A 230,686-nucleotide genomic window follows, 5' to 3' on the forward strand; every position below is an offset into this window, starting at 1 on the left:
GACTATCAGCTTCAATCGACAATTCCGCATCATGCGATTTATCCTACTTATATCCGCCCTGTTCGTGCTCCTCGGTTTTTCCGCTTGTGAGGACAACTTCGTGGAGCGCGCGCCGCTCTACAGCATCGACTCGGAGAACTACTTCAACGCCGAGGCCGACTACGAGAACGCCCTCATTGCGGCGTACGATCTGTTGCAACCCAGTTACCTCAACGTAATGCTGGGAGAAATTGCTTCCGATAATACCCTGGCCGGTGGCGAGAGCGCGACCGACGTGATCGGTATTCAGCAGGTGGACGACATGATCCACACCCCCGTGAATGCCCAGCTCAAAAGCATTTGGGACTGGATGTTCGCCGGTGTACAACGGTCGAGTTATATCCTGGAATTTCAGGATAAGACGGAGTTTGAAGGCCGCGAGGTAGTGATCGCCGAAGCCCGCTTCCTGCGCGCCTACTACCAGTTTGAACTGGTAAAATGGTTTGGCCCCATCCCGCTGAAGGGGGATAGTCGCTTCGTGCTGGGCGACGAAACCAGATTGCCCCGCTCCCCCGTGGAAGAGGTGTACGCCGCCATCGAAAATGACCTGGAAATCGCCATCGCCAACCTGCCAGTAGACGCTCGCGACGTCGGCCGTGCCGACCGGGGTGCCGCCCAGGCCCTACTTGGAAAGGTTTACCTCTACCAGGAGAAATACGATGAGGCCGCTACCACGCTTGAGCGGGTGATCGCTTCCGGCAAGTATGAATTGGTGGACAACTACGCCGGCCTCTTCGAGCTTACCGGCGAAAACGGACCGGAGAGCGTGTTCGAAGTGCAGTACACGGACGCGGAGGGCGCCGGCTTCGGCTGCTTACAGTGTAGTGAGGGCAACGTAGCCGTTGGTTTCAACGGAATCCGTAACCATACTGGCCCGATCTACGACAGCGGTTTTAGCTTCAACGTCCCTACCGCGGAAGCCTTCAACGCCTACGAACCGGGCGACAGCCGCCAACTCGCCAGCGTGCTTGACATCGACGCGTGGGCGGAGGAAACCGGCGCCAGTTTTGGCCTCGGTTTTGAGCACACGGGCTACTACAACCGTAAGTACATCGCCCGCAAGGGAGATAGCAACATCGGTGATCAAAACCTTACCAACCCCAACAATTACCGTTCTATCCGCTACGCCGACGTGCTGCTGATGGCCGCAGAAGCCCTGAACGCTACCGGCAACGACGAACAGGCCCGGACCTACCTTAACGACGTCCGCCGCCGCGCCTTTGGCGATCTCGACCACGACATTAGTGCCAGTGGCGATGCGTTGCGGGACTTCATCCTCCGCGAGCGCCGTTTGGAGTTGATGGGGGAGGGCCACCGCTTCTTCGACCTCGTCCGGACGGGCGCTGCCGCGGGTGCGATCGACGGATTTACGGCGGGCAAAAACGAACTGTTCCCGGTCCCCTTCGAGGAGATCCAGTTTGCTAACGGCAACTGGTCTCAGAACCCCGGTTACTAGGTAGCCGCCGAATAGTTTTCTGGTTTAATCAAACGGGGAGGCCGCCATCACCACTGGGCCCTCCCGCAACAATAGCTACAATGAAAAATTTCCCTTACCTGCTCTGCCTTCTGGTTGCCCTCGGCTTCACCGCTTGCGTGGACGATGAGGATATGGTCCCGTCCCTTGACGGCGTCGCGGAACCAACGGACCTCGACCTGGCTTTTGATATTGCGGCGGATAACACCGGCGCGGTCACCATCCAACCCCTCGGTACGGGCGTAACCCTCTTCCGGGTGGACTTTGGCGACGGGGAGCGGGACAGCGTCGGGATTGCCCCCGGCGAAACCATTACCCACGTGTACGAACTCGGTGTTTACACCGTCGAGTTGGAAGCCATGGGCATCAACGGTGCCATGACCACCTACACGGAGGAGCTGACCGTTAACTTCGCCGCCCCCACCAATTTGGTAGCCACCATCGAGCGGACGCCCGGTAACCCCTTCGCCATCACGGTAAGCGCCTCGGCGGATTTGGCGACAGCGTTCGACGTCACCTTCGGTGAAGATGATAGCGCCGACGCGGTGCGTATCAACCCGGGTGAAACCGCAAGCCACACCTACTCCACGGTGGGCGAGTACGAAGTCTGCGTAACCGCCGTAAACGGTGGCAGTGAAACCATCAAGGTGACCGAGACCGTCACCGTGAGTGACCCGACGGTGCTGCCCATCACCTTTGAGAACCAAAATACGGAATTCTTCGCTTTTGGTGGTGCGGGCGTCGGCATCATCGATAACCCGGATGCTTCTGGCGAGAACACCAGTGGCCGCGTGGCGGAATTCGTGAAGACGGATGGCTCCGAAGTTTGGGCCGGTACCGTAGTGGAACTGGGTGGCCCGCTGGATCTCTCCTCCCTTACCACAATGCGCATCAAAGCCTGGTCTCCCGCCGCGGGAATTCCGGTACTGTTTAAGCTGGAAAACGCGACGGACCCGAACGTATTCCTCGAAGTGACCACGAACACCACGGTCGCCAATGAATGGGAGATCATAGACTTCAGTTTTGCCGGTCTTGATCTGAGCCCTGAATACTCCAAAGTCGCCATCTTCTTCAATTTCGGGACGGCCGGTACCGGCGAGTCCTACTACTTCGATGACTTAATGCAGACGGACGGTTCCGCCACCATAAACCTGCCGCTTGGTTTTGAGCAAAACGTGGACTACGTATTTACCGGCTTCGGTGGCGGCAGCGCAGGCGTGATCACCAATCCTGATGCGAGTGGTAGCAATGTCAGTAGCAAGGTGGTGGAGTTCGTCAAGGAGACTGGTTCCCAAGTATGGGCGGGCGTCTTTACCGACGTCGACGCGCCGATCAACTTCTCCGGTAGCAAGACGGTGAAGTTGAAGGTCTGGTCGCCGAAGGTAGATGCACCCATCCTGCTCAAACTAGAAAACCCCGACAACTCGGATCAGGCCATCGAGGTATCCGTCCCAACTACGGTAGCTAACCAGTGGGAAGAGCTGACCTACGATTTTACTGGTGCCGAAGCGGTGCCCAATCTCCGGCGTGTCGTCCTATTTGCTGACTTCGGTACGGCGGGAGACGCACAGTCCTACTACTTCGACGATCTACGTATCGACTAATTTCCTATTGCCCTGACAAACTATCGAGTAGCCTTTGGCTACGGCCTAAATATTAAGATCATGAAATATACCCTTAACTTTCTGCTCCTGCTCGGCGTACTCTTCGTGGCTGGTTGTGGCGAAGAGGATTACGAGTTTGGCGAGATCCTGGCGCCCACCAATCTGGAGCTCACTACCGACATTCTCGGCCAGGATGATAACAACCCGAACGGAGACGGGAGCGGGCAAGTCACTTTTGTGGCTAAGGCGGATGACGCCATCACCTATCAGTTTTCGTTTAGTGACGGGACTACGGAGATTGCCCCTTCCGGTCGTTTGACGAAGCGCTTCACCCAGGTTGGGCTCAATACTTACGGGGTTACCGTCGTCGCCTCCGGCACGGCCGGCGTGGCGAGTACGCTAACTACGGAGGTGACTGTCAACAGCACCTTCAGCGATGAAGAAGCATTCGCATTTCTGACCGGCGACGGTACGAAAACCTGGTACTGGGCGGCGGATGAACCCGGCCACCTCGGGGTAGGGCAGAACGACGGTAACGTGGAGGCGAATTACTTCGCTAATTATTACCAGGCGGTGCCTTTCGAAAAGGATGGAGCTGGTGAAAGCCTCTGTTTGTACCAGGATGAACTGGTCTTTTCTAATCAGGACGGTCGCCTTTTCTTCGAGCTGAATAACGGTGGACAAACTTATTTCAATACGGCTTACCAGGGAGTAGCTGGCGGGAGCGCTGGGTTTGATTTCTGCTACGATTTTGAAGTGAGTGACGATCCGCAGCTGGTCAACTTTTCGCCGTCCGAATCCGTGGTCGTCGATAACGGCGTTGCCGGCCAGACGCGGGGTACCCAGATGACCTTCACCGATGGTGGCTTCATGAGCTACTACATTGGCCAGTCCACTTACGAGATCCTTTCCATTACGGAGAATCGCCTGGTCGTCCGCGCGGTACAGGAGAACAATGCTGAACTGGCTTGGTACCACATTTTCAGTTCCACGAAACCCGAGCCCGGTGGCGGTGGTAACGTTGATGATACAGATTACACCACGCTGGTTTGGTCCGACGAATTCAACACCGACGGCGCGCCCGATCCCAGCAAGTGGGGCTACAACACGGGCACCGGAAACAACGGTTGGGGGAACGGCGAGAGCCAGTACTACACCGATCGCCCTGACAACGTAGCCGTCGAAAATGGCAACCTGCGGATAACCCTCAAAAAGGAGAATTTTTCCGGGCAAGAGTACACTTCTTCGCGGATCGTGACGGAGAATAAGTACGAATTCACCTACGGGCGGATCGACATTCGCGCTCAGCTTCCGGAAGGCGGCGGCACCTGGCCGGCGCTGTGGATGCTCGGCGAAGATTACGCCACGAATACCTGGCCCGGATGCGGGGAGATCGACATCATGGAGCACGTCGGTAATCAGCAGAATACGCTGTTTTCCTCTTTGCACCTACCCGGAAATTCTGGTGGTAACGCCGTTACTCAACGGACAACGGTACCGACCATCTCTTCGGAGTTCCACGTATTCTCGGCCATCTGGTCGCCCGAAACGATTCGCTTTTTTGTCGACGATGAATTGTACCACACCTTCGCCAACGACGCTAGTCTGCCCTTTAACGACGACTTCTTTTTGATCTTCAACGTGGCCATCGGCGGCAACTTTGGGGGGCAGATTGATCCGGCGTTTGTGGAGTCTTCCATGCTCGTGGATTACGTCCGTGTTTACCAGTAATTCCCCCGCCATGCGTTACCCATTTTTACTTGCCTTTTTGCTTGGCTTCTACGTCAGCGCCTGCTCCGATGCCGTTCAGAACGATCTGGGCGCTGCCGCGGGTGCCACAGAGGTGGGCACGGAACCTAGTCTTTTGGACGTACAGGACCGCAAACTGCTGTGGTCCGATGAATTTGACGGGACTGAGTTGGATATGAGTAATTGGTCCTACGCCCTTGGCGACGGTTGCCCAAATCTATGCGGCTGGGGGAATAACGAACGGCAATTGTACACCGAGGACAACCACCATTTCGCGGACGGAAAACTCGTCATCACCGTGGAAAAGGACGGTGACGAATACACCTCCACCCGCCTCCTCAGCCAGGGGAAGCAGGAGTTCAAATACGGTTACATCGAGACCCGCGCCAAGGTGCCGACGGGCCACGGTATCTGGCCGGCCTTCTGGATGCTGGGCACGAACATTGATGAAGTCGGTTGGCCCCTTTGCGGTGAAATCGACGTTATGGAGTACGTAGGCAGAAAGCCCGATGAGGTTTTCACCACACTCCACACCAAGGCTAACCACGGCGATGATGGCAGCTCCAGAATTACGCCTTACCCAAGTATCGAGGAGGGCTTCCACACCTTCGGAGTGGACTGGACGGCCGAGCAGATGGAGTTCTTCGTGGACGGTAAATCCGTTTTCGTTTTTGACCCCAAAGAACGTACGGAGGAAGTGTGGCCTTTCGACCAGCCTTTCTACCTGCTCCTAAACGTGGCCGTAGGCGGCAACTTCGGTGGCCCCGAGGTGGATGACACGATCTTCCCGCAACAATTCATCGTGGATTACGTCCGCGTTTACGAACCCAAAGAATAAACTCAATTAACCGCGGCCCCCCGGGCCGTTGGTCTTCCTTTTATTAATCGCAAAATTCATTGAAATGAGATCATGCTTTACAATTTTCGTGATGTTGCTGCTGTCCACGTTCGTGGCGGCGCAAACCACAATTCTCGACTTCGAGGGCGCCGCCCCGGAGACGATTGACTTTAACGGCTCGGCCACTACGGTTATCGCGAACCCCGATCAATCCGGCGAAAATACTTCGGCGATGGTGGCGCAGAACGTCGTCCCCGCGGGTGCAGCGTTTGCGGGTTCCATCCGTCCCATTTCCGTCGACTTTGCGAACGGAACGCTCTTTACGCTCCAGGTATGGTCACCCATCGCTAATGCCCCCGTGCTGCTCAAGCTGGAAGAAGGTGGCGGTGGTGCCTTCACCGAGCGCCAGGCAGTGGCCAGTGGCGCGGCGATGAGCTGGCAGACCGTAGAGTTCGACTTTGGTGGAGAGGCCATTCGGAGTTACCCCAACATTACCCTGTTCATGAACTTCAACGTGATCGGCGGCGAGGAACTGACCTTCTTTTATGACAACCTCATCCAGACCGTCGGTGGCGGCGGAGGCGGCGGCGGTGTTGCCGGCCCATCGAGTGCCGCGCCGACGCCTACTCGGGATGCTAGCGATGTCGTTTCCCTGTACAGTGATGCCTATGATAACGTGACGGTGGCCACCTTTGCCGCCGGGTTTAGTAACGCCACGCTGATTGATACCAGCTTCGACAACAACCCGACCCTCTACTACCAAAATTTAGGTTTTGCCGGCATTGAGACCGGCCCCGAGGATGGTCTGGATCTGGTCGAGGCAGAAATGACTCACTTACACATGAGTTTCTACAGCCCGAACAGCACCATCTTCAAGGTGAAGTTGGTCGACTTTGGTGGTGACGGATTTGGTGGCGACAATGCTGACTTGGAGTTTGAAGTTCCCGCCTTCCCCGCCCAAAACGAGTGGGTTTCGGTGGAAATTCCCCTGGTAGCTTTCTTTGGTGTACCCCTTACCGACGTTGCTCAAATCATCATCGTAAGCGAGCCCTTCCCAAGTTCCGATGTTTTCATCGACAACATCTACTTCTACCGGGATGATTCACCCGTCCTTTCGCAAGTAGACCTGCCCGTAACGTTTGACGAGGCTGGTGTAGATTACTCTCTCTTCGATTTTGAAGGCGCTTCTTCCATGCTCGTGGATGACCCCACCATGACGGGTAATACCGTAGTCTCTACCACGAAGAATGCCGGTGCCGCTACGTTTGCCGGTACAACGATTACGGCTGCTGGACCACCACAGACTGGTTTTGCCAGCCCCATCCCCGTATCCGAAGGGAATACGACGATGACTGTCCGGGTATGGTCCCCCACGGCGGGCACAAACGTCCGCCTCAAGATTGAGGATGCCGGCGACGCCACGGTAAGCGTGGAGACGGAGGCTACCACTACTATCGCCATGAACTGGGAGGTATTGACCTTTGATTTCGCCAACCAGGCGGCGGGTACGGCGCCAATCAACTTTGCGTCGAATTACAATAAGGCCACCATCTTCTTCGATTTCGGTAACTCTCCTACGGAGGCGGCTACCTACTTCTGGGACGACGTACAGTTTGATGAAGGTAACGGCGGTGGCGGCGACGCGCTGCTCGATCTGCCCATCACCTTTGACAACTCAGATGTCTCTTACGGTTTTATCGACTTCGGAGGTGCGATGTCTAACCGGATCGAAGATCCCACGATGGCGGGTAACCAGGTGGGAGAATTCACCAAGACTGCTGGAGCTTTGCTTTTCGCTGGTACCGTACTCATCACTCAGGATGGCCCCAACGAAGCACTGGCCAGCCGGATCAACTTCACGGAGGATGCTAACGTGATCTCCATGCGCGTATGGTCGCCTACCGCCGGCACCCCGGTACGGATCAAGGTAGAGAATGCCGCCGACGGCGGCCAATCCGTTGAAGCCCAGGTGAACACTACCGTGGCAATGGAATGGGAGACCCTGTTCTTTGATTTCCGCGAAGAGATTGAGGGTGCACCGATCGACTACAACCGCGTGTACGACAAGATCGTCGTCTTCTTTGATTTTGGCAGCACGCCAATGACGATCGAGGAGGAAGCTACTTACTACTACGATGACATCATCTTCACTGGCGACAACGAAGGTGGCGACGGCGGCGGTGGCGGTACGGATGAGAATCTCGTAGCCCTCCCCGTAGACTTCAACAACCCGATGACCAATCACGATCTTGGTGACTTCGCCGGCGCCAGTTCCACGCTGGTGGCGGACCCGACTGACGCCTCAAACACCGTAGTGGAAACCGTGAAGAACATTGGCGCTCAGACGTTTGCCGGTACCACCATGGGTGCTACTAACGGTATGCGTGAAGCCATCGGTTTCAATGAGAACCAGAATACCGTCAGCGTCCGCGTTTGGTCTCCTACGGCGGGCACACCCGTTCGCGTGAAGGTGGAGAACGCCGACGATGGATCCATCAGCGTGGAAACGGAAGTACTCACTACCGTTGCCATGGAATGGGAAACGCTCGAGTTCGACTTCCGCGAGAACGCTACGGAGAACACGCTGAACTACGATGCCGTCTACGATAAGCTGACGATCTTCTTTGACTTCGGTAACGCAGCGGCCGTCGCCTCCACTTACTACTGGGATGACGTAATTCTGCTTGACGCTACATCCGTCACGGCCCCAATCACCGGCGTGCTTGGCGCCTACCCGAACCCCGTTGCGGACCGCCTCACCCTGACTGCTCCCCGTCAGATGGACCAGATCACGGTTTACTCCATGACCGGAGCCAAAGTCGGTACCTGGGCAGCTGGTTCCGACCGGATGGACCTCGACGTTGCGCACTTCGTGCCCGGCACCTACGTAGCCATCGTGGTTGCCGGCGATGAGGTGTACTCCGTGAAGTTTATGCGCCGCTAAACGTTAAGCGAAAGCATGGCGACTCTGCTTTGCTTTCGCTTTTACAGAAAAGCTTTTTGTACTATTGAGTTTTAATGATCACCTGTGGATGGCAATTGCCGTCCGCAGGTTTTTTTTTGCGCGTGGCGCTTGATCCGTAATAAGTATTATTCCATCCGCTACGGGCATTTTGGGACATGAAACGCATCAATAGTACTTTCCGCCCCACCATTGCTTGAGCCGTTCCAGGATGGTCTTTTCGCTGGGGTTATTGGGCTTGGGGACGAAGAAGGCGGTGCCCGACAATTCCTCCGGCAGGTATTCCTGGGCCTTGAAATTGCCGGGGTTATCGTGGCTGTAATTGTAGTTTTTGCCGTAATCCAGTTGCTTCATCAGCTTCGTGGGCGCATTACGCAGGTGCAGAGGAACGGGGAGGGTGCCCGTCTTCCGAACGGCGGACTGGGCAGCACCGATGGCGGCGTAGCTCGAGTTTGATTTCGGGCTGGAGGCCAAATAAACGGTAGCCTGTGAAAGGATGATCCGTGCTTCGGGGAAGCCCACCATCTGGGCTGCCTGGGCGGCCGTGGTAGCTAGCAACAGGGCGTTAGGATTGGCCAACCCAATGTCTTCCGACGCGGAAATAATGAGCCGCCGGGTGATGAACTTTACGTCTTCCCCGCCCTCGATCATACGTGCGAGCCAGTACACGGCGCCGTTCGGGTCGGAGCCGCGGATGGATTTGATCATGGCCGAGGCGATGTCGTAATGCTGTTCCCCGGTCTTATCGTAACGGGTGGGATTGGAGTGGATCCGTGCTTTGATGCGGGCTTCGTCCACCACGATTGCTTCCCCTTCGCTTGGCGCGTCGTTGGTGACCAATTCGATGAGGTTGTACAGTCGGCGTCCGTCGCCACCGGAGTAGCGGAAGAGGCTTTCGTAGTCGTCGATCCTAATTTGCTTGCCCTTTAGCATTGTATCCTGCGTCAGCGCCCGATCGACCATGCTTTTGAGTTCGTCAGCACTCAGTGGCTCGAGGATGTAAACCTGGCAGCGGCTAAGGAGGGCGGGGATGACCTCGAAACTGGGGTTCTCCGTCGTGGCCCCGATAAGGGTGACGGTACCGGCTTCGACGGCGCCGAGGAGACTGTCCTGCTGCGACTTGGAGAAACGGTGGATCTCATCGATGAAGAGGATGGGGGAGGCGCGGTCAAAAAACCGCCCCCGCTTGGCCTTGTCGATGGTTTCGCGCACGTCCTTTACTCCGGAATTGATGGCGGAGAGCATATAAAAGGGTACCTCCAGCTGGCTGGAAATGATCTTCGCCAGGGTGGTTTTGCCCACGCCGGGTGGGCCCCACAGAATGAAGCTCGGTAAACGCTTGGTTTCGACTGCTTGCCGAAGGACGGCCCCCGGGCCAACGAGATGCGTTTGGCCGACGTAGTCGTCCAGGGTGGAGGGGCGCATTCTTTCGGCTAGGGGTTGCATGGTTTTTGGTTTGGGAGTGAAGGTATGCGATTCACTCGATTCGGCTTATGCTGATGGTTCTTTCTGCTCCTGGCCTCCAAGCCAGGCCTTCCCTGTAGTCTGGCCTTTAGGCCAGGCAGTGTAGACATGCCTGCAATCTCGTCGAGCACTTCTTCTGTGACACTTCATTTCAGAAGAAAAGAAGCAAAATTCTTGTCCTTTAACCGTGGCTTAACGCGATTGTGCTTTCGGCTCCTTGCCTCCAGGCCGGGTTTCTTCAAGCTTTAGGGATTTGATTTTCTCCTCTACCACTTCTTTTGTGACCAAAAGAAGCAAAAGTCTTGTCCTGTGCAGGTGGCTTAACGCAAAATTTCTTCGGATTGGCTAAACGCTGCAAACTCGCTCAGCGATCTGTTTTTCAAGCTCAATCTTCAGCCTGCATTAGACTTCGGTTCCAATCATCAACAGCATCAGCTCGAACAGCGCAGCGTTCTTCACGCCAATCCGAAGAAATTTTACTACCACCTGCAAGGGACGGATATCTCTCAAGGCTTCAGGTATCCTATCTAAAATTTAAAATCCAACGTCTAACGTCTCAATAAAAAACCATTGCCCGATGAGGGATACCATCCTCATCGTAAATATCCCCAACACCCTCGAAGCCTACGCTGCCGTAGAAATCTTGCAGGTGGGCCTGGGCGCTGATCTTGATGGCTTGCTTTCCCCATAGGTCGAATAGGGCAGCGATGGAGGTGGTCATTAGCGGGCGGCCGACGCCTTTGCCGCGGGCGAAGGGGGCGGTGATCACGCGGCCGATGCTGGCGTACTCGGGATAGGAGACACCTTTGGGTACCAGGCGGGTGTAGGCGGCGAGGCGGCCCTCTTCGGTGAGGCCGAGGACGTGGTGGGAGGCTTGGTCCTTATCGTCCAGATCCTGGTAAGGGCAATTTTGTTCTACTACGAATACTGCGGCGCGGAGGCGGAGGATGGCGTAAAGCTGGTCGCGGCTGAGGGCATCGTAGGCCAGGGTTTGGTAGTGGAGCTGCATGGCGCCAAGATAGAAACCAAGGCGAGTTTGGGGCTGCTCGATTGTCCGGGATGATGGTGCTGCTGGTTAACAGCCGCCGCTGGAAACGATGATCAGCGTCGTGCCCACCACGCGGATCTCGATGGCGCTCATCTCTGCATGGAAGATCAGGGCCTGGTTGGAGGGTACTTCCAAAATGTAGAAAGTTTCGCCGCTTTCGTCTTCGCGGGCTTCCCGGAGGTATTTGGTGGTGCCGAAGAACTGGTCCGCGATCAGGAAGCCTTCGTTGAGGGAAGCGAAGGGGAAAACGTAGGAGGTGGCGCCGTAGCCTTCGCCCTGTTCCATGGTGCAAGTCAGGCCGTCGCGGTAGGAGTAGAGGTAGCGTTCTTGGTAGTAGGCTTGGTCGCGGGACTCGAAATTACTGGTATCGGGGCGGCCGCCGATCGACTCCAACCAGGCGAACAGGTCGGGTTCCCCGTTGACAATCGAGGGTGGGTCGAAGCGGGAGAGGAACCCGGCATACACCCAACCGGTGCCGCCTTCGTATTTGACTTCCACGTAGTGATCCAGCATACTCCAGGCGTCGGAGGTGACAGCCTCGTCATAAAAGTCAATATCGAATGCAGCGTAGGTGGGCAGCAGCAATTGTTCCCCGTATTCACCCGTCAATTCTACCTGGGTGCCGTGGTTCAATTTGCCAATTTTTTCGGCCTCCGCGTCACCGGCGGCTCGCACGGTTAGCCCGGATTTGGCCCACACGTGCATGGTTTGCTGGGCGTGCAGCGTCGTAGTAAACAGGAGGGCAAGCAGGAGAAAGCGCATGATGGTCGTCGTTTGTTGGGCCAAAGATGCGGTCTTTTCTACTGCACCAAAAAGGGAACTAATATCCGCTGGCGATCAATTAGTATTTGCACGAGCCAAGCAATTCTTCTTTTAGGAGCGCCGAATGCGTACGTGACTTATCAGATTGCGCCCCGACAAAGTAAGGGACTTACTGCGTGGCGCTGCCGCAGGTGCTACGTAAGGAACAAGGGGATCATTCCCCACCGCGATTGGGCAGGCGGTAGCGAATTTGGAGAGCAGGGGAGAAGAAGTCGGACCCAGCCAAGGGATCCACTTCCAAACCTATTGCGGCATTATCCAGGACCTGGTAGGAAAACCCAGCGATGAAGCGCGTGTCCAGGTCAAATATTGTATTGCGTCGGAATTGCTCGGTAATTTCTCTTTCGATCACAATATCATTAAAGGGCGATACAAGCCGCTGGCCCAAAGCCAACTGGTAGTTCACGTTGAACCTCATCTGCATACCAACGTAGGGTTGGAAGCGGCTCTCCTTTAAAAAGTGGTAGGAAGCGGATAGGCTAACTCCCCCCTCACGAATCTTTTTATCAGCTACGAAGTAGAAGGCATCTTCGGGAAGGCCATCGCCGTTTTCTAGCGTGGCCGTCTGTTGGTAAGCTTGGTAGTTCAACCCGTAGCTGAGTTCGATACCGCTTGCGTAACGTCGGTGAGCCTTCACCGTAAACCGAACCTGCCAAACTCTATCGGCGAGGGTACGCCGCCGCCCTAACTCTGGCTCACTGAAATATTCACCGAGTAGTTCCGTACCGTTGAACAGCGTATCCGGCCTACGGTCACGCAGGCGGAGGGGCATGCCCTCAAAGTCAGTCGGGCGGGCAATCGTATCGGCGGCGGGGACGTAGATAGTAAAGCTCTCTTCCCGTTGCAGACTTGGATCCACCGTCAGGCTAAAATGCCAGCCCTCGCCGAAGGGTGAGCGGGTGGAGGGTGACGTCGATTGTGCGAAGCCGTAACCACCAAGCAAAAGGGTGGCGAGTAGAGTAAGGGTAAATCGCAAGGTTTTGGGGTTTTATTACGGATAGGTAAAACGGTAACGCAGCGCAAGGTCCCACATTTTTTCTTAACGTTTCCAAGTAGACCAACCTTTGCCGGCCTTCGCCACTCCTTCGTATTTTTCGGACCATTAAGCCTCAACCCCGTGCTCACCAGAACCCTTTTCGTTGCCTTTGCGACCGTACTGCTTGCCTTCCTCCCCTGCACCCGCGGCAGCGCCCAGGTGATGGGGAATTACCAACAGCAGAATAACGCGGCTTCGTTCGACAATTACCAGCCTCAGTACCGCGCGATACCCCGCCCCGCGAAGATCACGGATAACGGAAAATTGGAATTCACCATCAACTCCCTGTTCAATAAGACGGCGGATAGCTACCTGGCCATCTTCAGTATTTTTCAGGCGGGAACGACCGCCGAAACCACCAACTCGGCCATGAACGGCCGCGTAAACGCGCTGGTGGATAAGCTGCGCGGCCTCGGGGTCGCGGACGAAGATATCTACGTGGATATGGTGAATTTCCTGCCTACCTACGCCTTCGAAACCGAGAAGAAGATCTTCAGTAAAAAGACGCTGACCGAAGTACCCACCGGTTTCCAACTGCAGAAGAATATCCACATCCGCTACAAAAACCCGGAACTATTGGACCAGATCGTCACCGCCGCGGCTACCCAGGAAATCTACGACATCATTAAAGTGGATTACCAGATCGACCGGCCGCAAGACGTCTACGTTGAGCTCCGGAAAATGGCCTTCGAATACCTCGAAACCATCAAAACGCGGTACGCGGAAAACGGAATGCGGCTCGATACGATGTACTTCACCACCGCCGAAAACGCCTGGGTAACTTACCCCGGCGACCGCTACCAAAGCTATACGGCCTTCGCCAGCCAGAACCTGAGCCCCCAGCAACGGGGAGACAGCAACGTGGAGCAGGCAAAAAAACCTACGCTGCGGTTCTACAACGCCATCCCCGCCAACGATTACGACCTGGTGGTGAACCCGAACCTGCTGGAGCCCGCCGCCCAATTTACCTACAGCCTGAAAGTGCAGTTTACCCAACCGGAGCGCGTCCCCGGCGTAATCACCGAAGTCAGAACCCAGTACTACCTGATGACGCCGGAAGGTGAATTGAGACCGATCAATATCTCAAAGGAATAAACTGCGCGCCGCCAATTCAGCCAGTTTTTGTTTATATTTGCCAGTAGTAAAAACAGCAGATAAAACAAAAAATGGCTAAGACGAAAGTTGCCTTCTTCTGCCGCAATTGCGGAGCGGAATCCCCCAAATGGATGGGCCAGTGCCCCAGTTGCCGCGAGTGGAATACGCTGGTGGAGGAAAAGGTCGTGAAGTCAAAAAACGAGCGCCTCAACGACAAGCCGGACTGGCGCGACGTCAACGACAATGCCGCCCTGAAGAACAATGGCAACGCGCTCGGCCCCATGGGCAAAGGGCCCAAGCCCATCCCGCTAACCGACGTCGTTGCCGGCGAAGTCGATCGCCTCCTATCGCCTGACCGGGAACTCAACCGCGTCCTCGGAGGTGGTATCGTACCCGGTTCCATCGTCCTATTTGGTGGGCAACCAGGGATTGGCAAGTCGACCCTGCTGTTGCAAGTAGCCCTGCGCCTCGGGCACACCGTGCTGTACTGCTCCGGCGAAGAGAGTGAAGAACAGATCAAGATGCGGGCCGACCGACTCGGTGGCGATATGTCAAATTGCTACCTCATCACCGAAACCAACACGAGCAAACTGCTGAAGCACGCCGCGGCGATCAAGCCGGACCTCTTCATCGTGGATTCCATCCAAACATTGGCCAGCCCCCACATGGACAGCATGGCCGGGACGGTGAGCCAAGTCCGGGAGTGTTCCCACGAGCTTCAGCGCTTCGCCAAGGAATCCGGTATCCCTACTTTTCTGATTGGCCACATCACGAAGGAAGGGTCGATTGCCGGCCCCAAGCTGCTCGAACACATCGTGGACGCCGTCCTCCAGTTTGAAGGTGACCGGAACTACACCTACCGCATTCTCCGGACGCTCAAAAATCGCTTCGGCAGCACCGACGAACTCGGTATTTACCAGATGGAACAGAGTGGCCTCCGTGAGGTGAGTAACCCCAGTGAACTACTTCTTTCCGAGCGGGACGAGGACCTATCCGGTTCCGCCGTCTGCGCTACGCTGGAAGGGATGCGCCCGATGCTGGTGGAAGTCCAAGCCCTGGTGTCCACGGCCGTGTACGGCTCCCCGCAGCGGACGTCGACGGGCTACGACCCGAAGCGACTCAACATGCTGCTGGCCGTCCTGGAAAAAAGGGCCGGCCTGCCGCTGGGTAACCAGGATGTCTTCCTGAACATTGCCGGTGGCCTCAAGGTGGACGACCCCGCGGTGGACTTATCCATCGTCGCTGCCCTTCTCAGTTCGGCGATGGACGTTACCATTCCCCCGGAGGTGGCCTTCGCCGGTGAGGTAGGCTTGAGTGGGGAGATCCGGGCCGTAACGCGCATCGAGCAACGCATTCAGGAAGCCGACCGCCTGGGCTTCCGGCGGGTCTACGTGAGTAAGTACAACGTGAAGGGTTTGGACCCGGATCGTTACGGCATCCGCATCATCACGCTGGCGACGGTGCGGGAATTGTACGAAGACTTGTTTGCCTAAGCCGCCTACGGATGGCTACCGGAAAAGTCCCCGGCATCCACTACTTCCTGGACGTACACTTGCCAGTTGCCACCCTCCGGTAACAGGGCGCGGAATTGCGTGGACGTACCTACGGTAAAGTAGAGGTACTGCTTCACCTGGGTTGCCTGGCTGCCGGCGAAGAGCGTCCCCACCTGTTCGCTGCGGGGGTAGTAGCGGTCGTCACCGTTTTCCAACTTCATGGGGTAGGCGGAGATGGAGGTTTCCGTGAAGCCGAGGGCGGCCACTTCCTCATCGTCGAGACGGCGCTCTTCGGCGTAGTTCCAACGGTTATGGTCTTCCTGGGCGTAGACGTAAGTGCGTTCGTTTGGTTGCTGGCGCTGGACCAGTTCGATCATGCGGCCGGTGGGGATGTCGGTGTCCACGAAGTCGATCTGGGCGGTTCGTTCGACCGTCCAGGCGGCTCCCTTCCAGTGGACGGCGGTGCCTTCCCGGCTGGCGTAGAGGGGGAAGTTGATGGGGTTTTCGGCGACGTACAGATCTTTTCCACCTTGTCTTTCCGGTTGGCTTGCGGGAATATTCTTCCGTAGCCCTCCCTTCTTACGGGGCGGATTAAATGGCGGGCGGGGGGAGTCGCTGAAGTTGCGTTCGGACTTATTTTGCTGCATGGCCTTCTGCCTGGCTTCCTCGATGTTACGGACCATGCTTTTGGGGAGCCACTTCATGATGGGTTCCAGCTTTTCCATGTGCTCGTTGAGTTGTTCCAGGTCGAGCTGATCCAACTTGGCTTCCTGGTACCCGACGTTGACGTCGTTCTCAATGTTGAGGTGGCTTTCGATGGCGGTTTCCAGCTGGGTCAGCATCTCCCGGTCCTGTTGGTTGGTCAGTAGTTTGACCTGGGCGCCGGTGTCCAGTTTCGCGATCAGGTGGTAGGTGGTCTGGTTATTGATGCGGACGCTGCTCTTGTCCACGTACAGTTGCTTTACCGACTGGGTAGTCAGGTGGCGGTTGGGCTGGAATGGCCAGGGGAGGGGGCCGTGCTCAATACTGAGTTCCCGCGGGCTGGCCTCAATCGCTGTGGTGTTAAGTACCGTTGCCAGGGTATACCAGCCGATGAAGATGCCGACCAGTAAGTGGATGCCAATCATCCACCCCGCGCCACTCAGGAGGAAGACCAGGACGATGCCATTCCAGAACAGAGAAAAGAACACGAAGAAAATGGCGCTTTTGGACCACCACTTACGGGTGATCTTGAGGGAGCCCAGTTCATTGGTGATTTCGTATTTGTTGGCCATGGGCGGAGGTTGAATACTGATTCGAAATAACAAGGTAAGACACGGCTAGAGGAAATTATTGTATACCTGAAACGAGGTGGTTTAGCTACGCTGCTCCTTCGTGGTGGGGAGATTAGCGCGACGTTATTTCCGTGTCTACCTAGGCAGAAAATTTAAGCATCCCGATTTAATCGGGACGGTTCAATTTTCTAACGACGGTAGACGCGGAAAGAACAAGCGATAAATTTCCAAACCACTTTGATTCAGGTATAACTACCGATTTTGCCATTCTCGTTACCTGAATGCCGGTAAATAGGTAGACGTTTCACTATTGGCCAAAACCTATTCTCGTTCTAATCATCCCAAACAATTAGCAGTGCGGAAAACCCATAAATGAACACGCCACGGCACCGACACAGTTATACCAAATAAAAAGCCATGGCTGATAAATCGAACCAGGACATCTACGAAAACTTTTACGACGCCGTCAATATGCAACCCAAGGAATTGGAGGAGTGGTTGGATACGGAGGAGTCCAAATCCGTCGGCCAAAAAACGGACGGGAAGGGAGAGTCCGTCGGCCATAAATCCGGCCGAAAGATCGTAAGGATCAAACGCAAGAAGAAGGCCGACCTTACGCAGGACGACTACGACCACATGAATAAAGTGGTGGGCTACATCAACCGCCACACCGCCCAGCGCCCCGACGGCGACGTCACCGATACGGACTGGGCCTACAGCCTCAAAAATTGGGGTTACGACCCGACTAAGTAGGGATGTTGATGCGGGGAGAGTTTCGGTATTTGCTGGCCGGACGCGAATCCCCCATCATTAAAGCAGGCCGTCAACTCGCGCCTAATGCAGTAAAGTCTAAACCGCTGGGTCCGGATACTGTGCTTGCACACTTTCAATCTCACGCAAGACATCCTTCGAAAGGGTAAGCTCCGCACTCTCGATGTTTTGTTTCAATTGCGCTAACGAGGTTGCCCCAATGATGGTGGACTGGTTGAAATCCCGGTCATTTACAAAGGCCAGCGACATCTGGGTAAAGTTCAGCCCGTGGCGCCTAGCGATGTCTGCATAAGCTTTAGTCGCCAGTAGGGACGCTTCGCTGTTGTAGCGGGTGTACTGGCTGAAGCGGTTAAGTCGTGAGGATGCGTTCGCCGTTCCGTCGAGGTACTTCCCGGTCAGGCGGCCCATCCCGAGGGGGGAGTAGGGGAAGCCGGCGATGTTTTCCCGCAGACACACTTCCGCGAGTCCTACTTCAAAGCCGCGGGAGAGTAAACTGTAGGGGTTCTGAATACTGACGGGGCGGGGTAGCCCGTGCACGTCCGCCAGGTGCAGGATCCGCATTACGCCCCAGGGCGTCTCGTTGCTCAGCCCCCAGTGCTTGATGGTGCCCTGCTGGATCAGGTCCTGCATGGATTCCAGGACGGCGAGGAAGTTATCCTCCCACTCGTCGTTGCTTATCGTGTGGACGCCCCGTTTCCCAAAGTAGTTCGCCTTCCGGGCGGGCCAGTGCAGTTGGTAGAGGTCGAGGTAGTCCGTCTGGAGTCGGTCGAGGCTTAAGCCCAGTGCCTCGTCGATCTGGTCGCGCTTGAAGCCTAGGTTATTATTGCGAATGTGGCTCGCCCACGTGGCCGGGCCGGCGACTTTGCTGGCCAGGAAAACCTGATCGCGCATTCCGGTTGCGTTGAACCAGGTACCGATGATCCGTTCCGTCTCCCCCTGCACTTCGGCGGTGCTGGGGATGGCGTAGAGCTCGGCCGTGTCGAAAGCGTTGATGCCCGCCTCAATGGCGTAGTCCATCTGCTCGTGGCCTTCGCCTTCGGTGTTTTGTTTGCCCCAGGTCATCGTGCCGAGGGTGATCTTTGAGATGTCGAATCCGGTGGTTCCAAATTTGTTGTAGCGCATGGAGGTAGTAAGGTTTGGCTTTGCTTTTTGTTTGCCTGCTTCCGCGTCCTCGGTGCGCCATCTCTGTTTATCTTGTCATCTCGATTGTTGAACCGTTACCCACCAGTTATGAAAAACACCTTTTTTACCCTGCTCATTTTATTCACGTCAGCCGCCGCAACCGCTCAGATTTCGGCCGACTCCTTGATTCAACAGGGTATTGATCTTCACGACGCGGGTAATTACGCCGCGGCCATTAAGAAGTACGAGGCAGCCGCTAAGTTGCAACCGGACAACCAACTCATCAACTACGAGATTGCCCTTAGTTATAGTACGGATCACCAACACAAGCAGGCCATCAAATACGCCGACAAGATCCTGAAGGCTGATCAGGAATACCGGCTGAATGCTTACCTCGTAAAGGCCAATTCGCTGGATGACCTGGGCAAGACAAAGAAGGCGACCAAGACCTACGAAGAAGCGCTCGAGCGCTTGGGAGAAGATTATCTATTGCGGTTCAATCTCGGCCTTGCGCAGTTCCGGGCGGGCGATAGGGAAGCGGCTGAAGCCAACTTCATCCTCGCCATCGACGATAATTTCTCCCACGCCTCCTCCCACTTTCTGCTGGCCACCATCCACGCTGATAAGGGGAGCCGGGCGCAGACGGCCATGGCCGCCTACTTCTTCTTATTGCTTGAGCCAGAATCGCCGCGCTCGGAGCAGGGGCGCTCCCTGCTGGTCAACGCCCTAGCGGGAGGCATCAATAAGCAGGAAGATGGCATTCAGCTCAATATCTCCACGGGTAGCCTGGCGGGAGGCTTTGCGGCCCTGGACCTGATCCTGGCCATGAAACAGGCGAAGCTTAAGGGCATGGAAGAACTCGACGGCGGGGAGGACCAAACCGACCTGGAACGCTTCGTCAATACCAGCACCTTCCTATTCGAAAGCCTTGAGGATGAGGACGGCAACGGCAATATTTGGTACGATTTCTACGCACCCTTTTTCGGCGGCGTATTTGCCAACGGCCACTCCGAAGCCCTCATCTACTTCACGCTTCAGGGTGGCAACGAAGACGCCGCCAAGTGGCTGGAAGAACATCCAGAAGAGCTGGAAGCCTTTACGAAGTGGTTGGGTGAGGAATAATGTTCACCAATTACAGTAGGGCGCTTATACGTCAGTTTTGGGCGCTCGCGCAGGTGCCAAGCAAAGTGGCAAGAAACTATAGGCAACGAAAAGTGATGGACCAATCCCAGAACGCAAGCCCTACACCCGCCGCTTCTTCACCATCCCCCCATGGACATCCGAGATACTGGAGAACACCATGAACGCCTTCGGATCGATCTTCTGCACCACCAGCGTAAGCTTACGAATCTCCAGCCGGGTGATGACCACGTACAGCACGTCGTGGGTATGCTCCCGGCCACCCGTCGCCCCAAAGCCTCCCTGGCCCTTGTAGACGGTGACGCCGCACTTCACTTCATCGATCAGCGCCTGGCGGATGGCCTCATTCTGCTGGCTGATGATCGTCACCCCAGTGTATTCTTCCACCCCGTCAATGATGAAGTCCAGTGCCTTGGAAGCGACGACGTAGGTGATGAGGGAATACATCGCTTGCTCCACGCTCAGCGTAAAGGCCGCCGCCAGAAAGATGAGCAGGTTGATGAGGATCACCCAGTCACTCACCTTCGCCCCGATCTTCCGGCTGAGGAAGATGGCGAGTACTTCCGTCCCATCCAGCACACTACCGCCGCGCATGGATAATCCGATCCCCGTACCCAGGAAGAAACCGCCGAAGATGGAAATGAGGAGCTTATCGTTCGTCAGAATGGGGAACTCCACGAAAAAAACGACGATGGCCAAAAGGACGATGGCTACGGCGGTCTTAGCGGCAAAGCGTTTTCCAATCACCTGTCGGGCGAGGAACAGAAAGGGGAGATTTAGCAGTACCAGCAGTAGAGAAAGGGGCAAGCCCAGCGTCTGTACCAGCAGGAGCGCCACCCCGGTCACGCCACCGTCGATGAAATCGTTAGGCAAGAGGAAACCTTCCAGCCCAAAGGCCGCGCACGCCACTCCCACTACAATGAAGAAGGCATCAGCGAGCAGCGGTTGGATTCTTTTGATGGTGGGCATCGGTCGGGTTAGGGTAGGGGAGTGAGCGCAAGGTACACCCTCTTAAAGTGTATGGTGGGGTCATTTGTTAGCGCTTCCCGTCCAATTACCTGGCACCTGCGCGAGCGCCCTGATCAGGATTAATTCCTCCGATACTTCTTCACTAAAGCCCAGAATCGAAAAAAAGAATAAAATTTTTTACCCGGCCGCAACTTCTCGGATTTGCCCCGACATTTACCCACCAACAACCAATCACGTAAACCTTACCTAACTACGTTCGCCGTAGCGCTGGGTAAAGCCGGAAGGAAAATAAAAGCACGACGGGAACGCCCGCTGGTTTTTAATTAAATCTCTTCATTTTTCAAGCCGGTACATTCCCCATCGGGGCTTAACTATGGCACGCAATATCCGCGAGCGAATCTTCGAAACTGAAATGCTTGGCCACTACAAGGCCGTCTACTCTTTCCTTGCCCGCATGTGTGGCAACGGGAATGATGCGGCCGACCTCAGCCAGGAAACCTTCGCCCGTGCTTACCTCAAAATCGAGCATTACGAACCCGGTACCAACGCCCGAGCCTGGCTCTTCCGCGTTGCCCACAACCTGTTCGTAAACGACTACCGTAAAAAGTCCCGCCGGGGCGAAACGGAGCTCGACGAGCGGGTAGCGTACAACCGCCGCGACGAAAGCCACTCCATGAGCGGCTTCTCCGACCTGCGAATTGCCGGCGCCATGGAGCGTGATTTCTCTGACCCCATCGTAAAAGCAATGGCCCTTCTGCGGGACGACCAGCGCGCCATCATCATCATGGCCGACCTGTACGACTTCTCGGAAAAGGACATCGCCGAAGCCATGGACCTCAACCTGAATACCGTAAAGTCCACTACCCGCCGGGCCCGGATTGCGCTCATCAAGCAACTATCCGTGTACGCTGAGGACACCTACGGGATCGTGAATACACGGAACCTTGGTTGACGGAAGCCCAAACATTCAATGCCACCCCACGCAACAGGCGCGCGGGGTGGCATTTTTCGCATAAATAAGGAAGCGCTCTGCTTCCCATTCATCCCATCACTAACCGCCTTCAATTATCCACGTCATGGCCTATTCAAATAGATTCTCGCCCAAAAAACATCCCCGCCCCCAACCCGAAGTCGCCGACCGCGAGCCGGAACCCACGGAAGACTGCCCTGACACCCTGAACCTATCCATAAACCCCGCTACCCAGGAACTTGAAGACCTTCGCTCCTTCAAGGTTTTCATCAAGAAAAATTTGCCCCTACCAGCACCCCCCGCCGGGTTATTAGCAGGCATTTTCGATCGCATCGATCAGATCAAAGCAGAAGAAGGCTAACCCGGCCTCCGCTCATCCTCTCGACCCTTACGCCGGGCATTTCCGGCCCGAGCAACGGCCATCACGCCCACGGAGCGCATCACAAAATGCACCCGTAAACAATTTTACCCCGCCCAGCTTGCACTAAGCAGAACCAACAGTGTGCAATCATGGGGATCGACATTACGAATGCGGATAAGTACGAAGACTTACCCAACCTGATCCACTACCCGGACGATCGCCCGGGTTGGACGCGCACCACCAAGAAGAAGGGTGGTTTTGACTATTTCAAAGAAGACGGTACCCGCATCACCGATAAGCTGATTCACGACCGCCTAGACAGCCTCGCCATCCCCCCGGCCTGGACCGAAGTCTGGATCTGCCCCAAAGAAAACGGTCACCTCCTCAGTACCGGCCGCGACGATGCCGGCCGGAAGCAGTACCGCTACCATCCGGACTGGATGGCCTACCAGCAACTCAATAAGTTCAATAAATTGGTGGAATTTGCCACCGCTCTGCCCGCCGCCCGCCGCCTCCTCCGAAGTAAGCTCGCGGATAAGACCCACGGCTGGCACCGCGAACGGGTCATCGCCCTGGCGCTCGCCCTGATGGACGAAACCGGCATGCGCGTCGGCAACGCCTCCTACCAACGCCGCAACGGAACCACCGGGCTAACGACGCTGCGCCGCAAACACCTCCACACCGATAACGACGGCCTACACTTCGAATACGTAGGCAAGAGTGGCATCGACCGGGAAGTGGACCTGGAAGACCCCAAGCTCATCAAGCTCATCAACGAAGTCAGTGAATTACCCGGCTACGAGATCTTCCGCTACTGGGATGCTGACGGCACGATGAGCAACATCGATAGTGGCGACGTGAACGAGCTTGTCCACGAACTCCTCGGCCCCCGCTTCAGTAGCAAGTATTTCCGGACCTGGGCGGGCACGGCCGCGGCGGTTTTCTACTTCTGGGAGGTCCAGGCCGAACGGGGAGCAGATGATTTACCGGAGCGTATGGACCTTCGGGTCGTCGAGCGCGTCGCCGAATATCTCGGAAATACCGTCAGTGTTTGCCGTAAATATTACATCCACCCCTCCGTGTTAGCAGCGGTGGCTAACCACGAAGTACCCGCCGCCAGCTCCATCACGAGGAAAGAGGAACGTTCGTTCGATGGGGAGTTTGACGCGGAAGAAATTATTGCACACCGCCTCTGTTCCGCGTCGATGGAGCCCGGCTAGGGGAGCGTGGGGCCCGGCGAGGGCCTTTGTAGCGAATTGCCCGGTAGGCGCTCGATTTGGCGGGGTCGATTCGGGACATCGCGGTAATCACCGTATTCTGTTCCACGCCCGTAGCGCCCTTGTAGATCTCGATGATCTCCTGCCGTTTCGCGTCGGTAAAGGCCTGGGCGTAGACGCTGTTCGGGTTAGAAGCATTTGCCTTCTGAGCGTCTTCAATCGCCAGCGTCACGTTGTTCCGGCCACTTACAATGTCGGTGCTCATCAGGTCGAGCCCCAGGCGGTGGTAGGTATAGTACGCGCGCCGCATCGGTAGCATCTGAGGGTTCAGGATGTCATTCATCAGCGTGTAGCGGTTCCGCGCCCGCTCCGTTGGTCGCCAGCCCTTGTCGCCCTTGGAGATCTGAGTTAGGTTAGCTGGTAGGAGGTTGTACACTTCCTGGGCTTTCAGGAAGTATTTCTCGCCGCCCATTGGAGAAAAAGTATCGTAATCCAAACCAAGTACGATGTAGCAGTAAAAGGCCATGATACTGCCCAGGTTACTCAGGTAGGTCTGCTCCGAGAAAAGTATCCCTTCGCCCTGGCGGTAGGTAAAAGTGATGTTCTTATCCTGGGTGTTGAAAATCGGGGTCACGTCCGGCACGCCGTAGATCGGCCGTACGGTCTGGATGGCCAGGGTGCCGGTGAAAGCGTTCGGGATGGGTACGGCGGCGCCACTACCTTTATTTGATTCCTGCACCTGTTCCCGCAGCGTTAGAAACATAATGGCCTGAATACGCTCATCTTCCTGGAAGCGGTCGTTCGTCCAGGTCTGCCCGTTGAGGAAGGTCACCAGGTCTCGCTCCAGGGCTTGCAGTTGGGATTTGTCCGTTTGGGTGATCTGGTCAGTATTCAACGTCACGTCCCACTCAATTTCGCTCTGGGCGCTGCCGCGGGTGCCGAGGAGGAGGGCAAGAAAAACCACCGGAAGCATCCGTAACAAAAAGGTAGACTTGGTCATATCAGGGGTGATTTTACACGTTGATGGGGGCAAAACTAAAGTAGTTCAACGAGAGCGTTCAGGATATCCGTAGCCACTTCAGTTTTGGGCTTAAGCTCAAAATCTTGGACGTCCTCTTTCGTAACGAATTGGACGCGGTTGGTGGTATGACCGAAGCCGGTTCCTTCTTCCGATGGAGAGTTCAGGACAATGAAGTCGAGGTGCTTACTGCTGAGTTTGCGGCGGGCGTTTTCAATGCCGTTGTCGGTTTCGAGGGCAAACCCGACTAGCCGTTGGTGGGCCTTTTTGTCTTCCCCTAATTCCGCGGCGATGTCAGGGTTGCGGACGAGTTCCAGCCGCAGTGGGCCATCCTTCTTCTTGATCTTTTGGGTGGCCGTTGAACGGGGCCGGTAGTCCGCCACGGCGGCGGCGAGGACGGCGGCATCTGCTTTATGCCAAAGGGCCACGCTGGCGGCGTGCATCTCCCTTGCCGTACGGACTGGGATCACGTTGACGCCCTCCTCCGTAGCGGATAGGGTAGTGGGCCCGAGCACGAGATCTACCCGCGCGCCTCGTTGGGTGGCGGCGTCGGCCAGGGCGATGCCCATCCGTCCGGTACTGCGGTTGCCGAGGTAGCGGACGGGGTCCAGGTCTTCGTAAGTTGGCCCGGCGGTGATGAGGATACGTTTGCCGGCCAGGTCTTGGGGTAGTTGGTCGGTTTGGGGTGCTGGTTCTGCGTTTACGCTCAGTCCTTTACCAATTTCCTGTGCTCCTACCCTTCCATCGGCACCTGCGGCAGCGCCCGGATCAGCGAAATGATCGCTCAGGATTTGGAGGATGTCTTCCGGCTCCGCCAAACGTCCGGCACCGGATAGGCCCGAGGCGAGTTCTCCGTCACCGACGTCAATTAGGTGGTTTCCGTAGGCTTTAAGGAGCTCGACGTTACGCTGGGTAGCGGGGTGAGCCCACATGTCCAGATCCATCGCCGGGGCAAAGAAAACGGGGCAGCGGGCGGAGAGGTAGACGGCGACGATGGCGTTGTCGCAGATAGCCGAAGCCATTTTACCCAGCGTAGTTGCCGTGGCGGGTGAGATCAGCATCGCATCGGCCCACAGACCCAACTCAACGTGGTTGTTCCAACTCTCCCCGTCGTGGACGGAGGTAGTCACGTCATTTTTAGATAGCGTAGCCAGCGTGAGGGGGGAGATAAAATCAGTGGCCGCCCGGGTCATGAGGACTTTGACCTCCGCCCCGGCCTTCACCAAACCGCGCACGATCAGCGCCGCCTTGTAGGCAGCAATGGACCCGGATACCCCGAGAATGATCTTCTTGCCGGCTAAGGACATAAGTTGGTGAGTATAAATAACAAAGCTACGGAAAGCGAAGTGCCTCCCGTAGCCAGGTATCTTGTAGATGGCGTGAAGTCGTTTGGCTTAATAGTATCTCCGACTTGTGCTAATAACACAAACCGTACAGACGGAGCCGTGCGGCAGCTAAATCAAGAATCGCCAATCGAGATTCAAGAATCGCCAATCGAGCGCAGCGACTTAAACTTCTTCATCCTCGTCCTCCCGGTTGTTGTACCGGTTGTAGAGTTCACCGTCGAGATATTCGCGCATGGCGATCAGGACGGGGTTGGGTAGTTTTTCGTAGAACTTGGAGATCTCAATCTGCTCCTTGTTCTCGACTACTTCTTCGATGGTGTCGGTAACTTCGGCGAACTCTTCCAATTTCTGGTCGAGCTCGTGCTTGAGGTCCACGGAAAGTTGGCGGCCCCGTCGGCTGACGATGGCAAGGGTTTCGTAGATGTTACCCGTATTTTCTACCAGTTGGTGGATGTCCCGGGCGGCAACGTCGGCGCTGAGTCCCTGGGCACGTGCTTTAATATCTGACATTTTCGAGTTCTTTTAGTCTTGCTTTATCTTTCTGGAGGAGGGTTCGTAGTTCCGGAGCGTATTCGCTATCGGGGTACCTACCCAGGAAGTTTTCAATAAGTACAACGTCCTTGGCGAAGCGTTCGCGCTGGCGTTCCAGGAAGCTGCGGTTAGCGTATTCGTACTGGCTGATGGCCATTAGGTAACGAATTTCTTCGCCGCGCTTGGTTTCGGGATAGTCCTTAAGAACGTTCTCGAAACTTCGTTGCGCCGCTTCATAACGCCCAATGTCCATGTACAGTTTGGCGGATTCAAAATCCTTTTCTTCCATCTTGGCTCGCATCTCATCGATGAGGCGGTTGGCTTCCGTGAGGCGTTCGCTCTGAGGATAGCGATTGGCGAACTCTTCGAAGCCTTCGATGGCCTTTACGGAGTAGCTCTGGTCTAACCGGTAAATGGGGCTCAGCTTATAGTTGGAGTAGGCAGCCATAAAATCTGCTTCTTCCTTGAGTGGGCTTCCGCCGTAGGTGGTAACAAAGTTCTTGAAGTAGTAGCTCGCCAGGACGTACTGCTCGGTGTAGTAATACGTGTAAGCGTAGCGGTAAGCAATCTGTTCCGCTTCGGCCGTGCCCCGGTAGGGCGCAATGGTGAGCTCGTACAAGGTCTGGGCCTTGCCGTACTCTTCGGCGTCGAAGTACTCGTTTGCCTTGGCCAGCGTGGTTTCGGGATTGCCGCTGGTGCGGATCGTCTCGAATTCTGACTTACAGCCGAGGGTGACCACGGCCAGGAAACAAAGAAGGAGGAGGTGCTTGAATTTCATTTAGCGCGCAAAGGTAAGGATTAACGAATTAGCAAATGAAATTCGCGTGGAGAAGTATCGCTACGGAGCAAGGACGACTCCCAGTGGCGGCGGGTTGGTCGCGCCCCCCGATAAAGCGGTGGAGTGGCTACCTTCGTCGCAGACCTGACCATTGATCTTGCAAGCAGTCCCCCGTATCGACGAGCTGAGGCTCTATTACAACACGACCATCCGGCCGGAGCTGCTGCGGCTGGAGCATTTACGGAAGCGGTTGGTCAGGGGGATCATTATTTCCATCCTGGCAGCGATTGGCGTGGTGACCTTGTTTTTGGTGCTGGACCTTGGTTTTCTGGTGCTGACGCTGGGTCTACCAATCCTGTTCTACCTGGGGACGCTCTACTTCCGCGCCGAAAAATTTCGGCAGGCCTTCAAGCCCGCTATCGTCAATCTATTGCTGGCCTTCCTAAACGATACGCCCAACTACCAAAAGCTGAGCTACGACCCGAATAAGGCGATCAGCCAGGATCGCTTCGAAAAGTCCGGGCTCTTCCGGCCCACACCGGATCTGTACCACGCCGAGGACTACGTTCAAGGCATGGTTGGCGAGATGGCTTTTGAAATGGGGGAGGCCTACGTCCGGGAGATCAGCGCGGCCTCCAACCGGATGGAGATCGTCTTCAGTGGGCTTTTTGTCCATGCCATCTTCGGCGAACGGACGCTGGGCCGCATCGCGGTGTGGCCACGGGACAAACTCCGCTCCCTCAAACGCGTCGTGGACGAATACGTAATGGAGAAGGGCCGGCCCGCGGATATTGAGGTGATGAATCCGGTTTTCCGGGACCTATTTGCCGTCTACGCCAAGCCCGGCACGCACGTAGCGGGCATTCTTACGCCGCCGATGCAGGACGCCATGGTGCGTTTCGCCCGGTCTCAGCCTAACGACTTGTTCTTTGCGGTGGATAACCAGGACCTATTTATTGGAGTCGCGCACGACTACGATTTGCTGGAACCCAGCTTTTGGAAATCCAACCTGGACTTTCAGTTGATTCGTCAGTTTTATACGGATTTGGTCCTGATCCTGAGCACGATTGAGATCTTTGACCAGACGCATTAGCTCTACGTTTTTGCTGCCCGAAATCCATTCATACACGGCTGCCCGGCGCCTACCGAAGTACCAACCTAAGGAAGTATCTTCGCGCCCATGACCGAAAAGATCCTGATCCTCGATTTTGGCAGCCAGTATACTCAGCTGATCGCGCGCCGTATTCGCGAACTCAACGTCTACAGTGAGATCGTCCCTTACAATAAGGTGCCGGAGCTGGACGATACGATCAAGGCGGTCATTCTTTCCGGTAGCCCCTTCTCCGTACGGGAGGACCGGGCGCTGCACCCCAACCTGGAACCTTTAATTGGTAAGCGACCGGTACTGGGTATCTGTTACGGTGCTCAGTACATCGCCCAACACTTTGGTGGCCGGGTGGAGCGGTCCGTCACCCGGGAGTACGGTAAGGCCAACCTGGGGAAGATTCACCAATCGGAAGGGCTGTTCGCCGGCCTCGAAACCGGAAGCCAGGTGTGGATGAGCCACGGCGATACGATAAAGGCCATTCCGGACACTTTTGAACTTCTGGCCAGCACGGCTGACGTGGAGGTGGCTGCTTTTGGCAGCAAGCCCGGTGCATTTGCGGAGCCCGTCTTCTGTATCCAGTTTCACCCGGAGGTGTACCACAGCCTGGATGGAAAGCAATTGCTCGAGAACTTCGTCATCAACGTAGCGGGTTGTTCGGGTAACTGGACGCCGGCCCACTTCGTGGACGAAACCGTTGCGGCGCTGCGGGAAAAGATCGGCGAAGACCGCGTCCTCCTTGGCCTGAGCGGTGGAGTAGACAGCTCCGTCGCCGCCATGCTACTGAATAAAGCCATCGGCGACCGTCTTTTCTGTTTTTTCATCGACAACGGACTCTTGCGGAAAGATGAGTTTGAGGAAGTCCTCCGCAGTTACGACGGGATGGGCCTTAACGTGAAGGGGATTGACGCCAAGGATGAATTTTACGGTGCGCTCGCGGGTATTAGTGATCCGGAAAAGAAACGTAAAGCGATCGGTAAGACCTTCATCGACGTCTTCGACCGGGAAGCCAAGAAACTTACCAACATTAAGTACCTCGCCCAGGGGACGATCTACCCAGATGTAATCGAATCCGTGAGCGTCCATGGGCCGTCGGTAACCATCAAGAGCCACCACAACGTGGGAGGTTTGCCCGAGAAAATGGGGCTTAAGATCGTGGAGCCACTGCGCTTCCTCTTCAAAGATGAGGTACGTCGCGTGGGAACCCAGATGGGAATGGCGGACCACCTCATCAAGCGCCACCCCTTCCCCGGCCCCGGTCTGGCCATCCGCATTCTGGGGGACATCACCCCCGAGAAGGTGGACATCCTACAGAAGGCGGACAAGATCTACATCGACAAGATGCGTGAGTACGGTTTGTACGATCAGGTTTGGCAGGCTGGTACCATCCTGTTGCCGGTCCAATCCGTCGGCGTAATGGGTGACGAGCGCACCTACGAGCAGGCCGTTGCGTTACGGGCAGTGACTTCGACCGATGGGATGACGGCTGAATGGAGCCATCTTCCCTACGATTTCCTGGCGGCCGTCAGTAGTGGGATCATTAACAATGTGAAGGGAATCAACCGCGTTGTGTATGATATTTCTACTAAGCCACCAGCGACGATTGAGTGGGAGTAATTCAGCGCTTTGGTACGTGGGTCACAATACGGCTCCGTAGTAGCTCTTCGACCAGACACACTTTACGTTTGGGTTCTGAGCACTAAAGCACCAATTGGCGTAAGCCACAACTTGTAACCTTGCAACTAACGGACGTGATTACCAAAAACTCACTGTTTAGCCTACTGGCACTCTTTCTGATCTCCTTCGCTTCCTGTGATGCCCTCAAGCCTGCGGTGAACCCGAATCAAGATGACCGCCGGGTAGAGGATCGCCGTAACGGCAACGACGATGATCTGGACCCTATCCAGAGCCGCCGGGTATATGATCCAGAAACCGGGACTTATATCTACGTGCAAAACGCACCGACGGACCGGATGGACACCATTGAGTGGACGACGACCCCGGAATCTCAGATGCCACCGATCGTTGAAGATGAACAGTCCACTTACGTGCCGCCGAATAACGTGGATAACATTATTACCCGGCCAGCGACGCAAATTGGAAGTGGTAATAATGGCTCCCGCAAACTGAGCTCCTACAACGTGGAGGTTTCCCTGCCTTTCCTGACGGACCGTTACTATGGAAGCGAGGATAAGGTATCCGAGAATAGCCTTTGGTCGCTGCACTTCTATTCCGGCGCCCGGATGGCCCTGGATGAGATGCGCTCCTCAGGTGGCCTAAATGGTAATTTCAACGTCCACGTAAGTGACACTTACGGTACGAGCGCCCGCACGCAAACGTTGACCAACGATGCTTACGTTTCGTCGGCCCAAATGATCATTGGCCCCTACGTTAAGGATAACGTCTCATTGATGGCGGAGGCGGTCCGTAATCGGGAGACGGTCCTGGTTAGCCCCTACTCAGCCGGCACCGGCGTCAGCGCCCAAAACCCAAATTACGTGCAGGTTAATCCGACCCTGAATACTCACCTGCGTAACATCTTAGAGCACGCAATGACCAAGCAGAATGCGGATCGTATCATCCTGGTTTCGTCAGGAAGCAGCGCGGACCAGCAGAGCCTGAAGACGTTGCAGGAAGACTACAAAATGCTCGCCAACAATGCGGCGGCCGAGCCGCTGGAGGAAATTGTGGTGGACATCAACGCTAATCCGGACCTGACCTTTGACGAATACCTAACGGGGCGCAAGACGGTGTTTATCGTTCCGGTTTACCGCGATGAGTCCTTCGTAGCGAACTTTTTGCGCCGCCTGTACACGGATACCCGGGAAGACTTCGGCCGCAACGTTGCGGTGTACGGATTGCCCCAGTGGATGAATTTTACCCGCATCAATTTTGACTACTACGAGGGTACGAACGTACACGTGAGTAGCAGCGTATTCGTGGATAAGCTCGACCCGGCGGTGCGAGATTTCCGGCGTGCCTTCTACGATCGATTTGCCACTATCCCTCGGGATGAAGCCTACGTTGGTTACGATGTGACGCGGTACTTCCTCGGAATGCTCGCGAAGAGTGGTACGCGGTTTCAGTACGACCTACCGATGAACCCAGAGACGCTGCTGCACACCAAGTTCAAGTTTGAACCGGTGGTAGAAGCCGGTGCGGACGGGATGGCCGTGGAGGGTGGACCGATTGACCGTTTTGAGAACAAGCACGTCAATATCCTGCGGTTCCGGGATTACACCTTCCGGCGCGTCAACTAAAGCCGCCGGTATCCCCTTCTTATCTTTGCCCCCTAAATTTTATAATTGCCATGTTTGACAACCTAAGCGACCGCCTCGAAGGTGCCTTTAAGACTTTTACCGGAGATAATAAGATCACGGAGATCAACGTAGCGACGAGCCTCAAGGAGATTCGCCGCGCGCTGGTGGCAGCTGACGTTAACTATAAGATCGCGAAGGAATTCACGGACAAGGTGAAGACGAAGGCGCTCGGTACGGAAAACGTACTCAAGGCCGTCAAGCCCGGCCAGCTGATGGTTAAAATCGTCCAGGATGAACTGACCGATCTGATGGGTGGGCAGTCCGTTGGTATCAACGTAAAGGGCAGCCCGGGCGTAGTCTTGATCGCTGGCCTTCAGGGTTCGGGTAAGACGACCTTCACCGGTAAGTTGGCCCTGCACTTGAAGGAAAAGCGTAAGCTGAAAGTACTCGTCACGGCGTGTGATGTTTACCGCCCCGCGGCTATTGACCAGTTGACGGTTCTCTCCGAGCAAGTCGGCGCCGGCATCTACAAGGAGCCCGAGAATAAAAACCCCGTAGAGATTGCGCTAAATGCCATTGCGCACGCTCAGGATAACAAGTACGACGTTGTGATCGTCGATACGGCCGGTCGCCTCTCCGTGGACGAAGCCATGATGCAGGAGATCAGTGAAGTGCGGGAGGCGATCAGCCCGAACGAGACCCTGTTCGTCGTGGATTCGATGACGGGGCAGGATGCCGTGAACACGGCGAAAGCCTTCAACGACCGGATCAATTTTGACGGGGTAGTACTCACTAAACTGGACGGTGATACCCGCGGTGGTGCGGCCCTCTCGGTCAAGTACACCGTAAATAAGCCCATCAAATTCGTCTCCACTGGAGAGAAGATGGAGCAGCTCGATGTCTTTCACCCCGATCGGATGGCCCAGCGCATCCTCGGTATGGGTGACATCATCTCCTTCGTGGAGCGCGCGCAGGACCAATTCGACGAAGAAGAAGCCAAGCGGATTGAGAAGCGCATCAAGAAAAACAAGTTTGACTTCAATGACTTCCTCGGCCAGCTGAATCAGCTTAAGAAAATGGGTGACATCAAGTCACTCCTCAACATGATCCCCGGCATGAAGAAAGCCATGGGAGACATTGAGATCGATAACTCGGCCTTTTCCAAAGTGGAAGCCATCATTCAGTCGATGACGCCCACCGAGCGTGCCCGCCCGGAACTGATGAGCATGAGCCGTAAGAAGCGGATTGCCCGCGGTTGTGGCCAGTCCATCGACGACGTCAATCGCTTCATCAAGCAATTTGATCAGATGCGGAAGATGATGCACAAGATGTCCAATAACCCGGCGATGATGGGTATGGGTGGTGCTGGCGGGAAGATGCGGAGGAGGTAAGGGAGTTGCGAGTAGAGAGTTGCAAGTATCGAGTTGCAAGTGTAAAGTATCAAGTAGCAAGTAGCAAGTATCGAGTTGCAAGTGTCGAGGCAGCAGCTACTTGGCTATCTTGACTCCGAACTGTCTGGGATTCTTTACCATGTAATAAAGTAATCTACTGACCTCCTGGCTTAAGCTGATCAGCTGATCACATTGGTCTTTATCGATGTATTTATAGCGGTAAGCGAATTCAATCCAAACCTGTGTTTCGGCTGCTTCTGCTTTACAATCAGTGATTTTAGAGTACCAATGCTTAGGGTAGGGTGTTTTTTCTGATGCTTCGGCAAGGTTTGCGCAAACACTGCGTGAAGATCTGCGCATTTGGTCCGTAAGACTGTATTGTTCGTGCTTAGGGAATTTGATTGAAGCGAAATATATTTGGTCTGCCAGTACGATTGCCTTTTGGTACGCGAGCCAGCTTTTGAAAATTGCGGATGCCATTTATTACTGTTTGACCACAATGTCCGGCGTCAACAGATTAATTTCCCGCCTTTAAACGTATTTATTCCACTATATTCGATTATAAACGCTTAAATCTCGCAACTCGCAACTCGCAACTCGCAACTCGCAACCCGCAACTCGCAACCCGCAACTCGCAACTACTTAAGTTTTCTCAGTTGGTTGATGACCGCGCGCATATCCTTTGGGTATTCCGCTTCGAACGTTACCCGTTCTCCAGTATCAGGATGATCGAAGGCAATACGTTTGGCGTGAAGGGGGGCTCTGTTGAGTAGGGGGCGTTCCTCTTTATCGCGGCCGAGATTGTAACGGCGGCCTTTGATTTCGGAGAGTTTGAATTCTTCTCGTTTGCCGTAGAAGGGATCGACCATGAGGGGGAAGCCGGCGTAGGCGAGGTGTACGCGGACCTGGTGGGTGCGCCCGGTAAAGATCTGTACGCCGAGCAGGCTGAATTGGTGGCCGAAGGCTTCCAATTGCTTGAAGATGGAGAGGGCGTATTTCCCCTTATTGCTGACCATCATTTTGCCGGTCTGGCCAGGATTGTTGGCGATCGGCTCGTCTACCTCAATTTCCTCTTCGCCGGGTTGGCCCTCGACGAGCGCGTGGTAGATCTTGTCCACTTCTCTTTCCTGAAACTGGCGATTAAGTTCCTTATGAGCTTCTTTAGTACGTGCGTAGACAATCACCCCACTCGTAGGTTTATCCAGCCGGTGGACGGGAATGATGGGGTCACCGTATTTCTTGCCCAGGAGGTGTGTCAAGTTGGGGATGTCCGGGTCGTAGCGGTCGGGTACGGAAAGCAGGTCGGCGGGTTTGTTGACGACAATCACGTGATCATCCAGGTGCAGGATCTCCAATTTCATGGGGCAAAGATAGTTGAGTGGGGGAGTGATACGATAGCAAAAGCCGGCTACCAATGCTGGCGGCCGGCTTGCTATCTTTTCAAGTAAAATCTAGAGAATTACTCCTCTTCCTGAGGACGGTCATCTACGGCATCCGTTGCGTCAGCGATCTTTTCGGAGGCTACCTGGTATACGGCTTTCGCCGTGTCGGTCAGGTCCTCAACGGTATCGTTGATGCTTTCGACTGCGCTTTCGAATACTTCCGAAGCCTGGTCGAAGAAGCCACCTTCTTCGCGGAGGGGAGCTACCGCTTCACCTACGGAAGTGATCACGCCCGCAATGGCATCGCCGGCTTTTTCCGCGAGGGTTTCTTCCTCCGCAGCTGGGGGGACGGCCGCAGTTGCGGCTACCGTATCGGTGGAGGGTGTATCAACATCAGCAACTGGTGCCGGGGATTCGGCACTGGCTTCGGTTGGGGCGGCGGTTGGCGCACCAACGGCAGCGGTAGTGACGGGCACGTCCGGCGTAATGATCTCGCTAAAGGCGATGAAGTTTTTCACCTGCTTTGAGGGGCGGTCGCCAGCTTTAACGCGGCTGCCTTTCTTGGCTTTCTTTCCTTCGGCGATGGCGGCAGCGGCGGCGGCTAGTTTGCTCGCCTCTTCAGGGCTTACTTCGCGCTCGCTGATCTCCGCAGCGATCTTAGCCTTTGCTGCTGCGGCGGCGGCGCGTTCGGCGTCCTTCTTAGCGCGCTTTTCGGCTTTCTTCTTCTCCTGTTCGATCTTCTTTTCGAGCTGCGCCTTGGTCTTCTCCATATCATCCAGCTTCGCTTGTTTGCTGTTGATGCGGGATTCGATCATGACGACCTTGGCCTGGCGGATCTGCTTCTCGAGTTGACCGTCCGTACGCTCAATGCGGCGGTGTTCGAATTTAAGGTCTTCCTTGTCACGGCCGATACCGGACTTCATCCGGTCCATGGCTTTTTTGAGGCCTTCGAGACGGCTTTCGATCCGGCCCACGGCGCCGCCGCTGTTGCTGGATGCTCCACCCTGTCCGCGTTTCTCCTTGACGGCCTTAAAGGCGGCGTCAATCCGTTTATAGACGGCGTCGCGGTCTTCGCGGGTGAATTTTACGTTGTGGAATTTCTTTTGGATATCCCGCAGGTCATTAAAGACGCGGTTGAGGTGAGTGCCCTCCTGAATGGAGCCTTCCGCTTTTTCGAGGAGGCCGGAGAAGGCAGCCACTTGTTTGGTGGATTCCTCCTTGTACTGCTCATTGAGCTTGTCGCGCATTTTCTTCAGGGTGTCGAAAGTAGTGTCGACGCGCTTACGGATATCGTTGCCCTGCTCGCGGAGGAGGGTTTTATCCTGAAGTTGGCCCTGGACTTTTTGCCAGAATTGCTTGGCCTGGTTCCATAAATCGGAACTGTATTCGGTGGCACGCTCGACGCGGTCTTCGATCTCGGCGAGCTCTGCTTTGTAGTTCTCAGCGAGTTTGGCGCTGAGGACGTGGAAGTGCCACTCGGTCTGCGCCCGGAGGATCATGTCGGTTTGCTCTGCCTTCAGATCGTCCGGTAGAAGGCCTTCGGTTACGCTGAGCTCGCGGGCGACTACGCGGTCGGGTTCGGGAAGTTCTGCTTCCTGGCCCTTGCGCCATTTTTCCATGAAGAGTTTGTAGACCTCGTCGGTTACAACCTTCTCGGGGTAAGTTTGAATGCGGACGATGTTCTCTTTGACCTGTAGTTCGATGGTCAGTAAGACGCGTTTTTCCTGGGCGTCACGCCCCCAGACGGCAATACGGTTTCTCATAATCAGTTTGCGTTATGCAACCGGCGGGAATGAGTGCCCACACGGTTGCGCTTTCGGGTAAATCAGTGCCCCGATGAATAGGGCGGGTTAGTCTTTCATTCCGGGGCTTCCGGAACGGTAGTCGGTCCGAATCAGGAAGCCGAAACGGCGGACCCAATCAGGTTATTTTCTGCCAGGTAAGTGGCGATTTGTACGGCATTGGTTGCGGCACCTTTACGGAGGTTATCCGCCACGATCCAGAGGTTGAGCCCATTTTCGATGGATTCATCCCGACGGATGCGGCCCACGAATACCTCGTCGCGGTGTTTAGCTAACAGCGGCATGGGGTAAAGGTTATTGGCAACGTCGTCCTGAACAACTACGCCCGGCGTAGCGGCCAGCAATTCCCTTACCTTTTCGACGGTAAAGGGGCGCTCAAATTCTACGTTCACGCTTTCGCTGTGGCCACCGTGAACGGGCACCCGCACGGCGGTGGCGGTGATGGCAATACTGTCGTCGCCCAAGATCTTTCGGGTTTCATGGACGAGTTTCATCTCCTCCTTCGTGTAGTCGTTATCCAGGAATACATCGCAATGGGGGATGCAATTCTCAAAGATGGGGTAGTGGTAGGGGCGATCCGTACCAGCGGTGTCCTCTCCCCGCTTTTCTGCCTCGTACTGATTGACGGCCGGTACGCCGGTTCCCGTAAAGGATTGGTAAGTGGAGATCACCAGGCGCTTGATGCCGAAAGCTTTGTGGAGGGGCGCCAGGGAAAGCACCATTTGAATTGTCGAACAGTTAGGGTTCGCAATGATGAGATCGTCCTTGGTAAGTTGGTCTGCATTCACTTCGGGGACGACCAGTTTTTTGGTGGGGTCCATCCGCCAGGCGCTCGAGTTGTCCACGACAACGCAGCCTACTTCGGCGAATTTTGGGGCCCATTCCTTACTGGTGCCGCCACCAGCGGAGAAAATAGCTACGTCCGGACGCATGTCAATAGCATCCTGCATACCAACTACGGTGTACTCCTTTCCTTCGTAGTCGATCTTTTTACCAACCGAACGCGCGGAGGCTACGGGAATCAATTCGGAAATGGGGAAGTTATGCTCCTTGAGCACCTGAAACATTACGCCGCCGACCAAACCGGTGGCACCTACTACAGCAACTTTCATTTTTCTGTTTTTAGGGGGTGGGAATGACAAAGGTAGGCCTTTCCGGTAAGGGCTATTGTTTGTGTTCGGGGTGGTGGCCCGGCAATTAAATGGTCATCTACGAACGCCAAGCTTGGTCCCGTATTCACTCCTTTCTTGGCACCTGCGGCAGCGCCAGAATGGGATTGTTGGGATTAGCTGAAAAGACAGTGTTTAGCTGTTGAGCTTTTGGAACATCATGATACCCCAGCGAAGGTCCCCGTCTTCGGCTAATTCTCGGAAAATTTTGCACACGCGCTTCCGCTCGTTGACAAATTTCTCGCTGGTTTGCTTGACGAGCTCCTTGCGGTTGCTTTCAAGGGCTTCCTCTAACTTGCCAAAATGAATGGCTAGGTTTTTGGATAGGTCCAAAGAGTAGACCTTCTGGAAGAAGCCGCGGCGGGCGTCATCTTCGTAGTCGCCCATGGTAATGAGTTCCTCCACCGGGAGGCTGGCGATACGCTCTTTACCGGCGGGGCTGACGCGGTCCGCACGCATAATAGCGCAGAAAATGAGCCGAGCCTCGGGCTTCATCACGCGGTGGATAGCGCGGAACATTTGCCGTTTTTTGGCGGTGATGCTGAAGCTATCCTGAGCGATGACGAAATCGAAATTGTCCGGATTGTAGGGCATGTAATCCACGTCGCCGAGGGTGACGTGCATCATTTTATGTAGTTCCGCCTCCTCGATCTTCTTCTGGTTAAAGGCATTTTGGACCTCATTATCGTTGAGGCACTCCACCTTACACATGTGCGTTTCGGCGATGTAGCGAGCGGCGGTACCGAAGCCGGATTGCAGCACCAACATTTTGGTTGACTTCTTGATGCGGGGGAGCAAGCGGAGCATCCGGTCCGTGGTAGCGCGGGCGGCCTCGGTGGGGTTGTCTACCTCTTCGGAGTAGATGCCTACGTGGAGATCATCTCCCCCCCATAGGTTGCGGTAAATTTCCTGGGACTTTTGCTCTTCGTTGAACGTTGCGATGGTAGTCTAATTTCTTTAGTAAAGGGGTGGGTGCGAAAGGTGGCCGGGCCAAATGCGTGGGCTGAGCCTTTCCGAACGGGCGCCAAGTTAACCCAAATCTAGTTAAGGAACAGCACGGGCGGCGGGGTGCACTCATCGGTTAATGTACGTAGGGAGCGACCGTATATATAAGGTTATAGAATCTCCCTTAATTTAAATTCGGTGCGGTAATATTTCCCCTCCCGCACGTACTTGATCTTCATGGTTTTTCCGGTCTTGCCACGCAGCCGGTCGAGAATACCGCTGAGTGTCAGGAAGGTCGTTGAGGTTTTGTTGACGCCGGTAATCCGGTCCCCCACCAGAAGGCCGGCCTCCGCAGCGGGGCTTCCAGGCAGTACTCGAGCGACCATTACCTTTTGCAAGCGACGCCCCCCGGCAACAAGGGAAAGCCCGGACCGATCAAACTTAAAGCGTTGCCGGATGGCCTTTTTGTCCGGCCGGAAGTAAACGGTTTGCCGAACGTAATCGACTACGATGTTGAACCGCGATAGGATGCGGTTGCCGATTATGCCCTGCCGGCCATTCAGGTTTAACATTCCCGTCGTGTCCAACACCTGAAAGTAGGTGACCACGTCCTCCAGCGTCCGGTCGGCTAGTTTGAGGTTGCGGATGCGGCCTACGTTGCCGTCCACCGAGCCGCCAATCCCATTGGCCAGGTAGCCGGGTAGGGTAGGGACGGGGAGGTCCTGAGCGATGATGGTATCCCGAAAAGTGTGTAGGAGCAGAGAGATACTGGCACCCGTGTCCAGTAAAAGCTTGCGTGGGGAAGGGGCACCACTGAAAGAAATAGGTAGGGTGAGGTAGGGCCGGTGGCGATAGAATTCTGCGGGAACGGCCAGATGTTTACGGCTGGGTGCGTAGCCGCCGGGTTCGTGCAGAATGAGTTGGCGGCGTTTGAAGTCGAACTCCACGACGAAGCGCATCAGGAAGTCTGCGCCCAGAATTCCGTGAATGGGGCTGCCGACGATCTCATCCAGCTTAGCGTAGTTTTCTTCCAGTACCAAAATGCTCCGGTGGCGGGCCTCGATCGCATCGCCTAAGGTCAGATCGACACCAGTAGCGAGGTAAGCAACGAGTTCCCGCTCCCGGTCCGCACCCGTGACGGTGAACTTGCGCCGGTAGGTCAGGTCCAGCTTATCGGAGATCTCTTTATTGAGCAGAATGGTGTTTTCCGCGCCGGTATCCACGATGAAGCGCAGGCCGTAGCTGTTGTTGATGATCGCCTTCACGACAATGAAGTCGTTTTCCAGGCTGAAGGGAATTTTAATGCTGCCGACCGGTTTCAGGCGGTTGAGGTCGTGCAATACTTGCCCATTCGCCGGCACCTGCGGCAGCGCCCAGAAGAGCACGGACAGTAACAGTATCAGGGCTTTAGTACCCGTAAAACCAATAATGGCAGGTTTACAAAATTGCACCCTGCCAAGTTAAACAATTTCGCGAAGCAGCGTTTAGGCTCTGAAATCGTTACAAAAAAAATCCACCGCTTGGGGCTGCATTCGATTGCAGTTTTTCAGATCGATCTAAAAGTTCGAAAAGAAAAACTTGCTGATTGACGCAGAATTTGCCAAGTTTGTGGCGCTTTCGACTACTATCCGGCAGAGTTGGCCGACTTAAAGGATCATGCAACAACAAACTTTGAGCGCACTATCGAACGGATATTTCTCCGTAACCCCCTTCCCTTACCACCTATAAAGAATAAGACCACCTGCTTCGCTTCCAGCGTAACAAGGTGGTGTGTCATGCAATCTGTTTTCTTAATCACAATCTGTACTATGAAGCTTAAACAATACAAAATTATGCGGGCCGGCTTGCTGCCGTTCCTGCTCATGCTCTTTACCGGTGCCCTGGTGGCACAATCAACGGTAACGGGGGTGATCACGGATGCAGAATCGCAAGATCCGCTGATCGGTGCCAGTGTTTTCGTTACCGGAACCACTACCGGTACGGTTACTGACTTTGACGGTAACTACTCGCTGAGTGTACCGGCTAATGCGGAGTCTATCACGGTTTCCTACACGGGTTACTCTACGCAGGAAGTCGCCATCAATGGGCGCACGAGCATCAATATTCAGATGTCCGCCGGTGAATTGCTGGAGGAAGTCGTCGTAGTAGGTTACGGTTCCGTCAAGAAGTCTGACCTGACTGGTGCCGTTGTGGCGCTGACTGAAGATGACTTCAACACGGGTGTTATTACTTCCCCGGAAGAACTGATCCAGGGCCGCGCGGCCGGGGTACAGATCACCCAAACCTCCGGTGAGCCCGGTGCTGGTGTGAATTTCCGGATTCGTGGTACTTCTTCGGTACGGGCTAACAACAACCCACTTTTCGTAGTGGATGGTGTGCCCCTGGCGAGTGAAGATGTATCAGCCTCGGGTAGCCTGGGTGACTTTGGCCAGTCCGCCGCCCGTAACCCACTTAACTTCCTGAACCCCAACGATATCGCCAGCATTGACGTCCTCAAGGATGCCTCCGCTACGGCTATCTACGGCTCACGTGGTGCGAATGGTGTTGTTATCATCACGACCAAGCAGGGTACGGGTAACAACGTGCTGGACTACAACGTATCCCTTGGTGTATCTAACATCTCCAAGCGTTTTGATCTGTTGAACCGGGATGAATTCCTGGACGGCTACGCTGCGCTCCAGGGAGCTGATGCTGCTGCTAGCCTTGATGGTGGTGCAGATACGGACTTCCAGGACTTGCTCTTCCGTACGGCACTGACCCAACAGCACAGCCTCGGCTTCGGTGGTGGTAACGACCGTGGTAACTACCGCTTCTCCGCTTCTTACCTCGATCAGCAAGGTATCATTGAAGAGTCTGGCCTCGAGCGTATTACGGCCCGCTTCAACGGTAGCCAGAAGTTCATCAACGACCGCCTGACGATTGGAACTCAGATCACGGTATCTGACATCCACGATGACAACGTGCCAATTTCTCAGAACGCCGGTGCCGGTGGTGACCTCCTTGGTGGCATTCTGAAGTCCAACCCAACGAACCCCGCGTTCAACGAGGATGGCACACCCTTCCAGCCCAGTGATAACACGGAGCCCAGCCCCGTTGCGATCAACGAGTACTACGAAGGCATTACGAACACCCTTCGTGGCCTGGCAAACGTCTCCGGTGAGCTTCAGTTGATCGACGGTCTTACTTTCAAGACGGTATATGGTCTTGACCGCTCGTTCTCCAGCCGTTCAGACGCATTCTCACCCCTGCTGAACCTGCAGGGTAACACTGGTCAGGGCCGCTTGACGAACAATGACCTCACGGTCAACAACTCACTGTGGGAGAATTACTTCAACTACAATACGGCCGTGAACGAGAACATCGACTTCGGTGGTCTCCTCGGTTACTCTTACCAGCGCTTCGAGCGTTCCGGTAAGTTCAACGCCTTCACTGGTTTCCGTACGGACGACCTCGACCAGATCATCAATAACCAGGCCTCTGCTGAAGCTGCTTCCATCGGTAACAGCTACCGTAACATCAACGAGTTGCAGTCTTACTTCACGCGTTTGAACCTGGACATCAACGACAAGTACATCATCACGGCAACGGTTCGTGCGGATGGTTCCACGCGTTTCGGTTCCGAAAACCGCTACGGTATCTTCCCTTCCTTCGCCTTCAAGTGGCGTCTGCTCGAGGAGAACTTCGCACCTGACTTCTTCTCTACCCTCGGCCTTCGCGTCGGTTACGGGGTAACGGGTAACCAGGAATTCCCCAACAACCTCTTCCTTCAGGCGGAGCGTTTTGGCGACGTCAACTTCCAGGCTAACGGTCTGAACTTTGATAACCCAGGTCTCCAGACGGTGGCAAACGCTAACCCTAACCTTAAGTGGGAATCAACTGCTCAGCTAAATGCTGGTCTCGATTTCGGTTTCAACAATAACCGGGTGAGTGGTAGCATCGATTACTACCGTAAGAACACGAATGACTTGCTCTTGCTTCAGTTCCAGGCACAGCCTGCTGCCGTACCATTCGTTTACCGTAACCTCGACGCTGACGTGATCAACGAAGGTGTAGAACTTGCGCTGAACTACGTGGCCGTAGACAACGACAACTTTAGCTGGGACATCAACTTCAACGTTGGTTACAACAACAACGTCGTTCAGAACTTCGCCGGTAACATCAACACTGGTCAGATTAACGGCCAGGGTCTTACGGGTGCCTTCGCACAGCGTATTTCTAATGGCCAGCCGCTCTACGCTTACTTCCTCCGCCCATTCGGTGGTTTTGATTCGGAAGGTCAGACGATCTACCCAGAGGGTGACCAGCAGCAGTTCACGGGCGATAGCCCACTGCCTACCACTACCGGTGGTTTGACTAACCGTTTCACGTTTGGTAATATCGACCTGAATATCTTCTTCTCGGGTCAGTTCGGCCACAGTGTTTACTCCAACACAGCTAACGCCTTCTTCACGGCTGGTGCCTTGAACAACGGACGTAACGTAACGCGTGACGTAGTCGGTAACGGCGAAAGCCCACTGAATGCACCGGATGTATCTACCCGCTTCCTCGAACGCGCTGATTTCGTCCGCCTGCAGAACGCTACGCTTGGTTACAGCCTGCCAGTTACTGGCAACGTACTCAGCAGCTTGCGCTTCACACTAACGGGGCAGAACCTGTTTGTCATCACTGGCTACAGTGGTCAGGATCCTGAGGTTAGCGTTAGCAAGTCCATCAACGGATTCCCATCCGCGGGTATTGACTCGAATGGTTACCCACGCGCACGTACCATCATCCTCGGTATGAACGCTACCTTTTAATTAGTGTCCGTTAGACTACCTAACGAAAGTGTATTTCCGGAAGGTTGAACCGAAGTATGAAAACTCGCTTTAATCTTTCGGAACCACTTTGTTAAAGTCGACATCAAATAACATAATAATATGATCATTACAAGACGTAATTTGGGCATCATGGCTTTTGCAGCCTTTGCCGCAGTTGGTTTGACCAACTGTACGGATCTGGAGCCAGAAGACAGCGACTCCGTATTCCGTGAGCAAGTAGATGGTGTAGCCATTCCCGGTAACCCCGGTGAGTTGGTCAACGCAGCCTACAACAACTTGGCGGTATTCACCGACCAGGCCAACGTGTACTCGTTGATGCAACACTCTTCCGACGAACTTATTCCGCCAACCCGTGGGGTTGACTGGGGTGATAACGGAGTTTGGCGTACCCTTCACGCGCACACCTGGGATCCAACTCACGCCTTTGTTCTTTCGGGCTGGAATGATATGAACGGTCGCCTTTTCGCTACGCAGGAGATTCTTGCGGGTGATGCGACGCCGCAGCAGCAAGCTGATGCGCGCTTCCTACAGGGCTTTTACACCTGGCATATTCTTGACCTATTCGGTCAGGTACCTTTCCGGGAGTTTACGGATGGCGTTGACGATCTTCCACGGGTGATCTCCCGTGCTGATGCAATTGACCAGGCCATTGAAAACGTAGAATCTGCCATCGGTAGCTTGCCTTCACAGGGCCCCGGCCTCAATGTTCAGGGAAGTAAGGCTGCTGCCTACAATATGCTTACCCGCATGTACCTGAATAAAGCGGTCTACCAAGCCAGCAACCCCGCTGGCCCGTACGAATTCGATAACGCTGACCTCCAGAAGGTTGTAGAATACGCTGATCTGGTAACGGCTGAAGGTTACAGTTTTGAGGACGATTACTTTTCCATCTTCGAAGCAGGAGATAACAGCGAAGTGATTCTCTACTCTAACAACGGCTCTCCCCAGAACCGTTACTACATGACGCTTCACTACGACAGCCCACTTTCTGGCTGGAACGGCTTCACGACGATTGCTGAGCTTTACGACAGCTTCGACGAGAATGACCCCCGCTTCGGAGAAGACGCTGATCCTGACGGCACGCAGTTCTCCGGTATCGGTACCGGTTTCCTCGAAGGCCAGCAGTTCAGCGACAACGGTGACCCCATCATCGAGCAGCGTGGCCAGACGCCACTCATCTTCACTAAAGAAGTGCCACTGGCTGGTGCTACCGTTACGCAGGGTATCCGCGTAATCAAGTACCACCCCGGCCGTTCCGATAAGTACGTAATCATGCGTTATGCTGAGTCACAGTTGAACAAAGCGGAAGCTATGTTCCGTATGGGCGACGCCGAAGGTGCTCGCCAGGTCATCAACGAAATGCGTACGGCTCGCGGTGGTGACGAAGTAGACAGCGTCGACGAAGATTTCCTCCTCGACGAACGCGCTCGTGAACTTTACTGGGAAGGCCTCCGCCGTGTAGACCAGGTTCGCTTCGGCACTTTCACGGGTGACGAAAGCACCTGGACGGGTAAGGATACACCTTCTGATGCCAGCCGCGTGTTGTTCCCCATCCCGCAGCAGGCGATTGATTCTAACCCGAATCTCTCCCAGAACCCCGGCTACTAAGCCGAACTGACGACGTAATCACAGCCTCCCAGAGTGCTCATTACGAACAACGTACGAAAGAGCGAGCAGCCCGTCTGCTCGCTCTTTCTAATTGTACTAGAGTATATGCCAAACACTTTTTTATTCTTTCAGCACTTCCGCCTCGCCATGTTGGCGCTGCCGCTGGTGCTATGCTTAGGGTGTGAAAACGGGACTGAACCAGAAACCTTAGATCCACCACTTTTCCTGGATATTGATCCGGCGACATCCGGACTGAACTTCACCAATGAGATCGCGAACACCGAAGACCTCAATATTTTTAATTACCGAAATTTCTACAATGGCGGCGGAGTAGGCCTCATCGACATCAATAACGACGGCCTGCAGGACGTCTTCTTTACGGCCAACATGGGCCCCAACAAACTCTTCCTGAATGAGGGAGACCTGAAATTTAAAGACATCTCTGCCACCGCTGGGATCGAGCTGGCTAACAAGTGGAGCACTGGCGTCGCCGTGGTGGACATCAACGCCGACGGCTACCTCGACCTCTACGTCTGCAACGCCGGCTTCCGAAAGAACTCGGACCAAAAAAATAGCCTGTTCATCAACCAACAGGATAACACCTTCCGCGAAGCCGCCGCCGAGTATGGCCTGGCTGACGCTGGCTACACTACCCACGCCGCTTTCGTGGACTACGATAAGGACGGTGACCTGGACGTGTACCTGCTGAACAACTCTTTCATCCCCGTTAACAACCTCAACTTCAGCAATGACCGGGAGCGCTACGCTGAAGACTGGAAAGTCAAGAACTTCCTGAAGGGTGGGGGAGACAAGCTGATGCGTAACGACGGAGGCACCTTCACCGACGTCAGCAAGGAAGCAGGTATTTACGGCAGTCTCATCGGCTTCGGCCTCGGTATAACCGTTGGTGACGTGAACGGGGACCACTACCCGGACTTCTATATCTCCAACGACTTCTACGAGCGGGATTACCTCTACGTCAACAACCAGGATGGAACTTTCACCGAGGACATTGAAGGGCGGATGAGCCACATCAGCCTCGCCTCAATGGGTGCGGATATGGCGGATCTTAACAATGACGGAACCCCAGAGATCTTCGTCACCGAGATGCTTCCCGAAAGCGACTACCGCCGCAAGACGACCGTTCAATTCGAAGATGTCAACGTCTACCAACTAAAGCAACGGCGAGGTTTCTTCCACCAGTATATGCACAATACGTTGCAACTCAACACTGGGGACGGCACCTTCAAAGAAGTGGCCCAGTACGGCGGGGTAGAAGCGACGGATTGGAGTTGGGGTGCCCTGCTCTTTGACGCCGATAACGATGGACTACGCGACATCTTCGTCTGTAACGGCATCTACCATAGCCTGACCGACCAGGATTTTATTGATTTCTTCAGTGACGACGTTGCCCGGCGCATGGTCCTTACGGGTAAAAAGAAAGAAGTCGACGAGGTCATCAATCGGATGCCCTCCGAAGCGCTGCCCAACAAGATGTTCCGCAACGCCGGCGATATGCGCTTCGACGATAAGACTGCCAATTGGGGCTTTAGCAAAGCGACTTTTTCTAATGGAGCAGCCTACGGTGACCTCGATAATGATGGTGACCTGGATTTGATCGTCAACAACGTAAACCAACCGGCCCTGCTCTACCAGAACCAATCCAGTGAGCGGGGAGCGGACGCTATCCAAGTTGAGTTGCGGGGAGACGAGCAAAATACCTTCGCCATTGGTGCAAGGGTTCAACTGAATGCCGGCTCCGCTACCCAGTACGCGGAGGTCATTCCTACGCGTGGCTTCCAGTCCAGTATGGACTACCGCATCACCTTTGGTGTATCAGACCGGTCCGCCCTCGAATCGGTGACCATAACTTGGCCGGATGGGGCGCTAACTACCGTAGCGCCACCGGACAGTGGCCAACTACTCAGTATTGATCGGTCCACCGCGGAAGTAATTCCAGCTAATGCTTCATCGGAAATAGACGGGCAGGCCGCTATTGCCGGTCAACCATTATTGCAGGAAGTTCCTGAAGTTCCTTTTGTAGCCCACCAAGAAGAGAACTTTTACGATCTCCTGAATGAAGGGCTCGTCATTCGCTCTCTCGCTCAGGAAGGCCCTGCAGTGGCCATTGGCGATGTTAACGGCGACGGCCGCGACGATATCTTCATCGGTGGTGCTCGGGACCAGGTGGCTCAACTCTACCTGCAAAAATCGGACGGAACGCTCGCCCAGAGTGAGCAACGCATCTTTAAGCAAGTCGCAGCTACGGAAGATACCGGAGCTGCCTTCTTTGATGCGGACGGCGACGGTGATCTGGATCTATACGTCGGCTCCGGTGGTAATTTCGACCAGGCTAACGCTACCTTCCTCAACGACAAGCTGGCCTTCAACGATGGAGCGGGCAACTTCAGCTTCCGCCCCGGTTCCTTACCACGATTTGGTCTCAACACCTCAAAAGTGCTCCCTTTTGATTTTGACGGAGATGGAGATCTCGACCTCTTCGTGGGCACGCGGAGTATGCCCCAAAACTACGGTGTCCCCGTACCCAGCGCGCTGCTAGAAAATAATGGCTCCGGCAAATTCGCCAACGTAACGGCCGAAAAAGCCCGCGAATTCGCCCTGCTCGGCATGGTGACTGACGCGCAGGTGCTATCGCTAGATGACGGTCAGGATTTATTGCTGACGGTATCGGAGTGGGGTAGCCCCAAGCTCCTACGGTTTGATGGAGAGGCGTTCGTTACGATCCCTACCAACCTGAATGACTTAAAAGGATGGTGGTACGCCGTAGAATCGGCTGATCTCGACGGAGATGGCGATCTGGACCTCGTCCTGGGTAACGTCGGCCACAATTTTTACCTGGATGCTACCGCGGAAGAACCCCTGAAACTTTGGATCAACGATTTCGATGGAAATGGTACTCAGGAAAAAGTGATTACTCATCGGATCGACGGCAAGGATACGCCTATCGCTATGAAACGGCAGCTTACTGGGGAGGTCAATAGCTTGAAAAAGGAAAGCCTCAAACACTCCGTGTACGCAAAAAAGTCATTGGAGGAGTTATTCCCAAAGGGCGCACTCAGCAAAGCGATTGTGCAGGAAGCCAATTACTTTAGCTCCATCGTCGCTTACAACGAGGGAGGGTATCAGTTTAAGGTGGAGGAATTGCCGCTCGACGTGCAGCTCTCCTGCGTTTGTGGCATCGCCTGTACGGACCTGAATGCGGACGGCCGCCCAGACGTTATCCTTGGAGGTAACGACGGTGGTTTCCGGCCCCAATTTGGTAAGATGGATGCTTCCTGCGGGCACGTCCTCCTCAACGAAGAAAAGGGCTTAACCTACGTTCCCAATCAGCAGAGTGGATTGAATATTCGGGGAGACATTAAGTCCATCGATCCAATCACGCTAAATGAGCGGCCCTACCTGCTGGTTACGATCAATAATCAACAGCCACGACTGTTAGCTATTTCCGAAGCACTTCAATAAATATTTATTTTGACCCTGGTGCAACGCGTAAATTTTAATGTCTGGACTCCAGCTATCCTCAGTCTGGGCTTTCTTTTTCTTGCGGGTAGTTGTAACTCAACTTCCCAAGATCTGCCGGAGGGTCCAGTAGAAGCAGCCCCCTTCGCATTACTGAAAGGGGAAGAGACGGGCCTCACCTTTAACAACTACCCCGAGTTGACTACGGAGTTCAATGTATTTAATTACATGTACTTCTACAACGGCGGCGGCCTCGGGGCGGGAGACTTCAACGGGGACGGTCTTATTGATCTCTATTTCACATCCAATCAGGGGCCGAACCAACTGTTTTTAAACCAGGGTGACTTGAAGTTCAAAGACGTCACTGAGCAATCCGGTGTTGCCGGGCTGCCGGGCTGGGCAACGGGCGTATCCGTAGTGGATATCAATCAAGATGGACTGTTGGATATCTACGTTAATCAGGTCAGCGGCTACCTGATGTTGGAGGGACAGAATCAGTTATACGTATGCCAGGGCGTTGAAAATGGTATCCCAGTATATAAAGATGAGGCAGCAGCATATGGCCTCGACCTACGCGGCTTCGGCACCCAGGCCGCCTTCTTCGATTACGACAGGGACGGTGACTTGGATATGTACCAACTCAACCATTCTCTGCACCAGAACGGTACCTTTGGCAAGCGGGCCGGGAAACTGAAGGAATTCAACGAATTAGCCGGGGATAAACTGCTCCGCAACGATGGCGGTAAATTTATTGACGTTACCGAAGCGGCCGGCATTTTCGGCAGCGTTATCGGTTACGGGCTGGGCCTTTCCACTGCGGACATTAATAATGACGGATGGCCAGATATCTACGTGGGCAATGATTTCCACGAGAACGATTACCTCTACCTCAATAACCAGGATGGCACCTTCCGCGAAGTGCTGACGGAAATGATCCAGCATACCAGCCGCTTTTCCATGGGGGTAGATATTGCGGATTTAAATAATGACGGGCAGCGGGAGATATTTTCCCTGGATATGTTGCCCGAAGACCCGACCATCCTTAAGGCATCACTGGGAGAGGACGGCTTCGATATCTTTAAATTTAAACTGGGCTTTGGCTATAATCCTCAATTCAGCCGAAATACACTGCAATTAAATAATGGAGATGGTTCCTTCAGTGAGATCGGAGCTTTTGCGGGGATCGAAGCCTCGGACTGGTCGTGGGGACCCATCTTCTTTGATTTTGATCACGATGGCAAGCGGGATCTGTTCATCAGCAATGGCATTCCGCGCCGAATGAATGATATCGATTATATTAATTTTAAGACCAACTCTGAATTAAAGATCCGAGAGGCGACCAATGAGATCCGGAACGATGAATTATCCTTTATCGATAAGATGCCGGAAATCAAACTTAATAATAAGTTCTACCGAAATGCCGGTGGTTTAAAGTTTGAGGACCTGAGCGATTACATTCCCGGTGCGGCGGTATCCTACTCCAGCAGTAGCGTTGCGGTGGACCTGGACGGCGACGGCGACCTTGACGTCGTCACCAATAATATCGACGATGCTCCATTCATCTACCGTAACGAAACCAACGATCAAAAAGAAGCGGGCGCTGCCGCAGGTGCCTGGCTCGGGATCAAGATAAAAGGACCAACCGGCAACCGGAACGGTGTCGGTTCCACTGCGGTAGTGTACTCCGGTAACCAACGGATGATTTACGATCACTTCCCAACGCGCGGATACCAATCCAGTGCACAGGGACCGCTGCACGTCAGTTTGGGGGACTCCGATCTGGTCGATTCCATCAAGATGGTTTGGCCGGACGGTACCTACGTACCCATTCTTTTGGATGCGGTCGACACTTACGTTTCGGTATCCTACGTCGCCGGTGGGCCGGTCTTCGACTTTGGGGAATTATCCCCGCCAACTTCCCCCGCACCCGCGGCAGCGCCAGAGACTGCGTTCGCCCTGCAAGATGATACGGAGCGGGCGGGGATTGATTTTACTCACGTTGAAAATGCCTTCGTTGATTTTACGCGGGAGCCACTGATGCCGCACATGGCTTCCACGGAGGGGCCAGCTTTGGCGGTAGGGGACTTGAACGGTGATGGGCGGGAAGACTTCTTCGTCGGCTCCTCCAAACGTAACCGTTCCGCAGTTTACCTGCAACGGGCGGACGGGACATTCACGGAAGAGACTCCGGATGTCGTCCTAGCAGATTCGATCTACGAAGATGTTGCCGCGCAGATCGTGGACCTCGATAATGACGGCCACCCGGATCTCGTGGTGGCTGCCGGCGGAAACGAATACTACGCCAAACAAGAACCGCGCACGCAACGGATCTACTGGAATGATGGGCAGGGCAATTTCATTAAATACGTACTCCCCGATATTTTTCTGACGGCCGCTACGGTGGTGGCCGGAGACGTAAATGGGGATGGCCTCCAAGATCTGTTGATTCCTGGTCGCGTCGTTCCCCGATTCTACGGCGCTACCCCAGACACCTATCTGCTGCTAAACAATGGTGACCGAACCTTTACGGACGCTACGGATGCATGGTCCGCCGAACTCAGTCAGGCCGGCCTGGTGACGGACGCCGAACTCGCTGACCTGGACGGCGATGGTGACCTGGACGTTGCCGTGGCTGCAGAATGGCAGCCCATCGCTATTTATTACAACGAAGGAGACAAGTTCCGCCGCCAATATATTGGTGAAGAAAAAGGCTGGTGGAGCGCTCTAGCCATTGGTGATCTGAACAGGGATGGAAAGCCGGACATCCTTGCGGGCAACACCGGGCTGAACAACAAACTCAAACCTTCCCGGGAGTATCCGCTGGAGATGTACCTCAACGATTTTGACGGCAACGAAAAGCCCGAACAGGTGATTACTTACTATGTGAAGGGGCGCAAAATTCCCTTCGCGAGCCACGCTGAACTCATCAAGCAAATGCCGAAGCTGAAGAAGGAGTACTTGTTCGCGCAAGACATGGCTGGTGCCTCGGTAGAAACGATTTTCGGTAAGGCAGAACTTGCCGCAGCTGAAAAATTCAGCATCAATACGCTGGCGAGCTACGCCTACCTGAGCAACGAGAACGGGAATTTTGCTGCGCAACCACTGACGGACCAGGCTCAGTTCTCATCTATTCACGCCTTTCTTCCCGTGAGCGACGGTAAGCAAATGCAGTGGCTAGCCGGCGGGAACTTCCTGGGCTCCACCATTGAAATGGGATGGTACGACGCAAGCTTCCTCTTTGGGCTTGATTTCTCCACAGAGTCGAATGGCACCTACGCGCGCTTACCCGGTAAAGGTATCGGTGGGGAGATTCGCAACCTGGCTACCATCCAGGTTGCAGGCCGCCAACACTACCTGGTAGCCCGTAGTGGGGACGCGCTGAAGCTACTGGGACCCGCGAATTCGCAATTGGAGCAATGATGACTTAGGCTGGCCGCCCGACAAACCAGCCGTGGCTTAGGTAAGAGTGCCGACGAAAAACTTTTTTGAAATAAAGTAAGGGTAGAGTAGGGGGGAGGTCCTGTTATGGTGTCTGGAAGGTATAAGCGGCAGCGAAACAATTGGAAAATTGACGTTGCTGCCAAACTATCAATCTTTCATCTGTATCTCAAACGTGTGCCTTATGACTACCGAAGCTAAAATCACCCTCCTCAATCAATTCACGATTTTTGATTGCCTCAGCGATCAGGAAAAGAGCCAACTCGGCGACGCGATGGAGTTTCGGAAGAAGCCACGCTACACGGTGATTTACCAACCCGGAGAGACAAGTGAACACCTTTACCTTCTTCAGAAGGGTGCCATTAAGATCAGCACCCACAATAATGAAGGGAAGGAGGTAATCAAGCAACTGATCCACCCCGAAGCCATCTTTGGCGAATTGGCCCTCGTTGGTGAAAATACCCGCAATGAGACGGCACAGTCACTGAAGGAAGAGGTACACTACTACACCATCCGCGTAGCGGACTTTCAGCGCATTCTCGCTCGTAACACGACGCTGAACCAGCAACTACTAACGCTTTTCGGACAGCGGATGATCGCCGCCGAGACGAAGTTGGAAAACCTGATCTTCAAAGATGCCCGTAGCCGTATCGTCAGCTTCCTCCACGAGGTAGTTACCAAGCGCGGTCGCCGTGTTGGCTACGAAATGCTACTGAAGCACAGCCTGACGCACCAGGACATCGCCAACATCACCTGCACCAGCCGTCAGACCGTCACGCTGGTCCTGAATGAGCTCCGCAAGGAAAACTTGATCTACTTCAACCGGGGCCGCATCCTGGTAAGAGATATGGATGTTCTGCAGCAAAACGCAGCCTAACACGATCTATGATTGAGGTACTTAAGATCCCCGCTACCGCTTCGGTAGTGGGGATTTTTTGTGGGGAGTGATGGTTAGAAGAGCGAATAGATTGCGTAGTGGTAAAGGGAAATCTATGACAAACTAGCCAAATCATTTTCGCGCTTATCCTCGCGCTGCATTTGCTACCTTAGGCGGATGCAAAACAAGAAGATTCTCTACTGGTCCATAACCGTTGCGCTGGCCGGATTTCTCTTTGGATTCGATACCGTGGTCATCTCCGGGGCGGACCTTCCACTGCAGGAACTCTGGCAGCGGGGTGAGTTGTTCCACGGATTCGTCGTGATGGCCTCTGCATTGTGGGGGACGGTCGCAGGAGCTCTCCTTGGGGGTATTCCGACGGATCGGCTGGGGCGCAAGACCACCCTCATTTGGATTGGTATCTTTTACACCATCTCCGCCCTCGGCTCCGCGATGGTGAGCGATCCCTGGCTTTTTGCCGCCTTCCGTTTCATTGGCGGGGTAGGGGTAGGCGTGAGCACCATTGCCGCACCGGCGTACATCTCCGAGATCGCTCCGGCAGCTGACCGGGGAAAATTGGTAGCGACCTACCAGTTTAATATCGTCTTTGGTATCCTGGTCGCCTTTCTATCCAACTACCTACTCAGTGGAATCGAAGAAGGTGCCTGGCGGTGGATGATCGGTGTAGAAGCCATTCCCGCCATTATCTATACAGTGATGGTGATGGGCGTCCCCCGATCGCCACGCTGGTTGCTAACGAAAGGTGGGCAGCCCGAGGAGGCTCGCCGCGTCCTGGAACTCATCAATCCTGGCGTAGACGCGGACGCGCTATTGCGAGAAATATCGCTCGACAACAGCGAAGCGGACCACCGGGAAACCATCTTTCACCCCCGGTACCGCTTCCCGTTGATGCTCGCCTTTTTACTAGCGTTCTTCAACCAGTTCTCCGGGATCAATGCCTTTCTGTATTACGCCCCCCGCATTTTTGAGACGGCGGGCCTGGAAAAGAGTTCGGCACTGTTGAGTAGCGTGGGGATCGGCGTGGTGAATCTGGCGTTCACCCTGCTGGGCCTTTCCTTGATTGATCGCTTCGGCCGCCGCCAATTGATGTACATCGGTTCGGTGGGGTACATCGTGTCGCTGAGTATGGTCGCGCTGGCCTTCGGGCTGGGGTGGCAAGGTTGGTACGTCCCCCTTTTCCTCTTTGTATTCATTGCGGCCCACGCCATCGGGCAGGGGACGGTCATCTGGGTATTCCTGAGTGAGATCTTTCCTAACCACTTGCGGGCTAGTGGTACTTCCTTCGGAACGTCAGTACACTGGATCCTGGCGGCAGCGATCCCTTCAGCGGTGCCAATCCTGTTCACTACGATCGGAACGTCGACGGTATTTGCTTGCTTTGCTTTTATGATGGTCCTGCAACTTGTCTTCGTGTGGCGCATGATGCCCGAAACGAAAGGCGTCCCACTGGAGGATTTAGGTGACCTGCTTTACCCGCCAACCAAATTGTAAAAAGCCCAACCACAATTCTGACTGGAGGCCACTAATCGGTCCCGAATGGCGTTATCTCTCCAATGACTAGAAGAACCTTCTTACTGCTAGCCCTGCCCGTACTGCTAACGACCTGTTACTCGTTCAAGGGTATTACCATCCCAAACGAGGTAGAGAATGCTTACGTCCCTAACTTCATTGACAATGCCATCGGTGCGCCGCCCACGTTGCACCTGGACATGACCGAGGAACTGCGTAATAAAGTGCGCGACGAGGCACGGCTGACCATTACAGAAACGAACCCGGATATCGAAATGAAGGGCACCCTGGTTGACTTCCGCGTCTCCGCGGAAGGTGCCCGGCCGGGCAACGAAACCAGCGCCATTGCAGCATTGAACCGGCTGACTGTAGTGGTGGCCATCAGCTACACCAACCTCCTCGACGAGACGGGGGAGGACAAGTGGACGCAGAACTTCTCCCACTTTTTCGACTTCCCCGCCACGCAGACGCTCGCCAGCGTGCAGGATGAAGCGTTGGAGGAGATCATCGATAACATCAACGAGAAGATCTTTAATAAAGCCTTCGCCGAGGAATGGTAGCGAACGGTCTACCTACCGGTAATGCAACTGAATTCACCAATTAGCTCAAAACGAAAAAGCCCCGACTAACCTTAGTTAGCCGGGGCTTTTTGTTGTTGGATTGAGGACTACTTTTCGGTGGTCTCTGCATCTGCCGTGCTGCTGGCGGGGGCTTCCGTTTCGGCGGCGGCTTTTGCCTTCGCTTCTTTCTTGGCCTTTGCTTCAGCATCCTTCTTTTTCTGAGCGTCCGTCTTCTTCCGCTTCTTGGGCTGAATCATGACGTTCATACGCCGCTTCTCCATTTGGGGCATGGACTCCGCAGTACCGACATCCTCAAGCTCCTTCATGAAACGAAGGAGGAGAAGTTCACCGCGGTCTTTAAAGACGATGGTACGGCCACGGAAGTGAACGTAGGCCTTCACCTTAGAACCCTCTTCCAGGAATTCCCGGGCGTGGCGGAGTTTAAACTCGAAATCGTGCTCACCGGTATTCGGGCCGAAACGGACTTCCTTGACGACCGTCTGTACGGTATTCGCCTTGAGTTCCTTTTCGCGCTGCTTTTGCTGGTAGAGGAATTTTTTATAGTCGATCAGTTTCACGACCGGAGGCGCAGCTTTTGGGCTGATCTCTACGAGGTCTAACTCCGCGGCGCGGGCCCACTGCTTTACGGTGCGGGTGTCGTACACCTCACCGGCTTTAAAATCTTCACCGATCTCCTCGGCAACCTTCTGAACGTTGTCCCCAACGAGACGTACTTCCGGGACCCGAATCATATCGTTGATGCGGTGTTTCGGAGTGGTATCCTCACGTTGGTAAGTGCGTCTGCGGCCGCCGCCTTTTCTTCTACCCAATACTTTGGTGTTTGATAAATAGTAAATGAGTGGCGGGCCTACTCGGCCTATGCTACTCAAAGTGTTATAATATAAAGGCTCCGCGTGTCGGTAATGTTTCAACATTTGGGAGCCTTGGTATCAAAAATAGGGTGAGCCGCGCAATAAATTGCGTCGGCTCACCACATTTCTAAACTCGGTACGGTTATTCCTCCGCAGCTACGGCTTCGTCGGCGGTAATGCTGAGGCCATTTTCCTCCTCGTTCAGCGTAGCGGTCAACTTCGCACCGGGCGCGGGATTGTTGTTCAGGATGTACTCCGCCAGTGGATCCTCAATGTATTTTTGGATCGCACGGTGCAGCGGGCGTGCACCAAACTGAGGGTCAAACCCTTTCTCGGCAACGAAGGTCTTCGCCTTCTCGTCCAAGTCAAGCGTAAACTCGAGTCCGTCGAGGCGCTTGTACAGATCCGCCAGCGCGATGTCGATGATCTTGAAGATATCGTTCTGGTCGAGGCTGTTGAAGATGACTACGTCGTCGATCCGGTTGAGGAATTCCGGAGAGAAGGTGCGCTTCAGTGCATTGTTGATGACTGACTTGCTGTTCTCTTCAGCGTTCTCCGTCCGCGCCTTGGTTGCAAAACCAACGCCCTGGCCGAAGTCCTTTAGCTTACGGACACCGATGTTGGACGTCATGATGATCATGGTGTTCTTGAAGTCCACCTTACGGCCCATGCCGTCCGTCAACTGTCCGTCGTCGAGCACTTGGAGGAGGATGTTGTAGACGTCGGGGTGCGCCTTTTCAATCTCATCGAGCAGGATTACGCTGTAGGGCTTGCGACGAACCTTTTCGGTCAGCTGGCCACCTTCTTCGTAACCTACGTATCCGGGAGGAGCACCGATGAGGCGGCTTACGGAGAACTTCTCCATGTACTCCGTCATGTCGATCCGAATCAGGCTGTCTTCACTGTCGAAGATGTACTTAGCCAGCACTTTAGCCAATTCCGTCTTGCCGACACCGGTGGGGCCGAGGAAGATGAAGGTACCAATGGGCTTCTTCGGGTCCTTCAGCCCAACGCGGTTCCGTTGAATGGCTTTGGTGACCTTTTCGATGGCGTTATCCTGTCCGATCACGGCTCCTTTGAGGTCGTTAGCCATCCCGACAAGCTTCTTGCTCTCGTTCTGGGCAACGCGGTTGACGGGGATACCGGTCATCATGGATACTACTTCGGCGATGTCCTCCTCACCGACAGGGTAACGGCGGGTCTTGGATTCCTCCTCCCACTGTTCCTTGGCTTCCTCGAGGGCGCGCTGGAGTTTGCTTTCCTGGTCGCGGAGATCAGCAGCTTTTTCGTACTGCTGGTTCTTCACGGCGGCATTCTTTTGCTCGCGTACTTCCTCGATCTTGCCTTCCGCTTCCTCGATGTTTTCGGGTACGGTGATGTTCTTGAGGTGGGTACGGGCACCTACCTCATCGAGCACGTCAATGGCCTTGTCCGGCAGGAAGCGGTCGGTGATGTATCGGTCGGAGAATTTCACGCAGGCTTCAATCGCATCATCGGAGTAGACAACGCTGTGGAAATCTTCGTACTTCGTTTTGATGTTATTGAGGATGTGTACGGCTTCCTCGGGGCTTGGCGGGTTCACCAATACTTTTTGGAAGCGGCGGTCGAGCGCACCATCTTTTTCGATGTGCTGGCGGTACTCATCCAGGGTGGAAGCACCGATACACTGGAGCTCACCGCGGGCGAGGGCTGGCTTGAAGATGTTACTGGCGTCCAATGAACCGGTAGCGCCACCCGCACCGACGATGGTGTGGATCTCATCAATAAAAAGGATCACGTCGCGGCTCTTTTCCAGCTCCGTCATGATGGCCTTCATCCGCTCTTCGAACTGGCCCCGGTACTTCGTGCCGGCTACGAGCGCGGCGAGGTCGAGCATCACGAGGCGCTTGTCGAACAGTGTCCGGCTAACGCGCTTCTCCTTGATGCGGAGGGCGAGGCCTTCTACGATGGCAGTCTTACCTACTCCGGGTTCACCGATGAGGATGGGGTTGTTCTTCTTGCGGCGGCTCAGGATCTGGCTCACGCGCTCAATTTCCGTTTCCCGGCCAATGATGGGGTCGAGGCGGTTCTCTTCGGCCAGGGCGGTAATGTCGCGGCCGAAGTTGTCGAGTACGGGCGTCCGGCTCTTGCTGGTATTGCCTTTGCGTCCGCTGCCGGAGCCTCCGCGGCCCTGGTCGTCGTCCTCGTACTGGTCACCCTCTTCGGGTGCCTGGTTGGTTGGAAGTTCGAGATCTTCCGAGAAGTCTTTTTCGTCTTTCACGTAATCGAGTTCAGCTTTGTAGAGGTCATATTCCACTTCGAACTGGCGCAAGATCTTTGCGGCGGGTAGCTCTTTGTTGCGTAGAATAGACAGGATAAGGTGTTCGGGGCTCACGGTGCGCGTCTTCAGCGCCTTCGCTTCGAGGAAGGTGACTTTGAGTACGCGGTCCGCTTTATCATTCAGGGGCAGTTGGGAGATCGTGTGCCCGCTGGCCTGGCCGCCATTGCGTTGCACGTTTTCACGGATGGTATCCTTCAACGCCTTGGTATCCACGCCCATGTTCCGCAACACGCGGTTGGCGAGGGTAGATGGCATACTCAGGACGCCTAACAGAAGGTGCTCCGGGCCAACGTAGGCGTGGCCCATCTTCTCCGCTTCCATTTTGCCCCTGGCCATGGCCTTTTTTATTTCCGGGTTGAATTCCCGCTGGCTTGGATTAGGCATATTGTATAAATTTTGTTGTTCAGTTTTAATGCGCTCAGATTAACTGCGATGGGTTCCAGGTACGCCTTCGTTGGCGCTGCCGCGGGTGCCAGGCAATGGGCAAGTAAGCGATGCGTAACTACTGCCCTAAAGTATATCCTTTTTAGGAATAACCGTGCCAAAGGAAACGACTGCCAAATAAACCTGACAGAACGCGGCGCATTTGTGGATCGATTATCGAAGGCTGACGCACGTTTAAATAACACGCGCTTCCCACAATTAGTTGGCCTAACGGCCGCTCCGCTTGCTCTTGTGTCGTCTCTCGCCGTCTCGGACAAAATTTAGTAAGACGTTAACGGGGCGGCCTTTCTCGTGGCGAGGGCTAACTACAATAATGCAGCGTGCAGCTTGGCGAACTCCGCTTCCGAAGAGAAAATGAGCGCAAACCGTAGTGGAATTATGGCGTTAGGGTAGTGGTGGCGAACTTTGTCACCCTTACAGTGGTACGGTTATTGCAAACTGGACCACCGCGATCGCTTATTGTCAGCATCGTATTAACCAAAGTAACCCCCCCATGAAATTCAGTATCGACAAGCAGGAACGCTACACGCTCATCAAGCCGGAAGAAGAAAACCTGAACTCCGCCGTAGCCCCCCAGCTTAAGTCCGAATTTGTGATCCTGGCCAACGAGGGCATCAACAACTTGATCCTCGATCTCAGCGCCTGTAAGTACGTCGATAGTTCCGGGCTCAGTGCCATCCTCACCGCCCGCCGCCTGTGGGCCAACCTCGGCACCTTCATCGTAACGGGCGTCGACCACCCCGCCGTCAAACGACTCGTGGAGATCTCTAAAGTGGATTCCGTACTGACCATCCTGCCCACCGTCTCCGAGTCTTCGGACTACATCATGATGGAAGAGCTACAGCGCGATCTGGCCGGTGACGGCACCGACGAGGAGTAGTGGTGACATTAGATGGGTGACCACACTGATTTAAGGGAAATAGTGATACGGCTTCTTTCCAGCAAAAGTCTAATCTCGCTGACATTCCCTCCGGCGGTGTTCACCTGTTTAATTCTTTGTCACCACAAGTCTGCTATCCATGAAATTTGAAGCTACCATTCTCGGTACATCCGGAGCGGTACCGGCGCACGGCAGGTTCTGTTCCGGCGTCTTCTTCAGCGTTGATGGGACGGACGTACTCATCGATTGCGGCGAAGGCACCCAGATGCAACTGCAGAAAGCGGGGTTCGGGATGGGGAAGTGTACCACGATCCTCATTTCTCATCTCCACGGCGACCACTACTTTGGTCTTCCCGGTCTCCTCAGCAGCCTGGCGCTTAACGGCAGAACGCAGCGGTTGGTGATCGTCTCACCATTGCACCTGCGGCCGCGCATCAATGCTCTCTTTGAACTGGATCGGTACCCGATGCCCTACGAGGTAATCTTCCAAACCCTGGAAGCGACAGAGCTAACGCCACTGTTTACGGTAGGTGATCTGGAAATATCAGCCTTCCCCCTGCAGCACCGGACGCCCACGAACGGTTACCTGATCCGCGAAAAAAACCGGCCCGCCAACATCCGGAAGGAGAAGATTACTGAGTTTAACATTCCCTGGCCCGCCATCGGCGGGATCAAGGCGGGCGATGATTTCGTAAGCGCTGTTGGACAAACGATTCCAAACGCGGAGCTGACGGTGGCGGCACCACCTCCACGCAGTTTTGCCTACTGCTCCGATACCGTTTACTTCCCCGAATTGGCTGAGTACGTATCCGGAGTCGACCTGCTCTACCACGAAGCGACTTTCCTGGCGGATATGGAAGCGGATGCCCTGAAGAAAGGCCATTCCACGGCCAGCCAAGCGGCGATGACCGCGCGTGATGCCGACGCCGGTCAGTTGATCATGGGCCACTTTAGCAGCCGCTACCCGGGGGTGCGAGAACACGAAGAGGAAGCGCGGTTGATCTTCCCCAACAGCTACGCCGCCCGGGATCTGGCGAGCTACGCCGTTCCCTTTCAGGGCCGAGCCCAATGAAAAAGCCCGCTGCATCAGATGGATGCAGCGGGCTTCTTTCTAGTGGCTCTCGAAATCAGCGATTGACCTGTAGCATTTGGCGAAAAAGACCGTCAGCGGTCGTCGCCGTAGCCACGTAATTGCCGGAAGGCAAGTGGCTGAGATTAATGGAACTCCCACTGTAGAATCCAGACTTATTTAAAACGGGCCGCCCCTGCATGTCGGCTACTTGGACGGACATCTGCCCTTCTACCGGAACGTCCAACCGAAAATTACCGGAACTGGGGTTGGGGTAAGCCAGGAATGGTTGGGCTACCGACGGATTGAAAATGGCCGTCAGGCGGTCATCCAAAAAGGTGGTGCCAAAGAGGTTTGGCTTTTCGGCAGCGTCTACGTCGGTGGAGAACCAGGTGACGCGGTGGTCCGCATTACCACTACCGTCATCGTCGTTGATGACCACGTCCAGACCGAGAAACATACCTGCGTTAGGCGTCGTCCCGAGGGCGAACCAGGGGAGGCTAATCTCTGCGTCGTAGCCCTTGTCCGTATCCATGAAGCGGACGCTCGTGCCCTGGCTGATGTTACCGTTAAAGTCAGAGACGATCGTGCCGCCGTTGTACTGCGCCGTTAGCCGGTGATCGTTACCGTCGACGGATTCGGAGCGGTTGTAGCCCAGGTCGAGCAAAATTTCTACGCCATCGTCCTGAAAAAAGTCGCGGGAATCATTCACGAGATCGTCATCGGTGACGGAGACAAAGAAGTACAGACCACGGTCGTCCCACAGCATGCTGAATTCTCCGGCGAGGTCGTCTTCGCCGTTGCGTTCACGGCCACTGCAATTGGTTAGCGAGAGGGTGGGGCTGTTGTCCCAAAGATCCTCCCGCACGCCATCGATGGTGATGCGGCTATCGGCGGCGATGGTTTTTACGGCGGGGATGGGGGCCATGCGGCTGAGTAGGATGGAACCAAAAAGACTCGGGTCGGTATCCGCCGCGTTACCACGCGCCTGCCAGCTGAGGCGGCCTTCCAGGTTGTCGCGGCCGTTGTCATCGTCGTTGACGTGAACGTCGAAACCAAAGAGCGTACCCTCCGTAGGGTCAATGCCGAGCGTAGCCCAGGGGATCTTCACTTCCTTCACGTAGCCAGTAAAGAGGCTGCGTTGGCGGGTTTCCACGCCGTCGGTGGCGCCGAAGGAAAGTTCGACGGCTTCGTTGTCTCCCCAGCCAATAACGTAGTGGAAGTCATTCAGACCATCGTAGCTCATACCGCGGCTATTGTCGGCGTCGATAAAGATCTCCACGCCATCGTCGAGGCGGGGGTCATTGGAATCATTCTTCAGGTCGTTGTCCGTTACGTCGATGATGAGGTAGAGGGCTTCGTCGTCCCAGACGCTGGTCCAGGATGCGGTCAGGTCGTTACCGCGTGGGCTGCCAATCAGGTTGCGGTCGATGGACCACTCGCGGCCGAGGTAGGCCTGCTCTTTGATGCCGTCCACGTTAATAGGTAGCACGCTGGGTTGGACGGTATTCTTTAGTACCTGGTTGACGGGGAGTGGGCCGACGCCTTCCATGGGGCCTTCGAAGGCGCCGAGATCAATGCCGCTGCCCTGGGGGCGGGGTGCGCCGGTGAGGTCCGTAGCCGGAGCCTGAGCAGGGTCGCCTACATCCAGCCCGGGGCTGCCGGGGCGGAGGGCGAAGAATTGGCGGAAATCGTCCACACTGGAGAACTCAAAATCATCGGGCACCACCTGGCGGAATTGCACGTAACTCTGCTCGTCGTAGGTAACGACATCGTTGCCACTCTCGGAAGTGGGGCCGTTGAAGCGGGCGTTGCCCACCACGAGGTTGTTCTCGAAGATCAGGTTAGAGCCGCGCTTGTTGTCGTAGTTAAAGGCGTGGCCCCGCTGGCCGAAGGTCTGGACGGCAATGTTATTGTAGAACTCCACCTGGCCGGTGACGAACTCGGCGGCGAGGTCGCCCAGGCCGGTCGTTACCTCTTCAATCACGTAGTTATTAAAGGCGGTAGTGTTGTTCCGGAAGATGGCGTTGGCGACCTCGAAGGCCTTGGCGCCGGAGCCACCGTTATTGAAGCAAAGGTTGTTCTCCACCAGAGTCTGGGCGACGAAGGCGGGGATGTTATCGTCGTTATTCTGCGTCCAGTTGAAATCGTCGAGGATGATGCCATTACCGTCCGTCGGGTGGTCGAAGCCACCGGGTTCGAAGGGTAGGCGGCACTCATTTTCGAAGCAGACATTCTCGGCGATGTAGATGTGGATGCCGGGCTTGTCATCCTTCTGGATGGGTTGGTAGATGGAGATGCCGGAGCAGTTGTAGGGGTTCGTCTTGGCGTTGTCGCGCGCGACGTTGCGCAGGAAGGTCATGTAGTCCGACTCCCGGCCGCCGAATCCGCCACAGCCGCAATCGTGGGAGTAGCAATTTTGCACCACGACGTGGTTGGATTGAAAAATGCTGATCCCGCTGTTCCAATCTTCGTAGGGGCGGTCTTCTAGGTTGAATACCTCGATTCCGTCCACCACCGCGTGCTCGGTTTCGATGATGTGGAAGATGGTATTGTACTGGGCCGTGCTCTCAATTTTAGCGCCCCATTGGTTAATGGATTTTACCACGGTTGGCTTTTCCGCCGTCGCGATTTTGCCGCGCAATTCCACGCCATTCTCCTGGTAGAGACCGTCGTCGATGTAGAGTGTATCGCCGGCGGGCAGTTCGGCCAACGCGTATTTCAAAGTTTGCCAGGCGGAGCTCAGGCTTGAGCCATCGTTGTCATTATTCCCGTTCGGGCTGACGTAATGGGCAGTTTGCGCTGCCGCGGGTGCCGTGAAAAGGGCTAGAAAAAATAGGGGCAGTAAGCGGGGGAGGGTAGTAGACAGGTTGAAGGACATTCTTTGCATGATGAAGCGGTAGGTAAGGGGGCTTTAAACGGTAGTAAGTTACGGCGGCCGTAAGCCCCAGACTTTGATTTTGGGGCTATTTGTCAGGCAAAGGCCAGTGTCGGGATTTCTAAATACCTTGCCGGAGATGCGCAGTATCGTGGTCAAGGTGGAAAGAGCAGGCGTACGTTTTAGCCGCGAGATCGTGCTACCGTGGGCGGCTACGAACCTCCCCGCGGATGCCTTCCTCGTAGCTGGCCACGAAGAATTTTACTGGGAGTTGGAAATGCAATCGTTTGAAGCAAATACGCTATTTGTAAGCGTTCGGAGCCTCTCCGCAAACCCATTTGCTTACGATCCAGACCGGAAACCGCGGGGAGTGGTGACCGGACTCCACTTTAGCCCACTCCCTCGGGCTGACTTTTTGGCGCAATTATCCTTCTACCGATTAGCTGATTTGGAAGCTTATCTACAAGCAGCTGGCGAGCGAAGTACCGAACTACAAATGATAGTCCCCGATTTCAGTGAGTTTACCGAAGCTGATGCTTCCATTCCACTCAGCGGTTTCTTCGAAGACCGGCCCGTAAAGTTCCGGGTGAAGTTTATGGACCTCACCATCAAAACAGGGTACGCCCAAGGGGAAGCAAAATTTCCGGAAAGCGTCGATCCAATTCCCTTCACCATTGCCAACGATCACCTGGTGGCAGAATTTGACACCATCAAAGCCTTCTTCGTATCCCGCCTGCAACGCCAGACCATCCAAGTAAATGCCGTGCTTACCAATCGGCCGGCGGGGGTATGGCAGCTAGAAGGAGCCAGTTCTCCGCAGATCGACCGGATCGACGGCAGCATGATTGAAGTCTTCCGCACTCGCACTCTCCGCCAGATCATGGGTGGGGGGCTACCCAAAATTGTTGACAAGCAACTCTTTACGCCGGACGATATCTTCGGCTCGTTGGAAGACGAGGAGCTGGGGCGGGCCACCTTGCCCGATGATGCCCTGGACTTGCTCAACGCCATCCTGGCCAGCCAGGCCGTCCGCAACGCGAAGCAGCTTCACTTCCTGGCGGGAGAGCTCGGTGGGGTGGCCGAGAAACTGCGGTACGTCCTCACCCCTAAATTCGGATTCGTTTTCCGTGTGGAGGGGCGGGAGGCTAACCACTTCATCCTGGAGCTCCTAAACGACCACGCAACCTATATATGGTCGATCCCCAATACTTGGGGGACGCTGGCGGAAGAATACGCTGCCATTGAGCGGGAGTTAGCCAAAGTTGGTGCTATGGGCCGCAATCAGTACCGCCGCCTGTTGAGCTTTGAGCATTTGTTCTGGATCGTCGTCCACGAAAGCAGCGAGGGTGGGGTAGTGGATGGTTTCCCGCGTTGGCGAAACCGGTTGCTGGAGGGCTTGGGGTAGTTCGGGTCATTCTGAATGCTAGGCTTGGTCTCCCGTCCGATGGGTGTTGGTAGCGTTCCGCTTGGTCCTGTTTATTTCCTTTTTTTTGGCACCTGCGGCAGCGCCAGCTGATGATTTACGTTATGGCTATATGCTGTGTACTTCCTTCGAAAAGCGGGGCCAGAAAATATTCTGTTGTGTTTGCCAAATTCTGAAGAAGGACTATTGGGAAATCGCCAATGTGTCGTTCAGGGGGCAAGCACAGTGTTAAGGGAAGTATAAATCTTGTTGTAGATTTACAACAGCTTACTCCCGCAGTGCCTAGTCATCAAATTACTGCGCTCAGCGGTCAGATTTTATACACTAAACACAATTTCACTAGCCATACTATTCCTTCGCCATCCAGAGTCAATCGAGACCAAGTGGGTACTTAGAAGGTCTTTCCAAGCACATAACTAGTCATTTAGCTAAGCCCACGCCACACGGTGGCAGATCGCGCATTGAGCGCCTCGATCAGGGGCCATACAGAACACTTACTCACTATACTTAATCAAATTAAACCATTTAACATGAGACGATTTCTACTAGCCTTAGGGCTATTGTTCTCCGTCGTGGGCATTGCCACGGCACAAAAAACGGTTACCGGTACGGTGATCGACGAGGAGGGCGAGAGCCTGATCGGCGTCAGTATCCTGGTGAAGGGAACGACCACCGGCACGGTGACGGACCTAGACGGTGCTTACGCTGTTAGCGTACCTACTGGTGCGGAACAACTTATTTTTAGCTACACGGGCTACGGCACGCAGGAAGTGGCGATTGACAACCGCTCCGTAGTCAACGTAACCATGGCTTCCTCCGCTGAATTGCTCGACGAAGTCATCGTAACTGCTTACGGCGTAACCTCCAAAGAAGCCTTCGGTGGCTCCGCCGACGTGATTGGTGCTGAGGACCTCGAAGTTCGTAACGTTACTTCCGTCGTTTCCGCCCTGGAGGGTAAAGCAACGGGTGTACAGTTTACGTCTGGTACCGGCGGCCCCGGTTCCTCCCCCAACGTCTTTATTCGCGGTATCGGTACCCTGAACGGTAGCGCCCGCCCACTATACGTGGTGGATGGCGTCCAGTACGAAGGTGACCTGAGTACGATTAACCAGGAGGACATTGCTTCCCTGACAGTGCTTAAGGACGCTTCTTCTACTTCGCTTTATGGCTCCCGTGGTGCAAATGGTGTGATCCTGATCACGACCAAGCGTGGCTCCCGGAAGGGCACCCGCGTTTCCGCTTCCGTATCCCACGGTTTGATCTCCAACGCGATTCCTTTCTACGACGAAGTAACGCCCGGTGAGTACTACGAAACGATGTGGGAAGCCCTGCGTAACTCCAGCGCCGGTGGTGGTGACCCCCAGTTTGCCAGCGACAACATCTTCAACTCTCTGGGTTACAACCCCTTCAACGTACCTAACGACCAGATCGTAGGTACAGACGGTCAGTTGAACCCCAACGCGGAGGTGATTTACCAAAGCCTGGACTGGTACGATCAGCTCCAGCAGGACAACCCTACGCGGACGAACTACGCCCTGAACGTATCCAGCGGTGGTGAAGACCACAGCATCTTTTTCTCTACCTCCTACCTGGAGGAAGACAGTTACGTACGTACTTCCGAGTACGACCGCTTCACCAGCCGCGTGAATGCGGACTTTGACGCTACTGATTGGCTGACGATTGGTGGTAGTGCCAACGTCGTTCTTACCAATGCTGCTGGCCCCAGTTCTGCCGGTACCGGAAGCATCGTGAACCCCTTCGGTTTTGCGAAGAACATTGGTTCTATCTACCCAGTATTCGTGAATGACCGCGATGGTAATCTTGTCCGCGATGCTGGCGGAGACCCCATTTTTGACTCCGGCGAAGGCTTCTCTGAGTTCGGTGTCGGTTCCCGCCCGATCAACCAGGGCCGCCACGCGCTCCAGGAATTGCTGCTGAACGACGAGCGTGACCGGGACAACACTTACGGCTTCCGTTTCTACTCTGACTTGCACCTGCTTAAAGGTCTCAAACTGAGCCTGATCTACGGACGGGACATCAACGAGGGCCTCGAGAAAGAATACGAGAACGCCATCATTGGTGACGCTCAGCCTACCGGTCGCTACAGCGAGACGCGTTTCCGCCGCCAGACGATCAACTTCAACCAGATCCTGAACTACACGACTAGTTTCAGCGACGTGCACAACTTTGAAGTACTTCTGGGCCACGAATCATTCGACCGTACCTTCTCTTTTAACGACGTGCTGGCCATTGACCAGGTTGTGGAAGGTATCTTCGAATTTGACAACTTCGCTACGCCAGTATCTACTGGTGGTGCCACATCTCAGCGTACGCTGGAAGGTTACTTTGCCAAGTTGAACTACAACTACGCTAACAAGTACTACGCCAGCTTCTCGGCGCGCCGTGATGGTTCTTCCGTCCTGCTCGACAACCGTTGGGGCAACTTCTTTGCCGGTAGCCTTTCGTGGCGTTTGGATCAGGAGCAGTTCATTCAGGATATCTCCTGGATCAACCGCCTGAAGCTCCGTGGCTCTTACGGCCAGGTGGGTAACGATAACCTGAATGACTTCTTCCTTTCACGCGCTCTTTACGCGCTGTCGTCCAATGCCGGTAACCCCGGCCTGTTGTTCTCAGAGATCGGTAACGCCGGTCTGGTATGGGAATCAACGAATAGCTTCGACGTAGCCCTCGAGTTTACCATCCTGGATAACCTCCTGGACGGCTCGGTAGAATACTACAACCGGGAGACGTCCAACCTGCTCTACGATCTGCCGATTGCCCTTAGTAACGGTGCCAATGCTTTCCCCGGAAACGTAGGTGGTATTTTGAACTCCGGAGTTGAGGTCGGCCTACAAGCCAACCTGCTGCGCAAGGGCGACCTGCGCTGGTCCGTCAATACGACCCTGACTACGCTGCATAATGAGATCACGGACCTCCCCGAACCATTCGTAAATGGCTCCAAGCGTTGGGAAGAAGGCCGTTCACGTTACGATTACTACATCCTCCACACGGCGGGTGTTGACCCCGAGAACGGTGACCAGTTATTCCTCGTATTTGAATTGGACGAAGACGGCAACAGCGTTCCCGTACTCGAAGAAGACGGTACGCAGGCAGTAACTAACGACTGGCAGGCCACCGAGCGCGCGTACACCAACACGAGCTCACTTCCCGACCTGCTCGGTAGCGTTTCTACGAACCTGAACTACAAAGGCTTCGGTCTGAACATCCTGATGAACTACGGTATCGGTGGTGAGATCCTCGACTTTGGTTACTCGGCTATGATGCACTCCGGTAACTACGGAAGTAGCCTCCACCCCGATATCCTCAATGCCTGGCGTGCACCCGGTGACGTGACTGACGTCCCCCGCCTCGAGAATGGTAACAGCCCGAACCTCGTCCGAGCTTCTTCTACCCGCTTCCTGACGAGCGCCAGTTTCTGGGCCATCCGTAACGTTAACCTCAGCTATACCTTCGACCGCAGCGTAACAGACCGAATCGGTTTGGATGACCTTCGCGTTTCCCTGACCGGTGAAAACCTCTTCATCAGTTCCGAACGTAACGGTCTTAACCCACAGTTCAACCTTGCTGGTACACCTTCCGGTAACACTTTCAGCCCATCCCGCGTGATCTCCGTTGGGCTCAACGCTAACTTCTAAAACCAACATCAATGTTGTCTAATATAAAATATCCCTTTCTGCTCTTCACGGCGCTGATCTGCTTCTCGTGTGAGGAAGAGTTTCTTGATACTACCCCAACGGACGCCATTGCGTCTGAATCTGCTCTCGCTACCGAAGCGAATATCGAGCTGGTCCTCAACGGTATGCACCGTACGATGTACGCCCAGTCTCAGACGGTACTGCCCGGTGGTGACGATGCGGCCAGCACGGCGCGCGCTAACGATCACTACTGGGTACCGCTAGGTGATAACCTCGGTGGTGGTCTCATCCACAGTGCTGACGCTAACAACCTTGGATGGCGTACCATGGCTCAGTGGCTCGGCCACACGGATCAGACGTCGCTGACCAATCAGATCCACTGGTACCACCGGTACAATATCATCACCAACGCTAACTCCATCATCAACCGCATTGCGGAGGGTGACTTGCCAGTAACGCCGAACCTGAACCAGATCCTGGGCCAGGCACTGACCTATCGCGCCTTTGCATACCTGGACCTCGTGCAGCACTACGGTAAAGGTTACCTGATCGGTAACCCTTCTTCCGACCCCGGGGTACCCATTTTGTTCTCTTCCGAGTCTCCCTTTGAGAGTGCTCCCCGTTCTACGGTGCAGGAAGTTTACGACCAGGTAAATACGGACCTGGACGCGGCCATCGAAGTTTTCGGTGACGCGGCGGCTCGCCCTACCGGATCTGCCTTCCACAAGGCTAACCTGAACATTGACGTAGCCTGGGGACTGAAGGCACGAACTGCTCTCGCCTCCGGTGACTGGGCAACGGCTGCCGAAGCTGCTCGCAACGCACGTGCGGATTACCCCATCATGGGTGAAGGTGATTGGAAAGCTGGTTTCAACACGACGCTGCTTCCCGAAGTGATGTGGGGTAGCAACGTAATCACGACGGAGACGACCTTCTTCCGTTCTTACTTCTACCTGGCGTCTAACACCTTCAACGGTAGCCAGGTACGGAATAACCCGAAGATCGCCGACCGCCGCTTGGTGGACGCCATCCCCGAAACGGATTACCGTAAGGATGTCTTCCTGCCGGATGCGCCAAACAGCAACCTCTCCGCCGCTAATGGCATGGGTGGTTTCGCGAACAACACCAACCCACTCTACACCACACAAGAGGAATTTGATGCGGAGATTGCCCGCTTGGCTTCCGTGTGGGGTTGGACGAGCCGCCACAACACGCACCCCTACATGCACGTGAAACTGCGCCAGGTGATCCCCGGTGGCATCGCACCCGATGATATCATCTACATGCGTGCTTCCGAGATGTACCTGATCGAAGCGGAAGCCGAGGCCATGATGAATGACCTTTCCGGTGCCGTTGCTGCTCTCGCTCCCCTTGCCACCGAGCGTGACTCGGAGTGGGACGGTGATGACTTCGACGACAGCCAGGATGACTTCATCGAGCACATCAAGTTCCAGCGCGGCGTCGAGCTGTGGGGAGAAGGTTTCCTCTTCCAGGACAAGATCCGTTGGGATGATGGTATCGACCACAGCGCGGACGGTGGTTCCGGTGCTTCACAGACGCTTTACCAGAATGGTTACATCGTAGCCAAGCCTTCCGAAAACCCAGCCTGGGTATGGAAGATCCCCCAGCGGGAGATTGATGCCAACGACTTCATCACCCCCGCCGATCAGAACCCCTAGGGTTTTGGTAAATGCCTTGCCTCCTTTTCTTTAGAAGGCGAGTAGTAAAGCACCCCGGGCTTTCGACTTTGTCGGAGCCTGGGGTGTTTTCGTTTTGGGGCTATCTACCGCTAAAGCATGGTTTATATGTCAGATACTGATCTCTTCATTCTATATGGCTACGCGGCTGCTTTGATCGCCTTGGTGCTGGTGAGTTTTTACAAAGGGTGGCTTCACCACAAATACCTATACCTAAACGATGTGGATAGAGTGGAGCCTTTCGCCGCATCGTTTACTCCGTGGGGGTGGAGTTTGGGTAATCAGTTGTATATGTTGCCGGTTTTGCCGCGGAGGTCGCCCGTCGAAGGCAATAGTATGGAAGTTAGCCTTTATGGGCGGATCAAAACCGTAACCATCATATTGTTAGTCCTGTGGGTTATTGCCATTTCGCCGGCCTTGTTGATTTTATTTTAGAGAGAATCCGAATGAGGCCATTCACCTATCCATATTTAAGAAGCCTGTTGGCTCAGGGTCTTCCATTTTCCGCATTTCCCATCACCCCGCACCTGCGGCAGCGCCCGATGTAGCAAGCGAAAACGAAAGAAAAATCCAACTACCCGCAGCCGCAACTTCGGCACTGCTACTCCCCATTCTATCTTACCTTCGCCCTCCCAACGCAAAGCAATGAGCAACATGCCCGCACCGACTACCTACACCGCCGCCGACGTCGAATCAAAGTGGTACCAGCACTGGCTGGAGAAGAACTATTTCCACTCTACGCCCGATGAGCGCGAGCCCTTCACCATCGTCATCCCTCCGCCCAACGTGACCGGGGTACTGCACATGGGGCACATGCTGAACAACACGATTCAGGACATCCTGATCCGCAAGGCGCGGCTCGACGGGCGCAACGCCTGCTGGGTACCCGGTACCGACCACGCCTCCATTGCTACGGAAGCCAAGGTCGTCAAGAAACTACGGGAGCAGGGTATCAAGAAATCGAACCTGACGCGGGAGGAGTTCATGAAGCACGCCTTCGCCTGGAAGGAGGAATACGGCGGGATAATCCTCAAGCAACTGCAGGAACTCGGCGCCAGTTGCGACTGGGAACGAACTCGCTTTACGATGGAGCCGGAACTGTATAAGGCCGTCATCAAAGTCTTCGTCAACCTCCACAAAAAGGGGAAGCTCTACCGTGGGCTGCGCATGACGAACTGGGACCCCTCCGCCCAGACCGTTCTCTCCAACGAAGAGGTTATTCATACCGAGGAAAACAAGAACCTCTACCACGTTCGCTACAAGGTGGCGGGGACGGACGATGAATACATCACCATCGCCACCAGCCGGCCCGAGACGATCATGGCCGATACGGCCCTCGCCGTTAACCCGAAGGACGAGCGCTACACCAAGTACCACGGCCGCAAGGTCATCGTCCCCATCGTCAATCGGGAGATTCCCATCATTGTGGACGATTACGTCGCCCTCGATTTCGGTACCGGCGCCCTCAAGGTTACGCCGGCCCACGACATGAATGACAATGCCCTCGGCGAGAAGTACGGGCTGGAGGTCATCGATCTCCTTAACCCGGACGGGACCCTGAACGAGAACGCCCAGGTTTGCGTCGGGATGGACCGCGACGAGGCCCGCGTCGAGATCGTCAAAATGCTCAAGAAGAGTGGGGACCTGCTGGAAACCAAGCAGTACCGCACCTCCGTTGGCCGGAGTGAACGGACGAATGCCGTCGTCGAGCCCCGCCTGACGCTGCAGTGGTTCCTCAAGATGGAAGGCATGGCGGCTACGGCCCTTCACGCAGTTGAATCCGGTGAGGTCAAGTTCCACCCGGAGAATATGGTCAATATGTACCGGTCCTGGCTCAAGCCGGAGAACGTTCGCGACTGGTGCGTCAGCCGCCAACTCTGGTGGGGGCAGCGCATCCCCGCCTGGTACTGGAACGACGAGGTTTTCGTCGCCGAAACCGCCGAGGAAGCCCTGGCCGAAGCCCAGCGCAAACACGCTACGGCCGACATCAAAATGGAAGACCTGCAGCAGGATGAGGACGTCCTTGACACCTGGTTCTCCAGCTGGCTCTGGCCGATGTCCGTTTTCGACGGCTTCAAGGATACCAAGGAATTGGAGTACTACTACCCGACGAGCGACCTCGTTACGGGTTGGGATATCATGTTCTTCTGGGTCGCCCGTATGGTGATGGCCGGCTACGAATTCAGTGAAGAATTGTTGCCAAAGGATCTCATTGAGCAGAAGGGAAAGATGCCCTTTAAGAACGTCTACTTCACGGGGATGGTCCGGGATGAGAAGCGCAAGAAGATGTCAAAGTCTTTGGGTAACAGCCCGGATGCGCTCGAGTTGCTCAAAGCATACGGCGCGGATGGCGTCCGTTTTGGGATGATGCGCTCAGCCGCTGCGGGTAACGACATTGTCTTCGATGCCCCTGTTTATTCTAACGATCCAGCCAAGAAGAACACCTCCGAACTTTGCAACCAGGGTAAGAAGTTCTGTAATAAGATCTTCAACGCCAATCGCCTCATCCAGAGTTTTGAGCAGGTGGATCGTGCGCCCGACCCCGTCACCGTCCTCGCTGGCGAATGGCTCAACGCCAAGTTGAACCAGACGATTACTGAAGTCGATCGCCTCCTCGGTGAATACCGCATCAGTGAAGCCCTGGCTACGCTCTATAACTTCATCTGGGGCGATTTCTGCTCCTGGTACCTCGAGGCCATCAAGCCCGCCGACGGTAAACTGAGCAACGAGACCTATGAGCTAACCATCAGCGCTTTCGAGCGGATGATGACCTTGCTGCACCCCTTCATGCCCTTCATCACCGAAGAGGTTTGGCACCAACTGCGCGAGCGCGGCGAAGGGGATGATTGCGTCGTCAGTACCTGGCCCACAGCGGGGGCGTACGACGAGCAGGTCATCAAAGACTTCACGCAATTGCAGGACATCATCTCCAGCATGCGCGACATCCGTAACCAACGGGGCGTCAACCAGCGTGAGCAACTCGCCCTTTTCGTTCAGCGCAGCGAAGCCACGGAAACGTTACTGGGCGCTGTCGCGGGTGCCAAGGAGTTTTTGCAAAAGAGCGGTGTACTAGAAAGCGTTGCCCTGACGGACGAATCACCCGATAACGCCTTACCCTTCCTCGTTGGAAACGATAAAGGGTACCTCGTGCTCAACGAAACGATCGACCTCGAAGGCGAACGGGCCAAGATCAACGAAGAGATTGCCCGGTTGGAGAAGCAGGTTGCCGGCGTTACGAAAAAGCTTAGCAACGAACGCTTCGTGAATAATGCCCCGGAAGCCGTCGTCGCTTTGGAGAAGAAGAAATTGGCGGATTGGTCGGCCAAGATTGAGTCGTTGCGGGCGATGGTGTAATAGTTTCAGGTATGACACGAGCAGAACAAAAAGAATACGCCCAGGAATTTGCCCAACTGCTTCAGGGAGGAGCAAGCTGGCAGGATTGGCAAGACGTTGCCGAATCCAAAGGACTGTATTCCCGCGATATTGGTACGATCGCCGGAGATGTACTTTTCTACGTAAAGCAACCCTACGAAGAGGAGCTAGCTAATGCCGTCAAAGAGAACATCGAATTGGAAAATACGGACCTTCATCCCGCGGTCTACCAACGGATTATTGACGACGAAAGAGAACGCTTTCGGCGTAGGACTGTCACGAAAATGAGTGCTGATCTTTCCGCTGGCGTTGTGCACGCAGATGCCCTGCGGTATACCTACGATCATCCGTTACTGACGGAGGAGGATTACAAACGAGCTCTGCGGAGAGCGAACGGGCAACGCGAGGGTGGGCCGCCGGAGAGTAAATCTGCATACCTGACCAGAGCACTGATTTTTGCCGGGATTGGCATCATCCTCATGCTTTCCTTCGGCGGCTTTTCTGGCTTTATTTCTCTTGGCTACGGTATCTATAACTTTTACAAGTACTCCCAGGTGATTGACTGATTACCCCTCGGCCGAACCTGCTTTCCGCAGCAAACTACTTCGGTGAGGACTCCTCACTAACCAAATGACTCGACCTAGAAGTGCCGTGGAGTCCTTACTGGCGTCCCCCGCCATCCCCCTACCTTTGCACCCGCGGCAGCGCCAGATCATAGTTACTGGATTCCATCAGGGCACCTGAAACTTTTTTAAAAAAAGTTTGCGCAGCCACGCAGCCTTCTACCCCGCACCGTGGTAAGGGGGGTATTAGGAATCATCAAAACGATAGTCGACGGCCGCATGCCCGCTAACTACGACCAACATTTACCGGCCATACTGAATGGTTGCCTCAAAGGGCAGCGCAGTAGCCAGCACGATCTGTACAAACTCTACTACGGGTACGGTATGAGCGTTGCGATCCGGTACGTGGAGGAAGAAGCGGAGGCGCTGTCGATTGTCAATGATTCCTTCATGAAAGTGTACAAGAACCTCAAGAAATATGATCGCACGCAGCCATACAAACCCTGGTTTCGCAAGATCATCGTCAACACCGCCATCAACCAGTTGAAGCGGCAGAAAAAATACGGTATGGAGACGGGAATGGACGAAGCCGGTGACCTCGCGGACCGCGAAAATATCCTCAGCCAGATTGGCTACCAGGAACTCATTACCCTCGTGCAATCCCTCAGCGCTTCCTACCGCGCAGTATTTAATATGTACGTCATTGACGGTTTCCGCCACGAGGAGATCGCCAAAACTTTAGGTATTTCGGTCTCTACCTCCAAATCAAACCTCGTTCGCGCCCGACGCAAGTTGCGCGAGCTACTTCAACAACAACTCTCCACAACAAATGCCTGAACTAAACGACCGACAGACGGACGAGCTGTTCCAGGTAGGCGCCGAGCGCCACGGCTTCGAATACAACGACGCCGCCTGGAACCAGATGGAAGCCCTCCTCGAAGCCGACGCCAGCCTCACCCGCTGGAAGTGGGCCGCGGGCATTGCCGGTAGCGTCCTCGCTTTGGCCGTAGCCGCCTGGCTATTGCTCCCGGCATCCAACACTGCTAACATTGTTGCCTCTGACACTTTTACGGAGGTTTCCATTCCAACCCCAGGTTCATCCGCCGCCCCTACAACTACTGCCAAGCTGAACGAAGCTACTTCCACTCAGCTCAATGCAAGCTCATTACCCAATCAAGACCAGCGGTCGACGCAAGCGTCTGTGGCCACTACCTCAGATCGCCAAGCCGCCGAAAACACCGCCTCACTTTCATCTCCTGCATCCACGAACGAGCTAACCGGTTCATTCCAAGATAATTTGGGCGCTGCCGCAGGTGCCGGGCAATTGGATGGGGATACCCCACTACAAAATGGTGACATAACGAATAAAGCGGACCTGGATTCCGAAGGGATAGCCAATTCGGGAATTGGTGGGGTCACCACCGGAACTAGTAATACCGTTGCTAATACCCCAACTTCAGCTAATGACGGTAGCAGCTCCGCTTTGGCCCTGATCCCACCAGCAGAACTGTTGGGTGTGCAGATTAGTGATGGCAGCCCCGCTTTAGATCGGGAAGTGACTCCCGTGCAGTCAGCGCAGGCCGACTTTACCGCGGCACCAGGCGCCGGCTACCTCTCCGCAACCGTCGGCGGTGGCATCATTTTGGGGCAGGCGGGTTCCGATCCATTTAAGGAAGCCCGGCCGCGCTTTGGTGCGAGTCTGGAGTACCACGTATCCAACAAATTTTCTCTCGGCGTAGGTGCCTTCTACAATAAGGTGAGCTACCTGACGGAAGAGAAAAACTTCTCTACTAAAGATGAATTTTGGGATCTAAACGATGGCCTTCGCCCGAACGAAATCCGCGGTGAATGTCAGATACTCGAAATTCCGGTATCGGTTAATTACTACCTGAACGGAGCGGCTAACAACTCTCTCTACTTCAGCGCCGGTGCTTCCACCTATTTACTGCTGAAGGAGGAATACAATGTATTCTACGACCCGGGTTTTGATCCGATTAAATCCAATTGGGACGTCAACGGTGAAAACCAGCACTACCTCGGGATGGGCCACTTTAGTATGGGCTACCAATTACGCCTTAAGGGCCGGTCAGCGCTTAGAGTGGAAACATACGTACAGACACCCTTCACCGGTATTGGCGAGGGATCCGTTAAGCTACTGACGGCGGGTGTATCCGCTGCTTACCAATTTGATTTTAAAAAGCGCTAATGCGTTTAGCTGTAAAACGACACTTTGACCGTGCGATAAGACTTGATTACTAGTTAGTAAAGACTTTCAAATTTTATATAGGAGTTTTATCAGCCGCCTCTGGATCATCCGGAGGCGGTTATTTTTTTGGTATGCCAAAATTTGAATTCTGGTGACGAGCTTCCCTAAATGTGGTGTGGATTGTTCAAGGGTGCGGCCGTGTCGCATGGCGACAGTTAAAGAATAAGATAATTAATTTTATATCTGAACGCAGCCATTGCAGGTGCCTGCTGGTAAAGGGGAGGGAAGGCAATCAGCGACTAAATATCAATAGCTGATGGGCCAATCATTAAATTTTATACGCTCGAACCTACCATTGCTGCCCTCCGGGTGGCCTGAACGTGGTATGTCAAAAATCATTCATCATGTTAGATCTTTTACCCATCAAAAATCGCCAACGTTACTGGCTGGAAAAGTCGCTCTACACATCAGCGCTATTTCTGATATTCTTCCTCCTGCAATCCGTCCTAAATGCTCAGTGTACTGCTGAAGGTGGCGCCATCGAATTGGCTGTCGGCGGAACGGAGACATCCATTTGCGTCGATGGTGTTGCTGACCCACTCGAAATTACGCTGGACGGAAATGCTTTCGGCGACGTTACCCGCTTCGTCATCACGGATGCTAATGGATTGATCCTCGGCCTCCCCGGCGGCAACGGTCCCTTCGACCTCGACGGTGCGGGCGACGGCATATGCCAGATCTGGTACCTCGCCTACGAGGATGGCCTCGAAGGTCTTGCGGGCGGTAACAACGTCAGCGACCTGGTGGGTTGCTTCGACTTCTCCAACCCGGTAGTGGTCGACCGCCAGTCTCCGGACGGTGGCACGGTCAGCCTGGCCGACGGCTCTACGGAAACCTACGCCTGTGCCGGTAACGTCTTTGTTGACGTCACCCACGAAACGGACGCTACCGCGCTTAGCTACTGGTACATCATTACGGATGACAACGACAACATCTTAGGTTTTGCCAACAGCGCGGAAACGAGCCGACTCGATCTGAGTGGCGCCCCCGTTGGCATCTGCCGCATCTGGGGCTGGAGCTACCGTGGCCTCGGTGACCCCGTCGCCGGTGAGAACATCAGCAGTCTGACGGATGACTCCTGCGAAGCGATCTCCGACAACTTTATCGCCGTTAACCGTCAGCAGGCGGCTGAAGGTGGCGCCATTGAACTGGCTACTGGTGGTACGGAGACCTCCATTTGCGTGGACGGTGTCGGCGACCCGCTGGAAATCACTTTGGACGGAAACGCATCCGGTGCCAACACCCGCTTTGTCATCACGGATGCTAACGGCATGATCCTCGGTCTCCCCGGCGGCAACGGTCCTTTCGACCTCGACGGTGCGGGCGACGGCGTTTGTCAGATCTGGTACCTCGCCTACGAAGATGGCCTGGAAGGTCTTGCCGGCGGCAACAACGTGAGCGACCTCGTGGGTTGCTTCGACTTCTCTAACCCCGTAGTGGTCGACCGCCAGTCTCCGGACGGTGGTACGGTCAGCTTGGCCGACGGTTCCACGGAAACCTACGCCTGTGCAGGGAACGTCTTTGTTGACGTCACCCACGAAACGGATGCTACGGCGCTCAGCTACTGGTACATTATCACGGATGACAACGACAATATCCTCGGCTTCGCCAACAGCGCGGAGACCAGTACGCTTGATCTGAGTGGTGCCCCCGTCGGTATCTGCCGCATCTGGGGCTGGAGCTACCGTGGCCTCGGTGACCCCGTTGCCGGTGAGAATATCTCTACGCTGACGGACGACTCCTGCGAAGCGATCTCCGACAACTTCATCGCCGTTAACCGTCAGCAGGCGGCTGAAGGTGGCGCCATTGAACTGGCCATCGGTGGTACGGAGACCTCCATTTGCGTGGACGGTGTCGGCGACCCGCTGGAAATCACTTTGGACGGCAACGCATCTGGTGCCAACACCCGCTTCGTCATCACAGATGCTAATGGATTGATCCTTGGCCTCCCCGGCGGCAACGGTCCCTTCGACCTCGACGGTGCGGGAGACGGCGTTTGTCAGATCTGGTACCTCGCCTACGAAGACGGCCTCGAAGGTCTTGCGGGCGGTAACAACGTCAGCGACCTGGTGGGTTGCTTCGACTTCTCCAACCCGGTAGTAGTGGACCGCCAGTCTCCGGACGGCGGTACGGTCAGCCTGGCCGACGGCTCTACGGAAACCTACGCTTGTGCCGGTAACGTCTTCGTTGACGTCGCCCACGAAACGGACGCTACGGCCCTCAGTTACTGGTACATCATTACAGATGATAACGACAACATCCTCGGCTTCGCCAACAGCGCGGAAACTAGCCGTCTTGATCTGAGTGGCGCTCCCGTCGGTGTTTGCCGCATCTGGGGCTGGAGCTACCGCGGCCTTGGCGACCCCGTCGCTGGTGAAAACATCAGTAGCCTGACTGACGATTCCTGCGAAGCGATCTCCGACAACTTCATCACCGTTAACCGCCAGCAGGCCGCTGAAGGCGGCGCCATTGAACTGGCAACTGGTGGAACGGAGACCTCCATTTGCGTGGACGGCCTCGGCGACCCACTCGAAATCACTTTGGATGGTAACGCATCGGGTGCCAACACCCGCTTCGTCATCACCGATGCTAACGGCTTGATTCTCGGCCTCCCCGGCGGCAACGGTCCCTTCGACCTCGACGGTGCGGGCGACGGCGTATGCCAGATTTGGTACCTCGCCTACGAAGACGGCCTCGAAGGTCTTGCGGGCGGTAACAACGTCAGCGACCTGGTGGGTTGCTTCGACTTCTCTAACCCAGTCGTGGTCGACCGCCAGTCTCCGGACGGCGGTACGGTCAGCCTGGCCGATGGTTCTACGGAAACCTACGCCTGTGCCGGTAACGTCTTCGTTGACGTCACCCACGAAACGGATGCTACGGCGCTCAGCTACTGGTACATCATTACGGATGATAACGACAACATCCTCGGCTTCGCCAACAGCGCGGAAACTAGCCGTCTCGATCTGAGTGGCGCCCCCGTCGGCATCTGCCGCATCTGGGGCTGGAGCTACCGCGGCCTCGGTGACCCCGTCGCCGGTGAGAACATCAGTTCACTGACGGACGATTCTTGCGAAGCGATCTCCGATAACTTCATCACCGTTAACCGCCAGCAAGCTGCTGAGGGTGGTGCCATTGAACTGGCTACCGGTGGTACGGAGACCTCCATTTGCGTGGACGGCGTCGGCGACCCGCTGGAAATCACTTTGGATGGCAACGCATCGGGTGCCAACACCCGCTTCGTGATTACGGATGCCAACGGATTAATTCTGGGCCTCCCCGGCGGTAACGGTCCCTTCGACCTCGATGGTGCGGGCGACGGCGTATGCCAGATCTGGTACCTCGCCTACGAGGACGGCCTCGAAGGTCTTGCGGGCGGTAACAATGTCAGCGACCTGGTAGGTTGCTTCGACTTCTCCAACCCGGTAGTAGTGGATCGTCAGTCTCCGGACGGTGGCACGGTCAGCCTGGCTTCCGGATCCACGGATACGAGTGCCGTTGCCGGTGACATCGTGGTGGAAGTGGCGCACGTAACGAGTGCTACCGCCCTCAGCTACTGGTACATCATTACGGATGACAACGACAATATCCTTGGCTTCGCCAACAGCGCCGAAACCAGTACGCTCGATCTGAGCGGCGCTCCCGCTGGTATCTGCCGTATCTGGGGTTGGAGCTACCGTGGCCTCGGTGACCCCGTCGCCGGTGAAAATATCAGTAGCCTTACTGACGACGCTTGCGAGGCAATCTCCGACAACTTCATTACCGTTAACCGCCTGGCGGATGGTGCCGTCACCCTGACCGACGTGATCATCAACGAGTTCAGCGCTGCCGGTGAGATTGAACTCTTCAACGGAACGGACCGGGCGATCGACGTCAGCAACTACTGGCTGTGCAACTTCCCCGGCTACGAGCGGGTCAGCACGCTTAACCTGGTTTGTGGAGACCTGGTCCTTCAGCCCGGTGAGGTGATGGTAGTAAGTGGTATCGACTACAATACGACCAGCGGTGAACTCGGACTTTACACGACCAACAGTTTCGGTAGCTCCGACGCCATTGTATCCTACGTGCGCTGGGGTACGGCTACTGGAGGACGGACGAACGTTGCGGTAGCTGCGGGTATCTGGGAAGCCGGCGCGGTGGTCCCCACACCGAACGCGGATCAGAACACCCAGACTTTCGTTGGCGACGCCCTTACCTGGGCGCTGAATACGCCTAATTTGTGTGAAGCTAACGGGACTACCTCCACCAATCTGCTGGAGCGCGGCGTACGCTTATCCGTATTCCCGAATCCTATCTCCGACGTTGCCGTCATCGAGATCGAAGGATTACGTAACGATGAGACGACGTTCGAGGTGTTCGACGCTACCGGTCGCCGGGTAATTAGCCGTCAGGTCGCGGTGGGTAACGGGCGTAACCGCCTGGACCTCCGGGATCTCGCACCGGGTGCTTACGTGCTCCGCATTCTGAATGGAGACGGATTCGCTGGCCGCCGCATTATCGTGCAGTAAGCTTAATCCATCCAACTGGTTGCTACTTCTGCGATCAGTAATTAGTCCGTGCCGGGCAGGAAGTTCTTTCCTGTTCGGCACGGTCTTTTTTACTTGCCCTTTTCCTGGCATCCTGCGGCAGCGCCCCGTTCGAAAACTATCTTGGGGGCTGATGGAAGGACAATACCTGATCCCCGGCGCGCCGCTGATTCACTTTGGTTTGGAAACACTGGGGATCCTGCTGGCCATGCGCTACTATTACCGGCAACGCAAAGAGCGGTCAGATCAGGTGTCGGATAGCAGCCGGGTTACTCTGTTAATTGCCGCCGCACTGGGTGCCCTCATTGGCTCACGCCTGCTAGGAAGCCTGGAGGATCCAGCGAGATTCTGGTCGGGTGGGGGAGCGGACGGCTGGCTGTACTACCTGCAATCGAAAACCATCGTTGGTGGCCTCCTGGGCGGGCTATGGACGGTCGAGGTCGCCAAACGCTGGCTAGGTATCCGCAGCCGGACGGGCGACGTGTACGTGTACCCGTTGCTACTGGCCATGATGATCGGTCGGCTCGGCTGCCTGAGTATGGGGGTAGGGGAGCCTACCTACGGGTTGCCGACGGATAGTTGGGTAGGGATCGATCTGGGAGATGGAGTCGCCCGCCACGCGACGGCGCTCTACGAGTTTCTCTTTCTGGGCGTTTTGTGGTTGGGGCTGAAGGCCGTGGATAATAAGAGTAGACTGAAGGATGGTCAGCTCTTCGCCCTGTTTCTGACAGCCTATCTGGTCTGGCGGATTGGAATTGGATTCCTGCAACCGCAGATTCCACTTTATGGCCTAGGCGCCATCCAGTGGGCGTGCGTGCTGGGCCTGTTGTGGTATATTTATGACCACGGCCCCGGCTTAGTGGGTAAAGACCGATAATAATATGGTTGGGAACTACACCTACTACGACTATACCCAGAGCCTTTGCCCTCACTGTTTGCGAAGAGTGGAGGCTAAGATCGTTTTTCAGGACGATAAGGTGTGGATGCGTAAGCGCTGCCCGGAGCACGGCCTGAGCCGCGTCCTGATCGCTACCGACGTGGACTACTACAAACGGATCCGCAACTACAACAAGGCCAGTGAATACCCGAATCGGTTTCACACCCCCGTCACCTGGGGTTGCCCCTTTGATTGTGGGCTCTGCGCGGACCACGAGCAGCACAGTTGCCTCACCGTTTTGGAAGTAACGGACCGTTGCAACCTGTCCTGCCCCACCTGCTACGCGAATTCCGCGCCCAACTACGGCAGCCACCGGACGCTGGCGGAAATTGAAACGATGTTGGACGCCGTCGTCCGTAGCGAAGGCGAACCCGACGTGGTCCAAATCAGTGGGGGAGAACCGACCATCCACCCCCATTTTTGGGAGATCATGGATCTGGCCAAAGCCCGGCCCATCAAACACCTGATGCTCAATACCAACGGTCTCCGGATCGCTAATGACCCCGGCTTCGCCGAGCGGTTGGCCACCTACCAACCGGACTTCGAGGTGTACCTGCAGTTCGATAGCTTTAAACCCTCGGTGCTGTCATGCATGCGGGGGAAGGATCTCACCCGCGTCCGCGAACGGGCACTGGAAAATCTGAACCGCGTAGGTCTTTCTACGACGCTCGTCTGTACCCTCCAGCGGGGACAAAACGACGACGAATTGGGCAAGATCATTGAGTTTGCCCTTCAGCAGGATTGCTGCCGGGGCGTCACCTTTCAACCCACCCAGGTGGCCGGGCGGACGGAGAACTTCAATCCCGCCACGGACCGGCTCACGCCCACCGAAGTGCGGCAAAAGATATTGGATCAAACCCCCTTGCTGACCGGCGATGACCTCATTCCCGTGCCCTGTAACCCGGACGCCCTCACAATGGGCTACCTACTAAAACTGGAGGGGGAAGTTTTCCCGCTCACCCGCCACGTCAACCCCGCCGCGCTGTTGGATTCGACGACGGCTAATACGATCGTCTACGAACAACAGGATGCCGTCCACGCACAGTTGCTGGGGCTCTTCAGCACCGGTTGCTCGGTGGACGTTGCCCAGGACGGTTTCCACGAACTGATGTGTTGCCTGCCGCCGGTGAAGTCGGAATCGTTGGGCTACGGCAACCTTTTCCGGATCATCATCATGAACTTCATGGATGCGTATGATTTTGACGTGCGGTCCGTGAAGAAGAGCTGTGTCCACATCGTTCAGCCCAACGGGCACATCATTCCCTTTGAGACGATGAATCTGTTTTACCGGACGGAGGAGCAGCGGGCACGGTTACAGACCCTGCGCGCGGAAGTACCGACCTTTTCAACTACCCTTACCACGCATTAAATCTACCCCGTGAACTACACTGCCTCGGTTATCAAGAAGCACTTGCTCAATTTCGGTCTCATCGTCCTGGTCCTTAGCCTGTTGTTTGGGATTGGGGTGGGGGGCGATGATTTCATCTACTCCGTTGGTCTGGCCGCGCTGGCCGTAGGTGCCGTTTATGGTTGTGGCCTAATCATTTCGGGCCTTGTTTTCGCCATGGCGGATACGCCAACTAAGATGGCAAAACCGGAAGCCGAAACGGCTTCCGTCGTCGACGCTCCTGAAACCGATCGGCTAGTGTCTTCCGGGGAGCGAGCAAAAGCTCACCTCCTCACGGGGTTGCTGATCTTGTTGATTGGTGGCTCACTTTGTTTCGGATCTCTCACCGTGGGGCCGGGTATTAATATTCACTGATCGCCATCTATTTAGCGTTTTATCTAGCCAACAAAAAAGCCGCGACCGAAGTAATTCGATCGCGGCTTTTGTTTGCGGCAGCGGAAGGATTAGCCCTCCTTATCGCAGGTTTTGGCGCAGCTCTTAGCGCAACCTTTCTTGGCGGTGTCCTTCGGCTTGCAGCAGTTGGCTAGGCCTTCGACAGCCTTGGGTCGGGCGGGAACGTCATCCGCAGCGTAGCCGGTATTGGCGATGGCCTGGCGGAGGGTAGCTACGTCGACCAATTTGTCGTCGTACTTGATCTTTACTTTTTTGGTGACGAGATCCAACTCAGCCTTGGCGACGCCCTCAATGGCGAGCAGGTTCTTTTCGATGCTCGTTTTGCACATTTCGCAAACGGCGGAAGTCTGGATGACCACCTTCTTCGGTGGGGCCGCCATGGCGATAAAAGCAAAGACGGCAACTAGGATGGGGAGTAAACGCATGGTATTCTGTTTGAGATTCTAAAGATACGGCTGTCAGCGATTTGTGGCTGAATCCAGTACTGATTTTGAAGATTCGTTAACGTTGGCAAATCTACTCTACCGTATACCGAATGCCAACGTAGCCCCGCGCCCCAAAAATTGGTTGGTAGACCTGGGTAGCGTCGAAGTAATCCCCCGTAAACGGCGCATCCGCACCGATGATGGCGTTGGATTGCTGCACGTTCGTCAGGTTCTCGCCACCGAAGTAGATCTCGGTTTTCGAATTGGCGACGTAGGTAACCTGGGCCGTCACCAAGCCGAAGCCCGGAGAGCGTTGCGGTTGGGTGATGACGACGGATTCCGGAATCGGCCCAAAGTCGATCAAGCGCTGTTCGCCTACGTACTGGTAGTTGAGGTGGGCTTTGATGCGGGCGCCGTCGTAGCCAACGGTCGCCAAGTAACGGTGCTTCGGCGTTAGGGGGACTTCCCGCAGGCCGCCCTCCCGGTAGGTTTGCTGGACGTCGTTATACTTGTACGCCAGTTTAACGTCAATCAGGGGCAATACCTCGTAGTTGAGGCTGAGCAGTAAGCTATTGGCGCGGCTCTGGCCGTCAAGTTGGTAGAGGCGGAGGGTTCGGTAGTCCTGGTCCGCATCCACAATGATCTGGTCGGTGAAATCGGTGCGGTAGACGTCCAGGACCAGTTCCATATCCCTGCCATTGACGTCGATGTGGCCGGTGACGTTACCTCCGTAGTTCCATGCGGATTCCAAGCCGACAAAGCCGGGGTTTGCTCCCGCTCCAGTATCGCTACTACCGGCGGCTACCTGCCGGCTGGAGGGCAACCAATTCAGGTTGTCCACGAGTAGGTTGGGGGAGCGCCAGCCGCGCCCGGCGGAGGCCCGCACGGCAAATTGCTCGCTGGGGTTGTACTTCACGTTGAGGCGGGGACTGATCTGGGTGCCACCGAGGTTATGTTCTTCCACCCGTAGGCCGGCAATCAGGGTGAAGGCGCGGTAGGGAGCACCCTTTCGGTCTTCCTCCCAGGAGTAGGTGTACTCGCCGAAGGCACCCACCGTCGTCTCGTCGCGGCTGAAATCTTGCTCGCCAAACTGCTCATTGAAAGCATCCGAACGGATGGTGCCCCCGGTACTTAACTGGTGGCGGTCGTTTACGATGCGGGTTTGGTAAAGGCCATTGAAGTACAGGGAGGTCTGTTCCCCGGTGTGCAGCCGAGTACCGTAGCGATTATTCAGCTCGTGGAAGCTGGCGCTGTAGATGGTACCGAGGGATTGGTGGGCTTTCTTGAAGCCGAAGAATCCCGTTTTACCCCAGGCTTCGAGACGGCGGTTGTCCTGAATGATGCGGTAGGGGTTTGGCCCGGCGGCGTCCACCTGCCCACCCTCGTGGTAATCCTTTACGCCGAGCAGGTTCCACTGCCCCTCCCAGTTGCTACCTCCGTTCTTAAAGAGCCGGAGGAGCCCGACGCCAGTTTCCCGGATCGGCATATCCCGGAAGTCATCTCCGTCAAAATCATGCTCGGGGGCGGTGACGGAGCCGTGGGCCGCGCCACCCAAGTACCAGTTTTCGCCGATCTGGTGGTTGCTAAGTACGTTGATTTCTCCGCGTCCCTGCGTGCCGGCGAAAGCATTTAAAAACAGCTTGGGTCCGTTGACGGGTTTGATCAGTTCCGTATTGATCTCGCCGGTCATTCCCTGCGCGCCGCTTTCCAGGCTGCCGCTTCCTTTGCCCACCTGGATGCCCTGCACCCACGGCCCGGGGATTAACGCGAGGGCGTAAGGGCTGGCCAACCCGTCGAGCATCGGCCGTTTTTCCAGGGTCAGTTGGGTGTAGTTGCCGCGCAGGCCCAGCATCTGGATCTCCCGGCGGCCCGTCAGCGGATCCCCATAGGTGAGGTCCACTACCGCGCTATTTTCGAAGCTCTCGGCGAGGCTACAACACGGCGCTTTTCGGAGTTCTTTCGATGTGATGCTTTCCACGTTGCGGGTCTTCAGCACCGAGGCGGAGTTGCCGTTATCGCGGGCGGTGACCGTCACGTCGCCGAGGGTGGTATTCGCCTCCACGAGCGTAACGTCGTAGTAGGTTTGGGACCCATCGTAGGTCAGCGTCATCGGTTCGAAGCCGAGGTAGGAGATGGTGAAGTGGTCCTGTCCCTCCACCAGATCCAGACTAAACGTCCCCTCAGTATCCACCGTCGTGCCGGTGCCGTTCTCCCACTTCACGGTGGCGCCGGTGAGTGGATACTGGTCTTCGTCGACCACCTTCCCCTGCACCTGCGCCAGCGCCCAGATCGGAGAGAAAAGAAGGAATAGAAGTAAAGAAAACTGCACCATTAGTCGCTCATTAGGGCGCTCACGCAGGTGCAATAATTGGATTGAAAACATATGATATCTTGATTTATCCGGAATTAGTACGATGTAAAACCACCCCGTCAGCGTAGGAGCTCGGGGCGGGAAAAGAGATCGTATCGGGCTAAATCAAAAAGGTCTGCTGCAGGGCCAGCAACGAACGGCCGTAAGGAAGCGGTGGCGGATCGGGCCCGCGAATCGGCGCCGCCAATTCCAGCTCGCTACCTGAAAAGAGCGTGGGAGATGTAACGGGGCTGATTGCCGGACCAAGAATTACCGTAGAGAAATCAAGGTTCCACTCGGCAAAAAAATCGACGTCCAGCTGCGCAAAAACGGCTTCGGAATCGCCACAATCGTGACTCTTGCAAGTCTCTACGGCAGGACCCGCATCGTGGCTACAACAGCTAGCTTTCGCTTCGGCGTGGTGGTGGGGAGGGGTTTCCACCGCATCGTGGTGGCAGTCGTGTTGCACGGAAGTCACCGTCAGGTAAGCCTCGCCAACACAGGCGCAGTAGACCCGGTTCAGGGGAAGCCCTACGCTGACCAACAATAAGTAAGCGGTGAGAAAGGGAGCCAGCCTTTTAGCGAGATCGCGCAACTGCATACGGCAAAGGTAACGGTAGCCCGCGGTTAGCGGTTGACCGTTAACGCTTCATTCTCAAAGCCTTGATGCGCACCAGCCTACTTCAATAGGTAGGCGCTGACCTCCGTCTCAAGCGAGACCACAAGCACGCCGTCCGTAACCTTAGCCAGTGCGTGGGGTTTGGTGGGAGAACTGAAGATCAGATCGGCGGAAGTATACGCGCCCAGACCCTTCACCTTGATGCTGGTTTCGGATGGGACCGCAAAATTTGCCACCAATAAATACGCCCCCTCCCCGTCACTAGCCGTGCGCAGCCAGACCAGTGCGTCCGGACCCTGCCGGAGAATCTTCACCGGGCCGAGGTGCGCCAGGATACCGGCGGCAAACTGGTGCAGCTTAGTGAGGGCCACGAATAAATCGAGGTTGCCGCCCCAACGGAAAGGCCCACTCACGGCCTTATCCCCCCGCTCTTCCTGAAAGACGTAGAGTTTGGAATACACCTCATTGGGTGCTCGCTCGAAGTGGCGGTCCCGTTGCGCAAACCCCAGACTGTAGTAAAGCGATAGGCGGCCGAGGAACAAACCCGCAAACATCCGCGCCACTTCCCCGTGGTGATGGAAAGCATCGAAGCGCGGGTCGTCCTTATCGCCAGTGATGACCGTCCAGGCGGGCGTCACCTCCGTAGTGGCCGCTACGTCGAGATAGTGGTCCAGCCGCTCCCAAAACTCGCTGCCGCCGGGGATGGTGGACTGCAGATCACCCAGGGTGACTTCCGCCTCGGACCGTTCCAGGTGTTCCGCTTCGCTACCGTAGGCCATGAAGCCATCCGGCGTCAGGAAGCTCTCGGCGAAGTAGGCAAAGTGGGGCGCGGAACGTTGGATGTGCTTCTTTACGGCGCGCAGCGGATCGTAAAAATCGTCGATCTCTGCTGCCGGGGGAACGCCCTCCGGTCGCATCTGAACGTGGCTCATGTCGCCCCGCATAAAATCAAAATTATAAGCAGCCTGCTGGCGGGCGTAGTGGCCGGTCAGGTAGTTCCACACCCAGAAGCGGGGGCTCTCGAAGTCAATGGCCCAATCTCGGTTGTCGTTCTGCCGCCCGTAGAGTTTATAGCGCGTCAGTGGGCCGAAGACGCGGCTCATGGTTTGGGGTTCGGTGATGCGGTAGTCGCGCCAGGCGTGGCCGGCGGCATCAACGGTGATGGCGGCGGGGCTGGAGTCCACTTCGATGCCCCGGTAGGGTGGGGCCATGGTGGCCGGGACCGGTTCGTAGCCTCGGCGGAAGAGCCAGTCCACGAGATCGGTACGGCGGCGTTGGCGGCCCAGGTAATCTTCCGGGTGGCCGAAGAGCAATAGTAAACGTTTGGCCTCCGCCAGTTGCCAGAGGTGGCCGACGGTGGCGTAGGCTTCCGCGGCCGGCCCGCGGGCGATCAACCAGTCGTAAATGGCGCCCTGCACGTCTTCGTGCAGGTAGGCCCGGTGGTCGACGATCTTCGTATCCCACCGCTGGAGCCACTCGAAGTGGTCCGGGTTGGCCAGTACCATTTCGCTGTAGCGATCGGTGTGGGGGATGACGTCCATGCCCACCACCTTCCCCAGCGCGTGGAGGAGATTAACGCAGACGCGGAGTTGGTCTTCCAACTTACCGATGCCGGCGGCGTAGAGTTCCTGACTATAAAATTCCGTATTCAGTTGCCAGCTGGCCATCCCGTAGAGGCTACCGACAACGCCCGGCTCCCAGATGGGGAGCAGGTGGACGCCGCGGATGTGATCGGGGAGGGTCAAGGCATACTTCACCACTTCCAGAAAACTACCGATCGTGCGAACGTTGACGCCCACGGTATTGGTTTGGCGTAGCCAGTCGCCGTTTTTTTCCTCGGCAACGGGGGAGGGGAAGGTCTGGTCCGGGTCCAGGCAATTGCTCAGCGTTTCTTCGCCGAGGCGCTGCCGCAGGATGCCGAGTAATTGGGGGAGGGGCATGCGCACCGCCGCTTCGGGGGGCAGGCCGACGATCCAGGAACTCTCCCCGCTAGCGTATCGGTCAATGAACTGTTGGCCCTGCGTCTTCCAGTACAGATCAAAGGTGGAGGGGAGCATAGAACGATAGTTGAGCAGTGTAAAGCTGGACCTATAAAGTTGGAAGAAGGTTAGTCGGCAGGATGTCCGTTACCGACAGACCTCCAACCGCCCTATCAACCCGATCCTTTGCCGAGGGTTTACCCTCCATGCGAATGCTCTTACTCCTTTTTTGCACCCTTACCATTACTACCATGAAAGCCCAACAACTCACCGCCCCCGAAGGCGCTTACTGCGACCCCGAAACTGGCCTTTGCCACCCCTCCCCGATGCCGGCACCCGCGGCAGCACCCGACTTTGCCGAAGACGTGGAGATCATCTACGTCGGCGACCCGATGTGTTCCTGGTGCTGGGGCATCAGCCCGGCCCTGAACCGGCTGGAACGCGCCGCCGAAATGAACGGCATCCCCTACCGGATCGTCCTCGGTGGCCTCCGCCCCGGCGGTGGTGACCCGTGGGACGACGAGATGAAAAAATTCATCGGCCACCACTGGGACCAAGTGACGGAACGCAGCGGGCAACCCTTTGGCCGTGCCCTCTTCGAGCGGGATACCTTTAACTACGATACGGAACCCAGCTGCCGCGCCGTCGTCGCCGCTAGAACGATGAACCCGGAGGTGGAGAGCCGCTTCTTTGAACTGACGCAGCACCACTTTTACGTCCTCAACGAAGACCCGAAGGACGCCGCTTTCTACGCACCCATCTGCGAAGAATTAGGGTTGGACTATCAGGAATTCGTCCGCCAGTTCAACAGCCCGGAAGTAAAGGCCGCCACCGAGCAGGACTTCCGCCTCAACCGTAGCTGGGGCGTGACGGGTTACCCGACGGTCATCCTGCGTAAGGGCAACGAACTGACGGCCCTGGCGCGGGGGTTCAATACTTTTGAGAATATGTGGAGCGGGGTCTCCGAGACGTTAGAAGCTAGACGTTAGATTTTAGACCGTGGATACTCCAACGTCCAAAATCTAAGGTCTAAAATCTAGCATCTAAGCCAGCTTAGCTTCCAGCAACGCCTTCGTTTCCTTCGGCTCCGCGGCTCCTTTGCTGCGCTTCATCACCTCGCCCATGAAGAAGCCGATCAAACCCTTTTTACCTTTTTGGTAGGCGGTCACCTTCCCCGGGTTGGCGGCGATGACTGCGTCGACGATGCCGGTCAGGAAATCGACGTCGGAGTTTTGGATCAGGCCCAGCTCTTCGGCACGCTGAAAGGCGTCTCCGGGGGCTTCCAACAGGGAGGGGAGGAGTTTGCCCGTGGCGGCCGCGGCGGCGACGTCACCAGCCAGGATGAGTTCCTGGAAGTTTGCCATCGCTTCGGGGCCGAGCGGTAGTTCAGCGGTACTGATCCGGTGTTCGGCGGCCCAGGGGTTAAGGCGGTTGAGCCAAATTTTTGCCAGGCCGGGTACGTCACCGCTCTCGGCGGCGTAGGTAAGAAAGGTCTCGTACTCCACCCGGTCCTCGCTCAACAATGATGCATCCGAGGCGGGCAGGCGGAAAACCTCTTGGAGATGCCCGTAGGCTTCCCAGGGGAGGGTGCCGATCTCGGCGCGGACGTCCCGCAGGTAGTTATCGTCCAACACGACCGGGGGGAGGTCTGGGTCGGGGAAGTAACGGTAATCGTGGGCGTTTTCTTTGCTGCGGAGGGCGGAGGTGGTGCCCGTTGCCGGGTCATACTGCCGGGTTTGCTGGATGACCTTTTCACCCTTCTCCAGGAGGCCGATCTGTCGTTCCACTTCGTATTCCACCGCGCCGCGGGCGAACTTCATCGAGTTCATGTTTTTGATCTCGCAACGGGTACCAAAGGCTTCCTGCCCCTCCGGCCGGACGCTGATGTTGACGTCACAACGAAGGGAGCCCTCTTGCATATTACCGTCGCTGATATCCAGCCAACGGACGAGGCGGCGCATCCCCGTCATGAAAGCATCCACTTCTTCGGCGGACTGTAGGTCGGGCTCGGTGACGATCTCTACGAGCGGGGTGCCGGCCCGGTTCAGGTCCACCTTCGTGAAGGGTTCCCCGGTGGCGTGGATAGACTTCCCGGCGTCCTCTTCCATGTGGATGTGGTGGAGCTGTACGGATCTGGGCGCTGCCGCGGGTGCCAAGCGAAGGGGTAGGGCACCACCCCAACAAATAGGGTTTTCGTCCTGGGTGATCTGGTATCCCTTCGGGAGGTCGGCGTAGAAGTAGTTCTTCCGGTCGAAGGTGCTGTGCTGGTTGATCTGGCAGCCGAGGGCCATCCCCAATTTGACGGCGTAGCGAACCTGTTGCTCGTTGAGGACGGGCAGCGTCCCCGGATACCCCAAACTTACTTCGCTGATGTTGCGGTTGGGCTCCTGGCCGAAGAGGTTGCGGTCGGCGCAAAACGCTTTGGATTCCGTAGCGAGTTGGACGTGGGCCTCCAAGCCAATTGTAGTTTCGTAGGTGGTCTTTGCCATAAGCGGCAAGATATACCTGAATCAAAGTGGTTTTGGAATTTATCGCTTGTTCTTTTCGCGTCTACCGTCGTTAGAAAATTGAACCGTAGCTATGGCTATGCTTAAATTTTCTGCCTAGGTAGACACAAAAATAACGTCACACTAATTTTCCAAAACCACTTCGTTTCAGGTATAGGTAGGTTGGGTAATTTCTCCGATGATCATTTGTATGGGACTTCCATTCCACTGGCGGGAATGTCCTACAGAAGTCCGCCCAATTTTTGAGCGTAAGTAACCCTTCCCTCGGCTCCTTTATCCACTCGATTGCACCTGCGGCAGCGCCCCTTAATTAATGATTTATTGGGTGCTACCCGACACCCGTTCTTATACCGTATGCAACGATCCTAACAGGAAGATGCTAACTTGAGGACGCTATCCCCGACCTACAAAACAACCGACATGCGCCTGTTTACCACCTTTCTGCTGCTTTTGGCTTTCTCTATTTCTCTAAGCGCTCAGCGAACGACGCTGCTGGATAAAAACGGGGAACGCATGCGCGGCACCCCGCTCGCACTGGGCCGTAATAACGCACTGGGGGAGACCCGCGCCGCCGTCCGCAACCCCGACTGGTGGAATGGGCTGGATAGCCTGGAGATCAATACCGTCCGACTCTGCTGGGTGGACCCGTGGTACGACAACCGTGACTTTGGACCTACCTGGACGGTCGATCAGGTCATCCCCTGGATTGACGACGCGGTGGCCAACGCGGAAGCCGCCGGGCTTAACCTCATCATCAATTACCACGGCCTGGCGGAGTACCAGGAAACCCGCGGCTTTGGGCGCATGACCGAATTTTGGAGCAAGATTGCCCCCCGCTACGCGGATAATGACCTGGTGTACTACGAGCTCAACAACGAGCAATCCTTTGAGGGCAGCGACTACCTGGAACCCGTCTATCAGGACAGTATGAAGCGGATCTACGAGATGGTGCACCAGGCCGCGCCCGAGCGCCACATCCTCCTGTTCAGTTTCAACTCCATTAACCTGCCGCTGGTCAATATTCTGGAGCAGTACGACTGGGTAGATTATAGCTACACGACGGTGGCCTTCCACATGTACGGCTGGTTCCAGGTGCCAACGCGGGGAGGTGAACGTACCCTCCAGGCCCTGGTCGACGCCGAATATCCGCTCATGTGTACGGAGTGGGACGTCCGGCAGGACCTCGACTACGTGGTGCCCTTCTTCGGGCAGGACATTATGGCCCAACCCCTCGAAAGTTTTGGCATTAGTTGGATCGACTGGCGTGACTGGGGCGACGCCACGAATGACCAGTGGACGAACTCCATCATCCCCGACGCCATGGCACAAGATTACTGGTGGGGCAACGCGGTAAGTACGGCCAATCTTGTTCCGGAGGGAGCCGTAAAGGCCTTCCCCAACCCCGCCACGGAATTGGTGCAGTTGGAACTACCCGTAGCCCTCCGTGGCCCCGTTTCCCTGCGCATCGTTGACGCCGCGGGCCGGGCGGTGCGCGCTTACGATCGCAACGCGAATGGCGGCCAACTCTCGCTTCCGGTGGCCGATCTGCTGGCGGGTGTATATACGATTCACGTACTGGGAGACGAGCACCGCGCCACGGTACGGTTCGTACGGTTGTAAACCATAAATTTGGGCATGACGAATCTTGCTCAAATCACCGCCAATACCGCGCAAGAACTACGGGACTGGCTGGAGGCAAATCACCAGCAATCGGAAAGCGTTTGGCTCGTCCGCCACAAAAAGGGTAGGGGCGCTACCTACCTGGAATACCCGGACATCGTGGACGAACTCCTCTGCTACGGCTGGGTCGATAGCCTACCGCGTGCCCTGGATGAGGACCGGACGATGCTACGGATCAGCCCCCGTAACCCCAAGAGTAATTGGTCGGGCATCAATAAGGAAAAGGTGGCCCGCCTGGAAATTGAAGGCCGAATGCAACCAGCCGGCCGCCGTCTGGTGGAACTCGCTAAAGCCGGTGGGCAGTGGACCTTCCTCGACGACGTGGAAGCCCTCGTCATTCCACCGGATCTCCGAACAGCATTGGATAGCACAGGTAAAGCCGCCTATTTCTGGGAGCGCTTCCCCCCGAGCTCCAAGCGCGGTATCCTGGAGTGGATCAAAACGGCCAGGACGGCGACGACCCGGGCGAAACGGATTCGGGAAACGGCGGCAAAGGCGGCGGAGAACCGGAAGGCTAATTTCCCGGCGGGGCGGGATGCGGGGCCGAAGGGGTGATGGCACCAGCCAGTATCTGCGATTGATGATCGAGCGAATCAGGCCACTTCCATCTTTACCGGTAGAAGTGAGCCTTTGGGAGCACCACAGGTCCAGCAAACGTAGTCTGCCGGTAGAAGATCTATATCTGTTCCGGGGAGGATGCCCTGGTCGCTATCCCCCAGCGCGGGGTCGTACACACTTTGACACTCATCACACTCGTATACCGCCGCGACTGCGGGAGTTGGTTCCGTACGGTTCTTGGTACTCACTACTTCATCCCCCCGTTCGTTTAGTTGCTCAAAGTATAGACGGCTCAACTCCGTGATTAATTCAACCAATTCGGATCGGTCCACCTGGCGCGCATATTCCTTGTATTCAAGGGTGTTGGGGTCGAAATTACGCGCGTAACGCAAGTTGTAAGTGGGGCGCATGGCGTAGCCATCAATTAAGCCACCGGCTTGTTCGGGGTCGATGACAATACTGGTCAGTGGGCGGGAGTAAGAGCTGCTGATGCCAAAGGTGAGCCCGTAAGTACTGATGTCCCGCTGGTCAAAGGCCCGAACGAGGTAGCGCTTCAGGTTGAGTGCTTCGGGGTTAGCGACGGGGAGGTGCCAATTCAATTCCACGCTGCTGTGGCGGGCGTTTATGCCAAAGCGGCCAAGTAATTTTTCCCACTCAATGCGGCGGCTGGCGGGCAGGCCACTAATGATGAAACTCTTCCAGGTAGTGATGCAGATCTTACCGATCCGTTGGTCGAGGCAGAGGTGGCAGGTCGCTTCGAGGAAGTCAAGGTCGTACCAATTATTGCGCCAGTACAGCCCGAGCCAGTAACTATTGGCGTCCAGACGGTTCATCCCTTCGTAAAATGGGAATGGGTAGAAAGGGATACTGAGTTCCTTCTCCACGTTACGTAATTTGAGGTCGTTACCCCGGTTAGCGGCAACGATAACTTCTTCGATCGTCTCCATCTCCGGGTACTCCTCAATGGCTCGGGCCACGGTTGCGAGGTCCCAGCTGTGAATCAGGGCGGGGAACTGTTCCTGTTCGCTCCACGCCGGTAGCCGAACGTAAAGGAACCAGTAGTCCTCCCGGTCCGAGGCAATGAAGTTGAGGTGGCCACCGAACAAGGGCGTAAGCCGCTGGCGAGGGTCCGTGATGTTGATCTCCAACTTTGGAGCGTAGTTGAATTGCTCCAGGATGTAGAGGTAGGACGAGCTGGTCAACCACGCCGTTTTGCCAAAGATGTCCGCGCTGACGTAACTGCACACAATGTTTGCGTGCTCGCTCGTTTCGAGGGATTCAGGGTTTAAGTCGGCGAACTGCTTCATTACGCTGGCCGGTGGTGCCGGACAATTCAGTAAAATATCCTGTCGGGAACCAAAGTGGAAACCATCCTGACCCAGCGTCCGGGCCAGTTCGATGATACGGAGTAGTTCGGCGGGGGCAAGGATGCCTCCCTTGACGGCAATACGGTAAAGCGACTGGTGGCGGGTACTGGTCATGATTTGGCAAGTTGAGCGTTAAGGATACTCTGCACCTGAGGTTTACAGCTTCCACAACCAAGGCCCGCCCCCGTATGGGTACACAGTGCGGCAAACTCCGTCACTCCGCCCCGAACGGCGTTGATGAGGTTCCCCTCCCCGGTATTGTTACAACTACAGACGATTGGGCCAATGGGCGGTTCGGGTACCTTCCCCGACCGAAGCAGTTCCGTGCGTTTGTCGGAGAGTTCAGTACCATCCTCAATCAGGCTGCGGAATTCGGCGAACTCGTTTTTGTCCCCCAGCAAAATGGCGCCAATCAGTCGGTCGCGATGGAGGATACATTTTTTATAGTAACGTTGCCCCAGATCGCTGAAGACGATCTCTTCGTATTCCGGGTTGTCCTCCGGGTACCGTACCTCACCGATACTACAAAGATCATACCCGTCAAACTTGAGAATATTTAACGGGGTGGAGCCGGTGTAGACCGCACTCAGGTCACCGGAGAGGTGGCGGGCAAGTACGTCCGCCTGTTGCTCCGCCGCGGCGGTTATTCCGAAGCGCTTTCCACGCCACTCAGCTACTTCCCCCAGCGCATGGATGTATGGATCCGATGTATTCAGGCGGTCGTCCACGGTGATGCCCTGCCCAACGTCCAGCCCGGCTGCGCGGCCTAATTCCAAGTTGGGGCGAGTGCCGATTGCGTAGACGATGGCATCACAGTTAATGTTCTTTCCGCTCTTGAAGGTAACGCTGAGGCCCCCCTCCCTGGCTTCAAAAACGGTATCAACCTCGTTGCGGAAGTAGATCTGGATATCCCGATCTTCCACCTCCCGGGCGAGCAGGTTGGAGGCCGTAGCGTCCAACTGCCGCTCCATGAGCCGGTTACCTCTTTGGACGATGGTGACCTTCACGTCAATGGTCTTTAGGGCAGCGGCGAGTTCCAGACCGAGGAGGCCACCCCCAACAATAAGGACCTGGCGGCCAACGAGGCTGCCGCCGCCCCGTTCGTTGAGGTAACTCCGCAGCCGGTCTGCATCCACTCTTTTTCGGAGGGTGAAAACACCTTCTACCTGCGTTGGAACTTCCCGGGGGACGAAGGGCCGGCTGCCCGTGGCGATCAGTAGTTGGTCATAGGGGTACTCCGTTCCCTGGTCGTCCACTACTACTTGATTTTTACGGTCGATGTCTACCACGGTAGTTCCCGTCCGTAGTTGGAAGTTGAGTTGCTCCACGTCGGATTTACGGATCTTGCGGAGGTCATCCCACACGAGGTGTTCGCTGACGTATTCGGGGAGGAGCACCCGGTTGTAAAATGCTTCCGGCTCGCGGGAAAGGACGGTGATCTCATCCCTTCGGTTGAGGGAACGATAGGTATTGACGAAGCGATAGGCCGCCGCTCCGGCGCCGATGATGACGATCCGCTCCCTTCGTTTGGCGTAGGGCGTGACCGAAACAAAGGTCAGCTTAAAGTTGGGTTGCTTGCTGTAGGGGTCGATCTGGTCGTCCGTCACGTTATTCGCTCGCGTGAGGTCGGACCCCAAAGTTTTGCCCCAGTGCATGGGGAGAAATACCACACCCGTGCGGATGCTGCCCGTCACTTTCGTACGGACCCGAACTTCCCCAAAGTCTGACTGGACGACGGCCAGTTGCCCATCCTCCAGGTCGTAATCGTACGCGGTACTGGGGTGAATCTCCAGGAAGGGAGTACTGAGGTGTTTGCGCAGACGGGCCACCTTTCCGGTTCGCGTCATCGTGTGCCACTGGTCCCGAATCCGGCCCGTAGTCAGCATTAGCGGGCGATTGCGGGGTGGCTGCGGCAAACTATCATTGGTTCGGATGCCGGAGGACCAAAAGCGGGCTCGTCCCGACTCGGTGTAGAACTGGTGGTCGGTAAATAACCGCTTGGTCCCCGGGTGCGTCCGGTGCGGGACGGGCCACTGAAAAGTGCCTTCCTCGATGAGCCGGCGGTGGCTTAGGCCGCTGACGTCGATGTGCGTCCCCGCCGTCATGCGGACGTATTCATCGTAGACCTGAGCGACGGTGCGGAAGCCGAACCCGGGGAAACCCATGCGCCGGGCGAAGTCAAGGATGATGTCCGCATCCGGCCGCGCCTCTCCGGGTGGCGCAACGAGGGGCCGGACGATACTGACGCGCCGGTCGGAGTTGGTCATGGTCCCCGTCTTTTCCAACCAGCCCGCGGCCGGTAGTACGAGGTCGGCGTACTCCAGCGTATCACTCCGGTCGCTAATGTCCTGCACTACCACGAATTTCGCTTTCTTCAGCGCCCGGTCGATCTGCGACCCGTTAGGCATACTCACGGCCGGGTTGGTACAGATGATCCAGATGGCCTTTAGCTGGCCGGTCTCCAGGCGTTGAAACATCTCGGTGGCTGAGAGCCCCGGTTGGGCGGGGAGGTCGTCCACCCCCCAGAAGCGGGCGATCTCCGCGCGGTGGTCCGTGTTACTCAGTACGCGGTGAGCGGCCAGGAGGCTGGCCATGCCCCCTACTTCGCGGCCTCCCATCGCGTTGGGTTGGCCGGTGAGGCTGAAGGGGCCGGCGCCGGGCTTGCCGATCTGCCCGGTGAGTAGGTGGAGGTTGAGCAGAGCGCCATTTTTTTCCACGCCCCGGTTACTCTGGTTCAGGCCCATGGCCCACATTGAGAGGAAGCCCCGCGCGTCGGCGATGAAGCTGGCGGCGCGCTTGATGTCCTCCAGGGGCACCCCACAGGCTTTGGCCGCCCGGCGAAGGTTAACGCTCTTGAGAATGCGGAGATAATTCCCACCGGCTTCGGTGTGGTCCCGGACGAATTCTTGATCCGTTGCCCCAACGTCGTACAGCCGGCGCGCAATGGCGTTGTGTAGGATCACGTCCGTACCCGGGATGAGTTGCAGGTGGAGGTCGGCGATGGCGCAAGTGTCCGTACGGCGTGGGTCGATCACGATGATCTTTGTTCCCGGGTAGGCCTTCTTGCGGGCTTCCACCCGGCGCCAGATAATGGGGTGGCACCAGGCGGGGTTGGCGCCGGAGACGAGCAGGCAATCCGTTTCGTCGATGTCTTCATAGGAGACGGGGACGGCGTCCTCGCCGAGCATCTTGGTGTAGGCAACCACTGCGGAGGACATACACAGGCGAGAATTCGTATCAATATTATTGGTGCCGATGAAACCCTTCGCCAACTTATTCACGAGGTAATACTCTTCGGTAAGGCACTGGCCGCTGATGTAGAAACCGACGCTGTCCGGCCCGTACCGATCGATAATGGAACGGAAGGTGGCGGCAGCCCTGTCCAGGGCAGCATCCCAACTCACTCTTTGCAGTGGGTGGCTGCGGTGGCGGCGCATATGGGGATAGAGAAGTCGGTCGGACTGGTCCTGCACTACGTAGTTCAGGTTCCTCCCTTTTGAGCAAAGTTGGCCCCGGTTGGCCGGGTGGTCAGGGTCGCCCTCCACTGATAAGTTACCTCGGGCATCCTTCGTGGCGAGTATACCACACCCGACACCGCAATAGGAGCAAGTAGTCTTCAGAGTAGTCGTACGCATGCGGCGGAATTGAAGCTTGAGGTTTACAAGAAGGGCGCTGCCGCGGGTGCGGTGCGGGAGTGAGAGAAAATGGACTGTTCAGTGACTTCGGTATTGAGCTGGCGGGTCGAATAGTTCCCATTAAAGCAAGAAATCGACGGCACCAAGGAAGTAGATTCTGCTAACTCCTTCCGGCACGTTTAGCGCCGGTGGGCACTACCAAACATCCTTTTTACAAAGCTACGTATTTATGCCCGATGCGTACCTACGCATTAAATAAATTAAGTAATCAGAAAAATAATTACGTATTTTGATGTTAAAACTACGTACTTTATGATGACAATACGTAGTTTTGCTTCCGTCAACGCATTTACACTTTCACTTAAAAGAACTGCTATGAGTTTACGTCTACGCCTTTCTTGCCTTTGTTTGTTCCTGGCGCTTACCGTATGGAATGAACTGAGTGCGCAGCAATTCCAGCTTACCGCCGAGGTGCGCCCCCGGACGGAATTCCGCAACGGTTTCAAAACTCCTACTTCTTCGGGCTTTGACCCGGCCTTTTTTACCGAGCAACGGAGCCGGTTGTACTTTGATTACAAAGAGGAAAAGTTCACCTTCCGCCTGGCGATGCAAGACGTTCGCCTGTGGGGAGAGGTACCCCAGATCTTTAAGGAAGACATTGGCAGCTCCTTCCTTTCCGAAGCCTGGGGCCGGTATAATCTGACGGACAAGTTCAGCATCAAAGCTGGCCGGCAAATCATCAGTTACGACAATCAACGCTTCTTTGGCGGGCTGGAGTGGGCGCAACAGGGGCGCCGCCACGACGCGCTCTTGCTGATCCACGAAGACGCCAAGAAGCGAACGAAGCTCCACGTAGGCTTGGCCTTCAATGCGGATGACGACCGCCCCGAACCCGTCTATTTACAGGCACCTAACGCTAATTTCTACACGACACCGGGTAACTACAAAAGCCTGCAGTACGCTTGGTTCCACAAGGATTTTGCCGAAAATAAGGGCGGGATTTCCCTCCTGGTGAACAACGCTACGCTGCAGAACGCGGATTCTACCTCCTCCAACAAACAGACCTTTGGCATTATCCCCAACTATCAATTTGGGAAGGTGAAGGTCGCAGCTGACCTATACTACCAAAGCGGAAAGGTAGGGGACCGTAACGTCAACGCTTTTCTCGCGGGCGTCAACGCCACGCTGCCTACCAAGCTTACGCCGGTTACCCTCGGCGTCGAATACATCTCCGGGAAGGATGACGACGATACGAGTAGCGACATCACCAACTTCAGCCCGGATTACGGGACGAACCACGCCTTTAATGGCTTCATGGATTACTTCTTCGTCGGGCCAGCCAATGGCAGCGTCGGGGTGCTCGACATCTACTTCAAGACGAAGTGGAAAGTCGGGAAGGGGGCCTTACTCTTCCACGGCCACGAGTTTATGACCGGCTCCCGCCAACTTAACGGGGAAGGCCAGCAACTCAGTAGCTCGATGGGCATGGAGGCGGACTTTGTCTACGTCCGAAAAGTTAGCCCGGCCGTGACCTTTCACGTTGGTGCCAGCGCGCTTTACGGGACGGATACGCTCCTGGAGCTCCGGCCCGGTAACCAGAAGTTCAATTCCTGGGCCTGGACGATGGTGACATTCAAGCCCGTCCTCTACAAATCCGAAGAGGACAAGAAGAAAAAGAAGAAGTAATCCCCACCCTCGTAACCGCCACGAACACCCCCCCTCAACTTATTCAACTATGAAAAACGTATTCAGACTTTCCGCGTGCCTTTCGCTCTTTGTAGCTCTTTTCTCTGCCTGTGGCCCGGACACGGCACCTGCGGCAGCGCCCGGTTCCGCCGTCACTGTTTCGGCTGATGCGGCCAAGGTGGAAAAGCCCCAATTGACGTTCGGCTTTATTAAACTGACGGATATGGCCCCGTTGGCCATTGCCAAGGAGAAGGGCTACTTTGAAGAAGAAGGCCTTTACGTAAGCGTCGAAGCGCAGTCCAACTGGAAGAACATCCTTGACCGGGTAATTGACGGGCAACTCGACGGCAGCCATATGCTAGCGGGGCAGCCCATCGCTGCCGGGGCCGGGTTTGGCCGCCAGGCGGAACTCGTAACGCCATTCAGTATGGACCTGAACGGGAATGGTATTACCGTTTCCAACGACGTATGGAGCAAGATGCAACCCCACGTAAAAATGGGCGCAGATGGCAAACCCGTACACCCGATCCCCGCCGATGCCCTTAAACCGGTGATCAAAGACTACCAGAATGACGGAAAGCCCTTCAAAATGGGAATGGTATTCCCCGTCTCCACCCACAACTACGAGATCCGGTACTGGCTCGCCGCCGCCGGCATCCACCCGGGTATGTACACGGCCGGGAACATCCAGGGGCAGGTGGACGCCGAGGTTTTACTGAGCGTCACCCCACCACCCCAGATGCCCGCCACGATGGAGGCCGGAACGATCTACGGATACTGCGTGGGTGAGCCCTGGAACCAGCAGGCCGTCTTCAAGGGCATTGGCGTGCCGGTGACCACCAACTACGGCATCTGGAAGAATAACCCCGAAAAAGTATTCGCACTGCGTAAGGACTTCGTCGAGAAATACCCCAATACGACTAAAAGCATCACCAAGGCACTCATCCGCGCTGGCAAGTGGCTGGATGAGCCCGGTAACCGCGCCGAGGCCGTCAGCATCCTGAGCCGCCCGGAATACGTAGGGGCGGACTCGATCGTCCTGGCCAACTCCATGTCCGGCACCTTCGAATTTGAGCGTGGGGACAAGCGGGAGATGCCGGACTTCAATGTCTTCTACCGCTACGATGCGACCTATCCCTTCTACTCCGACGGTGTATGGTTCCTCACCCAAATGCGCCGCTGGGGGCAAATCCCCGAAACAAAGGATGCGACGTGGTACGATGAGACCATTCGTGAGATCTACCGCCCGGACCTCTGGCGCTCCGCCGCGGAATCCCTCGTCGCGGAGGGTAAGATCCCAGCCGGGGACATCCCCGAAACGGATGGCTACAAGCCCGCCACGGATGAGTTCATCGACGGAAAGACCTACGATGGCCGGGACCCGATCAGCTACATCAATTCCTTTACGATCGGGAATAAGGACGCCCAGACGAAATAATTTCTCCTCCCCCAAGAAATACAAGACCATGATTCAGACTACCATTGAACGTCCCGTCAGCGAGGCTGGAGCTACACAGTCCCACCCGTTGATCACTCGTGCCAGCGTCCTGGCCGAAAGGTTTCGAAAATCTTTGCCGGGCACTTTGAAATCCCTGGGTATTACCCTGGTGTCGATGGCTCTTTTTCTGGCGGTTTGGCAAGTCAGTGCTACCTATCTCTACGGGGTAGAGGCCAACGCCCGGGTGGAGCGGGCCCTCTCCGAGCAGGGGGAAGTTGCCGCCCAGGAAATGCGGGATTGTATTGCTTCCGGCGCCGTCAGCTGTAAGCCAAATACGTTGCCGGCACCGGCCGAGGTATGGTCCGCCGCCGGAAAACTCCTGGCCGACCACCGGACGATCTCCGCCGACAAGGCCGCCTTTGCCGCCAAAACGGCCCCGCTTAACGCCACCCGCCTGGCGCAGGGGTTGGACGCCATCACCTACACCGGGCGGCCGAGTTTTGTGGACCAGATCAAAACGAGCCTCTTTACGGTAGCCGTGGGGATGTTGATCGCCTTTTTGATTGCCGTGCCAATTGGCATCATTATCGGGTTGAACGAAAACTTACGCCAAGCCTTCAACTGGTTTATTCAGGTTTTCAAGCCGGTATCTCCGGTGGTTTGGTTGCTATTGGTTTTCATGATCGTAAAGACGATGACGCTGGGTTCGGATAATGATACCTCATTTTTGATCTCCGCCATCAGTGTTGGGCTGTGCTCTATGTGGGCCACGCTGGTCAATACGAGCGTGGGGGTATCTTCCGTAAACCAGGAATACATCAACGTGGCCAAAGTGCTCAAATTGGGAATCTCCAAAAAGATATTCAAGGTGGTGCTGCCCTCCGCGATACCGCTCATTTTTACCGGATTGCGCATCACCGTTTCGGTGGCCTGGATGGTGCTCATCGCCATTGAACTGCTTGCCCAAAGCCCGGGCTTGGGGTCCTTCGTATGGGAAGAGTTCCAGAATGGAGCTAATGATTCCAACGCCAAAATTCTCGTCGCCATGTTCGTAATTGGCCTCATTGGCTTCCTGCTGGATCGGGTGATGTACTACGTACAGCAGTCGGTTTCCTTTGAGAAAGCGCTGGCTTAAGACAAATAAACTCCGGGCTGCGCTGAGACCCGGGGAAGGTCCCTTTCCCTAATTGTAAATAGTTTTTCTATGTCTGCTACTCCCGTGATTGAATTCCGTAACGTATCGAAGTGGTACGGCGAGGGGGCCAACCGTACGGACGTCCTCTCGAACATTAATTTGACGATTGCGGAGGGTGAATTCCTTGCCATCGTCGGATTTACCGGGTCTGGCAAGACCACCCTTATCAACCTGATGACAGGCCTCATCCAACCCTCGGAAGGGGAGGTGTTGTACCGGGGGGCGCCCATTACCGGCCCCGCTCCGGAGCGGGGGATCATTTTCCAGAATTACAGCTTGCTGCCCTGGATGACGGTATACCAGAACGTTGCCCTGGCCGTGAATCAGGTATACCCCGACTGGCCCAAAGCCAAACGTGATGAACACATTCGCCAATTCGTGGAAATGGTGAACCTGAGCCCCGCCGTAAATAAGTACACCAAGGAACTTTCCGGAGGGATGCGCCAACGAACGAGTATCGCCCGGGTTTTGGCGACTGACCCCGATCTGCTGCTGATGGATGAGCCACTGGGTGCCCTCGATGCCCTTACCCGCGGTAACCTGCAGGAAGAGATTCTCAAGATCTGGAGCGCCAACCGGCGTACGGCCGTCCTCATCACGAACGACGTGGACGAAGGCATATTTATGGCCGACCGCGTAATTCCCTTGACCCCCGGCCCAAAGGCTGAGCTTGGTCCTGATTACCGGGTCGACCTGGCCCGGCCCCGGGATAAAAAGGCCTTGAATACGGACGTCAACTTTAAGCGCGTACGCACCGAGATCCTGAATTATTTAGTGGAGTTGGGTGAAGCGGCGAAGTCCGACCAAAGCCTGGAGGTAGAGCTTCCTGACCTGGAACCCATTCAGCCGGGTACCCGTAGCTATTCATCTTTCCGGCGCGCCGGATAAACTTTTATTATGTCCCTCAATCCTCCTACTTTTTCGCAGCGCGATATTGCGTTGAATATCAATAAGGTCACCAAGACTTACCCGACGCCTACGGGAGATTACGTAGTGTTGGACCAGCTCGACCTCCAGGTTCGCCGGGGGGAATTTGTTTCCATCATCGGCCACTCTGGCTGCGGGAAGACAACGCTGCTGACGATGATCGCGGGGCTTAACGAAATAACCGGAGGGGAGATCTCCGTCAATGAATTTCCCATCACGGGGCCGGGGCCGGACCGGGGGGTGATCTTTCAGGCCCCCAGTCTGCTACCCTGGATGACGACGTTGGAGAACGTGTTGCTTGGCGTTCGCCAGGTCTTTCCTCAGGCGACCAAGAAGCAGTTGCTGGATATCTGCAAGTATTACCTGAATAAAGTGGGCCTTGGTAATGCCCTCAACAAAAAAGCTACCGAACTATCGCAGGGGATGCAGCAGCGGGTGGGCATAGCGCGCGCCTTCGCCCTTAAACCAAAGATCTTGTTACTGGACGAACCCTTCGGAATGCTGGATTCTTTGACGCGCGCGGAACTGCAGGACGTCCTACTCGACGTATGGGACAAGGAAAAAATTACCGCCGTGCAAATCACGCACGACGTGGACGAAGCCATCTTCCTGGCCGACCGCATCATCATGATGACCTCCGGACCCCGCGCGCAAATTGGCGATATACTGCCCATCAACTTTGAGCGGCCCCGTGTCCGCAAGGAAATTCTTAATCACCCAGATTATTATGGCTACCGTAAACACCTGATCGATTTTTTGGAACACTAAGCGTCGTCATCTTCTAGAGCGCTTTTCATAGTAAAGAGTAGAACTTTAGTGAGAATCGGAAGCCAGGTGGCCATCATTGCTGGATAATGGCCCACGACCTTACACCAGGCCAAGCGTGCGCGCCCGATCAATGAGTTCGCGCTTATTCCCGACGGCTAATTTATCCATCAACTTGTAGCGGTGGGTTTCGACCGTCCTGCGGCTCAGGCCAAGCTGGTCCGCAATCTCCTGGTTCGAAGCGCCCTTTACTACTTCCTGTAGAATTTGTTGCTGACGTTTGGATATTTTGACGCGCTCTTCGGCAGCATTTGATGGGGTAGGGGTTACCGTAGCTACCGGCCGCCGCATGATTTGGCGGACGAGGATATCCGTCAGGTCCCCCGAGAAATAGCGATCCCCGGCCATGATGGTGTGAATAGCTTTGAGAAATTCGTCGCGGTTAGCATCCTTCATCAGGTAACCGTGGGCCCCAGCGTCGATTGACTGTAGCACGTATTCTTCACTATCGTGCATGGATAGCATTAGGCACCTGACGGGGGAGCCTAAGCGCTTAAGTTCCCTTACGGCTTCGATGCCGTTCATTTTAGGCATGCGGATATCTAAAATAACCAAGTCCGGTTGTTTGCGCGTCACTTCGAGCACGCCGGCTGCTCCGTCGCCCGCCTCTCCGATTACCTCCAGGTTTTCTGCGTCTTCTAACAAACTTTTGATGCCGTCACGAACAAGCGCGTGGTCATCGACTAATACAATCTTAATTGGCATGGATAAACTTTAAGTTGCTTCATCCAGGTTGCTCCAGCTGGTAGATTTCCTGGCTAATATTCAGCTTCGGCAATTTACGCAACATCCGGCATGGGCAGGTTGATCGTCACCTTAGTACCCGTTTCAGAACTGCTGCGGACGAAAAGCCGGCCATTTAGATCTTCGACTCTTCCGGTCATGTTTCTCATGCCGAGCCCGCTACTGTCCGCCGGGCGGTCTTCGATGGTATCCTGATCAAAGCCGCGACCGTCGTCGACGATGGTTACACTGAATAACTGTTCGCCGGGTGAAATGGTAACAAAGATCAATTCCGCCTCTGCATACTTGATGGCATTGTTGATGGCCTCCTGTACCACCCGGTAAAGGTTCACCTCTTGTGCCGCGTCAAAACGAACGTCAAACCCTTGATTTTCAAAGACGATTCGTTGGCCGGTGAGTCGGCTCAGCTCGCGGCAGAGTTTTTCGAGCCCCGCGGCCAAGCCGTAGTCCGCAAGCTCAGGAGGGGATAGGTTGAAGGTGGCTACCCGAACGGAAAGAATGATCTCTTTAGCCAGGTCCCGCAGTCGCTCCACCTTCCGGGCGTTGTTGTCCTCGGGGCCGAGGCGTAATGATTCCAGGCTATATTTCAGGCCAGTCAGCTTTTGGCCGATTCCGTCGTGGAGGTCGCGGGCGATTCGCAGCCTTTCTTTTTCCTGGGCGGCAGCGATCTGACGTGACCGGTTGTGCCCCCGTTGCACCTCTTCCTCCAGGCGTTCCTGATTGATGCGGGTCAGTTCAGCTTCATCGAGCTTTTGGCGAGTAACGTCGGTTGCCAGAAAGAATAATTCGGTATCGCTTCCCACCTTACGGGCTGGGATGATCGTCACTGCTAACCACCGAATATTTCCAGTTGCATCCAGGATGGCCCATTCACCGTTTTGGCTCCCCGCTCGCGCTTTATCAAAGGCCTCAGCGTACTGACGGGTTAAATCGGTATCGCTATGTAGGGCCGCGGAAAGTGGGCGTCTGCCTCCATCCTCCCACCAACCGATCATTTTGGATAAAAGGGTACTGATGAAGAGTGGGGAACCGTCCCGCCTCAGGGTAGCAAAAAGCACCGCTTCGTCCAAAGCCTCGTTCAGCGCGTGAAGTTCCCGTAGGCTTTCTTCTCTGGCGGAGACAGCTTTCTCAGCGGCAACCTTTGCCGTTTCCTGAGCCAATCGCTCACCTTTCAGTTCCGTGATCCGGTTACGGACGAATCGGGAGATGGGGCGAAAGATGAAAAGTAGCTCCAGGAAGAGGATACCGAGGGTGATGGCCCCCAGCCACCTTTTGGCCCGTTGGAGGCGAACCACTTTTGCAGCGGCGTTGGTGGAAATATCACCTACGATGCCATCCATGCGGGTTAAGAATATCTCCGCAAGACTGTCAGCCACTAAAGGCCCCGCCGCCAGAAAGGAAGTGACGACCGTATCCAGCGATGTTAGTTTGGCCAGGACTTCCGGCCCCACGGGTTGCTGCTTCAGCCAGCTATGGCGATCCATGAACTCGACTCGTAGCAAATCGCCCCCACTCTGATCGAGGAGCAGTGTTTTCGTGATGCGCTGGCTGAGCATTCGCTGCCGGCCGGCTACGTTAATGATCTCAGCATCATCCCGCTGGTCGTTCAAAAAAGTGCCCACTGACCACTGTTCGGCAATTACGGCCAGGGCGATTAGACCGAGAGCAATGAGGTAAGCCCGGCGCAGACGTTGAAACGCATCGTCGTAATTTTTTCCCGGAGTCGTACCGTTCATCCATTTAATTTCTTGACCTCCAGGATTCGGTCAATCCAGCTGCGCACCTTGAGGGAAGTAGGTAAGTCCATTGCAGCCCGTTTGCCTGCCTCGGACATTTTGTCCCAGGTCTTATACAAGATATCTAATACTTGTGCTTCGGCGTGATCGATGGCAAACTCCTCTAGGTAAAACTCCAGAAATACGTGGCAGATGACGTCTTCAAGCAACTGCGTTTCCGGGTCACTTAACAACTGTTTCTTCCGGATCAGATGAGCGACTCGATCAATGATCTCTGGTGCAACGTTAAGCACGGCCAGAATCTCGCTGGCTCGTTGGGCGTGGTATGCCTTCATGTCATTTCGCCACTGAAAATATCCGGTGCGTCCGACGGGGTAGGTGGCTCGGGGGAATTTCCATCGTTCCAAATGCTGCGCCCGGGCGGCCAGACGCAGCGCTACGGGAGCATCGGGAGCATAAATAGCTAAGCGCTCACTCATCCGGATTCCGTAGGCGAGTTCGTAGGGGAGGGGCCCATCAACCGTTTCGGTTACCCGGGAATCCTGAGCGTTCAGGGCGTCAAAAGCAGCCAGGGCGGCGATTTCTTGGTATTGATCCATTGCGAGACGAAGTTAGGGCATCAGGTATAGTACGCCTACGCCGGTAGTATGAAATTAGGCGAAGGCCCTAAAATATTAGCTACTGGCCGGAGTACACCAAGTTTCAGTAAGCAAGCGCATACAACAACAAAGTCGTGCCTGAGCTGAAGACCAGAACCAACTAGTCCGCAAAACCAACGTACACAAGATCATTTTCCACTCGGACCGGATAAATCGCGAGGGGTGGGCAGTCGCCGTTCAGGTTCTTCCCGTCCTCCAAGCTGAACGCTTTTTTGTGGAGGGGGCAGGCAATTTTGGGGATGCCGTCCTGAACGCCCGTCAAGCCGCGGCCAAGCACGTTTTCCAATTTATGCGGGCATAGATTTTGGCAGGCATACCAGGCATCCCGGCGTGCAAAGTAAAAAACTGCTACCTGGCGGTTACCGTACTTAATGGTCCCGCCGACTCCGCTCGGAAATTGGCTAACGTTACCCGCGAGTACCCAGTTTGCTACCTGCGCAACCTTTACGGTGGTGTAGGTGGCCTCGTTATTCGTCATTACCGGCGGGGCATGGAGTTGTTGGCTATTCATTGGAGAGATGTTTAGGTCCACGCGACGGGCATTTTTTGCTGGCGGAGCGGGGAAAAGGAAAGGCTCTCGTCGGCCTCAGGCGTGTTTGTAAAAGTCTGGAAGCGGCTTCGGATGGCGGGATTCGTTACGGCCTCTTTCCACTCACATTTATAATTGTGAACGAGTTCGGCCATTTCTGCCTCCAGTTCAGCGGCGATACCCAGCTGGTCCTCAACGACGATGCTTTTGAGGTAGTCAATACCTCCCTCCAGGCTATCGAGCCACGCAGCCGTTCGCTGCAGGGGAGCCGCCGTACGGAGGTAGAACATTAAGAACCGGTCCAGGTACTGAATACAGGTGGCCTTGTCCAGGGGGCCGGCCAGTAATTCCGCGTGGCGAGGCCGGGCGCCACCGTTACCGCAGACGTAGACGTTATAGCCTCCCTCAACGGCGATGAGGCCGAAGTCCTTTCCCCTTGCCTCGGCACACTCGCGGATGCATCCACTTACTCCGCCCTTTAGTTTGTGCGGAGAGCGCAGGCCCCGGTACCGATTCTCAAGATCAATAGCGAAACTGACGGCCTCATCCATCCCGTAACGGCACCAGGTACTACCCACGCAGGATTTTACGGCGCGCAAAGATTTACCGTAGGCGTGCCCACTTTCAAATCCGGCGGCAATTAATTCTTCCCAAATGATGGGAAGCTGCTCGAGACGGGCACCGAACATATCAATTCGTTGGGCGCCGGTGATCTTGGTGTAGAGGTCGTACTTGGCGGCAATGCGCCCAATATCCATGAGCTGGGCTGGCGTGATCTCCCCCGCGGCAATGCGGGGCACCACGGAGTAAGTGCCATTACGCTGGATATTGGCCAAATAGCGATCATTCGTATCCTGGATGGCCGGTTGGCGATTGGCCGTTTCCATGTTCACGGTCGCAAAAATGCTGGCTAGCGCGGGTTTACACGTTTCGCAGCCTTCACCGGCCCCAAAGGCATCAACCGCCTCATCGTAGTTCGTTACTTTTTTTAGGATGACCAGGTCGCGCAGCTCCTGCCGGGTGTAAGGGAAGTGGTCACAAATTACGTTGCGGACCACCTTGCCTTGCGCCTTCAGATGGCTATCGACCAGGTCGCTGATCATGGGTTTGCAACCACCGCAACCGGTGCCGGCCCCGCAGCACCCCGCCAGATCCTTGACGGATTGTGCCTTGCCATCGTCCAGCAGTTCGGTAAGCTGGCCCTTGGTGATGTTCTCGCAGCTACAGATAACCGCGGTGGCGGGCAAATCCAGCACACCGGCTCCAGCTTCGGCGCCACCCCGGGCACCCAGGATGAGGTCTTCGGGGTTGGGCGGTAGCGCCATATCATTTTGCACCATTTGGTGGAGCATATTGTAAGCGCTGGCGTCGCCGACGAGAATGCCACCCAGCAACTTGGTGCCGTCAAGTGAAACGTTAATCCGTTTGTATACCTGCGCGACTTCGTCGTGGAAGATAATGGAGCGTGCTTCGTCCGGACTGGTAAAGGGTTCCCCAAAGCTGGCCACGTCCGTACCGATCAATTTTAATTTGGTGGACATGTCGATACTGGGCGGCATAGCGGCAAGTCCGTCGTCAGCCATCAGATGGCCGAGGGCGACGCGGGCCATTTCGTAGCCGGGGGCAACCAGACCGTAGATCATGCCGCGGTACAGGGCAGCCTCACCAATTACGTATACATCCGGAGCATTGGTACGCAGGTATTCATCACAGACGATCCCGCCACGGGGGCCTACCTCAATGCCCGCCTCCCGGGCCAGTTCATCCCGTGGTCGGATGCCGGCGGATACCACCAGCATATCGGTCGGGAGTTCCGAGCCATCCGCAAACTCAAGGTGGGTGATGCACCCGTTGCCGGCGATCTGCCGGGTATTCTTATCGCAATGCACGCCGAGGCCAAGGTTGACGAGCGTGTCTTTCAGCACGTCGGAGCCTTTATCGTCCAGCTGCCGCGGCATGAGCCGGGGCGCGAATTCTACGACGTGGCTTTCCAGCCCCATATCGAGCGTCGCCTTGGCTGCTTCCAATCCGAGCAGCCCGCCACCTAGGACGGATGCGCTAGCGTTCGGTTTCCCCTTGAGTTTGGCCGCGTAATCCAGGATACCATCCAGGTCTTCGATGGTGCGGTAAACGAAGACGCCTTTCTTATCCCGTCCGGGAATTGGGGGCATGAACGCACTTGAACCCGTGGCCAGAATGAGGCTGTCGTAGGCGTAAGTTTCACCACTGGCAGTCGTCACTCGTTTGGCGGCTGTATCAATGGCAATGATCTTCTGGCCACACTGCAGTTCGATCCCATTCTCTGCGTACCAATCGCTGGAAGCCAGGCAAAGACGGTCTGCATCCCGGTTGGCGAAGTATTCGCTTAGGTGGACCCGGTCGTAGGCTGGGCGGCGCTCTTCGCCGAAAACGATCAATCGGTAATTACTACGCCGGGCGTGGCGGCTGAATAGCTCACAGAATTTGTGGCCAACCATGCCATTGCCAATGAGTAAGATGGTTTTCATGCATACGTGGTTTACGTAGACAAAACTACGTAATACGTATACGTATTGCCAAGCAAACTACGTAATTTATGCGCTCGCCTAAATAATAACCGCGGTGGCTAACTTAGATCCAAGGCATTTCTAAGCTGACTGACGCGTTGCCTTGCATAAAATAGTAGGTAGTGCACGGCGTCCAATCACTCCACCCCAACCCGGTCCACCAGCAACTCAAAATCCTGCGGCTTCTTATTCCCGATCAAAAACCGCAGTTGGTTGATTGGCTCCCCGGCGTAAGCGGGTAAGTTGGGGGTATAGCCACGAAAGGTAGGCGTCAATTCACCAAAGGGGATCTCCACAGTTTCCCATTCCCCGGTGGTTGGAAAGGTGTGGGCGTAGCTGTGGCGTTCGCTGCGGGCGCGTTTAACGCGGAAGGTGTAGTCCTTACCGTCGCCCTTGACGCGGAGGACGAACTTCTTGGTTCCCTCCAGGTCGTAGGTCTGGTCGTAATTGGATTGCACTGAAGAAAAGCCGCCGTTGTTTTCCAGGCTGACGGTACCCCAGAAGCGGAGGTGGCCCGTCTCCGTCAGTTCGGCGTTGCCGCGGGAGACGCCACCCATTACCCGGTCGTCCTGAATGGACCATCCTAGGTTGTTGTCCGTAAAGTCAGTGATCGTCCGGAGGCCGGAGGTTTTATTCGTCACGTTCGTATTAGCCCCGGTGTTGCCGACGGCGTTTTTCTGTTGGGAGACGGTACAAGCACTCAGGAGGCAAACGAGAACGAGGAGGGTGGGGAAGAAGTAGTTGCGCATGGATGCCTAATGGAAATCCGGCCGTGTTGTTCACCTATCATACTGGGGTTCAGTCTGTTTTCGGTCCTGAACTTGGTACCTGCGTTAGCGCCCAAACGATGGGTAAAGCGGCAACCGAGGGTTTGTGCCAAAAAGTTTTCCCAGGCGTGCAACGTTTCGAAACCTTGCTCCGTACTGGAGGGTGGCTGGGATATTCCAGCAGCACCTATAACCCATATTTAGATGCGTAATTCTTTTTATTTACTCTTGCTTTTGTTTGCCTTCGCCAGTTGTGAGGACGACAATGGCCTGCTGGTCGTCGAAGAACCAGTACCCAATGAACCCGTCGTGGTGGAAGTGGAACCCGTTTTCAACCTCAAATCCGTCAGCACTGACGCCATCCGGATCTCGAAGGGCACCGCCTGGGAACGTACGCCGGGTGATTACGTTATTTCCTCTGACCGGATCAACTGTGTTCCTGATGGCGTAACATCCATCACCGTTACGAGTGATACGTTCCTGTATATCAACTTCACGTTGGATGAAGCGGGCTTGCCAGTTCTTAAGGAGCAGTACGGTATCGTTGCCGGCTTCGCGCAGGAGAATGATACTGACATCACGGCTTTCGCTTACGAGGGCACCGCGGCGGCTTGCCAAACTTCGGAGACCACCTTTACGGCTAATTTTGATACGCCCGGCTTCATCAGCGGCGAGCTTTCCGTGCAACTTTACGACGCCCGCGCCGTGGCCATCATCGGCGGTAGCAACCCGGAATGCAGCGATTACGCGCAGGCTGACCTGAGCGTGTTTACGGCCACCTTCAACGTCCCGATCGAAGACCCTTGTGAATAAACAATTCTACGAAAGTTGGCTCCCCTACGTGCTCACCATCGTGCGTCGCTACGGCGTCCACGAGGCGGACCAGAAGGATTTGGTGCAGGACATTTTCCTACAGCTCTTCCGGAAGTACGACCGCTACGATGCGGCAAAGGGGGAACTGCGGCCGTGGTTACGGAGCGTGGTGGTCTCGCAGGTGATTGATCACCTGCGGGGCCGCCACCGTTTTCAGACGGAGGACCTGGACATCCTGGCGGGCCGGGAGCCATCCGTCGTTTCAGACTTACAACACTTAGAAGCTGAGTATCTAGTTGATTTGATCAGCGGGCTGCCGGTGGGGTTTAGGACGGTCTTCAATTTGCACGTTGTCGAAGGCTACTCCCACCAGGAGATCGCCGACCGTCTTGGGATAACGCCCGCCGGCTCCCGCAGCCAACTCAGCCGCGCCAAGGTCATTTTACGGCGCCACCTTTCCAAACTTGTAACACTCTCTTATGCCTTATTCTGATCACCAGCCCGATAGCGACCGCGGCGCCCTCAACGATAAGTTAGGGAGCTACGCCAGCGGCGGCATCCCCGAAGGTTTCGCCTTCGAGGATATGCCGGCCCTGCAGCCCAAGCCGGGCTTCTTTGGCCGCTACTGGCCACTTGGCCTCGGCGCGCTCCTGCTGGTGGGCCTGACCTACTGCCTGGGCTTAAACGAAACTGAAGGGGCCTCACCGATCGTGGCGGAGGCTACCCCTACAGTAGTGCAGCAATCAGCTAATTCAACTAATAATGACACCGCTTCCGGTGAGCCAACTACTATTGATAATAACAGGAATCTTACTACACCTTCGGGAGCTGCTTCCAGCTCCCCGTCTTCAGTTTTAAATACAAACAACAACGGACATTCATTTACCTCGGAGGCTGCTTCCAGCTCCGGCCCTATTGACTTGCGTTCTAATTCTGAGATTGAAATTTTTACAACTCGTGACTTTGTTGAGGATGTTAGTAGCCCGGGTAATTCGCCCGGGCTACCCCTCAGCTCTTCACCCGCGAAGGATTTGGCGCTGCCGCGGGTGCCGGGTGAGGTGGAACAAACATCCCTTATTTCGCAGGAGGAAACTCCCACTCAAATACAATCAGCTAGCCGGAGAATTGACGCATTGGAACTGCCAGTGGCCGTCACCTCCCAACGGAGCGACCTTCCCCTAGCGGAAGTAGCTCCCCAACCCAAGGAACCTATCTCCTTCACAAAATTTACTTCCCAGCACCGTTGGGTGACGGAATTCAACGGTGGACTCCTACAACATAACTTGTCCGATAACCGCCTGGGTGGCGTTGCGGAGTTCAACCTCGGCCGTCGAATCGGGACTCATTTTATCCTATCCTCCGGGGTGGGCCGGATGGACCTCCGTAGCCAGCACGGCTTCTCCAGTGAGGTGGAGACCAAGGTATTCCAACCCGGGACCGTGGATACCATTTTCCGTTCGGGCGACCGGATCGTGGCGCAAACCACTACCGATTCCGTACCGGGCATCCGCCGGGTTAATTTCCACCATACAGACCACTACACGACCTATTACCTCCCCGTACGTCTCGATTACGAACGGCAAGCGGGTAATTTCAACTACGGTTTGGGCGTCGGGCTAGCCCATCACTTTACGACGTCCTCCACCGTGCGCCGCGTCAATCCGGAAGGGCAGGACCGCACGGCAACTGGGCTTAACCCTTCGGCGTGGTCCTACAGCCTACGCTTGGGTGGCGGTTACCAAATCTCGTCCCAATTAGGCTTCCGAATCAATGTGCAGTACGGTGGCTTCCTCAGTGAATGGGATGGGGAAGAAGGGGGGCTGAACCCACGCGTAGTTACTTACGGCGCGACGGCGGGTTTGCGATACTACTGGTAAGCGTATTTATATTTCGAGCCCGACATTGAGGCCAGCGTGGGTCCAATCGATTGTACTTGCCCACGTGCAAAGGATGTGACAAGGTGGGTTAATTTGGTGGGAGGCAGGCCCTTATATTAGCGATAGCAACGCTGCCCAATTAAACGGGGTAGTTCCAACGTAAATGGAATTTGTTTTCAAATACCCTCCGCGTTGAATTGTCTTGCTATCGTCGATCGCCTCAATACTCACGTTTTGTCTACGCCCACCCGAGTCGCATTGGTTTTGCTTTGTTTCCTGCCCCTGCTGGCTTGCGGGCCGGGCATGTCCGACGGCGTTGCGGAAGCCTACGAGCGCCTGCCGGAGACGATCGACTTCAACTTCCACGTGAAGCCGATCCTGTCCGACCGCTGCTACGCCTGCCACGGTCCGGATATGCAGAACCAGCAAGCGGGCCTGCGCCTCGACACGCCTGAGGGCGCCTACGCTGCGCTGGAATCCGGTAAAACGGCCATCAAGGGTGGTAGCCTGCGCGGCAGTGAAATGATCCACCGCATCACTTCCGACGATCCTGAACTGGTGATGCCAACGCCAGAATCCAACCTCAGCCTCACCGATGAGGAAATCGCCGTCCTGACGAAATGGGTCGAACAGGGGGCGGAGTACAAAGAGCACTGGGCCTTCGTCGCTCCCGTCAAGCCTGACGTCCCCTCCGCCGGGGAAGAGTGGGCCACCAACGAGATCGACCGTTTCGTAGCGGCCAAGCTCGAGTTGGAAGATGTCGCCCCCAGCCCCGAAGCCGAGCGGCCCTACCTCATCCGCCGGGCCTACTTCGACCTGACCGGTCTCCCCCCATCCATCCCCGAACTCGACCGTTGGGAAGCCGCCGGCGAACCGGATTGGTACGAGACAATGGTGGACGAACTCATCGCCCGCCCCGCCTACGGGGAACGGATGGCCAATTACTGGATGGACGTCGCCCGCTTCGCGGATTCCGAAGGCTACCTGGATGACTTCCACCACGAGATGTTTCCCTACCGCGACTGGGTCATCAAAGCCTACAACGAAAATCTGCCCTACGATGAATTCGTGAAGTGGCAGATTGCGGGGGACCTTTTCGAAAACCCAACTACGGACCAGATCCTGGCCACCGCCTTCAACCGGAACCACAAGCAGAATTCTGAAGGTGGCATCATCCCCGAAGAGTTCCGGGTGGAGTACGTGGCCGACCGGGCCAACACCGTGGGGACGGCCTTCATGGGCCTCACCGTCGGCTGCGCCCGTTGCCACGACCACAAGTACGACCCCTTCAGCCAGAAGAATTACTTCGAGCTCTTCGGCTTCTTCAACAGCACCGTTGAGCGGGGCGACGGCATCTTTGGGCTCAACGGCGTCCAGAATTCCATGGACGTAAACCACGCGCTGAGTATGAACGCCGGGCCGACCCTCCCGCTCCCTTCGGCGGAAACCCAACGCATTTACGATCACCTCCTGGAGATGATCGCGGCGGAGGAAGCGGAGTTGTCTACTGCCCTTTCCACGGCACCTGCGGCAGCGCCCAAGCTTACATCGCAGGAAGTCGCGCGCTTCGTGGATAGCAAAACCGTTAACCACCTGACTTTTGACGAGAGCCCGGTACGGGAACACGCGCCCGGTCGGAAATTGAATTGGAATCCTCACCCAATCGTGGAAGGAAAAATCGGGCAGGCCATTGAAATTGGCACGAGCTACCTCTCATCTGACGGAGCGGGTAGTGCCTTCGAACGGGGAGACCCCTACACGGTCTGCTTCTGGATTTATACCCCGGAGTTGTTTGAAGAGGCACACGTACTGTACAACTCCAATACCCGTATTCAGGGCTACCGGGGTTGGGACGTCGTGCTGGACAGCAACCGCGTCCACCTCCGGCTGAACCATTCCCACCCCTACCAGAGTATTGACTTGCGGGTGGACGAACCCCTAGCCAACGAGACCTGGACCCACTTCGTCTGGTCCTACGACGGAAGCAGCGACGCCGCCGGAATGCGGATCTACCGCGACGGTAATCCCGTGACACCCTCGGTCATGCGCAACCACTTGGTGAGGAGCACCAAACCCTTCCTCCGGGAAAGCGGCGCAACGATTTACGCTGACTACCCCGGCCTGGCCATCGGGGAGCGCTTCTACGACGAAGACTTCGCGGGTGGCCGCATTGATGAAGTTCGCGTTCTGAACGTAGAAGCCGGTGACCTGATCGCCCGCTACCTCTACGAGCGCCCCCTCGGGCAGTGGAGCCTGGGTAGCGACGAGGCCGAACAAAGCGAGTACCAATTGCTGCACCAGAATGCAGACGTACTCGCCCTGAAGCAAAAATTAAATCAATTGCGGACTTCGGCCGTCACTACCATTGATACCGTCCGCGAGATCATGGTGATGGGGGATAACACCAGCCCCCGGCCGGCTTACATCCTGAACCGGGGCGTCTACGATGAACACGGCGCGGAAGTAGAGCCGGGAGTGCCCGAAAATCTGCTGGCGTGGCCGGAAGACGCCCCCCGCAACCGCCTCGGACTGGCTCGCTGGTTGACGGATCAACAGAATCCCCTTACCGCTCGCGTTGCCGTCAATCAACTTTGGTACGTCATGTTCGGCCGCGGACTCGTGGAAAGCGTCGAAGATTTTGGCAACCAGGGTTCTCTCCCCAGCCATCCGGAATTACTAGACTGGCTGGCCGTCGACTTCCGCGAGAACGGCTGGGACGTGAAGCGGCTCGTCCGGATGATGGTGACGAGTAGCACCTACAAGCAGAGCAGCAAGATCCGCCAGGACCTTTTGGACCGCGACGCCGGCAACTACTGGCTGGCCCGGGCTCCACGGTACCGCCGCTCCGCTGAGATGGTGCGGGATAACGCCCTGGCAAGCTCCGGCCTGCTGGAGGAGAAAGTGGGTGGGCAGTCCGTCTTCCCCTACCAACCGCAGGGCTTGTGGAAGGAGGTAAACAACCACGGTTTCTCTCCGGCCTACATCGAAGACCAGGAGAACGGGCTTTACCGGCGCAGTCTCTACACTTTCTGGAAGCGGAACTCCCCCTCACCCGCGATGCTGACCTTCGACGCGAGTTTGCGCGGCGAGTGCCAGGTCCGCCGGCAACGGTCCAGCACGCCCCTGCAAGCACTGGTGATGCTGAACGATCCACAGATCCTGGAAGCCTGCCGGGTGCTGGCGGCGAACTCCCTGGCCGATTCCCGCAACGAGGTGGAGGCGGCGGATCTCATTTTCAGGAACCTCATCGGCCGGCACCCTACGCCAAACGAACGGGAGATCATCCAGCAGTACTATGAGAACGAGCTGAACTACTTCGACGACCACCCGCTGGCCGCTCAAGATTTTCTCAATACGGGATATCACCAAACGGACCAACGCGCCGGATCGGCCAAACTCGCCGCCATGGCACGGGTCGCCAACACAGTGATGAATTCTCAGGAAGGGTACTACAAAAATTGATATCCTTTAGCTCGTTGTAAAGCCATCCACTCCCTTTAAACTTCGCCTCATGCTGACCGACATCCAACGTGCCTACTTACGGGCTTCCCGGCGGGACTTTTTGAAGACTACTTCCAAGGGCTTGGGTGCACTTGCGCTCGGTAGCCTCATTGCCCCCGGTCAATTATTCGCCGGCGCGGAAAAAGGATTAGTGACCGGCCCCGGCAACGGTGGCGCGATGCCCAACTACCACCACGCTCCCAAAGCGAAACGGGTGATCTATCTATTCCAGGCTGGCGCCCCCAGCCACCTGGAAACCTTTGATTACAAGCCCCTGCTCAACGAACGTTGGGGCGAAGAAATACCTGATTCCGTCCGCGGGACTCAGCGCTTGTCGGGGATGCTGGCGGCCCAGTCTAGTTTCCCGTTGGTAGGCTCCAAGTTTGAATTTACCCGCAGCGCGAAGACGGGAGGCTACTTTAGTTCGCTCATGCCCCACACGGCGAGTGTAGCAGAGGATCTTTGCGTGGTCAACTCCATGTACACCGAGGCGATCAACCACGAACCGGCTACCATCTTCATGCAAACGGGTAGCCAGCAGGTTGGCCGGCCCAGCGTTGGCGCGTGGATGAGCTACGGCCTGGGTAGTGCGAATAAGAATCTGCCCTCCTTCGTCGTGTTGCTGAGCAAGGGTCGGGATGACGTGCAGAACCTCAATATGCAGTCCTGGTCCAGCGGCTTCCTGCCCAGTCACCACCAGGGCGTACAGTTTCGGAGTGGTAAGGACCCGGTCCTGTTCCTCAATAATCCCAACGGCATCAATCGCGACCGCCGGCGGATGGAGCTCAACGTGCTGGAAAGCCTGGACCGAGAACAGCAACAGCATTGGGGGGATACTGAGATCGACTCCAAAATCAACCAGTACGAGATGGCCTATCGCATGCAGGCCAGCGTGCCGGAGATCACCGACTTCAGCGACGAGCCGGATTACATCTTCGACATGTACGGAGAGGATGCCCGCAAACCCGGCACCTTCGCCGCCAACTGTCTGATGGCCCGCCGCCTGGCCGAGCGGGACGTACCCTTCGTCCAGCTCTACCACATGGGTTGGGACCAACACGGAAATCTCCCGACCGGCATCAGCGAAATGGCCAGGAGCTCGGACCAGGCTAGCGCCGCGCTCATCAAGGACCTGAAACAACGCGGCTTACTTGAGGATACCCTCGTCGTTTGGGGAGGAGAATTTGGCCGCACGGCCTTCAGCCAGGGGAAGCTGACCATCGATAATTACGGTCGGGACCACCACCCCCGATGCTTCTCCATCTGGATGGCCGGCGGCGGCGTCAAACCCGGTATGGTCTACGGAAAGACGGACGATTTTGGCTACAATATTGCCGAGAACGGCGTTCACGTCCACGATTTTCAGGCGACGATGCTTCATCTTCTGGGTGTGGACCACGAAAAGCTGATCTTCAAACACCAGGGCCGCCGCTACCGACTGACGGACGTACACGGGCACGTGGTGAAGGGGATTTTGGCTTAGGCGCTTTGCTGCACCCGGAAATGATTGGCGAGTATTTCGTTTCTGGTCTTTAGGAACCTGGTCATGTAGGCTTCCAGGAAAAGCCACTCCGCAAAGCGGCCGAGTAAACCCAACGGAGCGGTGAATTCAAACCGGTCCGTCATCCGTGTTTGGTTTGGCTTGACTACCGTGAAAGTGTGGGTGTGTTTCATGGATTTGAAAGCACCGTCCACCATCTCGTCGACGAAATAATACGGGCGGTCCATCGCCGTGATTTCAATCTCCAGTTCCTGGTATATACCGAAGTGTCTGGCTCGCCACCGGGTGCGGTCGCCGAGTTCGATCAGGCCACTCGTCCGGCCCGCAATAGCCCGTTCGTTGGTCTGGGAGGCACTTTCAAGGTGGAGGTCAATCGAGCGGGCTGCGTCAAAAGCCGTTTCGATGTCCGTCTCCAACACGGTTTCCAGGAAAATGGTGGCCACAATCAGCGACAGTTATACATGGCCTCAATGGCCCTAACCACCGCGATCCCTTCGCTCACCGGGGTAGCCACTTTTGCACGGCCGTTTAGGACGTCGACTACGTTATCGATTACAAAGTGGTGGTTCGCCGCGGAGCCGGTGTAACCGCCGTAATCGTTGCCGGGGGCGCTGGCGGGGAGGTCCGGAAAATCCAGATCTTCTACGTGGCAGTGGCGGACGTCGTTCATGTACTGCCCACCCAGTTTGACGGTGCCTTTAGTGCCGATTACAGTGAGGGTGGATTCAAAATTTCGGTCCCAGATCGCCGTGCTGAAATTGAGGGAACCGCGCACGTCTCCCGGTAGGCTGAATACCACGCTACCCGTATCCGCAAAGTCGTGAAAGTCCTCGTGGTTCTGGTTGGCGAAGCGGGCGAAGTCGATCGTCGGCTCTCCGAAACCCCAGCAGAGGAGATCAATAAAGTGAGCGAACTGGGTGTAAAGGACGCCCCCGTCCAACTCCTGGTGCCCGTGCCAGGGGTGAGGCATTCGATCCGTGGGCGCTGCCGCGGGTGCCGGGTCCGGGACCGAGTAATACCGGTGGTCCCGATTCCAAAAACAGTCCAGGTGGACCTGGAGGACCTTACCCAAGCGCCGTTGATCGAGCAGGGACTTAAGCCAGGCGGAGGCGGGGCTGTATCGATTTTGCATTACGCCGAAAACTTCCCTCTCACTCTTCCGGGCAGCAGTTGCGATCCGTTCCGCATCCTCCGTAGTGAGGGCGATGGGCTTTTCAATTACGACGTGGAGGCCGGCTTCCAATGCCGCTACGGCTTGGTCAGCGTGTAAGCCATTGGGCGTGCAGATGCAGGCGACGTCGAACTGGCCAGGTCGGGATAAAGCTTGTTCAAGGGAAGGGTAGTGGGTGGTCCCTGCTAACCCGTCGGGCCAGTTCAGGTCAGTAGCTGGCCGGATATCACATACCCCCAGAAGTTGGGCTTCGGGATGGGCGGCAATCAGGGCGGCGTGGCGGCGGCCGATGTGGCCCATGCCTACGACGAGGAACTGTATTTCTTTTGCCTGTACGATGGTATGAAGTTTGGTGCGAAGGTAAACCGGTTCAGTCGATTACTACGTGGCAGGTCCCTTTTGTCAATCCGTACTTTTCACCTGCGGCAGCGCAAAATGCGGTGCCGGAAGCGTCAAAGTCTAACCGCTCTCCGGCCTTGCTGACGTAGTAGAGGTGGCGAGCGGGGTTGCCCACCACGAGCGAATAGGGCGCAATGTCTTTAGTGACGACCGAGCCGGCCCCGACCATGGCGTAGTCAGCGATGGTAGTACCGCAAACGATGACGGCGTTGGCTCCAATCGTGACCCCATCACCCAAAGTGGTAGGTAAGTATTGCCCCCGGCGGTTAACGGCTGAACGCGGGTTTTTGACGTTAGTAAAAACGGCCGATGGGCCAATAAAAACGTCGTTTCCCGCCGTGACGCCGGTGTAGAGGCTGACGTTGTTTTGCACTTTGCAGTTACGGCCAAGCGTTACCCCTTCCGCTACGAAAACATTCTGGCCAAGGTTGCAGCGAGCGCCGAGTTGGCAACCGGGCATGAGGTGGCAGAAATGCCAGATCTTGGTGCCGTCGCCAAGGCGGGCGCCTTCGTCCACAACCGCCGTGGGGTGAATAAAGATGGCCATCAGGGTGCTACTTTAATCAGAAAGATCAGCGCCAGTCCACCTAGTAGGAATGCTTTTATTGCCCGGCTGATCAATTTGTAGTCCTTTGAATCCTCCGCCTTGAAGGTTTGGTACATGATGCCCAACAGAATGATCACCAGGAAGGCGATGTAGGACATCACGGCAGGGTTGTAGAAGCCCGGCCAGGCCGTAAGGAGCGGGTAAACCAGGTTGATGATCATGAGCCCGCCCATGCCCATGGCGATGTACTTCGCTGCGGGAATGCCCCAAATGATCGGCGCCGTCTGCCGCATCCCTACCCGGTCTCCTTCGATGTCCTGCAAATCCTTGATGATCTCCCGGTACATCGTGGCTACAATCGCGATGATGAGGAAGAACAAGTACACCGCCTGGACGTGGAGGAAGGACCGGTAATCAATGGAGGCTAACATCCTGAGGGAGGTCCGCTCCAGCGCAACGACGAGGCCCACAACGGCGCCACAGTAAATGGCCACGATCAGGTTGCCCATAAGCGGTTTCCGCTTCAGGTAAACGGAATACATGGCGAGGCTACCCACGAAGAGCGGGTACATCCACAGGGCATCTCTCTCCCCAAGGCGGAAGGCCATCAAATGGCTAATGAGGTACCCACCGAGTAGCAAGGAGCCGTAGATCCAGTAAGCCCGGTCCGTATTCAAAAAGGGTACGGGATTGGCGCCCGGTCGGTTGATCTCGTCGATCTCAATATCCTGGATGTCGTTGATCACGTACCCGGAAGCCGTGATGGCTACCGTAATGGCCGCAAACTCGAGAAATTTCAGTGGCGTAATGACCGGCTTAACGCCAGCTTCCAGCAACGCGGGGTGGATGACCTGGAACAGGATCAGGTACTGCGTGATCGCCACCATGATCAGGTTGGGGAAACGAAGCAGACGCCAGATTGCGGGGACCATTGAAAACATCGGCGCCAAGATAGGCGGCGCCACAGGATTGTTAGGTCGAATAGCTAAATACTTTTACTCCGGCGGGGCGGCAGGGCGGCACCCCGACCTACTTGCGCAAAAGGTTCCGGCTGATGACCAGCTTCTGAATTTCCGAGGTGCCCTCACCGATGGTGAGTAGTTTGCAATCCCGGTAGAACTTCTCCGCCGGGTATTCCCGCGTGAAGCCGTAACCACCGAAGATCTGTACGCCTTCATTTGCCACCATGCAGGCCGTCTCGCTAGCGTGCAGCTTAGCCATGGCGGACATTTGGGTGACGGGAAGCCCGGCGTCCTTCAAACGGCCGGCTTCGCGGGTCAGTAATTCGGCGGCCTGGATCTCGGTGGCCATGTGGGCCAACTTGAAGGAGATGGCCTGGAATTTGCTGATGGCCTTGCCAAACTGCTCGCGTTCTTTGGAGTACGCCAACGCGGCGTCGAAAGCACCGTGAGCGATGCCGACGGAGAGGGCAGCGATACTGATGCGGCCGCCGTCGAGGATCTTCATGGATTGGATAAAGCCTTCCCCGACTTCGCCGAGGATGCGGTCCGCCGGGAGGTGGCAATCTTCGAAGATGAGCTCCGCCGTTTCGCTGGCGCGCATCCCGAGTTTCATTTCCTTCTTTCCGCCACGGAAACCCTTATCGCCCCGCTCGACGATGAAGGCCGTCATGCCATGGCTATCGAGTAGCTCACCCGTCCGGACGATTACTACGGCCACCTCGCCACTGATGCCGTGGGTGATGAAATTCTTTGCGCCATTCAGGATGTAGCTACCATCGTCTTGTTTGACGGCTACGGTACGCATCCGGCCGGCATCGGAACCAGTGTTGGGCTCCGTCAATCCCCAGGCACCAATGTGTTCGCCACTGGCGAGGGCGGGCAAGTACTTCTGCTTCTGTTCTTGGTTGCCGAACATCAGGATGTGGTTGGTACACAGAGAGTTGTGTGCCGCCACCGAAAGCCCAATCGATCCGCAAACTTTTGCGATCTCATCGATGATCGTGATGTACTCCGCGTAGCCGAGGCCGGTGCCACCGTACTCTTCGGGGACGAGGACGCCGAGGAATCCGTATTCCCCCATCATTTTAAAAAGATCCCGTGGGAAGATCTCCTGCTCATCCCACTCCATGAAGTTGGGGCGGATGTGGGCTTCGGCAAAGTCCCGCGCGCTCTGGCGGATCATTTCCAATTGCTCTTCGGCGGGGGTAAGGGTGGGGGTGGTGACCATGGCGACTATTGGTTGTGGCTATCTATAAACTGTAAAATACCGGAACCATACAATGGTTGTGTTCCAGCGGTGGAAAGATACACTACGTCGGCCAAATGGCGGGTGATAAATGGCTTTAGGGATCGTAAATAAAGTGGTTTGGTGTTGCTGTTCCGAAGTTCAGTGCTGGCGGCAAGCGAAGAAATCATAGGTCCTTAAAACCCCTGTTGCCTCTATTCTTCCAGCAGCCTTGCCAGGTGGGTGTTCCAAAAGTTGAGGCTCCACTTCTGGTTAGCCTCATCCAGTGGGTGCTCCTTCCGAAACTGTAGGGCGGCCCTTGCGGCAGCGATGGCCTTTTCGCGGTAACCCAGGTATTCGTAGACGTCCATCTTAACGCGGTAGGCGCCGGTAGTGGGCTTGGCGAGTAGTTGTCGGTCAGCGAGCTGCAGCGCAAGTTGAAGGTTATTCCGGCTCAGGAGGAGGTGTTCACCAGCCCACGCGTAATTAGCATTTGTGTCAATAGGCATCGTCAGCAACCGCTCAAGGTGTGCGGCAACTTCCGCTGCGGTGGTCGTTTCGACGGGGAAGCTGATCTGGGTATTGCCCCAGGAAAGGTAGAAGCGGGCATTGTCGGGGATCAGGTCAATGTCTATCGTCAGCGACTCGTAGTGGCGGGTACTTTTCCTGGCCGGTGTCCTGAATCGGATCACGTCTTTTTGCGGGTCATAGTCGTAAGCGCCGTACATGGCCGTATCCTGATTCAGGATAACTGTCCAATCGTTCGGGGTGGGGATCGTCAGCAAGCTATAGGTGCCGGCAGCCAGTGGTTGGCCACCCATTTTTACCTCACTGTCAACTTTGATGGTGGTAGAGTAGCCGGCCCCGGTCCGCCAAACCTCGCCGTAGGGAACCAGGCCACCGAAGATCTCGCGGCCTCGGGCGCTCGGCCTTTCGTACCGCACTTTGATGGTCGTATTTCCCACCTCTTGCTCGATGGTTCCAAGCGGGCTGGGGGAAGGAAGTTGGGCGCTGACGCGGGTGCCAGGCAATAGGAAGAGGAGGCCTAAAAGGAAGGGGATCAATTTCATGCCCGCAAGTTATCCGCCAGTAAAAAGGATGCCTCATTTGAATTGTAAAAGGATGTAAACGCCCGGTTAAAGCTCGTAATTCTCGGTCCCTCACCCCGCACCTGCGGCAGCGCCCGCGTCGAAAAGAGCCAGTCCTCTCAACTCGCCATCATAAAAAGTGAAGCCGGGGCAAAAAAACCACACCGTACAACCAAGCACCCCCCTCGCCGTTTACCATTCCCAACCCCCAAACTATCAAATGGCTAATCATCCTACTACCCTCGGCGCCCTCAAGGCTTCCGACTACACCTCCCGCAGCGTCAAACAGGAACTACGGGAAAACCTGATCAGAAAACTCAAGAATAAGGAGGAAGTATTTCCCGGCATCATTGGTTTCGACGATACGGTGCTACCCGATATTCAACGCGCCATCCTTAGCCGCCACAGTATCCTGCTACTCGGCTTGCGCGGCCAGGCAAAGACCCGGATCGCCCGCCTCCTGGTGAACTTGCTCGACGAGTACATGCCCGTAGTGGCCGGCAGCGAATTGAATGACGACCCCCTAAACCCCATCAGCCGCTACGCCGTGGACCTCATTGCCGAAAAGGGCGACGACACCCCCGTCGAATGGGTACACCGCGACGACCGCTACGTAGAAAAACTGGCCACCCCCGACGTGAGCGTGGCCGACCTCATCGGTGACGTAGACCCCATCAAAGCCGCCACCCAAAAACTGACCTACGCTGACGAACGGGTGATCCACTTCGGCCTCGTACCGCGTGCCCACCGGGGATTATTCGTCATTAATGAGTTACCCGATCTCCAGGCCCGAATCCAGGTAGCGCTCTTTAATATTTTGCAGGAAGGCGACATCCAAATCCGCGGCTTCAAACTTCGACTGGCTTTGGACGTACAGTTCGTCTTCACTGCCAACCCGGAGGATTACACGAACCGCGGGAGTATCATCACGCCGTTGAAGGACCGCATCCAAAGCCAGATCCTCACCCACTACCCCAAGACGGTCGAGATCGCCAAAGCCATCACCAAACAGGAGGCTGATCTTCGCAAGGAGCAGTCCGACCTAGTAGCTGTAGACGACTTGCTACAAACCATGCTCGAGCAACTCGCCTTCACCGCCCGCGAAAGTGAGTACGTTGACGAAAAGTCTGGCGTCTCCGCCCGGATGAGTATTACGGCGCTGGAGAACATGATCTCTACCGCCGAACGCCGCGCACTACTGGCGGGGGACACTTCCACGAATGCCCGGATCACCGATTTCTGGGGCGTTGTACCCGCCATCACCGGCAAGGTCGAACTCGTCTACGAAGGCGAGCAGGAAGGTGCCTACGGCGTGGCAATGAATCTGCTGAGTAAGGTGATCAAATCCACCTTCCTGGAGCACTTCCCCGACCCAAATGACGTCAGTGCCGACGGCCGCTCCGATTCGGACCCTTACGGTATTATCCGGGCTTATTTCTCCGGCGGCAACGTAGCGGAATTGCTCATCGATGGCTCCAATGATGACTACCGCAAGGCGCTGGACGGAGTAGCCGGTTTGAAGAAATTCGTGACCGGAACGATGGAGCGCCAGCTCTCCGAAGCCGATACGTACCTCTACATGGAGTTGGTGCTTCACGGCTTAGCCGAAACGGAGATTCTGAATAAGGAATCTATGGAACGGGGCCTCAGCTTTAAAGACATCCTATCGGACATGTTTGGCTCGGATGACCTGTACTAGTGCTTACCGCTTTCGGGTGGGGGCAAGGCTGTGAACAATGGTAGGAGATGTGCGCTCTATGAGCTATGAAACACATCACCACCACTAAGCTATTCACGGCGCTGGCCGTGGTACTAACTACATCATCACTACGCGCCCAGGACGTCGACATCAGCCTCGATGGAGACGGTCTGAGCATCAACACTGAGCAGTGGTACGAGAACCCCATCGTTTGGGTCGGTTTCGTGCTATTACTGGTCGTGTTATTCTTTGCACTGCGGCGCGGCTCCAAAACCTAAAGAATGCTAGTAGTAGGCGGCTATACCCAAAGAATGGACGAGAATACCCCCGGCAAAGCCAGGGGTATTTCCGTTTATGATTTCTTCCCGGCGGACGGGGAACTACGTTTCCTCGGCTTCGTCAAAGCGAGTAACCCAAGTTATCTGGTGACGGATCGCTCCCGCCAGATCATCTACGTAGTGCACGAGCACGCCGCGGGGGAGGGTGCCGGTGTGACCGCTCACAAGGTTAAGCGGGCCAAGGACGGTAAACTCTCCTTTGGCGAACTGGGCTCCGTAATGATCGACGGGGCCGACCCCTGCCACCTGGCCTTTGCCGGCCGGCGATTGGTCGTGAGTTGCTACACCAGTGGGCAGGTAATGATCCTTCCACTGGCTAAGGACGGCAGCCTTTCCGCGGTTAGCCAGACCTTTAGCTTCACCTCCGAAACGAAACGGACCGCCCACGCCCACTGCGCGGTTTACCAACCAGACCCCGCCCGTTTACTAGTTGCTGATCTCGGAGCGGATAGACTACGCGTCCTCAATGAGTTGCCGGATGGCAGTTTTGACCATGATTCAGCTTCCGATCTACCGTTTTCGGAATTTGAAGGCCCCCGCCACGTCGCCCTGCACCCTTCCGGTAAGTACGCCGTAGTGAATGGTGAGTGTAAGGGCACCGTCCGCTTAGTCGATGTGTCGGGTCCGACAATCAAGTTGCTGCACCAGGCCAACGCCCTTCCGGAAAGGGTCATTGATGAGGCCCACGGCGCGGCCATTCGTTTTGGGGGCAACGGTAAGATGATCTACGTTTCCGACCGCAATTTCAGCGTGGTCAACGCCCTGCGCCTGGACGAGCGGGCGGGTCAGATTCGATTCCGCCACGCTAACCCAAGTGGTGGCGACCACCCACGAGATCTTATTCTTTCTCCCGACGGCGAATGGCTCATTACTGCCAACACGAAGAGTAGCAACCTCGGCGTTTTCCGGGTGGACCCGAAGGGCGAACTTACCCACTACCGAACGGTTCAAAAGGTGCCCACTCCAACTACCCTCGGGTGGCTTTAAGGCTGCCGATTAATAGTTTAAGCAGCTTCATTTTTAGCAGCAGCCGAGTATAATCTTCACTAAATATGAAACCGCACTGGCTCGTTGGCCTGGTCCTGTTACCCATCGGATACGTCGCTCGTAAAGTGCGCAACGACCCTCAGTTTGGCGCTGGCGCGGGTGCGATGCGAAGGGAGCGGAACAAACGCAAAGAGCGGCCACTCCGTTGGCGAATGGGCGCCTACCGTAACCTGGAAAAAACCAAACTGCAGGAGGACTTTCGGAGCCTGATGGGAGACTTGGTCGGCTACCTGCAGGCCAAGAATACCCAGCCCCCCAAGGCTTTGCCGATCGCGGTTGCCAACGCAAACTCCGTTGTGCAGGATGACCGGGATTACCTCACCTGGTACGGCCACTCCGCCCTCCGATTGGAGAGCCACGGCCGGACGATCCTGCTGGACCCGATGCTGGGTAACTGGGTAGCGCCGGTCCCCTTCCTCGGCCACCGCTTTCCCTACGAAGGCTACAACCCCGTCGAACAGTTGGGGGACATTGACCTCATCGTCTATTCTCACGATCATTACGACCACCTCGATTACGATACTTTTCTGATCCTTAAGGATCGGACCAAGCACTTCCTTACGCCACTTGGGGTAGGGGCCCATCTCCGTGAGTGGGGTGTTCCCGCAGATCGAATCACCGAACTGGATTGGTGGGAATCCGCCGATCTGGCTGGATGCACCTTCACGGCGACGCCTGCCCGCCACTTCAGTGGCCGCTCGCCGGGGACGCGGAATAAATCACTATGGTGCGGATTCGCCATTCAGACCCCCAAGCACCGGCTTTTCTTCGGGGGCGATAGCGGTTACGGTCAGCACTTCGCTGCCATTGGTGAGCGACTGGGGCCGTTTACCCTGACGATGCTCGATAGCGGGCAGTACCACGACCGCTGGCAGAACGTACACATGACGCCGGAAGAGGCGCTGCGGGCGCACGCAGACCTGCAGGGCTGCAATCTTTTGCCAATCCACTGGGGTGCCTTCTCGCTGAGCGACCACGCCTGGTCGGACCCCATCGAACGCATCGTGACGGCGGACGAAAAGGGAGATGTCATCAGCCCAATGGTGGGCCAGCGCTTTGACCTCGGGGACCTAGAAAACTGCAAGTCCGAATGGTGGCGGGAGTCCTAACTCATGGATTCCTTCAGGAAGGGTTATCATCAAGTGCAATCGGGAAGGTGGTCCCGGTCAATACTGTATTTCGATGAAGGATTTCCAATCCAGTAGAGAACGGGACCTGCCGGCCTAGCCCTTGCTACCTTTACGGCGAGTCGGTAACCAAGGTCATGACCACTGACGACAAACCACGACGATAATGGCAGACTTCCGCGAGAACGAATACTGGGTTTACCGAAAAAAGGACCAATCCCTCGTGGGCGTCCTTGAGGTCACCGAACTGGAAGATGTTTTCGACGATATCCGTTTCCTCGTTTGTTCTGGAAAGCTGACCCACCGAGGGCGCACCGATGAGGTTGAGCAACACTTCCGTGGCTGGTACGAACTGAAGCACCCGGGTAAGACCGAACACTTCGGTGATTTCGATACCCGGGAGGAAGTGTGCGAAGCCGTGAAGAACCACCCCGATGGCGAGTGTTTTCTGGTAACGGTTCCGATCTTACCCTTCGTGGATTGAACCGTCTTTAAGGCAAGGTGTCATGTATAAGCTCAGGACGTATTGTCAAGAGCCACCATACGATATCCACCATGCTTTCACTCCTAAAGGGTTCCTGGCACTGGTCCGTCAGCGGGCTACTGATTGCCGGCGTAATGTTCGCACTCCTCTACGCCGGTAAGCAGTTTGGCGTTAGTTCTAATCTCCGCACGATGTGTACGCTGGCCGGTGCCGGGAAGCACAGCGACTTCTTCCGGTTCGATTGGAAAGCGCAACGTTGGAACCTACTTTTCATCGCCGGTGCGGTGATTGGCGGCTTCATCGCTTCCACCATCCTGGCTAACCCGGAGCCCGTTGCCATCTCTACGGCTACGGAAACCTACCTGTCATCATTGGGGATCGACGCCCCATCAACTGGTGCGCAGGGAACGGGGTACGTCCCCCACGAACTCTTTAGCCTGGCGGAAATAAATTGGCTTACGCTGGTCCTGTTAGTGCTCGGTGGTTTTTTGATCGGTTTCGGTACCCGTTGGGCGGGAGGATGTACGAGTGGCCACGCCATTAGTGGGCTATCCAATTTGCAAGTCCCGAGCCTTATCGCCGTCGTAGGATTCTTCGCCGGCGGTTTACTGATGACCTGGTTGATCCTTCCTCAATTACTCAACCTGGTCGCTTAGCAGAGCGACAACCCCACCTTCGTTAAAAAACAATAGAATAAACATCATGCGCACTGCATTCTACCTATTCATTGGTATCGTCTTTGGAATCGTGATGACAAAATCCGAAGCCGTTTCCTGGTTCCGTATTCAAGAGATGTTTCGGTTCGAATCCTTCCACATGTATGGTATCATCGGCACGGCCGTAGTGGTGGGTGCCATCGGTGTTGGTCTCGCCAAAAGACTGAATTGGAAGACCGTGGACGGTCATCAATGGAGCCTGAAAGCGAAAGACTTCACCGTACCCCGCTACCTGTTTGGTGGAACGATCTTCGGCCTTGGTTGGGCTTTGACGGGTGCTTGCCCCGGGCCAATGTTTACCCTGCTCGGCCACGGGATCTGGGCAATTGGAGTGGTGATCCTAGCCTCGGTATTTGGTACTTACGTTTATGGTTTGGTGAGGTCTCGGCTGCCGCATTAGAGGTTCGCCAGTCGTCGGACGAAACCAGCCCCTGCTTCGCGGCATCCTAGTGAATCGTCCGACGACCCGAACTGTACAGTCGTCGGACGATTCACTGGATATTTTCCGTAGGAAAAAGGCCAGCTTCGTCCGACGACTTGTTGTACAAATCTTGTAACCTACCTCATGGCCAAGCCCTGAAACCCTACACTTACCCTTAACCAACTTTCATTAGTTACCTACCTTACGCTTAAATCACAGTTACACCCAATGAAGCAACTACTAACTACGGTTCTTACCCTCCTAACTCTTTCCCTAACCGCCCAGATCACCGACCCCGCCGCCACGGAATTTTACACCCCCGTGCCCCCAAAGGTCACCGCCGGCCAAAGCGTCAATACCGCCCCCAGCGACGCCATCATCCTCTTCGGCGAAGACGGCAGCACGGCAGAGTGGGTCATGAAGGAAGGAGATGGACCGGTAGAGTGGTCAGTTGCCGACGGCGTCCTAACCGTCAAGCCCGGCACCGGTTTCATCAAAACCCGCCGCGATTTTGGTGACGTCCAGCTTCACATCGAGTGGCGCAGCCCAAACGAACCCGATAAGGAAGGCCAACTCCGCGGTAACTCCGGAGTCTTTTTCATGGACCGCTACGAAGTACAGGTCCTCGAAAGCAATGGAAGCGAAACCTACACCAACGGCCAAGCTGGTAGCATCTACAAGGAAAGCCCTCCGCTCGTCAATGCTACCCGCAAGATGGGGGAATGGAATACCTACGACGTCATCTTCATGAAACCCCACTTCAATAAGGATGGGATGCTCATCCGCCCCGCCACGGTGACGGTGCTACACAACGGCGTGCTCGTCCAGAACCACCACGTCATCCAAGGCGTGACTGCCTACATTGGCCTCCATACCTACACCGCTCACGGAGATGCGCCCCTCACGTTGCAGGACCACAGTAACGAAGTTTCCTACCGCAACATTTGGGTACGGGAGCTATAGGTCGTCAGGAAGCTTAACTAGAAGGTCTAGGCTTTTGATTGGTAGATGTATTCAGTTGAAGTCCTCCGTGTCTCACCGGACGCTTGGAGGAGCTACGCACGCTCCAAGGACCTTTATTCTACGTAGTTAGGACCTTGGAGCGTCGCCAGCTCTAAAGCGTAGCGGAAGAGTTGGCGTCCTCCAAGCGTCCGTTCCTAATGGCAGAATTTCCCACATTCTACCCGTGAACCCATGAACATCCTCGTCTGTCCCGATAAATTCAAAGACTCCCTTTCCGCCTCGGAAGCAGTGGCCGCCATTCGTGAAGGAATCCTCAGGGTTCTCCCCGATGCCATCGTTACCGGCCAGCCGTTGGCGGATGGTGGCGAAGGATCGCTGCAAATCCTCCAGCAACTCCTGCCGCTGAAGGAACACCGGCTGGAAGTAACCGGCCCCCTCCGCCGGCCCGTCTCCGCCCGGTACCTTATGGGAGCCGGTAAAGCTTATATCGAATCCGCCGAAGCCTGCGGTTTGCAGCACGTTCCCCGCCACCGTCGCGACCCGGGCTTCACCACCACCATCGGTGTAGGGCAGCTAATTGAAGACGCTCTGGCCCGCGGAGCAACAGAGATAAACCTGTTCCTCGGGGGAAGTGCTACCAACGACGGGGGAGCCGGAATGGCCGCCGCCCTGGGCTATACTTTTCGGTCGGATCGTGGCAACGACTTCGTCCCTTCCGGCAATTCTCTCCGCTACGTCACCCGCATCGGCCGCGAAGCGGGAAGTACGGACTTGCGAAGCGTCACCTTTCGGGCCGTCTGCGATGTCAACAATCCACTCCTCGGGCCAGCGGGAGCTACCTATACCTACGCGACCCAGAAGGGCGCCCAGCCGGAGGACTTACCCACGCTGGAAGCCCACCAAAAAGCCTGGGCCGCGGTCGTCAGTGATGCTTGCGGCATGGACCATTCATCCACCCCCGGAGCTGGTGCGGCAGGAGGGTTGGGTTACGGTGCCCTCTCTTTCCTAAACGCAGAGATCGTATCCGGAACCGACTGGCTGATCGAGGCCGTAGGGCTCCGTCAACTAGCCGCCACGGCGGACCTCATCATCACCGGCGAAGGGCAAATCGACGAGCAAACGCTCTCCGGAAAAGTAGTCGCGGGAGTAGGGCGACTCGCTTATGATTCCAAAACGAAAGCCTGGGCCATCTGTAGCAGCAGTCGGCTACCCAATGGCGTCAATCCCGTTGGTATTGAGCGGGTGATCAGTTTGGTGGAAGCCAATACTATCAGCCCGGAGGAATCCATCAACAACGGTAAATACTGGCTGACTAAGACGATCGCTGATCAACTCCGGCAGTTTGCTTAGCGGGGAAGGGTAGCGGAACCGCTAATCAATCCCCATCAATTTATGGGTCTGCAGGCTGATGCGCCATTGGGGATGCTCCATACAGTAGGCTACCGTCGCCGGCGTGTGATCGTGGCCCCGTTCGTCCTTTGGTTGGAGGAAGAAATGGGTGAAATTGAGGTTCACAAATTGCTCGGGTTGCGCACCTACTTCAGGTTGTGGGTAGACCAACTTGAGCTCATCCCCTTTCGTCACGACCAGCTCTGCGTTGGCTTTGGGGCTCACGCAAACCCAGTCGATGCTTTCTGGCACCGCGACCGTCCCATTAGTCTCAACGGCGACCTCAAAACCACGTAAGTGGAGGGCTTCAATCAGCGGTTCATCCAGCTGCAGTAGCGGCTCCCCGCCCGTACAAACAACGTAGGGTTTCCCTCCACCAGGCCAGAGACTGGCCACGAGATTTGCGCAGGCCTCCAGGTCGTAGCGGCCGCCGTTTTGTCCGTCGGTACCGATGAAGTCAGTATCGCAGAACTTACAAACGGCCTCCGTCCGGTCTTCTTCCCGGCCACTCCAGAGGTTGCAACCTGTGAACCGTAGGAACACGGCGGCGCGGCCGGCCTGAGCGCCTTCGCCCTGGAGGGTGTAAAAGGATTCCTTGATCTTGTAGGTTCTGGCCAAAGCGCAGGTTGGATTTGAGCGCGCAAAGGTACGGGCGGACCGGGGAATTCCCAGCCACGCCGCGACGGAACAAAAGTTGGTGCACGGTCAAAGTATTGCTTACACGGTTAGCCAGCTTGCTTGCGAAAGGCCACCTCCAGCTTAGCGAACAAGGTATGGGCGTGGCCCTCCTCGGCATCCTCGCTCCAACCGGCGATGTGGGGCGTCAGCACCGTGCGGTCGCTATCGTGGAGGTACTGAAAAGGGGCGGGCAGATCCGCTGGGTCCAGGTGGACGAACGATTTGTCCTCGTATTCGTGGACGTCCAGCGCAGCGCCCAGTACTTTCCCGCTTTCCATCGCTTCCACGAGGTCTTCGGTCTTGACGATCGGGCCGCGGGCGGTATTGATGAGGTAGATCGGCTTGGCAAATGCGGCGAACCATTCCTTATCGGCGTAGTAGTGATTGCCCTCCAGGAACATGTGCAGGGAAACTACGTCCGCCTCTTCCTGAATCTGTTCCAAGGTTGCTTCTTCCGCGTACTCATCGCCGTAGTTCTTGCGGAATTTATCGTGGGTGAGCACTTTGCAGCCGAAGCCACTCAGTCGTTGGGCGGTGTTTTGGCCCATGTTTCCGTAGCCAATAAGCCCTACGGTGAGGTGACCCAATTCCGTTCCAATATTGCCGCGGCGAATCCAGCCGCCGTCGCGAATCTGCCGGTCCGCCCGGCCGAGGTGGTTAAGGAGCATCAGCATCATTCCTACGGTATGTTCGGCCACCGTGTGCTTGCTGCCTTCCGGGCTATTGAAAACCTGGATACCTTTCTCCTTGGCGTATTCGAGATCGATGTGGTCCGTCCCGACACCCCAGCGGGCGACGAAGCGGAAGTGGGGTGGGCAGGCATCGAGCAATTCCCGGTCGATGTCGAGGCGGCTACGGATCATCAGCCCGTCGTAAAGCTGAAGGGCTTGCAGCACGTCGGGCCGCGTCAGGTGATCGAGTTCATCTACGGTGTGGCCTTCCATTTGGAGGGCGTTCTTTAGGTAGGGGTGGGCGGCTTTGTCGAGGAAGGCTATTCGCATGTGAGCAAAGCTACTTCCCCGAGCCTAATTCTTGCTCTTTTGTTTGCGCAGTTTGCGGGTGGTCTTGCGCTTGTTTTTGGTAGTGATGTAGACGGCCCCGTCAAAGCCCTGGAGACCATCTCGGTCCAGTTGTTCACGGTCTTTCACGACGGTAATGGAAAGGATATCGTCCGGGTTGACGAACTTAAGACCGGGTGTTGGTTCGACGCGAGTTCCGTGCAGGAAGTAGGCAATGTTTCCTTCCTCCACGCCACGGATTTTTATGGGGGACGACTTTTCTTCTTTGAGCATTTTGCGGACCCCATCCTTTGTCGTCACGTCCACGAGGCCTTCGTATTCCTCAAACCCGAGCGCACGCAGGCTTTCCTTATCCTTGGTGATATCGATTTGCTCAATGCGCTGTGCGTCGAGGTCATTCAGGCTCATTTCCTTCATCACTACGCCGTCAATCCGAATCACCACGTTTTCAACGTTGGTGCCGCTGGTCCGGACTTGCACATTGGTTACTGTCCCGGAGGCATCGAGTTCCAGCGTTTCCCGGTCCTCGTTATCAATTTCAAATTCCTCCGGTTTGATCGTATCCAACGCTACTTCAGCGGGCGCTGCCGCGGGTGCGGGGGAAAGGGTAGGGGTGGCGACGACGGTGGGTATGACTTCCTCCACGGTGACGGGAACAGTGGCTGGTGGTGGGGTTGCCGCAGGGGGATTAACCGGTTGGGCTTCCTCCGTTGGAAGGACATCCAAGTCGTTAAGGGCAATGATCTCCGGCAATGGGGTGACTACCGGTTTATCTTCTTGCAAACAATTCACGGCACCTGCGGCAGCGCCCGCTTGCTTCAGTGGGAATTGAGTGATAGCAAGCGTAAGCAGGAATAGGGCCGACAGGGCAAAGCGGCCATCCTTCGGCGCGCGGTCGCCGTTGAAGAGGCGGTGAATACGGAAGGTGAACGGGGTTTTAGATGCGCTCATGGCAAGGGGATTTGAGGTGTAAGAAAATTGGGCCGCCGCCACCAGCGCGGAGGCGTAAGTACGGCGATCGGAACACTGGCGGGCAACCCAGTCGTCACAACGGTGCTCTCGCTCGCGGTCAATAATGCGGCAGAGGGCGTGGACGGCGGGGTGGTAGAAAAACAGCACGCGCAAGACTTGCTGTGGGTAATTCAGGAGGTGGTCGTAGTGGCGGACGTGGGCCAACTCGTGCAATAGCAACGTGCGCGCCATCTCCGGGCTGATCTGATTAGCGAGGGCCACCGGCACGACGATGATGGGGGACCAAAATCCGACGGTCATCACCTCCGTAGCTACTGAACTGAGGTGCAGGCTAACGGTACGGGTAAGCGGGTGAGCCTCGAGAATTGGCCGAATGGAAGATTGCCAGGCAGCCGGCATTTTGCTCAGGCCCGTGCTACGCAAGCGCTGAATTTCCTGGTGTTTGCGAAACAGTAAAAACGCCGCGGGCAACAGGCCGATCAGGTAGCAAAGGCTCAGCCAGGGGGTGAAGACCGTGAAGTTAGACGAAAGCTCACTTGGCGGCGTCGTAGTGCTAGGGCTAACGGACATAGAGAATACTTCCGGTGGGGGCGCCAGCAGCAGGTTTTCGCAAATGGGCGCTACGTAATAGGTATCGTAAAAGGCGTACGCAGACCCAAATCCAACAGTTAGCAGCCCCACGTAAGCCAGGAAGTACCGACCGGAAGCGGTTGGGAGCAGCGGCGCGATCGTCCGAACCAAGACGTACACCAACAGGCCGATCCAACAACTGTGGAGCAGCGTGAAACCGAAGGCGGAGGCCAGTGGCAGTAGGGTAGTTGTCAGGTCAGCCATTATCCTTTCTGTTTTTTGATCCAGGCTTCCAGCTCCTCCAGTTCGGCGGGGCTGGGTGTCTCATTGCCCAGCGCACGCAGGGCCAGGTTCACCTTACTGCCTCCAAAGGCGGTGTTCGCGAGCCGGCCAAAGACGGATTGCTCGATGGCTTCGCGCAGGTGGGCCGCCACGTAGGTGTGGGTGCGCTGGTCGGTATTCCTTTCCACGAGGCCGGACTTCGCCATGCGCTGCAGTTGGGTAAGCACGGTGTTGTAGCTCACCTGCCGCCGGTCGGCTAAGCGGGCGTGGAGTTGTTGCACGGTGGCGGGTTGGTCCGTCCAAAGCAAGTCAAGGATCTCCAATTGGGCTTCCGAAGGGTGGGGGAGGGCAGGCATAAATAGTATTGTGCGGTAAAGTTAGTACTACAAGTGTAATACTACAAGAGTAGTTTTGAAAAAGGTTGGATTTATTTCGATGCAGTTTCAATGCGCTACGGAGGATAATTTTGCTACTGGACTATTTTGGAAACTTATTGAGTGTGAAAACATTCTGCGTACGCTATATTGACCTCAATTCATGAATTTACATCCCGCCGTAGGTTCCTGCCGGTGGGTTGAAACCTAAACGATTGCCCATGCTTATTTCCATTAATGCCGATAACCCCCAACCACGCCTCATCCAGCAAATGGTGGACATCCTCGAAGACGGCGGCGTAATTATCTACCCCACCGATACGGTTTACGGCATTGGCTGCGACATCACGAACAAGAATGCCGTCGAGCGCGTCGCCCGCATCCGGGGTCTGGACCCCAGCAAGGCCCTGTTCAGCTTTATGTGTCAGGATATCTCCCAGATCACTGACTACTCCAAGACGATCAACAATGATGTCTTCCGGGTCATCAAGCACAACACGCCCGGCCCCTTCACCTTCATCCTGAACTCCAACAACAAGACGCCGAAGATCCTGAAGAACCGGAAGGAAACCATTGGTGTACGCCTCGTGGACAACAATATTGTCGACGCCCTGGTGCGTGGGCTCGGCCGGCCCATTCTGACGGCCTCCGTAAAACGGGAAGGGGACGATGTACAGGAGTACTTCAGTGACCCTCAGGAAATCTACGAGGTGTACGGCAAGCGCGTGGATGCAGTCATCGACGGTGGGATGAGCAGTAACCGGCCCAGTACCGTCATCATCTGTACGGGTGACCAACCGGAAGTATACCGCGAAGGTGCCGGGGTACTTAAATAGTATTTGCCACATCACTCTGCGGATAGCGCCCCTCGTACTCACCCGTGCGAGGGGCGCTGCTATTAGTGACCGGTGGTGCCGGTTCGGACTATTTCCCGCGTAAAAGAGGAACTCACCACGAAGATTTGGTGCCGGTAATGGGGTAGCCGCCCTCCACTGATTTGGCTATCTTTGCCGCCCCAGCCAAAACCACCTTATACATGCGTTTCTTCAGCTTTCTTTTGCTGCTTTGTTTGTCAGCTACCGCCTTCGGCCAATCGGCCATCATCCGCGGAAATGTATTCGACGAAGAAACCGGTGAGCCCATTTCTTTTGGTACCGTACAGTTGCTCGGCCCCGACGATCTTAACCGTGGAGAGAATACGGACGTCGATGGCTTTTTCAGTTTTGCCAACCTACCGGTGGGTGACTTTACCCTCATCGTACGCTACGTCGGTTACGACAGCACCGCGACGGCCGTAACCATCGCCAGAGAGAGCCAAATTGAGTATAAACGACTGACGATCAGTGTGGACGGTGGTGTAAAGCTGGAAACCGTATCGGTAAGTGCTCGCCGCGAGCAGGCGCGTTCCGACGTCGCCGTAGCCAAGGTTACCTTCTCGGGGGAGGAAATTATGGCCATCCCCGCCACCGGTGGTGAGCCGGATATCGCCCAGTACCTGACCGTCCTGCCGGGCGTAGTAAGCACCGGCGACCAGGGTGGGCAACTCTACATTCGGGGTGGTAGCCCCGTACAGAATAAGCTGTTGTTGGATGGGATGACGATCTACAATCCGTTCCACTCCATCGGTCTTTTCTCCGTTTTCGAAACGGAGGCCATTCGCTCGGCGGATGTCTACACGGGGGGCTTCAACGCCGAATACGGTGGCCGCATCTCCGCCATTGTGGACATTAAAACGCGGGAGGGCGACAAAAAGAAATTTAGTGGCCTCGTAAGTGCCAGCCCCTTTCAGGCCAAAGTGCTCGCGGAAGGTCCCATCAAGAAATTGGATCCGGAAACCGGCAGTAGTGTCAGTTTCCTCGTAACGGGTAAACGTAGCCTCCTTGCCGAAACGAGCCCCAACCTCTACGGCTACGCCGTCCAAGAAAACTTCTTCAACCTGGAGGATAGCGTAGACGCCAAAGACATTGGCCTTCCCTACGACTATCAGGATATTTACGGCAAGATCAGTTTCGTCGGCGGCAATGGTTCCAAGCTGAATTTGTTTGGCTTCAACTACACTGATGACTTCCTCGTACCCGGGGTAGCGAACCTGGATTGGACCAACTCCGGTGGTGCGGCCAGCTTTAACGTCGTCCCCCCAAGCAGTAACGTGGTGATTGATGGAGTGATCTCCGCCTCCAACTACCAGGTGAACCTTAGTGAACGGAACAGTACCCCGAGGAGTAGCTCCATTGCGAACTACGTTGCCCAACTCAACTTTACCTACTTCGGCGACGGCGCCTCCTTCGCCTACGGCTTCGACTACAACGGATTGAACACCAACTTCACCTTCGTTAACCCCGTTGGTATCACCTTTGAGCAGGAGGACTTCACGACGGAATTGAACGGTTACGTCAAGTACAAGAAGAAGATCGGTAACCTCATCATCGAGCCCGGCCTCCGCGCGCAGTACTACGCCAGCCAGAATGCGATCAGCATCGAGCCGCGGTTCGGAATGAAGTACAATGCTTCCACCAAACTCCGCTTCAAGGCGGCGGGTGGCCTGTACAGCCAGAACCTGATCTCCACCCAGAACGATTTGGACATCGTCAACTTCTTCTCCGGCTTCCTGGTCGGGCCGGAGGGCACCATCTTCGATTCCAATGGTGAGGCGACGGACGATAACTTGCAGAAGGCCATCCACGCCATTGGTGGGGTGGAGTACGACGTGAATAAGGACATCACCGTCAACATTGAAGGTTACTACAAGGGCTTTAACCAACTCATTGAACTTAACCGCAACAAACTCAGCGCGCAGGATGCCAACTTCATTGCGCTGGACGGGGTGGCTTACGGTGGTGACGTCTCCGTCGAGTACCGGAAGGGAAGTTTACTCCTGGCTTCTAATTACAGCCTCGGTTTCGTCACTCGTGACGACGGTTTCGAAGAGTACCCCACCAGCTTCGATCGCCGCCACAACGTGAATGCTTACGGCTCCTACGCTTTCGGTAAGGACCAGCAGTGGCTGGCCGGCTTCAAGTTTAACTTCGGTTCCGCCTTCCCTTTCACCGAGACGGTTGGTTTCGTGGAGGAGCCCGATCTCAGTACCAACCCCATCACCCCGAACGTGCTGACGGGTAACGGCTCACTCGGTGTACTGCTCAGTGGTGACCGTAACGGTGGCCGTCTGTCCGATTTCCACCGCCTCGACCTAAGCTTACAGCGGACCTTTAATTTCGGGGAAAGCTCCCGCCTGGAGATTACGGCTTCGGTGACCAACGCCTACAACCGGGAAAACATCTTCTACGTGGATCGGATCTCGAACGAACGGGTGGACCAGTTGCCTATCCTGCCGTCGTTGAATGCTACCTTTTACTGGTAGGGCTTAGTCGGGTAGTCAGGTAGTCGGGTAGTCAGGTAGTACGTATTACCTGACTACCCGACTACGATACTACCTGACTGATCAAGCTTCAACGCGGTCCCAGTTTGTGCTTCCGATATAGATCATGATGATGCCTACGATGACCATCCCCAGTCGTACGGCGAAGGAGAGGGCTACATTGTAGCGGTAGAGCCAGTCGAGGATGACCAGGTCTACGCCCACCATATTGATGAAGAGGGTGAATAGCCCAATAATCAAAAGAAGGAAACCGATTACGCGGATGGTGGTGGCGTGCTTGAGCATGAGGAAACGTTTTGGGTAGCGAGCTTAGTGACTGCACTCTGGTGCAAAACTAAGGCGAGCGTAAAGGTGTTGCGCCGGTAAGTCCTTATTTTACCTTCCCATTACCCACGGAGTACCTATTCCGGCCTATTCCACGCGACCTAACCAATCCGTGGTGGAATCCGCTCCATACTTTAGTCCTGACCGTGCCCACCGCTCCCATTAAGATCATTGAATGCCCCCGCGATGCGATGCAGGGGCGCCACGATTTCATCCCCACCGCGGTGAAGGCAGCCTACCTGCAACAACTGCTGGCCTGCGGGTTCGATACCCTCGACTTTGGCAGTTTCGTCTCGCCCAAGGCCATCCCACAGATGCGGGACACGGCGGAGGTGCTCGGGCAATTGGACCTTTCCGTTACTGATACCAAACTCCTGGCCATCGTAGCCAACCGGCGGGGAGCAACGGATGCGCTGAGCCACGCGGAGATCGATTACCTGGGTTACCCCTTCAGTATCAGCGAAACCTTTCAGCTCCGGAACACCAACGCGACGTTGGCGGAGAGCCTGGACCGGGTGAAGCAGATCCAGGATATGACCCTGGCCGCCGGAAAAGAGATGGTCCTCTACATCAGCATGGGCTTCGGCAATCCTTACGGTGACCCCTGGAACGTTGACGTGGTAGAGGAATGGGTAAGCCGTTTAGCGGCGCTGGACCTTAAGATCTTCCAGTTGTCCGATACCGTCGGGGTAAGTAGCCCGGAGAATATCTCCTACCTCTTCAGCAACCTGATCCCTCGCTACCCGGAACTGGAGATCGGGGCCCATCTCCACACTACGCCCTCGACCTGGCGGGAAAAAGTGGAGGCCGCCACCAACTCCGGTTGCCGCCGCTTCGATGGTGCCATCCGCGGCTTCGGAGGTTGCCCCATGGCGAAGGACGACCTCACCGGTAATATGGCGACGGAGAACCTGCTGGCTTACCTCGGCTTTGCGGAGACGAACGTAAACGAATCAGCCTTTGCGGAAGCGATGGCGGCCTCGGGCGGGGTGTTCATTTGATGCCCACGGATCAAATCTTCCCTAAAGTTTGATTTCTCCGGTTTACCGAATGACCAATCTCTTTACGATCGTTTGCCCCTCCGAGCTCACCTTTAGTACGTATGCGCCGCTGGGTAATCCTTGGGTTTCGTACGGTCCGGATTGCTTGCCTTCCCAGCTTTGCATCCTGCGGCCGCGCATATCGAAAAGGGCAACGGTTAGTTCTGCTTGATTGGCGGGTAAACCACGCAGGGTAAAGACGCCACTATTCGGATTTGGCACGATCTGTAGCCTGGTTGGATCATCCTGAAAACTGGTGCTGGACGTGTTCTCTAGAGTGGTACAACAGGTGGTGAAACCATTGCCATCACGATTGCGTGACACGCATACGCGGGCGCTGGTGCCGAAGGGAACGGGAATGAAGATGCTGTTGAAGCGCCCGGCTTCTTCTTCGTTGACCGTCCAACGAACGTCGTTGCGATCACCGGGGACGGTGACCCGGAATATATCACCGCCCTGAAATTCGACGGTGATGTCCCCCTCGCAATTGCTGGGGTTACAGTTGTCGACTACCACGTATTCGGATTCGTAGCAAGTATTACCACGGAAGTAGGAAACGTAGTAGCACTCGGGCGCGCCGCAATCATCGTTGGTGTAGGGTACGAAGGCTGTTTGTCCGCTATTTAACAGTCTGGTGCTGTTGTCGTCGTTCAAACGGTACCACTGGATACGGCTGGTTCCGTTAGCCGCGAAGACCAGGTCGATCCCCGAACCATCCGCCGAGGGTCGGACGATGGATTGGCGGCTTTCCGTGTGCTCATCCGTGATACAATAGGTGGCGCAGCAGTAGTCCGCGCAGCCCAGATTGTCAGCCGCCTCGGAGTAGCAGATCTGATACTCACCGCTTCGTGGAAAGGTGATGCGTAGGCTACCATTCGTTTGGAGGGATGCACCGGCGACTGACGGCAACGGCCGACTATTCACGAGCCAATCCCGGATACCGTTGCCACTACTGCGAAGCGGCGTAAAATCGTAAGTGAGTGGGAGGTCCGGATCGACGACCGTTTGGCGCAAGCCGGTACACAAACGATCCGTTTGGCTGCGGATACAACGGAGACCGCAACGTAGGTTCAGCGTGAAATTGCCCCTTTCTTCCTGGGATCCGTATACGTACACGTAATAAATAGCATCAACCTCGGTACTGACGGTTACGGACGATGCCTCGCCGCAAGCATTGGAGTTCACGCCGACGCAGGTTAGCTCTCCGCAAACATCGCCGGAGAAGACGGCCATACGCGTATTGTAATTACTCTCCCAACAAAGGTTGGGCGTCATGGGCCGGCCCGTACCTACGAAGGAATACCAAACACCCGGCGGGGAGCCGTCCACGTGGCCACATTCCGTATCACTGAGGGTGGACGCAGCCCGGAGGGTACTGCCTTCAATCAGCTGATCGCAGCCGATGGGGATGGCCTGGCTACAGAGATCATTCGGTGCTACGAGACTCAGGAAGGATACCGAGTAGTCCTCTACCACCAAATCACCACCGGTTTGGCACGGGCCGTTGATGGCTTCGGGGCTCATCATCACCCGTAATCGGGAGGGGCCCGTGGTGACCGTTGCTGGAATCGTAATGCTGGAAATTACCGCCTGATCCGCAGCGTTTTGGGCGGTAACCAGTAATTCGTTGTCCTCGAAGCTGTTGTTCCGGTTGAGGTCCAGGTAGACGCGCCAGTTGAGTGGCTGGTCAGTTGTTGACAAGTCCGTAGCGGCCTGGAGGTTGACGGGGTAATCGTCTCCCGGCCCAAACTGGGCCAGGGTAGGCTGAAACTGCGTGTAGCCGTACGCAGCGCCGGAAACCTGGTTGACGTCACCAACCATCACGCTGCTGATCCAGTAAGGCTCGCTCGCGCCGTAGGATGGGCAGTATTCCTCACCGCAGCCGAGAGTGCTGATAAATTCAGATTCGCCCCAGGTGGCGTCGCCCGTACAGATTGGGCGCAGTTGGACCTCAAAATCGGTACAGGGCGCAAGACCGGAGATGACGTTGTTGCTGGCATCCGCGAAGATCACCCAATCTTCGTCCGATCCGACGGGCCGTACCCGGGCGTCGGCGAGGATTTGCTCCTGGCCATCCCAGGCGAGGCTGAAGTAGTTGAAGCCGGTTTCACCATCGAAGAATACCTCCGGAGAGATGCAACCTTCACAATCCAGCGTAAGGGTAAACGGGCGGTCGTTCCGAGTATTACCGCCCACGTAGATGTAGTAGTCCTTATCCGGATCAGTCAGGTAAGTTGCCTGCACGCCATCGCCCGTCCCACGGGTGAAGGGTTGCTCGCAGGTGAAGCTTCCGCAGGAGCCACTGAAGACATCCAACTGCATGAATCCTACGTCGGGCGTCAGGTCCAGGCTCAACTGGCCATCCTGGCCCGGCCAGTAATACCAGAGGCCGGGCTCCTGGCTTCCGTTAAATCCACAATTTTCGTCTACGTCGAAGGTGAAGCCGGCGGCTTCCACGCGGCCCTGCGTCGTCGTTCCACAGGAGAGTTCGATGGCGCCTTCGCACAGTTCATTTGCCTGGGGCATGCCGCCGCTGATGTTGACCAGGTAGTCTTCCGTTTCCGCATCGCCGGTGGCTGTGCAATCATCCCGGTTGGGGTCACCGCTGAGGATGACGCGCAGGCGGGAGGGCCCGTTGTAGCGAGCTACCGGCATCGTGAATTCCCCAATCTCAGTTTGGGTGGCGTTGGCGTCGCGGCTAAAGATCAATTCACCTTCGTCTTCGAAATCGTTGTCACCATTGAGGTCCAGGTAGATCCGCCAGCTGGCGGCTTGATCACCATTTTCGACGGGGCCGACGACGAAGGGATAATTAGTGCCCCGCTCCAGTTGCATCGTTTCGGCCTGGTAGAAAAGGTATCCGTTGTCCACTCCGGTGGACCGTTGAATGTTGGCGATCTGTACCCGGCCGATGGCGTAGGCTTCCGGCCGGCCGTAGCTCGCGCAGTAGTCGTCCGTACAAACAGGGCTGGGGTCGACGATAATGGGTTCGGACCACAAGCCGAATACGTTGTCGCAAATACCGCGGTACTCGATGAACTCCAGGCCACAGGCTTCCTCGACCTCGATCCGGAAAGGTGGGGTAGGATTGGTGTAGATTACGCCTTCGTTTCCAAAGACGGCACCGACGCGGAGTTCGAACTCGTTGGTTTGATCCGGCGTCCAGTCTACGATCAGATAGTTGTGGTTCCGTTCGGTGACCCGCACGTCGGCGGGCGCGGGGCAGTTTGCCGAGACGCAGGAAATTTCCAATTCGTAGTTGCCGACTGATTCATCGATCCCGGTGACGTAGAGGTAGTAGTCCGTCCCAGCCTCGGTGGGGAAGGTGGCGAAGGAGCCCGGTGCTTGTTGGTTGGAACACCGATCGCCAGGGAGATTTATGCACACCAAATCATCGCAGGCTCCGGTGAAGACGGCGAGGTGGCCGAAGAGTTCTCCGTCACACAGGCGGGCGGTGATTTGCGAACCATCTCCGGCGTAGCGGTACCATACACCACGGGTCGCACCAGTATTGACGCGGCCGCAAAATTCGGGCGATTGGTCAATGGAGGCACCGGTGATGGAGCCGGTTTTGGTTTCGCCACAGTTGATCGGTAGTGCATCAACGCAAAAGTCATTCTGAGGTGGGCTGTAATCCGAACAGACGAGATAGGAGCGGGACTCATTCAGGTAGAAATCCATCCGGTCGTACTGCCCATTGGTAAAAGCGTCCCGGCAGAACGATGGCGCGTACGACATAATATTGTCCGTAAGCGGTTGGTACGCAGCACCATTTGCGTCGCGGCGGGTTCCCGTGTACTGGCAATTCCCGCCAATTTCTGAAGCACTACAGCCTGGCCCGCGTAGGTTGGGGTCGGCGGGGGTATCACAAATGTCATCTCCAGTAAAATCACAGTTACTACCATCCACCAATTCGTCAGTCAGATCTTCGCAGTTGGATTTCCCGTGGGTATGGTAAAGCCCCAGGTAGTGGCCAATCTCGTGGCTGAGGGTGGCACCATTATTGAAGCAATCGGCGTCCATGAGAATCAGGTCGCGGCCGGGGGGAAGATACGTGTAGCCGCAAACGTCGCTGGTTCCGGTGGATACTTCGTCGGCTACGAAAATATTGATCACTTCCGGAATGGCGTACGCGGTCCGGACGAAGGCTTCGTCATCCAGCCGGTTAAAATCAAAGCGATCACCGTCGTCGTAGTAGCGGGGAGCGGCGCAGTCTACGAAGCGAATGCCCATGGGGGCGTAATCCTCGTTTGCATCCGCCAAACCAACTTGGTAGGAGGTCAGGCTGAGGCCGCCAAATCCATTATCATCGTTGAAAATATGGGCCTGCACCGGTACCTCAATCATCGCGCCATTCTTGCCTCGAGTTGTGGGCCGCACGTACGCCTGGGCCGCTTTACGCGTAGCATCCAGGTAAGCCCGGGCGGCGGGGGAGGGTTCCGTTCCGCATACTTCTTGGGCAAAAACGGAAGTGGATTGAAAGCATAGGAATGCTACCAACAGGGCGAAAAATCTCAACATGGCGGAAAGACTAATAGGGTAGTGAAAGACGATCTAAACAATAATAAACTGCTACAAAGATAAATAAACCCCGTTTCAGGGGCTTTAGCCTAGTTGGTATTCCTGAGCCGTTGGCCTTCCAGCTTACTAATTCGGTAGCTAAAAATGCTACCCGAATATTACGAACTGTAACCGTGCCTCCATAAAGAAGCCTTTTCTAATTCTGCTTACGAGGGACCGCCAAACCATCTTATCTTCGCGGCGATGAAGCTACCTTACTTTCTCTTCCTATCCGCCGGTCTGTTGGTCTTCGTTGCTTGCCAAAACAACCCGGAACCCGCGGCAGCGCCCGCTGCTGAAAATGGCGCGGTGGCTGACGTAGAAGCCATCGCAAAATCCCTTCTTGGGACCTGGGAGACCGTGGAGGTCGACGTGCTTTTCCACTCCTACGAAAACCGGGATACGAGCTTCCGCCAAACCATCCGTGAAGCCGACTGGGGGCAGGTGTTCGGCGTGAAACCCGCCCGCACCGAATTCACCGCCGACGGTAAGCACAAGCGTACCCACCGGATGGAGAACGGGTCCGTGGCCGACATCACCAATGGCGTCTGGAAAGTGAAGAGTACCGACAGCCTACTGGTGATCGAACCCAACAAAACGCTGTATTACGCCCACGAAATGAAGGGTGACCAGCTCATTCTGACGGGCTTCGTCGACTACGACTACGACGGGGAAGCGGACGATGAATACCGCTCCGTCATGCGCCTCGTCAGCCGGACCCAGTAAAGTGAAACTCCCCGCCAAATCCATCAATCCGCTCTACCTGCTGGCCCTCTGGCTGGTAGTTTGCCTCGTACAGGCGTGGGGAACGCCGCTGGACCCGGACGAGACCTACTACTGGATGTACGCCGGTAACATCGACTGGGGCTACTACGACCACCCGCCCGCCGTAGCGCTGCTCGTAGCCATCGGTAAGGATTGGCTCCCCGGCCCCCTCGGCCTGCGCTTGGGCCACGTTTTAGTATCTGCCCTTACGATGATTGGCCTTTGGCACCTGCTGGAACGACCTTTCGGCAAATGGCTGTGGGTGGCCGCGGCCCTGGCTTTCGCTCAACCCTTCCTCAACGTCTACGGCTTCATCGCCACGCCGGATGGCCCCCTGTTGCTCTTTACGGTGGTTTACCTGTTGGCCTACCGCCGTTTTCTGGATGCACCCACCGTTGCGAACGGCGCAATCTGGGGCCTGACGATGGCTGGCGCCCTATACTCTAAGTACCACGGGGTGATGTTGATCTTTTTCTCCGTCCTCCCTAACCTGTGGTGGCTGCTGCGCCGGCCCGGTGCCTGGGTGGCGGCACTCGGTGGTGCTGCCCTGTACTTTCCCCATCTCTACTGGCAGTACGCGAACGATTTCCCTTCCTTTCGCTATCACCTGCAGGGGCGCGACGACCCCTACCAATTCAAGTACACAACGGAGTACCTGCTGAACCAACTCGTCATCTTCAGCCCCTTCCTGCTGTGGTTTTACGTGAAGACTTTCTGGAAGGACGACAGCCGGAAGGACCGGTTCCTGACCGCCAACCGCTGGCTGGTGCTCGGCTTCCTGGTCTTCTTCTTGTACACGACCTCAAAGGGCGGCACCGAGGCGCAGTGGACGGCTCTGCTCAGCTTCCCCCTCGTTTACCTGACCTACCGCGCGGCCCGCGACCGCTTCCCGGAATGGGCACCGAAGTTGTGGACGCTTTCCCTCATCACGATCGGCATCCTAACGCTGGCCCGTCTCCTCTTGCTGGCGCCACGTGAATGGCTGCCCTTCCAAAAACCCTTCGACCACGAGCCGTGGACGCAGCAGCTCGCCGAGCGGGCAAACGGTCAGCCGGTGATGTTCGAAAACACCTACCGCTTCTCTTCGCTCTACGAATTCTACACTGGCCAGCCGGGGTGGACGATGACCAACGTCGACTACCGACGCAATCAGTACGATCTCTGGTACGGGGATTCGATATACCATAATCAGCAGGTCCTCGTGGTCGGGCAAAAGAACTGGGCCACCGAGGGCGCCGAACCCTTCCGCGCTTTCCGGGGCGATATGCTCATCAAAACCGTCGATAATTTTCAGGTGCTGAAAAGCATCGACCTCGAACTGGCGGAGTCTCCCGAAGTACTTCCCATCGGTGGGGAGGTGCCTATTTCATTGCTGGCCAAGCTGCCTAAAGCAGCGGGGCTACGGTCCGTAGATCTCTCCACGGCCGCAGCCCCACGCCTGTTCGTCACCATCTATTTGCCGGACGGAGAGAAAGAGTTCTACCCGATTGGTACGCTCGCCGTTGCCGCCATTAGTGTCGGGGAGGAAGTCGTTCTGTTCCGGGGCAGTTTCCGCGTTCTGGATAAGTTGCCGGCTGGTCCGGCCACCATGGAGTTTGGTCTCGCGTACCCGGGTATGCCGCCGCTGCGCGGGATGGGGCCGGTTTATCCGGTTGAGCTGCGTGATTAGTTGCTGTAGCCCTTCTTTTTGAGCTGGCGCTTCACGCTGCTTTTCATACGTTCGCCGAGGGTGTTTTCTTCCGTTTCGGCGAGGTCTTTTTTGGCGTCGGCGACGAAGCTTTCGCGTTGCTCGCTGAGTTCGGCGAGGCGTTGTTTCAGCTCGTTGCGCTTCTGGGCGAGGTGGTCGATCTTGGCGGTGAGTTCGGCGTCGCTCAGCGTCCGGAGGCTATCGGGCAGGGCACCTTTTTGTTCCAGGATCTTTTTGTTGTCGGCCCGGGCGGCGTCGACTAGGTCCCAGCTTTCGTTCTTGTAATTTTTGCTGGCCTTGTACTTGGCGCGTGAGCTGAGGTTGGCCTTGCTGTAGCTGGTGGCGTTGGCGTCCTCCACCGCGAGGCGTTGCTTTTTCGCGACGGCGGCCTGGTTGATGGGTACGTAGGTGTCGTTCAGCTGGGCGTTCAGTTGTTCGATCGGCGCGTCGTAGGGGGATTCCACGTAGGCGACGGCCTGGTCCTGATTAATCGAGAAGTGGTCCCCATCCAGGCGGGTGGCGGCGGAAGCCCAGAGGCGGGCCTCGCCATCGTTCGGATTATTACAGTAGATAGTATTGACGACGATGCCCTTATCCTGCGCGGCCTTCAGCCCGGCGGACATGGCGACGGGCCCCTGGGTGAATTCTTCGTTGCCGGCAATGTAGAGCAGTTTTACGGTGGCGTCATCGGCGTCCCACATCAGTTCCTGGGCGGCGCGCTGGATGGCCATGGGGCAGTATTCGTCGCCACCGGAAGTCGTAAGGGCAAACAGTTTTTCACTGATCTCGTCCACCTCCGTCGTCATGGGCACGATCATTTTGATGTAGCCATTATTGGCGGAGAGCCGGTCGTTGCCGTATTCGTAGAGGGCCACTTCGATGTCGGGTGCGACGCCATTGCGGGTTGATTCCATGGTTTCGTTCAGGATGTTCCACAGCCGTGCCTTGGCCTGGTCGATGAGCCCTTCCATCGAACCACTGGTATCCAATAAGAAGGCGATCTGGATCTTATTATTGGATGCATTCACCGTCGTAGTGGGCGCTGCCGCGGGTGCCGGGTCCGTAGGGGGAGCGACGTAAGTTGGGTTGGGGACCGAGCTCGTACCCAGTAGGTAATGGCTGATACCGAGGAACAAAACGGTTGCGGAAAGTGCGGCGGCCAGCAGCCAGCGAAAAGTGGAAGAAAAAGGCATCGGGATGGTGTGTTTAGGGAAGGGTCCGCCGCCTTTCTTGCGGGCCACCCTTCCGGTGAATGATGACCCAAAGGTGGGGGCACCTCCCACCTGGAAAAAGCGCCACTTTGTAAACGGCCATTCCCACTTCGTAAGTGAGACGAACCGGTTGGTGAGCTGGGTAGATTGGTCCGTTTTCCGCGGAGAACGGTGGGTTCGCTTCATTTTCTAGCCCCTACATTTACGCCAATGCGGATCTACTTCTTCCTTTTGTTAGCCCTCATCTCCTTCGCCCTGCCGGCGCAAAAGGAGAAACTGTCGCGTTCGCGGACCCTTCAGAAGGAAGAGCGGATTGACCTGTTGCAGCAGGCTACACTTTTGCGGGAGGAGGACCCCAAAAGAGCCATCCAATTGCTGAGTGAACTGATCTACAGCAAACCGGCCGCCGAGGAATTGACGGAAGCTTTCACGCTGCTGGGGGATATCTACGGCGATGTCGGTCAGTACGACCTGGCCCTGGAGCGTTACGGTCAGGCGTTGGAGGCTATTCCAGTCAGGAAAGGGAAGAAATCCACCAGCCCCTTCGCCCCCGCCCTTCACCTCAAGATGGGGGACGGCCACCGCCTTCTCGGGGATAGCAAAATGGCCTGGATGAGTTATACCCGTTGTCTTTCCACCGCACCTGCGTACAGCGCCCAAAAACAAACGTGCGAAGAACGGCTGGCCATCCTGGATCGGCTCGGTTCGATCTCCGCCGAACAAGCGTCCTCGGTTGATGCGGATGCAATTGGCGACCGGCAGGACGGTTATTCGGTATCCACCAAGGCGGACCTGGCGCGTAATTCTCAACTACAAGTAGAAGTGCTGCGGGAGCAAAATACCATCGATCTCGGCCTTAAAGACATCGCCGCCGAAGAAGCCGAACTCCGCTACGTGGAGGACCGCATGCAACTCCAACAGTGGTTGATTTACCTGCTGGGGCTACTGCTGTTGGGAGCGCTGATCTCCGTAGCCATCATCCTCCGGAACGTGCGCAAGCGCCGCCGGGCCAACCAGGAATTGCTGTTGCGGAACCTGCAGACCCGGATGAACCCTCACTTCATCTTTAATAGCCTAAACAGCATCAACAACTACATCGCCCGGCAGGATGAGCGTTCGGCCAACCGTTACCTCGGCCGCTTCGCCCGGTTGATGCGCAAGGTGCTGGACCAGTCCGGTCGCGATTTCGTCCCCCTCAGCGAAGAGATTGAACAGTTGGGGCTCTACCTCGAACTGGAGCAGGAACGCTTCGCCGGGAAGTTTACCTATACCATCGAAGCACCCGCCCCGGAAGACCTGGACGCTGACGACATACTGGTTCCCCCCATGCTCCTCCAACCCTTCGTGGAAAACGCCATCTGGCACGGCCTCCGCTACCGCGATGGTGGTGGAGTGCTGACAGTAGACTTCGGCCTCGAAGATGGCCGGCCCACCGCTACCATTACGGATAATGGAATTGGCCGTAAGCGGTCCCGCGAACTCAAAACCGACAACCAACTCAAACAGGGGAGCCAGGGAATGAACATCACCGCCAAGCGGATCGAACTCATCAACGAGCACTTCGGAAAGTCGTTGTCCGTCGACGTCAGCGACGCCTTCCCCGGCGCAGAACACGTAGGGACGCGGGTTCGGCTGCAGCTTTCTTGACGGACCTCTTCTGCATTACAATCAACTCCTTTTCGACCCCGTAGGAGTAGCGTAGCTAAACGTTTTTCCTCCAGTAATCTAAACCTCGTACCGTGAAGGCACTCATCATCGACGACGAAGCTCCCAACCGGGAAGCCCTGGCGCACTACCTGACGAAGTATTGCCCCGGCGTAACCGTCGTCGGCCAGGCGGACAGCGTCGCCCCTGCTCTCGAACTTATCGCGGCCGAGGAACCGGACCTGCTTTTTCTCGATATCGAGATGCCCTTCGGTAACGGCTTCGATCTGCTGGAGCGGCTACCGGAAGGCACCAACCCGCAGGTCGTTTTCGTGACGGCCTACGAACAGTACGCCCTCCGTGCCCTGAGAATGAGCGCCGCCCACTACCTCCTCAAGCCGGTGGATATCGATGAACTGATCGAAGCCGTCGCCCGCGTCCGCTCCCGGTTGGCGATGGGGGAGAGCGGGCGGGTGCACGAAACCTTGCTCCACAACCTCAAAAAGGAAAGGGCCGCCCCACCGGAGCGGCTCGCCCTCCCGTTGCTGGATGGCCTGGAAATCGTCCGCCCCGCGGAGATCCGTTATTTGGAAGCAGCCGATAACTTCACCGTCTTCCACCTGGCGGATGGCCGCCAACTCATGATCTGTCGCAAACTCCGCTTCTACGCTGATTTGCTGGAGGGGAGTGGTTTTTACCGTATCCACCGGTCCACGGTCATCAACTTAGCCGAGGTGCAGCGTTACCACCGGGGGAAGGGCGGTACTGTTACTCTCCGCGGTGGGGTGGAGTTGGACGTGGCGGGGGCGCGGAAGAAGGGGTTGTTGGAGGTGTTGGGGTGAGGTTTTTTGGCTGCGCCGGGTTTTCTACAAGGGGAATAAGGCGGGAAGGGAGGACAAGAGGATTAGCCTTCGGCAGTTTTCTTTCTCTTTGGGCTGATTGGTTGATGAGGAAGCTATGTGTACGTAGCTTTTGTAGCTTCGCTACTTTTCGCAAAGGAGATTAAGGCGGAAGAGAGGAAAAAGAGGTTTAGCCCCTGGCTGTTCGTGGCAACTGCTTGGCAACGCTCCATTCCAGCCGTGCCAAACCCAAAATTATGGCTATTTCTAGGATAAGGTAGAGCCAGGCCAGCCCCGTGTACGTCGTAAAGTGCCAGCAAGCGACGGCCACCGTCAGGCAACAGTAGCCGACGTTCAGCAAGGCGATTATACGGAGTGCCCAAGCGGCATCCACCCGCGGAAAGAGCACGGAGTAGAGGTCGAAGACCACGAAGAAGACCGGCACGGTAGCCAGCAAGTACAGTGCGCTCAGCGGTATACCGAAATAAGCTTGAAAGTGGACCAGCACTACCCGCGTCACGAAAATGGAAACGAAGGCACCCATGGCGTCCAGCAACAGCAGTTTTTTGGGTTGTCCAGTAAAGTAGCGGATGGCATCCATAGTGGGTTGAAGTTACACCGGCTACCATTTAAGCTGTGCGTTCTCCCTTGTCTCCTTTTCCGTCTTTGCCTTCCCTCAGAAAAAAAGCCGGAATCCCCGCGGGCTGCCCTCGGCCCCACTGCTTCTCTGTTTGCGCAAAGGAGTTTAAGGCGGTAGAGAAGTGAGAGAAGCCAGTCTTCTTGCTCTCCTTTCCCGTCCTTGCCTTCCCTCGGAAAAAGGAGCCGCAGGCGCCCTTTAACGTCCAACGTCCAACGTCCAAAATCTAACGTCCAAAATCTAACCTCTATCAAGCCTTCAACACCGCCCCATTCCCAAACCGCCTCCGCACCTTATCCAGCGCCAGCATCAGGTTATTATCCTCTTTGGTATTGGTGAAGAGATCGAGTTGGGTATGCCCTTGAGCCAGGCGGTCGAACCGGACGCCGATGAGGCGGATGCACTGGCGGCGGGTGAACAGCCGGTTGAAGAGGTCATTCGCAACGGGGAGGAGTTGCTGATCGTGGGCCGTCAGTTTGATGCGTTGGCTGCGGGAGTAGGTGTTGAAATCCGTATAGCGGATCTTGACGGTGACGCCGGCCGTCAGCTTACCAGCCGCGCGCATGTCGTAGCTGAGTTTCATGGTCATGTCCCGCAGTTTGCGGCGGAGGAATTCTACGTCGATGGTATCCGTCTGGAAGGTGGTCTCGGTAGAGAAAGACTTCCTTTCGGTGTAGGGGACGACGGGCCGGTGGTCAATCCCATTCGCCCGGCGGTGGAACTCCCGGCCGGGTTTACCGAATTCCCGCTCTAGGAGATCGATGGGTACCTGGCTTAGCGTCCCCGTTTTGCGGATGCCCAACAGGCTGAGTTTACGGGCCGTCTCCTTACCGATGGAGGGGATCTTACGGACGGGTAGGGGAGCCAGGAAGGAGCGTTCCTTCCCCGTTTCGACCCAGCCGGAACCATTGGGCTTGGCTTCCCCGGCCCGGACTTTGGAGACCAATTTATTCGTCGCCAGGCCAGCGGAAAGGGGCAAGCCGGTTTCTTTGAGGATGCGCTGCCTCAACTCCTTGCTCCACTGGAGGCAACCGATGTAACGGTCCATGCCGGAGATGTCCAGGTAGAACTCATCGATGGAAGCCTTTTCGAAGATGGGCCCTTCCTCCGCGATGATCTCGGTGATGATACCGGATTGCTTTTCGTACTCCTCGTAGTCTCCCCGGACAACCTTCGCCGTCGGGCAGCGCCGTAGGGCCACGGCCATCGGCATGGCGGAGTGGATCCCGAAGTGGCGGGCCTCGTAGTTGCACGATGATACTACCCCCCGCCCACCGAGACCTCCGACGATGACGGGCCGGCCGGCCAGGCGGCTGTTCTTTCTAATCTCGATGGAGGCAAAAAAAGCGTCCATATCCAGGTGGAGGATGGCCTTTTGAAACATGCTGGGTGTAAATCTGAGTGAGTCGAAATCCAATAACGTAGGGTAAAGAACGGGGGTTAGGGCGCTATTTGCAAACTATTTGTTTGTTAAATGTGAGATATATTTAATTTGTTGCGAGTCCGGTTCCCGACCTCCGGTCGGGAGTTTGGACTGCATATCCTTTTCGGGCTAAACCTAATTTCATGGACTGGGAATCACCGGTTCTCATCCCAACCGGAGGTCCTAAACCGGGGACTGAATCCGGTCTAATCGTACTTTTCCGGTAGGGATTTTGGACACTTTCGGCTCCCGGCCTCCAGGCCGGGTCAGGTGGCTCTTTCCTCTTTAGATATGCCCGACCTGGAGGTCGGGAGCCGGTTGCTACGGCCTCCTCTCATTTACCATCTACTCGCCCACCTCCCCGACACCCGCGGCAGCGCCCTGCACCGCAATTGGTATTTGCGCACGAAAAAAGGGGACGCACATAAGCACGTCCCCTTTTGACCATTTATTTTTTGGAAGCCGCTCTAGGCCACCATAAAGTACTCGTCGAGAATACGATTGAGCTCCGCTACCGTGAGTGGTTTTTGCTGGAAGCCATTGATCTCCTCGATGGATTCAGCCCGGCGCTGATCGTCCGGATTAAGTGAAGTGGTGAGCATGACGATGACGATGCCGCCGCGTTGTTGCTCGGGTAATTGGCGGTAAGCTTCCAGGAATTCCCAACCGCTCATGCCGGGCATGTTGATGTCAAGGAAGATGAGATCCGGCTTTGGGTAGTCAGCACTGACGCCGGGGGAAGTCAGGTAGCTGATGGCGTCCTCACCTCCCGTACAAACGTGGACGTGGCCCACCCGACCAGATTTGCGTAACACGCGGGCGTGCAGAAAATTGGTCGCCTGATTATCGTCGATAAGAAGAATACTGGGTAACTGAACCATGTCAGAATCTTGTTAGGGTGGTATGCTAGCTTAAGCGCAAGCAGTAGACCACATGTTTATCAGCGCGGCAAATATCTGAATTATTTCAGCTTACATTTGTCCGGATACGCCCCTGCCAACAACCACCCTCTGGGATGACTCCCCGTTGTCACCGAGGGGACGCTATCCAGCAATACCATCAGCATGAATTATTTGAAAAAGGAACTGTACGAACTCATCAAAACGGATGACGCCATCTTTGACTTCCTGCAGAATTCTTCACTCGACGGCCTTTGGTACTGGGACCTCGAAAACCGGGAGCAAGAGTGGATGAACGCTCGCTTCTGGGAAACCCTCGGCTACGACCCAGCCGAAATGCCACACCTGGCTTCCGCCTGGCAGGGTATCATCAACCAGGAGGATCTGGCCGGCGCCATCGAGCGGGTAGGGCAGCACCTCGCGGATCCCAGCGTCCCCTACGATCAGGTCGTACGGTACCGGCATAAGGACGGGCATACCGTATTTATTCGCTGCCGGGGGATGGCCATTCGGGATGAAAACGGTCAGCCTACTCGCCTGCTCGGTGCGCATATCGACATTACCCAGGAGAAGGAAAAGGAAATCCTCCTCGCCCGCAGCCAGGAGGCCGCCCGGATTGGAACTTGGTCAGTTGATCTCGTCTCCAATACGATCATGTGGGACGATATGACGAAGGCCATCCACCAGGTAGAACCAGATTACGTACCGCAGTTGGACGAGGCGCTATCTTTCTACAAGGATGGTACCAGCCGGGAAACCATTACCGCACTCTTTCAACGGGCGGTAGAGAAGGGTGAATCCTACGATACTGAATTGGAACTCGTGACCAGGAATGGCAATGAGATCTGGGTCCGCGCCATGGGCCACGCCGAAATGGCCAACGGAGAATGCGTACGCGTCTACGGTATATTTCAGGACATCAACCTCCGCCGCCGCAACGAAGAGCGCGTCCTGAACTATTCCATCCTGGAAGCGAAGAGTAAGGAAATGGAACAGTTCGCCTACATTGCCTCCCACGATCTGCGGGAACCGCTACTGACCATTCAGGGCTACCTGGAAGTTATTCAGGAGGACCACATTGGTGAGGTCTCGGATCAGGTCAAAGAGTACATGGAAACCATCAGCAATGCCGCCACGCGGATGGACCAACTCATCAAGGGGCTACTCGATTACTCCCGGTTAAGCAAGATCAAGCAATTGCAGTTGGTGGACCTCAAAAAAACTGTTGACGCGGTGATGGAAGACCTCCAGTCCATTACGAAGGGAATCAACGTCAAGGTGACCTATACGGACCTCCCCGAAGTGATGGGCTACCCCCTCGAACTCAAAGTCCTCCTCCAAAACCTGATTGGGAACGCCATCAAGTACCGGCAGTCAGCGGAGGACGTGCAGATAGAGATCACTTGCAGCGATTTAGCCAAGGGCTGGGAGATCAAGGTGGCGGACAACGGCATCGGGATCGCAGAGAAAAACCTGCAACAGATCTTCAAACTGTTTCGGCAACTTCATAATACCGGCACGTACACCGGTAGCGGAATCGGACTGGCCAACTGCCAGAAGATTGCAGAACTACACGGTGGGCGAATCTGGGCGACCAGCAAACTGGGAGTAGGCTCCCAGTTCCATTTCACCATCCTTACCCGGGCGGAAACGGAGACGGCATAAATTGATACGTTCTCACGATGTTGCCAGGGGTTAGCTGATCAGTCTCGCAAAACCAACAGTGTATAATTGAGTCTACGCCACCTGCTTAGCTGGCTCCTCCTTTGGGTCTCCCTCACTGATCCGGGCAGCGGGGTAGGACTTAAAGATGTGCTCCTGCATGTAGCGGCCAACGCTATTGACGGCCCGCAGCCGCTGCCAGTGTACCGAGGGCACCTTGAAGTAGGCGTACACCGCGCCGTTGTTTCGAAATTTTACGAAAAGCGTCTCCGCCGAACGGAGGTACCCCATCTCCGAGAGCATGGTAGAATTTGCTTTTTGCATCACAATGGGAAGCGCCATGAGTCAACTGTTTTCTGAACGGATTACGTAAAGAAAACACTACTTAAAACAAATTGGTTTGTTTTTAGAAGGCTTTAATACCCAAATTTGACAGTCAAGGCGCGTTGATTGACAGTCAGTTATCGCAGGATGTACGATTGAAGCTATCTCATCGAATTGCCCCCGCCTTCCGATATGCCGAAATTTGTTTGAAAAGTCCGGAGGGTGATCTCTAGCTGCAAAAAGCCCGTACGGTCTCCGTGATGTACCGCAGCGTAGCCTCGTCCATCTCACTGTGCATAGGGAGGGAGATCACCTCTTTGATCAGCACGTCCGTATTGGGCAGCGACGTAATGTTATTGGCCGCCGTACCCCGGAAGGCCTCCTGGTCGTACAGCGCGACGGGGTAGTAGATCATACTGGGGATGCCGGCTTCCCTCAGGTAAGCCTGCAACTCATCACGCCGGCCACCGTCGATGCGCAAAGTGTACTGGTGAAATACGTGGGTGCTGTTGGCCTGCCGCTGCGGAGTGAGTAAACCATCCAAACCCTGCAAGGCAGCGTCGTAGTAATCCGCAGCCGCCCGGCGCCGGTCGCTGTAACCGTCGAGACGGGGCAACTTACAGTTCAGCACGGCGGCCTGGATGGAATCGAGCCGGGAGTTGCAACCCACCACGTCGTGGTAGTAGCGGCGGCTCTGCCCGTGGTTGGCGACCATCCGAAGTTTGGCAGCCAGCTCTTCGGAATTCGTGTTGATGGCGCCACCGTCGCCGTACGCGCCGAGGTTCTTACTTGGGTAAAAACTGGTGCAGCCAATGGTGCCAAGGGTACCCGTCCGCCGCACTTTACCGTCGCTGAAGGTGTAGTTTGCGCCGATGGCCTGGGCGTTGTCCTCTACGATGGCGATCCCGTGCTTCTCAGCCAAGGCGATGATGGGCTCCATATCACAACTCTGTCCGTAGAGGTGAACGGGGATGATGGCCTTCGTCTTATCGGTAATGGCCGCCTCAATGTCTTCGGCCCGAACGTTAAAGGTGCGGGGGTCCACGTCCACCATCACTGGGCTGAGGCGCAGCAGGGCGATCACTTCAGCGGAGGCTACGTAGGTGAAGGCGGGGACGATCACCTCATCCCCAGGCTCCAAACCCAGTGCCATGAGGGCGATCTGCAAAGCGTCCGTCCCATTAGCGCAGGGGATGACGTGTTTAGCGCCCAGGTAATCCTCCAATCCGGCCTGAAAATTCTTCACCGCCGGCCCGTTGATGAAGGCGCCACTGCGCACGACGTCGATAATGGCCTGGTCCACCTCTTCCTGCATGGCTTCGTACTGGGCTTTGAGGTCAACCATTTGAATTTGGGCGACGGGGGGGAGTTGGGCGCGGCCATCAGCGGTAGTAGGGGTAGCCATGGGTAGTAGGGATATTTAAAATGTAATGCCGCTAAGGTAAGGAACTGCCGCCCGTTAGCTCTTCCCAATGGAAGCTACTCTGGCGCTTTTGGGTTGGAGGACAACTTTTGGACCGGTACTAAAAAACCACCTCCCGCGCGGTAGCCGGAGGTGGTTAAAAAAGAAGTCTTGCTGGGTTGCTTGGTTATTACGTTCGGTCAGGTGCAAATCCACTGCCACCACCGTAGCCGCCCTGGCTTTGATCTACGTTCTGCAGATCGTCGCCGGAGCCGTCCTGGCCGGTGGTATTCGTCTGTTGGGGTGTTGTCGTTGGTGTCTTGTCGGCTGGCTTAGTCTCCAGCGCAAAGGGTGGAATACCCTGGGGGGAATAAAAACGGTAACGTGTCTTGCGGTTGTTCATGGTGAATAGTTTACGATGAGAATGCTATTCACATAACTCCAATTCACCCGAAATGGGTTCGGTCCGGGCAAACAAAAGACTACACCGTGTTGAAGCACCTGGCTCCGTCGAGAAATTGCGGGCTTTAGTCTATGGTAGTAGGTGCCTTTCGGTGGATAGTCCGTTCTTTGCTTTGTATTAATTACCAATCGCTACAATCATTTCACGATGCCCAAGACCAAATTGACCGGTTTCAGCCGCCTGCTCCTGTTCCTCTTGATCTTCCTGCCCCTGGCTTACTTCGGGGCGAGCTACTACAACGGAGAGGACCCGATCGGAAAGATCAAAGGAATGTTCGGCCAAACGGAGAGTGGCGGTGACGAGTACAACAACCACCGTCCCGAAAGTGATACTTACGATCCCAACTCCACTACCGAAAAGCCGGCCACGTTCGAGAACGTCAGCGCCATGCGCAGTGAGATTACGGACCTTAAACAGAAGCTCGCCGTAGCCGAAGAGAAGTTGGCCCGCTGCCAGACGGAAAACGTTCAGTAAGCCAATCACCTAATCACCCAACACCTAAACGCAGTCTGCAGTGTTTGATCGCGCACGCTCCGCCATCCATGAATGCATCTACACCCTGCTCGCCTTTCCCCGGGCCTGGCGTTTTATGTGGCACAATCAGCTCTGGGTGGGTCTGCGGCAGTACGGTTGGGTGGCGCGTGGCCTGTTATTCTTCGCCGTTATTCTCGGCATCTATATGATCTCCGAGGCCGTCGATTTCTACTCCGACCACCGTAATGATGCCGTCCAGGCCCTCTTCATGAGTGAGGATAGCCTCTTTCTACGTTTGGGGCGGGATGCTTATGATTCCCTCTCCGAAGGCTCACTGAAGTGGGTGATCCTGATCCTCATGGAAGTGGTCATCTACCATTTCATGCGGCGCACGCTCGCCATCGTACTGAACAAACAGATTGAGGATGCCCATACTTTCAAACCCTTCTACCACGCACAGATACGTATGATCGCCGTCTCGGTAATTGCCCTCACGGTGGAAAGTGTGACCCTGGGTATCCTCGGTTCACTGTCGCTCGGGCCAGCTTACTGGCCACTTTCCGTACTGGTCAGTTCCGCCTTCCTCGGCTTCGTAATCGCTGATAACTACAACGAGCAGTTCAACCTCAGCATCAGCCAGAGTATGCGGGATCTCAGCCGCAACTACGTCGGCATCTGTATTGGCCTCGGCCTGCCACTGTTTTTCATGTTAAAGGTGCCCTTCCTGGGGGCCCTAGTTGGGCCATTGGTTACGTCGGTTACCGCCGCCATCGTTCTGCGCGAACGGAGTGACCTCCACATCATCGGTTACCAGATGTCAGAGAGCGAAGCCAAGAGCGCCGCCAAAAAAGAAGCTCGGGCCGCCCGCAAAGCCGCCCGCAAACTCAAGCGAAAAAGAAAACGCTCCAGCGTAAGTGCCTGATGGGCGCTGCCGCGGGTGCAAAGTAAGGACCGAAAAAAGACTGGTCTACGAATCCCGTAGATTACCTTTCCGAAAGGACCGACCTAAAGAGTAATGACCGATTAGAACGAAAGGGTAGGGGAGAAGAACTACCGTACAGCCTCCTCCTGCAACAACTTAAACACCTCCTGCCCCTGCCGGTAAAATTGCTCGATCTGGGCGCTGGGGATCAACATCCCCTTCCGGTAAATGACCAGGTAAAAGCCCAGCCCTTCCACCGTCCAGCCTTTGTTGACCGTAAAGTAATTCAGTACCTTATCGGTGAAGTGGTGGCGGATGTAGACCTCGTCGTCCCCCGTCAGCCGGTACTGTCCGGAAAATTTGGGGAAGCGCACGAAGTCGATGTCGTGGAAACCCACCAGCTCCCCGATCTTATGCATGATGGTCTCCGGCTGCATGTGTAAGGCCGGTAAGCTCAACTGCTGGCTCTGCACGAAGAACACCGTTTGGTAGATCTGCTTCGCCTTATTGTTTTTAGAGCCCGACCACTTGGTGTAGCTATAGTCGAAAACGGAGATGTCGAAATCCATCAACCCGTGCTGATGGCGCAGTACCCGCTTGATGGAGCGGTTGCGCCCCTCAGCAAACAAACGGAAGTCCTGCAACTGGGGCATCAGGCCCGTTTTATCCTCCTCGCTAAAGGAAAAGCCAAGCCGGTCGGCTAATTCCGCCAGATTGCGGGAACGGTAAGGGTGGATCATATCGAGTGTGAAATTACATGTTGGGGCCTAAACGACAAACGCCCCGCCCCCAGAATAGGGGCGGGGCGTCCACCGAAGTTTCCGCAATCTGCGGTTTAGTGGGAATTACTTGCCACCGCTCTTAAACATACCATCCTCACCGGCGGGGACGGCTGCTGGCTCAGCGGCCTTTGGCTCGACCTTACCCTTGATGGTGAGTACGATTGGGTCACCGGGTACGTTCGTCGTCAGCGTTACGCGCTTACGGAACTGGCCGATGCGGTGCGTGTCGTAACGAACCTTGATTTCGGAGCTTTCACCCGGTGCAACGGGAGCCTTGGAGTAGCTGGGTACCGTACAACCGCAGGATCCACGGGCGTTGAGGATCAGCGCGGGCTCGGAGCCGGTGTTGGTGAACTTGAATACGCGGAAGGGCTCGCTATCCTGAGCAATCGTGCCGTAATCAACCTCAACTGCTTCAAATGTCATCTGTGGGCCATCAGCATCTACCTCAGTAGTGGCTGCTGGAGCTGCGGCGGCAGGGGTTTGCGCCTGGAGGCCAAAGGTGGTCGCCGAAGCGAGGAGAAGGAGTAAGAAAAAGCGTTTCATGTGATTTATTTTCGTTCAGCAAATATAGTGAGCTTATCGAATTAGCCCGGTTAATAGCTTGTTAAGTGGGCCACCCCACCACCCATGCATAGGGTGGTACGGAAGACCCCGTATTAATGGATCCCCTTTAAGACGCAAACCTTACCCCGGAGGTTACCTCTCCAGCGTTAATACTTTCCAAAAATTTACCGGTAACGGCTGGTGAGAAAAAAGGAAAGAATCTTCCGCGCTCTTCTTGTACAGTAAAAAACCACGATCTATCTTTGCCGCCGCTCTGGGGGATTAGCTCAGTTGGCTAGAGCGCTTGCATGGCATGCAAGAGGTCACCAGTTCGACTCTGGTATTCTCCACATTTCGCCCTATCTCTAGTGTTTACTAGGGGTAGGGCGTTTTTATTTGGCGACGCGTCGCCAAGGACGTATTTGCTCGCCGCGCTCAGGACTCAAAAAGGTAGACCTGACGAGCGTTAGTTGCGAATTCACGAAGTTTGCTGCCCGTCCACCCGTCATCTCCCTCATGCTTCACCAGTTCCGACAAGTCTGCCTGCTCTGCGCAATGCTGTCACTTTGCCCGGGCAACTCCTCGGCGCAGGCGGTGGAAGGATATGATATAGATGGTTTTCTACTGGCGCTTAGCTCCGAGAGTGCAGACAACGAGAATGGCCCCTTTGACGTATCGGCGCTTTTGAGCCGATACTGCGAGAGCGACTACGCTTGCCAGGTAAGCCTCCTCAAGGCGGGCGCTGACAATTTCAAAAAGGAACACGACTACCTTCCCGCGCTGCTCCTGGCCGAACAGTTGGAAAAAGTCGCAACCGAACGGTCGGACGATAGTAATCTGCTGATTGCTCTGAGCGACCAGTCTCACCTCCTCAACTTCTTGCACGACCGGGAAAATACACGTTTGGTATTTGCCCGGATGGCCGCACTCTACGAGCGAACGGGGGACGCTGGCCAGTCCTACTACTTTCAGACGCTGGTATTGGAGGGGGATGTTTTCTATGCCGAAGACCCGTCGCCCGCCATCACCCAAATCGAGAACCTATGGAGGCAGGCCGAAGACGAAGGTTACGAGGAGCAAGCCAACAACATATTAACGCGGCTGAAGTACATCTACGAAGAGTTCGGGATGTTTGACCGCTTGGAAGTAGCCGTGAAAAAGCTGGAGGAAATCATCGCCGCCACCCCGGCGAACGTCCAGAGCCCCTACCGGCTGCCGGCTTACAGCGGAAGGGGAGACCTGCAACGTCGCTTCGGAGACTACCAAGCGGCCGAACGCAGCTACCAGACGGGCCTGCAGTTTGTACGCCTGCACGACGATGAATTTGGACAGCCTTGGTCCCAGGGCTATCTCCTACTTCGGTTGGCTCACCTGGAATGGGAACAGCACCAGCAGGAGCAGGCCGTCAATTACCTGGATACCGTCCTGTATCTCGGAACGACCTATCAGCTGGAGGATCTACTGAGCCAACAGTATGAACTAAGGATCGAAATCGCTGAGTCCGCCGGTGATTACGCCACCGCCTTGGCCTACACCCGCGAACAGAGTGCCCACCAACAGACGATTGATAGCGCCGAAGCTAGCTTCGATCTCCGCCGCCAGAACTTACAGTTTGCCGTCGACCAACTGGAGGCGGAAAGGCAGAACCAGGAGTTGGAACTAGCACTGGCGAGGAATAATTCACGGAATTACTTGCTCCTCGGCGGGCTATTGGGGCTGCTCACCCTCCTGCTCGGCGCCGGGTTTTACTACCAGCGCCGGTCAAAAAAGCAACTGGCGGAAAAGAATACCCTCATTCAGCAACAGGCCAACCGGCTATTGCGACTGGATGAAACCAAATCAAGGTTCTTCGCCAACGTAAGCCATGAACTCAGGACGCCCCTGTCACTCCTCACCGGGCCCGTAGACACCCTGCTGCGGGATCCCGACAACCTCACTACTAAGCAACGGGAGTTGTTACGCACGGCGGCAACGGGCGGAGTAAATCTGAGTACCCTGATTCAAAAGATCCTCGACCTCGGCCGGCTGGAAGCCCATAAAGTAACGGCGCACCCCGTTTCGACCCGGCTGAAGTATTACTTCCAAACTCACCTGCAATCCTTTCAGCCGCTCGCCGAGCAGCACCGCATTGATTACTCCTACACAGTGGAGGTGCCCGAGAATAGGCTGGCGGAAATTGATCCGGAGCTTGTCCGCCAGATCCTGTCTAACCTGATCAGTAACAGCCTCAAATTCACGCCACCCGGCGAGCGCGTGTCCGTCACGGCTCGCCTTACTGATGGGCGTTTGTGCTTACGGGTGGCAGATACCGGGCCCGGCGTCCACCCGGAAGATCGCCCCCGTATTTTTGAGCGCTTTTATCAGAGTGAACAGGCGAACGCAGCCGTTGCGGGTGGCACGGGCATTGGCTTGGCGCTCGTTCGGGAGTACACCCACCTGTTTCAGGGCGAGGTCGCGGTAACTGATACTCCGGGCGGGGGGGCAACTTTTACGGTCAGTTTTCCGGTCGTTTATGTTGATTCACCACCACCCACTCCAGTACTGGTTAGTGAAGGGGCAACCAGCGAATTTCAATCCAATGGGGCTACGCTCCCGTGCGTCGTCGTCGTTGAAGACAACGTATCACTTCGAGCTTACCTCGTGACCGAATTGGAGCAGTTCTACCGGGTGAAAGATTTTCCTAACGGCGCGGATGCCTGGGCCTTTATCCAGCGGGACCCTCAGGCCGTTAACCTCGTCCTCAGCGATTACATGATGCCGGTTATGGATGGGTTTCAGTTGTTGCAGCGGTGTAAGGAGCATTCACCAACTGCCGGTATCCCCTTCGTCCTGCTAACTGCCCGGGCCGAACCGGAAGACCGGCTAAGCGCGCTGCGGGTAGGGGTAGATGACTACCTCATCAAGCCCTTCACTACCCCTGAATTGCGTACCCATCTCGATGCGTTGTTGGGTCACCTGAATACCCGGGAAAGCAATCTCACCGAGGAGGACAATGATACGGCGCTGCCGCGGGTGCAAAGCAAAGAAGAACGAGCCTGGCTGGAGGAGTTGGAGACCTACGTCAAAGCAAATTTGCACGACTCTCAGTTGAAAGTAGGCTCCCTGAGTAAAGCCTTTTTGATGAGTGATTCGGCTTTGCTGAGACAGGTCAAACGCCTGACTGGATTAACGATACAGCAGTACATCACCGAACTACGGCTGGCCACCGCGCGCCGTTTACTCGAGACGCGTGCGGTGGTTTCCGCCCGAAAAGCCGGGGAAGCGGTGGGCTACGCAAACGTAGGTTCCTTCAACAGACGCTTCAAACAACGTTACGGGCGCTTGCCCTCCGATTTACTCGTCGAGCGAGTGAACAAGTAGAGGGATCGGGGAAATCCTGATCCTACAGTGTAATCGCCGAATTTTGCGGGTGAATTGACGGATTTTGCAGGCCAAAGCGTGCAGTTTGCCGGATTTGGTACCCCATGCTGGCGGACCTTTGAGCCAACATTGTAATCTCAAGGAAAACACGTTGTATTCAGCTGCGGAAGCACACTGTCACTTTTTTAAAACGACACTGTTGGTTTTGAACCTCGCCCTCCACTAGTTCCGGTCGATCTACCGCAAGATGATCAATCGGCATTATTGGTCGGCGAGGTTCTTTTTTGGGTCTTATCCTGGTTCATTTATCCCTCGCCTAGCACCTGCGTGAGCGCCCAACTCCTCTTGGATATTATTGGGAGCAGCACCCTAGAACGGCGAGCGCTTAATTGACGGGACGTGGTACCTTTGCGGCCTAACCCTCCGATCATGACCACTACCAGCTTTACCACCACCACGAAAGCACAAGAATACATCGCGCTGGAAGACCAGCACGGCGCCCATAATTACCACCCTCTGCCCGTTGTACTCGCCGAAGGGCGGGGCTGTTACGTCTGGGATGTGGATGGCAAACAGTACTACGATTTCCTTAGCGCTTACTCGGCCGTCAACCAGGGCCACTGCCACCCGCGGATCATCAGCAAGATGGTCGAACAGAGCCAAAAACTTACGCTGACCAGCAGGGCCTTTCACAATGACCAACTCGGCGTCTACGAAAAGTACGTCACGGACTACTTCGGGTTCGATAAGGTCCTACCCATGAATACTGGTGCGGAAGCCGTCGAGACCGCCATCAAGATCTGCCGGAAATGGGGCTACGAGGTCAAGGGCATTCCCGAAAACCAGGCCCGCATTATCGTCTGTGGCAAAAACTTCCACGGCCGGACGGTGACCATCATCTCCTTCTCTTCGGACAGTGGCGCCCGCGACAATTTTGGCCCCTACACCCCCGGATTCGAAAGCGTTCCCTACGGTGACGTCGAAGCGATGCGCCGGGCGATCGGGAACGACCCCGCCACCATCGCCGGCGTGCTCGTAGAACCCATTCAGGGTGAAGCGGGGGTCTTCGTGCCCGAGGATGGCTACCTGGCCGCCGTGGCCGAAGCCTGTAAAGAGAATAACGTACTCTTTATTGCGGACGAGATCCAAACGGGTGTCGCCCGCACGGGTGCATTACTACGTATCTGTGGTGATTGTACTTGCACCAAAACCTGTGAGCGGCAACCGGCTACTTACCTCCGGCCGGATATCCTGATCCTGGGTAAAGCACTCAGTGGCGGAGCCTATCCCGTATCAGCCGTGCTGGCGGATAACGCCGTCATGGACGTCATCCAACCGGGGCAACACGGTTCTACCTTTGGTGGTAACCCCGTCGCCTGCGCCGTTGCCATGGAAGCTCTGCAGGTGGTGACCGACGAACAACTGATTCTCAACGCCCGAACGTTGGGCACCCTGTTCCGCGCTGAAATGCAAAAATTGGTGGACGCCTATCCCGCTCTGCTGAAGCTGGTACGGGGTAAGGGGCTGCTGAACGCGCTCGTAATTAATGACAGCCCCGAAAGTGATACGGCCTGGAACTTCTGCCTTGCCCTCGCTGAAGGTGGCCTACTGGCGAAGCCTACCCACGGCAACATCATCCGTTTTGCGCCGCCCCTGGTCATCTCGGAAGATCAATTGCTGGAGGCCTGCGCCATCATCGGTCGGGTAGTTAAAAGTATGGCTGAAGCCTAAATATACCAGCATGGATTACGCCGATACTGGGTTCATCCTTTACGTCGTCGAGTACGAAGCTTCCGTTCGTTTCTACGAAGAGGTGCTTTCGCTGCCTGTTCTCTATCGAAAAGACGGCCTGGTCTGTTTCTCCTTCGGAAGCGCCTACCTGATGGTGGAATTGGATGATCGCAAGGGCGCCAGTGCCCGTAATGATGAGGAACCCAACAGAACCTGTCTCCGCCTGAACGTTTTGGACCTGCAAGCGGCCCGGCGTAACCTCGACCAGCATGATATAGACTACACTTATGCTGCGTATTCCTGGGGTACCGTGATGAAATTTCGGGATCCAGCTGGTAATCTTGTGGCCTATCGATCGGCATCCGAACACCGGGCCGATATTGATGCTTTTAAGTCGAATCCTTACTAAAGGCTGGCGAATCCTCGTTCCCGATCCTCCACTAACAGGATTATACCGAACTTCGCCCCGTAAGCGTTTGCTCTACTTTACTAATATGATTGAGTAGGGCCATAACGCCCATATTGTTTCAAACCAACTTGCATGTCTAAGCTCTCTGAATTTTTGTACGGTGGCGTCCAGCGGGATAGCCACCGCACGGCCATTAAGTGGATGTGGCGCGCGGCGATTGCGCTACCCATTCTGGCCATTCTCTTCTTCGTCGGGCTCGCCTTTACGGACCTGCCTTCCGTCGTTGAGCTGGAAAACCCGAAGAACAACGAAGCCAGCCGTATTCTGGCGGCGGATGAATCCGTTCTCGGCCGCTACTACCTGGAAAACCGGGTAATGGTGGACTTCGACGAGCTCAGCCCCAATCTCGAGCGCGCCCTTGTTGCTACGGAGGACGAACGTTACTACGAGCACAGTGGTATCGATTATCGATCCCTTGGCCGGGCCGTTATCCTAACGGGCGTACTGGGGCGGGAGAGCAGCGGCGGTGGTTCCACCATCAGCCAACAGCTAGCCAAATTGCTATTTACCGGCCCCGCCGCCCGCAATATCGTGGAACGTGGCTTCGAGAAATTTAAAGAATGGATCATCGCCGTTCGCCTCGAACGGAAGTACACTAAAGAGGAAATTATTGCGATGTACCTCAACCGGTACGATTTTATCAACGGCGCCCAGGGCATCCGGGCCGCTTCGGAAAACTACTTCGGTAAGAGCCCCGCGGAACTGACGATTCCTGAATCCGCCATGCTCGTCGGGATGCTCAAAAACGCATCCTACTACAATCCCCTCCGCCGCCCCGAACTGGTAATGGATCGCCGAAACACGGTGATGTCCCAAATGGTCCGCAACGACTTTCTGACGCAGGAACAGTACGATACCCTGAAGCAGACCCCCCTGGGTGTAACCTTCTCCGTGCAAAAGCACGACGATGGTCTGGCGCCTTACTTCCGTATGGTCCTGAAGCAGGAGGCGAAGAAGATCCTGGCGCAACCGCAGTACCACAAGGCCGGTGGCCAGGTGTACAACATCGACCGGGACGGGCTGACCTTTTATACGACCATCGACCCACGGATGCAAGCCCACGCCGAAGAGCAGGCTCGTATCCATATGAAGGGACTACAAAAGGAGTTTTTCCGCCACTGGCGCAACGAGGACCCCTGGACCTACGAGAGCCCCACCAGCGAAACCGAAGTAGCGGTGGAAGTACGCGAGGAAAGCCTGCAAAAGGCCATTTGCAAATCAGATCGGTATCAACGCCTACGTAGTAAGTTCTTGACGGAGCCCATCCGCGCCATCAATCAGAAGAGTGACCTGAAATTCAATACGGATGATCGGGAGATCAGCCGCATGATACAGGAACTGGAAGATGGTTCTACGATCACTAATCTTGTTCGTCGCAAACTCATCAGCAAACCACTGGCCGCCGAACACCGGCGGGTAATGAAGATGGATGCCTTCGGCGATCTAAAAGCTGCCTGGAACAAACTGCAGGCCGCCGTAAAGGAGGAATTCAACACGGAAACCAAAATGCGGGTCTTCACCTACGACAACGCCAGGATGGAGACCGATACGTTGATGACGCCCCTCGACAGCATACGTTACCACAAGATGATCCTTCAGATCGGTAGTATGTCGGTTGAGCCAACGACCGGGTTTGTCCGGACGTGGGTAGGTGGTTCCAACTTCAAGTGGTTCCAGTTTGACCACGTGACGACCAAGCGCCAAGTGGGGTCCACCTTCAAGCCCTTCATCTACGCAGCCTCGGTTGATTTACGCGGTATCAGCCCCTGTTTTGAAGTGCTGGACCAACCCATCACCATTGCCCCGGGTGACGGTAGCTTCTACCTCACCGAACCCTGGACGCCCAGAAACGCTACGGATGATTACTCTGGCGAATTCATGAACCTCTACACGGGGCTGAAGAAATCCGTCAACTCCGTGTCCGCTTACCTCATGCAGGAATTGGGATCACCCGACCCCGTCCGTAACATGGTGGCTAACATGGGTTTGCCGAAGGATGAAGTTCCTTCCGTCCCCTCTATTGCCCTCGGTTCGGTGGACCTCACCGTACAGCAGATGACCGGTGCCTACACCACCTTTGGAAACAACGGCGTCTTTAATCGCCCCATTTTCCTCACCAAGATTGTCGACCGCACGGGAAGGGTAGTGTACGAGTACATCCCCGATGACCGCCGTGCGCTAAGCCCCTCCGCCAACTACGTAATGGTGCGGATGCTCCAGCAAGCTTCCGTGGGCAACCTCCGCGGTGTCTCCGGCCCCGTCGGTGGTAAAACGGGTACGACCAACGACCAGACGGATGGTTGGTACATGGGCATCACTCCAGAACTGGTCGTCGGAACCTGGGTAGGGGGTGACGACCGGTGGATTCGCTTCCGTAGCCTCGGGCTTGGTGGCGGCTCCCACATGGCCAAGCCCTTCTTCCGGGAGTTCGTAGAGGCTTCCCAAAAAGATGAATCCATCGAATGGGATACCAAACGCGACTTCTTCCGCCCCCGTGGCGACCTCGGCATTGAGCTGGACTGCGACGCCTACGCCGGCAGCAACGATGACGTTTTCGAAGACGGCGAAGAGGATACTGACCGTAGCTTGCCGGATGACCCGTTCGGTGGTGGTGGGCTGGATAATACGCCAGATTTTTAGTGGAGACCCGGTTCCCGACCTCAGGTCGGGATATGCCACCGGCTCCCGACGTCTACGTCGGGCTTACAACACCGTGATGTATCCCCGGTTCCCGATCTCAGGTCGGGATCTTATTTCGTATTCAAGTTTCATCGCTTTAGATAGATGCTTCGCCACGTATCCCTTCTACGCGGTAATGGGCGCAATATTGGCAGCTTTATCCTCGAAGACCTTAACCCGGTTATCCGAGGATGGGCGATGTACTTTTCATTGAGTGAGACGAAGAAATGGATGGAACCACTAGACAGTTGGTTGCGTTGCCGTCTGCGCAAGGTGAGATGGCAGCGGTGGAAACGCAACTGGACGCGCTTTGAGGGACTGATGAAACGGGGGCTGGAAGAAGAGCGCGCCGCGAGGAGCGCCTTTAACCGGCTAGGCCCGTGGTTTAACTCGGGTGCCTCCCATATGAACCAAGCCTTCCCGAAGAGCTACTACGACAAGATCGGACTGGTCAGGATAACCGCGACGATTAACAAGCGCAAGGCCGATAGGAAATGATATATCGTAACGGCGTCTTTCCCGTCCAGGGCGTGCGGCCCGTATTTAGTTCGGTTGTGGATATACTGGAAGCTAACCTTAGCACTTTTATGGTCCGCGCTCTGATGGCGGAGGCGCCCGGTCTGCACGTGCGATACAACCGGGCTGAAAAAGAATTGATCGGTACCTACGGAGGGGAGTCGTCAACCATCAAATACGTGGGGCGCATCGATGCCGTACGCCAAAGTAATGAAGAGGACGTAACGGCAAACATTTACGTACACGAAAGTGGGCACGCCGTCGTCTATATGATTCTGACTGGGATGGTGCCTTTGCAATTGAAAAGTCGGGTAGCGAATAGCTACGCGGGTGGTTTCACGTTATCTCACCAAATGGATTCCACGAAGAAAAGCCTGCTCGATAAAGTCAAAATCTACCTGGCGGGCGGATTGGCCGATGAACAGGTCTTTGGTGAGGAAAATGCCAGCGTTGGGCGCATAAGCGATCGCCTGGAAACTTCGGGGATGGTGGCCGACTACATTAGGCCACAAGGTTATGATCATGATTACCAAGCCGTTTATAATGCCGAGCATTATCCCAGAAAAATGGACTGGAAGGTGACCGATTACCGCGTCGAGCAAATGATGCGATCGCTCGCAGCCGATACCAAACAATTGCTTCTGAAGCACGATCGGCTGCTTATTGAACTCAGCGAGGCTTTGAATAAATTAGGTCGCCTGGATGCCAATAGCATTAAACCCATCGCCGAGCAGCATGGGCTTAATGTTCAGATCTTCTCTGAAGGGCATCTTTACATTACGGACTATCAGAGTAAGTTAAATTAAAAAAGCGCCGCTATCGTTTCCGTAGCGGCGCTTTTCTGATTCAACCATGCAAGTTACTTACCGAGCATGGCCAAGTATTCAGGGTGTTTACTGTCCGTCGTTCCGGCGGCCTTGATGTAGGGCGCCGCCGTATCGGCCATCCCCTTTTTTAAATAAAGAGATGCCATCATTCTGCTCACGTCAATATTTTCCGGGCGTTTTTTATATTCCCGTTCGGCGTAAACGATAGCCTTATCGTAATCCTCAAAATGATCGCGATAGAGCGCGGCGTATTCCAAATCCATGTTGTGCCCGGAATCTACGTCGTCCTGCAGCATCACGAAAATTTCATCTTCAATCTTCTCTGTTTTCTCTTTTTGGTTAGTCTGTTTGTAAATCTCGGCCAGTTGAATGTAGTAACCTACTTCCGGGATAATGTCAGCGGCTTCTTGAACGAGCATTTCGGCTTCCGGGTAATTTCCCTTATCCAGTTCTAGCTGACCGAGTGCGGCAATGGCGAAAGGATAATTCGGACGTTCCCGAAGTATGATTTCAAATTGCTTTTTGGCCGCTTCTTCATCACCGTATCGTTGGTACAATTCACCAAGGGTAAGCCTGGCCCAGGCCGAGCTTTCGTATCCTGGCGCTCCCGCTTTGACCGCGCTGATCATAGCCTCTTTAGCGCCCACCACGTCACCGTGAATTTCACGCAAGTAGGAAACCCGGCTGTAAGACCGCAGATCCGGGCGGATCTTCACCATTTTATCGGCGGCTGCCACGGCTTCGTCGTAGCGCCCCAGCTCAACGTTGACATCAACTAGCGCTCCGTAGATTTGCGCATTGTGCGGGTTGATTTCAATGGCCCGATTCGCCGTTTGAAGCGCCTCTTTGAACTCGTGCTGCGAAAGCTGAACGCCGGCCTTGGTGGAAAGGGCAAGAAACTCGAGATTTGTGTCTTTTCCTCGATTTAAGTCGAGCGCTTCGTTGACCATTTTTAAGGCGGCTGGGTAATAATGGCCGTGTTCACCGGTCACCCGGGCTTCGTTTACGAAGATTTGCGCCAAAGTTACGCGGGGTTTAATGGCCTTTGCGTCTTTTAAACGTAAGTCGCTAGCCAGTTGCATATATCCACTTTGGGTCCTGTCCCATTCCATCGCATTCTGCAAGGCGGCGGGGCGGGGTAGGAGTTCGGGGATTTCCACGTCATTGATGCCGGCGCTCTTTTCCTCATCTTTACCTGGGGCGCTGTCGCAGGTGCAAAGGAAAAGGGAGCACAGCAGGAGTATTGAGAAGGGGGAAATTATTGATTTTATCATGTCTACTTCAGATTTAAATTAGTGGTAGCGGTCTACTCAATGCTCAGTCGTAGCATGGAAGCCGGTGAGCTACACCGGCTTACCATACCACGCATCTGAGTAGAAAATCGCTGGCGCTCAGTTCGGGCGCATCAACCAAGGTCCGTATTGATCCTGGTATAATAGTATTGTACAAAAGCACGGCCGGGTCAAACTGAGTCAACCCGGCCGTATGCCTTGTAAAAGCGTTGAATTAATTACTCTTCACCATCTGAATGGTTTGGAGAACGCTGCCAGCTCCGTTGCGGACAACGGCAAAGTAGGTTCCAGCGGGGAGGTTATTCACCTGAACCGGAACTTGATGTTCACCCGTTGTGAACGTTTGGCGAGCCAAATTCCGCATCAGGCGGCCGTTAACGTCATGCAAGTCAATGCTGACGGCGGTCAGCTCACGCACGCGTAACTTGATCGTTGTTTGCGTTTGGAATGGATTCGGGAAGTTCACCCCAATCACGTTCGGCGCGCTGGCACCAACTCCATCCTCATTGAAAAAGTCTCCCGTGGAGGTAGTAACCGCGCCACCACATTCACCCTTAGCGCCAGCGGGTAGCGCCATGAAGGGGAATGAGCCGCGGAAATCCTTGTCATTAGCTTCGACACCGGTCGTGTAACCCAGGACGCCCAGTAGATCGTCCGTTACCGGGCTCGGGCTCGTTGCTGGGTCGTAATCATCATAGAATAAACCTATAGCGGCCAGAACAACACCACTTACGGCTTGAAGCTCAATCCGGGTGACGTCATCTTCGAGACGGCGACCATTCGGGAAACCGTCCATATTAGGAATTTCGGCAAGATCAGCGTTCGCATTAAAACGTGGATCCGTTAAACCGAGTACGGCTGCCTGGACTAGGCCGAGGGAGCTGAAATCTTCACTATCGCGTGGTGTCGGCGGGACGGCCATGTTCAAGCGCAACATATCACCACCGTTGGGCAAGAAGTTATTGATGAAAGGTTTACCAGCGGCCAGGACGTTACCGGCTTTCCCGGTTGCCAATTGATAAGGGGGAAGGTTGGGTACGCCCGTGTGGAAGATTGGCCAAAGGTCTACCGAGCGTGGTTTGCCGGGGCCAGGAAGGAGCAGGTCGACAAAGGGTGAAGCGCTGCCGAGGGCGGTACCGTCAAGCGCCGCATTGCCTTTGGCTACGAATAGTCCGTCAGCTCCATTAGAAAAGTCTACCGCACCTAGTGGGGTCACGCTGGCTTTCTGGACGCGAAGAGGCTCGAAAGCGGGTACGGCCGCGGCAAACTGGTCTTCATCCATGTAGAGGGCCAGCTCGGGATTGTAAAAGAAACCGTCGAGGGTCGTGTCGGCCAATTCATCGTAAGGGGTGATGGCGTTCCAGTAATCCTTCATGCCTACGGGAATCACCGCTTCGTTAGTAAGAGGCATACCCAAGCGAGACACCTGGATCCATTCGCCTCCTACGACTGGCTTGGAGCCATCCGTTTGTAGCGTGGACATGGATGGCCGGCTTGCGGAAGCCCACACGCCGATTACGTAGTCCGCGTCTAGAATATTAGCCGGTGTGTTGGCGCCGTCTTTTTGCAGCATGGTGATCGGCACGTTAATGGCAATGGCGCTAGTATTGAAGCAAGCCAAACCGTCAATGGGGTCCCCGTTTTGGCGGGGGGCATCACCAAGGTCGAAGATTCCGCCGAGGTCAACAAAGAAAGGGTCATCGACCGGGCCGGCAAAAACAACTTCACTGTCGTTCGTAAGGCTGCTGATCTTACTCGTCCAGTGAGCTTCGTAAGAATCAGCCCCCAATCCTACCGGTGACGTAATGGAGCGTTCTCCAATGTTGTTAGCGGGGACTTCGCCGTCATCAATGATGGTAGCGAAGGATACTCCACCGTCCATACTGCGCTCCATGATGTAAGTCGTCTTCAGGTTTTCGCCCTGGCGAATATTGAAGAATGTTCCGGGAACCTCGTTTGTCCGTTGAAAAGTGAAGCGGTAGATAATGTCATCACCCATGGTCGTGGCATCGTTGTCGATGTGTATCTCGTACCGGATGTCCTCGCCAAAGTGATAGTAATTCGGCCCGCCGTGAGGAAGTTGCATCGGGATGTAAGTCGCGATGAGGGTGATGTATTGGGGGTCTTCCGGGCTGCGGAAGGCGTAGACGTCGACGTTATCCGCCAGTGGATCGTCCGCGATAAGTGGTGCTTCCCGGTGGCTGGAGGCGGATGCTGATACGGAGATCAGTATGCCCAACAGCAGCGTGAAAACGCACTTGTTTAGAAATGAATATTGCATTTATGTTTATGATGTGCCCCGTCGGCAAATGGGCCGCGGGGAGGTCATTTAATATGGTTAATCCTTTGGAATTACTTATTCCGGATTGGTATGGTCGACCTCCGTTCCACTCCAGGGCATGGCCACGTAGGGGAAGGTGGAAGAGAAGGGGCGATCGTTAGCCTCTACCTCGGTAGTATAACCGAGTACATCCAGGAGGTCCTGGGTCAGCAACGGGCTATCAGCGGCGGCACGGTCATCGTAACCCAGGCCAATAGCGGCCAGCACGACGCCAGCGACGGCCTGAAGCTCGATGCGGGTAACGTCATCTTCCAGGCGGCGACCGTTCGGGAAACCATCCATATTAGGAATGAATTGCACGTCGGTATTGGCGTAGGTAGCATCGGTTAATCCAAGCACAGCTGCCTGAATCAGCCCGAGAGAGCTAAAGGATTCGCTGTCACGAGCCGTGACTGGCGTGGCCATATTCAAGCGAAGCATATCTCCACCGTTGGGCAGGAAGTTGTTGATGAATGGCTTACCAGCGGCTAAGGGATTGCCAGCGGGCTTACCAGTCGCCAATTGGTATGGAGGTAAATTAGGAACTCCCGTATGGAATATAGGCCACAAGTCTACGGAGCGCGGCGCTCCGGCGCTCGGTAGTAGCAAATCCTGGAAGCCGGCAGCTGGGCCTAAGGCCGTACCATTCAGCGCGGCATTACCACGAAGAATGAAAAGACCATCGGCGCCGTTACTGAAGTCAACGTTACCGAGTACTGTTTTCGCAGCCGTCTGTACCCGTAAAGGGGCAAAAGCTGGGACGACACTACCGAACTGGTCATCATCCATGTAAAGCGCTAATTCGGGATTGTAAAAATAGCCGTCTAACCGGGTATCCGTGATTTCGTCGTAGGGAGAAATGGCGTTCCAGTAGTCTTTGTCCCCAATTGGAACAACGGCTTCATTCGTTAGGGGCATCCCCAGGCGGGAGACCTGTACCCAGTCGCCGGCGTAGGTGGCCGTATCGCCCGCGATCAAAGTTCTGGTGGCTGGGCGACTGGCGGAAGCCCATACTCCGATGACGTAGTCCGGGTCGAGGATGCTGGTTGGCGTTGCTGGTGCGCTGGATTTTAGCAGTGTCGCTATAGGAATCTTGAGCGCGATGGTATGTACGTTAAATTGAGCCAAACCATCACGGCTTTTCTGACCGTCCGACTGGCGCGGGCTATCACCCAAATCAAAAATTCCGGCAAGATCCACAAAGAATGGATCGTCAGAAGGGCCAGCCCATACCGTTTCACCGGTGGACGCCGTAGTAATGGCACTAGCCATTAACTGCTCGTAACTGGAATCCAAACCAGGGCCTCCGCCAGTAATGCTGCGAGGGCCTATGTTGTTAGGCGGCACGATGCCATCCTCCAAAATAGTTTCGAAACTCATGCCACCGTCGAGGCTTCGTTCGAGGGTGTAGGTGGCTTTGATATTTTCTCCGAATCGAACGTTAAAAAAAGTTGTCGGGTCTTCGTTCGTGCGGGTGAAAGTAAAACGGTAGGTTACGTCGTCACCAGCCGTCGAGGCATCGTTGTCTACGTGAATCTCGTAGCGAATATTTTCGCCGAAAGTGTAATAATTCGGCCCACCCTGGGGAAGCTGCATGGGTATGTAGCTGGCCAAAATTGTAATGGTGTTAGGGTCGTCCGGGCTTCGGAAGGCATAAACATCGGTGTTGTCCGCCAAAGGATCATCCGCAATGAGAGGGGCTTCCCGGTGCGAGGAAGCGGCCAACCCAAAAGAAAGCAGAAGGAGTAAGGCGAAACCAGCCGACTTGCGAAGTATAACTTGCTGCATAGTGGTATCTGGTTAAAAAATTTACTAATGCCAAAACGACACTGTCTTAGTAAAGCTACAACGGAACCCTTCGGTATTAGTTCTCACCATTGAGAAACAATTATTTTAATAGTCGCCGCGAATTCCAAACAAGACTACTCTTTTTTGACGATTGGTCTATAATATATTCGGTCACGGATCAGACCGTATAAGCCTCAACCATATCGATTTGGAAGCGGAGGGATTACTTTGCGGCCGTGAACCTCCAACGACTACAATTTTTCCGAATCTACGCATGTGCAATCCTTTTTGCGCTGGTGTCCCTTTCCCCCCCGAACGGTGGTGGCGCAGACCACCTCACTGATTGTCAAGTGGAGAAAGGAGTCCGTTGCTAAATCTTTGTTGTGCGCCAGGCATGGCGCACGTCTACCGGCGGGTCAAGAGTAATAAGGGCAGCGCGGGCTTCGACGGGATGACCGTCGATGCGCTCAAAGCCCATCTTGATTCCAACTGGGAGGCGGTCAAAGTAGCGTTGTTGAATGATGATTACCATCCGCAGGCGATCCGCCGGGTGATGATCCCGAAGCCTTCGGGCGGGGAACGTCAGCTGGGGATACCTACGGTGATCCGAGGATGGGCGATGTACTTTTCATTGAGTGAGACGAAGAAATGGATGGAACCACTAGACAGTTGGTTGCGCCGCCGTCTGCGCAAGGTGAGATGGCAGCAATGGAAACGCAACTGGACGCGCTTTGAGGGACTGATTAAACGGGGGCTGGAAGAAGAGCGCGCCGCGAGGAGCGCCTTTAACCGGCTAGGCCCGTGGTTCAACTCGGGTGCCTCCCATATGAACCAAGCCTTCCCGAAGAGCTACTACGACAAGATCGGACTGGTCAGGATAACCGCAACGATTAACAAGCGCAAGGCCGATAGGCAATTTAAGGGAACCGCCGTGATACGGAACCGTACGTCCGGTGGTGTGAGAGGGCCAGGGGGAAGACGACTACCTTTGTGGAATCCACAGGTTTAAATAGTTACCTTCTCCTCACCCTACTCGATTCTTCCAGACTCGGTTAGAAGGTGTAACAACCAGACTTGCCAGAACCACGCCCAATGGCAATGCCCAGCGTAAGCCCACCAACAAAGTAGTAGTCATTGTTTTCACCACCGCGGTTGTAGGTGAGGTCGGGCACATCCGACGGTGAGGTGACGGCGGGGTTGGAGAAGAAAGCGCCGGCGGAACCGGTTTGGCTCAGGACATCGGAGTAGCGGACCAGCTGGCTGCTGATGTCGTCCAGATTATCCGTGCCCGGGATGCGGCCGCCCAGTTCAAGGCCAACGACGAAGCGTTCGGCGAAGCGGACGCGGACGCCACCACCGACGATCCCTACGGTAGTAGTCAATTCATAAGGGGTGGGTTCGTAGCCGGGGAGGCCCGAGCCCTGTCCCTGGGTACGGAGCGGCTGCAGGTCCACGTAATTACCTTCCTGGTTGCGGGCCTGGGGGTTGAAGCTCAGGACGCCGATACCCGCGAAAATGTAGGGAGCCAAAAAATTACTTTCCGGATCGCCAACGTAGAACAGATCGAGTTCCGCCACGATGTTGAATTCTGAAAGGGAAGAACGGAATTCCCGCCTCACTTCCGTGCGCTCACCGAAACCGTTCGGTAGGCTGGTGATATCCTCCCCCGAAAGGCGGCCGAAATTACCGTTCACCCGAACGCCAAAGCGAGTGGTGGGGCGGTAACGGAGGTAGGCACCACCGGCGAAATTGATATCATCAGCGAAAATACCGAAGGTGCTCGGGCTGAGGTCGCCGCTGTAAACGGAGCCACCTGCCTTTACGCCCAGTTCTAGCTGCGCCGAAAGGGCAGTGGAAGTCAAAGCAAGCAGGAAAACAAAGAAGAGTTGGTTTAGTGGGGAACGCATACGCGGAAGACAAGCTTTACGACCCGATTTACTAGGGCCAGTTCGACATACGGTGATCAGAATACTAGCGGAAAGGTGGGCCGCAAACCAGCAAATAGCCAGTGTGCTGCCTTCCAGTCATTATCCCTAACGCGAAGCACGCTTAGGAATTTCAAAGGTAGGCTGTTTTTTCCCATCCAATCGTCTTTGGTGGGGTACTGACGTACTTCAGAAGTGGCCCAACGTCCAATTCCGGTCATTTTCGAGGTGGCTCGGGCTACCATTGCATCTTCAAGGCCGTTGCGTCGTTTCTTTGCGTAGCCTATGCGAACAACTAAGGAAAAAGAAGAAACGCCAGATTCCGGGCGGACGAAGAAGGAGAAGCTGCAACGTTCCTACCGCATCTTCGGCTACGTCGAACGTTTTAAGTGGAAGTTCCTCCTCAGCTTTGTCATTCTCGTACTGAGTTCGCTGGTCTTCCTCGTTATCATGCAACTACCGGGGGAGGCTCTGAACGTGCTCAACGGGGAAGGGAGTTACGGCCTTACCGTCAAGGAAATATTCACCCTGCTCTTCGTACTACTCGCCATCCAGGCACCGCTGAGTTTTTTGCGGGTGCGTCTTCAGGCAGAAGTCAGCGAGAAAGCCATGGGAGCTCTACGGAAGGATCTTTACGGACAAATTCTTCGACTCCAAATCCCTTTCTTCGAGAGCAATCGGGTGGGGGAGTTGACAAGCCGAATCACCAACGACATCACCCAGATCCAGGGCATCTTCGCCCTTACGCTGGCCGAGTTTTTGCGGCAGATGATCATCCTGTTGGGGGCCATCGCATTCATTTTTTACACGATGAGCAAGCTGGCATTGGTGAGCCTGGCCATCTTCCCCGTCGTCGTGATTGCCGCCATGTTCTTTGGCCGCTACGTGCGCAAAATGACGAAGGCGCGCCAGGAGCAACTAGCTACCTCCAACGTGATCGTGGAGGAAAGTCTCCAGTCCATCAATACAGTAAAAGCTTACACGAACGAGGAATACGAACTCGTCCGCTACGCGAAAAGTATTGACGAAACGATTCGCATTTCTCTCAAGACGGCCTCCGCCCGCGGCCTCTTTTCGGCGTTTATCGTGACGGTCATGTTCGGCTCCCTATTTTACATCATTTACCGCGCTACTTTACTGGTACAGGCCGGTAGCCTGGAGACGGGTGATCTTTTCAGTTTCGTCATCTTCGTTGCCCTCATCGGTGGTTCCATTGCCAGCCTGGGTAATTTCTACACCGAGATCCTTTCCGCACTCGGTGCCTCGGATCGGGTGGTCGACATCCTGGAAAGCAAAGAGGTGGAAGCCATCCCCAACCCTGCCGTCGGTAAGCAGATCGACCAACCTGCGGCGAAGAAACAATTGTTTCGGGGGAAGATCCAGTACGATCAGGTTCGTTTCCATTACCCGACGCGGCCAGACGTAGAAGTCCTAAAGTCCATCTCCCTGACGGTGGAACCGGGGCAGAAGGTCGCCCTCGTTGGAGCAAGCGGGAGTGGCAAATCCACCATCGTTAAGCTACTGTTGCGTTTCTACCCCCTCACTTCGGGTGAAATCAGCGTGGATGGCCAGGACGTCAATGAATTCGATCTCCACGAGTTCCGGGAGCATTTGGCGCTCGTCCCTCAGGAAGTGATGCTTTTCGGCGGCACCATCCGGGAGAACATTGCCTACGGTAGCCTTGGCGCTTCCGACGAAATGATCTTCGAAGCAGCGCGCAAAGCGAATGCGTTTGACTTCATCCAGAAATTCCCCGAAGGCTTCGATACGGTGGTCGGTGATCGCGGCATCCAGTTGTCCGGTGGGCAGCGGCAACGCGTCGCCATCGCCCGGGCGATCCTCAAAGATCCTGCTATTCTGTTGCTGGACGAAGCGACCTCCAGTCTCGACGCCGAGAGCGAACGCGTCGTTCAGGATGCCCTCAACCGCCTCATGGAAGGCCGTACCAGCATCATCATCGCCCACCGTTTGGCGACCATCCGCGAGGTGGACCGCATCTACGTGATCGAGAACGGCCGCATCGTCGAGGCCGGTACCCACGATGAGCTCAGCGCCATCCCCGGCGGTGCCTATTCCGCGCTCGCCCGTCTCCAATTTGAACCCGTCGCCGAATGATTCAGCACGACGTCAGCCTGCGGGGGCTCAACACTTTTGGCCTGCCATCCGTGGCGGAATCCTACCTGCCGTTGCGTGATCTCGCGCAACTGGAAAGTCCTCATTTTCGCACTACGCCGGCTCTCGTACTCGGCGGGGGTAGCAATCTCTTGCTCCGGGAAAACGTGCCCGGTCTCACCGTCCACGTCCTGCTCGGGGGCGTACAAGAATTAGGCGCTGCCGCAGGTGCCGGGTCGGGGACCGGAACGGACGTCCACCTCCGGGTGGGTGGGGGAGTGGATTGGAACCAACTCGTCCGCTATACGTTGGACCAAGGTTTGGCGGGGATGGAAAACCTCGTCCTCATCCCCGGGACGGTCGGCGCGAGCCCGGTTCAAAACATCGGTGCCTATGGTGCTGAGGTGGCCGACTTGATCACCGCCGTCCACGTCTGGGAATACGGCCACGGCGCCCGCACCCTCCGACCGGATGAGTGTGACTTTGGCTACCGGGATAGCCGCTTCAAGAAAGAACCGGGACGTTTCCTGATCACCGCCGTTGACTTCCGGTTGCAGCGGAATGCGTCTTCCGTCAACACCAGCTACGGCGCCATCATTGCAGAACTTGAGAGGCTAGGCGTTGACCAAGCCACCCCGGCGGATGTTGCGCTGGCGGTGACGAACATCCGGCGGAGCAAACTTCCCGATTGGTTCTTCCTCGGCAACAGCGGTAGTTTCTTTAAAAACCCGGTGGTGCCCAAGACTACGCACGAGCGTATTCAGCAAGATTATCCGCAAGCTCCGTCCTATCCCATCGACACCGACCACGTCAAGCTACCCGCCGGTTGGTTAATTGACCGGGCTGGCCTCCGCGGTGCACGGGACGGGCAGGTAGGGACTTACGCCAAACAAGCACTGGTGATGGTCAACCACGGTGGCGCTACTGGTGAGGATATCCTTGCCTTCAGTTCCCGGGTACAAACGACCGTCCTTGAAAAATTTGGCGTCAATCTTGAGCGGGAGGTCCGGCTCATCGGAGGATGACTTAGCCGTACCGGCCTTTTAATGGAGGCGCTCCTATTGCCGTTAGCATCGAATCAAGGCTGATGTTTAATCCCCTGAGCCCCCATCACCTGGCACCTGCGGCAGCGCCCAACTCGTCGTGCATACTATCGGGGGCAGCGCCCAAGAATATTATACCTGCTGGAATAATTGGACGACGGCCAGTAGCGCCAGCATCCCCGACAAAAAGAAGTACAGATTGCGGGTGAAAAAGGCAGCGTGGCGGCTGATCCAATCGGCCGAGCGCGAGTAACCACAGAGGACTGCGAAGGAACCAAGGGCCGTCCCGGGGATGTAGGCCACCCGACCGGAGACGGAATTTGGCAGCGTTTCGTGGGCCAGCAAAAAGCCGGCGATGGCAAAAATAAAGGGGATGTTGAGCAGGTTCATGGCACTCATCATGACGCCGCGCCAGAAGGGGCCGCCAGTGTACTTCTTGTCCTCTTTCCTTTTACGGGCGTTGCGGGCGAAGTAGCCCTTGATCCCGAAACCCAGAGCAAGCACGAGGAGAATGTGCATCGCGTACTCGCGAATGGTGGTTACGATGTGGAGGTCACCCGTCAAAAAATCAGCAAAGAGTACGGCTAAGGTTGCCTGCACGGCGATGATGAGCACCATACCCAGCGCAAAGACGTACCCGCCGTTCCGGCCCAGCCGCAAAGACGTAGATACAACCTGCATGTTAAGCATCCCGGGCAGCAGGGAGATGAAAATACCGGTAGCAATACCGGCTAAAAAACCGTTAACGGGGTCCACGGCCGCAAAGGTACTGGGAATTGGGCTACTTTGGAGGACGCGGTGACTATTGAAAGGGTCTGCCAACATTATGCTTGGTAAAGGCGGTTCCGATTGGTGCTGGATTTGTCCGGATTCTGGTTCGTAGGGTAAGAGAATTGGTAGCTGCCGTATGAGTTGAGTTCACTTTAAACAAATAGCGAGTACCTTGCTATCGTATAGTTAACCAAAACCACAAACACGCACATGACACCAGTAAAGATCAAATTTGGTACGGACGGATGGCGCGCCATCATCGCCCAAGAGTATACCGTTGACAACGTAAAACGCGTCGCCGAAGGCACGGCCCTTTGGCTTAAGGAACAGGGCGGTAGCCGGGTAGTGATCGGTTACGACTGCCGGTTCGCCGGAGAACTGTTCACTGAAACGACCGCCCGGGTATTCGGGAAGCACGGCATCACCAGCCTCGTGGCCCCCGGCTACATCTCGACCCCGATGGTGAGCCTGGGCGTCGTCAAAACCGGCGCGGACCTCGGCGTGGTGATTACCGCCAGCCACAACCCGCCCAGCTACAATGGCTATAAACTCAAATCCAAACTCGGTGGCCCTTCCGTACCAGCGGACGTTACCGCCGTGGAAAACCTCATCCCCGACGCTGTACCCGAGGATCTGCCGACCTACTCGGAGCTCAAAGAAAAGGGGCTGGTGGAAGAGCACGACTTCGAGCAGATCTACCTGGACCACGTTTACCAGGGTTTTGACGTGGAACTAATCCGTAATTCCGGAATCGGTATCGCCTACGACGCCATGTACGGTGCCGGGCAGAGTGCCATGAAAAAACTGCTCCCCAATGCCACTCACCTTCACTGCGAGGTGAACCCCGGCTTTGACGGGCAGGCTCCGGAACCCATCGGCCGCAACCTAACGGAACTGGCGGAAACGATCAAAAACGATGACTCCATCGACCTCGGCATTGCCAACGACGGCGACGCCGACCGGATCGGACTATTCGATGCGGACGGGGAATTCGTGGACAGCCACCACATCCTCCTGTTGCTGCTGATGTACCAATACGAGTACAAAGGGATCAAGAACGGAGAGGTAATCCTGACCTTCTCGGTGACCGACAAGCTGAAGCAACTCGCCGAAGAGTACGGTCTGGACTACGAAGTGACCAAGATCGGATTCAAGTACATCGCCGAAATCATGGCCGAGCGCGACGTCATCGTAGGTGGCGAAGAATCTGGTGGCCTCGCCGTCTCCGGCCACATCCCCGAACGGGATGGCATCTGGATCGGATTAATGATTGCTGAATACATGGCGAAAACGGGCAAATCCCTGAAAGAACTCATCCAGGAACTCTACGCGAAAGTCGGTTCCTTCAACTGTAACCGGGATGACGTCCACGTCGAAAACGACCGCAAGTGGGAGATCGTCAAGCAGGCTAAGGAAGCTCCTTTCAAGACGGTAGGCCCCTACCAAGTGACGAACGTCGCCCACGTGGATGGTTCCAAATTCTACCTCGACGGTGATGACAAATGGTTCATGGTTCGGCCTTCCGGCACGGAACCCGTCCTGCGCGTCTACGCCCAGGGTGCCGACGAGGCGGAGGTTCGGAAGATCCTCGATGCCGCCCGCGCGGAGATGGGTATTTGAGTGACCTTTTCGCCATCAGGGTGCGTGAATTGTTGAGTGGACCAAAAGAAAGGTGATCCCAACATTCACGCACCTTCTTTATTAAAGAGACAAGTAATTTTTTTGATGACTTCCCTTCGTGCCATCCTATCCATCATCGCGGTAAGTCTATTAATCGTTTCCTGTGGGGGGGGCGAAACGGGAAGTGAGGCAACGGAAGCCATACCCGCCGGCCCCATAACCCTTACGGGTGGCCCGGTCAGTATTACGGTAGACCCAGCTAATGGTGCACGTATTACGTCCTATAAGTACCAGGACAAGGAAGTACTGAATCAGGACCAGGGAAACAACGGGCTAATGTTTGGTAGCACGGTATGGACCGGTCCTCAGGAGGATTGGGGATGGCCGCCTCCCGCTGCCTTTGATACCAAACCTTATAATGTAGTCAAGGTGCGGGATAATGTTTACCTCTTTACCAGCGAGGTGGACCCCGAGTCAGAATTACGCCTGGAGAAGCGAGTGCAGATGACGGAGGCGGGTGAGGTTGGGCTGCGTTACGCAGTCATCAACGAGTCCAACAAGAACGTAAGGGTAGGGGCCTGGGAAAATACCCGCCTGCCCTACGGTGGCCGCTTTGAGTTCCCGATTGGTGATACGGCTTGGTCCAAGGTGGATCCACTTCCGCTCGTCATTAAGGACAGCACGGCCGTAATCTTTTTGGACGAGCAGAATACGGAGCCGGCCAAAGTGTACGCCTCGTTGCGGGATACGGCAGTGCGTTACGTGCACGAAGGCTTGATCTTCACGAAGCAGACAATGATCACCGGAAAGAATCAGGTGGCCGAAGGTCAGGCGCCTTTGGAAATTTACTTTGACCCCGAGAATGGATTTTCCGAATATGAGCTGCACGGGGGCGTCTATACTCTCCAACCCGCCCAGCGAGCCGTCATGCGGGTAAAGTGGACCTTACGCAAAGAATGAGGTACTGGCTGGCCATATTGATCGGATCTGCCTCGTGGGCAAGTGACCTGCCCGCTCAGTCATCCCTGGCGGATACACTCAGCCAGGAAATTTGTGCCTGTATTACCGAGCGAGCCTACGACCGGCCCGCCAACGTAGCCCCCCAGTGCTTGTACAACGTTGGGCTAGCCTATGAGGAGCGGACCCAGGCGGTCTACGGTATGTCCGCTCGGCAGTACGACCAACGGCAGGCGCTTTTGGATACGATTGCCAGCACCTTAGCCATGAATTGCCCGGGCCTCCGGGATTTTCCCTCCCCGGTATTCAGGGAACGCAACTGGTCGGACATTCCCGCCAGACCCTCTTACAAATACGTGGCACCAAGACTTGGTGACGACCCCGTTAGCATTCCGCCACCTGAAGAGACAGCGTCCATTTTTGGTGAGGCAACCCAGTACGCCACTTTTGAACTAACCCTAATAGAGTTACGACCCGACGGAACCATGCGCGGTAAGGATGATACAGGGGAGAGCGTACTATGGCTACCTCCCCACCTACAGTTCGGAAGAACCTGGGTGGCGGGTACCACCCATACCTTCAAGTGCGAACGCCGGTTGGTAGCTGGAATTGGTTTGCGCTGGGAAGTGACCAGCGTGGACTGAAAGCGCATTACGCCCCTAATAGGTAGAAGGGAAGATTTCCAAAAATATCTTCTTTCAGAAAAAACTGAAAGTTTGTTGGGCTGTTTAATGTTGACAATACCACCGAATGAACGCCGCCTCACTTCCTACCGTACTTCGTGACCCGACCCTTGCCCCCGCCCTTCGTGCCATTGCCGAGAAGGTGCACCGGGGTAAGCGCATCTCCTCCGCCGAGGGGCTGACGCTTTACGAGCAGGCGCCTTTGGGTTATTTGGGCGCACTGGCAAACCACATTCGCGAAACCAAGCACGGAGATAAGACTTACTTCAATCGTAACTTCCACGTAGAGCCGACCAACGTTTGCCTTTACACCTGCACCTTCTGCAGTTACAGCCGCCGCATCAAAAAGCGGGAAGATGGTTGGGAATACAGTCTGGACGATATTATGGACATCGTCAAATCCTACGACGATAAGCCCGTTACGGAAGTCCACATCGTCGGCGGCGTATTGCCGCAGTACGACGTGCCATTTTACGCCGAACTGTTCTCGCGTATCCGTAAGCACCGGCCCGATTTGCACGTAAAGGCGCTGACGCCGGTGGAGTACCACTACATCTTCAAGAAAGCGAAGATCAGCTACGAGGAAGGGATGCAATTGATGAAGGAGGCCGGGCTACAATCCATGCCTGGCGGCGGCGCGGAAATCTTTCACCCCGAAATTCGGGATCAGATAGCCGGCGGCAAGTGTAGCGGCGAAGAGTGGCTGCGCATCCACGAGATCTGGCACGGATTGGGAATGCGTTCCAACGCGACCATGCTGTACGGCCACATCGAGAAGTTCCACCACCGCATCGATCACCTCGAAAAACTGCGTGATCTGCAGGATAAAACAAGTGGCTTCCAAACCTTCATCCCGCTGAAGTTTCGGAACCAGAACAATGAACTGTCCCATCTGCCGGAGTCAACCGTAGTGGAAGACCTCCGGAACTACGCGATTAGCCGGATCTTCCTCGACAACTTCGACCACGTCAAAGCCTACTGGCCCATGATTGGACGGACCACCGCCCAACTAAGTCTAGCTTTTGGGGTGGATGATATCGATGGCACGATCGACGATACTACCCGCATCTATTCCATGGCCGGGGGTGAACAAAATCCGGCGTTGAGTACCGAGCAGTTGGTCAAAATGATTCGTTCCGTCGGCCGCCACCCCATCGAGCGGGGTACGCTGTACGAAGTGATCAAAGACTGGAAAGACGTAGAGTTTGCGGACGACAAACAGTTCCGGGGGTACACGGCTTTACCCGTCGTCTAGATAGAGTGGGTTTAACTAAGTCCATCTTCTTCCATTCTACTATATCAAGACCAACCAAATGGGTGCTATGAAAACTGTCTACATCGTCCGCCACGGCCAGACCGATTATAACCTGAAGGGAATCGTCCAGGGAAGCGGAGTGGATGCTTCTCTCAACGACACCGGGCGCCGACAGGGACAATTACTGTACGAGAAGTACCGCGACGTGCCCCTTGAAGTTGTTCTTACCAGTGCACTCAAGCGTACCTGGGAAACTGTAGCGCCCTTCATTGAGTCGGGTATTCCCCACGAGAAGCACGCCGAGATCAATGAAATGAGTTGGGGTAGCCACGAAGGCAAGAAGGGAACTCCCGAAAGTATCCAAGAGTACCGGGAAATAAAGGACGGCTGGGGTTATGGTCGCATTGACGGCCGAATCGGCGGCGGTGAGAGCGCCAGAGAGATGGGGGAGCGTCTGCAAACATTCATTGACCATCTACCCAACCGGGACGAAGACCTGCTCCTCATTTGCAGCCACGGCCGTGCGATGTGCGGTTTGGTAACGCTAATGATGGGCCGCAAAATTGACCGGATGAACGAACTGGTACATAGCAACACTGGCGTTTGGCGGGGTACCTTGCAAACGGATGGTACCTGGCTTTTCGATCTGCAGAATGATCGATCTCACCTACCCGTTGAAGAAATTACCGGTAAATGGTAAGCACCACTCAACCAGTACTCATCCCTGACGTGTCCGCGCAGAATCCTCACCGGCTGGTGGCCGTGTCGTATCTCAATACTAAGCCACTGTTATACGGTTTGCTACGCTCCTCCGTGCAGGATCAACTTGAAATGGACCTGGCAATTCCAAGCGAGTGTGCCCGCCGTTTGGTAGCCGGCGAAGCCGATATTGGATTGGTTCCCGTTGCCATCATCCCCGAGTTACCCTCCGCGCACATCATCAGCGATTATTGTATCGGTACCAACGGCCCGGTCGCCACGGTCTGTATCTACGGCGACGTACCTATCCATGAAATGACGGCGATTTACCTCGATCACCACAGTCGCACTTCAGCCATGCTCACCAGACTGCTGCTCGAGGAGTACTGGAGTCGCGCGCCCACAATTTTAGCCGCCAAACCGGGTTACATCGATTCCATTGGCGGAACTGTTGGCGGTTTGGTCATCGGTGATCGGGCGATCGGGCTTAACCGCCGCTTCGCCTACACTTACGACCTTGGGGAAGCCTGGCTTCAGCATACTGGGTTACCCTTCGTTTTCGCTGCATGGGTGGCTACTAAACCGCTACCCCCAAACTTTACGGAAGCATTTAACCGGGCGTTGGCAAGTGGTCTTGAGCACCTGCCAGAACTCCAACTGTTACTTTCCTCACCGGACCCTGAATTCAGTCTGGTCGACTACTTCAACCGCCACATCGATTACCGTTTTGACGAGCCCAAACAGCGGGCCTTGGATCGATTTTTGACCTACGTACGCTCGGTGAAGTAATTCGAGCATTCATCATTACTTTCAATTGGGCGCTGCCGCGGGTGCAGTGAAATGGGACAAGTATCCCACTCTTGTCCGTAGGGAAATTATCTCAACTGCTTAATTCCTAACTCTCAGTACATTACCTGCCAGACTGTCGGGGAACAGCGGCGAGCCATGATGGAAATATTGGTACCTTGCGGGCTAGTCTCATGAAATCGGCTTTGTAGTCCCGCGTATGTTTTCAGGTAAATTCAAATTTTTGATAGGTCTTCTTTTGCTTTTGTGCTCCACTTTTTTGGGTGCGCAGGGGCTTGAAGTATCTATCTCTACTCCGTCGTCGGCATCCATCTGTGGGCCGCTGTTGGAGTATGAGGTGACGGTCACCAATAACACTGGCCTGGATAGCGCGGGCATCGTTGGCGAATTAACGCTCCCCGAGAATGTCAATGTGATCAGCGTCGATCCGGATACCATTGAGTCCAATGGCGTGTACAGTTTTCCCGAAATACCCGCTGGCCAGAGTGTAACCTTCACCATCTTTGCCCAGGTCAGCTGTGCCTTTGAAGAGACTACGTTTGAGGCGATTTTTAGTGTTCAGGACGAGGCAGCCATTGGCGAGAGCGGAACCGTAGAGGTCATTTTCGCGGACCTCTCTATTCCCCGCAGTACCCCCGCAACAATTGGAGCATATCGTGGGCTGGAGACGTCCGTCGACGTTCAGGTGGTGAACGCTAGTTTCGGTACGGTAGAGACCTTTACTTACTGTGTAGTTAATGATTTGACTAATCTTGACCTACAGCGGATCACCGTTGGCGGAGTGGACCTGGGGCCCCCCGCATTTACCCAGGGTAATCAAGATTGTTACACCGTCACCTCCGCAGCGTTAGATGCCGGGGGCATTGGCATGACCTTCGATGGAGGAGAAGCGCTCATCGTAACGGAGACATTTTTGGTCACGGAATGTGTCGAGAACTCCATGGACATCACGCGCCGCGTTCAATACGGTTGCCAGGGAGATGTGGACTGCCAGGAAAAATCACCTTCGGATTTTACCGCGACTGGTGTCAACTACGATTTGCTGGCGCCCCGTTTGCGCCCCCGTACGGTGTCAAGAACCCGTCCTGCTTGTTACATCGATGAGCCACAAGTGACGGTAGTTGCTCTTGATAACTCCGGTACCGCACCCGCAGATGATGTCTTCTTCCGCTTATTCACCATCAACGGGGGGATGTCGATTGACCTCAGCTCCATCTTCGCAACCCGAGCCGATGGTTCCGTCATTCCGAATGAGGATCTAGTAATAACCGGAGCCATTAATTCTACGAGTTGCCAGGGTGGGGGAGCCCGCCGGGTGGATGTCCGGGTGAATGGGGCAAATATTGACCTCGGGGAATCTCTGGAAGTGACCTACACGACCTTTGCCAATTGCGACTGCAATAACTGTCAAATCAGAAATAAATATTACAGCCGCTTTGAACAGCGTGGTTACACCGATCCCTGTGGCGAGCAGCTGAACGACTTCAGAAGTGTGACACCATCGGGGCAGTTCGATGCCTTCATCCGGGGGATTGGGGAAACACCGGCTACCTTGGCAGAAGGGGAGTCCGGTTGCTTTACCTACTTCGTTACGAACATGCAGCTGGACTGGATGACCACCGCGTACCAAGATGCCTACCTCGAAGGGCTTTTTGATATTCCCTGTGGTCTGGACTACGTCCCCGGCTCAATGGAATGGCGCGACCGCAATGGTAGACTGTTTCCATTTGACAATGATGCCGAGTCCTTCTCCTACGTTGACAACGGAACGAGTGGTGATGGCGTGGACCGCCTGCGTGTACGGTACAAGGGTCCGGATCGTCCCAGTGGTTTCCAGTACGCCGGCGGTGCCAGCTTCACCTTTTGTACGACGGTAGATTGCACCGAAAAGCCACCTCCAACCTGTGGCTCTGCCTTCTTTGACGAAAATGTGGTGGCTCAATTCGACTTTACGACCGACGAAAGCTGTGCGGCTGAATGTGCCGTGGAAAAAATTTGGAAGCCTGCCGATCTACCCATTCGTATTGTCTGTACGAATGATGATCCCAACTGTGAGTGTGATGGCATCACCTTCACCGAATTCACCGTAAACCGCACCAACTTCGGTTTGGGTGATACGAACAATGATCAGATTCCCGACGGGGAGATCGATCTTGAAACCGTTCAGCTCGATCGCTTTTTGCAAGGTGACTCCCTACGCGCCCATTTCGAAGGCCGCGTTCGGGACGTTAACAATAGTGAGACCTTTTCGAATGGATTTGTCGTCCTTCCCATTGGACACTCCGATTTCACCCCACTTGGCGCCAACATCACCGTCGTACGCAATGGGGTGACTACAACCTGTGGAGCCGTCCCCCTTACCCCTGATCTGGCGGGTGAGCGGATCATTGCCGACATCAGCATCAGCACGCTAAATAGTTTGGGCTGCGGCATACCTGGTAGTAGCAACTACGAAGAAGGGGATAGTATTTCCGTCGATATTGACTTCAAGGAAAGTCTTCCACTAATTAATACCCAATTCCGCTTAGCTACTTACCGTCCGGACTTCTACGTATCGAACGCCGGCTTCGAAATGGGCACCCGCTACCAGTGTAATCCGCGTCTAGACCAAATGAACCAAATTGGCTTCTTTACCCAGTTTGATAATGACGGTGACGATTTTGGTGCGTGTGAGCAGCCGTCCTGGTCAATTCGCTACGACCGTTACGCCGGAGGTATCTCTTTGGATGAATTTCCGAATGAAATCCGCACCATTGGTTTACCAGAACGTCTGGTCTTTACAAAGCCACCTGAATTCCAGTACCGATTGGATAGTTGGGACGTAAGGCTCCAGCAAACGATTACCCCCGCCAATGACATTCTGGACACCCGCCGATCCTCTAATCCAGGAATCCCAGCTGAATTCTTCATCGTTAACGGAGATGAAGTAACCTTCCTCGTTGGCGATTTCCTTCGGTCGCAAAACAACTTGGAAATTCCACCGGACGAGGGGTACCGTATATACTTCTACCCCAGAATTCAAGGTAACTGTGAATCGGTGATTGGAGAGTATCCCTACAGTTACCAGTTCACGGAAGCAGTAGATGAGAACATCTTTAGTATGTCCGAGATCACCAACCCGGTGGTCAATACATCCTTTACTTATCAGGGTGCGGCTCAAATCACCGTGCTTACTGACCAGGAGGTTATACGTCTCTGTAGTGGTAACGACCAAGCGGTAGTGCGAATTAGAAACACTCAGGTCCCGGCCGCTTCCAACTCTTTCATCTTCCCTTCACCGACAGGGGATGTGTTGGTGACGAGAGTAGAAGACGCTAACTCTGGTGCTGAGATCCTTCCTAATGAATTCGGGATCTATCCACTTGGTACTATTGGAGGAACCAGCGAGCGAGTCCTCAATGTTTTCTTTACCAAGAATACCTGTGCGGATGCCAGCCTTGATTTTGTAGGTGGTTGGGATTGTAACGGCATCCCCACCACGATCAACGATGCTATCTGTTCTGATCCTAGCCAGATCAGACTTACCAGCGCTCGCTCATCGGTTGATATGCTAGTGACTCAACCCCCCGCCAATTCAACTGATGTAATTAGCCTATGTGACCCCGTACCTTTTGAGGCAGATATCATCAGTTCGGATCTGGGCTTTGTTCGTGGGATCGTACTTAACTTTCAACTACCTCCCGGGGTAAGATACGAGCCGGGAACATTTGAACTCGCCGTTCCAAGCGTTCGCCAGGGGGGCACTTTCGTTCCGGTTCGGGACCCAAGAAGATTCGGTAGAACCTACCAGCAAATTGTTTCTCAATTAGATGAGACACTGAATACAGAAGGTTTGGTTGGCTCTAAGGATGTAATGAATAACACGGTATCCGTGCGATTTAATACTACCACTACCTGTGGTTTCACTTCCGGCCAACGCGCTAAATTCGTAATTAAAAGTAGGAATAGTTGTGGGGCTAGATTGCGCACGGTAATTAGAAAGTCTGGACGCATCCGAACGGCGGATGTAGAGCAGGATATTTCCATTGAGGTAGCTCCTCTACAAGCCAATTTCAATGCCTGTTCGGGTACGGAAGAGACGGTAGACGTAAAGGTGACTGTCGCTGGTGGTCTTTCTGCGGCTGACTCAGTACGCGTTTTGCTTCCCGTCGGTCTCGAATACGTTATGGATTCTTACGTCCCGGGAGATAACGCGACGCCGGGTAATAACCCTACGGAGGTACGCCAAATCGATAACCAGCAGGCGCTCATCTTCCCACTTAGTTTACCGGATGATGCTCCGGGAAATATGATCCTTTTCTCGGTTGATGTCCGAGCTTTTGATGATGGACAAGATTGTGGGCCGTCAGATATTGAAGTGGATGCCTTCGCGGCCTTCGAAGATGTCTGTAACGGAGAAGTCTGTAATTCTGCCGCTATTCGGGGTGGTGCTATTGCCACGGCGAACTTCCAGAAACCTAATTTTCAATTTGACAATTTCGGAGGCTCCATCGCGCTGAACCCGGATGATGGAACGGCAACAGCTGATTTTAACGTTGGAGTGACCAACCTCGGTTTCCCCCTCGTAGCTGGCAATACCCTCCAAATAAATATCTACGACGATACGAACGGGAACGGAACCTATGATGCTGGAATCGATATGTTCCTATTCCCCATTGACTCTTTGCTTGCCGCCCCATTAAATACGGGTGCCTCAGCTGTCATCGAAGGCATGGCGACTTTCCCCGCCACCAATGTCTGTACGGTCCTGGCCGTGATTGAACCCGATTCAACTTGTGCCTGTGACGAAGTATCGTCGCCCACCTTCCGTCCGGACATCACTTTTGATTATGACGACCGCTTCGAAGTGTGTTCTGGTGAAACGGTTATGATCGGCCCAAACCCAATTGCTGGCTACTCCTACGAATTCCTATCTCGTAATGGATCACCGTTGTCTTCACTCAGCGCAACTTCTGGATCTCCGGTAACCTTTACGGCCCCGTTAAATAGAACGGGCGCTCCGCAAGAGATTGAGTACACTTTGAGGGTAAGTAACGCCCCGTGTTTTACCGACGAGGTAGTGACTGTAGTGGTTGCTCCGCTGGTTGACGAGCAATTCAACGTACAGGCGTGTATTGGTAGCAGTTACGAATTACCGACAACTAATGATCCCGAGGCCTCAAACTTCGTGTGGTCACCAATGGCTGGGTTGACGCTCAGCGATGGTGGTAGAAGAGCCACGGTTGATGACGTGCAGAGTAGTCAAGTATATACCTTGATGTATGATGTTGGGGAAGGTTGTTCCGCGGCGGTTACGGTAAATCTAACCGCGACCGACTGTGGTAATACCAATACTCAACTAGGCGATTTTGTATGGTTTGACTTCAACATGGACGGTATTCAAGATCCAAATGAACCCGGCGTAGAAGGCGTTGCCGTTAACCTGATCAACGGAGCTAACGGACAACTACTTAGTTCAACCGTCACGGATGCTAACGGTGCGTACCTGTTTGACATGTTACCCCAGGGTACTTACGCCGTACAGGTAATTGCTCCCGATGGTTTTGTCTTCACCATTCCAGGTGTTGGAGGTATGTCAGGGGATAACAGTGATGTTGACCCTGAAACTGGTATTACCCCCGGAGGCTTTGTACCGTTAGACGGGAACAACCGCGACTTCGATGCGGGTTTAATTCCAGACTGTACGTTAGAACTAGACGTAATGATCGGAGGCTGTGCTCCGTCAGGTGATACCCTCGCCAGAGAATTAATTGTAACCGCCACTTGGTCTGGCAACCCTTACACCTACGATCAATTCGACGACGGTAACGACACTCTGGACCTGATGATCGGTGGCAACTCCTATGAATTTGTAGTAAGCGAATTAATGGGTTCAGCGGTCATTGTAGACTCCCTGGTGAACCCACAAGAGTTGACTACCTACACCGTGGATGCGCAGTTCCGCGAGGCCACCGGTTGTGCGGCAACCTTTACGGCTCAGCCCGTCCTTCCTTGTGTATATGACCTGGCGTTAATTAAAGTCCCAAGCACCATTAAGCCCACGCTAGGCCCTTACGAATATGGGGACCTGATTTGTATGGACATTACCGTAGTCAACCAGGGTATCCAGGCCGTTGAGCGGGTTCAAGTGATTGACTCCTTACCGGCTGGTCTGACGTTCAATCAAGATGAAAGTGATTTAGGTTGGGCGGATCTTGACCCCGTTTACCTTTTCCCCTTCCCCGGCCGGTTGGAACCGAACGGAACGGTCACTACTACTATCTGTGCGGACCTTACCCAGTCTAGTGGTGGTGAAGGCAACTACACCAACATCGCTGAGATCAATAGTTTCTCAGATACGCTGGGCACGGCACTGTCGAACTTCGATATTGATAGCCGTCCTGATCAAATCTTCAGCAATGACCCCGGTGGTGTGCCAGACAGCCCAACCGATGACATCATTAATGGAGATCCGGATGACCCTGCTCAGCCGAATGATGAAGATGATCAGGATCCGTACCGCATCTCTGTGTACGATCTTGCTCTTACAAAATCGCTGGACACACCTCAACCTACCTTGATTGGTGACGTGCTCACTTATACGATCACGGTCTTCAACCAGGGTAATGAGGTCGCGAATGATATTGAAGTTACCGACTACATCCCCGCCGGGCTGGTGTACTCACCAACGAACGTGGGGACTTGGTCCGCGCCAACACCGGGACCCAATAATACCCTGCTATCAACTACGACAATACCCGGGCCGCTTGCTCCTGGTGCTTCTACCACAGTTACAATTGACCTAGTATTTACAGGTGTATTTGGCCAGCCAACCTACGTAAACCGAGCTGAGATAAGCGATGATGATGGCGACGATATTGATAGTAACGCAGATCAAAACCCAGGTAACGATCCTGGTGGTGCCCCCGGAGGTGCTAGTGACGACGCCGTAAATGGCGATGGTACCGGTTCACCCGGTAGCGTCAATGCGGACCGTGACGAAGATGATAGCGACCCCGATCTACTGCAGCCAGCTTTAGTCTCAGTGGGTAGCACCGTATTCTTGGATGAAGACGGTGATCGGATTCTAAACGGAAATAATACTGGAATTGGAGGAGTAGAGCTGGAACTCTTTATCGACGTAAACAATGATGGTGTACTGACGGGTGACGAACTCAATTCCGTCGCTACCACTACGACAGCGTCAGATGGTAGCTATTTATTCCAGGATCTTGTTCCCGGCAACTATCAAATTCAAATTCCCGCTTCGAACTTCACTGGAAATGGAGGGCTGGTCGACGCCGGTACCTCTAGCCCAGACGTAGCCGCAACTGCTCTGGACAACCAGATCGATGACGACGATAATGGCGTTCAGGCCGGGTTCGGAGAGGTTGTTGTTGGTCCATTCTTTGAGTTAAGACCGGATGGTGAACCGGAAAATGAACCCGGTGCCAACGGTAATCAGGAGGTTGATGAAGGATTGGTCGATGCTAATGGTGATATGACCATTGACTTTGGCTTCCTGCCAGATTTAACCTTGGGATCAACCGTATTCATCGACCCAAATGATAATGGAGAGCAGGATTCCGGCGAGGTGGGTCTACCCAATGTTGACATCCAACTATTGTTCGACGCCAACGCAGACGGCGTTATAAGTGGAGCCGAGACTACGCCAATCCTGACAACGCAGACGGACGCGATGGGTAACTACCTATTCGAAAGCCTCGCTCCAGGAAATTACCAGGTTCAGATTCCCACATCGAACTTCGGAAGTGGTGAAGGGCTAAACGAGGCATTCACTTCGTCTACAAACATATCAACCTCCCTCGCCGATAATCAGACGGACGGAGATGATAATGGCGACCAACCCGGTGGATCCGGAACGGTCGTCACCTCTCCTATCATCAACCTGGCACTTATGGCCGAACCAACTGGTGCCGCTGAAGCGGATCAAGGTGGTGACCAGGATGATGCATTCGATGATTATGGCGACATGACTATTGATTTCGGCTTCCTCCCCAACGTCAGCATCGGTTCCACGGTCTTCTTCGATATTGACAACGACGCCGAGCAGGATGGCGGCGAAAATGGCATCGCCGGCGTTACGGTCGAACTCTACTTCGACGCAAACGGCGACGGTATGATCGACGCCGCTGAGCAGGGTACAACTCCACTCACGACTACGACAGATGCCGACGGTAACTACTTCTTCGGGAACCTCACGCCGGGTAACTACCAGGTACAAATCCCCGCCAGCAACTTCACCGGTGGTGCATTGGATACGGTACTTCTCTCCTCTAACGATATGCTCGACAGCGATGCTGACGATCAGATGGATGGCGACGACAACGGTACTCAGGTTGCCGGCCCAGGCACGACGGTGGTCTCTCCCGTCATTACCCTCACGCCCGCCGGCGAACCTACGGGCGCAGCGGAAGCGGACCAGGGTGGTGACCAAGACGAGGAGCCCGGACAGTTCGACGCCAGTGGCGACATGACGGTCGACTTTGGCTTTGCGCCCAACGTGAGCATTGGCTCAACGGTCTTCATCGACGCCAACGACGATGGTGAGCAGAGCGCGGGTGAGATGGGCCTCGATATGGTTACCGTCGAGCTCTACTTCGACGCAGACTCCAGTGGTACCCTTGACGCTGCGGAGCTCGCTGCCGTCATGACGACCACGACGGACGCCGATGGCAACTACTACTTCGATAACCTCACGCCCGGCTTCTACCAGGTGCAGATCCCCGCCACCAACTTCGACACGGGTAACGGATTGGATAGCTTCTTTGTCTCCAGTACGGACGTTGCTACCACGGCAGCTGACAACCAGACGGACGGTGACGACAACGGCATCCAGGCTATGGATGGTGGGTTAGTGACCTCCCCCTTTATCGACCTTACCCCCGGAGGTGAACCCACCGGCGCTGCTGAAGCGGACCAGGGCGGCGATCAGGACGAAGCTCCTGGAGAGTATGACGCCAGCGGCGACATGACGATCGACTTCGGCTTCCTCCCCAACGTCAGCATCGGCTCCACGGTTTTCTTTGATATCGACAACGACGCCGAGCAGGATGGCGGCGAAAATGGCATCGCCGGCGTTACGGTCGAACTCTACTTTGACGCGAATGGTGACGGCATGATCGACGCCGCTGAGCAAGGCACGACTCCACTCACGACCACGACGGATGCCGATGGTAACTACTTCTTCGGCAACCTGACACCAGGTAACTACCAGGTACAGATTCCCGCCAGCAACTTCACTGGTGGTGCATTGGACACAGTCCTTCTCTCCTCCAACGATATGCTCGACAGCGACGCTGACGACCAAATGGACGGCGATGACAACGGTACGCAGGCCGCCGGACCCGGAACAACGGTGGTTTCTCCCGTCATCACCCTAACGCCCGCCGGCGAACCCACGGGCGCAGCGGAAGCGGATCAGGGCGGTGACCAGGATGAGGAGCCCGGACAGTTTGACGCCAGTGGCGACATGACAGTTGATTTCGGCTTCGCGCCAAACGTGAGCATCGGATCCACAGTCTTCATCGACGCCAATAACGATGGTGAGCAGAGCGCGGGTGAAATGGGCCTTGATATAGTCACCGTAGAACTCTACTTTGACGCTGACTCCAGTGGTACCCTCGACGCTGCGGAACTCGCTGCTGTCATGACGACCACGACGGACGCCGACGGAAACTACTACTTCGATAACCTCACCCCCGGCTTCTACCAAGTGCAAATCCCTACCACCAACTTCGACGCGGGTAACGGCTTGGACAGCTTCTTCGTCTCCAGTACCGACGTAGCCACCACGGCTGCCGACAATCAGACGGACGGCGACGACAACGGCATCCAGGCTATGGATGGTGGGGTAGTGACCTCACCATTTATCGACCTCACCCCAGGGGGAGAACCAACCGGCGCAGCGGAAGCCGACCAGGGCGGTGATCAGGACGAAGCTCCCGGTGAGTACGACGCCAGTGGCGACATGACCATTGACTTCGGCTTCCTCCCCAACGTCAGCATTGGCTCCACGGTCTTCTTCGATATCGACAACGACGCGGAGCAAGACGGTGGCGAAAACGGCATTGCCGGCGTTACGGTCGAACTCTACTTCGACGCGAACGGCGACGGCATGATCGACGCCGCCGAGCAGGGCATGACCCCACTCACGACCACGACGGACGCCGACGGTAACTACTTTTTCGGCAACCTCACGCCAGGTAACTACCAGGTACAAATCCCCGCCAGCAACTTCACCGGTGGTGCATTGGATACGGTACTTCTCTCCTCTAACGATATGCTCGACAGCGATGCTGACGATCAGATGGATGGCGACGACAACGGTACTCAGGTTGCCGGCCCAGGCACGACGGTGGTCTCTCCCGTCATTACCCTCACGCCCGCCGGCGAACCTACGGGCGCAGCGGAAGCGGACCAGGGTGGTGACCAAGACGAGGAGCCCGGACAGTTCGACGCCAGTGGCGACATGACGGTCGACTTTGGCTTTGCGCCCAACGTGAGCATTGGCTCAACGGTCTTCATCGACGCCAACGACGATGGTGAGCAGAGCGCGGGTGAGATGGGCCTCGATATGGTTACCGTCGAGCTCTACTTCGACGCAGACTCCAGTGGTACCCTTGACGCTGCGGAACTCGCTGCCGTCATGACGACCACGACGGACGCCGATGGCAACTACTACTTCGATAACCTCACGCCCGGCTTCTACCAGGTGCAGATCCCCGCCACCAACTTCGACACGGGTAACGGATTGGATAGCTTCTTTGTCTCCAGTACGGACGTTGCTACCACGGCAGCTGACAACCAGACGGACGGTGACGATAATGGTATCCAAGCCATGGACGGTGGGGTGGTGACCTCTCCCTTTATCGACCTCACCCCGGGAGGCGAACCTACGGGTGCAGCCGAACCGGACCAGGGAGGCGACCAGGACGAGGCTCCCGGTGAGTACGACGCCAGTGGCGACATGACCATCGACTTCGGCTTCCTCCCCAACGTCAGCATCGGCTCCACGGTTTTCTTTGATATCGACAACGACGCCGAGCAGGATGGCGGCGAAAATGGCATCGCCGGCGTTACGGTCGAACTCTACTTCGACGCGAACGGCGACGGCATGATCGACGCCGCTGAGCAAGGCACGACTCCACTCACGACTACGACGGATGCCGACGGTAACTACTTCTTCGGGAACCTCACACCGGGTAACTACCAGGTACAAATCCCCGCCAGCAACTTCACCGGTGGTGCATTGGACACGGTCCTGCTCTCCTCCAACGATATGCTCGACAGCGATGCCGACGATCAGATGGATGGCGACGATAACGGTACTCAGTCCGCCGGACCTGGAACGACAGTGGTTTCTCCCGTCATCACCCTAACGCCCGCCGGCGAACCTACGGGCGCTGCGGAAGCGGATCAGGGTGGTGATCAGGACGAGGAGGCCGGACAGTTCGATGCGAGTGGCGATATGACAGTTGACTTCGGCTTCGCGCCAAACGTGAGCATCGGTTCGACAGTATTCATCGACGCCAATGACGACGGCGAACAAGGCGCGGGTGAAATGGGCCTCGACATGGTCACGGTCGAGCTCTACTTCGACGCTGACTCTAGCGGCACGCTCGACGCTGCGGAACTCGCGGCGGTCATGACGACCACGACGGACGCCGACGGTAATTACTACTTCGATAATCTCACCCCCGGCTTCTACCAAGTACAGATCCCCGCTACCAACTTCGACACAGGTAACGGACTCGACAGCTTCTTCGTCTCCAGTACGGACGTTGCCACGACGGCGGCGGACAACCAGACGGATGGCGACGATAATGGTATCCAAGCCATGGACGGTGGGGTAGTGACCTCTCCCTTCATCGATCTTACCCCCGGAGGTGAACCCACCGGCGCTGCTGAAGCGGATCAGGGCGGTGACCAGGACGAGGCTCCCGGCGAATACGACGCCAGCGGCGACATGACCATCGACTTCGGCTTCCTCCCCAACGTCAGCATCGGCTCCACGGTCTTCTTTGATATCGACAACGACGCCGAGCAGGATGGCGGCGAGAATGGCATCGCCGGCGTAACGGTAGAACTCTACTTCGACGCGAACGGCGACGGTATGATCGACGCCGCTGAGCAAGGCACGACTCCACTCACGACCACGACGGACGCTGACGGTAATTACTTCTTCGGTAACCTCACGCCGGGTAACTACCAGGTGCAAATCCCCGCTAGCAATTTCACTGGTGGTGCACTGGACACGGTCCTGCTCTCCTCCAACGATATGCTCGACAGCGATGCCGATGATCAGATGGATGGCGACGATAACGGTACTCAGGCAGCCGGCCCCGGAACAACGGTGGTTTCTCCCGTCATTACCCTCACGCCCGCCGGCGAACCTACAGGTGCGGCGGAAGCGGACCAGGGTGGTAATCAGGACGAGGAGCCCGGACAGTTTGACGCTAGTGGCGACATGACGGTTGACTTCGGCTTTGCGCCCAACGTCAGCATCGGATCCACAGTCTTCATCGACGCCAATAACGATGGTGAGCAGAGCGCGGGTGAAATGGGCCTCGATATGGTCACCGTAGAACTCTACTTCGACGCTGACTCCAGTGGTACCCTCGACGCTGCGGAACTCGCTGCCGTCATGACGACCACGACGGACGCCGACGGTAATTACTACTTCGATAACCTCACCCCCGGCTTCTACCAAGTGCAAATCCCTGCTACCAACTTTGACACAGGTAACGGCTTGGACAGCTTCTTCGTTTCCAGCACCGACGTAGCCACCACGGCAGCCGACAACCAGACGGACGGTGACGACAACGGCATCCAGGCTATGGACGGTGGGGTAGTGACCTCCCCCTTTATCGACCTTACCCCCGGAGGTGAACCCACCGGCGCTGCTGAAGCGGACCAGGGCGGCGATCAGGACGAGGCTCCCGGTGAGTACGACGCCAGCGGCGACATGACGATCGACTTCGGCTTCCTCCCCAACGTCAGCATCGGCTCCACGGTTTTCTTTGATATCGACAACGACGCCGAGCAGGATGGCGGCGAAAATGGCATCGCCGGCGTGACGGTCGAACTCTACTTTGACGCGAACGGCGACGGCGTGATCGATGCCGCCGAGCAGGGCATGACTCCGCTCACGACGACGACGGATGCCGACGGTAATTACTTCTTCGGTAACCTCACGCCGGGTAACTACCAGGTGCAAATCCCCGCCAGCAACTTTACTGGTGGTGCATTGGATACAGTCCTGCTCTCGTCCAATGACATGCTCGACAGCGATGCCGACGATCAGATGGATGGTGACGACAACGGTACTCAAGCTGCCGGCCCCGGCACGACGGTGGTTTCTCCCGTCATCACCCTAACGCCCGCCGGTGAGCCTACGGGTGCGGCAGAAGCAGATCAGGGCGGTGACCAGGATGAGGAGCCCGGACAGTTTGACGCCAGTGGCGACATGACGGTTGATTTCGGTTTCGTGCCCAACGTCAGCATCGGCTCTACAGTGTTCATCGACGCCAATGACGATGGTGAGCAGAGTGCGGGTGAGATGGGCCTCGATATGGTTACCGTCGAGCTCTACTTCGACGCAGACTCTAGCGGTACGCTCGACGCTGCGGAACTCGCTGCAGTCATGACGACCACGACGGACGCCGATGGCAACTACTACTTCGATAACCTCACGCCCGGCTTCTACCAAGTGCAGATTCCCGTTACGAACTTTGACGCGGGTAACGGACTCGACAGCTTCTTCGTCTCCAGCACGGACGTAGCCACGACGGCGGCGGACAACCAAACGGACGGCGACGACAACGGTATCCAAGCCACGGACGGTGGGGTAGTGACTTCTCCCTTTATCGACCTGACCCCCGGTGGCGAACCAACCGGCGCTGCCGAACCCGATCAGGGGGGTGACCAGGACGAAGCTCCTGGTGAGTACGACGCCAGCGGCGACATGACCATCGACTTCGGCTTCCTCCCCAACGTCAGCATCGGCTCCACGGTCTTCTTTGATATCGACAACGACGCCGAGCAGGATGGCGGCGAAAATGGTATCGCCGGCGTATCGGTAGAACTCTACTTCGACGCAAACGGCGACGGCATGATTGACGCCGCTGAGCAAGGCACGACTCCACTCACGACTACGACGGATGCTGACGGTAACTATTTCTTTGGCAACCTAACTCCAGGTAACTACCAGGTACAAATCCCCGCCAGCAACTTCGCTGGTGGTGCATTGGACACGGTCTTGCTCTCCTCCAACGATATGCTCGACAGCGACGCCGACGATCAGATGGACGGAGATGACAATGGTACTCAGGCAGCCGGTCCTGGAACGACAGTGGTCTCCCCCGTCATTACCCTGACGCCCGCCGGCGAACCCACGGGCGCAGCGGAAGCGGATCAGGGTGGCGATCAGGACATGGTTGCTGGTCAATTCGACGCCAGTGGCGACATGACGGTTGATTTCGGCTTTGCGCCCAATGTCAGCATCGGCTCAACCGTATTCCTGGACCAGGACGATAGCAGTACCCAAAACGGTATGGAGATGGGACTTCCTGACGTTGAAGTTCAACTCTTCTTCGATGCGGATAGCAACGGCGTGCTGGAAGGGCCGGAATTGACACCCGTCGCAACCCAAATGACGGATGCGGACGGAAACTACTATTTCGATAATCTAGTTCCCGGATTTTATCAGGTTCAACTCCCCGCCAGTAATTTTAATCCGGGTGGACCACTTGCAATGTCTTTGACATCCTCCACTGACGTAGCGGGTGTCTCCGATGTTGACAATGACATCGATTCGGATGACAATGGGCAGCAACCAGCCGGTCCGTCGACTCTGGTTCTATCGCCCTTTGTCGACCTAACACCTGGCGGAGAACCCGTTGGCGCCGCAGAAAATGGCCCGGGCGGTGATCAGGATGATCTCTACGATGCTAGTGGTAACATGACCATTGACTTCGGTTTCCTACCAAACGTTGCTATCGGCTCAACGGTCTTCTTCGACGAGCAGAACGATGGTTTACTCAATGATAACGACAGCGGTATCGCAGATGTCACCGTTCAGCTACTTTTCGATGCCAACGGAAACGGTGTCATTGACATGGCTGAGACTACGCCAGTTGCTACCGAAGTCACGGATGCCGACGGTAATTACCTCTTCAGCGATCTGACTCCAGGCAACTATCAAGTATTGATTCCCGCCACGAACTTCATGGGAGGTGCACTCGATACCGCGTTACTCTCATCCGACGCAACGCTTGACGTTGATATCGATAACCAAACGGATGATGATGACAACGGTCAGCAGCCCGGCGGAGTCGGAACTGCAGTGACCTCTCCCATTATCTCTCTGCTCTCCGGTCAGGAACCCGTAGGAGCAGAGACGGGTACTGGTGGCGATCAGGATGATGCATTTGACGTAAGTGGTGATATGACCGTTGACTTCGGCTTCGCGCCAAACGTCAGCATTGGTAGCTTGGTATTCATTGACCCGAACGATAATGGCATGCAAGAGCCTACAGAGCCAGGCGCTGCAGGTGTAGTTGTCGAACTGTACTTCGACGCCGACAGCAACATGGTGCTGGAAGGCGCTGAATTAATGCCCGTTGCGCTCGATACTACCGGAGCGGATGGTCTCTATTTCTTCGATAACCTTACCCCCGGTTTCTACCAGGTGCAGATACCTGAAGATAACTTCCCCATGGGCAGCGATCTTTCCGAAGCATTTACTTCCTCTACGGACGATCCGGTAACCAGTGGTATCGATTCTGAGGTCGATAACGACGATAACGGTCTACAGCCCGGCGGCTCCGGTACACGTGTATTCTCACCCTTCGTTGACCTTACTCCTGGCCGGGAACCACTGGATGCAGTGGAAACCGAGGCAGGCGGTATGCAGGATGATACCTACGATTCTAGCGGCAACATGACCGTTGACTTTGGCTTCCTCCCCAACGTTGCCATTGGTTCGACGGTGTTCCGGGACATCAATAACAACGGTCTTCAAGACCCCGGTGAATTTGGTATCGCCGGAGTTACGCTGGAGATCTACTTTGATGCCGACGAAGATGGAGTGCTCACCGGTGCGGAGCTCATCCCCGTTCGGTCGGTGATGACGGATGCCAACGGTGATTACCTTTTCGCTATTCTGGTTCCTGGCTTCTACCAGGTCCAGATTCCAGAGAGCAACTACGATAACAACGGTGCGCTGGATACTTTCCCGAATTCATCCATCGACATTGCGACCACCAACGGAGATAACCAGACGGACGGTGACGATAACGGTATCCAGGTGAGAAGCGGTGAACGGGTATTCTCTCCCTTCATTGAACTCCGTGCCGGTCAGGAGCCGACCAGCGCCGGATCGGGTGTCGGTAGCATGCAGGAGACTCAGCAGGGCAACCAACAGGATATCGACTTTGACTTAAGTGGTGACATGACAGTGGACTTCGGTTTCACACCTAATGTCAGTATCGGTAGCCTGGTGTTTATCGACCCGAACGACAACGGAATGCAAGACCCGACCGAACCTGGCGCCGCCGGGGTAATCGTAGAGGTTTATTTTGACGCCGATAGCAACATGGTACTGGAGGGAGCAGAATTGATCCCCGTCGCTATGGACACAACCGGAGCTGACGGATTCTACTTCATCGATGATCTGGCACCGGGCTTCTACCAGGTTCAGATTCCTGAGGACAACTTCCCGCAGGGTAGTGACCTCACCGAAGCCTTCACTTCTTCAACGGATAACCCCGTTACTACAAACGCCGATTCTCAGGTTGATAATGACGATAATGGTCTTCAGCCCGGTGGCTCTGGTACCCGAGTATTCTCACCCTTCGTCGATCTGACGCCAGGTCGTGAACCTCTCGACGGTACGGAATTCGAAGGCGGCTTTGCGCAGGATAATATGTTCGATGCTAGCGGTGATATGACCCTCGACTTCGGCTTCCTGCCCAATGTCGCCATTGGATCTACCGTATTCCGTGATTTAAATAACAATGGAATTCAGGATCCAGGAGAGTTTGGCATCGCGGACGTTACGATGGAAATCTACTTCGATGCTGATGGGGACAACGTCCTGACGGGTAGCGAACAGACGCCCATCCGTACCATCATGACGGACGCTAATGGAGATTACCTCTTTGCCATTCTCGTCCCCGGTTTCTACCAGATTCAGATCCCCGAAAGCAACTACGATATGAGTGGAGCGTTGGATACCTTCCCCAACTCCTCTACAGATATCGCTACCACCGACGGTGATAACCAGACGGACGGTGACGATAACGGCCTGCAAACGACCAGCGGTGGCCGCGTGCTCTCTCCGTTCATCGAATTACGGGCCGGCCAGGAGCCTACCAGTGCCGGATCAGGTATGGGCAACGACGTGGAAACCGCACAGGGAAGTGATCAAGACATCGACTTCGACCTCAGTGGTGATATGACCGTCGACTTCGGCTTCATCCCGAACGTTTCGATCGGTAGTACCGTATTTGTGGACCTCAACGACAACAACTTTGAGGATCCGGAAGACCCGGGCGTCCCTGGCGTGACGGTATTGCTATTCTACGATGCCAACGGAGACGGCCGCATCAACGGAACGGAAGGCGATACACCTTTCGACATGACCGTAACCGACAGCGAAGGAGATTACTTCTTCGATGACCTACCTCCGGGCAACTACGTCGTTGAGATCTCTACCACCGAGTTTGCGTCCGGTGAAGACCTGGAGTTCCTCCAGATGCCTTCAATGACGGTACCCATCCTAACCGACCGCGACAACCAAATCGATAAGGATAATAACGGTATCCAGATGGGTGGCCCCGGCTCGGTAGTTCGCAGCCCGGTCATCACGCTTCTACCGGGCACGGAACCCGTTGCCGGCGAGGAAGACCCACTTAGCGGTGGAAGCCAGGACGACGAATTCGATAACGCCGGTGATATGACCATTGACTTCGGCTTTGTCTGTAACGTCGAAATCGAAGGCACCCAGTCCAAGACCATCTGTTCCGTCAAATTGGCGGACCTCCGTACCTCTCCGAGCATCTTCCCCGGCAACGTCGAGGGTACTTACACCACCAGCGGTGACGGCCGCTTCTTCGACGCTAACGAGCAGCCACTCACGGCACCCTTCCGCACAGAAACGGTTGCCTTCTACGATCCGGGGCCGCAGGATATTGCCGCTGGTACGGTAACCCTTACTCTAGTGACGGATCAAGCGGGGCTTTGCCCACCGGTTACGGACTCCATTACGGTAGAGATTCTGAAAGTTGATTGTGGAGGCTTCTTCTGGGACGGTAATCGCCCGTAATTGAGGAGGCAATCACCTCATCCGGAAAGGGAATAGTAAGGCCGGCAATGTATCAGTTCAAGATAAACTGATACGTTGCCGGCCTTTCGTTTTAGAATAACGTTCATCTCAAATTAGCGACCGCCTTATCCGTAGTGTGAGGTGGCGTTCGCAGGTTAGATTTATTCCTTCTCCCCCTAGGTTACCATCCCAATTACCTTGCACCTGCGGCAGCGCCCATTACCGATTTTAGATTTTAGAAGCTAGATTTTAGATGATCCCGCTCTACATTTCAAAGTCTAAAGTTGGATATCTCGCGCCTGCGTCAGCGCCCAAAACCAGGACAGATTAAAAAGGAAGCACTGACCTACGATTTGCTTCTTAAGGTTATAAAACTAAAAAATCCGCCAACCGGACTAAGCTGGTGGCGGATTCATTCTAGACAGGTGTTTTCGCTTTTACCAGGTCAGATCATTCATGCTGATGGTGATCTTGCTATTGGAATTGACTTTGGCGTTGTAGGCGTTCTTAAGTGCTTCGTGCGCTTTGGTGGATGCTTTGCGACCGTTGATGCGCAGTTCTTTTTGGGAGAAAGTGAAAGAACGAATCACGCCCGGATCGATGAGCCCGGCGGAACGAAGTTTGTTTAGGTTGTTTTCAAAGCTGAAACCGTTGATGAGACCACCATTGGACTCATTCTCTTCCAACCGTCTTTCGGCGGCATCTCGGCGGCGCTCCATGCGTTCAATCATGGTTTCCAGCTCGTCAATTTCTTCCTGGGCGGACTTCATGTCGGACTCCCGCTCCTCCATGAGTTCTTCCAGATCGTACTCGCGCAGGCCATCGTGTGCTCGTTCTATGGAATCCAGATCGAATTCCATGCTCATGCCTTCCGGCCCGTCGAAGTAGAAGCGGAAGGTGGAGCCGTCCTGCTCAAAATCAAACATGCGTTCTACGCGCTCGGCTATTTCTTCGCCAAACTTTTCCCATTTCTCTCCGTGGGCTTCGAAGTATTCTTCCAGCCGGTCGGCGTCCTGTTCCATTTCGAGCAGGTCACGGAAGACGTTGTGCTCGCCACCAAAGTCAGTGCTGCCGGTGCTTTTGCCACCGAGCATTTCTTCTACTTGTGCTTCGTACTGCGGGTACTCACTGGCCGGGATGGTTTTTCCGTCAATCTTTAGCGAAGTGATGGCGCCATCCACAACAGTAAATTCGGTAGAAGACCCGTTCCGGTAGGAGCTCACCTGGTGGCGGCCCATCGGCAAGCTGTCCGTAGCCATGGGCGCTGCCGCGGGTGCGGAGAAAAGGGTAGGGGCAGCGGTCAGTGAAGTGCCGATACCCATGAATAATAGGTAGAGGAAAAGTAAGGGTAGGTAACGTTTCATCGTTGAATATGTGGTGTTAGGCCGCAGTCAATTCTAACGGCCACTAAAAGAGACGAAAGCGAAAAACGCAGGTTGCATCTCCATCAATTATTTTTTCAGCGCTACAGCGATGATGTCCGCTAGCTCCGGAGAACCACCCCGGTTACCGCACCCACTGGCCATGATGAGTTGGCCGCCGTGGTGTACCACGCCCGTTCCGTGGCGCCCGCGACTGAGGGAATCCAACGCCCGCCAAGTTCCGTCGGGTAAGCCGCGAACTTCCACTTCACTGTGGGCCACCTCGTGCGCGGTGGACTCCCCACCCAGCACATACAGATCGTCATTAAGCACCAGCGCTGCATTGCCCGCCCGGTGTGTCGGCAGCGTATCGGTGAGCGTAGACCAAGTCTGGCTTGGAACATCGTACACGTCCACTTGTCCAATAGTATTAGCGAAAGGATTGGTGGCTGCCACCGTCGTCCGCCCCGCAACGGCGTATAACTTGTTCTCGTGGGATACGGCCTGGAAGTGATCGCGCGGCCGCGGAGCGTCCGGTAGCTGCGTCCAAGTGTCCGTTCGGGGATCGTAAGCATCCAGCCAGGTGACGTGGCCACCTCGGTGGCCGTCTACAATACCACAAACGAGGTAGATCTTTTCGTCGTGCAGGACGGCTCCGGCACCGCCCCGGCGGCGGCCTTCCGGGATGGTGGCACCCGTACGCCAGGCATCCTTGGCCGGACTGTAGATATGGATCTCGGGAAGGGGCGTTTCACCGGGGTAACCGCCGGTCATGGCGCCCATCAGGTAGATCTCATCGCGGTAAACGACGGGTTGGAAGTGGTGGATTTCCACCGGGCTTTCCGCCCCGGCCGTCCAAGTCATGGTCTCCAGGTCAAGGATGTCGACGGGTTTGATGCCCCGGCCGCCGAGTAAGTAGGCTTTATCACCCACCCGAATGAAGGCCGCCTCGTGGCGAGCCGTGGGCGCCGAACCATCAGCTGGAGTAACTTCCCGCCAACCACTTTCTATCTCTTTTTCGACTTGCGGCAAGTCATCTTCGGAAGGTGCCGTCGCGTCTTGGCAAGCGACCAGCAAAAGGAAGGGCAGGAGGTAAAGGATTGTCTTCATACCCACAAAGTTAAAAACACGGCGCTCGGTCTACACGCAGCTGATTGTGGCTAGCTTGGGATAGCGAAATCACGACTCACCGGCTGCTCTACCGACTTCGAATAGGCTACTTTTGTAGTAGAAATAATAGCCATGAAGTTTAAGATCATCCTAGCCCTACTCTTCATCATTGCCGGAATCCTGACCGCAACGAACCCGGGTAGAGAGCAGTTCCAAGCCTTTGCTGAAGAGCAATTAGCGGAGAGCGTCAGCCGTGAAACCGGCCTTGGTGGTGGGCTGGTTGATCTGGGTATTAAATACCTGGGAGGTAAGGATGGCAAGAACTTCGACCGTTTCTACGAGCGTGATAACTACCTGGTCTGTAGCATTCATCGCCTCGACGCACAGTACATCAACCTGGAACTATTCGGGGCTGAAGACCGGGAGGAAGTCAAGTTTTTGGGGATCGCCGGTCAGATCATTCCCCTCAATCTGCGGGAAAAGTAAGCAGGAGAATTAACCAGTCTGCAAAATCAATAGGGAATTATTTGCGCTCTGCCAATTCCGTAAGCGCCTTCTCCAATTGCCAAATCAGTCGTTCGTAGAAGTGGCCGGACAGTAATTCCACCCGGTACTCATACTTGCCGTAATCTTCTTCACCTTCCACCAATAAACGAGGTTCGTAGAGTAGGTGGAGATCATCCTCCAGGTAGTCCTCTAGCGTCATGGGGTTGATCTGGGTGCCATCGCGCCAGATACCGTAGCGGTCCAGGTCTTCGTAAGCGTAGATCTCTTCAATCTCAAGGGCGGGGCTGGCTTTGAGGTAGGCTAATTGCCCTTGGTACCGTTGCTGGTAGAAGTCCTTCAAACGCATTTCCAGTTCTGCGGGAGTAAGTTCTCGGTCGGCCGCCAGCCGGTCCTGACGAATGTCCACGACCGGGCCGGATTCGAGGTACTTACTCACCTTTACGTTGAGTCGCACGGTTGAGGGGGGAAGCGGCAGTGGGGTTTGCGGCCCCCGCACTTCGTAGAGGCTTTGTAGCTGGGCGAGCTTCTCCGCAGTCTCCGTATCCTCGGATTCGGCTGTCGCACCAGTTGGAGCGCGTTGGGCGACGATCCCAACGGATAGAATCATCGCGAATGCCAATAGGCTGCCACGGAGCAGGGAAGAACCAATAGTGAAGTTTAGCATAAGCAGGGAAGAATTGAAGCGCTAAAGACAAAACGTTTATTTTCGAATTATCGCGTTCAGACTGGTTTTGCCGGAAGCGTAAGTCGTCCGCAACCAGTACTGGCCGCCGGGGAGCTTATTCGCACCGTTCAACTGAAGGGTAGGGCTGGACTGACCGGACACGGCTAACACCTCTCGGCCGGTGGCGTCAAAACAGACGATGCGGGTGATTTGCTCTCCGAATGGTGCCTCCAGAGTGACGGGTTCGTCGCCGTAGGGGTTAGGGTAAACCTTGGCGGGAGCACTTGCCAGGGGGCCGTCGGTGCTGACGAGGCTGAAGGGTAAATTGTACAGTTCGTGGTAACCATCACTGCCCACGGCCATAAAGTAAAGGCGATCACCGTCGGTCGTAAGGTCGAAGGGGAAGCTGCTTGCGGTGCCGGGGGCAAGGTCCAGCAGCAGGCTCGGGGACGATGCCCCTTCCGGCAATTGGTAGAGTTCGTAGCCTGACGGCCCGTTCGCGGCGAAGTAAAGAATACCATTATGGACCAGAAAATCAGCTGGATTCGCTGAAGCAGCACCGGGATTGAGATTCATTACCATCGTGGTGCCGGCGGCCGTCCCGTCGGTGACGTAGAGTTCGTTCCCCTGGGTACCGTCGTTGGCCGCGAAGTAGAGTCGATCGCCCAAGCGGACGATTTCCGTGGTGGCTATTCCCTGACCGGCGCCGGGGCGGATGTCTTTGAACACTTGTACGGCGTCGTTGGCGGCGTCCACTACGAAGAGTTCGCGGCCGTGCTCCGCCGTTAGCCCGACGAAGATCAGGCGGTCTCCCAATACGTAGGTTTCCCGGTACTGCGGGCTCACTTCGGTGCCGGGGAAGGGCATTGTTTTGAGCGCCGCTCCCGTATTCTTGTTGAGCACGATCATTTGCCGGGGGGCGAGTACGTTGGCTGAGGATTCGAGGAAAACGTGGTTGGTGCCGATCCCCCTTACCCGGCATCCTGCGTCAGCGCCGTAATTGCCGAGTACCGTTCCGGCGGCGTCAAATACGCGGTAAATGGCGCTGCCGCCGGTGCGTAGTTCCGTCGCAAAATAGCCCGGGCTGACGTAGGTAGGAACCGGAATATCGTAAGCATCCGCCGCCGAAAAAATGGGATCGATGGGCGAAAGCAAAAGGCCTTCGCTACCGCCTTCCCCGACGAGACCGAACCGGAAACCAGCCTTGGTGGAAGCCTCGTCGTCGAGCGTAACCACCGCGTGGCCGCCCTCCAGACCAAAATTGATGCGCGTGTTGCGACCCTGAATAAGTTTACCATCCGCCAGGCGATAGGTGGGTTCTTTCAGCCCTTTTTTGGTGAGGACGAAGTCAACGTAAGTATTTGGTCCGCGCTGGCCGGAAACGAAGGTGGTGTTTGCGATCGACCGGGCGCTCGTAAGCAAACCGGTCACGCCAGCGGGTAATTGCAGCGCTTCGGTGGAGGCTTCCCGGCCGTAATGGATTAGGTCGTCGCCGCCCTGGCGCAGCAGCAATTCGCCGGTGGCTTGATTGGCGCCGTAGATAAAGGGACGCTCCGGGCCCCGCCCCAAACTGAATTGCCCAACCGGAGTGACGGTCGCTTGCCCCGGCGCCCACCGCTGCAGATCGTAAAGGCCCACCTCCTCCGCCGGGTCGAGGAGGAAAAGTTGTCCACCGGATGCGACGGTGCGCAGTGCAGCGACGTCCATCTCCGGTAAGGAAAAGGTTTCGACGGCACCGGTGCGTACGTTGAGGCAGGCGATCTTGGTGTTGCCGTCCTGCTCCACATTGAAGTAGATGACGCTTCCGGAGACGTGGGCGTTAGGGGCATAATTCCCCAACGGCAGACCCGCAAATGGGCGCAGCCCTTCACCGGTAAATTGTTGCGCCGTTACCTGCCCTCCCTTTCGCAAAAGGAAGAGCGTTTTGCCCGCAGTCGTGAGGGGCGCTTGGAGTAATTGGTGATCAGTTAGCTCAAGCACCGGCAGCGTCTGGCCGGCGGCGGAAACTTGGTGAATAGTGATTCCCGCACGATTTCGCCCAGCTACCGACAGCGTGTGCAGCGTGCCATCGTGGACAAATAGGTGACCGAACTTGCCGTCATTACCGAGGTCCGTAGGTACGGCCTGGGTACCACCCGCAGGGATTTGGAAGAGTGAAACGCTAGCACCATCGGGCAAGAAACCATAAAAGCTTCCCTGCTCCGCCTGAAACACCGGTGCTTGATTGGAGAACTGATGAGCCAGGACGCCACGCAGGCGCAACTCTTCACCGTTCGCCTGAGTAACCGATTTGAGTGCTGAGGTGGCGACATCGTTTAGGTACAGTAAGGTCTCCGTTTCGTTGCCAACCGTGAGGAGTAGACGATCCGCGGAGGCGCTGATTTCCAGCAGGGTGGGGAATTGGTTGGTGGGAATGGATGTTACCACCGCCGTCCCGGCAGCCGTGCCGTCCGTCCGTAACAGCAGCGTCAGAAAGTCATTCGTGCCGGTGGTGAGGTCCAACCCTGAGCCCGTGGAGGTAGCTAAAAAGTAGTGGTTCCCGCCGGCGGCCACCACTTTGCTAAAGCGGGCACCGGGGGCGGCGTAGACCAACTCGGCCCGGTCACCATCGATGCGGTAGAGACCGCCACCGGTCGCAGCGTCGGACAGTGCGGCAAAGATCAGTTCGCCGACGCCGTAAACACCGGGCGCCGTACCGCCGTGGCCAGCGCTGAAAAGGCTGCTTTGCTGAGGATCGAGCAAGGCCCGGACGTTGCCGGTCGTTGGGTCGATCTCCGAAATCAGCCCCGCGCCACCCTGTCCATTTACACTGCGGTAGGTAGCAAACAAGCGATCGCCAACAGCGTATACTTGGTCTACCTGGCTGCGGTGTACGTTACCGTAATTGAAGTTACTCAGTTGTTGGGCATCCTGTGCGCTTAAGGCTGGCCCGAATAATCCACCGAGTAGTGTAGTCAGCAGTAGAAAATGGTGTAGAAAGGGCTTGTTCGTCAAGGTCAGAGTTGTGTTGATAGCGAGGGTGAAGATACGGAACCTCCGCTCCCTCGATGGTTGGATCCAAGGTCTGGACGAATAGGGTCTTGCTACCGTCACATTTGTCTGATGACTTATTCGGTGCCGTATACCGACGAACGATAAAAACGTCCGCTACTACCCATCATTAAATGCGCATATTTGTGCGCTCTTGAATACCACCGCTCACCATACTACCGCAATCCTGCTATTCAGCCGCTCGGCTGAGGCTGAGGTCTGCACCAAAGATTTTGGGGTTGGGGGAATGAGTGCCCAGCGTTTGGCGGCAGCCTTGATTCGCCGTACCGATAAGACCTTGGCTGCCACTAATTATCCCGTTCATCGCTTTGATGAAACCCGGCAACGCGGACATTCCTTCGGAGAGCGGCTGGCCAACGCCATGGCGGATGTATTTGCCCTTGGTTACCAAAATCTGCTCGTAGTCGGTAACGATGCGCCGGACCTGCACGCCGGGTTACTACGCCGGGCCGCCAGTGAATTAGCGCGCGGAAGATCCACGCTGGTTCCCGATCACCGGGGTGGGGTGGCGCTGTTGGGTATCACGGCGCAACAATTTCTTAGTCTAGAACTGGAGCAACTGAGCTGGGAGACGGAATTTATTTTTCAAGAACTGGCCATCGCATTACCCACCGCGTGGATTGGAAGCCGAGTACGTGACATTAATTTCAACCGTGATCTGCGGGCTATTTGGTTCCGGGTGCGCTCAGTGTTTGGTCACTTAGCCGCAGCGATTTTCGGTCTTTCGGCCATCGCCATTTCTCCCGTTTTTGTCTCCGCCACCTCATTCCGAACGGCGACGCTTCGCGGCCCACCGGCACGCTGATCAAGGTTCTCCTTCACTTGCGTTGAAGGAGCCAGTTCACCCGTCCGCACGCTCGCCGCGATGGGTATTTCCTTCTTTCTTACCATACTTTTATGCTACGCATTCGCTTGTGGGCCACCATCTGTGGCTTGCTGTTTACGCTTTGTTTGTCCGCTCAGACCCAGCTTTCCGGAGTTGTTGTGGACGCCATCAGTGGCGATCCTCTAATTGGCGCGACCGTCCAGGGCCCCGATGGTTCAGACAACGGAACCGTTGCTGATTTCGACGGTAGGTTCGTCATTAAACTGCGCCAAGGTGATGATTACCTACGCATCAGTTACATCGGCTACGAAAGCAAGAAGTATAAATTGGGCGCTGACGCAGGTGGAGAGGAAGTTCGCATTGCCCTTCAGCCGGGAGCTACTTACGACGGGGAGGTCGTCGTCACCGCACTAGGATTGAAGCGCGAAAACCGGGAGTTAGGCTACGCCGTCCAGCAGGTAGGTGGGGATAAGTTGACCGACGTGCAAGCCGTCAACTTCCTGGACAACCTTTCCGGCCAGATCGCCGGCCTCCAGGTTACGGCGGGCGCGACGGGCGTAGGATCCTCTAGTCAAGTCGTGATCCGCGGGCAAACCTCCTTCACCAATAACAACCCGCTCTTCATTGTGGACGGGACGCCCATCAACAACAACACCATCATCAACCAGACCAACGAAGCGGCAGCGGGCTTTCAGGAGGTCGACTTTGGTAATGGCGCCATGGAGGTCAATCCCGCTGATATTGAGTCCGTCTCCGTGCTGAAGGGTGCCTCCGCGGCGGCCCTGTACGGGACCCGGGCGGCTAATGGAGTAGTGGTGATCACTACCAAATCCGGCGGTAAGCAGCAAGGGCTGGGGATTACGTTTAACTCCAGTTTTACCGTGGATAATCCATTCCAGCTGCCCCGCTTCCAGGACGAATTCGGCCAGGGGCAGGGCGGCGAGTTCGAGTTCGTCGATGGCCTCGGGGCGGGAATTTCGGATAACATTACTTATAGCTACGGGCCGAGACTTGATCAAGGGCTAAACGTCTCACAGTTCGGTAGTCCCGTGACTTTGCCCGACGGCAGGGTAGTGCGCGGCGGCGACGTCGCCATCCACGGTGGGCAGACCATCCCCGCCTCTCCGTGGGTTAGCCGGCCTGACAACGTCAAGGATTTCTACGAGACCGGAACCACGGCCATCAATAGCCTCGCCATCAGCGGCGGTGGGGAGTTTGGCGATTTCCGCCTCTCCGCTACCGACCTGCGGAGCGACAGCTACATCCCTGGCGTCGACCTTAATCGTAAGAACATCTCCGGCAAATTCGGCTTCCGGCCGACGGAGAAACTGACCGTCAACGCCAATGTCAACTATGTCAACTCTAACTCCAGCAACCGCCCCGGCGCGGGCTACGGCTCGGAGAACATTGGCTACAGCCTCGTCGCCTGGTACCCCCGCCAAGCGGACACCGAGGCCCTGCGCGAATACTGGCAGCCCGGTCTCGAAGGAACCCAGCAGTACAGCTTCAACTACACTTTTTTCGATAACCCATTTTTCACACTCTTCGAGAACCGCAACAGCTTCAACCGCGACCGCGTCTTCGGCAACCTCTCCGCCAGCTACGAACTCGCGCCGACGCTGACGGCGACTGTCCGCACGGGCATGGACTACAGCAACGAGCTGCGGCAGTTCCGTCGGGCGTTTAGCACCAACCGGTTCGCGCAGGGCGGGTATGCGGAGAACGATGTTTCCTACCGGGAGGTGAATACCGATGTTCTGCTCGACTACAAACCGAACTTGGCCGGTGATTTCTCCATCAACCTTCTCGGCGGTGCCAACCGGCTAGACCAGACGGCCAGCAATAAACAGTCCCAAGCCCTCACCCTCGCCCAACCCGGTATCTACCGCCTCAGCAACGCCGCCAGCCCGGTCGAGATCTTCGACCAGACGGCCGATAAGCGGATTAACTCCGTCTACGGCCTCGCCAAGTTCGGCTACCGGAACTACCTGTTCCTGGACGTGACGGCCCGCAACGACTGGTCCTCCGCCCTCGCCACGTCGGACAACGCGGATAACACCAGCTTTTTCTACCCGTCCGCGAGCCTGAGTTTCCTCGCCGACCGGGCGCTGACCCTGCCTTCCGCCGTGAGCTTCCTCCAGCTCCGCGCCGGCTGGGCCCAGGTAGGCAACGATACCGACCCTTACCGGACCTCGTCCATCTTCGTCGCCCAGACGCCCTTCAATGGCCAGCCGACCTTTAGCGAGCAGGCCGTCCTCGCCGCCCCCGACCTCGTCCCCGAGCGGACGACGAGCGCCGAAGTAGGCTTCGATCTCCGGCTGTGGGACGACCGCGTCGGCATCGACGTGACCTATTATAACCAGACAACGCAAGACCAGATCCTGAGCCTGCCCGTGCCGCAATCCTCCGGTTACCGGCAGCAGATCGTGAACGGCGGGCGGGTGAGCGCGGCCGGATTGGAGGCGGTGCTGTCCCTCAGCCCAGTGTGGAGCAACAACGTCAAGTGGTCCAGCCAGCTAAACTTCAGCACCAACCGGGCGACGGTGGACGAGCTGCCGGACGGAACGGAACGGTTTACCCTAGCCTACAGTCGGGTGTACAACTCGGTGAACCAGACGGTGTTTTTCATCGTCGAGGAAGGCGGCGAGATCGGTGATATCTGGGGCACGGGTTACCTCCGCAACGCAGACGGTGATCTCGTCCTTAACGACGCCGGCGGCTTCATCGCGGATAACAACCTTAAGAAACTCGGTAACGCCAACCCGGACTTCATCCTCGGCTGGCAGAACAACGTCCGCTTGGGCAACTTCGACTTCGGTTTGCTGATGGACTGGCGGCAGGGCGGCGACATCGTTTCCCGGACGCTGGCGCTGGCGGGCGTGGCCGGCCAGCTGGAGGAGACGGCTAACCGGCCGGCGGAGGGCTTCGTCATCGAAGGCGTCCAGAACACCGGCACGGCCGAGGCACCGGTCTACACGCCCAACACAACCCCCATCTCCGCCGAGAGCTTCTACCGTAGCTTCTACAACCGTAATCATGAGGAGAACAACGTCTACGACGCCAGCTTCCTGAAGATCCGCGAAGCCTCGCTGACCTACCGCTTCGGCGACGCGCAGTTGGAAAACAGCTTCTTGAGGGGGCTGGAGAGCCTGAGCATTAGCCTGGTGGGCCGGAATCTATATGCCTTCACGGCCATTCCGCACTTCGACCCGGAGCAATTCGCCATTCAGGGGCAGAACCTTATCGGTGGGGTAGAGGATATTTCTTACCCGACGGCGCGGTCGTTCGGGGTGAAATTAAACGTGGGGTTCTAAGCCTGCTGCGGGTGAGGGGTTGTACCCCGACTACCTGAGTGTCGGGGTGCAACCCCTCACCCGCGTCCCTGCTCCTCCAACTTCCCCCCGCACCCGCGTTCGCGCAAAAAAGAAAACCATGATACGCACCATAGGATTACTATTCATTCTCTTCCTCCCTTTTAGCTGTACCAGCGATTTTGAGGACATCAACACCAACCAAAACGCCCCCGCCGAGGTCCAGCCCGAGCTCCTCTTCCGCCAGGTCATCTACGGCTACGGCGACGCCATGGCTTACGAAGGCTTCGTCGCCGGCAACCTGCTCAGCCAGCACTTCGCGATGATCGATTTTAACCTCTTCGACCGCCACGCGCTGGCCTCGCCGCAGGAAGGCGGTAATCCCTGGCCGATCCTGTATACCGCGCTACGGGACAACGAAACCATCCTGGAAATCGCCCGCGAAAACCCGGCGCAATCCGTCTACGAAGGCCCCGCGCTGGTGATGAAGGCCTACTTGTCGATGACGCTGACGGATATGTTTGGGGACGTGCCTTATTTCGAGGCGTTTCAGGGGCGCTCCGCGGGCGTAACCACCCCAAGCTACGACCGCCAAGAGGACATTTACCTCGCCGACGGCGGCATCCTAGACAACTTGCTCACCGCCTTTGATCTTCTGGATAACTACCCCGGCACCCAACCCTTGCGCGGCGATATTCTCTACGACGGCGACCTCTCCGGCTGGGTCCAGTTCGCCCGTCTGCTCTACCTCAAAGCCCTGGTTCGGATCGGGGACCGCGAACCCATCGCCGCCCGGGTTTCGGCTAACCTTACCAGCGTTCCCATCCTCTCCAACAACGGCGAAAACGCCACCTTCCGCTTCACCGCCGGCCCGCCTAACAACTACCCGCTGACGACGGCTCGCGTCGGCATCTTCAACGTCTTCCTGATGTCCCAAACCGCCGCCAGCATCTTCGCGGAACTCAATGACCCCCGCGTGGAACGGCTCTACCGTCCCGCGGCTAATTCCGGCACTTTCACCGGGATTGCCAACGGTATTGACGCCGCCAGCGCAATCGTTCCCGATGACTTCGCCCGTCCCGGCACCATATTTCGGGAAGACGGGGCACAGTTCCAGTTTCACTACGCTACGTCCTGGGAACGATTCTTCCTCATGGCGGAAGCCGCACAGCGCGGATGGATCAATATGGACCCACAGGGTCAGTACGAAATCGGCGTAAAGCAAGCCTTCGAATATTGGGGCGTAGCCATGCCCGCCGACTACCTGACCACCGGCCCCGCCGCCTGGGACCCCGCGCGTGGCCTGGAACAAATCATGACCCAGAAATGGATCGCCAACGCCGGCAACGCCTACGAAGCCTGGACGGACTGGCGGCGCACGGGCTTCCCCCGTCTAGCGCCCGTCGAAGCCAGCCTGAACGACAATCTCATCCCCATCCGGATGCCCTATCCGAGTGAGGAGCAGGCGCTAAACTTCGAGAACTACTCGACCGCGGCCGCCGCGACGGATGGTAACTCCATCAACGTCCCCGTTTGGTGGGACCGATAATGCAGCCCTCCCCTAAATATTAACTTTCCTCACCCGCCTAAAGGCAATATGCAAACCGATCACATCACTATTCTGCAGTGGGTCTTGGTCATTGGCAGTAGCCTGGCCCTGTTCGGTGTGGCTCCCTTAGCCCGGACGGCGGCGGAGTTCTTCGGTGGGCGCACGAAGGATCGGGCTCCGACGGTGGTGGCGTTGACGAGCAGCCTCGTTATCAGTTGGTTGTTTGCCAAATCCATCACCAACGCGGCGAATCTCGGCTTGGCCTTTGGCTTGATCGGCGGGGTAGCCTACGCGGCCTACTACCTCAGCTTCGCCGTGGCTGGCTGGGTCATCTACCGGATGCGGACGGTGGGGGGGTACACCTCCATCCACCATTTTCTGCGGAGCAACTTTGGCCGGGGGGCAGTGCTGGTTTTTTCGTTGCTCATTTGCTTTCGCTTGTTCAATGAGGTGTGGTCCAACACCATGGTCATCGGCAGTTACTTTGGCGGGGTGGGGGATACGGCTTACTACCTGGCCATCCTGGTCTTTACGGCGCTGACGCTGGCCTACAGCCTGAAGGGCGGAATGTCCTCCAGCATCCTCACGGACGTGATCCAGATGGCACTATTCGGGGTGTTACTGGTGGTCATTCTCGGAGCGATCATTCCCCGAATCAATTACTCCGCCGCGCCCTTACTGAGTAGTGGGGAGTGGACGATGGCGGCCGGTGGGAATCTGCTCCTTGTCGCCATTCTGCAGAGCTTCAGTTACCCCTTTCACGATCCGGTTCTGACGGATCGGGCTTTTTTGAGTAGTCCGCAAGCTACCCTCAAAGCCTTCCTGTACGCCACACCAATTGGTTTTGGGTGCATTCTATTGTTCAGTTTCGTGGGCATTTACGGTCAGGTTGCCGGCGTGGAAGGGCAGGCTCCGGTGGAGGTCGCCAAGCTGCTCGGTGGCCCGATTTTGCTGGTTATGAATTTCATTATGATCACCTCCGCGGCGAGTACGCTGGATTCCACTTTCACCAGTTTTTCCAAGTTAGCCGTAGTGGATATTGCGGGCGCTGCCGCAGGTGCCAAGCAAAGGGGAGGTGGGACCAGTCTCGATGCGGAGTACCTTACTCCAACACAACCCACCCCAAGCGTGAAGCGCGGTCGGATAGCCATGGTCGCCATCGTAGTGCTGGGGACGATCCCCGTCTTCCTGAACCCAACCATTCTTTCGGCGACGACCGTATCCGGAGCAATGGTATTCGGCCTGGCGCCGGTTTTTTGCCTGTGGAATACGCAGGCGGGCCCCCTCAGCTTTCACCTTTCCGTCGGGTTCGGTTTGCTATGCGGTCTGGCTTACGCTCTGGGTGTCTGGCCGGATAGTTGGATATTAACCTCCGGCAAGTACAATGGTCTGCTGAGCGTCAGCCTGGTAGAAACCATTGGGTGTACGCTGTTGTACCTCTTGCCGATCCCCTTCACCAAAAACGCAAGCAGATGAATGGCCAACCCCTAAGCTGGGCCGAGTTCGAACGGGTAGAGATGCGGGTAGGGACCGTCCTCTCCGCCAAGCCCTTCCCCGAAGCGCGCAACCCCAGCTACCAGCTCCGGATCGACTTCGGTTCAGAGATCGGTGAACGAAAAACCTCCGCCCAGATCACGGACCGTTACCTTCCCGAAGACCTGGTGGGGCGGCAGGTAGTGGCAGTCGTCAACTTCCCCCCGAAGCAGATCGCCAATATGATGAGCGAGTGCCTCGTCCTGGGTGGGATGGAAGGAAAGGTGGTCACGTTACTGAAGCCGGATTTCCCGGTGGTGAATGGAACTCGGATTGGGTGATGGGAGGAATTAAATATCATAAAGGAACGGGCGCTTGGAGAACCCCAGCAAGCCCGCTTCGCTCGGCTTCCTGGGGCCGCTCCAAGACCCTGAAGCCTACCTTTAGTAGGGTCTCGGAGCGGCCTGGGCATTCGCCGCGAAGCAAGCGAATGCTCAGGTTCTCCGAGCGCCCGGGCATAAGAGCTATGAGGACATTCTATAATGACCATTCTTCCACTCTTGCACCTTCTCTTCACCCCAATCATTGCGCTCAAAGAGTTCATCCATTTGCGCATCTACTTCTTCTGAAAGGTGGCGAATCAGGACTCTCCGCATTTCGAGAATCACGCTTTCCGGTACTTCATGCTGGAACATTTTCAGTAGTTCTAGCTGAGCGTTGGTTAAGGGAGGCGATTGCGTTGACATGGGCTACTTCTTTTACGAATAACGAGAAGCAACATGTTTCCGTTGCGCTACTTCTTCCAATAAATATACAGGTAGCATGACCAAACCCACAACGGAAAAGCAACTCGGCACCCTCACCGGCCCCGTCCTCCTTTTTGGAGGTGCCTACTCCAACTTCCACGCCCTGGAAGCACTGAAGGCGGAGGCGGATCGGCTGGGAATACCACCTTGCAATATCATCTGTACCGGTGATACGCCGGGCTATTGCGCGGACCCGGAAGCGTGCCTCGACCTCATCGAGAAGTGGGGCATCCACAGCATCGCTGGCAACGTCGAGACCAATCTCGTTAACGGTACCGACGATTGCGGCTGCGGCTTCGGGGATGGCTCCCGCTGCGACATGTTCGCCAAGCTGTGGTACACCTACGCCGCCAAAAACGTATCCCCCAAAAACCTGGCCTTCATGGCGGGCCTACCGGACTTCCTTCGATTCCAGTACGCCGGAAAAGAAGTCGTTGTTCTCCACGGCTCCCCCCGCCACCAATCCGAATTCGTGTGGGCAAGTACGGAGGCAGCCTTGAAAGCTCAATTTTGTAAGGACGTCCACGCGGACGTAGTCGTTGCTGGGCATTGTGGACTTCCGTTCCTTGATGAGTTGCAAGTATCGAGTGGCGAGGGTCGAGTTGCAAGTGGCGAGTTGCGAGTAGCGAGCGAAGCGAGAGTAGCAGCGGAGCAAATCGAGAATCGAGAATCGCTTATCGAGAATCGAGAATCACGCAGTGCCGCGAGAGTAGCAGCGGAGCAAATCGAAAATCAAATATCACATATCGCATATCGCATATCCCATTGGGTCAACCCCGGAGTAATCGGCATGCCCGCCAACGACGGCACCCCCCGCACCTGGTACGCCATCCTCAACGATACGGACGGTCTTGAAGTCACCTTCCACGCCCTCAACTACGACCACGAAGCCGCCAAATCCAGCATGCTGGACGACCGCCGTCTCCCCGTTTCCTACGCGGCTACCCTCACCACGGGGATTTGGGACAATACGGAGATCATGCCCCCCACCGAAGAGGCGCTGGAAGGCATTCCGCTCAACGCCACCTTACTTGCCACTCAACTGCGCACCCGCGGCAGCGCCCAAAAAACGAACGTGAAAACGGACCGGACCAACCGGAATAAACCTCAAGAAATGAATACGTACTCCAACCCCAAAGACCTCCGCACCTTCGGTAAGATCGCCGAATGGCAGGAAGAAATGGGCAATAAATTTTTCGACTGGTACGCTGGCGTGACGGAAGGCGATACGGCCCTCACCGAACGGGAGAAAGCCCTGATTGCCCTGGCCGTTAGCCATGCCATCCAGTGTAGCTACTGTATCGATGCTTACACCACTAACTCCCTCCAGGCCGGTGCCGACGAGGAACAGATGATGGAAGCCGTCCACGTCGCCGCCGCGGTAAAGGCCGGCACCACCCTCATTTACGCCCGGCAGATGCAGCGCCAGGTAGAAAAAATCACGATGTAGTAACGTAGTACGGTAGTCGGGTAGTAGCGTAGTACGCCGCCCGACTACAGACTAAAGACTAAAAATGGCTATCAAGCAAAAAACCAAATCCCTAAGCGCCACCGGCAACGCGCTGAGTTCCTCCTTCGTGCAACTGAACGTGCTGAACGGGAAGGACATCTCCGACGCAAAATTCCCCGTCTTCGCTAGCAAGCTGGCCGAGCAGGGGCACGCGCCCTTCAAGCCAACCCAGATTGAGATCTTTCAGCTGAATATCGGGAAGCTCTGTAACCAAACCTGTGCCCACTGCCACGTCGACGCCGGGCCGGACAAACGGGTGGAGAACATGAGCCGAGAAACGCTGCAGCAGTGCCTCGACATGATCGCCGCCATCCCGACGGTCACGACCGTGGACATCACCGGCGGGGCGCCCGAGATGAACCCTCACTTCCGCTGGTTCGTCGAGGAATGCACGAAGATGGGCAAGGAGGTGATCGACCGGTGCAACCTCACCATTATCATGGCCAACCCGAAGTACCGGGATTTGCCCGAGTTTCTGGCCAAGCATAAGGTTCACGTTGTCAGCAGTTTGCCCTATTTCTCCAAGGCACGCACGGACGGGCAGCGGGGCGACGGTGTCTTCGAAGACTCCATCAAAGCCCTCCAACACCTTAACGAAGTCGGCTACGGCAAAGAAGGAACGGACCTGAAACTCGACCTCGTCTTCAACCCCTCGGGCGCTTATCTGCCAGGAAAACAGGAGACTTTGCAAGCGGAATTCAAGCGCCAATTGGATCGGAAGTTCGGCATCGTCTTCAACGAACTTTTCGCCATCACCAACCTACCGGTGAGTCGTTTCCTGGACTACCTCCTTGAAACGGGCAACTACGAAGAGTACATGGAAAAGCTTGTGGAAGCCTACAACCCCATGACCGTCGATAGCCTGATGTGCCGCAACACCATCTCCGTCAGTTGGCAAGGCTATCTCTACGACTGTGATTTCAACCAGATGCTCGAACTCAAAGTCGCCGCCAAAGGCCAGCACATTACTGATTTCGATGTCGCCGAACTCACGAACCGGAACATCGTCCTGAACCAGCACTGCTACGGGTGCACGGCGGGGGCGGGGAGTTCGTGTTCGGGAGTGATTAATTAGTCTGTAGTCTGTAGTCTACAGTCTGTAGTCGAGCCACTACAGACTACAGACTACAGACTATAGACTATAAACTTTCACCCCTCTTAGCCTTATAGGCCACCGCCCCCCGATACACCAGACCACAAAAGATCGCCACCCCAATACCGAGGTAGACGTAATTCAACTCCCCCACCTTGCCGAATACCGCGATGAAGGGAATGGCCACGAGGAAGAGGGTAGGGAACTCGTTCCACAAACGCAGTTGCCAGGGGCTGAAGGGGAGCTCGCCATTTTGCATGGGGAACATGAGTTTGGCCTTGGTGTAGACCTGGTAAACGACGAGGCCGAGCACGAGTGCAATTTTGACGATCAACCAGCCCGGCGTTCCGCTCTGGAGATAACCGGGGTTGAGGGCCACCATCGTCAGGCCGGCCGTCCAGGTGATCATCATGGCGGGGTTGACGATGATGCGGTAGACGCGGTCTTCCGTCCCGGAATATTCTTCGTGGAGAACTTCTTTGCGGATACGGCTGCGCGTGGCGGCTTCACTATCGCCAATTTCCGGAGCTATAATCTGGGATTCGGCGTGGTTCACCAGCACCCGGCCGAGGTAAAGCAGGCCGGCGAACCAGCTGGCGAATCCAATGACGTGCAGGGCTTTAGCGATGAGAATGATGGTAGCGCTCATGGCCCAAAGGTAGCCCGGTAATCAACCATGGCATTGCTGCGTGACTAATCTTGACAGAACAAATACGGAGGCTTGATCAACTCCCTTTTCATAAGGAATTTGTTAAAGGTAGTAAGGGCCAAACATCACCTGATTAACTGGGTTATAGCTGCAATTCCCAGCTACGTTGACCACCCTCCGGGGAAAGGCTGGATCACGTTTTTTGTAGTCTTTGTGTAGTGAGTAAAAACCAACCAGCAACTAATTCGGAGCCCAAAGCAAAATCCAGTATCGGGTGGCGCATTCTTAAAGTATTCCTGTGGATATTTGGCGTCCTTTTCGGGTTGCTAATCCTCGTGTTCCTGCTGCTGCAAGTGCCCGCAGTCCAGAATCGAGTCGCGGGAATCGTGGAAAGCATTGCAGAAAAGAGCCTCGGCACTGACGTCGGCATCGGCGGTTTGGATATCGATTTTCCTAGCCGAATTGAGATCGACGACGTCTTCATTAACAACCCCGCCGGCGATTCAATCGCGCGCCTCGGCCACGTCGGCGTCGGCATCAACATGATGGCGCTCTTCAAGAAGCGCATCCAAATTACCGACGTGGTGCTGCGCGACGTGTACGCCAACGTCATCACAACGGACTCGTCCAGCAACATCCAATTTCTCCTTGACCTCGGTGCCGTTGATAGTACGGCGACCGCCATGTCCGTAGATACCGCGCTCACCGAAGACACATCTGGCGCGGGGTTTGAGGTCGCTGCCGCAGGTGCCAAAGTTTTGTTGGAACGGGCCGATATCTATTACCAGGACGACCCCACCGGCATTTTAGCTGATCTGGAAGCCAAAAGGCTAGCCGTAGAGATGGAAGATGTGGATCTGGAAAACCAGACCTACACCATCAACTACCTGGAACTGGACAATACCAACGCTTTGATTGGTCTGGGCGAATCCTCTACGCCAGCGGATACAACCACCACCGAGGCTGCCGCTATGGCACTGGGGGCGGGGCGCGTCACCATTAAGGAATCCAACCTCCAGCTCGAAATGCCCGGGCAGATAATAACGACGGCCCTTCCCTATGTGAACCTGGAGGGCGCCGACCTCAACCTCGGTGAAGCCATCGCTTTCCGCGGGGAAACCTTTCAGGTAAGGGATCTCGGCTTTACGCTGGACGCCGAAGGCACTCCCGCACTGGAAGGACCGGGAATCGACTACAACCACCTCGCATTGACGGACGTCCAGGCCGAAGCGACGGACATCGCCTACGTAGTTGATTCGCTCCACCTCAGCCTCCGGCAACTGAGTGGTAAAGAAAAGAGTGGCCTCCACCTCACCCGCACCGAGGGTACGGTAATCTATGATCCAGACTACCTGAGCCTCCAAAACTTTACGCTCCGGACGGCGAATACGGAGATCAACAGTGATAATACCGAGATCAATTACAATTTCGCCGGGGGAGATTTGGAAGACCTTATCGCGCGTCTTCAGCTGAATGGCCACATCGGCTTACGTGATGTAGCCTATCTCGCCCCCGATCTACTTTCGGAACCCATCATTGGTAATAACCTAGGCCAGCGGGTAACCTTCTCGGCCCGGGCCAACGGGACGATGGCGAACCTGGACCTCAACCGCATTCGGTTAGATGGACCAGGCATCAAAATCCGGGCAACCGGAAAGGTGAAGAATGCACTTGATGCTACCAACATCGGTGGTACACTCAATCTGCTGGAGTTCAGCGTAGTCCCCGGCCCATTGCTGCCCCTCGTGCCGGAAGGTATGCTGCCGCCGGACATCAGTTGGCCCGAAAGAGTCGTAGCTGAAGGTAGAGCCACTTACCAAAACGACCGCTTACAACTCAACCTCTACGCCGTCGAAGAGCGCAGGGCCGGCAACGGACTGCTGAGCCGGGTGAAAACGAATGGCGTCATCGATGGCGTGCAGTCCTTTCCCAGCACTCGCCTCAACGTTTCGTTGGATACGCTGCTGGCGACGAAGGCTACCATTTTGGCTTACGTACCGCCGGGGACAATTCCGGAAGATTACACACTTCCCAACTTCGTCCGTAGCAGCGGTACGGTATCCGGGCCGATGGATGATTTAAACGTCAACTTGCGACTCTCCCTACCCAGTGACAGTATTTACGCCAGCATCAGTGGCCGCATCGAAAACGCGCTCGACCCCGACAACTTGAACCTGGATCTAGAGGTCGAAGACCTGGGAATCAGTATTGCTGAGGTAGAACGCATCTTGCCTGATTCCACGCTGCCGGCCAATATTAATATTCCCGACCTCCGCATTCAAAGCGCAAAAATATCGGGTAGCCCGACTAACCTCACCTTTGACGTCCCAATGGAGACCGACAATGGGACGTGGAAGATTAAGGGGAAGTACAATCCACAGGACCTTAACATCGACGTTAACGTAAGCGGTGTTCGGGTAGCCGAACTCTTCAACGGGCCGCTCGGCGATACCCTGGCTACCTTGGAACTCGGTCCGCTGGACATCAAAGCAACTGCCACAGGCGCCCTGGAGCCCGCTATGGATCTGGACGTCACTGCCGTAATCGGCGAAACGGATGGCCGCCAATTCCTCGATTTCGTTGCGGACGTGCAGCAGGACCGCTACGCCGCCAAGTTCAACATCACCCACCCCGAACTGCAAATGACGGGTGATGGCCTGTACGCTATCGGAGCCGACAGCGTAGCCTCCGTTGAGGCCGTGGTGGACATCAACAAGGCCGACCTTATGTACTGGGAAATCACCCAGGTCCCGATGGACGTGACCGGCCACATCGTCGCACGCTCCGAAGGGTTGGACCCCTATAACATGGACGCGTACTTACGGCTGGATACCATTCAACTCCGGGGAGCGGAAGGAAGCAGCTACGTAGATAGCCTGGTGGTGGATGCCAGCCTGCAGAATTTGAACAATGAGATTTACGTCCGCTCCGACGTGTTGACGGCAGAACTGCTAGGCAAATTCGACCCACTTAAGACACCGGAGAAGATGATCAATTTCATCATGGCTTACTGGGATGAAGACCTGCGCCAGCCCAACCCGGTGGAAAACGGTGAGGAGCTTGATTTCGCCATGAAACTTATCCGTCCCCAACCATTAACGGGAGGACTGATCACCGGGCTCACTAAACTATCCCCTTTCAACGCCTCCCTGTTGTACCGCGATGGTTCCCCCGAACTACTCATCAACCTTGATCTTCCGGAGATCGAATACGCCGGGCTGTCCGCCCACGATTTGGAGTTCCGCGCCATTGGTGACCAGGAAAGTATCGGCTTCGAGAGCAATTGGTCGGACATCGAGCTAAATGACCAGTTTGCACTGGGTCGCACGGTCCTCAGTGGCGAGTCCGTTGACGACGAACTACTCGTAGAACTGAAGTTGTATTCTGAAGACGATAGCCTGCGCCATTACCTTGGTCTAGTCACCGATCCTGAGTCCGAAGTACTCACCGTCCAGCTTGAACCCGAGCAGATCCTCAACTTTGAGACCTGGACGGTACCGGTAGATAACCTGATCACCCTGGAGGGTAGTGACCTGACGATCGAGAACCTGGTACTGCAAAATGGCCGGCAACTTCTGGCGGCTGAAACCACCGAGCCGAATGATGTCATCGTCCGACTGGAAAACTTCGATCTCCGAACCGCTAGCCGCCTGATTCAGTCCGAAAGCGAATTCGTGGGCGGTATCGTTAATGGAGAAGCGCAGTTGGACAACGTCATGACCAATCTCGGTATCCAGTCCGATCTTAAAGTTGACAACTTTGCGTTCGAAGGCACTAAGGTGGGGGACATTGCTGCCAACGTCACCAGCTCCGACGAGCAGACCTACAACGTGGACGTCAAGATTACGGATGAGGGCAACGATGCTACGGTGAAGGGCACAGTCGAGCTCAACGGCCCGCTCAATTTAACGGCCAACTTGAATAAGTTCATGCTTTCTTCCGTAGAACCCTTCAGCTTAGGCTATCTGGAAAATACGGAGGGTTACCTGGCGGGGCAATTCGCAATCGGTGGCACCCTGGATGCGCCAACTCTTGACGGGCAACTGGCTTTTCAGGACGCTTCCATTGTCATCAGTTTGCTGGGGAGCCGCTTCAAACTTTCGGACCAACCCGTTCGCCTATCGGGTGAAAACATCACCTTTGGTAGCGATTGGCGCATCTACGACAGCAACGGAGGCTACGCCAGCGTCCGGGGCGGGGTAGAGCTCAATACCTTGACTGACATTGAACTCGACATGAACATTGTCGCCAATGATTTTATGGCGATTAATTCGACACGGAAGCAGAACCCTGACTGGTTCGGCCAAATGTTCGTTGACGCTGAAGTGGCCATTTCTGGAACGGCAATCCGACCGGTCGTAGACGTGGAGGCAACGACGTCCAAAGAAAGTGAGGTCACTTACATTTACCGACTTGCCCAGCAGGGGCTCGTGGAAAGCGAAGGGGTGGTCATTTTTGAAGAGCAGTACCGGTGGCGCGATATTATACGCCGCGATACGACCGGTAAGGATACCATGGGTACGCAAACTGCCGGCCTCGACCTAACCCTGGCATTAGAGGTGCAGCCAAATCTCGAGGTAACCGTAGTGGTAGACCCCGTAACCGGGCAAACCTTTGTCGGGAAAGCTGAGGGTGACCTGGTACTTCAAATCTTTCCCGACGGCCGCATGGAAGCCAACGGGCGGGTGGAATTAACGGAAGGCAAATACGATTTTGTTTACCAGAATATCATCAATAAGGAGTTCATCGCAATCCCTGGAAGTAGTGTTTCCTTTCAGGGGGACCTGGAAAACCCAACCCTCGATCTACAGATCAGGCACGTGGTGAAGGCTACTCCACTACCACTGGTACAAGGCGTGGAAGGGAGTAGCGCGGACCTCGCCGGGTTACGCCGCGAACAGACCTTTTACGTAGAAATTGGGTTGGAAGGCGATTTACTACTCAGTAACATCACCACCAACGTGGTTTACCCGGAAGATGCCTACGGAAACCTTGGGCTGGGGCCGGTTGAAAACTCCTTAGCCACCCTCCGTCAGGACCAAAGTAGAATGACTACCACGGCCTTTCAATTGCTAGCCTTCGGGGCCTTTAGCGTGCCCTTGGTCGATAACGGTACCGGCGGCGGGCCGGGTCTGGCGGCCAATACCCTAACGGGTTTGATGGATAATTACCTCAACAGCTTTGCGGATAATCTCGTCGGCTTTGTCGATCTCGATCTTGGCTTAAATAATTATACGGATGAGGGGGGGAACACCCAGACCAACCTCCGTGTAAGCGTCCGTAAAACCTTGTTTGATAATCGGGTTATCGTTAGTGTGGACGGCGTTGCGGGCACTTCCGATGATGAACTGGCAGGTACGCAATCTACCTATCTGGACAACATCACCGCAGAGTACCTGATCAATGAAGATGGGACTTTCCGCTTAAAGTTCTTCCAGGACCGGGACCGTACCAGTTTGATTGGTGGTAATGGTAACGTCATTCGCTTTGGCGGGCGCTTAACGTTCGGTAAGGATTTTGAGAATTTGGGCTGGTCCAAAAAATAATTGTTCTCGCAGCAGCTACCCGTATGAAGATAAAATATAGTATGCTCGATTCGTTGGAGATGAGGCTTCCCTACCTATTGCTTTGCACCTGCGGCAGCGCCCTCCTGTTCATGTTTAGTTCGTGCAGCGTGACTAAATACCTCCCGGAAGGTGAGTACCTCTACGATGGGGCGGAGGTCAAGGTAGTAACTGCTGATACCGTAGCAAATGCGGAATTAATCGCCGAGGTAAATGCGGTGACGAATAAAAATACCAATAGTAAAACGCCGATCCTGGGTTACTACGGGATTTACCGCTGGTATAAATTTGAAGAGAAGCTAAAAGAAAAGCCAGAAAAATTTGCGGATAAAGACCACTGGGGGGAGCAACCTATTTTTTACGATGAGAGTATTGTAGAAACGGTAAACACTCTAATTGAGAACCGCTGCAGCAATGAAGGCTATTTTGTCAACGAAAGTACGTGGCACCTGGATACCAACCAGTCCAGTAGGACGGTTACCGTCGATTACGAATTAACTGCGGGTTACCCGTACCGAATTGATTC

160 protein-coding genes and 1 tRNA gene (1 of these 161 cut by a window edge) are annotated in these 230,686 nt (G+C 55.8%); 96 read left to right on the forward strand and 65 right to left on the reverse strand.

All coding sequences use genetic code 11. From position 1 onward, the window contains the following. The first annotated feature begins 31 nt into the window (after positions 1–31). The 5 genes from A3850_RS10310 to A3850_RS10330 all read left to right on the forward strand — a co-directional run bounded on the left by A3850_RS10310 (position 32) and on the right by A3850_RS10330 (position 8,648). Positions 32–1,495: a RagB/SusD family nutrient uptake outer membrane protein gene (locus A3850_RS10310; protein ID WP_068216219.1), complete on the forward strand. Its 1,464-nt coding sequence runs from the start codon at positions 32–34 to the stop codon at positions 1,493–1,495. Positions 1,496–1,575: 80 nt separating this feature from the next. Further along, complete coding sequence (locus tag A3850_RS10315) at positions 1,576–3,117, forward strand: PKD domain-containing protein (protein WP_068216221.1); 1,542 nt, start codon at positions 1,576–1,578, stop codon at positions 3,115–3,117. A gap of 60 nt (positions 3,118–3,177) precedes the next feature. Continuing rightward, positions 3,178–4,848 (forward strand): family 16 glycosylhydrolase, encoded by a 1,671-nt coding sequence (locus A3850_RS10320; RefSeq protein WP_068216223.1) that lies wholly within the window; start codon positions 3,178–3,180, stop codon positions 4,846–4,848. Positions 4,849–4,858: 10 nt separating this feature from the next. After that, the gene (locus A3850_RS10325) at positions 4,859–5,704 is read left to right on the forward strand and encodes a family 16 glycosylhydrolase (protein WP_082921917.1); all 846 of its coding nucleotides are present in this window, start codon (positions 4,859–4,861) and stop codon (positions 5,702–5,704) included. A gap of 64 nt (positions 5,705–5,768) precedes the next feature. Then, on the forward strand, positions 5,769–8,648 hold the full coding sequence (locus tag A3850_RS10330) for a T9SS type A sorting domain-containing protein (protein ID WP_082921746.1): 2,880 nt from the start codon (positions 5,769–5,771) through the stop codon (positions 8,646–8,648). Positions 8,649–8,834: 186 nt separating this feature from the next. Here A3850_RS10330 and A3850_RS10335 read toward each other — a convergent pair whose 3' ends face one another. The 4 genes from A3850_RS10335 to A3850_RS10350 all read right to left on the reverse strand — a co-directional run bounded on the left by A3850_RS10335 (position 8,835) and on the right by A3850_RS10350 (position 12,976). Then, positions 8,835–10,112, reverse strand: a complete 1,278-nt coding sequence (locus A3850_RS10335) for a replication-associated recombination protein A (protein WP_068216227.1) — start codon at positions 10,110–10,112, stop codon at positions 8,835–8,837. A gap of 574 nt (positions 10,113–10,686) precedes the next feature. Further along, on the reverse strand, positions 10,687–11,139 hold the full coding sequence (locus A3850_RS10340; protein ID WP_068216229.1) for a GNAT family N-acetyltransferase: 453 nt from the start codon (positions 11,137–11,139) through the stop codon (positions 10,687–10,689). A 66-nt stretch (positions 11,140–11,205) separates the two neighbouring features. Continuing rightward, on the reverse strand, positions 11,206–11,940 hold the full coding sequence (locus A3850_RS10345) for an SH3 domain-containing protein (RefSeq protein WP_068216231.1): 735 nt from the start codon (positions 11,938–11,940) through the stop codon (positions 11,206–11,208). A 214-nt stretch (positions 11,941–12,154) separates the two neighbouring features. After that, the gene (locus tag A3850_RS10350; protein WP_157501056.1) at positions 12,155–12,976 is read right to left on the reverse strand and encodes a hypothetical protein; all 822 of its coding nucleotides are present in this window, start codon (positions 12,974–12,976) and stop codon (positions 12,155–12,157) included. Between the two features lie 141 nt (positions 12,977–13,117). Between A3850_RS10350 and A3850_RS10355 the strand changes: the two genes are divergently transcribed. Both A3850_RS10355 and radA read left to right on the forward strand, forming a co-directional pair. Next, positions 13,118–14,131: an SIMPL domain-containing protein gene (locus A3850_RS10355; RefSeq protein WP_231915307.1), complete on the forward strand. Its 1,014-nt coding sequence runs from the start codon at positions 13,118–13,120 to the stop codon at positions 14,129–14,131. 71 nt (positions 14,132–14,202) lie between these two features. Then, a complete protein-coding gene (gene radA / locus A3850_RS10360) occupies positions 14,203–15,624 on the forward strand; it encodes a DNA repair protein RadA (protein ID WP_068216235.1) in 1,422 nt (473 codons plus the stop codon). 5 nt (positions 15,625–15,629) lie between these two features. Here radA and A3850_RS10365 read toward each other — a convergent pair whose 3' ends face one another. Continuing rightward, entirely contained in the window at positions 15,630–16,898 is a 1,269-nt protein-coding gene (locus A3850_RS10365) for a hypothetical protein (RefSeq protein ID WP_068216237.1), read from the reverse strand. Positions 16,899–17,315: 417 nt separating this feature from the next. Here A3850_RS10365 and A3850_RS10370 point away from each other — a divergent pair, with 417 nt between their 5' ends. After that, complete coding sequence (locus A3850_RS10370) at positions 17,316–17,651, forward strand: DUF3140 domain-containing protein (RefSeq protein WP_068216239.1); 336 nt, start codon at positions 17,316–17,318, stop codon at positions 17,649–17,651. A gap of 96 nt (positions 17,652–17,747) precedes the next feature. Here the strand turns inward: A3850_RS10370 and A3850_RS10375 are convergent, their stop codons facing one another. After that, positions 17,748–18,791, reverse strand: a complete 1,044-nt coding sequence (locus A3850_RS10375) for an aldo/keto reductase (protein ID WP_068216241.1) — start codon at positions 18,789–18,791, stop codon at positions 17,748–17,750. Between the two features lie 108 nt (positions 18,792–18,899). On the opposite strand from A3850_RS10375, the gene A3850_RS10380 reads away from it, so the two are divergent. Then, on the forward strand, positions 18,900–19,913 hold the full coding sequence (locus A3850_RS10380; protein WP_068216243.1) for a tetratricopeptide repeat protein: 1,014 nt from the start codon (positions 18,900–18,902) through the stop codon (positions 19,911–19,913). Between the two features lie 120 nt (positions 19,914–20,033). On the opposite strand, the gene A3850_RS10385 is transcribed toward A3850_RS10380, so the two are convergent. Then, entirely contained in the window at positions 20,034–20,900 is an 867-nt protein-coding gene (locus A3850_RS10385) for a YitT family protein (protein ID WP_068216245.1), read from the reverse strand. Between the two features lie 373 nt (positions 20,901–21,273). Between A3850_RS10385 and A3850_RS10390 the strand changes: the two genes are divergently transcribed. The 3 genes from A3850_RS10390 (at position 21,274) to A3850_RS10400 (ending at position 23,451) form a co-directional block, all read left to right on the forward strand. Next, a complete protein-coding gene (locus A3850_RS10390; protein WP_068216246.1) occupies positions 21,274–21,852 on the forward strand; it encodes a sigma-70 family RNA polymerase sigma factor in 579 nt (192 codons plus the stop codon). Positions 21,853–21,976: 124 nt separating this feature from the next. Beyond that, positions 21,977–22,231, forward strand: a complete 255-nt coding sequence (locus A3850_RS10395) for a hypothetical protein (protein WP_068216248.1) — start codon at positions 21,977–21,979, stop codon at positions 22,229–22,231. Between the two features lie 149 nt (positions 22,232–22,380). Beyond that, positions 22,381–23,451, forward strand: coding sequence for a DNA topoisomerase IB (locus A3850_RS10400; RefSeq protein ID WP_068216250.1), 1,071 nt, complete (start codon positions 22,381–22,383; stop codon positions 23,449–23,451). Here the strand turns inward: A3850_RS10400 and A3850_RS10405 are convergent. The 4 genes from A3850_RS10405 to A3850_RS10420 all read right to left on the reverse strand — a co-directional run bounded on the left by A3850_RS10405 (position 23,408) and on the right by A3850_RS10420 (position 27,121). Continuing rightward, positions 23,408–24,448 carry a DUF4835 family protein gene (locus A3850_RS10405; RefSeq protein WP_082921747.1) on the reverse strand — a complete coding sequence of 347 codons (1,041 nt, stop codon included), beginning with the start codon at positions 24,446–24,448 and terminating at the stop codon, positions 23,408–23,410. The genes A3850_RS10400 and A3850_RS10405 overlap by 44 nt on opposite strands. Positions 24,449–24,483: 35 nt before the next feature. Continuing rightward, positions 24,484–25,773, reverse strand: coding sequence for a phosphopantothenate--cysteine ligase family flavoprotein (locus A3850_RS10410; RefSeq protein ID WP_068216254.1), 1,290 nt, complete (start codon positions 25,771–25,773; stop codon positions 24,484–24,486). 201 nt (positions 25,774–25,974) lie between these two features. Then, entirely contained in the window at positions 25,975–26,322 is a 348-nt protein-coding gene (locus A3850_RS10415) for a DNA-directed RNA polymerase subunit omega (RefSeq protein WP_068216256.1), read from the reverse strand. Continuing rightward, the gene (locus A3850_RS10420) at positions 26,309–27,121 is read right to left on the reverse strand and encodes an outer membrane protein assembly factor BamD (protein ID WP_068216258.1); all 813 of its coding nucleotides are present in this window, start codon (positions 27,119–27,121) and stop codon (positions 26,309–26,311) included. The genes A3850_RS10415 and A3850_RS10420 overlap by 14 nt, the downstream gene beginning before the upstream one ends. A 157-nt stretch (positions 27,122–27,278) precedes the next feature. On the opposite strand from A3850_RS10420, the gene A3850_RS10425 reads away from it, so the two are divergent. The 4 genes from A3850_RS10425 to ffh all read left to right on the forward strand — a co-directional run bounded on the left by A3850_RS10425 (position 27,279) and on the right by ffh (position 32,877). Continuing rightward, the gene (locus A3850_RS10425) at positions 27,279–28,214 is read left to right on the forward strand and encodes a DUF3137 domain-containing protein (RefSeq protein ID WP_157501058.1); all 936 of its coding nucleotides are present in this window, start codon (positions 27,279–27,281) and stop codon (positions 28,212–28,214) included. 87 nt (positions 28,215–28,301) lie between these two features. Further along, positions 28,302–29,843, forward strand: a complete 1,542-nt coding sequence (gene guaA / locus A3850_RS10430; RefSeq protein WP_068216262.1) for a glutamine-hydrolyzing GMP synthase — start codon at positions 28,302–28,304, stop codon at positions 29,841–29,843. 134 nt (positions 29,844–29,977) lie between these two features. Further along, the gene (locus A3850_RS10435) at positions 29,978–31,486 is read left to right on the forward strand and encodes an ABC transporter substrate-binding protein (protein ID WP_157501060.1); all 1,509 of its coding nucleotides are present in this window, start codon (positions 29,978–29,980) and stop codon (positions 31,484–31,486) included. Positions 31,487–31,536: 50 nt separating this feature from the next. Next, entirely contained in the window at positions 31,537–32,877 is a 1,341-nt protein-coding gene (gene ffh / locus A3850_RS10440) for a signal recognition particle protein (protein ID WP_068216266.1), read from the forward strand. Between the two features lie 96 nt (positions 32,878–32,973). On the opposite strand, the gene A3850_RS10445 is transcribed toward ffh, so the two are convergent. From A3850_RS10445 to A3850_RS10470, 6 genes are all read right to left on the reverse strand, one after another. Further along, positions 32,974–33,357 carry a four helix bundle protein gene (locus A3850_RS10445; protein ID WP_068216268.1) on the reverse strand — a complete coding sequence of 128 codons (384 nt, stop codon included), beginning with the start codon at positions 33,355–33,357 and terminating at the stop codon, positions 32,974–32,976. Positions 33,358–33,515: 158 nt separating this feature from the next. Beyond that, positions 33,516–34,238 carry an RluA family pseudouridine synthase gene (locus A3850_RS10450; protein ID WP_068216270.1) on the reverse strand — a complete coding sequence of 241 codons (723 nt, stop codon included), beginning with the start codon at positions 34,236–34,238 and terminating at the stop codon, positions 33,516–33,518. A 98-nt stretch (positions 34,239–34,336) separates the two neighbouring features. After that, positions 34,337–36,022 carry a hypothetical protein gene (locus tag A3850_RS10455; RefSeq protein WP_068216272.1) on the reverse strand — a complete coding sequence of 562 codons (1,686 nt, stop codon included), beginning with the start codon at positions 36,020–36,022 and terminating at the stop codon, positions 34,337–34,339. A gap of 131 nt (positions 36,023–36,153) precedes the next feature. Then, a complete protein-coding gene (locus A3850_RS10460; RefSeq protein ID WP_068216274.1) occupies positions 36,154–37,173 on the reverse strand; it encodes an aspartate-semialdehyde dehydrogenase in 1,020 nt (339 codons plus the stop codon). Between the two features lie 192 nt (positions 37,174–37,365). Further along, positions 37,366–38,037, reverse strand: a complete 672-nt coding sequence (locus A3850_RS10465) for a class I SAM-dependent methyltransferase (protein ID WP_068216276.1) — start codon at positions 38,035–38,037, stop codon at positions 37,366–37,368. 308 nt (positions 38,038–38,345) lie between these two features. Further along, positions 38,346–39,626, reverse strand: coding sequence for an aspartyl protease family protein (locus A3850_RS10470; RefSeq protein WP_068216278.1), 1,281 nt, complete (start codon positions 39,624–39,626; stop codon positions 38,346–38,348). Positions 39,627–39,983: 357 nt separating this feature from the next. On the opposite strand from A3850_RS10470, the gene A3850_RS10475 reads away from it, so the two are divergent. The 7 genes from A3850_RS10475 (at position 39,984) to lptE (ending at position 54,485) form a co-directional block, all read left to right on the forward strand. Further along, positions 39,984–42,971, forward strand: coding sequence for a SusC/RagA family TonB-linked outer membrane protein (locus tag A3850_RS10475; RefSeq protein WP_197494034.1), 2,988 nt, complete (start codon positions 39,984–39,986; stop codon positions 42,969–42,971). A 120-nt stretch (positions 42,972–43,091) separates the two neighbouring features. Continuing rightward, a complete protein-coding gene (locus A3850_RS10480) occupies positions 43,092–44,600 on the forward strand; it encodes a RagB/SusD family nutrient uptake outer membrane protein (protein WP_068216280.1) in 1,509 nt (502 codons plus the stop codon). 105 nt (positions 44,601–44,705) lie between these two features. Beyond that, the gene (locus A3850_RS10485; RefSeq protein ID WP_068216281.1) at positions 44,706–48,083 is read left to right on the forward strand and encodes an FG-GAP-like repeat-containing protein; all 3,378 of its coding nucleotides are present in this window, start codon (positions 44,706–44,708) and stop codon (positions 48,081–48,083) included. An 18-nt stretch (positions 48,084–48,101) separates the two neighbouring features. After that, a complete protein-coding gene (locus tag A3850_RS10490; RefSeq protein ID WP_068216283.1) occupies positions 48,102–51,500 on the forward strand; it encodes a VCBS repeat-containing protein in 3,399 nt (1,132 codons plus the stop codon). A 202-nt stretch (positions 51,501–51,702) separates the two neighbouring features. After that, a complete protein-coding gene (locus A3850_RS10495) occupies positions 51,703–52,395 on the forward strand; it encodes a Crp/Fnr family transcriptional regulator (RefSeq protein ID WP_068216285.1) in 693 nt (230 codons plus the stop codon). Between the two features lie 177 nt (positions 52,396–52,572). After that, positions 52,573–53,907 (forward strand): sugar porter family MFS transporter, encoded by a 1,335-nt coding sequence (locus tag A3850_RS10500; RefSeq protein WP_068216286.1) that lies wholly within the window; start codon positions 52,573–52,575, stop codon positions 53,905–53,907. Between the two features lie 62 nt (positions 53,908–53,969). Next, positions 53,970–54,485 (forward strand): LPS assembly lipoprotein LptE, encoded by a 516-nt coding sequence (gene lptE / locus A3850_RS10505; RefSeq protein WP_068216288.1) that lies wholly within the window; start codon positions 53,970–53,972, stop codon positions 54,483–54,485. 107 nt (positions 54,486–54,592) lie between these two features. On the opposite strand, the gene infC is transcribed toward lptE, so the two are convergent. Further along, positions 54,593–55,315, reverse strand: coding sequence for a translation initiation factor IF-3 (gene infC, locus A3850_RS10510; RefSeq protein WP_068216290.1), 723 nt, complete (start codon positions 55,313–55,315; stop codon positions 54,593–54,595). Between the two features lie 184 nt (positions 55,316–55,499). Continuing rightward, complete coding sequence (locus A3850_RS10515; RefSeq protein ID WP_068216292.1) at positions 55,500–58,061, reverse strand: ATP-dependent Clp protease ATP-binding subunit; 2,562 nt, start codon at positions 58,059–58,061, stop codon at positions 55,500–55,502. Positions 58,062–58,614: 553 nt separating this feature from the next. Here A3850_RS10515 and A3850_RS10525 point away from each other — a divergent pair. Together A3850_RS10525 and A3850_RS10530 are read left to right on the forward strand one after the other, a co-directional pair. Further along, complete coding sequence (locus A3850_RS10525; RefSeq protein ID WP_068216296.1) at positions 58,615–59,001, forward strand: STAS domain-containing protein; 387 nt, start codon at positions 58,615–58,617, stop codon at positions 58,999–59,001. Positions 59,002–59,140: 139 nt separating this feature from the next. Further along, entirely contained in the window at positions 59,141–60,073 is a 933-nt protein-coding gene (locus A3850_RS10530; protein WP_068216298.1) for a ribonuclease Z, read from the forward strand. A 55-nt stretch (positions 60,074–60,128) separates the two neighbouring features. On the opposite strand, the gene A3850_RS10535 is transcribed toward A3850_RS10530, so the two are convergent. Next, a complete protein-coding gene (locus A3850_RS10535; RefSeq protein ID WP_082921749.1) occupies positions 60,129–62,960 on the reverse strand; it encodes a sugar-binding protein in 2,832 nt (943 codons plus the stop codon). 127 nt (positions 62,961–63,087) lie between these two features. On the opposite strand from A3850_RS10535, the gene A3850_RS10540 reads away from it, so the two are divergent. The 12 genes from A3850_RS10540 (at position 63,088) to A3850_RS10595 (ending at position 83,147) form a co-directional block, all read left to right on the forward strand. Further along, entirely contained in the window at positions 63,088–64,353 is a 1,266-nt protein-coding gene (locus A3850_RS10540; RefSeq protein WP_068216302.1) for a hypothetical protein, read from the forward strand. Positions 64,354–64,901: 548 nt separating this feature from the next. Further along, a complete protein-coding gene (locus tag A3850_RS10545) occupies positions 64,902–68,027 on the forward strand; it encodes a SusC/RagA family TonB-linked outer membrane protein (protein ID WP_068216304.1) in 3,126 nt (1,041 codons plus the stop codon). A gap of 11 nt (positions 68,028–68,038) precedes the next feature. After that, complete coding sequence (locus tag A3850_RS10550) at positions 68,039–69,706, forward strand: RagB/SusD family nutrient uptake outer membrane protein (RefSeq protein ID WP_068216306.1); 1,668 nt, start codon at positions 68,039–68,041, stop codon at positions 69,704–69,706. 126 nt (positions 69,707–69,832) lie between these two features. Then, positions 69,833–70,159 (forward strand): hypothetical protein, encoded by a 327-nt coding sequence (locus A3850_RS10555; protein ID WP_157501062.1) that lies wholly within the window; start codon positions 69,833–69,835, stop codon positions 70,157–70,159. 219 nt (positions 70,160–70,378) lie between these two features. After that, a complete protein-coding gene (locus tag A3850_RS10560) occupies positions 70,379–73,078 on the forward strand; it encodes a valine--tRNA ligase (protein WP_068219673.1) in 2,700 nt (899 codons plus the stop codon). A gap of 11 nt (positions 73,079–73,089) precedes the next feature. After that, positions 73,090–73,662 carry a hypothetical protein gene (locus tag A3850_RS10565; protein WP_068216311.1) on the forward strand — a complete coding sequence of 191 codons (573 nt, stop codon included), beginning with the start codon at positions 73,090–73,092 and terminating at the stop codon, positions 73,660–73,662. A gap of 276 nt (positions 73,663–73,938) precedes the next feature. Continuing rightward, entirely contained in the window at positions 73,939–74,496 is a 558-nt protein-coding gene (locus A3850_RS10570) for an RNA polymerase sigma factor (protein ID WP_068216313.1), read from the forward strand. Beyond that, entirely contained in the window at positions 74,489–75,865 is a 1,377-nt protein-coding gene (locus A3850_RS10575) for an outer membrane beta-barrel protein (protein WP_068216315.1), read from the forward strand. The genes A3850_RS10570 and A3850_RS10575 overlap by 8 nt, the downstream gene beginning before the upstream one ends. Positions 75,866–76,269: 404 nt before the next feature. Next, positions 76,270–80,430 (forward strand): T9SS type A sorting domain-containing protein, encoded by a 4,161-nt coding sequence (locus tag A3850_RS10580; RefSeq protein ID WP_068216317.1) that lies wholly within the window; start codon positions 76,270–76,272, stop codon positions 80,428–80,430. A gap of 151 nt (positions 80,431–80,581) precedes the next feature. Beyond that, positions 80,582–81,325, forward strand: coding sequence for a prolipoprotein diacylglyceryl transferase (locus tag A3850_RS10585; protein WP_197494035.1), 744 nt, complete (start codon positions 80,582–80,584; stop codon positions 81,323–81,325). A 4-nt stretch (positions 81,326–81,329) separates the two neighbouring features. Then, complete coding sequence (locus A3850_RS10590; protein ID WP_068216319.1) at positions 81,330–82,754, forward strand: radical SAM protein; 1,425 nt, start codon at positions 81,330–81,332, stop codon at positions 82,752–82,754. Positions 82,755–82,763: 9 nt separating this feature from the next. Then, positions 82,764–83,147 (forward strand): hypothetical protein, encoded by a 384-nt coding sequence (locus A3850_RS10595; protein ID WP_068216321.1) that lies wholly within the window; start codon positions 82,764–82,766, stop codon positions 83,145–83,147. Between the two features lie 89 nt (positions 83,148–83,236). On the opposite strand, the gene A3850_RS10600 is transcribed toward A3850_RS10595, so the two are convergent. The 4 genes from A3850_RS10600 to A3850_RS10615 all read right to left on the reverse strand — a co-directional run bounded on the left by A3850_RS10600 (position 83,237) and on the right by A3850_RS10615 (position 88,637). Beyond that, positions 83,237–83,611, reverse strand: a complete 375-nt coding sequence (locus tag A3850_RS10600; RefSeq protein WP_068216322.1) for a heavy-metal-associated domain-containing protein — start codon at positions 83,609–83,611, stop codon at positions 83,237–83,239. A gap of 91 nt (positions 83,612–83,702) precedes the next feature. Then, the gene (locus A3850_RS10605; RefSeq protein WP_082921751.1) at positions 83,703–85,994 is read right to left on the reverse strand and encodes a TonB-dependent receptor domain-containing protein; all 2,292 of its coding nucleotides are present in this window, start codon (positions 85,992–85,994) and stop codon (positions 83,703–83,705) included. Positions 85,995–86,082: 88 nt separating this feature from the next. Next, entirely contained in the window at positions 86,083–86,562 is a 480-nt protein-coding gene (locus A3850_RS10610; protein ID WP_068216326.1) for a hypothetical protein, read from the reverse strand. A gap of 77 nt (positions 86,563–86,639) precedes the next feature. After that, positions 86,640–88,637, reverse strand: a complete 1,998-nt coding sequence (locus A3850_RS10615; RefSeq protein ID WP_068216327.1) for a hypothetical protein — start codon at positions 88,635–88,637, stop codon at positions 86,640–86,642. A 134-nt stretch (positions 88,638–88,771) separates the two neighbouring features. On the opposite strand from A3850_RS10615, the gene A3850_RS10620 reads away from it, so the two are divergent. After that, positions 88,772–89,548: a DsbA family protein gene (locus tag A3850_RS10620; protein WP_231915308.1), complete on the forward strand. Its 777-nt coding sequence runs from the start codon at positions 88,772–88,774 to the stop codon at positions 89,546–89,548. 54 nt (positions 89,549–89,602) lie between these two features. Here the strand turns inward: A3850_RS10620 and gatB are convergent, their stop codons facing one another. Further along, entirely contained in the window at positions 89,603–91,048 is a 1,446-nt protein-coding gene (gene gatB / locus A3850_RS10625) for an Asp-tRNA(Asn)/Glu-tRNA(Gln) amidotransferase subunit GatB (protein WP_068216331.1), read from the reverse strand. Positions 91,049–91,486: 438 nt separating this feature from the next. On the opposite strand from gatB, the gene A3850_RS10630 reads away from it, so the two are divergent. Beyond that, on the forward strand, positions 91,487–92,686 hold the full coding sequence (locus A3850_RS10630; RefSeq protein ID WP_068216333.1) for a cellulase family glycosylhydrolase: 1,200 nt from the start codon (positions 91,487–91,489) through the stop codon (positions 92,684–92,686). A 15-nt stretch (positions 92,687–92,701) separates the two neighbouring features. Then, positions 92,702–93,301: a YdeI family protein gene (locus tag A3850_RS10635; RefSeq protein ID WP_068216335.1), complete on the forward strand. Its 600-nt coding sequence runs from the start codon at positions 92,702–92,704 to the stop codon at positions 93,299–93,301. Positions 93,302–93,339: 38 nt separating this feature from the next. On the opposite strand, the gene A3850_RS20430 is transcribed toward A3850_RS10635, so the two are convergent. Together A3850_RS20430 and A3850_RS10645 are read right to left on the reverse strand one after the other, a co-directional pair. Continuing rightward, entirely contained in the window at positions 93,340–94,785 is a 1,446-nt protein-coding gene (locus tag A3850_RS20430) for a rubredoxin (protein WP_068216337.1), read from the reverse strand. Continuing rightward, positions 94,782–98,306, reverse strand: coding sequence for a nitrate reductase (locus tag A3850_RS10645; protein WP_068216339.1), 3,525 nt, complete (start codon positions 98,304–98,306; stop codon positions 94,782–94,784). Before A3850_RS10645 ends, A3850_RS20430 begins: the two co-directional genes overlap by 4 nt. 375 nt (positions 98,307–98,681) lie before the next feature. Between A3850_RS10645 and A3850_RS10650 the strand changes: the two genes are divergently transcribed. The 5 genes from A3850_RS10650 (at position 98,682) to A3850_RS10670 (ending at position 104,320) form a co-directional block, all read left to right on the forward strand. Continuing rightward, positions 98,682–99,992 (forward strand): alginate export family protein, encoded by a 1,311-nt coding sequence (locus A3850_RS10650; RefSeq protein ID WP_068216341.1) that lies wholly within the window; start codon positions 98,682–98,684, stop codon positions 99,990–99,992. A 49-nt stretch (positions 99,993–100,041) separates the two neighbouring features. Next, the gene (locus A3850_RS10655; RefSeq protein WP_068216343.1) at positions 100,042–101,430 is read left to right on the forward strand and encodes a CmpA/NrtA family ABC transporter substrate-binding protein; all 1,389 of its coding nucleotides are present in this window, start codon (positions 100,042–100,044) and stop codon (positions 101,428–101,430) included. 28 nt (positions 101,431–101,458) lie between these two features. Further along, the gene (locus tag A3850_RS10660; protein WP_068216345.1) at positions 101,459–102,565 is read left to right on the forward strand and encodes an ABC transporter permease; all 1,107 of its coding nucleotides are present in this window, start codon (positions 101,459–101,461) and stop codon (positions 102,563–102,565) included. A 69-nt stretch (positions 102,566–102,634) separates the two neighbouring features. Next, a complete protein-coding gene (locus tag A3850_RS10665) occupies positions 102,635–103,513 on the forward strand; it encodes an ABC transporter ATP-binding protein (RefSeq protein ID WP_068216347.1) in 879 nt (292 codons plus the stop codon). A gap of 9 nt (positions 103,514–103,522) precedes the next feature. Next, positions 103,523–104,320, forward strand: a complete 798-nt coding sequence (locus A3850_RS10670; protein WP_068216349.1) for an ABC transporter ATP-binding protein — start codon at positions 103,523–103,525, stop codon at positions 104,318–104,320. Positions 104,321–104,419: 99 nt separating this feature from the next. Here A3850_RS10670 and A3850_RS10675 read toward each other — a convergent pair whose 3' ends face one another. The 6 genes from A3850_RS10675 to A3850_RS10700 form a co-directional block, all read right to left on the reverse strand. After that, complete coding sequence (locus A3850_RS10675; RefSeq protein WP_068216351.1) at positions 104,420–105,082, reverse strand: response regulator transcription factor; 663 nt, start codon at positions 105,080–105,082, stop codon at positions 104,420–104,422. A 74-nt stretch (positions 105,083–105,156) separates the two neighbouring features. Beyond that, a complete protein-coding gene (locus A3850_RS10680) occupies positions 105,157–106,857 on the reverse strand; it encodes a sensor histidine kinase (RefSeq protein ID WP_068216353.1) in 1,701 nt (566 codons plus the stop codon). Further along, positions 106,854–107,456, reverse strand: a complete 603-nt coding sequence (locus tag A3850_RS10685) for a DUF4202 domain-containing protein (RefSeq protein WP_068216355.1) — start codon at positions 107,454–107,456, stop codon at positions 106,854–106,856. Before A3850_RS10685 ends, A3850_RS10680 begins: the two co-directional genes overlap by 4 nt. A 160-nt stretch (positions 107,457–107,616) precedes the next feature. Beyond that, entirely contained in the window at positions 107,617–108,027 is a 411-nt protein-coding gene (nirD, locus tag A3850_RS10690; RefSeq protein ID WP_197494036.1) for a nitrite reductase small subunit NirD, read from the reverse strand. Between the two features lie 11 nt (positions 108,028–108,038). Then, positions 108,039–110,552: a nitrite reductase large subunit NirB gene (gene nirB / locus A3850_RS10695; protein WP_068216358.1), complete on the reverse strand. Its 2,514-nt coding sequence runs from the start codon at positions 110,550–110,552 to the stop codon at positions 108,039–108,041. A 176-nt stretch (positions 110,553–110,728) separates the two neighbouring features. Then, a complete protein-coding gene (locus tag A3850_RS10700; RefSeq protein WP_082921752.1) occupies positions 110,729–111,340 on the reverse strand; it encodes a CIA30 family protein in 612 nt (203 codons plus the stop codon). Positions 111,341–111,562: 222 nt separating this feature from the next. Between A3850_RS10700 and A3850_RS10705 the strand changes: the two genes are divergently transcribed. The 5 genes from A3850_RS10705 to A3850_RS10725 all read left to right on the forward strand — a co-directional run bounded on the left by A3850_RS10705 (position 111,563) and on the right by A3850_RS10725 (position 119,032). Next, on the forward strand, positions 111,563–112,171 hold the full coding sequence (locus A3850_RS10705; protein ID WP_068216360.1) for a hypothetical protein: 609 nt from the start codon (positions 111,563–111,565) through the stop codon (positions 112,169–112,171). Further along, positions 112,164–112,664: an RNA polymerase sigma factor gene (locus A3850_RS10710; protein ID WP_068216362.1), complete on the forward strand. Its 501-nt coding sequence runs from the start codon at positions 112,164–112,166 to the stop codon at positions 112,662–112,664. Before A3850_RS10705 ends, A3850_RS10710 begins: the two co-directional genes overlap by 8 nt. Beyond that, positions 112,651–114,048, forward strand: coding sequence for a hypothetical protein (locus tag A3850_RS10715; RefSeq protein WP_068216363.1), 1,398 nt, complete (start codon positions 112,651–112,653; stop codon positions 114,046–114,048). Before A3850_RS10710 ends, A3850_RS10715 begins: the two co-directional genes overlap by 14 nt. Before the next feature lie 234 nt (positions 114,049–114,282). Next, positions 114,283–117,510, forward strand: a complete 3,228-nt coding sequence (locus A3850_RS10720; protein ID WP_068216365.1) for a DUF1553 domain-containing protein — start codon at positions 114,283–114,285, stop codon at positions 117,508–117,510. Positions 117,511–117,559: 49 nt separating this feature from the next. Beyond that, positions 117,560–119,032, forward strand: coding sequence for a DUF1501 domain-containing protein (locus A3850_RS10725; protein ID WP_068216367.1), 1,473 nt, complete (start codon positions 117,560–117,562; stop codon positions 119,030–119,032). Here the strand turns inward: A3850_RS10725 and A3850_RS10730 are convergent. The 6 genes from A3850_RS10730 to A3850_RS10755 all read right to left on the reverse strand — a co-directional run bounded on the left by A3850_RS10730 (position 119,029) and on the right by A3850_RS10755 (position 124,424). Next, complete coding sequence (locus A3850_RS10730; protein ID WP_068216369.1) at positions 119,029–119,493, reverse strand: SRPBCC family protein; 465 nt, start codon at positions 119,491–119,493, stop codon at positions 119,029–119,031. The two genes, A3850_RS10725 and A3850_RS10730, sit on opposite strands and share 4 nt — an antisense overlap. 2 nt (positions 119,494–119,495) lie before the next feature. Further along, a complete protein-coding gene (locus A3850_RS10735; RefSeq protein ID WP_076639940.1) occupies positions 119,496–120,560 on the reverse strand; it encodes a Gfo/Idh/MocA family protein in 1,065 nt (354 codons plus the stop codon). A gap of 31 nt (positions 120,561–120,591) precedes the next feature. Beyond that, complete coding sequence (locus tag A3850_RS10740) at positions 120,592–121,167, reverse strand: acyltransferase (protein WP_068216373.1); 576 nt, start codon at positions 121,165–121,167, stop codon at positions 120,592–120,594. Further along, positions 121,167–122,108 carry a UbiA family prenyltransferase gene (locus A3850_RS10745; RefSeq protein ID WP_068216375.1) on the reverse strand — a complete coding sequence of 314 codons (942 nt, stop codon included), beginning with the start codon at positions 122,106–122,108 and terminating at the stop codon, positions 121,167–121,169. Before A3850_RS10745 ends, A3850_RS10740 begins: the two co-directional genes overlap by 1 nt. A gap of 88 nt (positions 122,109–122,196) precedes the next feature. Further along, entirely contained in the window at positions 122,197–123,357 is a 1,161-nt protein-coding gene (locus A3850_RS10750; RefSeq protein ID WP_068216377.1) for an acyl-CoA dehydrogenase family protein, read from the reverse strand. Positions 123,358–123,569: 212 nt separating this feature from the next. Beyond that, entirely contained in the window at positions 123,570–124,424 is an 855-nt protein-coding gene (locus A3850_RS10755) for a DUF2911 domain-containing protein (protein WP_068216379.1), read from the reverse strand. Positions 124,425–124,662: 238 nt separating this feature from the next. On the opposite strand from A3850_RS10755, the gene A3850_RS10760 reads away from it, so the two are divergent. From A3850_RS10760 to A3850_RS10800, 9 genes are all read left to right on the forward strand, one after another. Then, complete coding sequence (locus tag A3850_RS10760; protein WP_068216381.1) at positions 124,663–126,141, forward strand: sigma 54-interacting transcriptional regulator; 1,479 nt, start codon at positions 124,663–124,665, stop codon at positions 126,139–126,141. A 65-nt stretch (positions 126,142–126,206) separates the two neighbouring features. After that, on the forward strand, positions 126,207–126,419 hold the full coding sequence (locus A3850_RS10765; RefSeq protein WP_068216384.1) for a hypothetical protein: 213 nt from the start codon (positions 126,207–126,209) through the stop codon (positions 126,417–126,419). 3 nt (positions 126,420–126,422) lie between these two features. Then, positions 126,423–127,466 carry a beta-propeller fold lactonase family protein gene (locus A3850_RS10770; protein WP_082921754.1) on the forward strand — a complete coding sequence of 348 codons (1,044 nt, stop codon included), beginning with the start codon at positions 126,423–126,425 and terminating at the stop codon, positions 127,464–127,466. A gap of 65 nt (positions 127,467–127,531) precedes the next feature. Continuing rightward, complete coding sequence (locus A3850_RS10775; RefSeq protein ID WP_068216389.1) at positions 127,532–128,635, forward strand: MBL fold metallo-hydrolase; 1,104 nt, start codon at positions 127,532–127,534, stop codon at positions 128,633–128,635. A gap of 184 nt (positions 128,636–128,819) precedes the next feature. Next, positions 128,820–129,137, forward strand: coding sequence for a hypothetical protein (locus tag A3850_RS10780; protein ID WP_068216391.1), 318 nt, complete (start codon positions 128,820–128,822; stop codon positions 129,135–129,137). Positions 129,138–129,208: 71 nt separating this feature from the next. After that, positions 129,209–129,793 carry a YeeE/YedE family protein gene (locus A3850_RS10785; protein ID WP_068216394.1) on the forward strand — a complete coding sequence of 195 codons (585 nt, stop codon included), beginning with the start codon at positions 129,209–129,211 and terminating at the stop codon, positions 129,791–129,793. A 46-nt stretch (positions 129,794–129,839) separates the two neighbouring features. After that, complete coding sequence (locus A3850_RS10790; RefSeq protein ID WP_068216395.1) at positions 129,840–130,253, forward strand: DUF6691 family protein; 414 nt, start codon at positions 129,840–129,842, stop codon at positions 130,251–130,253. A gap of 249 nt (positions 130,254–130,502) precedes the next feature. Then, a complete protein-coding gene (locus A3850_RS10795; RefSeq protein ID WP_068216397.1) occupies positions 130,503–131,237 on the forward strand; it encodes a DUF1080 domain-containing protein in 735 nt (244 codons plus the stop codon). 231 nt (positions 131,238–131,468) lie between these two features. Continuing rightward, positions 131,469–132,587 carry a glycerate kinase gene (locus A3850_RS10800; protein WP_068216399.1) on the forward strand — a complete coding sequence of 373 codons (1,119 nt, stop codon included), beginning with the start codon at positions 131,469–131,471 and terminating at the stop codon, positions 132,585–132,587. Positions 132,588–132,608: 21 nt separating this feature from the next. On the opposite strand, the gene queE is transcribed toward A3850_RS10800, so the two are convergent. The 4 genes from queE to A3850_RS10820 all read right to left on the reverse strand — a co-directional run bounded on the left by queE (position 132,609) and on the right by A3850_RS10820 (position 136,503). Next, positions 132,609–133,244, reverse strand: a complete 636-nt coding sequence (gene queE, locus A3850_RS10805) for a 7-carboxy-7-deazaguanine synthase (protein ID WP_068216400.1) — start codon at positions 133,242–133,244, stop codon at positions 132,609–132,611. 107 nt (positions 133,245–133,351) lie between these two features. Next, on the reverse strand, positions 133,352–134,305 hold the full coding sequence (locus tag A3850_RS10810) for an NAD(P)-dependent oxidoreductase (protein WP_068216402.1): 954 nt from the start codon (positions 134,303–134,305) through the stop codon (positions 133,352–133,354). 24 nt (positions 134,306–134,329) lie between these two features. Continuing rightward, positions 134,330–136,129 carry a M56 family metallopeptidase gene (locus tag A3850_RS10815; protein WP_068216404.1) on the reverse strand — a complete coding sequence of 600 codons (1,800 nt, stop codon included), beginning with the start codon at positions 136,127–136,129 and terminating at the stop codon, positions 134,330–134,332. Further along, a complete protein-coding gene (locus tag A3850_RS10820; protein ID WP_068216406.1) occupies positions 136,129–136,503 on the reverse strand; it encodes a BlaI/MecI/CopY family transcriptional regulator in 375 nt (124 codons plus the stop codon). The genes A3850_RS10815 and A3850_RS10820 overlap by 1 nt, the downstream gene beginning before the upstream one ends. Positions 136,504–136,742: 239 nt before the next feature. Here A3850_RS10820 and A3850_RS10825 point away from each other — a divergent pair, with 239 nt between their 5' ends. Both A3850_RS10825 and A3850_RS10830 read left to right on the forward strand, forming a co-directional pair. Next, positions 136,743–137,357: an L-threonylcarbamoyladenylate synthase gene (locus tag A3850_RS10825; protein ID WP_068216408.1), complete on the forward strand. Its 615-nt coding sequence runs from the start codon at positions 136,743–136,745 to the stop codon at positions 137,355–137,357. Positions 137,358–137,557: 200 nt separating this feature from the next. Continuing rightward, positions 137,558–139,882 carry a TonB-dependent receptor gene (locus A3850_RS10830; RefSeq protein ID WP_068216411.1) on the forward strand — a complete coding sequence of 775 codons (2,325 nt, stop codon included), beginning with the start codon at positions 137,558–137,560 and terminating at the stop codon, positions 139,880–139,882. Between the two features lie 81 nt (positions 139,883–139,963). On the opposite strand, the gene A3850_RS10835 is transcribed toward A3850_RS10830, so the two are convergent. Next, the gene (locus A3850_RS10835) at positions 139,964–140,185 is read right to left on the reverse strand and encodes a hypothetical protein (RefSeq protein ID WP_068216412.1); all 222 of its coding nucleotides are present in this window, start codon (positions 140,183–140,185) and stop codon (positions 139,964–139,966) included. A gap of 230 nt (positions 140,186–140,415) precedes the next feature. Here A3850_RS10835 and A3850_RS10840 point away from each other — a divergent pair, with 230 nt between their 5' ends. Then, complete coding sequence (locus A3850_RS10840) at positions 140,416–141,225, forward strand: hydroxymethylglutaryl-CoA lyase (protein ID WP_068219684.1); 810 nt, start codon at positions 140,416–140,418, stop codon at positions 141,223–141,225. Positions 141,226–141,267: 42 nt separating this feature from the next. Here the strand turns inward: A3850_RS10840 and A3850_RS10845 are convergent, their stop codons facing one another. Then, a complete protein-coding gene (locus A3850_RS10845; protein WP_068216414.1) occupies positions 141,268–145,785 on the reverse strand; it encodes a zinc-dependent metalloprotease in 4,518 nt (1,505 codons plus the stop codon). 243 nt (positions 145,786–146,028) lie between these two features. Between A3850_RS10845 and A3850_RS10850 the strand changes: the two genes are divergently transcribed. Then, positions 146,029–146,550 (forward strand): hypothetical protein, encoded by a 522-nt coding sequence (locus tag A3850_RS10850; RefSeq protein ID WP_068216416.1) that lies wholly within the window; start codon positions 146,029–146,031, stop codon positions 146,548–146,550. A 1-nt stretch (position 146,551) separates the two neighbouring features. After that, positions 146,552–148,258, forward strand: a complete 1,707-nt coding sequence (locus A3850_RS10855; protein ID WP_068216418.1) for a glycosyltransferase family 39 protein — start codon at positions 146,552–146,554, stop codon at positions 148,256–148,258. On the opposite strand, the gene A3850_RS10860 is transcribed toward A3850_RS10855, so the two are convergent. Then, complete coding sequence (locus tag A3850_RS10860; RefSeq protein ID WP_082921756.1) at positions 148,255–149,673, reverse strand: VWA domain-containing protein; 1,419 nt, start codon at positions 149,671–149,673, stop codon at positions 148,255–148,257. The genes A3850_RS10855 and A3850_RS10860 overlap by 4 nt on opposite strands. A 24-nt stretch (positions 149,674–149,697) precedes the next feature. Here A3850_RS10860 and A3850_RS10865 point away from each other — a divergent pair, with 24 nt between their 5' ends. Together A3850_RS10865 and A3850_RS10870 are read left to right on the forward strand one after the other, a co-directional pair. Next, entirely contained in the window at positions 149,698–151,134 is a 1,437-nt protein-coding gene (locus A3850_RS10865; protein ID WP_068216420.1) for a histidine kinase, read from the forward strand. A 92-nt stretch (positions 151,135–151,226) separates the two neighbouring features. Beyond that, a complete protein-coding gene (locus tag A3850_RS10870) occupies positions 151,227–151,973 on the forward strand; it encodes a LytTR family DNA-binding domain-containing protein (protein WP_068216422.1) in 747 nt (248 codons plus the stop codon). 187 nt (positions 151,974–152,160) lie between these two features. Here the strand turns inward: A3850_RS10870 and A3850_RS10875 are convergent, their stop codons facing one another. The 3 genes from A3850_RS10875 to A3850_RS10890 form a co-directional block, all read right to left on the reverse strand. Further along, positions 152,161–152,571, reverse strand: coding sequence for a hypothetical protein (locus A3850_RS10875; RefSeq protein WP_068216424.1), 411 nt, complete (start codon positions 152,569–152,571; stop codon positions 152,161–152,163). A gap of 286 nt (positions 152,572–152,857) precedes the next feature. Beyond that, positions 152,858–153,991, reverse strand: coding sequence for a DNA polymerase IV (gene dinB / locus A3850_RS10885; protein ID WP_068216428.1), 1,134 nt, complete (start codon positions 153,989–153,991; stop codon positions 152,858–152,860). 506 nt (positions 153,992–154,497) lie between these two features. Next, on the reverse strand, positions 154,498–154,911 hold the full coding sequence (locus tag A3850_RS10890; protein WP_068216430.1) for a response regulator: 414 nt from the start codon (positions 154,909–154,911) through the stop codon (positions 154,498–154,500). A 183-nt stretch (positions 154,912–155,094) separates the two neighbouring features. Here A3850_RS10890 and A3850_RS10895 point away from each other — a divergent pair, with 183 nt between their 5' ends. Next, positions 155,095–156,594: a PAS domain-containing protein gene (locus A3850_RS10895; RefSeq protein ID WP_068216432.1), complete on the forward strand. Its 1,500-nt coding sequence runs from the start codon at positions 155,095–155,097 to the stop codon at positions 156,592–156,594. Positions 156,595–156,666: 72 nt separating this feature from the next. Here the strand turns inward: A3850_RS10895 and A3850_RS10900 are convergent, their stop codons facing one another. The 3 genes from A3850_RS10900 to A3850_RS10910 form a co-directional block, all read right to left on the reverse strand. Further along, complete coding sequence (locus tag A3850_RS10900; protein WP_068216434.1) at positions 156,667–156,933, reverse strand: KTSC domain-containing protein; 267 nt, start codon at positions 156,931–156,933, stop codon at positions 156,667–156,669. Between the two features lie 211 nt (positions 156,934–157,144). Continuing rightward, positions 157,145–158,320, reverse strand: a complete 1,176-nt coding sequence (locus tag A3850_RS10905; protein ID WP_068216437.1) for a DegT/DnrJ/EryC1/StrS aminotransferase family protein — start codon at positions 158,318–158,320, stop codon at positions 157,145–157,147. A gap of 187 nt (positions 158,321–158,507) precedes the next feature. Further along, positions 158,508–158,720 carry a hypothetical protein gene (locus A3850_RS10910; RefSeq protein WP_068216438.1) on the reverse strand — a complete coding sequence of 71 codons (213 nt, stop codon included), beginning with the start codon at positions 158,718–158,720 and terminating at the stop codon, positions 158,508–158,510. 207 nt (positions 158,721–158,927) lie between these two features. Here A3850_RS10910 and A3850_RS10915 point away from each other — a divergent pair, with 207 nt between their 5' ends. Further along, on the forward strand, positions 158,928–159,254 hold the full coding sequence (locus tag A3850_RS10915) for a hypothetical protein (RefSeq protein WP_068216440.1): 327 nt from the start codon (positions 158,928–158,930) through the stop codon (positions 159,252–159,254). 40 nt (positions 159,255–159,294) lie between these two features. Then, entirely contained in the window at positions 159,295–160,176 is an 882-nt protein-coding gene (locus tag A3850_RS10920) for a hypothetical protein (protein ID WP_068216442.1), read from the forward strand. A gap of 128 nt (positions 160,177–160,304) precedes the next feature. Here A3850_RS10920 and A3850_RS10925 read toward each other — a convergent pair whose 3' ends face one another. Beyond that, positions 160,305–160,916 carry a hypothetical protein gene (locus A3850_RS10925; RefSeq protein ID WP_068216444.1) on the reverse strand — a complete coding sequence of 204 codons (612 nt, stop codon included), beginning with the start codon at positions 160,914–160,916 and terminating at the stop codon, positions 160,305–160,307. A 105-nt stretch (positions 160,917–161,021) separates the two neighbouring features. Further along, complete coding sequence (locus A3850_RS10930) at positions 161,022–161,504, reverse strand: DUF1573 domain-containing protein (protein ID WP_068216446.1); 483 nt, start codon at positions 161,502–161,504, stop codon at positions 161,022–161,024. 276 nt (positions 161,505–161,780) lie between these two features. Here A3850_RS10930 and A3850_RS10935 point away from each other — a divergent pair. The 7 genes from A3850_RS10935 to A3850_RS10965 all read left to right on the forward strand — a co-directional run bounded on the left by A3850_RS10935 (position 161,781) and on the right by A3850_RS10965 (position 171,065). Next, a tRNA-Ala gene (locus tag A3850_RS10935) sits at positions 161,781–161,854 on the forward strand. Between the two features lie 166 nt (positions 161,855–162,020). After that, complete coding sequence (locus tag A3850_RS10940) at positions 162,021–164,864, forward strand: ATP-binding protein (protein WP_082921757.1); 2,844 nt, start codon at positions 162,021–162,023, stop codon at positions 164,862–164,864. Between the two features lie 429 nt (positions 164,865–165,293). Next, entirely contained in the window at positions 165,294–166,595 is a 1,302-nt protein-coding gene (gene rocD / locus A3850_RS10945; protein ID WP_068216450.1) for an ornithine--oxo-acid transaminase, read from the forward strand. A 10-nt stretch (positions 166,596–166,605) separates the two neighbouring features. Next, a complete protein-coding gene (locus tag A3850_RS10950) occupies positions 166,606–167,004 on the forward strand; it encodes a VOC family protein (protein WP_068216452.1) in 399 nt (132 codons plus the stop codon). A 132-nt stretch (positions 167,005–167,136) separates the two neighbouring features. Next, entirely contained in the window at positions 167,137–169,704 is a 2,568-nt protein-coding gene (locus A3850_RS10955) for a transglycosylase domain-containing protein (RefSeq protein WP_068216454.1), read from the forward strand. 144 nt (positions 169,705–169,848) lie between these two features. After that, positions 169,849–170,241 (forward strand): group II intron maturase-specific domain-containing protein, encoded by a 393-nt coding sequence (locus A3850_RS10960; protein WP_068216456.1) that lies wholly within the window; start codon positions 169,849–169,851, stop codon positions 170,239–170,241. Positions 170,242–170,330: 89 nt separating this feature from the next. Next, positions 170,331–171,065, forward strand: a complete 735-nt coding sequence (locus A3850_RS10965; protein ID WP_068216458.1) for a hypothetical protein — start codon at positions 170,331–170,333, stop codon at positions 171,063–171,065. Between the two features lie 53 nt (positions 171,066–171,118). Here A3850_RS10965 and A3850_RS10970 read toward each other — a convergent pair whose 3' ends face one another. The 3 genes from A3850_RS10970 to A3850_RS10980 form a co-directional block, all read right to left on the reverse strand. Further along, positions 171,119–172,168: a lipopolysaccharide assembly protein LapB gene (locus A3850_RS10970; protein WP_231915310.1), complete on the reverse strand. Its 1,050-nt coding sequence runs from the start codon at positions 172,166–172,168 to the stop codon at positions 171,119–171,121. Positions 172,169–172,592: 424 nt separating this feature from the next. Further along, positions 172,593–174,659, reverse strand: a complete 2,067-nt coding sequence (locus A3850_RS10975) for a DUF4331 family protein (RefSeq protein ID WP_068216462.1) — start codon at positions 174,657–174,659, stop codon at positions 172,593–172,595. Positions 174,660–174,734: 75 nt separating this feature from the next. Further along, positions 174,735–176,486, reverse strand: a complete 1,752-nt coding sequence (locus A3850_RS10980; RefSeq protein WP_068216464.1) for a DUF4331 domain-containing protein — start codon at positions 176,484–176,486, stop codon at positions 174,735–174,737. Positions 176,487–176,880: 394 nt separating this feature from the next. On the opposite strand from A3850_RS10980, the gene A3850_RS10985 reads away from it, so the two are divergent. Further along, a complete protein-coding gene (locus tag A3850_RS10985) occupies positions 176,881–177,495 on the forward strand; it encodes a group II intron maturase-specific domain-containing protein (protein WP_068216466.1) in 615 nt (204 codons plus the stop codon). Between the two features lie 43 nt (positions 177,496–177,538). Here the strand turns inward: A3850_RS10985 and A3850_RS10990 are convergent, their stop codons facing one another. Further along, on the reverse strand, positions 177,539–178,393 hold the full coding sequence (locus A3850_RS10990) for a DUF6089 family protein (protein ID WP_068216468.1): 855 nt from the start codon (positions 178,391–178,393) through the stop codon (positions 177,539–177,541). A 303-nt stretch (positions 178,394–178,696) separates the two neighbouring features. Here A3850_RS10990 and A3850_RS10995 point away from each other — a divergent pair, with 303 nt between their 5' ends. Continuing rightward, positions 178,697–180,526 carry an ABC transporter ATP-binding protein gene (locus A3850_RS10995; protein ID WP_068216471.1) on the forward strand — a complete coding sequence of 610 codons (1,830 nt, stop codon included), beginning with the start codon at positions 178,697–178,699 and terminating at the stop codon, positions 180,524–180,526. After that, the gene (gene murB, locus A3850_RS11000) at positions 180,523–181,548 is read left to right on the forward strand and encodes a UDP-N-acetylmuramate dehydrogenase (RefSeq protein WP_076639941.1); all 1,026 of its coding nucleotides are present in this window, start codon (positions 180,523–180,525) and stop codon (positions 181,546–181,548) included. The genes A3850_RS10995 and murB overlap by 4 nt, the downstream gene beginning before the upstream one ends. Positions 181,549–181,698: 150 nt before the next feature. Here the strand turns inward: murB and A3850_RS11005 are convergent, their stop codons facing one another. Further along, positions 181,699–182,391, reverse strand: a complete 693-nt coding sequence (locus A3850_RS11005) for a LysE family translocator (RefSeq protein ID WP_068216473.1) — start codon at positions 182,389–182,391, stop codon at positions 181,699–181,701. A gap of 156 nt (positions 182,392–182,547) precedes the next feature. Here A3850_RS11005 and A3850_RS11010 point away from each other — a divergent pair, with 156 nt between their 5' ends. From A3850_RS11010 to A3850_RS20190, 7 genes are all read left to right on the forward strand, one after another. Beyond that, positions 182,548–183,957, forward strand: coding sequence for a phosphoglucosamine mutase (locus tag A3850_RS11010; RefSeq protein WP_068216475.1), 1,410 nt, complete (start codon positions 182,548–182,550; stop codon positions 183,955–183,957). A gap of 105 nt (positions 183,958–184,062) precedes the next feature. Further along, entirely contained in the window at positions 184,063–184,917 is an 855-nt protein-coding gene (locus A3850_RS11015; RefSeq protein ID WP_068216477.1) for a hypothetical protein, read from the forward strand. Further along, positions 184,914–185,558, forward strand: a complete 645-nt coding sequence (locus tag A3850_RS11020; protein ID WP_068216478.1) for a hypothetical protein — start codon at positions 184,914–184,916, stop codon at positions 185,556–185,558. The genes A3850_RS11015 and A3850_RS11020 overlap by 4 nt, the downstream gene beginning before the upstream one ends. A gap of 106 nt (positions 185,559–185,664) precedes the next feature. Beyond that, entirely contained in the window at positions 185,665–186,852 is a 1,188-nt protein-coding gene (mqnE, locus tag A3850_RS11025) for an aminofutalosine synthase MqnE (RefSeq protein WP_068216480.1), read from the forward strand. Positions 186,853–186,919: 67 nt separating this feature from the next. Beyond that, positions 186,920–187,552, forward strand: a complete 633-nt coding sequence (locus tag A3850_RS11030) for a histidine phosphatase family protein (protein ID WP_068219692.1) — start codon at positions 186,920–186,922, stop codon at positions 187,550–187,552. Next, positions 187,546–188,340 (forward strand): menaquinone biosynthetic enzyme MqnA/MqnD family protein, encoded by a 795-nt coding sequence (locus A3850_RS11035; protein ID WP_068216482.1) that lies wholly within the window; start codon positions 187,546–187,548, stop codon positions 188,338–188,340. The genes A3850_RS11030 and A3850_RS11035 overlap by 7 nt, the downstream gene beginning before the upstream one ends. 241 nt (positions 188,341–188,581) lie before the next feature. Then, complete coding sequence (locus A3850_RS20190; protein ID WP_197494037.1) at positions 188,582–206,686, forward strand: SdrD B-like domain-containing protein; 18,105 nt, start codon at positions 188,582–188,584, stop codon at positions 206,684–206,686. 437 nt (positions 206,687–207,123) lie between these two features. Here A3850_RS20190 and A3850_RS11045 read toward each other — a convergent pair whose 3' ends face one another. Together A3850_RS11045 and A3850_RS11050 are read right to left on the reverse strand one after the other, a co-directional pair. Next, complete coding sequence (locus A3850_RS11045; RefSeq protein WP_068216486.1) at positions 207,124–208,050, reverse strand: hypothetical protein; 927 nt, start codon at positions 208,048–208,050, stop codon at positions 207,124–207,126. Positions 208,051–208,137: 87 nt separating this feature from the next. Continuing rightward, positions 208,138–209,157, reverse strand: a complete 1,020-nt coding sequence (locus tag A3850_RS11050) for a galactose oxidase (RefSeq protein ID WP_068216488.1) — start codon at positions 209,155–209,157, stop codon at positions 208,138–208,140. Between the two features lie 132 nt (positions 209,158–209,289). Here A3850_RS11050 and A3850_RS11055 point away from each other — a divergent pair, with 132 nt between their 5' ends. Then, positions 209,290–209,643, forward strand: a complete 354-nt coding sequence (locus tag A3850_RS11055; protein ID WP_068216490.1) for a hypothetical protein — start codon at positions 209,290–209,292, stop codon at positions 209,641–209,643. Positions 209,644–209,680: 37 nt separating this feature from the next. On the opposite strand, the gene A3850_RS11060 is transcribed toward A3850_RS11055, so the two are convergent. Together A3850_RS11060 and A3850_RS11065 are read right to left on the reverse strand one after the other, a co-directional pair. Then, positions 209,681–210,328 carry a hypothetical protein gene (locus A3850_RS11060; protein WP_068216492.1) on the reverse strand — a complete coding sequence of 216 codons (648 nt, stop codon included), beginning with the start codon at positions 210,326–210,328 and terminating at the stop codon, positions 209,681–209,683. Positions 210,329–210,364: 36 nt separating this feature from the next. After that, the gene (locus A3850_RS11065; RefSeq protein ID WP_068216494.1) at positions 210,365–213,322 is read right to left on the reverse strand and encodes an ELWxxDGT repeat protein; all 2,958 of its coding nucleotides are present in this window, start codon (positions 213,320–213,322) and stop codon (positions 210,365–210,367) included. 190 nt (positions 213,323–213,512) lie between these two features. Between A3850_RS11065 and A3850_RS11070 the strand changes: the two genes are divergently transcribed. The 5 genes from A3850_RS11070 to A3850_RS11090 all read left to right on the forward strand — a co-directional run bounded on the left by A3850_RS11070 (position 213,513) and on the right by A3850_RS11090 (position 220,879). Next, positions 213,513–214,184: a DUF2064 domain-containing protein gene (locus A3850_RS11070; RefSeq protein WP_068216496.1), complete on the forward strand. Its 672-nt coding sequence runs from the start codon at positions 213,513–213,515 to the stop codon at positions 214,182–214,184. Between the two features lie 92 nt (positions 214,185–214,276). Next, a complete protein-coding gene (locus tag A3850_RS11075; RefSeq protein WP_068216498.1) occupies positions 214,277–217,519 on the forward strand; it encodes a SusC/RagA family TonB-linked outer membrane protein in 3,243 nt (1,080 codons plus the stop codon). A gap of 118 nt (positions 217,520–217,637) precedes the next feature. Then, positions 217,638–219,065: a SusD/RagB family nutrient-binding outer membrane lipoprotein gene (locus A3850_RS11080; protein WP_068219695.1), complete on the forward strand. Its 1,428-nt coding sequence runs from the start codon at positions 217,638–217,640 to the stop codon at positions 219,063–219,065. A gap of 48 nt (positions 219,066–219,113) precedes the next feature. Further along, entirely contained in the window at positions 219,114–220,541 is a 1,428-nt protein-coding gene (locus A3850_RS11085; RefSeq protein ID WP_068216499.1) for a sodium:solute symporter, read from the forward strand. Next, positions 220,538–220,879, forward strand: coding sequence for a tRNA-binding protein (locus A3850_RS11090; protein ID WP_068216501.1), 342 nt, complete (start codon positions 220,538–220,540; stop codon positions 220,877–220,879). Before A3850_RS11085 ends, A3850_RS11090 begins: the two co-directional genes overlap by 4 nt. A 183-nt stretch (positions 220,880–221,062) precedes the next feature. Here A3850_RS11090 and A3850_RS11095 read toward each other — a convergent pair whose 3' ends face one another. Next, positions 221,063–221,284, reverse strand: coding sequence for a hypothetical protein (locus A3850_RS11095; protein ID WP_068216503.1), 222 nt, complete (start codon positions 221,282–221,284; stop codon positions 221,063–221,065). 1,174 nt (positions 221,285–222,458) lie between these two features. On the opposite strand from A3850_RS11095, the gene A3850_RS20595 reads away from it, so the two are divergent. Then, a complete protein-coding gene (locus A3850_RS20595) occupies positions 222,459–222,794 on the forward strand; it encodes an arsenosugar biosynthesis-associated peroxidase-like protein (RefSeq protein ID WP_369916979.1) in 336 nt (111 codons plus the stop codon). A gap of 64 nt (positions 222,795–222,858) precedes the next feature. Beyond that, on the forward strand, positions 222,859–223,929 hold the full coding sequence (gene arsS, locus A3850_RS11105; protein WP_068216507.1) for an arsenosugar biosynthesis radical SAM (seleno)protein ArsS: 1,071 nt from the start codon (positions 222,859–222,861) through the stop codon (positions 223,927–223,929). 64 nt (positions 223,930–223,993) lie between these two features. Here arsS and A3850_RS11110 read toward each other — a convergent pair whose 3' ends face one another. Beyond that, positions 223,994–224,596: a CopD family protein gene (locus A3850_RS11110; RefSeq protein WP_068216509.1), complete on the reverse strand. Its 603-nt coding sequence runs from the start codon at positions 224,594–224,596 to the stop codon at positions 223,994–223,996. Positions 224,597–224,814: 218 nt separating this feature from the next. Between A3850_RS11110 and A3850_RS11115 the strand changes: the two genes are divergently transcribed. Both A3850_RS11115 and A3850_RS11120 read left to right on the forward strand, forming a co-directional pair. Continuing rightward, on the forward strand, positions 224,815–230,142 hold the full coding sequence (locus A3850_RS11115; protein WP_068216511.1) for a translocation/assembly module TamB domain-containing protein: 5,328 nt from the start codon (positions 224,815–224,817) through the stop codon (positions 230,140–230,142). Between the two features lie 236 nt (positions 230,143–230,378). Then, positions 230,379–230,686, forward strand: partial view of a BamA/TamA family outer membrane protein gene (locus A3850_RS11120; RefSeq protein ID WP_197494038.1) — the beginning only. Its footprint extends 1,918 nt past the window's final position; the window shows 308 of its 2,226 coding nt (coding positions 1–308); it begins with the start codon at positions 230,379–230,381; its stop codon lies off the right edge, out of view.

Origin of the sequence: Lewinella sp. 4G2, from assembly GCF_001625015.1 — a bacterium.
Classification (GTDB): Bacteria; Bacteroidota; Bacteroidia; order Chitinophagales; family Saprospiraceae; genus Neolewinella.

Excerpts from the sequence above, each read along its gene's own strand:
- A3850_RS10310 (WP_068216219.1), top strand. The coding sequence starts at position 32 with ATGCGATTTATCCTACTTATATCCGCCCTGTTCGTGCTCCTCGGTTTT.
- A3850_RS10315 (WP_068216221.1), top strand. The coding sequence starts at position 1,576 with ATGAAAAATTTCCCTTACCTGCTCTGCCTTCTGGTTGCCCTCGGCTTC.
- A3850_RS10320 (WP_068216223.1), top strand. The coding sequence starts at position 3,178 with ATGAAATATACCCTTAACTTTCTGCTCCTGCTCGGCGTACTCTTCGTG.
- A3850_RS10325 (WP_082921917.1), top strand. The coding sequence starts at position 4,859 with ATGCGTTACCCATTTTTACTTGCCTTTTTGCTTGGCTTCTACGTCAGC.
- A3850_RS10330 (WP_082921746.1), top strand. The coding sequence starts at position 5,769 with ATGAGATCATGCTTTACAATTTTCGTGATGTTGCTGCTGTCCACGTTC.
- A3850_RS10335 (WP_068216227.1), bottom strand. The coding sequence starts at position 10,112 with ATGCAACCCCTAGCCGAAAGAATGCGCCCCTCCACCCTGGACGACTAC.
- A3850_RS10340 (WP_068216229.1), bottom strand. The coding sequence starts at position 11,139 with ATGCAGCTCCACTACCAAACCCTGGCCTACGATGCCCTCAGCCGCGAC.
- A3850_RS10345 (WP_068216231.1), bottom strand. The coding sequence starts at position 11,940 with ATGCGCTTTCTCCTGCTTGCCCTCCTGTTTACTACGACGCTGCACGCC.
- radA (WP_068216235.1), top strand. The coding sequence starts at position 14,203 with ATGGCTAAGACGAAAGTTGCCTTCTTCTGCCGCAATTGCGGAGCGGAA.
- A3850_RS10365 (WP_068216237.1), bottom strand. The coding sequence starts at position 16,898 with ATGGCCAACAAATACGAAATCACCAATGAACTGGGCTCCCTCAAGATC.
- A3850_RS10370 (WP_068216239.1), top strand. The coding sequence starts at position 17,316 with ATGGCTGATAAATCGAACCAGGACATCTACGAAAACTTTTACGACGCC.
- A3850_RS10375 (WP_068216241.1), bottom strand. The coding sequence starts at position 18,791 with ATGCGCTACAACAAATTTGGAACCACCGGATTCGACATCTCAAAGATC.
- A3850_RS10380 (WP_068216243.1), top strand. The coding sequence starts at position 18,900 with ATGAAAAACACCTTTTTTACCCTGCTCATTTTATTCACGTCAGCCGCC.
- A3850_RS10385 (WP_068216245.1), bottom strand. The coding sequence starts at position 20,900 with ATGCCCACCATCAAAAGAATCCAACCGCTGCTCGCTGATGCCTTCTTC.
- A3850_RS10390 (WP_068216246.1), top strand. The coding sequence starts at position 21,274 with ATGGCACGCAATATCCGCGAGCGAATCTTCGAAACTGAAATGCTTGGC.
- A3850_RS10395 (WP_068216248.1), top strand. The coding sequence starts at position 21,977 with ATGGCCTATTCAAATAGATTCTCGCCCAAAAAACATCCCCGCCCCCAA.
- A3850_RS10400 (WP_068216250.1), top strand. The coding sequence starts at position 22,381 with ATGGGGATCGACATTACGAATGCGGATAAGTACGAAGACTTACCCAAC.
- A3850_RS10405 (WP_082921747.1), bottom strand. The coding sequence starts at position 24,448 with ATGACCAAGTCTACCTTTTTGTTACGGATGCTTCCGGTGGTTTTTCTT.
- A3850_RS10410 (WP_068216254.1), bottom strand. The coding sequence starts at position 25,773 with ATGTCCTTAGCCGGCAAGAAGATCATTCTCGGGGTATCCGGGTCCATT.
- A3850_RS10415 (WP_068216256.1), bottom strand. The coding sequence starts at position 26,322 with ATGTCAGATATTAAAGCACGTGCCCAGGGACTCAGCGCCGACGTTGCC.
- A3850_RS10420 (WP_068216258.1), bottom strand. The coding sequence starts at position 27,121 with ATGAAATTCAAGCACCTCCTCCTTCTTTGTTTCCTGGCCGTGGTCACC.
- guaA (WP_068216262.1), top strand. The coding sequence starts at position 28,302 with ATGACCGAAAAGATCCTGATCCTCGATTTTGGCAGCCAGTATACTCAG.
- ffh (WP_068216266.1), top strand. The coding sequence starts at position 31,537 with ATGTTTGACAACCTAAGCGACCGCCTCGAAGGTGCCTTTAAGACTTTT.
- A3850_RS10445 (WP_068216268.1), bottom strand. The coding sequence starts at position 33,357 with ATGGCATCCGCAATTTTCAAAAGCTGGCTCGCGTACCAAAAGGCAATC.
- A3850_RS10450 (WP_068216270.1), bottom strand. The coding sequence starts at position 34,238 with ATGAAATTGGAGATCCTGCACCTGGATGATCACGTGATTGTCGTCAAC.
- A3850_RS10455 (WP_068216272.1), bottom strand. The coding sequence starts at position 36,022 with ATGAGAAACCGTATTGCCGTCTGGGGGCGTGACGCCCAGGAAAAACGC.
- A3850_RS10460 (WP_068216274.1), bottom strand. The coding sequence starts at position 37,173 with ATGAAAGTTGCTGTAGTAGGTGCCACCGGTTTGGTCGGCGGCGTAATG.
- A3850_RS10465 (WP_068216276.1), bottom strand. The coding sequence starts at position 38,037 with ATGCTCCGCTTGCTCCCCCGCATCAAGAAGTCAACCAAAATGTTGGTG.
- A3850_RS10475 (WP_197494034.1), top strand. The coding sequence starts at position 39,984 with ATGAAGCTTAAACAATACAAAATTATGCGGGCCGGCTTGCTGCCGTTC.
- A3850_RS10480 (WP_068216280.1), top strand. The coding sequence starts at position 43,092 with ATGATCATTACAAGACGTAATTTGGGCATCATGGCTTTTGCAGCCTTT.
- A3850_RS10485 (WP_068216281.1), top strand. The coding sequence starts at position 44,706 with ATGCCAAACACTTTTTTATTCTTTCAGCACTTCCGCCTCGCCATGTTG.
- A3850_RS10495 (WP_068216285.1), top strand. The coding sequence starts at position 51,703 with ATGACTACCGAAGCTAAAATCACCCTCCTCAATCAATTCACGATTTTT.
- A3850_RS10500 (WP_068216286.1), top strand. The coding sequence starts at position 52,573 with ATGCAAAACAAGAAGATTCTCTACTGGTCCATAACCGTTGCGCTGGCC.
- lptE (WP_068216288.1), top strand. The coding sequence starts at position 53,970 with ATGACTAGAAGAACCTTCTTACTGCTAGCCCTGCCCGTACTGCTAACG.
- A3850_RS10515 (WP_068216292.1), bottom strand. The coding sequence starts at position 58,061 with ATGCCTAATCCAAGCCAGCGGGAATTCAACCCGGAAATAAAAAAGGCC.
- A3850_RS10525 (WP_068216296.1), top strand. The coding sequence starts at position 58,615 with ATGAAATTCAGTATCGACAAGCAGGAACGCTACACGCTCATCAAGCCG.
- A3850_RS10530 (WP_068216298.1), top strand. The coding sequence starts at position 59,141 with ATGAAATTTGAAGCTACCATTCTCGGTACATCCGGAGCGGTACCGGCG.
- A3850_RS10535 (WP_082921749.1), bottom strand. The coding sequence starts at position 62,960 with ATGCAAAGAATGTCCTTCAACCTGTCTACTACCCTCCCCCGCTTACTG.
- A3850_RS10540 (WP_068216302.1), top strand. The coding sequence starts at position 63,088 with ATGCGCAGTATCGTGGTCAAGGTGGAAAGAGCAGGCGTACGTTTTAGC.
- A3850_RS10545 (WP_068216304.1), top strand. The coding sequence starts at position 64,902 with ATGAGACGATTTCTACTAGCCTTAGGGCTATTGTTCTCCGTCGTGGGC.
- A3850_RS10550 (WP_068216306.1), top strand. The coding sequence starts at position 68,039 with ATGTTGTCTAATATAAAATATCCCTTTCTGCTCTTCACGGCGCTGATC.
- A3850_RS10555 (WP_157501062.1), top strand. The coding sequence starts at position 69,833 with ATGTCAGATACTGATCTCTTCATTCTATATGGCTACGCGGCTGCTTTG.
- A3850_RS10560 (WP_068219673.1), top strand. The coding sequence starts at position 70,379 with ATGCCCGCACCGACTACCTACACCGCCGCCGACGTCGAATCAAAGTGG.
- A3850_RS10565 (WP_068216311.1), top strand. The coding sequence starts at position 73,090 with ATGACACGAGCAGAACAAAAAGAATACGCCCAGGAATTTGCCCAACTG.
- A3850_RS10570 (WP_068216313.1), top strand. The coding sequence starts at position 73,939 with ATGCCCGCTAACTACGACCAACATTTACCGGCCATACTGAATGGTTGC.
- A3850_RS10575 (WP_068216315.1), top strand. The coding sequence starts at position 74,489 with ATGCCTGAACTAAACGACCGACAGACGGACGAGCTGTTCCAGGTAGGC.
- A3850_RS10580 (WP_068216317.1), top strand. The coding sequence starts at position 76,270 with ATGTTAGATCTTTTACCCATCAAAAATCGCCAACGTTACTGGCTGGAA.
- A3850_RS10585 (WP_197494035.1), top strand. The coding sequence starts at position 80,582 with ATGGAAGGACAATACCTGATCCCCGGCGCGCCGCTGATTCACTTTGGT.
- A3850_RS10590 (WP_068216319.1), top strand. The coding sequence starts at position 81,330 with ATGGTTGGGAACTACACCTACTACGACTATACCCAGAGCCTTTGCCCT.
- A3850_RS10600 (WP_068216322.1), bottom strand. The coding sequence starts at position 83,611 with ATGCGTTTACTCCCCATCCTAGTTGCCGTCTTTGCTTTTATCGCCATG.
- A3850_RS10605 (WP_082921751.1), bottom strand. The coding sequence starts at position 85,994 with ATGTTTTCAATCCAATTATTGCACCTGCGTGAGCGCCCTAATGAGCGA.
- A3850_RS10610 (WP_068216326.1), bottom strand. The coding sequence starts at position 86,562 with ATGCAGTTGCGCGATCTCGCTAAAAGGCTGGCTCCCTTTCTCACCGCT.
- A3850_RS10615 (WP_068216327.1), bottom strand. The coding sequence starts at position 88,637 with ATGCTCCCCTCCACCTTTGATCTGTACTGGAAGACGCAGGGCCAACAG.
- A3850_RS10620 (WP_231915308.1), top strand. The coding sequence starts at position 88,772 with ATGCTCTTACTCCTTTTTTGCACCCTTACCATTACTACCATGAAAGCC.
- gatB (WP_068216331.1), bottom strand. The coding sequence starts at position 91,048 with ATGGCAAAGACCACCTACGAAACTACAATTGGCTTGGAGGCCCACGTC.
- A3850_RS10630 (WP_068216333.1), top strand. The coding sequence starts at position 91,487 with ATGCGCCTGTTTACCACCTTTCTGCTGCTTTTGGCTTTCTCTATTTCT.
- A3850_RS10635 (WP_068216335.1), top strand. The coding sequence starts at position 92,702 with ATGACGAATCTTGCTCAAATCACCGCCAATACCGCGCAAGAACTACGG.
- A3850_RS20430 (WP_068216337.1), bottom strand. The coding sequence starts at position 94,785 with ATGACCAGTACCCGCCACCAGTCGCTTTACCGTATTGCCGTCAAGGGA.
- A3850_RS10645 (WP_068216339.1), bottom strand. The coding sequence starts at position 98,306 with ATGCGTACGACTACTCTGAAGACTACTTGCTCCTATTGCGGTGTCGGG.
- A3850_RS10650 (WP_068216341.1), top strand. The coding sequence starts at position 98,682 with ATGAGTTTACGTCTACGCCTTTCTTGCCTTTGTTTGTTCCTGGCGCTT.
- A3850_RS10655 (WP_068216343.1), top strand. The coding sequence starts at position 100,042 with ATGAAAAACGTATTCAGACTTTCCGCGTGCCTTTCGCTCTTTGTAGCT.
- A3850_RS10660 (WP_068216345.1), top strand. The coding sequence starts at position 101,459 with ATGATTCAGACTACCATTGAACGTCCCGTCAGCGAGGCTGGAGCTACA.
- A3850_RS10665 (WP_068216347.1), top strand. The coding sequence starts at position 102,635 with ATGTCTGCTACTCCCGTGATTGAATTCCGTAACGTATCGAAGTGGTAC.
- A3850_RS10670 (WP_068216349.1), top strand. The coding sequence starts at position 103,523 with ATGTCCCTCAATCCTCCTACTTTTTCGCAGCGCGATATTGCGTTGAAT.
- A3850_RS10675 (WP_068216351.1), bottom strand. The coding sequence starts at position 105,082 with ATGCCAATTAAGATTGTATTAGTCGATGACCACGCGCTTGTTCGTGAC.
- A3850_RS10680 (WP_068216353.1), bottom strand. The coding sequence starts at position 106,857 with ATGAACGGTACGACTCCGGGAAAAAATTACGACGATGCGTTTCAACGT.
- A3850_RS10685 (WP_068216355.1), bottom strand. The coding sequence starts at position 107,456 with ATGGATCAATACCAAGAAATCGCCGCCCTGGCTGCTTTTGACGCCCTG.
- nirD (WP_197494036.1), bottom strand. The coding sequence starts at position 108,027 with ATGAATAGCCAACAACTCCATGCCCCGCCGGTAATGACGAATAACGAG.
- nirB (WP_068216358.1), bottom strand. The coding sequence starts at position 110,552 with ATGAAAACCATCTTACTCATTGGCAATGGCATGGTTGGCCACAAATTC.
- A3850_RS10700 (WP_082921752.1), bottom strand. The coding sequence starts at position 111,340 with ATGCGCAACTACTTCTTCCCCACCCTCCTCGTTCTCGTTTGCCTCCTG.
- A3850_RS10705 (WP_068216360.1), top strand. The coding sequence starts at position 111,563 with ATGCGTAATTCTTTTTATTTACTCTTGCTTTTGTTTGCCTTCGCCAGT.
- A3850_RS10715 (WP_068216363.1), top strand. The coding sequence starts at position 112,651 with ATGCCTTATTCTGATCACCAGCCCGATAGCGACCGCGGCGCCCTCAAC.
- A3850_RS10725 (WP_068216367.1), top strand. The coding sequence starts at position 117,560 with ATGCTGACCGACATCCAACGTGCCTACTTACGGGCTTCCCGGCGGGAC.
- A3850_RS10740 (WP_068216373.1), bottom strand. The coding sequence starts at position 121,167 with ATGGCCATCTTTATTCACCCCACGGCGGTTGTGGACGAAGGCGCCCGC.
- A3850_RS10745 (WP_068216375.1), bottom strand. The coding sequence starts at position 122,108 with ATGTTTTCAATGGTCCCCGCAATCTGGCGTCTGCTTCGTTTCCCCAAC.
- A3850_RS10750 (WP_068216377.1), bottom strand. The coding sequence starts at position 123,357 with ATGGTCACCACCCCCACCCTTACCCCCGCCGAAGAGCAATTGGAAATG.
- A3850_RS10755 (WP_068216379.1), bottom strand. The coding sequence starts at position 124,424 with ATGAAATTGATCCCCTTCCTTTTAGGCCTCCTCTTCCTATTGCCTGGC.
- A3850_RS10760 (WP_068216381.1), top strand. The coding sequence starts at position 124,663 with ATGGCTAATCATCCTACTACCCTCGGCGCCCTCAAGGCTTCCGACTAC.
- A3850_RS10765 (WP_068216384.1), top strand. The coding sequence starts at position 126,207 with ATGAAACACATCACCACCACTAAGCTATTCACGGCGCTGGCCGTGGTA.
- A3850_RS10770 (WP_082921754.1), top strand. The coding sequence starts at position 126,423 with ATGCTAGTAGTAGGCGGCTATACCCAAAGAATGGACGAGAATACCCCC.
- A3850_RS10775 (WP_068216389.1), top strand. The coding sequence starts at position 127,532 with ATGAAACCGCACTGGCTCGTTGGCCTGGTCCTGTTACCCATCGGATAC.
- A3850_RS10780 (WP_068216391.1), top strand. The coding sequence starts at position 128,820 with ATGGCAGACTTCCGCGAGAACGAATACTGGGTTTACCGAAAAAAGGAC.
- A3850_RS10785 (WP_068216394.1), top strand. The coding sequence starts at position 129,209 with ATGCTTTCACTCCTAAAGGGTTCCTGGCACTGGTCCGTCAGCGGGCTA.
- A3850_RS10790 (WP_068216395.1), top strand. The coding sequence starts at position 129,840 with ATGCGCACTGCATTCTACCTATTCATTGGTATCGTCTTTGGAATCGTG.
- A3850_RS10795 (WP_068216397.1), top strand. The coding sequence starts at position 130,503 with ATGAAGCAACTACTAACTACGGTTCTTACCCTCCTAACTCTTTCCCTA.
- A3850_RS10800 (WP_068216399.1), top strand. The coding sequence starts at position 131,469 with ATGAACATCCTCGTCTGTCCCGATAAATTCAAAGACTCCCTTTCCGCC.
- A3850_RS10810 (WP_068216402.1), bottom strand. The coding sequence starts at position 134,305 with ATGCGAATAGCCTTCCTCGACAAAGCCGCCCACCCCTACCTAAAGAAC.
- A3850_RS10815 (WP_068216404.1), bottom strand. The coding sequence starts at position 136,129 with ATGGCTGACCTGACAACTACCCTACTGCCACTGGCCTCCGCCTTCGGT.
- A3850_RS10820 (WP_068216406.1), bottom strand. The coding sequence starts at position 136,503 with ATGCCTGCCCTCCCCCACCCTTCGGAAGCCCAATTGGAGATCCTTGAC.
- A3850_RS10825 (WP_068216408.1), top strand. The coding sequence starts at position 136,743 with ATGCTTATTTCCATTAATGCCGATAACCCCCAACCACGCCTCATCCAG.
- A3850_RS10830 (WP_068216411.1), top strand. The coding sequence starts at position 137,558 with ATGCGTTTCTTCAGCTTTCTTTTGCTGCTTTGTTTGTCAGCTACCGCC.
- A3850_RS10835 (WP_068216412.1), bottom strand. The coding sequence starts at position 140,185 with ATGCTCAAGCACGCCACCACCATCCGCGTAATCGGTTTCCTTCTTTTG.
- A3850_RS10840 (WP_068219684.1), top strand. The coding sequence starts at position 140,416 with ATGCAGGGGCGCCACGATTTCATCCCCACCGCGGTGAAGGCAGCCTAC.
- A3850_RS10845 (WP_068216414.1), bottom strand. The coding sequence starts at position 145,785 with ATGTTGAGATTTTTCGCCCTGTTGGTAGCATTCCTATGCTTTCAATCC.
- A3850_RS10850 (WP_068216416.1), top strand. The coding sequence starts at position 146,029 with ATGAAGCTACCTTACTTTCTCTTCCTATCCGCCGGTCTGTTGGTCTTC.
- A3850_RS10860 (WP_082921756.1), bottom strand. The coding sequence starts at position 149,673 with ATGAAGCGAACCCACCGTTCTCCGCGGAAAACGGACCAATCTACCCAG.
- A3850_RS10865 (WP_068216420.1), top strand. The coding sequence starts at position 149,698 with ATGCGGATCTACTTCTTCCTTTTGTTAGCCCTCATCTCCTTCGCCCTG.
- A3850_RS10875 (WP_068216424.1), bottom strand. The coding sequence starts at position 152,571 with ATGGATGCCATCCGCTACTTTACTGGACAACCCAAAAAACTGCTGTTG.
- dinB (WP_068216428.1), bottom strand. The coding sequence starts at position 153,991 with ATGTTTCAAAAGGCCATCCTCCACCTGGATATGGACGCTTTTTTTGCC.
- A3850_RS10890 (WP_068216430.1), bottom strand. The coding sequence starts at position 154,911 with ATGGTTCAGTTACCCAGTATTCTTCTTATCGACGATAATCAGGCGACC.
- A3850_RS10895 (WP_068216432.1), top strand. The coding sequence starts at position 155,095 with ATGAATTATTTGAAAAAGGAACTGTACGAACTCATCAAAACGGATGAC.
- A3850_RS10900 (WP_068216434.1), bottom strand. The coding sequence starts at position 156,933 with ATGGCGCTTCCCATTGTGATGCAAAAAGCAAATTCTACCATGCTCTCG.
- A3850_RS10905 (WP_068216437.1), bottom strand. The coding sequence starts at position 158,320 with ATGGCTACCCCTACTACCGCTGATGGCCGCGCCCAACTCCCCCCCGTC.
- A3850_RS10910 (WP_068216438.1), bottom strand. The coding sequence starts at position 158,720 with ATGAACAACCGCAAGACACGTTACCGTTTTTATTCCCCCCAGGGTATT.
- A3850_RS10915 (WP_068216440.1), top strand. The coding sequence starts at position 158,928 with ATGCCCAAGACCAAATTGACCGGTTTCAGCCGCCTGCTCCTGTTCCTC.
- A3850_RS10925 (WP_068216444.1), bottom strand. The coding sequence starts at position 160,916 with ATGATCCACCCTTACCGTTCCCGCAATCTGGCGGAATTAGCCGACCGG.
- A3850_RS10930 (WP_068216446.1), bottom strand. The coding sequence starts at position 161,504 with ATGAAACGCTTTTTCTTACTCCTTCTCCTCGCTTCGGCGACCACCTTT.
- A3850_RS10940 (WP_082921757.1), top strand. The coding sequence starts at position 162,021 with ATGCTTCACCAGTTCCGACAAGTCTGCCTGCTCTGCGCAATGCTGTCA.
- rocD (WP_068216450.1), top strand. The coding sequence starts at position 165,294 with ATGACCACTACCAGCTTTACCACCACCACGAAAGCACAAGAATACATC.
- A3850_RS10950 (WP_068216452.1), top strand. The coding sequence starts at position 166,606 with ATGGATTACGCCGATACTGGGTTCATCCTTTACGTCGTCGAGTACGAA.
- A3850_RS10955 (WP_068216454.1), top strand. The coding sequence starts at position 167,137 with ATGTCTAAGCTCTCTGAATTTTTGTACGGTGGCGTCCAGCGGGATAGC.
- A3850_RS10960 (WP_068216456.1), top strand. The coding sequence starts at position 169,849 with ATGCTTCGCCACGTATCCCTTCTACGCGGTAATGGGCGCAATATTGGC.
- A3850_RS10965 (WP_068216458.1), top strand. The coding sequence starts at position 170,331 with ATGGTCCGCGCTCTGATGGCGGAGGCGCCCGGTCTGCACGTGCGATAC.
- A3850_RS10970 (WP_231915310.1), bottom strand. The coding sequence starts at position 172,168 with ATGCAACTGGCTAGCGACTTACGTTTAAAAGACGCAAAGGCCATTAAA.
- A3850_RS10975 (WP_068216462.1), bottom strand. The coding sequence starts at position 174,659 with ATGCAATATTCATTTCTAAACAAGTGCGTTTTCACGCTGCTGTTGGGC.
- A3850_RS10980 (WP_068216464.1), bottom strand. The coding sequence starts at position 176,486 with ATGCAGCAAGTTATACTTCGCAAGTCGGCTGGTTTCGCCTTACTCCTT.
- A3850_RS10985 (WP_068216466.1), top strand. The coding sequence starts at position 176,881 with ATGGCGCACGTCTACCGGCGGGTCAAGAGTAATAAGGGCAGCGCGGGC.
- A3850_RS10990 (WP_068216468.1), bottom strand. The coding sequence starts at position 178,393 with ATGCGTTCCCCACTAAACCAACTCTTCTTTGTTTTCCTGCTTGCTTTG.
- A3850_RS10995 (WP_068216471.1), top strand. The coding sequence starts at position 178,697 with ATGCGAACAACTAAGGAAAAAGAAGAAACGCCAGATTCCGGGCGGACG.
- murB (WP_076639941.1), top strand. The coding sequence starts at position 180,523 with ATGATTCAGCACGACGTCAGCCTGCGGGGGCTCAACACTTTTGGCCTG.
- A3850_RS11005 (WP_068216473.1), bottom strand. The coding sequence starts at position 182,391 with ATGTTGGCAGACCCTTTCAATAGTCACCGCGTCCTCCAAAGTAGCCCA.
- A3850_RS11010 (WP_068216475.1), top strand. The coding sequence starts at position 182,548 with ATGACACCAGTAAAGATCAAATTTGGTACGGACGGATGGCGCGCCATC.
- A3850_RS11015 (WP_068216477.1), top strand. The coding sequence starts at position 184,063 with ATGACTTCCCTTCGTGCCATCCTATCCATCATCGCGGTAAGTCTATTA.
- A3850_RS11020 (WP_068216478.1), top strand. The coding sequence starts at position 184,914 with ATGAGGTACTGGCTGGCCATATTGATCGGATCTGCCTCGTGGGCAAGT.
- mqnE (WP_068216480.1), top strand. The coding sequence starts at position 185,665 with ATGAACGCCGCCTCACTTCCTACCGTACTTCGTGACCCGACCCTTGCC.
- A3850_RS11030 (WP_068219692.1), top strand. The coding sequence starts at position 186,920 with ATGAAAACTGTCTACATCGTCCGCCACGGCCAGACCGATTATAACCTG.
- A3850_RS11035 (WP_068216482.1), top strand. The coding sequence starts at position 187,546 with ATGGTAAGCACCACTCAACCAGTACTCATCCCTGACGTGTCCGCGCAG.
- A3850_RS11045 (WP_068216486.1), bottom strand. The coding sequence starts at position 208,050 with ATGAAACGTTACCTACCCTTACTTTTCCTCTACCTATTATTCATGGGT.
- A3850_RS11050 (WP_068216488.1), bottom strand. The coding sequence starts at position 209,157 with ATGAAGACAATCCTTTACCTCCTGCCCTTCCTTTTGCTGGTCGCTTGC.
- A3850_RS11055 (WP_068216490.1), top strand. The coding sequence starts at position 209,290 with ATGAAGTTTAAGATCATCCTAGCCCTACTCTTCATCATTGCCGGAATC.
- A3850_RS11060 (WP_068216492.1), bottom strand. The coding sequence starts at position 210,328 with ATGCTAAACTTCACTATTGGTTCTTCCCTGCTCCGTGGCAGCCTATTG.
- A3850_RS11075 (WP_068216498.1), top strand. The coding sequence starts at position 214,277 with ATGCTACGCATTCGCTTGTGGGCCACCATCTGTGGCTTGCTGTTTACG.
- A3850_RS11080 (WP_068219695.1), top strand. The coding sequence starts at position 217,638 with ATGATACGCACCATAGGATTACTATTCATTCTCTTCCTCCCTTTTAGC.
- A3850_RS11085 (WP_068216499.1), top strand. The coding sequence starts at position 219,114 with ATGCAAACCGATCACATCACTATTCTGCAGTGGGTCTTGGTCATTGGC.
- A3850_RS11090 (WP_068216501.1), top strand. The coding sequence starts at position 220,538 with ATGAATGGCCAACCCCTAAGCTGGGCCGAGTTCGAACGGGTAGAGATG.
- A3850_RS11095 (WP_068216503.1), bottom strand. The coding sequence starts at position 221,284 with ATGTCAACGCAATCGCCTCCCTTAACCAACGCTCAGCTAGAACTACTG.
- A3850_RS20595 (WP_369916979.1), top strand. The coding sequence starts at position 222,459 with ATGAATACGTACTCCAACCCCAAAGACCTCCGCACCTTCGGTAAGATC.
- arsS (WP_068216507.1), top strand. The coding sequence starts at position 222,859 with ATGGCTATCAAGCAAAAAACCAAATCCCTAAGCGCCACCGGCAACGCG.
- A3850_RS11110 (WP_068216509.1), bottom strand. The coding sequence starts at position 224,596 with ATGAGCGCTACCATCATTCTCATCGCTAAAGCCCTGCACGTCATTGGA.